The organism is Pseudarthrobacter humi, assembly GCF_024294965.1.
Lineage (GTDB): Bacteria > Actinomycetota > Actinomycetes > Actinomycetales > Micrococcaceae > Arthrobacter > Arthrobacter humi.
In genome coordinates this window covers 1-230686 of the sequence record NZ_JANCLV010000007.1, presented here as the reverse complement: position 1 = coordinate 230686, position 230686 = coordinate 1, and the positions used below count along the sequence as shown (strand labels likewise).

Below are 230686 nucleotides of genomic sequence, written 5' to 3'. Positions count from 1 at the left end.
GGCCCGGGGTTGAACTGGTTGGATCGGAACTGGTTGGAGTGAATGCGCTGGAGGACGGTGCCAGGGGCCAGGATTCCGAGGCGTGGCTCGAGGGGGTTGGGTGGCTCCGGGGTAGCCGGCCAGGCGACCGTCACCATATAGCCCCGAAGTGGGCCTCAGCTGCGGCGAGCAATTGCTCCCGGTCGTTGAGATGGTCCACCGGTCGGTGCTGGTCTGCGAATGCCGATGATGGAGCTGCCATCCACAGGACCAGGTCTTCGTCCGGGACGTCGAGATCGCGGGTGAGCGCCAGTAGTTCCGGAATGACCGGCAGGACGGTGCCGCGCTGCAAGTCGAATTGGAACTTCGGATAGCGGATCGCTTGGCGGCGAGCATAACCGAGCAGTCTGCCGGCGGCTCGCTGCGACGACGCGAAGTTCCGGTTGGTGACTTTGGCGCCGAGGAAAGCTGCCGTCTCAGTGCTGCTCATCGAAGGCAGTTCGTTCTCGATCCGCCGCCACCAGTTCTCCTCCGCCTGTAAACTGCGGACGAGTTCAGGAGACGGCGTTTCTGGGTTGGACGCAATCGCGGCCCCCAAGGCCGAGATGCTTTTGGCTTCGCTAAGGGCCCGTTTCAGGATCCACACATCAACACCGGCGAGACCGGGGGATTCTTTCAGCGTTGAGGACGGGGAGGCTTTGGCTGAGATAGAGCTGCCTGCAGCACTCCGGTAAGCCGCTTTCGCTTTCTTCTTCCGGATCACGTCCCGCCGCGAGGTGACCATTTCTTCTCCTGATTAATGACGGTTATTACAATCCACTCTAGCGCGTGCACTGTCATCCGTGAAGAATCAGGTAGTCGAAGAATCAGGTAGTCACTGACGCCGCTCACATCACAAGTCAGTCCGCGGGGGACTATTGCAGTCGGCATAACCATCGAGCGTCACAACCGGTAGCGGGACAATGTCCACTCATCTATGAATACTGCATACCGAACGCCGATAATAGACATTTTCGTCAGGTAGGAGCAGCCCCTGTTCGGGAGCACCGTGGCGAGCTGGGTCGGCTCCTGACTTCGAACGGGCCGCATGCCAAGGCGGCTGTCTGGTTCCTGAGAGAGTCTGCCGTCGGTCATGCCCTTGGCGCAAAGATCTGTCAATGAAGGACAAGGAGGGTTCACAATCTCTGATTGAGAGGAGGACTTTCACAACGGGCAGGGGACGCCGCTACAACCGCCAGCAATTTCAACCGACTCACCTTTTACTCACCCCAATCAACGACAAAGGACAAATATTCATCAGTCATCGTAACTCGCAGAAACCCCTAGAATCCGGGCGAAACAGCACCTTCCAGGCCTGCCAGTAGGCGTCCGGACCTAAAGCGGGGGTCGTCGGTTCGAATCCGACAGGAGGCTCCACTTTTTGGCACTGGTCGCAGGATCAGGCTTGAGGGCGCGTATCCAGGAGTCCGCTGTTGCCGACCTCCATCGCCTCATGGATCTGCAGGGCAAACCAGAGCTGGGCCATGGTTGCCGTTTCGGTCACGTCCAGCCCTATCAGCTCACTGATCTTTCGGATCCGGTAAATGATGGTCTGCCGGTGCGCGAACAGGGCGGTTGCCGTCTTCTGCCAGGACCGTTGCATATCCAAGAACGTTCTTAACGTGACGATAAGGTCCGGTTGGCGGCCGCGCTCATACTCGAAAACCGGACCAAGCAACCGTTGGACGAGTGCCTTGCCCTCTTCGTGGCTGGTCAATCCCAGCCACGAAGGGCCTTCGGCGTAGCGTACGAAGTGCTCAGTGCCTCCGCCCGCTGTTCCCAGCGCCCACAGTGACTCCTGAAGCGCGCGTTGAATGCCCGAAGGGGTGGTCAGGGTGCTGACGCCGATCCTGACGCCTTCCGGGAGAGCATGGAACAACAGCTCGTCGGAACATTCCTTGGACACGAGGATATGGAGCCTGTTGTGACTCTGCAGGCACACCGTGGGGAAGCCGTGGCGCCAAAGACCCGCGTGTACGTTGGCAAGATCCTGTCCCGCGTCACTGGACAGCGAGATCACCTGGAACTCCTGCGCCGGAATTTCGAATTCGGACAGGCGGCTTTCCAGATCCTTGATCCCGTAACGGCCGTCAAATGCCTGCAGAAGGAATTCGGCGCCGAGACGGAGCCGGTTCTCCAGGCCCAGCACCGTGCGGGACAGTTCCAGGCCCAAGACGGTCGCCGCATGGAGCAGGACGACGGCGTCGGGGTGCGGATATGTGGCGGGAAGTACCACTAGCAGCGCATTGGCGTGCGTGGGGATGTCCATCATGAGGATGTGTTGGTCGCCGAATCGATGCCACTGGAAGTTCTTGGTGGCCGCCGACGCCGGCCCCACGCGTTGCTTCAGCTCCGCCGCCAGCGCGGCCGGGAGCGCCTCACTGTCCGGGTGCCACGGGTGCAGGCATCGCCGATCCACCACGAACAGCTGTGAATCTATTTCAGCGGCTACTCCGTCGAGCAGCGTCTGCCACTGATTTCCCGCTCCGGCAAGTCGGAGAAGATCATAAATCCTGGCCGTCTGCCGCAGCCTGCGCGATTCCTCCAGGAGGGAAGACTCCGCGACAGACCGGGCGATGGCGATAAACGGCAGGGGATAGGGCACATTGACCACCGGCAGCGGGAGGGCATTGCAGGCATCGATGAATCCCGGCGTGAGCTGCGGGGCGTGCATTTTCTCCCCCACAGCCAATGCGCTGGCGCCGGCCCGGACCAGCGACTCAGCGAGTTCGACCTGACCGGCGGCATCCGGCGGAATCGATAACCCGTTGGTCATCATGATCTCGCCGCCGGTGACCCACTCCCACAACCGGGGAAGATCCGACGTGTGCGCCCACGTGATGCGGTTTCCAAGTCCTTCGGAACCCGCAAGCAGGCTCAGGCCCAGCTGCGGCTCGGCAATGAGCTCGGCAACAGTAATCACGACCGGGTGCTCCTTCTTTCGGTACAGGTGGCGGCCTTGTGATCTTATACAAATGTCTAGGCGCCTTCATCATTTGTGATCGATTGACGAATATCCGACGTGACGGCCGTCACCCATGATTAAGTCACTTACTTCCCGGCTCGACGAGAGCATTCACGAGAGAGGGTTTGCAATGAGCGCAACGAGCAATCTCATTGATGACGCCCCACTGACGAATTTTCACAAGAAGCTGACCTTCTTTGCCTCTGGGGGTCCCTTCATTGACGGCTATGCGCTGTCAATCATCGGAATCGCCCTGATCACCATGACCCCGGGACTCCGCCTGAGCACCGTGGAGGTCGGGCTGATCGGAGCTGCCAGCCTGGTCGGCATCTTCTTCGGCGGGGCCATCTTCGGGTGGCTGACGGATAAGATCGGCCGGCACAAGATGTACATCGCGGACCTGCTGGCACTGGCACTCTTCTCCGTTCTGAACGCCTTCGCCACCGAGGTCTGGCACGTTGTGCTCTGCAGGTTCCTCCTCGGCATGGCCATCGGCGCCGATTACCCGATTGCCACCTCACTGCTCGCCGAATTCCTTCCGAAGAAGCACCGGGGACGTCTCCTGGGTGCCACGTTCGTGGTCTGGGCGGTCGGCGCGGCAGCCGCCTACGCCGTCGGATTCCTGCTCCGCGACACCGGGCCGGACGTCTGGCGCGTTATGGTGGCCAGCCCGGCGATTTTCGCCATCGTCACTCTGCTCTGCCGGCTGGGCACGCCCGAGTCGCCGCGCTGGCTGCTGTCCCGTGGCCGCCGCAGTGAAGCGGAAGCCATCATCAAGAAGGTCTACGGCGAACAGTACACCCTCGCCGACATTGCCTCAGACAGCGAAGGTCTGGCCAAGCAGGGCAGGTTCCTGGACATCTTCAGGGGGCAGGCATGGAAGCGCACGCTCTTTGTCTCCATTTTCTGGACTGCCCAAGTGATCCCGCTCTTCGCGGTCTATACGTTCGCCCCGGACCTGCTGGCCGCCATGGGCATGACGGGTGACGCCAACCTGTACGGCGGGTCCTTCCTGATCTCCATGCTGTTCGTCGTGGGCGGCATCCCGGGTTTGTGGCTCGTAGAGAAGATCGGCCGCCGGAAGCTGCTCCTGTGGAGCTTTGGCATCATCGTGGTGGCACTGGCCATTCCCGCCTTCATCCCGAATGTCCAGGCCGCGCCGCTGTTCATCGCCCTGGCAATCTTTGCCCTCGCCTCCGGAGCATCGAGCTTCCTCGAGGTTGTCTACCCCAACGAACTCTTCCCCACGGAAGTCCGGGCCACAGCAGTCGGCTTCGGCACGGCCATCAGCCGCGTGGGCTCGGCAGCCAGCACCTACCTGATGCCGGTCGCAATCATCAGCTTCGGAGCTGCCGGCTCGCTGCTCATCGGCGCTGCCATCTCCCTGGTGGGCCTGGTGGCGACGTTCCTGCTCGCGCCGGAAACCGCCAACAAATCCCTCACCGAACTCACCACGGAAAAAAAGCCGGTAGCCACCGCAACCAACAAAGAAGGATCACTCGTATGACCACGCACAAGCCAATCGGTCCCGTCGATGCAACGAAGGTACCCCGGTATGCCGGGCTTGGCACGTTCGCCCGGCTCCCGCACATCGATCGCGTGCCGGACTACGATATTGCAATCGTCGGAGTGCCGTTCGACGGCGGCTCCTCCTTCCGCCCGGGCGCCCGTTTCGGTCCCGCAGCCGTCCGTGAAGCGTCCCGGCTGCTGCGCCCCGGCTACCATCCGGAACTTGACGTCGAGCCCGTGTATGAAGCCCAGGTGGTGGACGCCGGCGATATCGCCTGCACGCCCTACGACATCACCCGGGCTGTACGCGAAATCGAGGAGCAGGCGCGGCCCCTGATCAGCGAGGACAAGAGACTCATCGCCATTGGTGGGGACCACACCATCGCCCTGCCCATGCTGCGGGCGCTGAACCAAGTCCACGGGCCGGTTGCCCTTCTGCACTTCGATGCTCACCTGGACACCTGGGACACTTACTTCGACCAGCCGGTCACGCATGGAACCATTTTCCGCAGGGCCTTCGAAGAGGGGCTGCTCGTAGAGGACAAGTCCATGCACGTGGGTATCCGCGGGCCGGTCTACGACCGTGAGGATTTTCTGCGCGACCACGAGTTCGGGTTCCAGATCATCAGGTGTTCGGACTTGGACGTCATTGGTGTCCCCGCTGCCATCCGGAGGGTTAAGGAGCGTCTGGGCGATACGCCTGTCTACGTTTCCATCGACATTGATGTCCTGGACCCGTCCTACGCTCCGGGCACCGGGACACCGGAGATGGGCGGCCTGCACTCCCGTGAGCTGCTTACCCTCTTGAGGGGCCTCAACGGTATCAACATCGTAGGGGCCGATGTCGTCGAGGTAGCCCCCGCGTACGACCACGCAGACATCACTGCTCTTGCGGCCGCAACCCTGGTCTTTGATCTGCTGGGGCTGATGGTGAACCGCTCCAACGGAGCGACCATCAGAGGCGCCGACGCGCTGGAAGCCGCGGTCGTTTAGGCACCACGGCTTGCTGGCCCGCGGACTCCCGTGGGCCAGCAAGGGCGCTCGAACCCCTCGAACGCAAGCCCGCGAGCGGCCTGTTGTCACTGCCTTTTGTCGGCGGGAAGGCGGATACAAACAACCGTTGCCAGTTGCCGGGGGAGGGGCCTAGAATCGGCCCACAGCCCCAGCCGGGGAGAACTCCAGAACCCTTCACTCATCCCCTGTTCTGGGCGTGCGGATAGGTTCGTGTTCTGGGCACAGCAGAACAGGAGTGGGCCATGTCCAAGTATTTCTTCCAAGCAAACTATGTGGGCCAGGGCATCAAAGGCCTGATGCAGGAGGGTGGGTCCAAGCGTCGGGACGCGGTTGTCAAGGCCTTGGAGTCGGTTGGGGGATCACTGGAGTGCATCTACTACGCGTTCGGCGAGACGGATGTCCTGGGGGTCTTCGACGTTCCCGATCAGCCGAGTGCTGTTGCCCTTTCATTGATGATCAATTCCACCGGCGCCGTGGACCTTCATCTCACCCCGCTCATGACACCCGAGGATATTGACGCAGCTGTGGGCAAGACACCTGCCTACCGGGCCCCCGGTCAGTAACAGCTTCGACTGGGCTACCTCGTGTAGCGCCAGTCGAACCTTCGGTGACCAGAAGGGACGGCCGGCAGGACCCACCAGAGAGCCGCGAGTTCCTTTCAAAGGTATTCGAAAAAATCCAGTCTGGTTTCGGCGTCCAACCCTTAGGATCAGGAAAGTGCCGGTAGGCACCACCTGACTGGCGGATTCCCAACCGCCTTGCCGATTGCGGGGGACCGATCGCCATGCTCCGAATTTTGAAATCTATCGCGGCAGTGGTTGGCCTGGGTCTGGCTTTGGGGCTGATGCCGGCCCCGGCGGCGAACTCGATGAAGTGGCGCAGTTGGCCGGGGAAAGCCCGGCCACGGTTCTGTTCTACAAGGACTTTCTCCAGGCGCCGCCCATCGCCGAGATGGACTCCGTCCGGGCACGCGGCGCCGTCCCGCTCATAACCTGGGAGCCTTGGGCCTGGGGCGGCGGATTGGAGCAGCCCGCCCACTCCCTGGACCGAATTGCCGCCGGCGACTTTGACGCCCACATCACGCAGTGGGGCCAGGCGCTGGCGGCCTGGGTCCAGCCGGTCCAGCTAAGGTTCGCCCACGAGATGAACGGCAACTGGTACCCGTGGGCCGAAGGCGTCAACGGCAACCAGCCCGGCGACTATGTGGAAGCCTGGCGCCATGTTCACGACGTCGTTTCTGCCACCGGAGCCGGCAACGTGTCCTGGGTTTGGAGCCCGAATGTTCCCTACTACGGTTCCACCGATCTCGCCGGCCTCTTTCCCGGCGCCGGGTACGTGGATGTTGTAGCCCTCGACGGGTACAACTGGGGCACGTCCGCCTCCTGGAGCGGCTGGATATCGCCGCAGGATCTCTTCGCTCCGGGAATAGCCCAGTTGCGTACTTTGGCACCCGGAGTTCCCATCTTGATCAGCGAGACAGCTTCCAGCGAAGCAGGGGGCAGCAAGGCTGCCTGGAACAGTGAGCTCGTGTCGTATCTGGCGGCCCAGCCTGATGGTGTCGGCTTCGTCTGGTTCCACCTCCAGAAAGAAACCGACTGGCGCATCAACAGCAGTGCCGCCTCCGCCTCAGCGTTCAAGTCCGCATTGCAGGCGCGCCGGACCCCCTGACTCGGTAGTCAGGTACGTGCCTTGTTGTCCCGGCGGACCAGCCGCAGCAGGGCAACACCAACCAGCATCCCGCCAAGCGCGGTCAGCAGAGTAGAGGACGAAGCGGCGAAATCTGTCTGGTTGGCCACACTGTTGCCCAAGTAGCGGCATAATGACCTAAACTGCTTCACTGAGGTGCCTGAAATGGTGCCGTGCAGCGACGAAAGTGAACACGCCATGGCTACCGATTACGACGCTCCACGCAAGACTGACGACGAGGCTTCCGCCGAGTCGCTGGAGGCCCTGCAGGCATCCCGCAGCGGCAGTGCCCAGACGGCAGTCATCGACGTCGAGGAGACCGACACCGCCGAAGGCATCGACCTTCCCGGAGCCGATCTCTCCGGCGAAGAACTGACCGTCATTGTGGTTCCCGAACAGTCCGATGAGTTCACCTGCTCATCCTGCTTCCTGGTCCGGCACCGGTCCCAGATTGCACGCGAAAAGAACGGCCTGAAGTACTGCATCGAGTGCGAAGGCTGAACGGCCGACGGCGGCACTCCAGTGAGGTGCGCCGGCGTCGTTATTATGCATAACGGCAGGGTGCAGAAACGGTGTTAATAGCGTTTCGATGGCCCCGCAAAGTGCTTCAGAATTACGCCCGCGTGACCGGAACCAGGGCCGATTAACGGTTCCGTGCCGAAGCGGCAACAACCCTTTTGAGTGGCCTTGGAGACTCCTACGCTTGAGCTACCTAATCACTCGAAGGGTGGCCCGCAATGAAAAAGATTCATACGTGGCTGACAGTCATTTTGATGGCTGTCGGATTGGGTTTCCTGGCTCCGGGGCCCGCCTCGGCAACCACATCGTATTGCGGACTCGTATGGGGATCGCTGGCTGAATCAGACCCGGCCATGAGCACCGCATCCGTCACCAACGTCCGGACAGGGCAGCACTACTGCTTTGACCGGATGGTGGTTGATCTCAACGGCCCTGTTGCCGGCTACACGGTTCAGTACGTTCCGACCGTGGTCCAGGACGGTTCAGGTTTTGAAATCCCGCTGTTGGGCTCAGCATTCCTCCAGGTGACTGTGAACGCACCGTCCTATGACAGCAATTACAACGTCACCTACAGCCCGGCGGCAAAGGCCGAACTGTCGAACGTGTCGGGATACCAGACCTTCCGGCAGGTGGCCTACGCGGGCAGCTTCGAAGGCTACACCAGCATCGGACTGGGCGTCCGCGCCCGGCTCCCGTTCCGGGTCTTCACCCTGGACGGACCCGGATCCGGATCCCGCATGGTGGTGGATGTAGCGCACTTCTGGTGACCCGCGGTTCGCTGCTGAACCGCCGTTGAGGCAGCAAGATCAGGAAACCAAAACGGCGCCCTGCTCCGGAGACTTTCCGGGCAGGGCGCCGTGCTGTGTGCTGTGGGTAGGGCAACTACTCCGGGACCACCAGTGCTGGAGTGTCCCGGCGGATGGTTTCGCCGCGGAAGAACCCCGGGCGGAGGCGTGCCATGATCACCATCAGCACAGCCCCGAGCGCCAGGATCCCGATGCCCAGGACAAAGACCAGTCCAACCCCGAAGACCTCGGAGCCGCTGCCGAACTCCGGCGCCCAGCTGTCGATGGCTGTCTGCAGGAAAACCACAAACAGTCCGACACCGCCCGCTACCGGGCAGAGCAGCCGCAGCATGAAGTTGCGGACGTTGCTGAACACGCTGTTCCGGAAGTACCAGGCGCAGGCGATCGCGGTCAGGCCGTAGTAGAAGCAGATCATCAGGCCAAGGGCCAGGATGGTGTCGTTCAGGACGTTTTCGCTGATCACATGCATCACCGCGTAGAACCCGGCGGACAGGATGCCCGCCGCCACTGTGGCGAAGCCCGGCGTCGAGAAACGCTTGCTGATGTGGCTGAACGGCGCAGGCAGCGCGCCGTAGTGGGCCATGGCCAGCAGGCTGCGCGACGGCGACGTGAACGTCGACTGCAGGGACGCGGCCGAACTGGACAACACCGCGAGCGACATCAGGATGGCGAACGGCCCCATGATCGGCGAGGCCAGCGCCGTGAAGAGGTTCTCGTGGTTCTCGGCGTTGTTCAGGCCAATCCCGGTATCGCCGACGCCGGCGAACATCATGGTGGCGATGCTTACCAGCAGGTAGATCCCCAGGACAACGACGGCAGTGAGGGTGCCTGCCAGTCCAGCCGTCTTTTTGCCGTTGGCGGTTTCCTCATTCACGGTCAAGCACACGTCCCAGCCCCAGTAGACAAAGATCGACAGTGAGATGCCGGCAGCGATCTGCCCGAACGTCTCGATCCTGGTGACATCGAACCACTCCCAGCTGAACGGGATGGCCGTTTCCGACGTGGACCAGTTCGCGAACGCCATGCCCACGAAAAGCCCCAGGACCAGCAGCTGGAATCCGACGAGTCCGTACTGGACCAGCTTGGTGGTGTGCAGGCCGCGGTAACTGATCCACACCGCCAGGGCCACGAAGACGAAGCAGGTCAGCACGTTCAGCGGCTTGTTGGCCGCGAGGTCCGCGAGTTCAGGCGCACCCGTCAGCTGTGACAGGAAGAGATAGAAGAAGTCGACGGCCACGCCCGCCAGGTTGGACAGGACGATGATGTTGGCGGCCAGCAGTCCCCAGCCGCCCATCCAGCCCACCCAGGGGCCAAACGCCTTGGTGACCCAGGTGAACGTCGTGCCGCTGTCCGGGGAATCGGCGTTGAGTTCCCGGTAGGCGAGTGACACCAGGATCATGGGGATGAAGCCGATCAGGAAGATCACCGGCAGCTGGAGCCCGGCTTCATTGATGGTGGGCCCCAGGGCACTGGTCAGCGTGTAGGCCGGTGCGATGGTGGAAATGCCAAGAACGACGACGGCGAGGAGGCCCAGCTGCCCGCCCTTCAGTCCTTTTGCGGTGATGCCGTGCGCCGAGCCGGCCGGGTCGGTCCCGGAAGGCTGGCCTGCGGCGGTGCTCGTGCGGGTGGTTTGAGTCATTGTCCAGCGCTTTCTACGAGGCAGCAGGCTGCTGTTGGGTGATGCAGTGGATGCCGCCGCCGCGGGCGAAGAGCTCACGGGCGTCAATGCCGACCACACGCCGGCCGGGGTACGCCTCCGACAGGATCTGCAGCGACTTGTCATCGTTGGGGTCCCCGAAGGTACAGGCGATGACGCCGCCGTTGACCACGACGTGGTTGATGTAGCTGTAGTCGACAAAGCCTTCGTCATCCCAGAGCACTTCAGGGGCGGGGACTTCGATGATGTTCCACTCCCGTCCGGCCGCGTCCCTTGTGGTGCGCAGGTGCTCGATGATGTCCCGGCTGACCTGGAAGTCCGGGTGGCGGGGGTCCTGCTGGGAATGCACCAGCAGGGTGCCGGGGGAGGGGATGGCGGCCACGATGTCCACATGACCGCGCGTGCCGAAGCGTTCCGAGTCGCGGGCCAGCCCGCGCGGGAGCCAGACCACCTGGGTGGCGCCGATGGTCCGGGCGAGCTCGGCTTCGACGTCGGCGCGGCTGAGTCCCGGGTTGCGGCCCGGATCCAGCTGCACGGTTTCGGTCACCAGCACGGTTCCCTGGCCGTCCACCTGGATGCCGCCGCCCTCGTTGACCAGCGCGGACACGATGTGGGTGGCGCCGGATCGGCCCGAGACTTCACCGGCGATCAGCGAGTCCTTGTCCCAGCGTGCCCAGTCCTGGGCGCCCCAGCCGTTGAACACCCAGTCGACGGCGCCGAGGCGCCCGTCCTGGTCCAGGACGAACGTGGGGCCGATGTCCCGCATCCACGCATCGTTGAGCGGGGCGGCAAGTACCTCGACGTTCCGGTTCAGATAGCGGGCGGCGATGCCGACGTCGTCGGGGTCCACCACCACGGTGACCGGCTCAAATTCGACGGCGGCGTTGGCCACCGCTGCCCAGGTGGACCGGGCAGCGTGGGCATCTTCCTCCGTGTCGCCCAGCGTGTAGCCGCCGGTGGGAAAGGCCATCCACAGCCGCTCCTGCGGAGCGGTTTCGGCGGGCATGCGCCACGTGCTCATGCGGTTGCCCCGGTGTTTACTGCCGACGTCGGAATCCCTGAGTGTTCGCCGCCGAGCGGCTGGTCACGGCGTACGGGTTCCGTGAGCCGGCCGTAGGTATCGGGGCGGCGCGTGGACAGGAAGGGGAAGAGCGTCAGCCAGTCCCGCCGCTGGTCTAGGTCGAGGTCTGCCACCAGCACTGCGGAGGCGTCACTCGGGGCCTGCACGAGGACGCGGCCGTAGGGGTCGGAGATGAAGGAGGAGCCGTAGAAGTTCAGCGTTCCTTCACTGCCCCAGCGGTTGGGGGCAATCATAAACAGGCCGTTGGCGATGCCGTTGCCCACGATGACCTGCTGCCACAGCGGCTGGGTGTCGAAGTCCGGGTGGTCCGGCTCGGAACCGATGGCGGTGGGGTAGACCAGGATCTCTGCGCCACCGAGGGAGTAGAGCCGGGCCACCTCCGGGAACCATTCGTCCCAGCAGGTGGGCATGCCCAGCCGGGCGCCGCCCAGTTCTGCCGGCGCGTGGACCTCATAGGCATCCGCGGCCGCCGGCCCCGGGCGGAAGAACTTGTCTTCGGAGTAGCCGGCGGTGACAGGGATGTGGAGCTTGTGCGTGCGGGCGAGCAGTTCGCCCTCGGACGACACCAGGACGGCGGTGTTCAGCCCCAGGCCGTCGTCGCTGCCGTCCGGGTTCGGCGCCTGCTGGTACAGCGAGGCATGGACAGCCACGCCGTGGCGGCGGGCCGACTCGGCAGCAAACCGGAAGGTGGGTCCGGTGAGCAGGTCCTCAGCGATGTCCGACGGCCGGGGCCGCACCGCTCCAAGGCGCGTGGTGTCATTTTCCGGGCAGGTGTCCGCGGGGTACCGGGAAAGCGTGAGTTCGGGCAGGAACACCACCGTGGCACCGAGCCTGGCGGCGCGGCCGATTCCCTCGTCGAGTTCGGCCTGCAGGACGGCAGTGTCTGCATGCCAGCGGTGCTGCACAACACCCACACGAAGGGCAGGGCGGGCGGACGGCGTTGTCCGGGCCAGGGACGTGGGTGAGTCGAGGCAGGAAATTTCAATCATGTGCTTACTTCCAGTGAGACGACCGTCACTAAATGAATGACGTTCATTTAGTATGGAGGGTCGACGGCTTTCGCGCAATGGTTTAAATGAATTCCATTCTTTTATGACGCTCCGGCCAGATTAGTAAGCTCACTGAGAAATTTGCTACCGGCCTGCCGCGATCGATCCCGTGGCTGATAGCGTCGGGACTACTGGACCAATCGAGGAGGATTTATGAAAGCTTCACCGACCCTGACCAATAACCTGCAGGCCGTACTTGCGGACCTGATTGAGCTGCACCTCCAGGGCAAGCAGGCCCACTGGAACATTGTGGGGACCAACTTCCGGGACCTTCACCTGCAGCTGGACGAAATCGTGGATGCCGCCCGGCAGTTCGCGGACGACATGGCCGAGCGGATGCGCGCCCTGCATGCCCTGCCGGACGGCCGCAGTGCCACCGTGGCCAAGTCCACCAGCCTGGCGCAGTTCCCCGACGGCCTCATCAACACGAAGGACGCGATCGAGCGGATCGTTGCCGCGCTTGAGGCTGCAGTGGGCACCATGCGCAAGGTCCATGACGAAGTGGACGAAGAGGATCCCACCACTGCGGACCTGCTCCACGCATTCATCGCCAAGTTGGAGCAGTACGCGTGGATGGTGAATGCCGAGACCATGAAGGCCTCCGCCAGCGTCACTGCCCCTGACGCCAAGTAAGAGTCGGCCCTGACGAGGCCACAAGCGCCCGGCGCCGGAAGGACTTCCTGCGCCGGGCGTTTTTGTGCGCTCGCCGGCTTGCCGAAGACGAGCGCCTAGCGCGCCGTCGGAACTTTCCGGAGTACGACGGCGGCAAGGACTGCCGCGCCCGCCATCAGTACCAGCGCAATCGCCGCAGTGGTGTGGACGCCCGAATCAAACGCCAGGCGTGCTGCGCCGCGAAGGGCTTCGGCCAGCGGAGCAGGCAGGCCGGCGGCCAGCTCCACGGCGCCCGCCAGGGTTTCACCCGCCTGGTGTACTGCAGTCCCCGACGCCGTTTCCTCCACCCCGGCCGGAAGCCGGAGATTGTGCTGGTAGGAAGCGGTCAGGATGGAGCCCAGCACCGCCGTCCCCAGCAGTGACCCCACCTCATAGCCCGTTTCGGAGATGGCGGCCGCCGCTCCTGACTTCTCCGCTGGAACAGAGCCCAGGATGAGGTCATTGGAAATGGTTTCCGCTGTGCCCACGCCCAGGGCGAGGATCAGCAGCGCGGCCAGCAGGAGGGCCGGCCCGGAGCCGTGGTCACCGAAGACTACGATTCCGTAGCCCGCGGCGCTCAGGGCCAGGCCACCCGCCACCACAAAGCCCGGACGCACCTTCCGGACCAGCGGCACCACTGCCAGCCCAGCCAGCACTGTGGCCACCAGTGCCGGGATCATGGCAATTCCGGCGGCCGACGGCGTCATTCCGTCCAGGAGCTGCAGGTGCTGGGCGAGGAACAGGATGAAGCCGTTGAAGGAGAACAGGGCCAGCACGTTTGCCGTGATGGCAGTGCTGAAGACCCGGTTGCCGAACAGGGACATGTCCAGCAGGGGGCTGGCCAGCCTCTGCTGGCGGCGGACAAAGACGACGCCCATGGCCAGGCCAAAGGCAACAAGACCCACAGGAGTGGCCCCGAAACCATCGGTCGCCAGCTCCTTGATGCCATACACAATGGGCACCATTACCAGCAGGGACAGGGCGATGCTGGGCACGTCCACCCGGCCGGGGCGCGGATCTTTTGATTCCGGGATGAACGCAGGGCCGAATGCCAGCAGGGGCAGCATGATGGGCACGGCGACCAGCAGGATGGCGCCCCACCAGAACTGCTCCACCAGCCACCCGCCGAAGATGGGACCCAGGGCGGCGCCGCCGGAGAAGCCGGCAGCCCAGATTGCAACGGCCAGCCGACGCCGGTTTGGGTCCGGAAAAATGTTGCGGATCAGGGACAGGGTTGAGGGCATCAGCATGGCCCCGAAGAACCCCAGCATGGCCCGTCCCGCTATCAGCCACTCCGCGCTGGGGGCAAAGGCAGTTGCTGCTGATACCGCGGCGAAGCCAACACTGCCGGTCAGCAGCAGCCGGCGGCGCCCTATCCGGTCGCCCAGGCTGCCCATGGCGACCAGCAATCCGGCAAGCACCAGGGGATAGGCGTCCACAATCCACAGCAGCTGGACTCCGGTTGTCTCCAGGCTGCTCGCGATGGCCGGAAGCGCGAATGTCAACGCAGTGTTGTCCACCGCAACCAGGAGCACCGGAAACATCAGCAGGGCCAGCGCGAGCCAATCCCGCCAGGGCGCCTTGGCGGGCCCTGACGGCCAGAAATCGGCGGCCATAGTGGATGTGCTTCGGGTGTTCTGGTTGGACTGTGCGGACAACGTCATGCTGATAACTATACCGTCCAGACGGTACAGTTAAGAAACGGGACCCGGAGCGTGCATGATTGGAGCCATGGCCAGAAATCCCGTCGCACGCGACGCAGTCCTCGACGCTTTTGAAGAACTCCTGATCGACGTGGGGGAGCGGGCTGCCACTTTGGATGCAGTGGCAAAGCGGGCAGGCGTGTCCAAGGGCGGGTTGCTCTATCACTTCCCCAACAAGGAAGCGCTGATCGCCGCGGTGCTGGAGCGGCTGGACCGGCTGGCCGTCGAAGACCTCGCGCTGATGGCCGCAGCAGCTGAAGGTGCGGCGGCATACTTCATCCGTTCCTCGCTCTGGTCCGACTCGCCCATGGACCGATCCTTCGTGGCCGCCACGCGCCTGGCTGAAGTGGCCCATGAAGAGGCCCGGCGCCGCTTTGCCGCCATCCAGCAGCAATGGCTGGACCTGATCGCGGCCGACGTCGGCACGGCCATGGCGAAAGCCGTGCTCTACATGGGGGACGGGCTGTATTTCAACGCCATGTGGGAAAGCGGCACCACCGGGGACGGCATGGGCAGGCAGGGAGACATTGAGGAGCTCCTCGCTGCCGTGGAGCGGCTACGCGGCTGAACCCGCCGACCTCATTTGCCCGGCGGCCCGGGGCGTAGGAGAATTGGACCGCGTGGCGACCCTCTGCGGCCGCCACAAAATCTGAATATGCCTTTGATCTGCGGCGGGAGAGTTCTGTTAGTAGGTACAACAGGCGCCGTAGGAGCAAATCCTCCCCAGGAATCTCTCAGGCCCACGTACCGCCGCGGCCAGGCAACTCTGGAAAGTGGCAGGCCGTCCGCCTGAAGCGTCCCGGATCACTCCGGAATGTCAGGACCGCTGTGCCTACCGACGGTGCAAGCGCAGCCTTGCGGAAGCAGGCTGGGCGGAAACTCTCAGGTCCCAGACAGAGCGGGGAGGAACCCGAGTCGATGTGGCGTACCCAGCGCCCGCCTTAGTAATGGAGTTCCTTGTGAGTGTTAATTCGGCCTCGGCCACTTTCGTTGACCGGCATATTGGTGCCCGCCGCCAGGCCGATGTCGACTCCATGCTCAAGGCCGTCGGCTACGGCACTGTGGACGCGCTGGTGGACGTTGCCGTCCCCGACTCCATCCGCCAGGCCAAGCCGCTGGCCCTCAAGGACGCCCTCAGCGAGGTTGAGGTCCTTGCGGAGCTGCGGAAGCTGGCTTCGAAGAACAAGACTGCTGTGCAGATGATCGGCCAGGGCTACTACGATACGGTCACGCCTGCGGTGATCCGCCGGAACATCCTGGAGGCGCCGGCCTGGTACACCGCCTACACCCCGTACCAGCCCGAGATCTCCCAAGGCCGCCTCGAAGCGCTGCTGAACTTCCAGACCATGGTCCAGGACCTGGTGGGCCTGCCCATCGCGAACGCGTCGCTGCTGGATGAAGCCACCGCCGTGGCCGAGGCCGTGCTGATGATGCGCAGGGCCAACAAGAACAAGACGGCGCATGACGGCAAGACCGTCCTCGACGCCGACTGCCTGCCGCAGACCATCGCCATCGTGAAGGGCCGCGCCGAAGCCCTCGGCTTCGAGGTCGAGGTCGCCGACCTCTCCCGGGGCCTGCCCGACGGCGTTATCAACGGGATCGTCCTGCAGCAGCCGGGTGTCTCCGGCCGCGTGTTCAACCACGCCGACGTGATCGCGGCTGCGAAGGAGCGCGGCGCGCTCGTGACCGTCGCCGCCGACCTGCTGGCGCTGACCCTGATCACCCCGCCGGGGGAGCAGGGCGCGGACATCGCCGTCGGCTCCACCCAGCGTTTCGGGGTGCCGCTGTTCTTCGGCGGCCCGCACGCGGCCTACATGGCCGTAGCCAAGGGTCTCGAGCGGTCCATGCCGGGCCGCCTCGTCGGGGTGTCCAAGGACGACGCCGGCACCCCCGCCTACCGCCTGGCGCTGCAGACCCGTGAGCAGCACATCCGCCGGGAGAAGGCCACGTCCAACATCTGCACCGCGCAGGCACTGCTGGCCATCGTCTCCTCGTTCTACGCCGTTTACCACGGCCCCGACGGCCTCAAGGCAATCGCCGAGCAAGTCCACAGCCACGCTGCAACCATCGCCGCGTCCCTGAAGGCGGCCGGCCTGGACGTCCTGCACACAAGCTTCTTCGACACCGTCACGGTTTCCGTGCCCGGCAAGGCTGCGGCCATTGTTGCCGCAGCAGAGGCCAAGGGCATCAACCTGCGCCACATCGACGGCGACACCGTCGGCGTTTCCGCCGATGAAACCACCAGCCCGGCCATTGTTGCCGGTGTGCTGGAAGCCTTTGGTGCCGCGGCGGTGGACGCGGTCGCCGGGACTGACGCTGAGTTCGCGCTGGATGCCGCCGTCGAGCGTTCCTCCGGTTACCTGCAGCACCCCGTGTTCAACACGCACCGTTCCGAGACCCAGCTGCTGCGCTACATCCGCAGGCTCAGCGACCGGGACCTGGCGCTGGACCGGACCATGATCCCGCTGGGTTCCTGCACGATGAAACTGAACGCGACGGCGGAGATGGAGGCCATTTCCTGGCCGGAGTTCGCCTCGATCCACCCCTTCGCCCCGGATTCCCAGACCGTGGGCTGGCGCGAACTCATCGCCGATCTCGAAGACCAGCTCACCGAGATTACTGGCTACGACCAGGTCTCCCTGCAGCCGAACGCCGGGTCGCAGGGTGAGCTCGCGGGCCTGCTGGCGATCCGCGGCTACCACCACTCCCGCGGAGACCAGCAGCGCAATGTCTGCCTGATCCCGGCGTCGGCCCACGGCACCAACGCCGCCTCGGCTGTCCTGGCCGGCATGAAGGTGGTTGTTGTCGCGACGGCTCCTGATGGCAGCATCAATCACGTTGACCTTGACGCCAAGATCGAGGCGAACAAGGATGTCCTCTCGGCGATCATGATCACCTACCCTTCCACGCATGGTGTGTACGACGCCGATGTCCGTGAGGTGTGCGATTCAGTGCACGCCGCGGGCGGCCAGGTGTACGTGGACGGCGCCAACCTCAACGCGCTCGTTGGCCTCGCGCAGCCGGGCAAGTTCGGCGGCGACGTCTCGCACCTGAACCTGCACAAGACCTTCTGCATCCCGCACGGCGGCGGCGGCCCCGGCGTTGGCCCGGTCGCGGCGAAGGCGCACCTGGCACCGTTTATGCCGGGCAACGCGGCTACCTGGACCGAAGGTAATGACGTCCCGATCTCCGCATCACGGTTCGGTTCTGCCGGTGTCCTGCCGATCTCCTGGGCATACGTGAAGCTGATGGGTGCCGAGGGCCTGACCGACGCCACCAAGTCCGCGCTGCTCGCTGCGAACTACGTTGCGGCACGGCTGAACGAGTACTTCCCGGTCCTCTATACCGGTGAGGGTGGGCTGGTGGCACACGAGTGCATCTTGGATCTTCGCGGGCTGACGGCGAAGACCGGCGTCACCGCGGAGGATGTGGCCAAGCGCCTGATCGACTACGGCTTCCACGCCCCCACCCTGGCGTTCCCGGTGGCGGGCACGCTCATGGTGGAGCCCACCGAGTCGGAGGACCTGGGGGAGATCGACCGGTTCATCGATGCGATGATCACCATCCGGAAGGAAATCGACCAGGTGGCCAACGGCGACTTCGCCGTCGAGAACTCCCCGCTGCGCCACGCACCCCACACCGCGTCCGCCGTCGTATCTTCCGACTGGAACCGCGAGTACCCGCGTGAGCAGGCCGCGTTCCCGGTCCACCACCTCAAGCAGGACAAATACTTCCCGCCCGTCGGCCGCATCGACGGCGCAGCAGGGGACCGCAACCTGATCTGCTCCTGCCCGCCGCTGTCCGAGTTCGAAGACTAGGCCCGTCGGCTCCCCGCACCCCAGGGGCTAGTTATTAAGCGCGGCCCAGAGGTTGAGGGACGACGCGAACACAACCCAGGTGATGTAGGGCAGCAGAAGTATCCCGGCGGCCCGGCTGATCGGGCCGAAGCGGACCACCGTGACAGTGACCGCCCCGATCAGCCCAAGGATGACTGCAAAAGCCAGCCACAGGGCGGCCGTGCCGAGCAACGGATACAGGCTGAAAAAGGTGGGTGTCCACAGCAGGTTGAGGCACAACTGGATTCCGTAGCTGACCAGCGCGGGCCGCGACTCCGGGGTGTGGCGGCGCCAGACCAGCCAGGCGGCCACCGCCATGGCAGTGTAAAGAGCTGTCCACACTGGACCGAACAACCAATTCGGTGGTGACCAGGGGGCTTTGTCAGCGCCCACGTACCAGCCGTTCACGTTGTTGACAGTGGCAAAAGCACCCAGCCAGGCGACTACGGCGGAAGTTGCCAAGAAGAGCATGAGCGCAAGCATCTCCCCGCGGCGACGGTGCTTCCTGCCGGGACTTCCAGGCCCAGGGACGGACTTTTTAGGGACCAACTCCATAGGTCAACCCTTGCGGCGCGCCGCCCGCGAGTCAAGGCGCTCCGCGGTCCTGTCTGGACTGCCCCCACCCGATCAGGCTTTAGACTTGTGGCTACATGTCCGCACGTAACTACGAGTACAGAACCGCGCACAAACCCCTGAGATTGGACACGGCCCCCTTGCGAGAATTCACCGCCCGCTTTGCCACAGCGGAGGAAATTGAGAACTGGGACAAGCACGTCACGGCCAACCCGAACGGCGGCAACATGCTGCAGTCCGCTGCGTACGCGTCCGTGAAGAACGGCAGCGGCTGGACCGCCCGCTTCCTGGTCCTGGAGTCTGCAGGGACCGCCAGCTACAACCTGGTGCTGGAGAAGAAATTCCCGGTGCTGGGCCGCCTGTGGTACCTGATCAAAGGTCCAGACCTGGGTGCCGTCGAGGACCTGAAGCCGGCCCTGGACGCGTGCGCTGCATTCGCCCGGAGCCGGAAACTCAATGTCTTCACCATCAAGATTGAACCGGACATCGTGAGCACCCCGGAAGCCCGGGCACAGCTCGCCGCCGCCGGCCTGGTGAAGGCCCCGAACATCCAGTCCAACGACTCCACGGCGCTGCTGGACATTGCGGCTCCGGAGAACCAGGTGTTCCGGTCCATCTCCTCCCGCGCCCGCAACGCGATCCGCCGGGCAGAACGCGAAGGCTGCGCCGTGGTGCAGCAGGAGCCAGGCCCGGAAACGTACCGGGCGCTGTATGACCTGATGGCAGACACCGTGAACGCCAAGGGTTCCATGCCGTTGCGCAGCCTCGAGTACTACACCCAGTTCTGGGACGAATTCTGCACCCGCGGCCAGGGCAGCTTCTTTTTCGTTTACGAAGACGGCAAACCCAGCGTGGGCGCCTTTGTGATCAACTACGGATCCAAGGCAACCTACAAGGACGGCGGCTCCACCCAGAACAGGAAGCAGTACGGCGATTCGCACCTGGTCCAGTGGCAGGCCATCCGGAGAATGCAGGAACTCGGCTGCACCGAGTATGACTTCTGCGGCACGCCGCCTTCCGGCCTGATCAAGGACAAGTCCCACCACCTGTACGGCATGGGAATGTTCAAAACGAGCTTCACCAAGACGGTGACGGACTTCGTCGGCTGCTACGACTACGTGCTGTCGCCCGTCAGGCACACCTTGTGGGTCAAGGGCGCGGAACGGGTCTTCCGCCGGCTTGAAACCGCACGCACCGGCCAGCAGTTCTACTGACCGCCCACCAGCCACTCTCACCATCCACACCACGAAGGCCAGCGCCTGCCCCAGTCGGCAGCCCAGCCATAGATGAGGTTATTTCCGTGAATCCAACCAAGGCCGGAGCCGGACTCGAGTTCAGCGTCCTCAGCGATGCCGAGTTTGAGTCCTTCTCCCTCAAGCACCCGCAAAACAACTTCATCCAGTCCGCTGACTTCACCCGTTTCCAGCGTGCCCGCGGTCAGTCAGTGGAACTGTTCGGTGTCAGGCGCGACGGCGACCTGGTCGCCGCCGGGAAACTGAACTTCACCACCAACCGCTGGGGCTACAAGGTGTGCGAGTGCGCCAAGGGCCCCCTCCTGGACTACACGGACGCCGCACTGGTGCGTGACGTCGTCGGACTCCTCAAGGAACGCGCCGCGGAACGCAAGGCCGCCGAACTCCGGATTTCCCCGAACCTGACGTACATCGCCCGCGATGCCGACGGCGCCGAACACCCCGAGATCGTGGACAACAGGCCGCTCGTGGCGGAACTGGCGGGCCTTGGTTTTGAACACCAGGGCTCCGACATGAACTTCGCCAACGTCAACTGGATGTTCATCAAGCAGCTCGGCGGCATCACGGACGCCGAGGAGCTCATCATGGGCACCAGCTACCGGACACGGAAGGCCATCCGGAAGGCTGAAAAGAACGGTGTGTTCCTGGAGCAAGCCACCCTTGAAACCCTCGACGAGTTCTACGACGCGCTAAGCACAGCCGGGGACGAGAAGGGCTTCTTCTACCGCGAACGCGAATACTACGACCAGCTCCTGCGGACCACCTCTGCCGAGTTCACGAAACTCATGATGGCCAAGATCGACATCCCCGCGTACCGGAAGTCCATCACCGAACGCCTGGAAGCGGAAGCCGCGTCCGCAGCCGAACTCCGCCGTGACGTCGAAGAGACCGGCAGCAAAAAGAAAGCCAACCGGCTCAAAGTTGTCCAGGACCTCGTGGACAGCTACGAGCGCAGCCTCAAGGACATCGAGCGGTTCCCGGACTCGGTGGGTGTGGCTACAGTGGCCGCCATCCACTTCGTCTGCTTCGGCGACGAGGTGGTCTGCGTTATCGGCGGCACCAAGCAGGACTACATCTACTTCAACGGCGCCACGTCCCTGTACTGGGGAATGATGCTGCACGGGCTGGACAAGGGCTACTCGCGCTACAACTTCTACGGCACCTTCGGCATCCAGGGACAGGACGAAGAAGGCCACGGCGGCTACGAGTTCAAGAAGGGCTTCGGCGGCGACGTGGTCCAGCTGCTGGGTGACTTCGTGATGCCCGTGCGGCCGGTAGCCTTCCAGGCCAACCGCCTGGTCCGCGCGGGCATCGCGGCGGCCCGCACCCTGCTGGGCAAACTGCCACTGAAGCGCCAGGCCTAACACCAAACCACGAACTGCCAGAAAGGGAGGAGCACCAAGGTGAACGATCGACCTGGAAATCCAAGGCGCAGGCCTCCCACCGACGGTCTGCCCAAAACAGAGCCGCTCACCCCCTCCCAGCTCCGCCAGGATGCCGCGGCCAAGCGGATGCTGCGGCGCCTGGTGCGGGGGGAGAACCCGCCGACGGCGCCACTGAGTATTGTGGACAGGCTCGCCGGAAGCCCCTACGCCAACCCCATGATCCAGGTGGGAGGCGTGGACACCTCCGCACGCAAGACCCTGGACTTTTCCCTGCACCTGGCCGAGACCATGTTCCGGTACGGGGCAGGCGCCCTGGAAGTGGAGACGAGCATTATTGCCGTCACCGCGGCGCTGGGGCTGAAAAACATCGAAGTGGACATCACCAACCAGTCGGTGGCCATCAACTATGCGCCCAGGGACCAGACGCCGATCGCGCTGCTTCGGGTGGTGCGGTCCTGGACCAACAACTATGCCGGGCTGGCCAAAGTACACCGGCTGGTGACGGACATCGTGGCCGGGGGAGTGGGCCGCGATGAGGCGATCCGCCGGCTGGACGAGGCCATCACCAGCCCCAAACCGTTTCCACGCTGGATGGTCACTGTAGCCTTCGGCGTGTTCGCGGCAGTCTTTGTGGGCGTGCTCGGCGGAGGTCCGGTGTCCTCGGGCATCGCCTTCGTGGCCAACATCGGTGTCAGCCTGCTCGCCCGCCAGCTGGGCCGGTGGAGGGTTCCGGATTTCTTCACGACGGCGGCATGCTCCTTCGGCGTGACGCTCACCGCGTTGCTGCTGTGGCGGTTTGAGCTCACTAACGCACCGGCGATTGTGGTGGTGGGCGGCATCCTCCTGCTCCTGCCCACCGGACGCCTCGTCTCGTCGGTCCAGGACGCCATCAACGGGTTCCCGGTGACCGCCGCGGGCCGGTTCCTGTCCACCCTGCTGACGTTCGGCGCGATTGTGGCCGGGATCGCGGTGGCCTTTGTGATCGGTTCGATGACCGGGATGCAGCCGATTAGCGTCACGGAAACGTTTCCGCCTGCCTACGACCTCTGGGTCCTGGTCATCCTTATCGCCGTGGCAGTGATGGCCATCGGCGTGACGGAGCAGACCTCGTGGGAACTGCTGCTGCCCACCGCAGCCGTGGGCGTGGTGGGCTATTTTGTACTGCTTGGCGCTGCTTCCCTCGGCGTCGGTGACCGTTTCTCCCCGGCGGTCGCGGCCGTTGTGATTGGACTATTGGCTCGAGTGGTGGCTCTGAAAATGGGCGCTCCCCAGCTGGTGGTGGCCGTCCCGGCGGCCCTGATCCTGTTGCCTGGACTGACCATCTTCCGCTCGATGTATGTGCTGACCATCGAGGAATCCGAAGTCCTGCTGGGAGCTGGCGGCATGCTCAACGCCGGCGCGATAGTCCTGGGCACAGCCGCCGGCATTGTCCTCGGCGACACCCTGGCCCGGCCCTTGACACGCAGCCTGGCCAGCAACGAGCGGCGCCGCGCCCGCCGCCGTTAACCGCCCGCCGCCGTTAGGCAACGGTCAGATCTACCCTGCTTAGATCTTTCCTACGGGGAGTTTCTTCTCAGCCTGGAAATCGTCCTCCACCCGGCCCTGGGCCCAGTAGCCGGACAGCGAAACCTGGCTCCGTTCGAGGCCGCGCTGGACGAAAAAGACGTCTCGGAGGCCCTTCATGTAGCCGCGCTCGCCGTGCGCAAAAACGTCGACCCGTCCGGCGGGCCACTCGGCGCCGGCAACCGCGGAAACCAGGAGTTCCCCGGCGCCTGCAGGAACGCCGTTGCGGCGGAGCCAGGTCACCTGAACGCCCGCCGGGGACGCGAGGGGCTGGATGTCCGCGTCGCTGTCCACCTCGATGAACGCCAGGCCGACCGCTTCAACAGGCAGTGATTCGATGGCGGCGGCGATCGCAGGAAGTGCGGCTTCATCACCGGCAAAGAGGTACCAGTCAGCGTCGGGCGACGGGTTGTAGGCACCGCCCGGCCCGGTGAAGGTGAAGGTATCGCCGGGCTTGGCGGCAGCCGCCCAAGGGCCGGCCAGCCCTTCGTCGCCGTGGATTACAAAGTCGATGGCGAGTTCCTGCGCCTCGATGTCCACCCAGCGGACCGTGTAGGTGCGGGTGAAGGGCCACTGCTCGCGGGGCATGGTTTCGCGGATGGTCCACAGGTCCAGGGGCTGGGCATAGTCAACGCCGGGCTGCGGAAAAACGATCTTGATGTAGCGGTCCACGAAGCTGTTGTTCACGTAGGCGGCAAAACCCTTGCCGCCGGCCACGATCCTGACCATGTGGGGCGAGAGTTCTTCCCGTCGAATGACCGTGAGGTCGATCTGCGGACGTGTATTTTTTGTGGCGCTGGTGGCGGCCGGAACAGTGCTCATAAGGTAACCCTAAGCTAAGGGAGCGCGGGGAGGTCCCAGGTTACGCCAGGGCAGCCCTGGTCCTGCAGCAGCCGGTTGATGGTGCTGAAGGGCCGGGAGCCGAAGAATCCGCGCGACGCCGACAACGGGCTGGGGTGGGCGCTGGACACGACCGCCGCGCCCGGTAGGAGGGGCCGGACGCTCTCCGCGTCCTTTCCCCACAGCACCGCCACCAGCGGCGCCGGGCCGCCGTCGGACGTGCGCCGGCCGGCCACCGCGGTGACTGCCGCCGTCGTGATGGCCTCCCAGCCTTTGCCCCGGTGGGAGCCGGCTGCCCCGGCCCGGACGCTCATGACCCGGTTAAGCAGCAGGATCCCCTGGCTGGCCCAGGCGGACAGGTCGCCGTGGACGCGCGCCGGAAGGCCGAGGTCGGACTCAAGCTCACGGTAGATATTGGCCAGGCTCCGCGGGATGGGCCGGGTCCGTCCGTCAACGGCGAAGGACAGGCCGATCGCATGGCCCGGCGTCGGGTAGGGGTCCTGGCCCACTACCAGGACTTTCACGCCCGCCAGCGGCTGCCGGAAGGCGCGCAGAACGTTCGACGGCGCCGGCAGCACCTGGTGCCCCGCGGCAACTTCGGTGGCCAGGAAGCGCAGGACACTGCGCAGTTCACTCTCCACCGGGCCCAGCGCCTCCGCCCAGTCGGCCGCCATCAGCGCAGTGAGCGGCAAGGCGGCCATCTCGGCAAAGCCCAGGGCATCCGCCGGGTCCGCCGCCAGTTCGAAGAGCGCGTCAGAATCAAACACGCTCCCATTCTCGCAGGGTTGCCGGCCGCTGCATCCGGGGCGCAAATGACAACGGTGTTATTCACGCCGTAGCATGGGGAGGAGATTTTGAAACTTAACCGGTGATTCAGCGAGACCAGCGAAAGGGTGTGCCGTGGCGGAACCTGCTCGCGAACACATGCCGGAGCCGGAAGAGCGCGGCTCTTTGCTGGCGGATTTTACGCTTCGTGACTCCCCCCTGAGCGAGCGAGACCAACAGATGCTTGCGCTGGAGCGGCAGTGGTGGAAGTACGCCGGGGCCAAGGAACAGGCCATCAGGGAGCTGTTCGATCTGTCCGCAACGCACTACTACCAGCTGCTCAACGCCCTCATTGACACCGAAGCTGCACTGGCCCACGACCCCATGCTGGTCAAGAGATTGCGTAGACTACGTACGTCGCGTCACCGGGCACGCACTGCACGACGCCTGGGTTCCGACGCCTGACCACGCTCGTGCTGAGCCATCAGCAGCAATCAACAAGGACGTCTCCCCACCATGACCAAATACGCTCGGGATGAATTCGACAAGGTTCCGGAGTCCGCCTCGCGGCAGGGCGTCCACCGTGCGGCATCGGCGCCGGCCCGCCGCAAGCTGTGGCCCATCCTTGCTGTGGGGATTGTGGCATTGGCCATCGGAGTGGTGTCCTTCCTGATCCTTCCCAAGCTCGGGTTCACCCAGGCCGGCAGCGAAGCCTCCACCAGCCTGGAATCAACCGCGGCCTCCGAGGCAAGCACGGCACCGTCCGTCACCGCTCCATCTTCCGCAGACCCGGAGCCCTCGAAGAGCCCGGACGCCGGGCCCAGCGCTTCGCCCAGTAACGTCCCCTCCGCAGCTGTGCTGGACAAGACCCAGGGCATTGCCATCTACAACGCGGCAGGTACGGCCGGGCTCGCCGGACGCATCAGCTCGATGGTCCAGGCCGATGGCTGGACCCTGGGCCAGGTGGGAAACTGGGGCGGCGCTCCGCAAAAGACATCCGCAATCTTCTATGCAGGCCCGGCGCAGAAAGCCAACGCAGAAGCAGTCTCCAAACTCCTGAACATCCCCACGCTGGTGGAGACCCAGGAATTCCAGGTGCCGTTGGTTGTTGTCCTGGGGCCGGGCTACCAGTAACGCCGCGCGGTCACGCCTGAATAACTTTTGGGCACCGGAGCGGCCGTGTGGCTCGGCCCGCCGGATGGCTTGTCGCTAGAGTGATTTCAGGCTTCGGTCCGTAACAAGCGGCACACTTCCGACGGGGACCGACGGCACGACGGAAAAGAGCGGACATCATGGCATTGGGAACGGTTAAGTGGTTCAACGCCGAAAAGGGCTACGGCTTTATTACGGTGGACGGCTCCGGGGACGATGTCTTTGTGCACTGGTCGGCTATTGAGGGCGAAGGTTACCGGGCACTGGATGAGGGACAGCGCGTGGAGCTTGAAGTCGGTGAAGGCGAGAAGGGCCCGCAGGCAGAAAACGTCCGGCCCGCGCAGTGATCTCCCGCAGCTTGCGTTCAACAATCGTCCGCACGACCACAGGGGCGGCCCTCCTGCTGGCCCTGGCCGGCTGTGCCGGAGCCGGCGGCGGCGGCGCCCGCGTTGAATCCGCTGAAGCATCCGGTGACGGCACGCTGCGGATCGGGCTGATCCAGGACAGCACAGGGAAGCAGGCCTTCCTCAACGACTCGCAGCTCGCCGCGGCCCAACTGGCAATCAAGGAAATCAATGCGGCCGGCGGCCACAAGGGCAGGCCCGTAGATCTGGTGGTGGGCGCCGGTGATGGTGCCGACGCCCAGGCCAGGAGTCTGGCCTCAGCCAAGGTTGACGCGGTCATTGGACCCACGGATTCGAGTCACGCCGCCGCTGCCATCGACGTCCTCGCGGCGGCCCGCGTGCCGCTCGTCTCGCCTGCAAACTCCGCTGCCGGCCTGTCCCGCTACAAGAGCGGCGGCTATTACTTCAGGACGGCCGCGGCGGACGTAGCCCAGGCATCGGTGCTGGTGAAGCTGGCCAAGGACGGCGGCGCCAAGAGCCTGGCCGTGGTCCACCAGGACTCCAGCTACGGAAAGGACGTGGCTGCCGCGGTGGCCGGCGCCGCCAAAAACGCCGGCCTGGAAACTGTCTCCACCACCGCCTTCAAGCCCGGCGCCGCCGGGAACGCCGCAGCCGCTGCCAAGGCCGCCACTCCTGACGCTGTAGTGCTGATCGCCAGGGACGACGCCCAGGGCGCCATCGCAGAGCTCAATAACGCGGGACTTTCGGGCAAGAGCATCATCCTGAGCGACGGCGCCTTCGCCCAGTACGGTTCGGGACTTGGATCCAAGGCGCTCGAAGGTGCACGTGCAGTGGTGCCGGGCCTGTTGCCGTCTGCGGACTTCCAGGCCCGTCTTGTGTCGGTCAACCCTGCCCTGAAAGACCTTTCGTTCGCCGCGGAGACCTACGACGCCGTGAACCTGGCGGTCCTGGCGGCAGCCAAGGCTGACGACGACGCCGGCCGCTCCATCGCCGCCAACCTGATCGCCGTCTCCGGCGGGACAGGAGGCGGGCAGCCCGCCGCGCAGGCCCCGGGCCCGGCCACCAAGCCGTGCCTGTCCTACACCGACTGCCTCGCGGTCCTGAAGACCGGGGCAGGCATTAACTACGACGGCGAATCGGGGCCGGTTGCCTTCGACGCCAACGGTGACATCACGACGGCCAACTACATGGTGTTCACCTACGGCGCAGACAACAGGGCAGTTCTCAGCGGCCACGAGGCGGCAGGCCGGGCCACGGGCTGATCGCCGGTGGCGAACGGGCCGCCCTGACAGGGCGATTTACGGGACCTTTCGCTTGCACTCTCACCTAGGGAGTGCTAATTATTGAGTTAGCACTCATACGTACCGACTGCTAAAGCAACGTCCGGTTTGACCGGAATCGGGGCTTGGCGGCGGTCGTGGAGCGAGAGAAATACCTAGCTGGAGTGAGATCCCCAGCCGCGGCATACAGAGGCCGCCGGTGAAGGATCGTCCGTCGCGGGCACTGCAGTGAGGTTCATTCTTAACGACTGTCCCGAAAGGACTACTGCCGTTATGGCCAAGATCATTGCATTTGATGAAGAGGCACGCCGCGGTCTTGAGCGGGGCCTGAACATCCTCGCCGACGCCGTCAAGGTCACCCTCGGCCCGCGTGGACGCAACGTCGTCCTCGAAAAGAAGTGGGGCGCCCCCACGATCACCAACGATGGTGTTTCCATCGCCAAGGAGATCGAGCTGGACGACCCTTACGAAAAGATCGGCGCCGAGCTGGTCAAGGAAGTTGCCAAGAAGACGGACGACGTCGCTGGCGACGGCACCACCACGGCTACCGTGCTGGCGCAGGCCCTGGTCAAGGAAGGCCTGCGCAACGTCGCGGCCGGCGCTGACCCGCTGTCCCTCAAGCGCGGCATCGAGAAGGCCGTAGCGGCCGTCACGGTTGAGCTGCTGGCCTCCGCCAAGGAAATCGAAACCAAGGAAGAGATTGCGGCAACTGCCTCCATCTCCGCCGGTGACGACGAAATTGGCGCCCTGATCGCTGAAGCCCTGGACAAGGTGGGCAAAGAAGGCGTCATCACCGTCGAGGAATCCAACACCTTCGGCCTGGAGCTCGAGCTCACCGAAGGCATGCGCTTCGACAAGGGTTACATCTCCGCGTACTTCGTTACCGATACCGAGCGCCAGGAAACGGTCCTTGAGGACCCGTACATCCTGATCGTCAACTCCAAGATCTCCAACGTCAAGGAACTGGTTGCTGTCCTGGAAAAGGTCATGCAGTCCAACAAGCCGCTGCTGATCATTGCCGAGGACATCGAGGGCGAGGCCCTGGCCACCCTGATCGTCAACAAGATCCGTGGCACCTTCAAGTCCGTTGCCGTCAAGGCTCCGGGCTTCGGCGACCGCCGCAAGGCCCAGCTGGCCGACATCGCTGTACTCACCGGTGGCCAGGTCATCGCCGAGGAAGTCGGACTCAAGCTGGAGACCGCCGGACTGGAACTCCTGGGACGCGCCCGCAAGGTTGTTGTCACCAAGGACGAGACCACCATCGTTGAAGGTGCCGGCGACGCCGACCAGATCGCTGGCCGCGTTTCCCAGATCCGTGCCGAGATCGAAAACTCCGATTCGGACTACGACCGCGAGAAGCTGCAGGAACGCCTGGCCAAGCTGGCCGGCGGCGTTGCAGTCATCAAGGCCGGTGCCGCAACCGAGGTTGAGCTCAAGGAACGCAAGCACCGCATTGAGGACGCTGTCCGCAACGCGAAGGCTGCTGTTGAAGAAGGCATCGTCGCCGGTGGCGGCGTTGCGCTGATCCAGGCCGGCGCCAAGGCGTTCGCGAACCTGAACCTGACCGGTGACGAAGCAACGGGTGCGAACATCGTCCGCGTTGCCATCGACGCCCCGCTGAAGCAGATCGCCTTCAACGCCGGCCTCGAGCCTGGCGTTGTTGTCGACAAGGTCCGCGGCCTGCCTGCAGGCCACGGCCTGAACGCAGCAACCGGCGAATACGTCGACCTGCTGGCTGCCGGCATCAACGACCCCGTCAAGGTAACCCGCTCTGCCCTGCAGAACGCGGCTTCCATTGCCGGTCTGTTCCTCACCACCGAGGCCGTTGTGGCCGACAAGCCGGAGAAGAACGCTCCGGCCATGGGTGGCGGCGACGACATGGGCGGTATGGGCGGCTTCTAGTCCCCAGCGCCCGGACCACGTTCCGCGCAAACCATAATGCGGCCCCCTCCACTGGAGGGGGCCGCATTTGTTTGCGCTACTTGCGGGCCGTGGCCAGCATTCCTTCGACTTCCTTCTTGAACGCGTCGGCGGCCGCCTGCGGAGTCAGCCGGTCGTACAGGACTTCATCGGTGAACCGCTTGATGACGTTCTGGACGCTGCCGGCACCCACCGGCGGGACGGGAGGCGCGTCGGCGATGTCCGGCGCAATGTCCTTCAGGAAGGCCACCACGGTGGTGTCAGCCGGCTTGAGGGCCGGTGTGATGCCCTCGACGATCCCGGAGTTGCCGGGGACTCCGCGGTCTGTCATAAGGATGGCGCCTGCCGCGGGGCTGTTGGCCAGGTAATTGATAAAGGTTGCGGCGGCTTCCGGATGCTTGGACCGTGAGGACGCGGACCAGAACATGGTGGGCTTGTAGTACATGCCGTTGTCCGCAGACTGCCCGTCGGGGCTGGGGGCCCGGAGCATCTTGATGCTGCTGCCCGTGGTGGTTTCCAGCGATCCCAGCTGGTTAGTCCACCACCAGGCCATGCCTACACGGTTGGTGCCGAACAGGCTCTCCTCAAGGCCTGCGCCGGAGTCCTCAGTGGCCACCGTGGCCGGCGGGCTTGCCTGGGAATCGCGCTGTTCCTTCAGCCGTTCCCAGAACGAAGCGGCCGTAGCGGTGTCGAAGTCCAGTTTTCCGTCCTGGGAGTAGAGGTTCTCGCCGTGCTGCCGAAGCCAGATGATGAGGTCCGCCTCGTTGCTGCCATAGGCTGCGCCGTAGCTCTTCCCGTCACCGGCCGCGCTGAGTTTCGCGGCGGTGTCCATGAAGTCGTCCCAGGTCCAGGTGGTGTCGTCGGGGACAGGCACGTTTGCTGCCTCAAAGACCTTGGTGTTTGCCATGATGACGTAAGCGTTCTTCCCGGTGCTCAACCCGTACTGTGCGTTGTCGTATTGGCCGGACGCCAGTGATTCCTTGTCCAGCGTGGAGGTGTCGATCCCGCCCTGTTTGGCCAGGTCCAGCAGCGCCCCGCGGCCGCCGTACTCGGCGATGTATTTCTGGTCCATCTGGATGACATCCGGTGCGTCATTGGCAGCGGTCGTGGTGGCCAGTTTGTCCCAGTAGCTGGCCCATTCGCCCGGCTCGGATTCGATCTTGATGTTGGGATGTTCCGCCTCGAACGCGTCGATGACCCGCTCTGTTTGCGCGTTGAGGTACTCGTTGCCCCACCAGGCGAACCGCAGGGTGACTTCGCTGCTTTCGCTGGAGCCGGCGGGTGCACCGCAGCCTGTGGCGAGCAGTGAGACAGCGACGGCGACGGCGCCGAACTGGAATCTCCTGCGGCTAATGGTCCGAATCTTCATTGATGTGCCTTCCTCAAACGGGTGGAGGTCCACCCAGCGCGTGTCCCGTGACGGCGTCGGTGCCGGCGCGAAGCTTCAGCTGAGAAAGCGCTTTCCCGGCCAGGATTCCGATTCTGCCGCGCTTCGACTTCGGCGTCAAGGCTTTTCGGTAAGCGGTTTCCCGCATGCTGGCTGAACCGGTTGCCGGCGCTGTCTGGCAGGATGGTTAGGTGACAATTACTGCAGCGGCCGACGGTTCGGCTCTAGGAAATCCCGGCCCGGCCGGTTGGGCCTGGTATGTGAACGACGACTGCTGGCGCGCCGGGGGATGGCCGCACGGCACCAACAACCAGGGCGAGCTGATGGCCGTCCTGGATCTGTTCCGTGCCACCGCCCATGTCCCGGAGCAGGACCTGAGGGTCCTGTGCGACAGCCAGTACGTGATCAACTCCATCACAAAGTGGATGCCGGGCTGGAAACGCAAGGGCTGGCGGAAGGCCGACGGAAAACCCGTCCTGAACGTGGAGCTGCTCAAGGAACTTGACCGGGAAATCGCCGGCCGGAAATACACGTTTGAATGGGTCAAGGGCCACGCAGGCCACGACCTCAATGAGGCAGCCGATGTCCGCGCGCGTGCAGCCGCCACCGCGTACCAGCAGGGTGTGGCAGCGCGTTCAGGCCCGGGCTTCGCGGGAGCCCCGACAGCGGTTGGCCCAGCAACTGATAGCCGGGTTGCCGTCAGCCCTGGGGCCGGCGCCGCACTGGCCGGCCCCGATGCCGCCACTGCAGCCAGCCTTCAGTCCGCCACCACTGCCGGCGGTGCTGGCTTCGACGGTCAGGGCTCGTACGGCCAGGTCCTTATCAACCAAGGCCCCTACGAGGAGCCGGACCTCTTCAGCGAGCTGGAAAGCGACTCCTTCATCCCGTCGGAGTCCGCCGGGGCCGAGATGATCCCCGAAGCGATCGTCGAGGCCCTCGAACGCGAGTTGTCGGGCCCCGACATCCGTGGCGACATCGGCCGCACGGGCGTCCTGCTGCACCCTGATTTTATGGAGATCGGAGCCTCGGGCAGGGTATGGACCCGTGACGCCACGATGATGGCATTGGAAGAGGAACCGGTGCAGCACACTGAACTGGAGATCCTGGGTGCGGACCGCATCGGCACCAGCGCGATCCTGCTGACGTGCCGCAGCTATTCGCGCTCAGGCACGGCTCTCCATAGCTCACTGTGGGTCTTGGACGGCAACAGATGGCGGCTCCGGTTCCGCCAGGGGACGCCTGAGGCGTAAAGGCCATTTCGGCTGGGGACTCAGCTGAAGCGCTGGGTGTTGCCCTGCTCGGCCTGGGCGTAGGTGGATGCTGCTGATGCCAGGGCCATGTTGATGGATGCCAGTGATGCCTCCACCTTGCCCTGGGTGAGTGTCCACTCGGTCACCAGGGCCTGGAAGTTGTTGGCAGCCGAGCCCCGCCAGGTGGACTGCAGTTCGTCCAGGCCGCGCTTCATGGCCTGGACGTCCGAGCTGATCCGGTCCACGGTTGCCTTGACGTTGGCCGACTTCAGCTGGAGGAGTTCGGTGTCGACGGAAATGATGCTCATGGCGTGCTGCCTCTCGAAGTAGTGGGACAGCATCTGCTGCCCGCCCGGCTGCTCCGGGCCACTACTGCGAGCCTACGGACGGGCACTGCCCGCACGCCACGCTCGATGGCTATATGTGGATAACCTTGCCATCTCCGTGGCCTCCGTCCAGGGGATCGCCATCCTGCATGGCCGTCGCGCCCGCGTGGGCTTCCCCGAGGTGGTCATCCCCGGCGTGAGCCTCATCGGTGGCGTCGTCCCGGACCGGCAGGCTGACCACCAGCGTGGCGCCGCCGCCGTCGGTCTTTTCCACCCTGACGGACCCCCCGTGCGATCCCACGATGGCCGCGACAATCGCGAGCCCCAGGCCGCTGCCGCCGGTCTCACGCGTCCGGGACGTGTCCGCGCGGTAGAAACGCTCGAACACCTTGGATGCGTCCTCTTCGGAGATGCCGGGGCCGTGGTCACGGACCTCGATCACCGCGAGCGGCTGCCCGCCGTCGGAGGCACGGACCCCGACGGCTAGTTCGATCGGGCTGCCGTCCGGGGTGTAGCGCAGGGCGTTCCCCATGAGGTTACCCACCACCTGCCGCAGTTTTGCTTCGTCACCGAGCACCGGCGCGGGGGCGGCGGCCGGGCTGTCACCAAGGCCGGTCAGGGAGATGGGGCGCGAGCGGTCGCTTGCCTGCGTGTCCACCACCGCATCGTGGGCAATCAGCTGCAGGTCAACGGGCTTTTGCTGTAGCGGGCGCTGTTCGTCCAGGCGCGCCAGCAGGAGGAGGTCCTCCACCATGGAGCCCATCCGTTTGGCTTCGCTTTCGATCCGCCCCATGGCCGTGGCCACGTCCTCGTCGGTGGCCAGCGCGCCGTGGCGGTAGAGCTCGGAGAAACCCCTGATGGTCACGAGCGGGGTACGCAGCTCGTGGGAGGCGTCGGCCGCGAACCGGCGCATTCTGCCTTCGGAGGCTGTCCGGGCGGCAAAGGCCGTCTCGATGTGCGCCAGCATGGCGTTCAGCGAGCTGCCGAGCCGCCCCACTTCAGTGCCGGGATTCTCGACGTCCACACGCCTGGAAAGGTCGCCCGCGGCGATGGCGGCTGCGGTCTTTTCCACCTTGGCCAGCGGACGGAATGACCGGGACACGGTCCAGCTGGCGATCAGGGAGGCCAACAGCAGGGTGAGCAGGCCGACGCCGGTGACCACCAGGGTGGCGTGCTTGAGGACATCATCCACGCTTTGCAGCGGCAAGCCGATGACAACGACGGCGGGACGGCCGACATAGAGCACGGTCACCGCCACCACCCGCCAGTTCTGGCCGTCCGTGCCCCTGACCTGGTACGGGCGGGTTCCCCGGTTCTGGGCGTCCTCAACGGAGATGGTTGCGATGTCGGGGTGGTCATCCGGATCGCCGCCCAACAGCTGGGGGCTCTCACCAGGGGTGTAAAGGATCAGCGAGTAGTCAGAGGGGACCATCGGGTTGGTGGGTGCCTGCAGCTGGGTGAACGAGCGCTGCTTGCTGGCGAGGTCGACGGCAGCGTACAGCTTGTCATCCACCTGCGCCTGGAGGTAGCTGTGCAGCAGCGTGAGCGTGCCGGCGCCGGTTGAAGTCAGCGCAACAATCAGCAGTGCCATGATCATGGCCACCAGCTGGGACCTCAACGAGGCCGATTTCCACCGCTGCAGCAAGGTCAGCGCTTCTCTGCCGTCCGGAGCACGTAGCCCACTCCGCGTTTGGTCTGGATCAGTGCCGGTGCGTCCGGATCAAGGTCCACCTTGCGCCGGAGGTAGGAGATGTAGGACTCCACGATCGAGGCGTCGCCGTTGAAGTTGTACTCCCAGACGTGGTCCAGGATCTGGGATTTCGACAGCACGCGGTTGGGGTTCAGCATGAGATACCGGAGGAGCTTGAATTCCGTGGGGGACAGTTCGATCACGGTGCCGCCGCGGCGCACTTCGTGGGCGTCGTCGTCGAGCTCCAGGTCGTCCACCCGGATCACGGCGTCGTCGTCGTCGAGCAGGGGCTGCGTGCGGCGCAGGACGGCACGGATGCGGGCCACTACCTCGTCCAGGCTGAACGGCTTGGTGACGTAGTCATCCCCGCCTACTGTGAGGCCGGTGACCTTGTCCTCAGTGTCGTCCTTCGCCGTGAGGAACAGGACCGGAAAGTGTTTACCCGAAGCCCGCAGCTTGCGGGTGACGGTGAAGCCATCCATGTCCGGCAGCATCACGTCCAGCACAGCCAGATCCGGCGCGTGGAGCTCGGCGGCGGCCAGCGCGTCACGGCCGTTGGCGGCAGAGACCACCTCGAAGCCTGCGAAGCGGAGCGAGGTGGACAGCAGCTCGCGGATGTTGGGCTCGTCATCAACAACTAGCAGCTTGGCTTCTGGGCCGGTCTTCTTCATGCTCCCATCATGCTCCCAGAAACTGTGAGTTTTCTGGATGGATGGTGGGTGTTCCATGGGGAGCCCGCCGTGGCATGGCCATCCCAGCGCCGGACAGGAACACCGGGTGCCGTTAGACGGCGCCGACATCCTTGGCGTCCATGATCCGGTAGGCATAGCCCTGCTCTGCCAGGAAGCGCTGTCGCTTGGCCGCGAAATCCTGGTCCAGGGTGTCACGGGCCACGAGCGAGTAGAAGCGGGCCGCCCGGCCGTCCTTCTTGGGGCGGAGCAACCGGCCCAGCCGCTGGGCTTCCTCCTGCCGCGACCCAAAGGAACCGGAGACCTGGATGGCCACCGAGGCCTCGGGCAGGTCGATGGAGAAGTTGGCCACCTTGGAAACCACCAGCGTGTTCACGTCGCCGGCCCGGAATGCATCGAAGAGCTTCTGCCGTTCCTTGACGGACGTATCGCCCTTGATGACGGGAGCCTGCAGGCGCTCGCCGATCTCGTCCAGCTGGTCAATGTATTGCCCGATCACCAGCAGCTGCTCGCCCTGGTGCCGGGCCACCAACTGTTCCACGATCAGGGTCTTGGACTCGGACGTGGCGCACAGCCGGTATTTGTCCGCGTCCTCGGCCATGGCATAGGCCACGCGTTCGTCCCGGGGCAGGTCAATGCGGACCTCCACACAGTCCGCGGGGGCGATGTAGCCCTGGGCTTCGATGTCCTTCCAGGGCGCGTCGTACCGTTTGGGCCCGATGAGGCTGAAGACCTCGCCTTCGCGGCCGTCCTCGCGGACAAGGGTGGCGGTGAGGCCCAGCCGGCGCCGGGCCTGCAGGTCCGCGGTCATCCTGAAGATCGGCGCCGGCAGGAGGTGCACTTCGTCATAGATGATCAGGCCCCAGTCGTGGCCGTCCACCAGCTCCAGATGCGGGTACAGGCCGCCGCGTTTGGTGGTGAGGACCTGGTACGTGGCGATGGTGACCGGACGGACCTCCTTGACCGCGCCCGAGTACTCGCCGATTTCGTCCTCCGTCAGGGACGTCCTCTTGAGCAGCTCGTCCTTCCACTGCCGGGCTGCCACCGTGTTGGTGACCAGGATGAGGGTTGTGGTGGAGCTCGTGGCCATGGCCGCGGCACCCACCAGCGTCTTGCCGGCCCCGCAGGGCAGCACCACCACGCCGCTGCCGCCGGCCCAGAAATTCTCGGTGGCGAGCTGCTGGTACGGGCGGAGCTTCCAGCCGTTCTCGTTCAAGGCGATCAGGTGGGGGGTGCCGTCCACGTAGCCGGCCAGATCCTCCGCCGGCCACCCGATTTTCAGGAGCAGCTGCTTGAGCTGGCCGCGCTGCGAGGAGTGGACCACAATGGTTTCGCCGTCGATCCGCGGCCCCAGCAGGGGCTGGATTTTTTTGGCCCGGATGACCTCCTCCAACACCGGGTAGTCGTCCGTGCGCATCACCAGGCCGTGCTGGGGGTCCTTCTCCAGCCGCAGCCGCCCGTACCGGGACATGGTCTCTTCGACGTCGATCAGCAGCGAATGCGGCACGGGGAACCGCGAGTATTTGAGCAGCGTGTCCAGGACCTTCTCCGCGTCCAGGCCGGCGGCGCGTGCGTTCCACAGGCCAAGGGGCGTCAGGCGGTAGCTGTGCATATGCTCCGGGGCGCGTTCCAGCTCGGCGAACGGGGCGATGGCGTGGCGCGCCTCGGTGGCCAGTTCGTGGTCCACTTCGAGCAGGATGGTTTTGTCACTTTGGACGATCAGCGGGCCGTCGTTCACGCGGGGCAGTCCTTCACTGGCGCAGTTCTTCTGCGGCCTCAATGTCGATAATGCGGTGGATGGAGAGCACGCGCTCGGTTTCCTTGGCAGGATCAAAGACCCTGACGCGTCCGCCGTTTACGGAGAGGGGAACAACTGTCTCCAGGCAGGAATTCCCCTGGCTGTCCACCACGTTCATGCTCACGCGCTGCTTGAGCCGGATAGCCCGTTGCAGCGTTTCCAGCCCAAGCTGGGTCGCAGCTTCGCCGGAGCCAGCCACGGGGCCTGCGTGGTTTCCGGAGGCTTCGGCCCGCCTGTTCCGCAGGACGGCCAGCTGCGCGGCGACGTCGTCCTCCGCGGGTGCGGTCCGCGGCGCCGTATAGACGGGGCGGGCGCTGCCGGGAACATGGTTGGTGCGGCGGAGCCGGACAACTCCGGGCTCGGCCTGGTCCACCGACGGCGAGAGGCCCAGTCCGCGCAGGACCTGGGCTGTTTCCCGCGGCGGAGCGGTGGAAATCAGGACCGTGGGCGCAATGCGGGCCAGCCCCAGGCCGGCCGCTTTGGACTCCGCCGCCAGCTCCAGCACGGTTGCCTCGTCATCGCTTTGGATAAAGCTGGCGGCCATTCCCACCCGGAGCCGGCCGTGCCGGGATGCGGTGTCCTCCACCAGGTATTCCAAGGGCTGGGGCACGGCCGTGGCCGAATGCTCACGCAGGAACTCCAGCAGGCTCGACGCGTCATGCCCGGCGTCCAGCGCCCGCCGGACCGAGTTGGCGGAGAACCGGTAGATAGTGGCGGGCCCGTGCCCCTCGGCGTCGGCCATCACCAGTAGCTTTTCGGCCAGCTCCGGAGCCAGGTATCCCGGGGCAACTGCGGTCAGGTCCGCCTGAAGCAGGACGTGGTTCAGTGCCGCAGGCAGATGCTCGCCCAGGATGCCCAAGGCTTCGTCAGGGTTGTCTTCGGCAATGGCGCTGCCCAGCTGGCTCAACGCACCGGAGCCGATCAGTCCGAGCAGCTCCGCTTCCGCGAGCACACCCCTGATCAGGGAACTGAACCGGCGGGCCATCCGCGGCTGCGTCCATTCAGCCCGCTGGAGGACGGCCGCAGCATCCAGGACCGGTGCCGTGCCGTCCGCAGCGGCAGCCTCCTGGGTGAGTTCCTCCAGGATTTCCAGGATCCGCTTCCGGACCACCGGGGCGTCCGGCCGCTGCGCCTCTGCCGAAAGGGCATTTACGGTGTTCCCCGCCAGGGCGCGGTGCGCGGCGGGAACGCCGCCGGGGCCGTTAGCGGGCTGACCCACCAGTGAGGGCACACGCTCGCTCGCGAGCCAGGCGTTGACCAGCCACAGCCACTGCTCCTGGCGGGGGAGGGACAGCCACTCCAGCTGCGGGGGCTGCACCCACGAAGACGAGTCCACATCAAGGCGCAACAGACCGGCGAGGGCGCTGACCTCCAGCAGCAGGCCCGCCCGGTGCTGGTCGATGCGCAGGGTCTCGGCCAGCCGCTTCATTTCCCGGACACCGACGCCGCCGCTGCGCAGAGTGGCCAGCGGCTGTTCGCGGACGGCGTGGAGGAGGTCACCCACCAGCCGGAGGGTTTCAGCGATGGCGCCCAGCGCCGCGTTCCGGCGAAGCGCAGCGGTGGTGCTGCCCAGCTCCGGAACCGGCGGGGACAATGAGAAGTCATTGATGATAGCGCCGCCGCGCAGGGACAGCCCCACACTGTGCGGCAGTTCCACATGCGCAGCGTCCAGGGGGACCAGGAGGCCGCGGGCCAGGAGCCAGTCAACGGGCCCGACGTCGGCGCCCTGGTTCGAGACCGACGCTTTCCGTTGCGCCTGGGGGACGGCACCCATGGCCCAGTTGCGGAATTTGGCGAGCAGCGCCGTCGTGCGTTCCGGGGCTCCGGCCAAAGCGGCGCTGAGCGCCTCGGGTGAGGATGTCCAATGCTGCAGGGCGAGGGCTGCCTCCATAGGTGTGGTGGCGTTCTGGATGGAGACGCCGCTGCGGTGCAGCTCGGCGACCAGCTGGACTACACGCTGGGCGAACGCGGGCTGAAGCCTGACCAGTTCGGTGTAGCTGCGACCGAGGCCCGCAGGATAGATTCCTACCACGTCTTTGAGGCTTCCCACCGGCAGGTAGTAGCGCTGCCGGTGGCCCGAAACAGCCGTTCCATGCGGCGGCTCTGCCCGGTGCACCAAGGCCAGTTCCTGGAGCGAGGCCAGGATGCGTTCCAGCGCCGCCACCGTGGATCCTGCAATGAGTTTCCGGATGCCCGCCGCCGAGGCGCTGTGTTCGGTGTCCGTGTTGGTGCACAGATGCAGGGTTTCCAGCACCTGCATCTGTGGCCTGTTAAGCCGCTCGAGCGCGCGCTGGACGCTGACCCGCGCGCTTGCCCGGGCGGCCAGGGCGGAAAAGTCAGGAACTGCAGGGGACATAAGGTCCGGCCGCGCTGCGAAGAGCGCCCGCAACGAGTCATCGCTGCGTGCTTCCAGTTCTTTGCTGAGAGCGCGGATAAGGGACATCAGTCCAACGTTACCGCCCGCCGGACTTTCCTGCCCGGCGCCGGCCCGCCACGCTGTCCAGCACCAGGAAAAGCATCAGCAGGAAGGCAACAGGCAACCCGTACAGGGCAGTGGCGGTAACCCAGGCCGGAGCAGCGGTGCCTGCGAAGGCCAGCGCCATGACGGCTCCCACCGCCACGAGGGAAAGCATGGCAACAACCGCTGCGCAGATCATCAGTGGGCGCCGGTATCGCGAGGGTGTCATGCAGGCAACGCTAACAGCCGGGCGGCCGGTGGTGCCGCCACAGGCAGCCGTGAGCGGCGGGCACACAGCCGCAGGCAGGCGGCAGGACGAAGGGTGCGTGAAAGCAGGATTCCGGCCCCCGGCAGGATAACCTTGAAGAACAGACCAACACGGTCCGTCGCTGTCATACCCTGAACCCGCACATCAGTGCGGATGCGGTGACGGCCGGCCGTGTCAGAAGACGTCAGAACGAAGAAGGTTGATTACGTGCCTACCGGCAAGGTCAAGTGGTATGACAAGGAAAAAGGTTTCGGATTCCTCGCAGGCGAGGACGGCCAGGAAGTCTTCCTGCCCAAATCATCGCTGCCCGAAGGCATCACGGAACTGAAGGCCGGCACCCGGGTTGAGTTCGGCGTTGCCGACGGCCGCAAGGGTGCCCAGGCCCTGGGCCTGCGCGTCCTGGACAAGACCCCGTCCATCGCCAAGGCCAAGCGGCCCAGCGCCCGCGACCTCGCGCCGCTGGTCCAGGACCTGGTCAGCGTGCTGGACAACCTCTCCGGAACCCTGTCCGCGGGCAAGTACCCGGAAGGCAACAAGGGAAAAGCCATCGCGGCTGCCCTCCGTAAGGTTGCCGACGAGCTGGACGTTTAGGTCTTGGCCATGAACGCGGAAGCTGAACAGCCGGACACCAAGGCAACGGAGACGGCTGGCCCCAAGACCGAGGCCAAGCGCCGCGCCGGCGTGCCCGTGTGGCGTACCGGGAAGCCGGATGCCTTCCTCGCTGCCGCTGTTGGCGAGGCGCGGACCGCCATCGAAGGCATCGCGGCGGCGTCGGACATCGGTGCGCACCTGGCGGCCAAGAGCGAGGGCGACCGCCTGGTCACCCACCTCTTCGAATCGAAAATGGCCGGATACCACGGCTGGCAGTGGTATGCGGTCCTGACCAGGAACTCGCGCTCCAAGGTGGTCACGGTCAGCGAGCTTGGCCTCCTGCCGGGCGAGGAGTCCATCCTCTCCCCGGAGTGGGTGCCGTGGGCCGAGCGTGTCCGCCCCGAGGACGCGCAGTCGGCAGAGGAAGACGAGCCGCGCGCTGCCGAGGCTTCCGCTGCGGAGCCGGACACTTCGCACGCCGAAGCTGACACCCCCGGGTCCGAGGACCCGGACGAAGAATCCGAAGACTCCGAAGACGACGAGCCCGCCGGCGAGGCTGACTAAGCAGTTGCCAATGCGCAGGGTTAAGAACCAAGAAGGCCGGCACTGATGTCCACCTTCAAATCCCTGCACATCCTCAACTACCGGATCTGGTTCCTCGGCGCGCTGGTTTCCAACATCGGAACCTGGATGCAGCGGACGGCCCAGGACTGGCTGGTGTTTGACCACCTCACCGATCACGACGCCGGGGCCATGGGTATCACCATGGCGCTGCAGCTGGGGCCGCAGCTCTTCCTTGCCCCCGTGGCCGGCCTCGTGGCGGACCGGTACAGCCGCCGGCAGCTGCTCATCATCACCCAGTCAATGATGGCTCTCCTGAGCGCCGGCCTGGGCATCCTCGTGGTGCTCGGAGCCGGCCAGCTGTGGCACGTCTACGGCTTCGCCCTGCTGCTGGGCATGGTCTCAGCCCTCGATGCCCCGGTGCGGCAGACCTTTGTTTCTGAACTGGTGCGGGACGACTACCTGCCCAACGCCGTGGCCCTGAACAGCGCCTCCTTCAATGTCGCCCGGATGATCGGGCCCGCCGTGGCCGGTGTCCTCACCGTGGCGGTGGGTCCCGGCTGGGTGTTCCTGATCAACACCTTCACGTTCCTGGCCATGCTCCTGAGCCTGTGGAAGATCCCGACGGCGTCCTTGCGGCAGCTTCCCCGGGCGGCTCCGGGCAAGGGCCGGATCCGGGAAGGGCTGCGCTATGTGCGGTTCCGGCCGGACATTGGGGTGGTCCTGGTGGCCGTGTTCATCGTGGGAACACTCGGCCTTAACTTCGTGCTGTTCATCGCCGCGATGGTGGGCACGGAATTCGGGCTGGACGCCAGCGCGTTCGGGCTCATGAATTCCATCATGGCCATCGGTTCCGTGGCGGGCGCGCTGCTCTCCGCCGGCCGCGGCAAGCCCCGTTTGCGGATGATCTTCGGCGCGGCGGCCGCCTTTGGGGTGACCTCGGGACTGGCCGCGCTTGCCCCGGACTACTTCTGGTTCGGCGTGGCGCTGGTGCCGGTGGGCCTGTTCGCAATCACCATGATGACCAGTGCCAACGGCTATGTCCAGACCACCACCGATCCCGTGATGCGGGGCAGGGTCATGGCACTGTACATGGCCATCTTTATGGGCGGCACACCCATCGGTGCCCCACTGGTGGGATGGGTGGCCAACGTCGCCGGCCCCCGGTGGTCGCTTTCCGTTGCGGCCGCCTCCGGGATCATCGCCGCGGTGATCGGAATGATCTGGATCATCCGCGCCCAGCGGCTCCGACTCACTTTCAACCGGCGCGCCCGCGGCCTGCGCTACTTCGGCGTCGTCTCCCACCTGGGCGTCCAAAACCTGGGCGTCCAACAACCGGAGGACAACGCAAACGGCGCCGCCCGGGACGAAAACCCGGGCGACGCCGTCGGACGCTGACAGCCGGCGCCACCACAAGACAGCGCGAACGGACACTGGGCCCGGGCCCCAAGTGTCCATTCGCGAGGGTGGTCTACTTGCGCAGTTCGCCCACCACGTAGTCGATGCTTGCCAGCAGCGCGGTGACGTCAGCCGGCTCGATGGCAACAAACGTGGCGATCCGGAGCTGGTTGCGGCCCAGCTTGCGGTACGGCTCGGTGTCCACGATGCCGTTGGCGCGGAGCACCTTGGCGATCGCGGCGGCGTCGATGGAGTCGTCGAAGTCGATGGTGGCGATGACGTTGGAACGGTCCTCCGCCTTGGCCACGAACGGCGTGGCGTACTCGGAGGCCTCGGCCCAGGAGTAGATCCGGCCGGCGGAGTCAGCGGTGCGGGCGGACGCGAAGTCCAGGCCGCCGTTGGCGTTCAGCCACTGCACCTGCGCGTCGAGGGTCACCAGGGTGGAGAGCGACGGCGTGTTGTACGTCTGGTTCAGCTTGGAGTTGTCGATGGCGGTCTGGAGGTCCAGGAAATCCGGGATCCAGCGGCCGCTGGCCTTGACCCGGGCGGCGCGTTCCAGCGCGGCGGGGGAGAAGAGACCCAGCCACAGGCCACCATCGGAGGCGAAGTTCTTCTGCGGGGCGAAGTAGTAGACATCGGCCTCGGAGACGTCCACGTCCAGGCCGCCGGCTGCGGAGGTAGCGTCCACCAGGACCAGGGAACCGGCGTCGGCGCCCGCGACGCGCTTGACCGGAGCCGCGACACCCGTGGAGGTTTCGTTCTGCGGCCAGGCGTACACATCCACGCCAGCCTCGGCGGCCGATACCGGACGGGTGCCGGGCTCGGACTTGATGATGGAGGAGGCGTCCAGGAACGGTGCCTTGTTGGTGGCTGAGGCGAACTTCGAGCCGAACTCGCCGAAGGACAGGTGCTGGGCCTTCTTTTCCACCAGGCCGAAGCTGGCGACGTCCCAGAATGCGGTGGAGCCGCCGACGCCGAGGACCACTTCGTAGCCTTCGGGGGCGCGGAAGAACTGGCTGAGGCCTTCACGGACGGAGCCCACGAGGTTCTTGACCGGAGCCTGGCGGTGGGAGGTGCCCAGGATGGTCTTGGACGCCGCTGAGAGCGCTTCGAGCTGCTCCGGCCTGACCTTGGAGGGTCCTGCGCCGAACCGTCCATCCTTTGGCAGGAGGTCGGCGGGAATAGTGATGCTGGTTTCGCTCACGGGGGCTCCAATTTCGGCATGGACGTGGCTCACGTCCGGGCGGTGGGGTGGCCGGTAGTCGGCGGTGACTGCATAAGGACCTTCTTTATTCTGCCTGAACCCTCGATTGGGCGGGGAACCGGGGCCGTCATAGTCCGGCCAATGAGACCGTTTGCCCCCGCCCGAGCATTATCCAGACAAATTCAAAATAGGCTAAGCTTTTTAGCGGACCTCGCCGCTGAGCGGGACGCGATACGGTGGGACAACGCAAGGTACTGCGCTCGAGGAGCTGAGCTGGATGACGGATCTGATCGATACTACGGAGATGTATCTTCGGACCATTTTGGAGCTTGAAGAAGAGAACATCGTGGCTCTTCGCGCACGCATCGCCGAACGGCTGCGGCATTCCGGACCCACGGTGTCCCAAACCATCGGCCGGATGGAGCGCGACGGACTGGTTGTGGTCTCCGGAGACCGTCACCTGGAGTTGACCGAGGCCGGGCGGAAACGCGCTACGGAAGTGATGCGCAAGCACCGGCTGGCGGAACGGCTCCTGGCGGATGTGATTGGCCTGGACTGGGCCTATGTCCACGATGAAGCGTGCCGCTGGGAGCATGTGATGAGCGAACGCGTTGAGCAGCGCATCTACGAATTGCTCAACCACCCCACGGATTCTCCCTACGGCAACCCCATCCCCGGGCTGGCCGCCCTGGGCGGGCCGGCGCCCGCGCTGCCGGACGCCACTGTGATTAATCTCCTTGATGCGATGCAGGGCTACGGGCCGGCGTCGAACGTGACAGTCAGCCGGCTGGCTGAGCCCATCCAGGTGGAACCTGAGCTGCTGGTCCAGCTGGATGAAGGCGGGATCAGGCCCGGTGCCACGGTGTCCCTGGAGCGCGTAGGGGAGTACATCTCCGTGCGGGTTCCGGGAATCGAAGGGGCGCTCGAGTTGCCACCGGAAGTGGCATCCCACGTCTTCGTTTCCGTCAGTTGACGGGTAGGCGGTCCGCCGCGAGGAGCCGCGCCGTAGCCCAGCGACGCAAGGTTCCGCAAAGATAACGGAATTGTTACTGTCCAAGTTAATCACCTATAGTTGAACCTCAGCGTCGATACAAAAGCGTTACCTGATCTGGAGCCGAGCTCTGCCAGCGGATCAGGTGCATCAGTCACCAACTGGCAGAGGCGGGGGAACCACAACCGGTAGTCGTAAGACTGCCTTGGGGTTAAGTCCGTCAGCAGCAAGCCTCTTCCAGCGAAGGATCCTCACGGGATATCCCTGCGCCAAAGTGCTTGTCACGGCGGACCGGGTCTATGAACTCTCTGACCCGAATCCGACAGCTAACTTCGCAGGCTACCCAGAGAGGAACATTCTTGACCACGCAATACTCCAGGGGCCGCCGTCGCGCGGCGGGTCCCGTCTCGGCGCCCAGGGTGGCCGAGGATCTCACCGCGGAGAGGCCCCGCGACCCGCAGCGGGAAGCCCGCCGCCGCCGGGGGCCCTTCCGGCAGATGACGGATTTCGCCGCCGCCAGTGGCCTCGGCCAGAAGGCCGGCATCGCCTTGGCAGCAACAGGCCTGGCTCTCACCGTAACGGTTCCTGTGACGGGCCCCGTGATGGCCACTCCGGCACCCGGCCAGGCTGCATCAGCCGTTTCCGCTGCTCCGCAGCCCGAAGTGACCGCGGAAGCCGCCGCCCAAATTGATTTCAGCCGTTCGTCCGTGGTGACCCAGGGTGATCCCGACGGCAAGCTGAAGCAGCTGTTGAGCGCCCAGTCCGCGGGATCCATTACCCGCGCCGCCTCTGCCGGAAGCCTTGGCTCGCCGCTGGCCCAGCTGATTACGGCCTCACCCTTCGGGTTCCGGGTCAGCCCGATTACCGGCGGCTCCGGCGACTTCCACCGTGGCCAGGACTTCGTGGCACAGTGCGGAACCTCTGTCCTGGCCGCTGCCAGCGGTACCGTCACCTTCGTTGGCTGGCACCAGTACGGCGGCGGCAACCGCGTGGTGGTGGATCACGGCAATGGCCTTGAAACCACCTACAACCACCTCTCCTCAGCCAGCGTCAAGGTAGGCCAGACCGTCAGCCGCGGCGATGTTGTTGCCCTCAGCGGTACCACGGGCGCGTCCACGGGCTGCCACCTCCACTTCGAGGTCCAGGTCAATGGCGAAGTCGTTGACCCCACCGGCTGGCTCTGACCCAAATGATGGCCAACTCTCGAATCGCAGCGACGTGCCGTGACCTGAATGTGACATTGGCTCGGAACTCCTGTAACGTCTAAAGCGCGTCAACTTTTCCGAAGTTGACGTTCTTGAGTGGATTGCCTAGCTCTGCCACCGCTCAAGGTCCGTTCGCATGACATCGTCTGGCAGGGGCGGGGGAACCAATTTTGGTCTTCGATTCTGAGGGCCTTGGGGTTAAGTCGCAAAGCTTCCACTGTGAAGCAGCGCGGCCGGGTGACTCCCATCCGAATCCGACAGCTCACCTCGCAGGCATTGGGAGAGGCTACCTTCGTGTCTTCACGCCATACTTCTGCGCGTCACCGCGCACAACCGGTTCGCACTAACCCCTTGGGCTCCGTGTCCAAGGCCGTCAGTGCCAATGCCGGGACCGTAGGTCGCCAGGCTGCTGTTATTGCAGCTGCATCAGGTCTGATCCTGAGCATGGGGCTTCCGGCCAACGCCGCGGATTCCACCGCAGGCGTTTCCGCCTCTACCGAGTCCGGTTCCGCGCAGACGGCACTTGCCGTAACTGCCGCGCCCACGGCTACCGTTTCCTTCGAACGCCCCGTCATCAGGACGACGCCGGCGCCGAAGGTTGAGAGGGTCCGTGCGCAGTCCACGGCCTCCGAAACCGGGGCCCAGGGTGCAACCGAGGCTGCGGCCTCCAAGCTCGCCGACACTGTCTCCTCTGCTGCCGCTTCGGGTCTGGCAGCACTTGCCTACACCGGCATCGGTAACCCCTACCTCTGGGGCGGCACCACTCCCAATGGCTGGGACTGCTCCGGCTTCACGCAGTGGGTCTACGCCCAGGCCGGCATCAGCATTCCCCGCACCAATGCCTGGACGGCCATGCGGCCCACCGCCACACCGGCCCCCGGCGACCTGGTCATGCAGAATGGCGGCGCCCACGTTGGCATTTACGTCGGCAACGGCATGATGATCAGCGCACTGAACCCGTCACAGGGCACGCTGCTCCACTCGGTGGCTTCCACGGGCAGCGGATCCTTCTTCACGCTGGCCCCGTAGTTCCTGCAATCCAGCAGTTCCTGCAGCCCCGTGCTGCCGGAGCCGTTCTTCGCTGGAGCCTTTCGCTAAATCCCCGTTCGGGACGTGCCGGCGTACCCCCAAGATGCCGGCGCGTCCAAAGCCCTCAGGCTGCCCACGCGGTCCTGAGGAAAACGAAAGAGAGAAAATTAATGACTACACGTGCAACTGTTGCACGGCACCGCGCCGAGGTCACCAAGACCAACTCGCTGGCTGTCATTGCCAAGGCTGTCGGCGACAACGCCGGCGGCATGGGCCGCCAGGCTGCGGTTATCGCTGCTGCTTCCGGCCTCGTCCTGACCAGTGGTATCGCTGCGAACGCGGCCGACACCGGCGTCCAGCGTGAAGCTGCGTCCGCTTCGAACCTTGAGGCTGAGGTTTCCGCCCCGGCCATCATTTCGGCTGCTTCCACCATTGCCATCTCCTACGAGAAGCCTGCAGTGACCACCACGCCGGCTCCCGTTGAGGCTCCCGCGCCTGTTGTTGAAGCTCCGGCTCCGGCCAAGGCCGCGGCAACCATCAAGGTAGCGTCGGCAACTCCGGCTGCTCCCTCGGCTCCGGTCGCCGCCAGCGGCAAGGGTGCTGCCATCCTGTCCGCTGCTTACGCACAGCTCGGCGTCAACCAGGACTGCACCATGCTTGTGACCAACTCCCTGGCTGCCGTGGGCATCAACTACCACGGCTGGCCCGCCGGCTACCTGTCCCTGGGCAAGACCGTGAGCGCCGCCGAGGCCCAGCCCGGCGACCTGATCTACTACGCCGACGGCGGCGCGGGCGTGGCCCACATTGCCGTATACGCCGGCAACGGCCAGGCGGTCCACGGCGGTTACAACGGCAACCAGACCGTAGTATTCAGCGCCAACGTTGGCTCAGGACCGGTCTTCATCCGCGTGTCCTAGCAGCTGCTTGAGTGTTCAAAGGACCCCCGCCTCACGGCGGGGGTCCTTTGCTGTCTACGGACTGACGCCTTAACCGGACGGGCGCCTGGGCCCGACACGTGATCCCGGATACTTCTGCGATTAGCTGATCCCGGGATTCTTTGTTTACTCTTGTGGTGTCGATCCATAGCCCGGATATGCCGGGGGCAGCCGGCCCTCGTGCCCCTGACGGGTGCGGCCACAAAGAGGTACGTGCATGCGCACTCTCGTTCTGAATGCTGGATATGAACCGCTGGCGGTAGTCACCTTCCGCCGGGCGCTGGTGCTTGTGCTCACGGGCAAGGCCAGTGTCATTGCCGAGGGCGATGACCCCGTGGTGGGACCGCAGGAGATCCTGGGCCGACCGTCCGTGATTCTCCTGAACCGCTACATCCGCCCCAGATACAACCAGAGCACCGCAGTCAGCCGCCGCGGAGTCCTGCGGCGGGACGGCCACCGCTGTGCGTATTGCGGCAAAGGTGCCCACACCATCGACCATGTGCAGCCCAAATCACGCGGCGGCGCCGACTCCTGGGAGAACCTGGTGGCCGCGTGCCTCCGGTGCAACAACACCAAGGGCGACCACACGCCGGCGGAAATGGGCTGGAAGCTGAGGTTTGATCCGGAACCGCCGCATGGCACCATCTGGCAGATCAAGGAACTTGAGAAGCCCACTCCGGCCTGGGATCCGTTCCTGCTGCCTGAGCGGGCTGCCTGAGCCGGCCGCGTGAGCGGGCCACCGTGTCCCGGTCCGCACCCTCAGTTCCAGCCCCGCGCAGTATTCCAGCCCGCGCGGTTAAGCTGGGAGGGTGGACGCTGACCCCCTCGACTTCGATGCCGTCATCCTCGCCGGCGGCCGTTCGTCGCGGCTCGGTGGCGTACCCAAGCAGAGTCTGACGTACGACGGCGACTCCCTGTTGCGCCGCGCCGCCGCTGCTGCGAGCGGAGCCCGGGCCGGCGTCGTGGTTGGTCCGGACGCCGGGGAGGTGCCGGCCGGCGAGGTCCCTGCCGGATTTCTCCGCTGCCGCGAAGAACCCCCCTTTAGTGGACCGGCGGCCGCCATCGCGGCCGGGCTCGCGGCCCTGTCCGCCGCGGGTGGCAGCCGCCCCGGGCTGACGCTGGTGCTGGCCTGCGACATGCCCAACGTGGAGCAGGCGGTGGCGGCGCTGAAGGCTACTTTGCGTGCGCGAAAACCCACGGCCGGAGCGCCCGCGGGCTTGGGGCCGGACGGCGTGGTGGCCGTCTCGGACGATGGCCGCCGTCAGCCGCTGGTCGGTTTTTATAGCACGGCCGCGCTACAACGTTCGGTGGCGGAACTGGAAAGCACGGGACGCTTAATCAACGGTTCGGTGAGGGCACTCCTTGCTAGTCTGGACGTGCAGCTTGTCGCCGTTCCGGCCGGCTCCACGGCAGACGTGGACACCTGGGACGATGCCGCCGCACTTGGAGTGGCCGGTCCGGACCCCCTAGCCGGGTTCCGGGGCAACACTGCCGCAGACGATTTGGGAGGCAGAGCGTGAAAAGCCAGGAAGAGACACTGGAAGAATGGTGCAGGTCCTTGCTCCAGGCGTATGAACTGGAGGACGTCCAGATCGACGTCAACACCATCCTGTCGCTGGCCGGCGTGGCAGCGCACTCAGTGGTCCGCCCAGCCGCCCCGCTCACCACCTTTATTGCCGGTTTCGCCGCCGGCCTGGCTGCGGGAGCAGGGCAGGCCACCAACGCCGCCGCCATGGCCGCTGCCATGGACCGCGCCCGCACCCTGGCTGCTGACTATGACGCCGAATCCGCCGGGACCCCCGTCGAATGACTCCCGTTCAATGACCGCCGCCCCCGGCGACGTATCCGAAAATCCCGAGCAGCAGCCAGCCCCGGCGAAGCACCTGGCCCACACCTGGGAAGAGGCGCGCAGGGCTGCTTTTGATGTCGCCACGCCGATTCCGCCGGGCCGGGTTCCCCTGGGCCAAGCCCTGGGCAGGGTCCTGGCCGAAGACATCACCGCGTTGCATGACATGCCGCACTACGCGTCGTCTGCGATGGACGGATGGGCCGTCAACGGCAGCGGTCCGTGGATCGTGGCAGAGGCAGGCCAGCGGCTGGCACCCCACCAGGCCAGCCCCATCGTCACCGGCGGACTGATCCCGCCCGGTGCCAAAGCGGTCCTGCGCAGCGAAAGTGCCGTGCTTGGAACGGACGACGACGGCCTGCCGCTGCTGATGACCGGCGGCACCGCCCGCCCCGGCGAGCCCGGGAACGGCCAGCACATCAGGAAGGCCGGCGAGGAAGCCGCTGCGGGAGAGGTGCTGGTCAAGGCCGGCGTATCACTTAACCCGGCCCATCTGGCGGTCGCGGCCCTGGCCGGGCACGATGACCTGCTGGTCCAGGGCAAGCCGGTGGTTAAGCTCCTGCTGACCGGCTCCGAAGTTGTGGCCCACGGGCTGCCGGTCCCCGGACAGGTCCGGGACACCTTCGGTCCGCAGCTCGCGGCCGTTGTGGAAATGCTCGGCGGTATTAACGGCGGCCAGGAGCGGATCGGCGATTCCTACGCTGAGTGGCTGGACGGTCTGGCTGACCTCCCGCCCGAGGTGCCGGACCCCTCGGCGCTGCCTGCCGACGTCGTGATCACCACCGGCGGTACTGGCGTCTCGGACACCGACCACCTCCGCCGGGCTGTGGCGGAACTGGGCGGGCGGCTGGTTATCGACGGCATCGCCATGCGCCCCGGCCACCCGGCCGTCCTGGCCGAGCTCCCCGACGGTCGCTTTGTCCTTGGGCTCCCCGGAAACCCGCTGGCCGCCATGATGGCGCTGTCAACGGTGGGCGAACCGCTGCTGGCGGCGCTGGGCCACGGCACCCTGCCGCCGGTGCAGGAGGTCCCGTGCGGGACCACCATCGAGCCTGAGCCGGGCCGGACCAGGCTGATGCCCTTCCGGCTGCTGTACGGGATGGCTTCACCGGCCACGCACACGGGTCCCGGGATGATGCGCGGACTGGCATCGGCGCACGGTGTGATGGTTGTTCCGCCGCATGGCGTGCAGCTGGGCGAACCAGTCCCGGCGTTCGCTTTGCCGTGGGGGCCGCCGGTACCCGCGCCCGCGCAGCGGGGTACCAAGCCCAAGGGCCGGCCCGCCGCTAAGCCGGCCACCCGGGCAGCTGGCAAGGACGCTGCCAAGCCCGCCGGTCCGGTGGACTGGAGTGCCCTGCTGGGGTAGGCGCCGTGCTGCGGAACCACGTACGCCACAGCCCGGCCAGTGGTGCAATGATGGACCTATGAACAGTCCCAGCCGGCAGGTCCGGAACATCCATGGGGCCCTTCAAGACAGTCTGGCGGTTCGCCGATGGGGCGCGTGACGCAGCGCCGCAAGGTGCACAAATATGTTTTGGATGGCTCACCCAATGCCCTTGAGTTCCCGGTCCGCCACCGCGAGGACGTCCTCGCCGTCGAAGAGCCGCTGGAAATCCGGATCGGGGCGTTGTCGTTTTCGGTGACCATGCGGACGCCCGGGGACGACTTTGACCTGGTGGCCGGGTTCCTGGTGTCCGAGGGGATCATCTGGGCCCCGGAGCAGCTGGTGTCGTTGCGGTTCTGCGCCGGCGAGGATGAAGACGGCGTCCAGACGTTCAATGTGGTGGAAGCCCAGCTGCGGCCCGATGTCGAACTCCCGGCGAAGGGTCGGAACGTCTTCACGTCCAGCTCCTGCGGTATCTGCGGCACGGACTCGATCGAGGCAGTGCGCAAGTCTTCCCATTTCAGCCCGGCGGCGGATCCATTGACCGTGCCCGCCCATGTGCTGGCATCCCTGCCCGGGCGGCTCCGCGAAGCGCAGGACGTTTTTGACGTCACCGGCGGAGTGCATGCCGCGGGCCTCTTCCGCATAGCGGACGACGGCGGCGTGCAGCTTTTGTGCCTGCGTGAGGATGTGGGGCGCCACAACGCCGTGGACAAGGTAGTTGGCTGGGCCCTGCGGGAGCGGTTGCTTCCGCTGACCGGGCTGGTCCTGCAGGTCTCGGGCCGTGCATCGTTTGAACTCGTCCAGAAGGCAGCGTTGGCGGGCATTCCCGTGCTGGCGGCGGTGAGTGCGCCGTCGAGCCTTGCTGTGGAGCTGGCGGAGGCCAGCGGCATGACCCTGGCAGGATTCAGCCGGGGCACGAGCCTGAATGTCTACGCCGGGCAGGGCAGGATTACGCTGCCCGCCGCGCCGGTTCCGGGGGAGGACCCGGCGGAGGAAAGCGCGAAGATACCGGGATAAAAACGGCGCCAGCACAGTTCGGCGAAGATTTCCGGTGACGCTTGGCTATTGAGCTACCAGCCGGTAGATTTTATCCATCGATTGGACGCGTTTTGTCCGGATTCGAGCACTCCAGTTCAAGCACCTAAGAGGGTTTACATTGCATGACGACCGCCGGATCACCGAAGTCCGCCTGGACCGGTTCGTCCGCGAGCGGATCATTCCCGCCGTTTACGCCCGCACCGTTCCGCTGAACCTGAGCAGCTGGGATGCGCCCGGCGAACCGGTGTCTGTGATGGATGCACTGCGGAATCACTTCGAGCCGCAGGAACACGGTGCTGCCTGGGGCAGGCCCTGGGGGACCAAATGGCTGCGCCTGCAGGGCGACGTCCCGGAGGCCTGGGGCACCGGCCCGGACACCGCCGTCGAAATCGTGGTGGACCTTGGCTTCATCAACGAAGCCCCCGGATTCCAGTGCGAGGGAATCGCCTGGCGACCTGACGGCACCATCATTAAGGCTATTTCGCCCCGGAACCAGTACATTCCCCTGAAACTTCTGGGCAGCGGCATGTCCGTTGACTTCTACGTTGAAGCGGCCGCCAATCCGGATATGGCGCAGGGCTGGACCTTCGCCGCCACACCGTACGGGGACAAGGCAACAGCAGGCACGGCGCCGCAGTACCGGCTGGGCAGGATCGCCATCGCCGAACTCAACCAGACGGTCTGGGAACTCCAGCAGGACATCTGGACCCTCGCCGGGCTGATGCACGAACTCCCCCCGGAGCAGCCGCGACGCCATGAGATCCTCCGTGCGCTGGAGCGCATGATGGACCAGATGGATCCCGACGACGTCCCCGGCACCGCCGCAGCCGGGCGGGCAACCCTGGCCGAAGTTCTGTCCAGGCCCGCCTACGCTTCCGCCCATCAATTGGTGGCTACGGGCCATGCCCACATCGACTCCGCCTGGCTCTGGCCGGTGCGCGAAACCATCCGCAAGTGTGCCCGGACGTTCTCCAACGTGGTGGCGCTGATGGACGAGGATCCGGGCTTTGTGTTCTCTTGCTCTTCAGCCCAGCAGCTCGCCTGGATGAAGGAGTCCTACCCCGAGCTTTTCAGCCGGATCCGGGAGAAGGTCAAGGCCGGGCAGTTCGTTCCGGTGGGCGGCATGTGGGTCGAGTCGGACACCAACATGCCCGGGGGTGAGGCCATGGCCCGGCAGTTCATTGAGGGCAAGAACTTCTTCCTCGACGAGTTCGGCGTCGAATGCCGCGAAGCGTGGCTCCCGGATTCCTTCGGCTACTCCGCGGCCCTGCCGCAGATCGTCAAGGCGGCGGGCAGCCGCTGGTTCCTTACACAGAAGATCTCGTGGAACCAGGTCAACCGCATGCCGCACCACACCTTCAACTGGGAGGGCATCGACGGCACCCGGCTGTTCACGCACTTCCCGCCCGTTGACACCTACAACGCCGAGCTCAGCGGACGTGAACTGGCGCACGCCGAGCGGAACTTCCGCGACCACGGGCGCGGCAACACCTCGCTCGTCCCGTTCGGCTACGGCGACGGCGGAGGCGGGCCTACGCGGGAAATGCTGGCTGCTGCCAGCCGCACCGCCAACCTCGAAGGCTCGCCCAAGGTCCGCGTGGGTTCCGCCGAGAGTTTCTTTACCCAGGCGGAGGAAGAGTATTCCTCCCTGCCTGTCTGGGTGGGGGAGATGTACCTGGAACTCCACCGCGGCACGTACACCAGCCAGGCCCAGACCAAACGCGGCAACCGGCGCAGCGAACACCTGCTCCGCGAGGCCGAGCTCTGGTGCGCCACCGCTGCTGTCCGCGGCGCAGGCTCCTTCGAGTACCCGGCGGCGGAGCTGAAGCGGCTCTGGCGGCTGGTGCTCCTGCAGCAGTTCCACGACATCCTGCCCGGCAGCTCCATCGCCTGGGTCCACCAGGACGCGGAACGTAATTACGCCGCGATCAGTGCCAGCCTCGAAAACCTCATAGCGCAGGCAGCGGCCGCGCTCCTCGGGGAGGGGTCGCGGACCTTCCTGCTCAACGCCGCACCGCACGCGCGCAACGGTGTTCCTGCCTTGGCTGCCGCCGAGCTTTCGCGGACCGGCCAGCCGGTCCAGGCGACCGCTCTGGATGGCGGTTACGTGCTGGACAACGGCATCATCCGGGCCGTACTGGATGCCGATGGCCTGCTGGCCTCCCTCACCGACTACGCCACGGGACGCGAAGCCATCGCTCCCGGAGCGCGCGGCAACCTGCTGGAACTGCACCGGGACACGCCCAACGAGTGGGACGCCTGGGACATCGATGAGTTCTATCGCCGCAACGTCACCGCCCTCACGGCGGCCCGGGCCATTCGGGTGGAGCACGCCGGGACCAGTGCCGTTGTGGTGGTGGACCGGGTTGCCGGTTCGTCACCGCTCACCCAGCGGATCACGCTGGACGCCGGCAGCGGCTCCCTCACCATCACCACAGCCGTTGAGTGGCAGGAGAGCGAGAAGCTGCTCAAGCTGGGCTTCCCGCTGGACGTCAGGGCGGACCGCTCCGCCTCGGAGACCCAGTTCGGCCATGTCTTCCGCCCCACCCATGTCAACACCTCGTGGGAGGCCGCCAAGTTCGAGATCTGCGCGCACCGCTGGATCCACGTGGCCGAGCCCGGCTACGGCGTCGCGATTTCCAATGCGGCCACCTACGGGCACGATGTCACCCGGAGCGTACGGGATTCCGACGGCGGGACCACCACCTCGGTGCGCCTCTCCCTGTTGCGCGCACCGAAGTTCCCGGACCCGACCGCGGACCGCGGCCACCAGGAACTGACCGTGACCATCCGCCCCGGAGCCGGGATCGCCGACGCTGTGGAGGAGGGGTACCGCACCAACCTCGTACCCCGGCTGGTGAAGGGCGCCCGCGGTGTGGAGCCGCTGTTCGCCGTGGACAACCCGGCCCTGGTCATCGAGGCGGTCAAGCTTGCCGAAGACGGGTCCGGCGATGTTGTGGTCCGCCTTTATGAGTCCCTGGGGCAGCGGTCCGCCGGCGTGATCACGGCCAACTTCCCGGTCACGGCCGTCCGGGCCACGGACCTGCTGGAGCGTGCCACGGACGCGCCGGGCGTCAGCACTGCCGCAGCAGAGCAGTCGGTGGAGCTTTCGCTGCGCCCGTTCCAGCTGGTCACCCTGAGGTTCGCGCGGTAACACCCATCGGCTCTCCCCACCGGCCCCCTCGCCTCGCAAGCTCGGCCAGGGAACCTTGCCGGCGTGGGCCCACGGCCGTTTTGAGGGCTCAAAACGGCCGCCATGGAGCACTCGATGATGGTTGGCGGGACCCGGCCGTTAAATGGCTGAGTGGGGGCGGTCCCCAACGGCCCGCCACCACTCATCCCCCCAAAGAGTGCAAAGACTCAACAGGCCCGGCGTCCAGGAATCTATCCCCGTTCGTGAACACCGGCCCTAACTTCACACATTCATGATTGTGCCACGTCTAATGATTTTGTGAAAGTGTGAAGGCTACTTTGCAGTAGAAGTCCTTGGCCGGGGGCCGCCCCGCCCGTGCCGGAGCCTTGCCACCGCGATCAAAGCCAGGCCAACGACAAAGCAAAGAATTGCGGTGTAGTTGATCAGGAACGTCGCTGCTCCCCAGTCGGGCGGATAGAAGGGGAAGAGCAGCGATAGCGTGATGGCCACCGAGCCTGTGCCCAGCAGGAAGGCGGCGATGCGAACCAGGGTGGGCAGCGTGCTGCGGACCGCGCGCACCATGGCCGGCAGCAGGACCAGCGAAACGTAGGCCGGATAGGCGCGGCCGGCGGCCCCGTAGTACTGGACCAGGTCCCGGTCTTTGTCATCCTGGCCCGCCACGGCAACCAATCCCACGGATGAGCCGCCAGTGTCCATCATCAGGAACACAACCACCACCATGAGGGAGGTCAGGCCCAGCACAGCCATTCCGATCCGTCCGGTCAGCAGCCGGTAGGCGTCGTCGGCCCCAAAGCCCCGGGTGACGCGGATGCCCACGAAGAAAATAGCGGCGAAGATAACAAAGCGGAGCAGGAGGTTGGCCACATTAACACCGCCGAGCGCCTGGTCGATGGCAAGGTACGGTGCCTGGATGCTGAGCACGATGGCGAGCGTCATCAGCGCAAAGATGTAGAAGAGTGTCCGGTTCCTCCCCCTCACGGCACTGGGAACCCGGGCGACGGCCACCAGGCCGCAGACAGCCAGCGTGGACCACTGCAGGATTTCGATCATCCCAGGTTCTCCCAGATCTTTTCGGTTTTCTCGTGGTCATGTTCCTGCCGGCGGAGGGCCCTGCCGAGAGTCTGCAGCCGGTCACCGGCCAAAGTGGTCAGCTCGCCGTCGGACAGGCTGTCCAGGGCGGCCTGCCGGGCTCCGGGTGGCCAGCCGGCCTCCGCCTCCGTGACGAGCCCGGTGGCCACCAGGCCGCTGGCCGGGGCGACGCCGGCGGCAAGGGAAGTGGCAACCGCCAGCTCCGGAGCCAGCCGGTTTGCGGTCAGTTGTGCCGAATAGTTCTGCGGCGCGATTCCGGTGGCGGCGGAGACCCGGTGCCTCAGTTCGCCGTCGTCGATGGCCTCCACCCAGTTCTTTACCGAGGTGGCATGCGGGGCCTGCTCCAACGCCGGCGAACCGGCCGGCGCGGCAGCCGCCGGGACGCCGCCCGTGTCCGCGGCGGAACGGGCCAGAACTGCCCGCAGGAGGTCCGGGGTGGAGATCTGGCTGACCAGTTCGGACCTGCTGGGCGGGCGCGTGTCCATGAGCTGGCTGTAGGCGTCGAACGCCGCCAGCGCCGAAACGGGATTGACGTTGTACGCCCGGCTGATGCTCACCACCGTAGTCTCTGCCACCTTGCCCCGGACAAGCTGCTGGGCAAGGGTGGTCCGCTTGATGCCGGAGACGCGGCAGATGTCGGACGTGCTCGTGTTGGGGGCGATGCCGTGCAGCCAGCGCTGGAACGCTTTGGCAGGAATTGGCATATCGGCTCTCTGCTGAACGGATGATTGCCTTTTGATTTTAGCCTGACCTTTCGGAGGCAGTTTGGTGCGGCGTGCTGAGTCGACTATGCTTGATGGTCGAGCCCGTTGGTCCGTACACCCCCCAAGTCCGGACCAGCGGGCTCTTTAGTGCCCCGGCACTTTTCGGGGCGGCACATTGCGGATTCACCGCAGTTTCGGGCCGATTCAGGCGGGCTCCTCCGGCCGGGCGGCGGCGAGAGGATGGACCAACCTATGACTGCAACCCTTGTTGCCAAAGACCTTTCCGGCGGCCACGACCACCGGACGCTGTTCGCCAAACTCTCCCTCACGGTGGCCCCCGGCGACGTGGTGGGCGTGGTGGGAGCCAACGGCGCCGGCAAGTCCACCCTGCTGCGCCTGCTGGCCGGCGTGGACCAGCCCCAGGGCGGCAGCGTCAGCCTCGCCCCCGCCGACGCCTTTGTGGGCTGGCTGCCGCAGGAGCACGAGCGCGTCGCCGGCGAGACCGTGGCCGGCTACATCGCCCGCCGGACCGGCTGCGCCCAGGCGACCGTGGAGATGGAGTCCACCGCCGAGGCGTTGGGCTCCGGTGCTCCGGGAGCCGATGACGCCTACTCGCTGGCCTTTGACCGCTGGATGGCGTCAGGCGCGGCAGACCTCGACGAACGCATCCCGCCCGTCCTGGCGGACCTGGGCCTGGACACCGGCGCTGACGCCCCCATGACCGGTCTCTCCGGCGGCCAGGCCGCCCGCGTGGCCCTCGCGGCGCTCCTGCTCAGCCGGTTCGACGTTGTGCTGCTGGATGAGCCCACCAACGACCTTGACCTGGCCGGCCTGGCCAAACTGGAAGCTTTTGTCCAGGGCCTGCGCGGCGGCGTAGTGCTGGTGTCCCATGACCGCGAGTTCCTGGCCCGCTGCGTGACCACCATCGTGGAACTGGATCTGGCGCAGAATTCCGTGGCGGTCTACGACGGCGGCTACGAGGCCTTCCTGGAGGAGCGCGCCGTTGCGCGGCGCCACGCGAGGGAAAAGTTCGAGGAGTTCGCGTCCACCAAGGCAGACCTGGTCTCCCGTGCCCGGACCCAGCGCGAGTGGAGCTCCCAGGGCGTGCGGAACGCCATGAAGAAAAGCCCGGACAATGACAAGATCCGCCGGGCCGCCAGCACCGAGTCATCGGAAAAGCAGGCCCAGAAAGTCCGGCAGATGGAATCCCGGATCGCCCGGCTGGACGTGGTGGAGGAGCCGCGGAAGGAATGGCAGCTGCAGTTCACCATTGGCCAGGCGCCCCGCTCCAGTGCGGTGGTGGCCACCTTGCGTGACGCCGTCGTGACACAGGGAAGCTTCACGCTGGGCCCGGTGAACCTGCAGCTCAACGCGGGGGAGCGGATCGGCATCACCGGCCCCAACGGAGCCGGCAAGTCGACGCTGCTGCGCCTGCTCCTGGGCGTGCAGGCGCCCGACGCCGGCAACGCCGCCATGGGTGCCTCGGTGGCCGTCGGCGAAATTGACCAGGCCCGCGGACTGCTGGCCGGCCATCTCAACCTTGGCGACGCCGTCGAAGCCGTGCTCACGGACCTGAATCCGGCGGAGGTCCGCACCCTGCTGGCCAAGTTCGGGCTGAAGGCGGACCACACCACGCGCCCCGTGGATTCCCTGTCGCCGGGGGAACGCACCCGCGCCGCGCTGGCGCTGCTGCAGGCCCGCGGGGTGAACCTGCTGGTCCTGGACGAACCCACCAACCACCTGGACCTGCCCGCCATCGAGCAGCTGGAAGAGGCGCTGGGAAGTTATGAGGGCGCTTTGCTGTTAGTAACCCATGACCGGAGGCTGCTCGAGAACGTGCGGCTGGATGTCCGGTGGAATGTGGACAACGGAACGGTAACTGAACTGATGGCAGACGAATCCTCACAGGCGGGGCACCAGCGATGAGCATGGACGGCGTCGCCTGGCACTCCCTGTACAACATCTCCCGGGCCAAGAACGGCTCCCAGCCCTTCTCCAAGGCCACCCTGAAACGGGTCCTGGGCTTCGCCCGCCCGCACCGGACAAAGCTGATCGCGTTTGTTGCGCTGTCCATTGTGATGGCGTTCCTGGCAGTGGCCACGCCTGTGCTGGCTGGCCAGGTGGTTGATGCCATCGTGGCCAAGGCGGGTACCGACGAAGTGATCCGGCTGGCGCTGCTGATCGCCGTGGTGGCCGTTGCCGAAGCCGGCCTGGGGCTCGTGAGCCGCTGGCTGTCCTCCACCATCGGCGAAGGCGTGATCGTGGACCTGCGCACCAGGGTCTTTGACCATGTGCAGAAGATGCCCATCGCGTTTTTCACCCGCACCCGCACCGGCGCCCTGGTCAGCCGCCTGAACAACGACGTCATCGGCGCGCAGTCCGCCTTCGCCGGAACCCTTTCCGGTGTGGTCAGCAACGTGGTGGCACTGATCCTGACGCTGATCGTGATGCTCGGGACCTCCTGGCAGGTCACCGTGCTCGCCATGATCCTGCTGCCGATCTTCCTGATCCCGGCCCGCCGGATGGGCTCCAAGCTCGCGGACCTGCGGCGTGAGGCGGCAAACCACAACGCGGCCATGGGCACCCAGATGACCGAGCGGTTCTCCGCTCCGGGCGCCACGCTGGTGAAGCTCTTCGGCCGCCCGGACGAGGAATCCCGCGAGTTCGCTGTCCGCGCCGGCCGGGTCCGGGACATCGGCGTCCGCACGGCCATGCTGCAGTTCACCTTCGTCACCGCGCTGACGCTGGTATCCGCGCTCGCCCTGGCCCTGGTCTACGGCCTGGGCGGCTGGCTGGCCATCGGCGGTCAGCTCGCCGCGGGCGACGTTGTGGTGCTCGCCCTGCTGCTGACCCGCCTGTACGCCCCGCTCACCGCCCTGTCCAACGCCCGTGTGGAAATCATGAGCGCGCTGGTCAGCTTCGAGCGGGTTTTCGAGATCCTGGACCTCAAGCCCCTGATCCAGCAGAAGCCCGACGCCGTGTCCATCCCGCCGGGAAACGTTTCGGTGGAGTTTGACGACGTCCGCTTCGCCTACCCCTCGGCGGACAAGGTCTCGCTGGCCTCGCTCGAGGAAGTGTCCACGCTGGACACCCGCGGCGGCGAAGAGGTGCTGCATGGCATCAGTTTCCGGGTGGAACCCGGGCAGACCGTCGCCCTGGTGGGTTCCTCCGGTGCCGGAAAGTCCACCATCGCACAGCTGCTTTCCCGGCTGTACGACGTCGACTCCGGCGCCGTGCGTCTCGGCGGCACCCTGCCCGGCTCGGGGCTGGATGTCCGGGACGCCACCTTCGGTTCCCTGCGGGACACACTGGGCATGGTCACCCAGGACGGACACCTCTTCCACGAATCCATTGCCTCCAACCTCCGGCTCGCGCGGCCGGACGCCACCGAAGAGGACATGTGGGACGCCATCCGGCAGGCCCGCCTCGAGACCATGATCCGGTCCCTGCCCGACGGCCTGGACACTGTAGTGGGGGAGCGTGGTTACCGGCTCTCCGGCGGTGAACGCCAGCGCCTCACCATCGCCCGGCTGCTGATTTCCCAGCCCCGGGTGGTCATCCTCGACGAGGCCACCGCCGCACTCGACTCCACCAACGAAGCCGCCGTGCAGGCGGCCCTGGGCGCCGCGCTCGAGGGGCGCACCGCCGTCGTGATTGCCCACCGGCTGTCCACCATCCGTGCCGCCGACGTCATCCTGGTGGTCGAGGACGGGCGGATCGTGGAACGCGGGAACCACACCGACCTGCTCGCGGCCGATGGCCGGTACGCCGAGCTGTACCAGACGCAGTTCGCCGAAGCCACGGCCGTGGCAGCGGAAGCCGTTCCGGAATACTAGAGCTCAGCCTTCCCCAACTGAGTAGCAGCAGGTGTCGTTTTGAGCCGTCAAAACGACACCTGCTGCTACCTACTTGGGGCCGGGGCGCAGGGTGGCCAGTTCCGGCAGGATGTGGTCCGTCAGGAGCGGGGCGAGGTCCGCAGGCAGCGGCGCGCCCCGGTCCAGCGCGGCCAGGTCCAGCCAGCGGATCTCGGCGATCTCGGCCGAGGGGTGCGCCGTCCAGGTTCCGGGTGCGGTAAACACCGTGGCTTCGATGTCCGTGGCGGCCTCGTTGGCGGCGTCGGCGATCCAGACGCCCATCAGCTCCAGCTCGCGCGGATCCACCACGATCCCCACTTCCTCCTGAAGTTCCCGCGCAGCGGCGTGGACGGCGGTTTCGCCGGCTTCGGGCTTGCCTCCCGGGTGCATAAACATGCTGGTGCCGCGCTTACGGACGGTCAGGAGCCGGCCGGCGTCATCGAAGACACAGACGGCGGAGACAACAATGCGGGATTTCACGGTTCCGAGCCTAGCGTGTTCAGACCTGCCGCTTCAGGGCGGACGTCAGCAGCAGGTCCTTGCGCGGGCCGGTCACATCCCACGTGTAACTGAAAGTGTCCGGGCCTTCGTAGGTGTAGGCCACGCGGTACGTATCGGGATCGCACCAGTGCCGGTCCAGATTGGCCTCCGGGCTGAAGCTCATCCGGTGGAAGGGCCGCCCGTCGGCAAAAAACACGTCCAGGGCGTCGGGCCGGTCGGCGGGTTTCAGGAGGTATTCGCGGAAGGCGGGGCCCGTAAAGGTGGGCCAGCGCATGGTGCCTTCTTCACGGAAGGCCAGGCCGCCGTCGTCCGCGGGGGCAAAATGTACGACGCCGGAAAAGGTTCCGTGGGTGCCGGTGGACCGGTCCAGCAGCTGCCGTTCGACGGCCCAGTTTCCCTCAACGGGCAAGTTCCCGGCCTGCGAGGGGCCGAGCAGGTAGGCGCGGAGGTTCAACTCCGGGGAAGGAAGATTCAAGTGCCCTCGATTGGAATCGAACCAACGACACCGGCTTTAGGAGAGCCGTGCTCTATCCACTGAGCTACGAGGGCGCGTGTCCGCTGGTCCGGCAGGGCCGGTCCGTCCGGACACGGATACAAGCATACAAGGTGGGAGGCCGTACTACGCTCTTGGCATGAGATCAGCCCCGACGTCCACCCCCGCCGTGGCCTACCTCCCGGACACTACTTCCACCCGCCAGTACATCGGCGCCTGGGGCGGGCCGCAGCCCTACGACCGCCGGACCGGATACATCAGCGACCTCGGCGCGCTTCACTGCGGGATCTACGACGGACGGGATGTGTGTTCGCCGCTGCATTGGCTGATGAACGCCTCCTTTGTGGTCCAGGGGCTGGGCATGCTGCTCGGTGCGCTGCTGCTGGGTTCCGGGCTGCTCTGTGTGGCGGCAAGGGCAGGGGCGCGGGTCCAGCCGGGGCTCCGGAAGCCTTGGCTGGCCGCGGTCGCCGTGCGGGTCCTGACCGGCGCCGCCGGTGCGGGGACCATGATCGTGGGCCTGGTGCCGGAGGACGTCGGCTCCGGCTGGCACTTCGCCGGCGCGCTGATGTACTTCCTGGCCGGCGCGCTCGCGTTGCTGCTGCTGGGGGTGTTATGGCTGCGGCAGACTCCGCTGGGGTGGTTCGTGCTGGTGTGCGGGCTCGTGTCCCTCGCCGCGCTGGTCACAGGCGGACTGACCGGCCTGGATGTTCCGGAGCCCGGCACCCTGGAGCGGCTGATGGGTTATCTGGTCACCGTGGGCGTGGCAGCGGCGGGCCTGGTGGTCGCCCAACGTGTGCACCGGCACCGCAAGGAGGAGCGCGCTACTGCTGCAGCACGGGCCTAGCCGGCTTTCGCGGGCTTCTTGCGCAGGAAGACTGCCGCCGCCCCGGCCAGCAGGCTGACGACGAACAGCACCCACCCCGCAACGGTGAGCCCGGACGCCAAGGCGACCTGGCCGGCGTCGGCCGTTTCCGATCCCAGCGCGGCATCGATGGCGACATTGCCCCACAACCGGACCACCACAAACAGCAGAGGGAGGGCCCAGAGTGTCCAGCGGAGGGGCTTCTTGGCGACGTTCGTCCCGATCAGGAGCAGCCAGGTGAAGCCGAAAATCAACGGGAAGAGGGTGCCGGCTGTCTTGTGGACGTAGTTGAGCTGGCCGCGGGCGTCGTTGTCCATGGCGGCGTTCAGTTGGCCGACGTAGCCGGTGTCAAAACCTCCCACGAGCGAGTCGGGCATGGCCAGGCCGCCGGAGAGCTGCGTGAGCTGCTGGAGCGTGAGCAGGTGGACGTACCAGAACAGGAAAAGGCTCACTGTCACACTCGCGATGAGGATCAGGCTGGTGTTGTTCTGGGCCTTCTGCGGCGAACGGCTGGTGGTGGGGTTGATCACCGGCGGGAGGCTGTGCTGCGGAACAGCCGCCTTGGAGCCGTGCTTCTTGATCCGCTGCGCTGGGGTTTTGGCCATGGCACCATTATCCCGCCACCTAAACTGGAGCCATGACCACTGGCCGGCACAGCGCCCTTGAACTTGACCCTGCCCTGGACGACTATCAGTTGGCAGCCGCGCTGGTGCGCGAAGCCGGGCAGCTGGCGCTCCTGATGCGCATGGCCGGGCTGCAGTCCCAGCAGAAAACCTCCATCTCCGATGTGGTGACCGCCGCGGACCACGCTGCGGAAGCGTACGTGCTGGGGCAGTTGCGGCGCTGCCGGCCGGAGGACGGCATCCTGGGGGAAGAGGGCGCCTCTGTGGCCGGCACCAGCGGCCGTACCTGGGTGATCGACCCCGTGGACGGCACCTATAACTTCCTGCATGGATCCACATACTGGTGCTCGGCCCTCGCGTTGAAGGACTGGTCTGATGTGCTGCTCGGCGCGATTTTCCAGCCGGAGGAGGACAAGCTCTGGCTGGGTGGAACGGCCCGCGCGGCCACGCTGAACGGCGAGGTACTGACCGCTTACCGTGACTCGGGCGCTGTCCACGACGGCGGGGCGCGCAACGCAACTGCGCTCGCCGAACTCGGCGCAGCCACGTACATCCACCCCACGTGGCTGATGGATCCGCTCTGCGCCATGCCGTGGCATGCTGCGGCCACGTCCGCCGCGGCGCTGCGGATGTTCGGCTCCGGATCCTGCGACCTGGGCCGGGTGGCCGATGGCCAGCTGGGATGCTGGTTCCAGCACAGCTGCCCGGAATGGGACTGGCTGCCCGGCAAGGCGATCGTCCGGGCCGCCGGCGGCGCCACGGACACGGTCCGGATCAACGGCCTGGAGTGGTTTATGGCGGGAGGCACGACGGCGGTGCGGGAGTTGCGTGCCGCCCTCGAGTCGGGCTCCGTGGCCTGAGTCCGGAACGCCGGAGTTTTTGTCCAGATAATGCGACCTCGAGCCGCTCGAGGTCGCATTATCTGGACAAAAACTCATCGGGGCGGGGTGACCATCCCGCGGACGGCGGTGGCTTATCCACAGGGTTGGACCTGACTGTCAGCCCCACCGCCTAGACTTGTAGGCACCATGGATATGTTGTTTGACCCGTACTCTGACGGACCGTTCAAGGCCGCCGCGCCAGCCTCCGCCCGCACCAAGTCGCGCCCGGAAGGCCTTGCCGCGGCCGCCGAATTCGGCGGTGGCGGGCCGGGCGGCGGGTCCGAACACGCAGCAGAACAGGGCGCCCAGCGCACGGGCGGCTGGGCCAACCAGCAGCCCTCTCCTGACGGCAACGGCGAGCCGGCCCACCACCGGCCCAATGCCGAGGAACTCCTGGAGGGGCTTAATCCGCAGCAGGAGGAGGCCGTTAAGCATGCCGGCGGCGCCCTGCTGATTGTTGCCGGCGCCGGCTCGGGAAAGACCCGCGTCCTCAGTAACCGGATCGCCTACCTCATTGCCACGCACCGCGCGCACCACGGTGAAATCCTGGCCATCACGTTCACCAACAAGGCCGCCGCCGAGATGCGGGAGCGCATCGCGGCGCTGGTGGGTGGACGGGCCAAGATCATGTGGATCTCCACGTTCCACTCGTCCTGCGTGCGTATCCTGCGCCAGGAAGCCGCCAACGTCGGCCGGAAGTCGAACTTCTCCATCTACGACTCCGCGGACTCGCTGCGGCTGGTCATCCAGGTCTCCAAGAGCCTGGACCTGGACCCCAAGAAGTTCGCGCCCAAGGCCATCCAGCACAAGATCTCCGCGCTCAAGAACGAGCTCATCGACGCCGATGCCTACGCGTCCTCCGCGAACTACAACGATCCCTTCGAGTCCGCCGTGGCTGACGTCTTCAAGGGGTACACCCAGCGGCTGCGCCAGGCCAACGCCATGGACTTCGACGACCTCATCGCCGAGACCGTCTACATGTTCCGCGCCTTCCCGGCGCTAGCCGATTCCTACCGGCGGCGGTTCCGGCACGTCCTCGTGGACGAGTACCAGGACACCAACCACGCCCAGTACGCCCTGGTCCGCGAGATAGTGGGAGAGGGCCCCGGTGCGTCCGAGCTCACCGTCGTCGGCGACTCCGACCAGTCCATCTATGCCTTCCGCGGAGCCGACATCCGCAACATCGTGGAGTTCGAGAAGGACTACCCGGACGCCCGCACTATCAAACTGGAGCAGAACTACCGCTCCACGCAGAACATCCTCAGCGCGGCCAACTCCGTGATCTCACGCAACCCCAACCGCCCCGACAAGCGGTTGTGGACCGCCGAGGGCGAGGGCCACAAGATCATCGGCTATGTGGGCGAAAACGAGCACGCCGAGGCCCAGTTCATTGCCAAGGAGATCGACAGGCTCCAGGACGAGGACAACCTCCGCCCCGGTGATGTTGCCATTTTCTACCGCACCAACGCGCAGTCCCGTTCCATCGAGGACGTGCTGGTCCGGGTAGGCCTGCCGTACAAGGTGGTGGGCGGCACCCGCTTCTACGACCGCAAGGAAATCAAGGACGCCCTCGCGTACCTCCGCGTTCTGGTGAACCCGGACGACGACGTCAACCTCCGCCGGGTGCTCAACGAACCCAAGCGCGGGATTGGTGACCGCGCCGAAGGTGCCGTGGCCGCACTGGCCGAGCGCGAACGGATGTCGTTCATGGCCGCCGCCCGGCGGGCTGAAGAAGCTCCCGGCATGGCCACCCGTTCCGTCAACGCCGTCCTCGGGTTTGTGAAACTACTGGACGATCTGGCAGAGGTTGCCTCCGGTTCGGGTGCCGCCGCTGCGCTGGAGGCTGTCCTGGAACAGACCGGCTACCTTGCCGGGCTGCGTTCCAGCACTGATCCACAGGACGAGTCCCGCGTGGAGAACCTGGCGGAACTCGTCGCCGTCGTCCGTGAATACGAACAGGAGAACCCGGAAGGTTCCCTGGGTGCGTTCCTGGAACAGGTGTCCCTGGTGGCTGATGCCGACCAGATCCCGGACGCCCCGGGCGCGGACATCGACGCCGCCGTGGCCGAAGCCAAACGGCTGGGCGTGGTCACACTGATGACCCTGCACACCGCCAAGGGCCTCGAATTCCCCGTGGTGTTCCTGACCGGCATGGAACACGGGCTGTTCCCGCACCAGCGCTCCGCCACCGACCCCAAGGAGCTCGCTGAGGAACGCAGGCTGGCGTACGTGGGCCTGACCCGCGCGCGCAAGCGACTCTACGTCACCCGGTCCGAAGTCCGCAGCATGTGGGGCCAAAGCCAGTACAACCCGGCCAGCCAGTTCCTTGAGGAAATTCCCGCCGAGCTGCTGGACTGGAAACGCGAAGGCACCAGCCGGCAGTCCGGCGGGTGGGGGAGCAGCAGCGCGTCGATCGGTTCCAGCCGTTACGGCGGATCCTTCTGGGGCGCCGGCACGTCCCGCGGCGCGGCGGCCGATTCGTCGGCGGGCTTCAACGCGGACGTTCCCGCAGCCATCGCCAAAAACCGGGTCCAGCCGCAGAAGGAGATTGTGGCCGTCAGCGTGGGCGACAAGGTCAACCACACCAGCTTCGGCAACGGCACGGTGCTGGCGCTGGAAGGCGCGGGGGACAAGACGGTGGCCAAGGTGAAGTTCAGCGTCGGCGAGAAGCGACTGCTGCTCCGCTACGCGCCTCTGACGAAGCTCGACGCCTAGCCACGCTTGCCCTTGTCCGGGCATTCCGGCTGGCTTACAGTTCAGGAACGCGCGGTACCCGGGAACAGCCGGTAGCCGGGGAACCGGTGAAGCGCAGGCCACTTGAGCACAGCAGAACTTGTGCACAGCAGATTCGGGGGCACCACTGTGAAGATCCTGTTCGCCAGCCAGGCCATTGACGGCCATTTCAACCCCATGACGGGCGTGGCGATGCGGCTCAAGGACCGCGGCCACGACGTGGCCTGGTACACGGGTCCGGTCTATGCGGACCGGCTCGGCGGCATGGGAATCCAGCACTTCCCGTTCCGCAGGGCCATCGAGCACCGCGCGGACAACCTCAATGAGCTCTATCCGGAGCGGGCCAGGCTCAAGGGCCCACGGGCCATCGGCTTCGACGGCGAGAAGATTTTCGCCAGCAACGTCAGCCACTTCTTCGAGGATATCCGCGAGGTCGCGCTGCAGAATCCGTTCGACGTTCTTGTGGCGGACAGTTCCATGTTCATTCACCGGCTCGCCTCCCACTTGATGGGCAAGCCGGTGGTGAATTTTGTTGCGATCCCCAACATGGAAAGCGACCCGCAGGTGCCGCCGCTCTTCTTCGGGTTCCGGCCGCCCCGCAATCCCGCGGAGAAGGCGGTCCAGGGCCTGGCGGGCCTGCTGTCCGACAAGGTCATCCTGCGGCCGGCAAGCCAAAGCTACCGCCGGCAGCATGCCGCCTACGGCCAGGCTGTTCCGCGGGAAGGCCGGCTGACGGACGAACCCTACCGGTGCGCGGACGCCATTATCCAGACCGGCACCGAATCCCTCGATTTCCCACGGCGCCGGGTCAACGCCAAAGTGCACTACGTCGGGGCGCTCCTGCCGTACCGGGCGCCCGGCCAGGCCGGCGCCGGTTCCGGTGGGGCCGCATCCGTTTCCGGTGGGGACGCCGGCTTTCCCCGGTCCTATCCCGCAACACTCGTTGTCACCCAGGGAACAGTGGACAACCTTGACCAGGACAAACTCATCGTTCCGTCGCTTGAGGCCGTCAAGGACATGGATGCGTTGGTCATCGTGGCAACCGGCGGGCACGGCACCGAAGAGTTGAAAGCCCGGTACGCGCAGCGCAACGTGGTGGTCCGGGACTACGTGGACTTCGCGGAGGTCTTTGACTTCACGGATGTGTTCATCACCAACGGCGGATTTGGCGGTGTGCAGCTGAGCCTGTCCAAGGGGGTTCCCTTGGTGGTGTCGGGCATCAACGAGGGCAAAAGTGATGTTAACGCCCGGGTGGAACACGCCGGCGTCGGCATTAACCTCAGGACGGAGTCACCCAAGCCCGCCGACATAGCCGCTGCAGTTCGAAAAGTCCTGGCGGATCCCGGCTGGAAATCCCGCGCCCGGACGATGCAGGAGCAGTTCGACCGTGAGGATCCCGCCGAAGCTGCTGCCGCCGTCGTGGAGGCCGCCGGGAGGCGCCCGACGGCCTAAGACCGCTGCCGGGGCATAATGGGTGCCATGCGACGGACTGTAGTGGGGATCCTGGCCGCCTTCTTCCTGCTGGCAGGCACTGCCTGCAGCATCACCACCGAGGACCCGGGCTATGTGGCCCCGCCGCCGCTGCCGGCCATGGAACACCTGGAACAGGCAGCGCTGGCCGACCCCGCCGCGTTCAGGGTCAGCGGGGACGTCCTGTCCTTCATCACGGAGGACCGGAACATTGTGTGCTCCCTGACGTCGGCCCGTGGGGAACACCTCAACCTCCAGTATGAGTCGAACAGCTTCAGCGATGCGGCCAACAACAAGCTCGCCACCGTCCCGGTGGCGCATTGCGAGCTTGCCGGATACCCCAAGCCTGCCGCGGGCGACATCAAGGACGACTGCGCCGGCACCGGCCTGGGCTATCTGGGCGGAGCGGCGCTGCTCAGCCCGGACAAGGCAACGTATGGGGAGTGCCGTTCCGGCGTCACACAAATGGAGGCAGCCTACGGACCCAAGGGAAACAAGCGCGGCCCGCTGACGGAACTGCGGGTCCTCGCCGAGGGCCAGAACCTGGAACGGAACGGGCTGCGCTGTTCGGCCCATAACGGCGGCGTGGCGTGCGGAAACGTCTCGGCCGGCGTCGGATTCTATGTGGCCAAGGACCGCTACGAACTTATTTCCAAGGGCGCTGCAACAGCGTCCCCGGCACCCGCGGAGGCCCCAAAAACCCCGTAATCTAGGCGTTTTTCTACGCTCCATAGAATAGTGTCGTTACTCACATAAGCGGTAGTGTGGAACGGGCCGGTCCTCTGAGAGGGCTAGAGTTCCGAATGGAGCATTGCGCTGTGGGGCCCGTTTCCGGACTGGTCGCAGGTGCAGGCAATCCGCAGCCCGGTCATCGTCTTCGGCGGTGCCCGACTGTACAGAAACTACTTCGACGTAGAAGGACACTAAACCGTGGACCTGTTTGAATACCAGGCGCGCGATATGTTCGAGGCGCACGGTGTACCCGTGCTTGCCGGCATCGTGGCGTACACCCCAGAAGAAGCAAAGGCAGCTGCCGAGAAAATCGGCGGCGTAACTGTCGTTAAGGCCCAGGTTAAGGCCGGTGGCCGCGGTAAGGCTGGCGGCGTCAAGGTTGCCAAAACCGCCGATGAGGCGTTTGAGCACTCCACCAATATCCTGGGCATGGACATCAAGGGCCACACCGTTAACAAGGTGATGATTGCCCAGGGTGCCGACATTGCCGAGGAGTACTACTTCTCCGTGCTGCTGGACCGGGCCAACCGCAACTACCTGGCCATGTGCTCGGTAGAAGGCGGCATGGAAATCGAACAGCTCGCCGTCGAACGCCCTGAGGCGCTCGCCAAGATCGCGATCGACCCCGCTGTGGGCATCGACCAGGCTAAGGCCGACGAAATCGTCGCAGCTGCAGGCTTCGATGAGGAACTGCGCGGCAAGGTCGCCGCCGTGATCCTCAAGCTCTGGGACGTCTTCAAGAAGGAAGACGCCACCCTCGTGGAGGTCAACCCGCTGGTCAAGACCGGTGCCGGCGACATCGTGGCACTGGACGGCAAGGTCTCCCTCGACGAGAACGCCGGCTTCCGCCACGCCAAGCACGCCCTCCTCGAAGACAAGGACGCTGCAGATCCGCTCGAGGCCAAGGCCAAGGCGCAGGACCTGAACTACGTCAAGCTGGACGGCTCCGTGGGCATCATCGGCAACGGTGCTGGCCTGGTGATGTCCACCCTGGACGTGGTTGCCTACGCCGGTGAAAACCACGGCAACGTCAAGCCTGCCAACTTCCTGGACATCGGCGGTGGAGCTTCCGCCGAGGTCATGGCTGCAGGCCTCGACGTCATCCTGGGCGACCCGCAGGTCAAGTCCGTGTTCGTGAACGTCTTCGGCGGCATCACCGCGTGTGACGCCGTCGCCAAGGGCATCGTTGGCGCGCTGGCCGAGCTGGGCCACTCCGCGAACAAGCCGCTGGTAGTCCGCCTCGACGGCAACAACGTTGAAGAAGGCCGCCGCATCCTGGCCGAGGCCAACCACCCGCTGGTTACCCTGGCCGCCACCATGGACGAGGGCGCCGACAAGGCCGCCGAGCTCGCCAACGCAGCTAAGTAAAGGGACGCACCATGTCTATCTATCTGAACAAGGACTCCAAGGTCATCGTCCAGGGCATCACCGGCGGCGAAGGCACCAAGCACACCGCCCTGATGCTGAAGGCCGGCACCAACATTGTTGGCGGCGTCAACGCCCGCAAGGCCGGCACCACGGTCCTGCACGGCGAAACCGAAATCACCGTTTTCGGCACCGTCAAGGAAGCCATGGCTGAAACCGGCGCCGACGTCTCCATCGTCTTCGTCCCGCCGGCATTCACCAAGAACGCCGTCGTTGAAGCCATCGAGGCAGGCATCGGCCTGGTCGTTGTCATCACCGAAGGCGTGCCGGTCCAGGACTCCGCCGAGTTCTGGGCGCTGGCCCAGTCCACGGTCGACGCCGACGGCAACCAGGTCACCCGCATCATCGGCCCGAACTGCCCCGGCATCATCACCCCGGGTGAAGCGCTGGTTGGCATCACGCCGGCCAACATCACGGGCAAGGGCCCCATCGGCCTGGTTTCCAAGTCCGGAACCCTGACTTACCAGATGATGTACGAACTGCGCGACCTTGGCTTCTCCACCGCCATCGGCATCGGCGGTGACCCGGTCATCGGCACCACGCACATCGACGCCCTGGCTGCGTTCGAAGCCGACCCGGAGACCAAGGCGATCGTCATGATCGGCGAAATCGGTGGCGACGCCGAGGAGCGTGCGGCCGACTACATCAAGGCACACGTCACCAAGCCGGTTGTTGGCTACGTTGCCGGCTTCACCGCTCCCGAAGGCAAGACCATGGGCCACGCCGGCGCCATCGTCTCCGGTTCCGCCGGAACCGCCCAGGCCAAGAAGGAAGCCCTCGAGGCTGCAGGCGTGAAGGTCGGCAAGACGCCGTCCGAGACCGCCAAGCTGCTGCGCGAAGTCTACGCAGCGCTCTAGCACCAAATAAGTACAACGCGGGGTCACTCCCTGCCCGTTCCAGAGGTTGGATCGGGCACGGAGTGACCCCGCGTTTTTGATTAAGTACGACGTAGTTGAACTATGCGTTCGCGTGGAGACGGGGGAGTGCGTCCACCAGCGCGGCCAGCTCGGGGATCTCCTGGGCCTCGGCCAGGGCGCGCTCCAGCGTGGCGTCATGGACCGGGCGCGTTTCCTCCAGCAGGGCGATGCCGCTGGGTGTGAGCTCGGTGTATATGCCGCGGCGGTCGTCCGCGCAGAGGATCCGGGTCAGCAGGGCGCGGTCCTCAAGCCTGTTGACCAGCCGGGTGGTGGCGCTGGCGCTGAGCGCGGTGGCGCGGGCGAGCTGCTGCATACGCATGTGCCAGCCGTCCTGGCGGCTGAGCGCATCCAGCACGGTGTACTCCACCACTGAGAGCTTTGATTCGGCCTGCAGGGAGCGTTCCAGCTCCCCCTCGATCAGGCCATGCAGCGCCGCGAGCGTGCGCCAACCCTGTGCCCGGACCTCCACGGCGTCGTCCTTGATGCCCATCTGTCTTTCCTCTCGCGGGTGCTCCGGCCGCCTGGCGGCGTGAGGCGGAGCACAGTCGATAATAGTTGCTTGCGCGGTGTATCTGCTTGTGCAACAATAAATAACGCGTCTGCAACTAATAGCTTACGCCTGCTATCTCATTCCGTACAGTTTTCAAAGGAGCATCCACATGCCCATTGGCCTCATAGCCCTCGCCCTCGGCGGGTTCGGCATCGGACTCACCGAGTTCGTGATCATGGGCCTGCTGCCCGAGGTTGCCGCCGACTTCCAGGTCGGCGAGGCCACGGCAGGCTGGCTGATCTCCGGATACGCCCTCGCCGTGGTCGTCGGCGCCCTGGTGCTGACCGCGGCGGTGACCCGCTTCGAACGCAAGCCCGTCCTCGCCGTCCTGCTGGTGCTGTTCATCGCCGGCAACCTGGTCTCCGCCATCGCTCCCGACTACGGGATGATGATGGTCGGCCGGATCATCGCCGCCCTGGCGCACGGTGCGTTCTTCGGGATCGGTGCCGTGGTGGCCGCGGACATGGTGGCCCCCACCAAAAAGGCCGGCGCCATCGCCATCATGTTTACCGGGCTCACCGCCGCCAACGTCCTGGGCGTGCCGTTCGGCACCATGCTGGGACAGGCCGCGGGCTGGCGCTCGACGTTCTGGGCCATCACCGTTATCGGAGTCATCGCCCTGGCGGGAATCCTGGCGCTCGTTCCGAAGACCGGCCATGGCGACACCACGCCCGGAACCCTGCGCAGTGAACTGCGCGCCTTCCGCTCCGGCCAGGTGTGGCTCTCCATCCTGGTCACGATCCTCGGCTACGGCGGGATGTTCGGCGCCTTCACCTATATCGCCTTCACGCTCACCGAGGTCTCCGGCTTCGCCGCCTCCACCGTTCCGTGGCTGCTGATCGTCTTCGGCGTGGGCCTCTTTGTCGGCAACACCATCGGCGGCAAGGCAGCGGACCGCAACGTGGACCGCACGCTCGTTGTGTTGCTCTCCGTGCTGGTGGTTGTGCTCGTCGGCTTTGCCCTGACCGCCGGAAGCCAGGTGCTCACCGTTGCCTCCATCGTCCTGATGGGCGGCTTCGGATTCGCCACCGTGCCGGGACTGCAGATGCGTGTGATGAAGTACGCGTCCAGCGCCCCCACCCTCGCCTCCGGCGCCAATATCGGTGCCTTCAACGTGGGCAACGCCCTAGGCGCCTGGCTCGGGGGAGTGACCATCACCGCCGGATTCGGCTACACCTCGCCCATCTGGGCCGGCGCCGGCATCACCCTGCTGGGGCTCGTGGTGATGATCATCGCCGCCGCCGGAGCCAAGCGGGCCGTCCGGCAGGCACCCTGCGACGGCAACGCCGATGCCGACGGGCGTGTGGCCGTCGAACCCGTGGCCGTCCTGCACTGAGCCCCCAATACCCAATCCTCAACCCGCAACAGGAGAACCCATGGCTTCCACGCCCGTCACCACGTCCATCCCCGAGATCACCCTCAACAACGGCGTGCGGATGCCGCAGCTGGGGTTCGGCGTCTTCCAGGTGTCCGACGCCGACACCACCGCCGCGGTCAGCCACGCGCTTGCAGCGGGCTACCGGAGCATCGACACCGCCGCCATTTACGGCAACGAGGCGGGTACCGGACGTGCTATCGCCGAGTCCGGCATCGACCGCGAAGAGCTGTTCATAACGTCCAAACTGTGGGTGGCCGACCTCGGCTACGGCGCCACGCTGGCCGCGTTCGAGGCCAGCCTCGACAAGCTGGGACTCGACTACCTGGACCTCTACCTCATCCACTGGCCGGCGCCGGCAACCAACCTGTACCTCGAGTCCTGGCGGGCGCTGGCGCACCTGCTGGCCAGCGGCAAAGCCCGTGCCATCGGCGTCTCCAACTTCCTCCCCGAGCACCTGCAGAAGGTCATCGACCTGGGCGGCACGGTCCCGGCCGTGAATCAGATTGAGCTCCACCCGGCCTTGCAGCAGCGGGACATCGCGGACGCTAATGCCGGGCACAGGATCGCTACGGAGGCCTGGAGCCCGCTCGCGCAGGGTGCCGTGCTGGCGGATCCGGCCGTTGTGGACATCGCGGCACGGCATGGTGTGAGCCCGGCGCAGGCCATTCTGCGCTGGCACCTGCAGCAGGGCCGGATCATCATCCCCAAGTCCGTCACCCCGCAGCGGATCCGGGAGAACCTGGACGTCTTCAGCTTCGACCTGACGGCCGAGGAACTCTTGGTCATCGACGGCCTGGAGCGCGACGGCCGCACCGGTCCGCACCCGGCGGAGTTCAACGGCTAGGAAAAGGCCCACACTCGGGTCTCGACAGGCTCGACCACGAGCACGACGGCGGCCGGTTGCCTTCTCCAGGAAGGTGACCGGCCGCCGTCGTACTCGTCTAAGGGCTGTTCTAGACCTTGGCGCCGCTGAGCAGTTCGTCGAGCCGCTCGTAGCCTTCGGTCATGCCGCCTTCCATGCCGGACTGGGCCATGCCGTCGCGGGCCTCCTGGGTGGGGTAGACGGAGTGGCCCCGTAGGCGGGTGCGTCCGTTGCCGAGGTCCTCGAACGTCATGAATTCAAGGCTGACAACATCCGGGTAGCCGCCGAACTCGAAGGTCTGAATGGCGAATTCGTTTTCCCGGACGGTGTGGAAGACCCCGCTGAACTCATAGGCGATGCCATCCGGCCCCGTGTGCAGGTAGCTGTAGGTGCCGCCGGTGCGGAAATCGTAGTGGTCGATGTCCATCTTCATGCCTCGCGGGCCGAGCCACTGGACGATGAGGTCCGGGTCCTTGTGCGCGCGGAAGACGTCCGCCACCGGGAAGTCGAACTCCCGCTCGAAGTCGATGAAGGGGAGTCCTTCAGGAATGGTGAGGTTCAGCGGATTGCTCATGATGATTCCTTTAGGTGGTTGCCGCTGTTCGCGGCATTGGATCTGAGCACGGCATCCAGGCTGCGGAACTGCTCTTCGCGGACCAGCCGGTATTGGTCAATCCACGCTGTGAGTGCCTCCAGCCGTGCGGGATTCAGGTGGACGGGCCGGCGCTGGGCTTCCCTGCTGCGGGTGACGAGCCCTGCCTGCTCGAGGACCTGGATGTGCTTCGAGACCGCCTGTTTGGTGATCGCGAAGGGTTCCGCCAGTTCATTGACTGTTGCCTGCCCGCGGCTGAGCCGGGCGATGATCCGCCGCCGCACGGGATCGGCCAGGGCCATAAAGGCCGAGTCCAGGGTGCCGTCGTCGGGGTCCATCGTGCTGCAGGCCTTTCTCGATCCATTAATCAACTTGTTCATTGATCAACTATCTGGTTGTTTAACCATACGCCCGGCCCGGCCCGGGCGGAAGGGCATTTCGGAATTTTCATTGCAGGTCATCTCGAAAGTTTGTTAGTATGTCAGGACAAACTTCAGGAAGATGAAAAAATGCCGCTGGTACGAATCGATGTTAATCACGGGCGCACCGCTGAACAGTTGCAGCGCTTGAGCAGGGGCATCCACGATGCCATCCTGGCGGAGTATGCCATCCCGGAGCGCGATTACTTCCACATTCTGACCGAGCACCCGCAGGGCCAGATTGTCGCCCAGGATGCGGGACTCGGCTTCGAGCGCACCCCCGATGTGGTGATGATCCAGATCTTTACGCAGGGTGGTCGGAGCCAGGCGGCCAAGCAATCGCTGTTTGCGGCGATCGCCGACCGACTGGCGGAACTTGATGTTGCCGGTGAGGACGTGTTCATCGGATATGTGGAGAATGCCGCCGGCGACTGGTCGTTCGGCTTCGGGCGGGCGCAGTATGTCACGGGCGAGCTGGCGGTCCCCCGGAAGTAATCCGGAGGGCGTCAGCTTGGCGCCTTATGCAGGTTGTAAATATGTCAGTACAAACCTTTGACAGGACAATGATTCTAGGGCAAGGTAGTGGTTGTGGCCCCGCTCACGGGGGCCCGGCCAGGAACCGGAGTTCTAGCTCTTGCTGTACAGGGGTATGGAGCTCAAACCAGAAAGGTCCGCGATTACCGTGACCCACGAACTGCTCACGATCGGGCGCATCAGCGTTGATATCTACCCGAACGACATTGGGGTGGACCTGGAGGACGTGACGTCCTTCGGCAAGTACCTCGGAGGTTCCCCGTCCAATGTGGCCGTGGCCGCGGCGCGGCATGGCCGCACTGCAGGCGTGATCACGCGCACCGGCGACGACGCCTTCGGGAAATACCTCCACCGTGAACTGCGCAAGTTCAACGTGGACGATACGTTCGTGACGCCGGTGAAGGAATGGCCCACCGCGGTGACGTTCTGCGCCATCATGCCGCCGGATGATTTTCCGCTCTACTTCTACGGGCGTTTCCCCACGGCGCCTGACCTGCAGATCAAGGCCGCGGAGCTGGACCTGGATGCCATCCGTGAGGCCGGGATCTTCTGGTCGACAGTGACCGGTCTGTGCCAGGAACCCAGCCGCGAGGCCCACCTGGCCGCCCATGCTGCCCGTCCCCGGACCGGTCTCAAGGAAGGCCAGTACACCATCCTGGACCTGGACTACCGGCCCATGTTCTGGGCCTCCGAAGCGGACGCCCGGGCCGAGGTTGCCAAGATCCTGCCGCACGTCACGGTTGCCATCGGAAACGACAAGGAATGTGCCGTCGCCGTGGGTGAAGGAACCCCTGACGAGCAGGCCGACCGGCTGCTGGCCGCCGGCGTCGAGATCGCCGTCGTCAAGCTGGGGCCCGAAGGTGTGATGGCGAAAACCCGCACCGAACGCGTGGTCTCCGCGCCGGTCCCGGTGGAAACCCTCAACGGACTCGGTGCCGGCGACTCGTTCGGCGGGGCCTTCTGTCACGGACTGCTGTCCGGCTGGCCGCTGGCCCAGGTGCTCGATTACGCGAACGCCGCTGGCGCCATTGTGGCCTCCCGCCTTTCCTGCGCCGACGCCATGCCGACGCCGGAGGAAGTCACCTCGCTGCTGGCCGAACGCGGCCGCCTGGCACCCGCCCTGGCCGGTGCCGCCGCCTCACGCCCGTCCCACACCACAGTTTCCGAAGGAGCAGCGTCTTGAGCGCCAACGACGATCCCCGCCGCTACCAGCACCTGAGCGCCCTCCGGCTCGAAGACCCCGACGCCGTGGCCCGCGCGGCAGCCGCGCGTCGGCGCCATCCGGGGCTGAAGTACGGTGTGCAGAACTTCATTGTTGCCGCCGACCACCCGGCCCGCGGAGCCCTCTCCGTGGGGAATGATCCGGTGGCCATGGCGGACCGCCGCGATCTGCTGGACCGCCTGCAGATCGCCCTGGCCAATCCCGCCGTCGACGGTGTCCTGGCGTCCCCGGACATCATGGATGACCTCCTTCTCCTGGGGGCGCTCGAAGGCAAGCTCGTCTTCGGCTCCATGAACCGCGGTGGCCTCGCCGGGCTCGTCAACGAAATCGATGACCGCTTCACCGGCCATACGGCCGCGGCCCTGGAAGCCCTGGGCGCCGACGGCGGCAAGATGCTGACCCGCATCTGCCTCGGGGACCCGGACACCGCCTCGGCCCTGGAAGCCACGGCGCGGGCCGTCGACTCCCTCGCCGCGCGCAAGCTGATTGCCATGGTGGAACCGTTCCTTTCCGTCTGGCAGAACGGCAAGGTCCGCAACGACCTCAGCCCGGACGGGGTCATCAAGTCCATCGCGATCGCCCAGGGCCTGGGTTCAACGAGCGCCTACACCTGGATGAAGCTGCCCGTGGTGGCCGAGATGGAACGCGTTATGGCGGCCACCACGCTGCCCACTGTGCTCCTCGGCGGGGACCCGGACGGTACCCAGGATGAGGTCTTCGCCAGCTGGCAGGCCGCACTGGCCCTGCCCGGGGTCCAGGGCCTCACCGTGGGCCGGACGCTGCTGTACCCGGCCGACGGCGATGTGGCCGGGGCCGTAGCCACCGCCGCCTCGCTGCTCCAGACGCCCGTGCTGCAGTCATCAGCGAAAGTATCGGAGTAACTTCCCATGAGTTCAGCAACACGCAGAATGACGGTCGCCCAGGCCGTCGTCGAGTACCTTTCCAAGCAGTACACGGTGGATCGCATCGGCACTGAGGACTACCGGGAGCGGCTGATTCCGGGGACGTTCGGCATCTTCGGCCACGGCAATGTTGCCGGCGTCGGCCAGGCGTTGAAGCAGTACCAGCAGCTCGATCCGGCGATCATGCCGTATTACCAGGGCCGCAACGAGCAGGCCCAGGTGCACCAGGCTGTCGGCTACGCACGCCACACCCGGCGCCGCCAGACGTTTGCCATCAGCACCTCGATCGGGCCGGGTTCCTCGAACCTGCTCACGGGCGCCGCTTTGGCGACGACGAACCGTTTGCCGGTGCTGCTGCTGCCGTCCGACACGTTCGCTACCCGCGCCGCGGACCCGGTGCTGCAGCAGCTTGAGCAGCCCTACGCCTACGACATCACGGTCAACGACGCGTTCCGGCCGCTGTCCAAGTTCTTCGACCGGGTCAACCGCCCGGAGCAGCTGTTCTCGGCGTTCCACCACGGCCTGCGCGTCCTGACGGATCCGGCCGAGACCGGTGCCGTCACCATCTCGCTGCCGCAGGACGTCCAGGCCGAGGCTTTCGACGTCCCGGAGGAGTTCCTGGCCGAAAGGGAATGGCGCATTCGCCGTCCCGAGGCCGACGACGAGGACATCCGCCGCGCCGCCGAGGCCATCCGTGCCGCGAAGCGCCCGCTGATCATCGCCGGCGGCGGCGTCCTGTACGCCTTCGCTAACGAGGAACTGGCTGCATTTGCCGAGTTGACGGGCATCCCGGTGGGCAACACCCAGGCCGGCGTGGGCGTCCTGCCGTGGGACCACAAGTTCTCGCTCGGCGCGATCGGTTCCACCGGCACGACGGCGGCGAACGCCATCGCTGCCGAGGCGGACCTGATCATCGGTATCGGTACCCGGTACGAGGATTTCACCACCGCGTCCCGGACCGCGTTCCAGAACCCGGACGTAAAGTTCATCAACATCAACGTCGCCGCCATCGACGCGTATAAACACGGCACGTCGCTGCCGATCGTGGCGGACGCCCGCAAGGCGCTGGTCAAGCTGAACCAGGCCCTGGGCGGCTACCGCGTCGGTGCGGACCTCGAGCAGCAGATCGCGGCCGAGAAGAAGCGCTGGGACGCCACGGTGGACGAAGCCTTCGATACCCGCTTCACGCCGCTGCCGGCCCAGAACGAGATCATCGGCGCCACGTCGCGGGCCATGGACGCCCAGGATGTGGTGATCTGCGCCGCCGGTTCGCTGCCCGGTGACCTGCACAAGATGTGGCGCGTCCGGGACCCCTTCGGCTACCACGTGGAATATGCCTATTCGTGCATGGGTTACGAAATCCCCGGCGGACTGGGCGTCAAACGCGCGGCGCTGGCCGAAGCCGCCGCGGCCGGGGCGCCAGCCAAAACCAGGGACGTTGTGGTGATGGTGGGGGACGGCTCCTACCTGATGATGCACACCGAACTGGTCACCGCCGTCGCCGAACGCATCAAGCTGATCGTGGTCCTGATCCAGAACCACGGCTACGCCTCCATCGGCTCCTTGTCCGAGTCCCTCGGGTCGCAGCGGTTCGGCACCCAGTACCGGGCGCTGAACGAGGAGCAGCACAGCTTCGACGAAGGCGAAACCCTCCCCGTGGACCTGGCCCTGAACGCCGAGTCCCTCGGCGTGAAGGTGATCCGGATCGAACCGGGGGAGAAGGTCATTGCTGAACTCGAACAGGCCATCCGGGACGCCAAGGCCGCGCCTGAACGCGGCGGGCCCATCCTGATCCACGTTGAATCCGACCCCCTGCTGGACGCTCCGAGCTCCGAGTCATGGTGGGACGTTCCCGTCTCCCAGGTCTCGGACCTCGACTCCACGCAGCAGGCCTTCAAGACCTACACCGACCACAAGAACCGCCAGCGCAAACTGCTCGGCTGATTTCCCAGACACACAGCCCCCACAGACCAAGGAAGTCCAACACCATGTCAACGACGACCGTCACCACCATCAACCACTTCATCAACGGCGCGGAAACCGCCGGCGATGGTACCCGCACGCAGCCGGTCTACAACCCGGCCACCGGCGCCGTCTCTGCTGAGCTGCGGCTGGCTAACCGGGCGGACCTGGACGCCACCGTCGCCGCGGCCCGCAAGGCTGCTGACAGCTGGGGCGATATTTCCCTGGCCAAGCGCACCAATGTGCTGTTCAAGTTCCGCGAACTGGTTGCCGCCCACGTGGATGACCTCGCACAGCTGATCACCGCCGAGCACGGCAAGGTCCTCTCCGACGCCAAGGGCGAGATCGGCCGGGGCCTGGAGGTCATCGAGTTCGCCTGCGGCATCCCCACCCTGCTCAAGGGCGACTACTCGGATCAGGTCTCCACCGGCATCGACGTGTTCTCCTTCCGCGAACCCCTCGGCGTGGTCGCCGGGATCACCCCGTTCAACTTCCCGGTGATGGTGCCGCTGTGGATGGCCCCGATGGCCATCGCCACCGGCAACGCCTTCATCCTCAAGCCCTCCGAACGCGACCCTTCCGCCTCGATGCTGCTGGCCAAACTGTTCAAGCAGGCCGGCCTGCCCGACGGCGTGTTCCAGGTCCTGCACGGCGACAAGGAAACCGTCGAAGGGCTCCTGACCCACCCTGACGTGGACGGCATCTCCTTCGTCGGCTCCACCCCGATCGCCCAGTACGTCCACGAGACCGCCACCAAGCACGGCAAACGCGTCCAGGCCCTCGGCGGGGCGAAGAACCACGCGATCATCATGCCCGACGCCGACCTCGACAACGCGGCAGACCACCTGGCCGCCGCCGCCTTCGGCTCCGCCGGCGAACGCTGCATGGCCATCTCCGTGGCCGTCGCCGTCGGTGACGCCGCGGACCTCATCGTCAAGAAGGTCGAAGAGCGCGCCCTCGCCGTCAAGGTCAACAACGGCACAGCGCCCGACGCCGAAATGGGCCCCGTGATCACGCCCGCCTCCAAGGAACGCATCGTCAAGATCGTCACCGAGGCCGAAGCCGCAGGCGCCGCCATGGTGGTGGACGGCCGCGACCTGGTGGTCCCCGGCCACGAGGACGGCTTCTGGGTCGGCCCCACCGTCATCGACCATGTGAAGACCGAAATGACCGCCTACACGGAGGAAATCTTCGGACCGGTCCTCGTGGTGGTCCGCGTTGAGGACCTCGACGCCGGCATCAACCTGATCAATGCCAACCCCTACGGCAACGGCACCGCCATCTTCACCTCCTCCGGCGCGAACGCCCGCAAGTTCCAGCGCTCCGTGACCGTGGGCATGATCGGCATCAACGTGCCGCTGCCCGTGCCCGTGGCCTACCACTCCTTCGGCGGCTGGAAGGCATCGCTGTTCGGCGACAAGCACATCTACGGCCCTGAAGGCGTGTCCTTCTACACCCGCGGCAAAGTGGTCACGTCCCGCTGGCCCGAGCCCACCCACGCCTCGGGTGCCTCGTACAACTTCCCGTCCAACTAACGCCACTCCCAAGAAGAAGAAGGATAACGCTGCATGACTGAGAACAAGCTGATCATCGGAACCGCGCCGGACTCCTGGGGCGTGTGGTTCGCGGATGACCCCCAGCAGACTCCGTGGGAGCGCTTCCTCGACGAAGTGGCCGAATCCGGCTACAAATGGATCGAACTGGGTCCGTACGGGTACCTGCCGAACGACCCCACGCGGCTGGCCGAGGAGCTCAAGGCCCGCGATCTGAAGGTCACCGCAGGGACGGTCTTCACGGCATTCCACCGCGGCGCCAGGCAATACGTCGAAGCCTGGGAGCCGGCCCGCAAAGTGGCCGAACTGACGGCAGCCATGGGCGGCGAGCACATTGTGGTCATTCCGGCCATGTGGCGCGACGACGTCACCGGTGAGGCAGTGGAGAGCGGCGAGCTCTCACAGGAACAGTGGGCGGACCTCTTCGCCAGCCACAACCGCATGGGCAAAGTCCTGCTGGAGGACTTCGGGCTGAAGCAGCAGTTCCACTCGCACGCCGATTCGCACGTTGGCGCGCAGCAGGACATCGAGACCCTGCTGGCTTCAACGGACCCCGAATACCTGAATCTGTGCCTGGACACCGGCCATGCCGAGTACTGCGGAGCGTCCAGCCTGGAGCTGATCAAGAACTACCCGGACCGCATCGGCTACCTGCACCTGAAGCAGATCAACCCGGACATCCTGCAGAAGGTCAACGAGGAGAACATGACCTGGGCAGCCGCAAACCTGGCCGGCGTGATGACCGAGCCGCCGAACGGCCTCCCGGACCTGCGCGCCGTCATCGAGGCGGTGGAGGGGCTCAACCGGCCGATCTTCGGCATCGTCGAACAGGACATGTACCCGGTGTCCTTCGACGTGCCCATGCCGATCGCCAAGCGAACCCGCAACTACCTGCTCTCGTGCGGCTCACGCACCACTGTCAGCTGACCCCCGATACCTAGCACCCGATACTAAGGACAGAACAATGACTGACATTCTCCGCGTTGCCGTCATCGGCGCAGGCCGCATGGGTGCGGACCACATCAAGCGGCTCAGCACCCGCATCCACGGCGCCGAAGTGGCCGCCGTCGTCGACGTTGACCTCTCCCGTGCGCAGGCCGCCATCGAAGGCATCGACGGTGCCGTGGCGCTTGCCAGCGCCGACGAAGCCCTCAGCAACGGCGACGTCAACGCCGTGCTGATCGCCACGCCGGGCTTCCTCCACGAGGAAATCCTGTACAAGGCGCTCGAGAAGGGCTTCCCGATCCTCTGCGAAAAGCCGCTCACCCCGGACGCCGAAAGTGCGTGGAAGGTTGTCCAGGCCGAAACGGCGCGGGGACACAAGCGCATCCAGGTGGGCTTCATGCGCCGCTTTGACGCCGAATACGCCGCATTGGGCTCCCTTATCCGCGATGGCGAACTGGGTGAGCTGCTGATGCTCCATCACCAGCACCGCAACCCCACCACGCCCGCCGGCTTCACCAACGAGATGCTGATCAACGACTCCGTGGTCCACGAGTTCGACGCCATCCGCTTCTTCACCGGCGAGGAAATCACCTCCGTGCAGGTCCGCCTGGGCAAAGCCACCCGCAACGCCCCGAACGGCCAGCACGACCCGCAGCACGTCCTGCTGGAAACCGAATCCGGAGTCCTGGCCGACGTCGAGATCTACGTCAACGCCAAGTTCGGCTACGAAGTGGCCACCCAGGCCTCGTTCGAGGACGGCATCGTGAACATCGGCGGCGACAGCGGCCCGTACGTCCGCACATCCGGGCGCTGGGGCGGCGCAGTCACCCCCGGCTTCGAGGAGCGCTTCGGCGCAGCGTACGACGTCGAGGTCCAGGCCTGGGTGGACGCCGCCCGCCGCGGCGAAATCGGCGGCCCCACCGCCTGGGACGGCTACGCCACCGCAGCCTGCTGCGAGGCCGGCGTCGAAGCCCAGAGGTCGGGCGAAAAGGTCAAGGTCCAGCTGAACGCCAAGCCTGACCTCTACAACTAGCAGCCCATCCCGCTCCCGTAGTTTTTGTCCAGATAATGCGGCTTTGAGACCCTTCTCGGCGCGTTATCTGGACAAAACTTTAGATCAATGACTCATTCACAAAGGAGTGACCTTGAAAATCGCCCTGGACCCCACCCCGTTCCACCACAGCCACAGCCTGCTGGAATTTCCGCGCGTGGCCGCCGATCTCGGATTCAAATACCTGCAGCTGACCCCGCACGCGGACATGATCCCGTTCTACAACCACCCCAAAGCCGACGATGAGCTCGTTGCCCAGATGAACAAGGCCTGCAAGGATGCGGGCGTCGAAATCGCCTCGGTGCTTCCCGTGCTGCGCTGGTCCGGCCCGGACGAGGACGCCCGTGAAGCGGCGGTCCGCTACTGGAAGCGCGCCATCCAGATCACGGTGGACCTGGGCGTCAGCACCATGAACACCGAATTCAGCGGCCGCCCCGAGAAGGCCGAAGAATCCGAGCGCGCCTTCTACCGTTCCATGGAGGAGCTGCTGCCCATCATCGAGCGTGAAGGCCTGGATGTCCTGATCGACCCGCACCCGGACGACTTCGTCGAAGACGGCCTCGCCGCCATCCGCGTCATCCGCGGCATCAACTCGCCCAACATCGGCATGGTCTACGTGGCCTCGCACTCGTTCCACATGGGCAACAAGCCGCTGGAAATCATGCGTGCCGCCGGGGACAAGCTGCGCCTGGTCCACGTCTCGGACACCATGGACCACCACGCCTCCCACGGCCTGCGCTACATCACCAACCCGCCCGGAAACGCCGTGCGTGTGCACCAGCACCTGAAGATCGGCGACGGCGACGTGAACTGGGACGAGTTCTTCGGCGGACTCAAGGAGATCGGCTTCCTGGACAAGGACAACACCGTGATGGTGTCCAGTGTCTTCGCCGAAGACGAGAACGCCGAGGACGTGTCCCGCTACCAGTTGGCGACGATGCACAACTACATCGCCCAGGCCAAGTAGTGGTGGGGAAGACGGACCAAAGCAACGGAACCATGACGCGTCCCGGCGCAGTCCGGTCGGACGCCCCCGGCAGTACCAAGCCGGATTACCCCACCAAACCGGCCAATCCGAAGAAGTTCATGCGGAAGGTGGCGCTCTTCTCCACGTTCGGCGGACTCCTGTTCGGCTACGACACCGGTGTCATCAACGGCGCCCTGCCGTTTATGCAGCGGGACCTTGGACTGACGCCGCTCACCGAAGGGCTGGTCACTTCCACGCTCCTGTTCGGCGCGGCCTTCGGCGCCATCAGCGCAGGCCGGCTCTCGGACCGCTTCGGCCGGCGCAAGACCATCATGGGACTGGCCCTGATCTTCGTCGTGGCCACCATCGCCTGCACCCTCTCACCAAGCACGGAACTGCTCATCGCGGCCCGGACCCTGCTGGGCCTGGCCGTGGGCGGCGCCTCGGTGATTGTCCCCGTGTACCTCGCGGAAATGTCGCCAGCGGCCCAACGCGGCCGCATCGTCACCCAAAACGAGCTGATGATCGTCACCGGCCAGTTCCTGGCCTTCACGTTCAACGCAGTGCTCGGCAACGCCTTCCCCGAGGAAACGCACGTGTGGCGCTGGATGCTGGTCATCGCCACTCTCCCGGCCGTCATCCTGTGGTTCGGGATGCTGGTCCTGCCGGAGAGCCCCCGCTGGCTGGCGTCGGCCGGCCGCTTCGGGGCCGTCCTCGAGGTGCTGCGGTCCACCCGTGCCGCCGGCGACGTCTCAGCGGAGTTCGACGAGGTACGGCAGGCAGCCCGGGAGGATTACCAGGCCAGGATGGGCACGTTCAAGGACCTCTCCGTTCCGTGGATCCGCAGGATCTTCGTGGTGGGCCTGGGCATGGCCATCATCAACCAGATCAGCGGCGTCAACGCCATCATGTACTACGGGACGTCCATCCTGTCCTCGTCCGGATTCGGCGACCAGGGCGCCCTGATTGCCAACGTCCTTAACGGCGTCACGTCCGTCGCAGCCGTGATCGTCGGCATGTATCTGATGACGCGGGTGCCCCGCAAGCCCATGCTGATCGTGGGACTGTGCGGCACCGCCTCCTCCCTGACGGCCATCGCGCTCGTCTCTATGCTCCTGCCGGAGAGCACGTTGCGCGGCTACCTTGTGCTGCTGTTCATGGTGACGTTCCTGGCGTCCATGCAGGGCTGCATCGGCACCGTCACCTGGCTGACCATGTCCGAGATCTTCCCCATGCACGTCCGCGGCATCGCGATGGGCATCTGCGTCTTTGTGCTGTGGATGATCAACTTCCTGATCGGGTTCTTCTTCCCGCAGATGGTCTCCTGGATCGGCGTTTCAGCGACGTTCTTCATCTTCGTGGCACTGCAGCTGGGTGCCATTGTCTGGGTCAAGCGCGTCGTTCCGGAGACCAAGGATAAGTCCCTGGAGGAGCTCGAGCACCTGTTCAAGCAGCGCTCAGGCGTGTCCGTCTAAGGGAAGCAAGAACCAAGGCGACACAAAAACGCCCGACGCCGGCCGGCGTCGGGCGTTTTACGTCCAGCAGGTGCGGGGCCGCGGACGCTCTCTCACTTCCTGCAGGAAAATCCGGATCCCTCTCTCACCAGGTGAGAGAGGGATCCGGGAAAACGTGCAGGAAGCCAGTTCCCCTGGGCCGAGGCAATGGCCTCGCGGCGTCCTCCGTGGACCAGGTGCCCCAGTTTTCGGCCGCGTCGATGCCAGGCAGTCCCGGGAGTCCGCTTCCGCCTGCGCCCTCCTCGCCTCCTTCTGTCTTAAGGTCGGCCTCCGGGGACAAGCAAGGGGGCGACGCATATGCGTCGCCCCCTTGCTGTCTGCCAGGCCTGTTGCTGACCAGTTGCCAGGCCGTCAGGCCGTAACGTTCAGCGAAGACCTGAGCGCAGCGTCAGCATCCCGCAGCACCTTGGCCGCCACCTGGAGGCCCTCGATCCGGCCCAGGGAGGTGTCCTCGTGCTCGATGTTGACCAGCATCTCCGGGTCGACTTCGTGCAGGGCACGGAGGAACTCCGTCCAATAAGCGGTGTCATGCCCGCGGCCCAGGGCCACAAAGTCCCAGGCGGAGTTCTTGGGCCACTCGTTGGCCCATTCGTCGCCGCCGAGGTTGGTGCGGTTTTCCTCCGGCGCGAGCCGGCGGAAGCTGTTGTCCAGCACGCCGTAGAGCGCAGCGTTTTCGGTGTTGACGCGGACGTCTTTCGCCGCTGCCTGGAAGACGAGCGGTCCGAGTTCGCGTACCACGGCGACCGGATCCATCTGCTGCCAGAACAGGTGGGAGGCATCCAGTTCGACGCCGACATGCGTGGCGTTGGTCAGCTCGATCAGCTTGCGGACGTCGGCGGTGTTGAAAACGAGGTTCTGCGGGTGCAGTTCGAGAGCCACCTTGACGTCGTGGTCAGCCGCCATTCGGTCGGTTTCCTTCCAGAATTCCGCAGCCACGCCCCACTGGTAGTCCAGGACGTCCAGTGCTGCGGAGTTCCAGGCGTTGACCACCCAGTTGACGGTGGTGGCTCCGGGCTCTCCGCCCGGCAGGCCGGACATGGTGACCACCCGGTCCTGGCCGAGGCGGCTGGCCAGCCGGATGGAGCGGCGGATGTCCTCGGCGTGCTTCTCGCCGATCTCACGGTTGGGGTGCAGCGGGTTGCCGTTGCAGTTAAGGCCCGCGATGGAAACCCCGGTGCCCTCGAAGATCGCCAGGTAGTCATCGCGGGCGGCGTCGCTTTCCAGGATCTGGTCCATGGTGGGGACGTGCACTGCGGGGAGGAACCCGCCGGTGTTGATCTCGATGCCGGTGAGGCCGAGCTCGGCGATGACCTTCAGTGCTTCGGGAAGCGGCCGGTCGTGCAGGACCGCGTTGTAGACGCCGAGCCTCATAGCGTGATCTTCTTTCCGTTGTTCAGGGCGGACTCGGTGACTGCGCCGAGCAGTTCCATGTTGCGCACGCCTTCGTCGAAGGTGGCGCAGCGGGGGAGGGACTCTTCCTCGCTGAGGCCGGCGACCTCTTCGAGGAACGCGCGGGCCTGGTAGCCGAACGCGTCGTTCTGGCCGAAGCCGACTTCGGGGGCGTCCATGGCGAGGCCACCGGCGATGTAGGGGTGGCCCGGGCCTAGGATGACCTGGCGGTAGCCGCTTTCATTGCCGGAGCCGTCGTTGAGGAACAGCTGGATTTCGGCGGGGCGGCGCTGGTCAAACTTGGCGGCCCCGTTCTCGCAGAACACCTCGAACTGGAGGCTGTTGGCATGGCCGGCTGCAACCCGGGAGACTTCAAAGCTGCCGGCGCCCGTGCCGAACTCGGCATTGAATGCTGCATAGTCGTCGTTCTCGACGGCTTCGAAGGTGTCGCTGACGGCAACGTGGTCGTGGCCCATGACGGCCGCGAGCGGCAGGGGTCGCTTGTCGATTACGGTGCTGAGGCTGCCGCCGGTGACCGACTTGATGTCGCCGCAGAGGAACTCGGAGATGTACGTCAGGTGGCTTCCCACGTCGGCCAGCGCACCGGAGCCGGGGCCGCCCTTGTAGCGCCAGCTCATGGGAGCGGCGGGGCTGAAGCCGTAGTCGGTCCAGTAGCGGCCGCTGAAGTGCAGGACGTTGCCGAGCACGCCGTTGCGGATCAGGTCCCGGATGTAGGCGATGCCGGGGGTGCGGCGGAAGGTGAAGCCAATGCGTGCGATCGTGCCGCCGGCCTCGGCCGCGCGGGCTACCTCGGCCATGGCGCGGGCGTCTGCCAGGGAGTCGCTCAGCGGCTTCTCGCACAAAACGTGCTTGCCGGCAGCGAGCAGCCCCTCCACCACTTCGCGGTGGAGCGAGTTGGCGATGACCACGCTGACGACGTCGATGTCATCGGCTTCGGCGATTGCCTGCCATGATGTGTCGTTGCGCTCGTATCCGAAACGGCGGGCGGCCAGTGAGCCGAATTCGGCGTTGACGTCGCCGATCGAGACCAGGCGCACCGGGGGAAGTACCGGGCTGTAGAGGGCAGACGCGGTGCGGTATGCAGCAGCATGGGCCTTGCCGGCCATGCCTGCACCGATGACGGCGACGCCTAGGCTTTCAGCCATTGATTTCTCCTTTGAAATTCAGCCGCGGCGGGAAGCTCCAGCGGCATTTTGTAGCGCTACAATTTAGTGCGTTGGAACTGAGCGTATCCATGTATGTATGTCCTGTCAATCACCTGCGGATATCCTCAAGGGCAGACACGAAAGGCACCTCGAATGACGTTGCATAGCCCCAAGACCCGACGCCCGACGATCTATGACGTGGCGAAGCAGGCGGGCGTCTCGCCGTCGTTGGTTTCACTCGTACTGCAGAATCCGGCACGGGTGAGCGACAAGCGCCGGGAAGCTGTCCAGGCGGCAATTTTGGACCTCGGGTACCGCCCCAGCCGCGCCGCCACCACGCTCGCCAGCAGCCGGACCAAGAGCATCGGGCTGGTGATCGACGACTACCGGAACCTGTGGTTCGTCGATCTGCTGCGGGGGATGGAATCTGCGCTGACCGAACATGGCTACCAGGTGATGCTGGCTGATTCCCGCCCCGGGGAGAACCGCATCCAGGAAGCTGCCGACGGTTTGCTTGCCATGCACGTTGACGGACTGGTGATAGCGGCCGAGCCAAGCGCGTCAATGCTGGCCGGGGCGGGGGTTCCGACGGTAGTGGCGGGGTGGCGCGCTGGCGTGCCGGCCGGCGCGGACCTGATCACCAACGACGACGACGGCGGCGGCGGTATGGCGGCCAGCCACCTTCTGGGGCTCGGCCACACGCGGATAGGCCACCTTTCCGGCTCCGGCGGTGCCGCAGCACACCGGCGCGCCGGCTTCCAAGCCCGGCTCCAGGAGTCCGGCGTCGAACCCCGTATTGTGGGCGAGTCCGGTGGCACGTCCGAGGAGGACGGCTACACCTCGACGTGCTGGCTGCTGGACCACCATCCGGACACCACCGCGATCTTCGCCGCCAACGACACCATGGCTTTGGGTGCCCTGGGTGCCATTAGGGCGCGCGGGCTGACGGTCCCGGCGGACATCTCCGTGATCGGCTACGACAATTCAACCCTGGCAAAGTCGCGGTATCTGGAGCTGACTTCCGTGGACAACCGAAGCGACCTGGTGGGTGTGGATGTGGCAAAGGCGCTGCTCGCGCGCATTCACGACTCCACTGTTGGCCCGCAACGCAGGCTGATCGAGCCCGCCCTGGTTGTCCGCGGGACCACGGCGCGACCGGCACTTTAGTTGGCCACAGCAGGCTCCCCACGTCAAAACATCCTAATGTCAGGACAAACTATTGACATTCGTGAGCTGAATCACCATGATCGAGGTAGACAGTGCTCCGGCGGTTGCAGAGTGGCAGCCCGGAACCTGAGATCAAAGGAGATTAACGTGGCTAATTTTTCTTGGCGCAAGGCGGCTCTCGTTGCGGCAGTTGTGCCGATGTTGGCGCTGAGCGCCTGCTCAAGCACCGGCGGCAAGCCCGCCGATACCGGCAACGCCGGCGGCGGACAGGCCGCCACAACGGACCGGATCAAGATTGCCCTGATCGCCCATGCCCCCGCCGGTGATACATTCTGGGACACCGTCCGCAAGGGCGCCGAGGAGGCTGCGGCGAAGGACAACGTCGAGCTGCTGTACACCTCCGATCCCGAAGCCGGCAGGCAGGCCCAGCTGATCGAGCAGGCCGTGGACCAGAAGGTGGACGGCATCGCCGTGACCCTGGCCACGCCTGAGGCATTGAAGGGTGCGCTGAAGAAGGCCGCCGACGCGGGCATTCCGATTGTCAGCTTCAACGCCGGCGAATCGGCCTCCGCGCAGCTCGGAGCGTTCACCCACTTCGGTTCCAACGAGCAGCTCGCCGGCCAGGCCGTAGGCACAAGGCTCGCAGAGGGTGGATACAAGCACCCGGTCTGTGTGATCCAGGCGCAGGGGCACGTGGGCCTCGAAGCCCGCTGTGCCGGTGTGAAGGCCAAGGTGCCCGGGACGGAAATTTTGTACGTCAACGGCGCCGACATGACGTCCGTTGAATCAACGGCAACCGCCAAGCTGCAGGCCTCCAAAGACGCCGACGTGATCATCGGCCTCGGTGCCCCGATCACGCTGACCCTCCTGAAGTCCGTTTCCACCGCCGGAAGCGCCGCCAAGGTTGCCAGCTTCGACCTGAACAAGGAACTGGCCCAAAAAGTCTCCGACGGCAGCGTGCTGTTCACTGTTGACCAGCAGCCGTGGCTGCAGGGCTACAGCGCCGTGGATGCGCTGTGGCAGAACAAGCGCGGCGGATTCAAGATCGGCGGCGGCCAGTCGGTCCTGACCGGCCCGGCAATCATCGACAAGTCCAATGCGGCCGAAGTCCTGAAGTTCGCCGAACAGGGTATCCGCTAACAGCCCGCTGGCCGGGCCGGCCAACGCCGGCCCGGCAGCAAGGAGAATCATCATGACCATGACCCAGCCCAAGCTCAAATTACCGGCGATTGATGAACGCGTCGCTAAGCGCAGCCCGTTGCAGAAGCTCCTCAGCCGGCCCGAGGTCGGTGCCCTCGTGGGCGCAATCGTCCTTTTCGTCTTCTTCGCCTTGGTGTCCTCAACGTTTACCCAGCCCAACGCCTTGGCGACCATCCTGTACGGCAGCTCCACGATCGGGATCATGGCCGTGGGGGTGTCCCTGCTGATGATCGGCGGGGAATTCGATCTCTCCACCGGCGTCGCCGTGATCTCCTCGGCACTGACCGCTTCAATGTTCAGCTGGTACTTCAGCACAAATGTCTGGGTCGGGGTTGTCCTGGCGCTGCTGGTTTCTTTGGCCATCGGCTTCATCAACGGCTGGATCCTGATGAAGACCAAGCTGCCCAGCTTCATCGTCACCCTGGCCACCTTCCTGATGCTGACCGGCCTGAACCTTGGCCTGACCCGCTTGATCGGCGGCTCCGTGTCATCGCCGTCCATCTCTGTCATGGATGGCTTCGACTCCGCCCGCGCGGTGTTTGCCTCCTCCGTCACCATCGGGGGCATCGACGTCAAAATCACGGTGTTCATCTGGATCGCGCTCGTCGCCGTGGCCACTTGGGTGCTCATGCGGACCCGAGTGGGCAACTGGATCTTCGCCGTCGGCGGGGACGAGAACGCCGCGCGCGCCGTAGGTGTCCCGGTCAAGGCCACCAAGATCGGGCTCTTCATGGGCGTGGGTTTCTGCGGCTGGATCCTGGGCATGCACAACCTCTTCGCCTTCGACACCGTGCAGTCCGGTGAGGGTGTGGGCAACGAGTTCCTCTACATCATCGCCGCGGTTATCGGCGGTTGCCTCCTCACCGGCGGTTACGGCTCGGCCATCGGCGGCGCGATCGGTGCGTTTATCTTCGGCATGGCCAACAAGGGCATCGTCTACGCGCAGTGGAACCCGGACTGGTTCAAGTTCTTCCTGGGCCTGATGCTGCTGCTGGCCACCATCGTCAACCTCATCGTCAAACGCCGCGCGGAACTCAAGTAAGGGGCCGGAGAAATGAATGCCAAGGAAATCGACCAGCAAACGCTGCTCCAGAATGAAAAAGATCCCCTCACCCACACCCCCGTCCACCTGCTCTCCCTCGAGGGAGTAGGCAAGCATTACGGCAACATCATCGCTCTGTCCGATGTCACCATGGCCGTGGACAACGGCCGCGTCACCTGTGTACTGGGTGATAACGGTGCGGGTAAGTCCACGCTGATCAAGATCATCGCCGGCCTGCACCAGCACGACGCCGGCGTCCTGAACATCATGGGCGAGGAACGGAAGTTCACCTCGCCCCGTGACGCCCTCGACGTCGGAATCGCCACGGTCTACCAGGACCTCGCCGTGGTCCCGCTGATGCCGATCTGGCGGAACTTCTTCCTCGGCTCGGAGCTGACCAGCGGCTTTGGCCCGTTCAAGAGCCTGGACGTTGAGAAGATGAAGGCCATCACGCTCAAGGAACTCGCCGAGATGGGCATCGACCTGCGCGATGTGGAGCAGCCCATCGGCCAGCTCTCCGGCGGTGAACGCCAGTGTGTCGCGATCGCCCGCGCGGTGTACTTCGGTGCCAAGGTGCTGATCCTGGATGAGCCGACGGCGGCACTCGGCGTCAAGCAGTCCGGTGTGGTTTTGCGGTACATCCTGCAGGCCCGCGACCGCGGCCTCGGGGTCATCTTCATCACCCACAACCCGCACCACGCCTTCCCCGTCGGTGACCGGTTCCTGCTGCTCAAGCGCGGCAAGTCGATCGGCTACTACGACAAGAAGGACATCTCCCTCGACGAGCTCACCGCCCAGATGGCCGGCGGCGCCGAACTCGCCGAACTCGCCCACGAACTTGAACAGCTCGGCGGCCACAGCGAAGCCCTCAAGGAAGTCAAAGCCGAAGTGGCCGACGTCGCTGACGCCGTCCAGGCAGGCGCCCCAAGACACGCCTAGCTGCGCCGGCCGAAGGGGCCCTCCGGCGGACTGCCGGCGGGCCCCTCCCTTGCCATGGGGCAGCCATCAAACGACGTGCAGAATCACGGTGGACAGGACAGGACCAACATGCCGATCCGGGTAGGCGTCATCGGCGCCGGAATCATGGGCGCCGACCACATCAGGAACCTCTCCACCGCTATCGGCGGCGCCGAAGTCACCTTTGTGGCGGACCTCGACGCCGGCCGTGCCGCCGCCGCTGCACCTCCGGGCGCCCGCATCACCACCGATCCCTCCGAGCTGATCAACTCCAAGGAGGTGGACGCCGTCGTGGTTGCCTCCCACGACTCCACCCACGCCGGGCTGGTGCTGGAGTGCTTCGAGGCGATGACCCCGGTGCTGTGCGAAAAGCCGCTGGCACCCACACTCCTGGAAAGCCTCGAGGTGGTGGCGGCGGACGCTGATATCGTGGCCGCAACCGGCGCGTCCCTGCTCTCACTGGGCTTTATGCGTCGCTTCGACCCCGGCTATGTGGCCCTGCGCCAGTCCGTGCAGGACCGGGTCCAGGGTGAGCCCCTGATGGTCCACTGCACCAGCCGCAACGCCGCCGCGGGCCCCGGGACCACCTCGGAATCGGCCATCACGAATTCGGCCATCCATGAGCTGGACATCATCCCCTGGTTGCTGGACTCGCACATCATGGAGGTGTCGTGGCAGTCAGGGCGGAGCTCACGCCATGCCGAAGGCGGGCTGCAGGACCCCGCCTTTATGATGCTCCGCACCGCCGACGGGACCGTGACGACGCTGGAGCTGTTCCTTAATGCCCAGTACGGCTATACAACGCGCTGCGAGGTTGTCTCGGAACGTGGCACCACCGACCTCCAGGATTCCGCACTGCTGGCCGTCCAGCAGGCGGGTCGCAGCCAGACGGCGATACCCGCAGACTGGCGCCCGCGCTTTGCCGACGCGTACCGTCTCCAGCTGCAGGCCTGGATTTCGGCGCTGGCAGAGGGGGAACAGCCGCCCTTGGCCGGGGCGCAGGATGGCCTCAACGCCTCGCTCGTGGCCCAGGCCATGATCCAGTCCCTGCACAGCGATGGTGCCTACACGAAAGTGAGCTACTCGTGAGCTTTTCCGCCCTGCCGGTCTCCCGCGTGCCCGGTCCGCGGGATGCCCCGGTGCTGCGCTGGGGGATCATGGGACCGGGCTGGATCGCCGAACGCTTCACCGAATCCGTCCAGGCGCATACGGACCAGGTGATCGCTGCCGTCGGGTCCCGTTCGCCCAGCCGGTCCAAGGCATTCGCGGACGCTTTCGACGTGCCCGCGGCCTACGGCAGCTATGCGGAGCTGGCCGCCGACCCGGACATCGACATCGTCTACGTCTGCACGCCACACAACTTCCATCACGAGGCCGCTGTGCTCGCCCTGGACGCCGGCAAACACGTTCTGGTCGAGAAGCCGATCGGCCTCAACGCGGCGCAGGCCCGGGATATCGCCAAACGGGCCGAGGCCGCCGGGGTGTTCGCCGCCGAGGCCATGTGGAGTTTCTTCCTGCCCAAGTTCGACGTGATCCGGCAGATCCTCGAGGCCGGGACCCTGGGCACCGTCACCACGGTTTTTGCCGAATACGGCGAACACTTCGAACGCGGCCACCGGATCTTCGATCCCTGGCTGGCCGGCGGCCCGCTGCTGGACCTCGGCACGTACCCGCTGGCCCTGGTCACCGAGGTCCTGGGCCTGCCGGAAGAGCTGCACGCCATCGGCCAGCCCCACGAGTCCGGGGTCAACGCCCAGCTGTCCGCCATCATGCGGTTCGCCGGCGGCGCACAGGCCGTGGTGAACACCCACGTGCATAACTTCACACCCACTGCGGCCACGATCGTCGGTTCGAAGGCCACGCTGACCATCGACGGTCCCTTCAACATGCCCGGCGGCTTCGAGGTCCGCTTCCCGGACGGGGCCCGGGTGCGCCATGAGGAACCGCCCGGCGGCCACTTCGAGGGACTGCACTACGAAGCGGCGGCCGTGGCCCGTGCCGTGGCCGCCGGGCAGAAGCAGGCCAGCCAGCGGACGCTGGCAGCATCCATCCGCACTTTGGACGTGGCCGACGAGATCCGCCGCCAGCTGGGCGTGGTGTTCCCGGGCGAAGAAACGTTGGCGGACGAGGAAACCGCCCGACCCTGATTCATTATCTGTTCTGACCAACGAAAGGATGGGCCAATGGCCTACATCGAACAGCACTCCGCAGGACTCTCCGCACCCGTGAAGGTCGGGCTCATCGGCTCCGGCTGGATGGGGGCGTTCCATGCCGAAAGCATTGCCCGCCGCGTCCCCGGCGCTATCCTGGCGGCCATCGCCGACCCCAATGTGGAATCCGCGCAGGCCCTTGCCCAATCCCTTGGCACCGGAAAGGTCACGGCCGACGCCGCAGACATCCTGGCCGATCCGGAGATCGACGCCGTGGTGATCGCGAGCCCGGCCCGATTCCACTCCGCCCTGATAACCCAGGCTGCCGCCGCCGGCAAGCACGTCTTCTGCGAGAAGCCCGCGGGCCAAGGCCTGGACGAACTCGACGCCGCGCTGGCCGCCGTTGAAAAGGCGGGGGTGCATTTCCAGATCGGCTTCAACCGACGCTACGCGGATGACTTCCAGGCCGCCAAGAAGGATCTCGCCGCGGGCGTCGCCGGTCAGCCGCAGCTCCTGCGCTCGCTGACCCGCGACCCCGGGACCGGAAGCATCCCGAACGCGGCCAGGGTCCCCGCGTGGACGGTCTTCCTGGAAACCCTGATCCACGATTTCGACACCCTCAACTGGTTCAACGAAGGCGCCGAGCCGGTGGAGGTCTATGCCGTGGCCGACGCCCTCGTGGAACCGGAACTCCGCGATCAGGGCTTCCTGGACACCGCGGTGGTGACCATCCGCTACAGCAACGGCGCCATTGCCGTGGCGGAAGCAAATTTCAGCGCCCTCTATGGCTACGACATCCGCGGCGAGGTTTTCGGTTCCAAGGGCATGGTCCAGGCCGGCCGTGCCACCGAGACGGCGGCCCGGCGCTACACGGCGGAGGGACTGTCCGCGGACACCCCGCGCCTCAACGTGGAACTCTTCCGGCAGGCCTACACGGACGAACTCGCCGATTTCGCCGCCACGGTTCGCGCGCAGCGGGACGGCACCCCGCCGCCGTCGGGCGCCTTCAGCCTAACCCCCGGCGCCGCAGACGCCCGCCGCGCGCTGGCCATGGCGCTGGCGTGCATCGAATCGGTCAAGCAGGGTGGTCCGGTGGCTGTGGCCGCTGCCCCTGTGGCGCTCCGTGACGACGCCAGGGCCGGCGTCTGATGCGGCTGGCCGTCTGCGCGGAAATGGTCTTCACGGACCTGCCGTTTGTGGAACGGGTGCAGCGGATCCACGACGCCGGATTCGACGTCGAGATGTGGGACTCCAGGGGCAAGGACCTGGCCGCGCTCAAGGCCACCGGCGCGGTGTTCTCCTCCATGACCGGGTATACCTCCGGAAGCCTGGTGGACCCCGACACCGCCGACGACGTGGTGCGGACGGCCGAGTCGCTGATCCCGACCGCCCTTGAACTCGGCGTCAGCCGCATGGTGGTGCACTCCGCGGAGCTCATCGGCGGACAGGCGGCGCGCCCCCTCTACCGGTCCACCGGCCGCATGTGGAGCACCGGGGCGCGGACGCTGGAACGGCTCGGCAACTTGGGGGAGAAATATGGGGTGACGTTCTGCCTGGAGAACCTCAACACGATCCTGGACCACCCCGGCATCCCGCTCGCCCGCGCCAAGGACACCCTGGCGCTCGTGGAAGCAGCCGGGCACCCCAACGTGAAGCTCATGCTGGACCTGTACCACGCACAGTTGGGGGAGGGGAACCTCATTGAGCTTGTGCGGACCGCCCTGCCGCACATCGGCGAAGTCCAGGTGGCCGACGTCCCCGGGCGGTGCGAACCCGGGACCGGGGAGATCAACTACCGGGCCGTGGCCAGGGCGCTCGCGGACGCAGGCTACGAGGGGACGGTGGGCATGGAAGCCTGGGCCAGCGGTGACGACGAGGAAGCCCTGGCGGCCTTCCGGGCGGCGTTTACGGTGCAGGACGCCACGGTGCAGGACGCCAGCGTCCAGATCGCCTCGGCATAGTCGTGCCGTTCAGGGGTGGCGTGCCGTTCAGGCGTGAGGGGCGGCGGTGCTGCCCCGCACTTCCAGCGTCGGCACCAACAGTTCGTCCGGGGGCATGGTGCTGCCGGGCTCCAGCCGTGCGATCAGGAGTTCGGCCGCCCGCTGCCCTGCGGCAAAACTGGCCGTGTCCACGGACGTCAGGCTGATCCGGCGCAACCGCGCCAGGGGGGTGTTGTCGTAGCCGGCCACCGAAAGATCGGCAGGAACGGCGAGACCGCATTCCTCGGCAGCCGAGAGAACGCCCAGTGCCGCCATGTCGTTGACAGCGAACACCGCTGTGGGCCGGTCGCCACCTGACAACAGTTCGAGGGCGGCACGGTGGCCGCCCTCTTCGCTCAGGTCGCCCGGCACGGTCCGGATGAACTCCGCCAGGCCGGCGGCCCTCATCTCCGCCTCATACCCCCGACGCCGGGCAACCCCGACTGCGGTGGCCGGTGCCCCCACATGGGCGATGCGGCGGTGCCCCAGCGCAATCAGGTGAGCCACCGCGAGGCGCGCCCCGGCGTCGTCGTCGTTGGTCACGACGGTGACGTTGGCACCCGGGCCGGTGGGCGCTCCCAGCGCGATGGTTGGCACCTGCAAGGCTGCCGCCGTCAGGCCGGGGCTCTCCGGCATGGTCCCCACCAGCACCAGGGCCTCGATGTTCATCTCCAGAAGTTTCTTCAGCAGGGATTCGCCGCTGCGGCTGTCCAGGCGGAAGTCGCCCATCAGCATCTGCAGGCCGCGCTCGTTGAGGGTGCTGTTGAGCCCTTCGACCGCGCTGACGAACCAGGGGTTCCGCATGTCGTTGAGTACCACGCCCACGGTGCGGCTCCGCGATTCGCCGAGGGCCCGGGCAGCCGCGTTCGGCCGGTAGCCGAGTTCCAGGACGGCATGCTCGACGGCGGTGCGCTTCGCCGCGCTGACGTAGCCCGTACCACGCAGCACGAGGGACACCACAGACTTGGACACACCCGCGGCGGCGGCCACGTCCAGGATGGTGGCCGCGCGTTTGCGTTCAAGGGCAGTCACAGCGTCCTCCAGTTTGTTAATACAAAGTCTTGACTCCGATTGCGGATTCACCTATTCTAACAAGACAATGATGGAACGTTCCAACATTGTTTGTCTTCCCGGATTCCGGGGCCGCTACTGCATGCGAGGGAACTATGAAGGACGTCATTCTCGGTCTGGTCGGAGTGGGGCGCATCGGCGTGATGCACGCGAACAACATCGCCGCTCTCAACGGAGTCCTCAACCCGGAGGGCATCAACGTCAGGCTTTTGCTCACAGACGTCGCCGAGGACCACGCCAAGGGCGTTGCGGCCGGCCTCGGTGCCGGCTTCCTGCCCTCGGTGGCGGAACTTATCGCCGCCGGCGTGGACGGACTGGTTATCGCCACGGGAACCGGAACCCACCCCGAACTGATCAAGGCGGGCGTGGACGCCGGCATCCCGGTGTTCTGCGAAAAGCCCGTGGCCATGAACGTGGCGGACGCCCTGCCGGTGCTGGACTACATCCGCGACAACAACGGCGTGGTGCAGATCGGCCACCAGCGCCGCTTTGACCACGGCTACCTTGAGGCCAAGCGTGCCTACCAAGCGGGCGAGCTGGGCTGGATCCACTCTCTTCGCGCCGTCACCTGCGACATGGCGCCGCCCCCCGTGGAGTTCCTCGCCAGTTCCGGCGGCCTGTTCCGCGACTGTTCCGTCCATGACTTCGACATCCTGCGCTGGCTGACCGGCCGCGAGATCGTCGAGGTCTACGCGAAGGGCTCCAACAACGGCGACCCGGCCATCGGCGCCGTGGGAGACGTGGATACGGCGCTGGCACTGGTCACGTTCGACGACGGCACGGTCGGTACCGTCTCAGCCACCCGCTACAACGGGGCCGGCCACGACGTCCGCCTGGAAATCCAGGGCTCCAGCCGTTCGCTGATGGTTGGGCTCGATGAGCAAACGGCCATCGCGTCGGCCGAAGCAGGGATTGATTTCCCCGCCGGGGAACCCCACAGGACGTTCGCCGAGCGTTTCGACCAGGCCTACCGATCCGAGATGGCCGCGTTTGTGGAGCTGATCCTGGGCCGGCGGGAGAACCCCTGCACCCCGGAGGACGCCGTGGCGGCTTCCCGCGTGGCTGACGCCGCCCAGGAATCGCTGGCCACGGGCGTCCCGGTCAAGGTGGCCATCAGCGTAGCCAGGTGAGCGCACCGCCGCCACGAAAAATGCCCCTCCGGAATCCGTTCCCGGAGGGGCATTTCCGTGACCTCCAGCGCGTGATCTCTAAGCGCCGAACGGCAGCCGGGGGTCGATGTCCTGGCCGTCCCAGCTTTGGCGGACCCAGCCGTGGTGCGGGTCGTCGCTGATGAGCCATTCGCGGACCGGGCCGGGGCCGGCCATCACGTTCAGGTAGTACAGGTCGTAGCCCGGGGCTGCCATGGCGGGGCCGTGCCAACCGTAGGGGACCAGCACAACGTCGCCCGTGCGGACCTCGGCGGCAACGTCGATGGGACGCTCATCCGAGGCGTAGACGCGCTGGTAACCGATGGCGTCGGCGTCGGCGGGTGCGCCGGAGCCCGCAGCCACCTGCGTCTCGAAGTAATAGATCTCCTCAAGGTTCGTTTCGCCGTCCTTTTCCTCATCGTGCTTGTGCGGAGGGTAGGAGGACCAGTTCCCGGCGGGGGTGAGGACTTCACACACGATGAAACGGTCAGCCTCAAGGGCCGCAGGCGTGCCGAAGTTATGGACCTGGCGCGAGCAGTTGCCCGCCCCGCGCAGTTCCACGGGTGTCTCCGCCGCCGTGACCAGGCGCGTGGGATAGGAGGCCTTTGCCGGTGCGGTGGCGACCGCCACCCGTCCGCCGTCGGTCGAGCTGATGGTGACGGTCCGGCCCGTGCCCGAGTACAGCACGTCGCTGGGGCCGTGGAACACGGACGCCCGGCCCGCCAGGACATAGTCTTCACCGTCGACGGAGACGGTGAAGGAGCCGCTGAGGGGAACCACAATCCGCTCCTCGTCCGCTGCCGGGAGAACGACGTCGGCCCCGGCAGTCAAGGTGGCCACCTTCAGGCCCGTATGGGCCCAGCCATCCACGGCCAGGGTTGAATCGGAGGTTCCGAGCGAGACGTCCCAGCCGCCGTCGGCGGCGCTGCCCAGAGGGTAGACCCAGTTAGTCATTGATGTATTCCTTGCGCTATCGCTGTACGAGTGTCATGTCAAAGCTGTACGAATCCGCCCGGTACACGTGGTGTCCGGTTTCCACCCGGCGACCGGCGTCGTCCGTTGCGGTGCGCTCCATGGTGACCAGGGCGGAATTGACCTCCGCCTCCAGCAGGCGGGCCTGGTAGTCGTTGGCGATCATCGCGCCGATCCGTTGCGAGGCCAGGCGGAAGTTGACTCCGCCGCGGCGGAGAATGGCGTAGAGGCCCTCAGAGGCCAGCATGGCTTCGTCCATGGTGGCGATGTCGTCCCGGACCCAGTTCTCCATCAGGGCCAGCGGCTTGCCGCCCACTTTCCGCAGGCGGGTGAAGTGGTACACCTTGGAGCCGGCCGGCAGTTCGAGGGTGGCGAGAGTCGCAGCGTCGGCCTCCATGTGGGAGAAGGTCAGCACCTCGGTGGTGGGCTTCTTGCCGTTGTTGGAGAGGTCATCAAACAGGCTGGAGAGCTCCAGGGGGCGGCGGACCTGGCTGGAGACCACCTGGGTACCCACGCCGCGCTTGCGGACCAACAGCCCCGATCGGACCAGCTCGTCCATGGCTTTGCGCATAGTGGGCCGGGAGAGGTTCAGCTGGGCCGCGAGATCGATTTCGTTTTCCAGCCGGCTGCCGGGTTCCAGGATTCCGCTGTGGATGGCGGCCTCGATGCCCTGCACCACCTGGTGGTACAGGGGTACGGGCGAGGAGCGGTCGATGATGAGACCAAGTTGATTCGCCACTGGATATTCCTCGTTCCATGCCGGAAGCTGGTGCCCGCCCGAGGCCCGGGAGGGAATCCATGTCCTACTATGTTCGCTTGATAGGACATACTGCCTTTGTTGATAATATCAGCCGAACTTTGGCGGTCAAGGCTACGACTGGCGGGCGCACCGCCATGCGTGCATATGGTCCTAGGCTGGGGGGATGAACAACCGATACCTCGTGTCCCGCGAACGCTTCATCGCTGCCCCACCCGAAGTGATCTATGAAGTGCTGGCCACTCCGGCGCTGCACAGTGCGATCGACGGTTCCGGCACTGTGAAGGGCGCCCAGCCGCGCGGCCCGGAACGGCTGAGCCTCGGAGCCCGGTTCGGTATGGAAATGAACATGGCCGTGGACTACAAGATCCTGAACACGGTCTCCGAATTCGAGGAAAGCCGGCGCATTGCCTGGCGCCATTTCTATGGTCACGTCTGGCGGTACATCCTGGAACCGGCCGCCGGCGCCGACGGTACTGCCGGCACGCGCGTCACCGAACAATGGGACGCCAGGGCTGTCCGCGGCAAGATTTTCCTCCGGCTGGCAGGATACCTGCGCCGACACCCCGCCAGCATCGAAAAGACCCTGGCCAATCTTGAGGCGTACGTTGCGGCCTCCGGTCGGCGCGAGGCCGGCAGCACGGGGACTTCCTGAGACGCCGCTTCAACGGGCGGTGAAGCCGGCGGGGTCCCGGTCCGTGCGGCGGCTTCTGTAATGTGGGTGGCACCCGGAGTACGGGGCAAGACTGAAGGTGGGAAGCACGATGGGCCGCAGGACACTTGTTGACGACCTTGTCGACGGTCTGCTTGAGGACATCCTGGACGGCAAACTGCAGCCCCACGTCGCCTTACCGCCCGAAGCCGACATCGCCAAAGCCTACGACGTCAGCCGCCTCACGGTGCGCGAGGCGCTCAAGGCCCTGCGGGCACAGAACATCCTCTACGTTAAAGCCGGCCGTGGGACCTTCGTCAACCCGACCGACAACTGGACCGGTCTGGACGCGATCTTCAAGGCCGCTTCGCACGACAATGGGGCGGAGCAGGTGGCAGTGGGGTTGATCGAGATGCGGCGCATGGTTGAAACCGGGGCTGCTGCGCTCGCGGCCAAACGCCATACACCCGAGCATGCGCAGCAGATGCGCAAGTGCATTGCGGACATGAAGCGCTTCCACGATTCCGGTGACCTCGATGCCTTCGTGGCGGCAGACATCGCCTTCCACGACGCAGTGTTGAAGGCTTCCGGCAATCCGTTTGTCCGGGCGCTGTTCGCGCAGCTAGGTCAGCTCCTTTACGTAAAACGGCGTGAAACGTCCGCCGTCAAAGAGATCCAACTGCACGCCATCGAGTACCACCAAAAGGTCATGGAAAGCATCCTCAGCGGCGAGGCCGAACTGGCCCGCCGCGCGATGGACGAGCACATGGACCAGACATACCGGGACTACGAACGCTATGTGCACCACGCAGCATCCTGACGTTGCAGCCCGCACCAATCAGGTCTTGACGTAATCCGCATCACTAATCTATGCTTTTTCTCAGTTGTTCGATCAGATGTCTGACATCTGACTCAAATCGCATTGATCCCGTTCCCATGTGGACTGGGCCTCCCAAGATATCCGCACGGATCCGCGCCACCACTGCCGGTGCCGGACTCCGTTAGACAGAAGGTCGAAGATGACTTCACTCTCCTTAAAATCCGCAGGGCTCGGCGAGCTTGGTGAGCGTACGCTCCGCAAGGTCCGCCGCCGGGTTATGCCACTGATCGTCCTGCTCTATTTCGTTGCCTACCTTGACCGCAACAACGTGGGCTTCGCCAAGCTCACCATGAGCGAGGACATCGGCCTGAATGCCGCAGCTTACGGGCTCGGCGCCGGCATCTTCTTCCTCGGCTATGCACTCCTCGAGGTGCCAAGCAACGCTGGCATGTACCGGTTCGGCGCACGCAAGTGGCTGGCCCGGATCCTTATTACGTGGGGCATCTTCGCCACGGCCATGTGCCTGGTGAACGGTGAAACCACCTACTACATCATCCGTTTCCTGTTGGGGGCGGCAGAGGCTGGCTTCTTCCCGGCCATCCTCTTCTACCTGACGCTGTGGTTCCCTGCCGCTCAGCGCGTCACGGTACTGGGCATCTTCATCCTCGCCCAGCCCATCTCCAACGCCCTCGGCGCCCCGGTCTCCGGACTGCTGCTCCAGATGGACGGCATCATGGGCCTGCAGGGCTGGCAGTGGCTGTACATCATCGAAGGTATCCCGGCCATCATCCTGGGCCTGCTCACCCCCATCCTCATGACCGACCGCCCGCGGGATGCCAAGTGGCTCAACCCGGACGAGCGCGAATGGCTTGCCACCACCATGGACAAAGAGTTGGCCGTCAAGTCCGGTTCCGGCAGCCACAACTTCCTGTCCGGCCTCAAGGACAAGCGGACCCTGACCTACTCGGCCCTGTACTTCGGCCTGGTCTGCGGCATCTACGGACTGGGTCTCTGGATGCCCACCATCGTCGCCGCCTTGGGCAAGTTCTCCACCGCCCAGGTCGGGTTCATCGTCCTCATTCCCTACTCCGTGGCCGCAGTCTTTGTGTACTTCTGGAGCAAGCGTGCGGACAAGACCGGAAAGCGGGCCTGGCACAGTGCGGTCAGCATGGTCCTTGCCGGCATGGGCCTCCTTGCTGCAGGCTACATGCTCCCGGTCAACCCCATACTGGCCCTCATCGCCCTGACCGCCGCGGCCATGGGTATCTACGGCGCCATCGCTCCGTTCCTGTCCATGCCGTCCGCGGCGCTCACCGGGGCAGCTGCTGCTTCCGGCCTCGCCCTGATCAACTCACTGGGTAACCTCGGCGGTTTTGTGGCCCCCTACGCTGTCGGCCTGCTGAACGACGCCACGGGCAACAACCAGAGCGGCCTGCTGTTCCTGTCCTTCTGCCTCTGCGTCACGGCCGTTGCCACCTACCTTTACGCACGCAAGCGCCCCGAAGGCGATGCCGCGCTGGATCCCGCAGTTGCCGCGGCTGCCGCTGTGACCTCTGACTCCCAGGCTCCGGCAAAAATCTCCTGATCTCGAAATCCCTCATCTCGAAACCCCTGAAGGAAAGCCTCATGACTACCAGCAACTTCCCCTCCGAACGCACCGTTGTCCTGACCGGCGCCGCGTCGGCCCGCGGCATCGGCCGCGCCGCCGCTGACCGGATGGCCAGCGAGGGATGGTCAATCGCCATCCTCGACATCAATGCGGAGGACGCCAAGGCCGCCGCCGCGGAGATCGGCTCCAACCGTGCGGTCAAGGCCATTGGCGTTGGAGCCGACGTGTCCGACGAGGCGTCCGTTGACCGGGCCATCACCGAGATCGAAGACTCTCTTCCCCCGATTGTTGCGCTCGCCAACCTCGCCGGGATCAGCTCCCCGACGACGTTCATGGAAACCACCGTGGCGGAGTGGGACAACGTCTTCGCCATCAACATGCGCGGTACGTTCATCGTTTCCCAGCGGGTCCTCAAGGGCATGATCGAGCGCAGGCTCGGGCGGATCGTGAGCATCTCGTCCATTTCCGCCCAGCGCGGCGGCGGAACGTTCTCGAAGGTTGCCTACAGCGCTACCAAAGCCGGAATCCTCGGGTTTACCCGCGCCCTGGCCCGGGAAGTCGGCGAGTTCGGCATCACGGTCAACGCGATTGCCCCCGGCCCGATCGACACCGACATCATGGGTGGAACCCTCACCGATGAGCGCAAAGCGCAGCTGTCCGAGGGCATCATGATGGGCCGCGTGGGCACCCGCGAGGAAGTGGCAGCCTTGATCGCCTTCCTGTTGGGCCAGGACTCGGGCTACATCACCGCTGCCACGTACGACATCAACGGCGGCCTCCAGGTTTCCTGACCGGGAACCGGACCAGGCACGGGCACCCCCTCCGGTTTTCCGGCGTGGGTGCCCTCGTGCCGGAGCCAGTGCCAGCGCCAGTGCCGTGCCGGAGCCTGGCCGAAGTCTAGGCTGGCACTATGAATCCCTCCGGCGGCTTGGTCCCCAGCCCGCGGACCCTTGAGGTTGAGAGCCTGGACGCCTTCGACCGGCTCGTCGCAGCCGGTGCGGTAGCCATGCACGGCTGGCACGCCCAGTCCCTGGACCTGCGCGGCCGCAAGGCAGCGCTTGAGGCGCTGGAAGTGGAAGGCGCCATTTTCCTGGGGTGTACCTTCGACCAGGGCGTGGAGGATGGGCTTCGCCGCCGCGGCGCACTGATCTTCCCCAGGCTGCAGGGTGTGCCGTTCGATCCCTACCGTGCCCGGCTCTACACGCCGCAGGAACTGTATGCCGGCCTGGAAATTTCACCCTATGAGGAGCTGCCTGACGCCCTGGTGTACCAGTGGAGCATCCGCGCGGGGCAGCGCAACCGGCTGGATGCCACCCTGGCCTCGGCGCTGCATGACCACGCCATCGGCGATGCCCTGGACGAGTTCACACACTCGCACCTCCACGCCGGCCGCACCACTGTGGGCGTGATGGGCGGGCATGCCGCCCAGCGCGGCACTCCGGAGTTCGCCCAGGCAGCCGAGCTGGGCAGGCTCCTGGCGCAGACCGGGCGGATGGTGGCAACCGGCGGCGGCCCTGGCACCATGGAAGCGGCAAACCTCGGCGCGTATCTCAGCCGCGTTCCGCACCCGGAGTTCACGGCGGCCCTCGCCGGGCTTGGATCCGTCCCCGGCTTCCGACCCTCGGTGTCCGCGTGGGCGCGCGAGGCGGCCGCCGTCGTCGAACGTTATCCGGGCGGCACGCCGTCGCTGGGCATCCCCACCTGGTTTTATGGGCATGAGCCGCCGAACTACTTTGCCACCCACATCGCCAAATACTTTGCCAACGCCATCCGGGAGGCGATCCTGCTGGAACTGTGCGACGGCGGCATCATCTTCCTGCCGGGAGCGGCCGGTACCGTGCAGGAAATCTTCCAGGACGCCTGCGAGAACTACTACAGCGCGCGCGAAGCCGTGACGCCGATGGTGTTGGTGGGACGGCGCCACTGGGAGCACGAGTATCCCGCGTGGCCCGTGCTCCAGCGGCTGGCTGCCGGACGGGTCATGGAGGACCGGATCTTCCTGGTGGACAGTGTGGACGAGGCGCTCGCAGTGCTGGGCGGCTAGCACTTCCAAGCCAGAGGCCTGTCGCCCATGCTCGGCGGTTAACCCACCACGGTGCCGAAGGCCAGCCCCAGCACGTAGGTCACGGCGGCGGCGCCGAGGCCGATGCCCAGTTGGCGGAGCCCGCGCGTCAGCGGCGACGTTCCGGACAGCAGGCCCACGATTCCGCCGGTGGCCAGCAGCGCCAGCCCCACCAGCACCGCGGCCACCACCAGGGCGGCCACGCCGGTCAGGCCGAACAGGAACGGCAGGATGGGGACCACGGCGCCGGACGCGAAAAAGCAGAAGCTGGACAGCGCCGCCCCCCACGCGGTGCCCACGGCCTCGTGCTGGTCTTCAGCCTCCGGAACCTCGGGCTGGAGCGACAGGCTGGGATCGCAGTCGCAGCTCAGCAGCCCCATGCGTTCGGCCACGCGGTGTGCGGCCGCTTCGTGGGACATCCCGCGCGCCAGGTAGACGAGCATCAGTTCGTTGTGTTCGATGTCCAGTTTCGGGGCGGCCGCGAGGGTGATCTGGGTGGGACGCGTGGCGGCCAGGAGCTCGCGCTGGGACCGCACGGAGACAAACTCGCCCGCGGCCATGGACATGGCACCGGCGAGGAGCCCTGCCACACCGCTGAGCAGCACCACCCCGCTCGCCACGCCGGAAGCGGCCATGCCCACCACGAGTGAGAGGTTGCTGACCAGGCCATCGTTGGCGCCAAAAACGGCGGCACGGAATGTCCCGGCGAGCCGGTTGCGGCCACGGGTTGCCAGGCCGCGGACCACTTCCTCATGGATCTGTTCATCCGCTGCCATGGCATCCGTGGCGTTGGGATCCAAGGCGTAGGGGGAGCGGCCTTCAGCGCGCTGGGCGAGGGCCAGGACGAAAACGGAGCCGAAGTGGCGGGCCAGGAAGCCCAGGAACTGGCTGCGCAGTGACGCCGGCCGGGATTTTTGGGCGTGATCGCCGAGAAGCGTGAGCCAGTGGGCCTCGTGCCGCCCCTCGGCTTCGGCGAGGGCCAGCAGGATGGCACGCTCTTCGCCGTCGCGGTTCTGGGCGAGATCGCGGTAGACGGCGGCCTCTGCCCGTTCGTCCGCCAGGTACTGGCGCCACCGGCGGATGTCCGCCGGGGTGGGCTGCGGCGCGGATGGGGCGGAATCCGTCGGCCGGGCTTGGCTGGGATTGGGGTGCTGAGACACACAAGGCTCCTGTGCTGGATGGGCATGGTTCGGCCCCATTGCACCGCCCAGCTTACCGCGGAATTCCGCGGATTTTCGGCTGGCTGCCCTCACTGCGGAGTTTAGGTTTCCCTCAAAATTCGGCAGTCTGCCGGGTGTGACCGGACGGGTTGCGCCGGCTCTTGACCGGGCCCACCGGCGGTGCTGTGATGAAGGAGTGGCGTCCGCCCGCGCCCACGGGCGGCACCCATCAACAAAGCACGTCAGGCGAACAAACGGAGGTCGAATCATGAGCACCACCGGACAGCACCCGGACATGCCGCACCTGGAATCTGTTGAATCGGATCCCGCTTACGACTACGCCGAGGACGTCCCCGTCAGCGTGGACGACTGGGACGCCGAGGACGAATTCCTGGACGAGGAAAAGGTGGTGGTTCCCACGCCCCCGGTGGCAGTCGACGCCGAGGAGCGCGTGGTTCCACTCGATGAGGACGAATTCCGCGGAGCCGAATAGAACGAACGACGGCGGCACTCCGGTTCGCGGGGAAGCGAAGGGGAGTGCCGCCGTCGTGCTTAACTCAGTGAAGCTGCCGGGTCAGCGGCTCGCGTGGCTGGCGACCGGGTGGGCCTCCATGGGCAGCTCTTCGGTGACCGCTCCCGCGACCCGCTTCTCCCAGGCCTCGCGGACCTCGGGGTCCGTGGGAGGCGTGAGCAGCGAGATCACGATGTAGGAGACCAGCGAGGCGCCGAGGCCCCAGTAGATGGGTTCGTTGGCGTAGACGCCGTCAACGCTGGGGATGACTCCGAGGGCGTACATGATCAGCAGTGCCAGGGTCAGGACCGAGCCAACGGCCATGGACCAGGCGGCTGCGATGCCGGTGCCGCGCTTCCAGACCAGGCCGCCGAGGATGGCCACCAGCAGGCCGCCCACCAGGATGTCGTAGGCGATGGTCAGTGCCACCACGACGTCCTGTGCCGCCATGGAGATCAGCACGGCCACGATGCCCAGGCCCAGGACCCAGTAACGGTTGGCCTTGACGTCGTGCTCGGGGTTTTCGGTGTCGTCGGTGTTGATCGTCTTGCCAAACCAGCTGGCCACGAACGGCACCACGTCGGCGCGGGCCACCGTGGCGGCTGCGATGAGGGCGCCGGAGGCGGTGGACATCATGGCGGCGACCGCGGCGGCCATGACCAGGCCGCCGATGCCGATCGGCAGGATCTGGGTGGCGACTTCAGCGTAGACAACGTCCTTGCCGAGGTTGGCGACGTCGATGTCGGGCAGGGCCACGCGGGCGGCCAGGCCGATCAGGGCACCGGCCACGCCGTAGAGGATGCAGTAGACGCCGGCCGTTGCGCCGCCCCAGCGGGCCACGGTCGGGGTCTTGGCGGTGAAGACGCGCTGCCAGATGTCCTGGCCGATCAGGAGGCCCAGGGTGTAGACCACGAAGTACGTGATGATGGTCTGCATCCCGATGCCATCAAGCTGGAAGAAGCTGGCGTCAACGCGGCTGCGGATGCCATCGAGGCCGCCGGCGGCGTTGAGCGTGAACGGCAGCATCAGGGCGAAGATGCCTACGGTCTTGATGATGAACTGCACCTGGTCGGCCAGGGTGATGGACCACATGCCGCCGATGGTGGAGTACACCAGGACGATGGCGCCGCCGACGGCGATGGCGAGCCAGCGCTCCCAGTCGAACAGGACCACGAAGATGGTGGCGTAGGCGCCGGTGGAGGTGGCGCAGAGCATCAGGGTGTAGGCCAGCATGACGATGCCGGAGGTCTGGGTGGCGCGCTGGCCGTAGCGCAGGCTGAGCATCTGGGAGACCGTGTAAATCTTCAGGCGCTGGATGGTGCCGGCGAAGAGCAGGCTCAGGAGGAGCACACCGGCGCCGATGGCGACCACCAGCCACATGCCGGAGATGCCGAACTTGTAGCCGAGGCCAACGCCGCCCACGGTGGAGGCACCGCCCAGGACGACGGCGGCCATGGTGCCGGTGTAGAGCAGGGGACCGAGGCGGCGGCCGGCAACCAGGAAGTCGCTGTTGTTCTTGGTGCGGGACTTGCCCCACCAGCCGAAGGCCAGCATGGCGATGAGGTACACCACCACGATGGCGATGTTGACGAAGTTAGCGTCCATTTGGGGCTCCTTGGAGCTGATCTGCAGTGTGTCTGGAATCCCGGCGGCGCTGCTGGGGAGGCCGGTTTTCCGCTGCTCTTGTGGAATTGGGAGGAAGAGTTCCTCAAATATTGCCTCAGGGGCAACACTTGTTGCCCAAGAGCGTATGCTGTGACCGACGCAACAGTCAAGGTCGGCCGAAGTGTCTGCTGTTCGCCGCCTTCCACGCCACGCGGGCCGGCTGCCATTAGGATTGCTCCAGAGATGGGGCCGCACCGCCGGCCACGAAAGGTCCGAACATGAAGGCACTGCCAGTTGAGCCGAGCAACGTTCCCGTTGCCATCGGTTCCCGAATCCGTGCCGCACGGCAGTCGCAGCGGCTGACCATCGAACAGGTTGCCGACGCCACCGGCCTGACCAAGGGCTTCCTCAGCCGCGTGGAACGTGACCTTACGTCGCCGTCTGTCGCGTCGCTGGTGACCCTGTGCCAGGTCCTGTCCATCTCGATCGGCGAACTGTTTGTAGCCCCGGAAACCCACCTGACCAAGCGGGATGAAGGCCCACGGATCTCCCTGGGCGGCGAAGGCATCGTGGAGCGGCTGCTGACTGCGCGTTCCGAACGGCGCATCCAGATCATCCAGGCCGTCATCGAGCCGCATGGCCGCGGCGAGGCTGAGCTGTACGCCGTGGACTGCGACGTGGATGTGCTCCATGTGATCAAGGGACGCATCCGGCTGATCCTGACCAACGAGGAATACGAGCTCAGCACCGGCGACACCGTGACCTTCCCGGGCCGCGAACCGCACACGTGGGTCAATCCCACGGATGAGGCCGTCGAGGTTCTCTGGGTCCTTGTCCCTGCGGCCAGCCGGTAGGTTGCTGCTCCCCGCTCGCTAGCGTTGTGGTGTTACCGCCCTCTGCCGCGCCTTCCGTGCGTTCCGGCCCAGTTTGTGGCCCGTTTTGTTCCGGCTTCGCACCGGCAGCCCCGGGTGACGCTGGAAATCAGCAGTTCGTCTCAGGTGCTCGCCAAGGCAACTGGGCGGGAATGTCACGGCGCCGGTCTCTTCAGGGCGATGACGGCTTGGATCTCTGCCACAACGCGTTCGGGTTGATACCAAATGATCTCCGGCGGGTAGCGCAGCACAGCATAGCCATTCACTGTTGACGCGTTGTTGCGCGCCAGGTCTTGCCGCAGGGCTTTCCTGGTCGAGTGGAAGGCGAAGCCGTCTACTTCTACGATCAGAAAACCCTCGATGAGGAAATCGACGCGCCCGATTCCCGGAATTTGAACCTGTGCATCAAACGCGATGCCGTTGGCGCGGAAGAGGTATTGGGCGTCGACTTCCACGATGGATTCGGCGCGCAGGTCCAGCTCACGCAGCGCCGCCAGCACGGGACGGGATCGATCTCCTCCGAGCTGGTCCTTCAACAGCTCGAGCGGTACGCCGTGCAGTCGGACGGCCGAGGTGGCGATTGCCGTGGAGGCCGGGGCGGGCAGGCATCCGATGGCATGCAACACCACATCTTCAACTGCGGCCAGGGGCAGTGTGGGGTGCGGATTGAACCTGCTGGTCCGGTGCCGGATAAAGCCCCTGCTGTGGCCATGGTTGCAGGCCAAGTGGTGTTCGGCTGGCGGGTTCCGCAGCCACAGCCCGTAGTGTTCGGCTGCGCTGGCGCAGGTGAGCCACGCATTGTGCCTGATGGCCGCAACAAAATCGGCGTTGGCAGCTGGATGTACAAGGACGCCGCGGCGGGGCTGGGTGACGCCGCGCGCCGTCAAGTGTTCGATGTCCGTCCTGGAGTATCCGGCGCTAAGCAGCTGGGCGGTGCGGGCAACTCCGCCGGTCCGTTTGAGGAATTCGTAGATGTCCATGGGGTCATTCCAGCCGTCCCGAACTGGTTCCGGAAGGCGAGCCAATCCGCATGTGGGTAACCTGCCCAGCCTGCGCTCGACGCTCCTGCCCGGTTCCTCGGGCCGCGGGTAGGCTGCCTGCCACGGTGGGCCCCAGGATTCCGCGGCGCGGCGGGCCAGATGGCGGAGGCGCATGGACAGCCCTCGAGGCAACTGGGCGGGAGCGATAACCGAGACCTCAGCCAAGGGAGTTTTGTAAACAACTGATGCGCATAAGAAAACTTCGGGCTATGATGGCTATCACACCCGCCGATCAATCCTCGAAGGAGAGGCTCATCTTGAAAGAGCTGCGCATCGAAGCCAACGGCAACCTTGGCCCCATCGATTCATCCCGTATCCCGCGCTATGCCGGCGCTGCAACCTACGCCCGCCTGCCGCGCCTGGACCAGGTGGCCAAGGCGGACGTGACGGTGGTGGGAGTGCCCTTCGACTCGGGTGTTTCGTACCGCCCGGGTGCCCGTTTCGGCTCCAACCACATCCGCGAGGCCAGCCGCCTGCTCCGCCCTTACAACCCCGCCTGGGACGTCAGCCCGTTCGAAAACATCCAGGTGGCTGACGCCGGCGACATGGCGGTCAACCCGTTCAACATTAACGAAGCCATCGAAACCATCCAGCAGAACGCCTTGGACCTCACCTCGGCCGGCAGCAAACTGGTGACCCTCGGCGGGGACCACACCATCGCCCTGCCGTTGCTCCGCGCGGCTGCCGAGCGCGCCGGCGGACCCATTGCCATGCTGCACTTTGATGCCCATCTCGACACCTGGGACACCTACTTCGGCGCCGAATACACCCACGGCACCCCGTTCCGCCGGGCCGTTGAGGAAGGCATCCTGGACACCGAAGCCATCAGCCACATCGGCACCCGCGGCCCGCTCTACGGCAAAAAAGACCTCGACGACGACCACCGCTTCGGGTTCGGCATCGTCACCTCCGCCGACGTCTACTACCAGGGCGTCCTCGAAACCGTGGCCAAGGTCCGCGACCGGATCGGCAACCGTCCGCTCTACATCTCCGTAGACATCGATGTCCTGGACCCCGCGCACGCCCCGGGTACCGGAACCCCTGAAGCCGGCGGCATCACCAGCCGCGAACTCCTGGAGATCATCCGCGGCTTCCGCGGCATGAACCTGGTGGGTGCGGACATTGTTGAGGTGGCTCCGGCCTACGACCACGCTGAAATCACAGGCGTGGCTGCCAGCCACGTGGCCTATGAACTGGTCACCCTGATGGCGGACAATGCTGTTGAAGGTGACCGTTTCGGGACCGCCAACGGCTACGCCGCCCAGGCTCTCGGCCAAGAAGCCCGTCAACCTGCCGGTTTCGCCGCCGGAACCAAGGAGTAGCCGCCATGATTGATTTCGATCCGGGCACAGCAACTGCGCCCGCAGGGGACAGTAAGCGGACCAGCCAGCGCAACGGCGGGGACCTCGTCGTCGAAACCCTTGAAGCGCTCGGCGCCAAGACCGTCTTCGGCATCCCGGGCCAGCACGCGCTCGGCCTGTTTGACGCCATGGGCCGCGGCAACCTGCACTTTGTGTCCTCCCGCGTGGAGAACAACAGCGCCTTCGCCGCGGACGGGTACTCCCGCGCCACCGGCGAAGTCGGGGTGCTGTTCCTGTCCACCGGACCCGGCGCGCTGACCTCACTGGCCGGCCTGCAGGAGGCCTACGCCACGGGTGTGCCCATGGTGGTAGTGGCCAGCCAGATCCCGCTCGAAGGACTCGGCGCCCGCCGCAAGGGCATGCTGCACCAGCTCGATGACCAGAAGGCCTCGGCCGCGAACGTCACCAAGAGCCAGCGCCTGATCCAGCACGCGTCCGGGATCCCGTCGGCCATCCAGGATGCCTGGACTGAGGCCATTTCCTCGCCGCAGGGCCCGGTCTGGCTGGAAATCCCGCAGAACGTGCTGCTGGATCCCATCATGGTGCCCCCGGTGGAGGACGCGCTCGCCGAAGCAGCGGACAACCCGCCTCGCGTGGAACTGGTCCGGGAAGCGGTGAAATGGCTGTCGACAGCGGAACGTCCCGCCATCATCGCCGGCGGCGGTACTCGGCGGGGCAGGGCCGAAAAGTCATTGCTGTCCATTGCCGAGAAGCTGCGGGCACCGGTCATCTGCACGCCCGGCGGCAACGGCGCCTTCCCGTGGACCCATGAGCTCTCGCTGCAGTCCTGGATCGAGGACCGCCATATGACGGACCTCCTGGAAGATGCCGACGTCCTGATTGTCATCGGCTCGTCCCTCGGTGAAGTCACGTCCAACTACTTCACGTTCGCGCCACGCGGCCGCATTATCCAGATCGACGCCGAGCCGCGCGTCCTCGAATCGAACAGCCCCGGGCTGGGCATCCGCGCCGACGCCGGCCAGGCGCTCAGCGCACTCGACGACGCCCTGATTGCGCCCGTCGACGCCGCCCGCAGTTGGCACGGGAAATCCCCGGAGGACCTGGTGAAGGAATCCCTCGCCAAGGTCAAGGCGCGGCTGGAATCGCAGGACCTGGCCAAGGAACTGAAGTTCATGGCCGACATCCGCGAAGCCGTCCCCGACGACATGCAGACATTCTGGGACATGACCATCGCGGCATATTGGGGCTGGAGCTGCTGGGATGCCCGGCAGGGCCAGTTCCACTCCGCCCAGGGCGCCGGCGGCCTGGGCTACGGGTTCCCGGCAGCCATCGGCGGCGCCGTCGGGCTGGAAACAGTGGGCAAACCGGGCCGTGTGCTTGCCGTGTCCGGTGACGGTTCATCCATGTACTCCATCTCCGAACTCGCCACCGCCAAGCAGCACAACGTCCCGGTCACCTGGCTGATCGTGGACGACGGCGGCTACGGCATCCTGCGCGAATACATGGTGGGCGCATTCGGCAAGGCCACGGCCACCGAGCTCGCACGCCCCGACTTCGTCAAGCTCGCCGAAGCGTTCGGTGTGCCGGCCGCGCGAGTGGCCCCCGAGGATGTCGGGGACGCGCTCAAGGCGGGTTTCGCGGCCGACGGACCCAACGTCGTTGTCGTCGAAACGCTCCTGAAAATGTTCGGCCCCACCCACCTGGACGACTGAACAGCCGCTCCACACCAGCGCGAACTGGCAGCTAATACCCTCTCGAAGCGATTTTGAGGGCATGAACTGCCTGTTCGCGCTTGGCGTTTAAGGGCTCCTGAACCCGACCGTCCCTTCTTTAGTTTCCCAAAGCAACCATTTATGCATATAGTTGCCTAGGCAAACAAAAGAGGAGAGCTCAACTATGGCAGTAGCCCCGGACACCGCAGCGGACCTTGTCTACCGCATCTTCGATCTCCAAAGAGTGGTCCGATGTGTCGCTGCGGCGAGCTTCCGCGGACAGGACACCGGGGTTGCGTTGCAGGGCGTCCTCAGGTTTGTGGGGGAGGGGGAGTCCCGTGCCACCCAGCTTGCGGAACGGCTCGGTGTCAGTGCCCCTGTCCTCAGCCGCCACATCGCTGACCTTGAAGAGCAGGGTTACGTCATCCGGCGGCAGGATCCCGACGACGGCCGTGCCCAGTTGGTTGCCCTGTCGCCGGAGGGCGCGGACAAGCTCCGAAAGATCGAGGAGCACCGCACGGCCACGCTGCAGGACTACCTCAGCGATTGGAGCCAGGAGGATGCCGAAGACACGGCACGGATCCTGACGAAACTCTCGGAATCCCTGAAGCAATCAGCCCGGGCACATGCAGTCCCGGCACTTTCAACCGCGGCAACAGCTGCCGCAACCCAGACCCTCCAGGAGCGCTGATATGTCGAGCCAACCCGCCGCACCGCCCTTGGCGATGACGCACCGCCAGATCATGGAAGCCCTGACCGGACTCCTCGCGGCGTTCTTCACCGCCATCCTCAGCAGCACCATCGTGGCCAACGCGTTGCCCACCATCATGTCCGACCTCCACGGCACCCAGACCGACTTCGCCTGGGTCATTACGGCCGCGCTGCTGGCCAACGCCGTGACCACCCCCCTCTGGGGCAAGCTGTCCGACCTCTTCAACAAGAAGCTGCTGGTCCAGCTGAGCATTGTCATCTTCGTGGCCGGCTCCGTTATGGCCGGACTCTCCGAGACCATCCCGCTGCTGCTCACCGCCCGCGTTATCCAGGGCGTGGCCATGGGCGGGCTCACCGCGCTGGCGCAGGCCATCATCGGCACCATGATCCCGCCGCGGGACCGCGGCAAATACTCCGGCTACATGGGCGCCGTGATGGCGGTAGGCACTGCCGGCGGCCCGCTGCTCGGCGGATTCATCGTGGACAGCCCGCTGGGCTGGCGCTGGACCTTCTTCGTCTGCGTGCCGCTCGCCGTCGTCGCGCTTATCCTGCTCCAGATCACCCTGAAAATCGAGCACATCAAACGCCACGTCAAGATCGACTGGCTTGGCTCCATCCTGCTGACCTCCGGCGTCAGCCTGCTCCTGATCTGGGTTTCCTTCGCCGGCAACCCTGCCTACTACGACTGGGTTTCCTGGCAGTCGGCCGTCATGGTGGGCGGCGGTGTGGTGCTGCTAGCCCTGCTGGTGCTGGTGGAGTCCAAGGTGGAGCAGCCCATCATCCCGCTGAAGATCATCTCCGAACGCACTACCGCATTGGCCATCATCGCCTCAGTGGCCGTGGGCATCGCGATGTTCGGTTCAACCACCTTCCTGGGCCAGTACTTCCAGGTGGCCCGCGGCGCCACGCCCACCGAAGCCGGACTCCTGACGCTGCCGATGATCGCCGGCAACCTGACCGGCTCCGTTGTTGCCGGGCTGCTGATCAGCCGCACCGGGAAGTGGAAGGGGTACCTGGTCGGCGGGTCCATCCTGCTGATCGGCGGCCTCGGCCTCGCCGGCACCATGGACCACACCACCGAACTGTGGCAGGCCGGGATCTTCACGGCCATCCTCGGCGTGGGCCTCGGCATGCTGATGCAGAACCTGGTCCTCGCGGTGCAGAACACCGTCCGGGCATCCGACATCGGAACGGCCAGTTCGTCGGTGGCATTCTTCCGTTCGGTGGGCGGCGCGATCGGCGTGTCCGTGCTCGGCGCCGTCCTCAGCAGCCGGGTCAGCGAACTCGCCACGCAAGGCCTGACAGCGGCCGGCATCCCGGTCACGGGAGGGTCTGCGGGAGCCAGCATGGACCTTGTTGACATGCCGGAACAGGTCCGCGAAATTATGCGCGCCGCCTACGGCGATGCCACCGCCGAGATCTTCCTGATCTCCGCCGGCGTCGCGGTGATAGCCCTGATCTCGGTCCTGTTCATCAAGGAACGCCCGCTGCGGCGTACCGTGGACATCCAGCCGGAGGCTGCCAGCGGGGCAACCGCAGATGCCGAGGCAAACGCCAACGCTGAAAGCACGACGCCGGAGCTCGCCTCCGCGAACCGCTGACCTTCGCCAACCACTGACAGAAGCGCGAACGGACACGTGAGGCCCCGCAGATCCGGGCCTCACGTGTCCTTTCGCGTAGGCGTGTGGTGGGGAGCGTGCGGTCGGAGTACGCCGATCGGATGATCTTTGCCGCAGATGTTTCGCTCGGGCAACGGATTTCGTACAGTAGGTAGGCTGAGAAATGTCAGCCCCGCCTGTTACTACTTATCCTCATCATTTCGCGCTCTCTCCCTAAGGATTCACGGGCATGCTCCTCACCCTCATACGGCGCTACTCCAAACCGTATATGCCATACATCGTGGCCGTCGTTGCGTTCCAACTGGCGTCCACCATCGCGGCGCTCTACCTTCCCAGCCTCAATGCCCAGATCATCGATGAAGGCGTGTCCCGCGGGGATACGGACTTCATCTGGCGGACCGGATCCGTGATGCTTCTGGTGGCCATTGTCCAGGTGGGAACGGCCATCGCCGGCGTCTACTACGGCTCCAAAACGGCCATGGCCGTGGGCCGCGACCTGCGCCGAGGAGTGTTCCGCAAGGTCACCAGTTTCTCCGCCAAGGACGTGAACTCGTTCGGCGCCCCCACCCTGATCACACGCGGCACCAACGATGTCCAGCAGGTCCAGATGCTCGTGCTGATGGGCCTGAACTTCATGGTGGCTACCCCCATCATGTGCATCGGCGGCATCATCATGGCGCTGCGTGAGGACCTTAGCCTGTCCTGGCTGGTCTGGGTCTCCGTGCCCGTGCTGATCGTGGTGGTGGGCTACCTGGTGGTCCGGCTGATGCCCCTGTTCCGTTCAATGCAGAAGAAGATCGACCGCATCAACGCCGTCCTTCGCGAGCAGATCATCGGCATCCGCGTCGTCCGCGCCTTTGTCCGCGAACCCTATGAAACCGAGCGTTTCGGTGTTGCCAACAAGGACCTGACCGACGTCTCCCTGAAAATCGGGGCCCTGTTTGTCCTGATGTTCCCGGCCATCGGCATGATCCTGCACCTGTCCACGGCCGCGGTGCTGTGGTTCGGCGGCCAGCGCGTGGATTCGGGCGAAATGCAGGTGGGCGCCCTGACCGCGTTCCTGCAATACCTGCTCCAGATCCTGATCGCCGTCATGATGGGCACGTTTATGGCCATGATGATCCCGCGCGCCTCCGTCTGCGCGGACCGCATCGGTGAAGTGCTCGACGTCGAACCCTCCATCCACGATCCCGAACGTCCCGAGACTCCCGCCACGCTGGCCGGGGTAGTGGAGTACCGGAACGTCACCTTTGCCTACCCCGGTGCCGAGACGCCGGTGCTGAGCAACATCAGCTTCACCGCCAAGCCGGGTGAGACCGTTGCCATCATCGGTTCCACCGGTGCAGGCAAGACCTCGCTTCTGGCCCTGCTGCCGCGCCTGTACGACATCGCCGAGGGCGAAGTCCTCCTGGACGGCGTCTCCGTCAGCAACCTGGACCGTACCGAGATCACCAAGCGCGTGGCCCTGGTGCCGCAGCGGCCGTACCTCTTCTCGGGCACCATCGAGCACAACCTGCGCTTCGGCAAGACCGAGGCCACGGACCAGGAACTCTGGGACGCGCTGCAGATCGCCCAGGGCGAGGGCTTTGTCCGCGAGAAGAAGAACGGACTAAACGCCCGCATCGCCCAGGGCGGCACCAACGTCTCCGGCGGCCAGCGGCAGCGGCTCTGCATCGCCCGGGCGTTGATCACCAAACCCAAGGTCTACCTCTTTGACGATTCCTTCTCGGCGCTGGACGTCGCAACCGATGCCAGGCTCCGCGCCGCGCTGAAACAGTCCACCGCCGACGCCACCGTTATCATCGTGGCCCAACGGATCTCCACAATCACCGACGCAGACCAGATCCTGGTTCTGGACAATGGCCGGATCGTGGACCGCGGAACGCATGAGGAACTCCTGGAAACCTCGCCCACCTACCAGGAAATTGTTGAATCCCAGCTGAGCGTGGAGGAAATGGCATGAGCGCCGCCAAGAAGGTCTCGACAGGTTCGACCACCGAAACGACAGGCCCCACCACCGAAACGAAGCCGGATTCCGTAACCCCCGAAGACCTCCTGGAGGACGACGATTTCTTCGAGGAGGAATACAAGCCCTCCGAGGCCGACGGCGACATGTTCGGCGGCATGCCCGCCAAGAAGGCCGAGCACTTCTGGCCCTCTGCCAAAAGGTTGCTGGGGCTCCTGAAACCTGAAGCTGTGGGCATCTACGCCGTGGTGGCACTGGTGGTGGTCTCGGTGGTCCTGAACGTCATCGCCCCCAGGATCCTGGGCCAGGCCATGGACGTCATCTTCGGCGGCGTGGTTGGCAAGCAGCTGCCCGCGGGTGCCAGCAAGGACGAGTTCGTGGAAGGGCTGCGCCAGCAGGGGCAGGACAACTTCGCGGACATGGTGTCCCGGATGGAACTGGTTCCCGGCACCGGGATCAACTTCCAGAAACTCTCGGTCCTGATCGCCATCGTGCTGCTGATGTACTTTGTGGCCAACATCTTCCTCTGGCTGCAGGGCTACGTGCTGAACCGCATCGTCATGAAGGTCATCCGCCGGCTCCGGGACGACACCGAAAAGAAGCTGAACCGGCTCCCGCTGAACTACTTCGACACCCGCCAGCGCGGCGACGTCCTCTCCCGGGTGACGAACGACGTCGACAACGTCCAGCAGGCGCTGCAGCAGGCGTTCGCACAGCTGATCAGCTCGCTGCTGACAGTGATCGGCATCGTCATCATGATGTTCATCGTCTCCTGGCAGCTCGCTCTCATCGCCCTCGTTGCGCTGCCACTGTCCGGTGTGGCTGCCGGCCTGATCGGCTCGCGCAGCCAGAAGCTCTTCGCCGCCCAGTGGAAGAACACGGGCGAGCTGAACGGCCAGATCGAGGAATCCTTCTCCGGGCACGATCTTGTGCGGGTCTTCGGCCGTGACGCTGACATGCTGGAACGCTTCGAAGAGCGGAACGAGGCCCTCTATAAGGCCAGCTTCGGAGCCCAGTTCGTCTCCGGCATGATCTTCCCCGTCATGCAGTTCGTTTCCTACCTCAGCTATGTGGGCATCGCCGTCGTGGGCGGCCTCCGCGTGGCCTCCGGCTCGATGTCCCTGGGCGACGCCACAGCGTTCATCCAGTACTCGCGAGAGTTCACGCAGCCGCTGGGCCAGATGGCCGGCATGGCCAACATGCTGCAGTCCGGCGTCGCGTCCTCGGAGCGGGTCTTTGAATTCCTTGACGCCGATGAGCAGGACTCCGAGACCGCCACCGAGCACCTGCCGGCCAAGACGGACGGGCATGTGGAGTTCATGGACGTCACGTTCAGCTACACCGAGGACAAACCGCTGATTGAAGACCTGTCCTTCACGGCGGAACCGGGGCACACCGTGGCAATCGTCGGTCCCACGGGGGCCGGCAAAACCACCCTGGTGAACCTGGTGATGCGCTTCTACGAGCTCAACTCCGGGTCCATCACCCTGGACGGCGTGGATGTCACGCACCTGAGCAGGTCCGAGCTGCGGTCCAAGGTGGGCATGGTGCTCCAGGACGCCTGGCTGTTTGGCGGGTCCATTTACGACAACATCCGGTACGGCAACCTGAACGCCACCGAGGAGCAGGTCATGGCAGCCGCCAAGGCCACCTTCGTGGACCGTTTTGTGCGCGCCCTGCCGGAGGGCTACAACACCGTGATCGATGAGGAAGGCAACAACGTCAGCGCCGGTGAAAAGCAGCTGATCACCATCGCCCGCGCATTTGTGGCCAACCCGTCGCTGCTCATCCTGGACGAGGCAACCAGTTCCGTGGACACACGCACCGAGCTGCTGGTCCAAAAGGCCATGGCGGCGCTGCGCACGGACCGCACCAGCTTTGTGATCGCGCACCGGCTCTCCACCATCCGGGACGCCGACACCATCCTGGTGATGGAGAGCGGCAAGATCGTGGAGCAGGGCAACCACAAGGCGCTGCTGGCGGCTGAGGGTGCCTACTACCGGCTGTACATGTCCCAGTTCGCCGGTTCCGATGTTGAGGAAACCGTTGTGGACGATTCGACGGCGGTCCACAGCTGAGCGCGCTGGGAACCGACCACGAGTCTGAGAACACGTCCGGCCGCGGTCCAAGCACTCCGGAATCCCGGCGCATCGAGGTCCTGGTCCCGATGCGCTGGGGCGACATGGATGCCTATGGGCACATCAACAACGTCCAGATTGTCAGGATGCTCGAGGAGGCCCGTATCGCAGCGTTCGGGCCTCCCCGGGGTGCCGGCCTGCCTGGCATCGAACCGGAAGTGTCGCTCTTCAACGACGTTCCGGAGGGAACTCTGGCGCTGGTGGTGGACCACAGGATCCGCTACGTCAGGACGTTGGAATACCGCAATGTCCCGGCTGTGGTCCACGTGTGGATCGGCGCGGTGAAGGGCGCCAGTTTCGACATCCACTACGTGGTGCAGGATCCGGTCACCCGGGAGGAGTGCGTCCGGGCCAGCAGCCATCTGGCGTTTGTGGACGAAGCTTCCGGCCGCGTCCTTCGCCTGACGCCGGAGCAGAAGGAGCGGCTTGCGCCGTTCACGTTTTGAACCGTACGGCGCCGTGCCTGCACACCCGTTGCGCAGGCACGGCGCACACCGGAAACTGGAAATACCCACTAAGGAGCGTTAACCATGGCCAAGAAAAACAAAAAGACCTGGAAAGAGATGTCACCGGCGGCACGGGCGGGATTCGTGGTCATCGGGATAGGGCAGGTGGCGCTGATGCTGGCCGCCCAGCGTGACATCTCCAAGCGTCCGGCGGCGCAAATCAACGGGCCGAAGGCAGCCTGGCGGGTGGCCGCCCTGATCAATTTCATTGGGCCGATGGGCTACTTCATTCTGGGGCGCAAGCGGCCCGGAGCCGGACTCGGGGCAGTTAAGTAGCCGGCCTCGGATCTGCACACCGTCAGGGTCTTCGGAGCAGGCATCCAGTTTGAGCCTGTAAATTTGAACCCATGACCCCAAATCCTAAGACTGCCATGCACCGCGCCCTCGGTGTCTCAAAGGAGATCGAGGACGCGGCCTGGTTTGTGCTGGGACCGGGCCTGCAGGGCAAGCCGTCGGCCCTGGACGGGAAGACCCTGACCTGGACAGCGGAGGCTGCGGCGGAGCTGCTGGAGCGCCTGGACCGGGGAGCCGCGGACGCCAAGGCGCCCATGATGACCAACCTCCGGCAGAACCTCGAGGACGCATCCCGGGAGGCCAAGCAGCTGGCCGTGGAGCTGCTCTTCCTGCAGTCGCTGCCCCTGGCGCACGAGGTCAAGTCGCTGAAGGTCAAGCGCGCCCGGGTGGCGGAGGCCGCCTCCTGGCTGGAGACAGCGCTGGAGCTGCCTGAGGAACTCTACAAGGGCATGACGGACCACGGCGTGATCAGGGACCGCACCGCCGAATTCAACTGGACCATCTGGGACCACCTGAAATGGCTCTGCCGGTTTGTGCAGCATGTGGACCAGCAGGTTCCGACGGCCATCGCCAAGGCGCTGAAGGACCCGCTGAAGTTCCACGAGCTCGCCGCGGGCACCCCGGCGGACCAGCCCGCCATCCGCCGCAGCATCGAGTACCTGGCCTGGCCCAGCTACTTCGAGCCGGTAGTGGCGGACGTGGAGCGGCAGGAAATTCGCGACGCCTTCGCCTCGCTGGTGGGCGGGGCCAAGGGCGATTCCGACGAGGAAATCACCGCGGACATTAACCGCATCCGCCTGCACCTGGATGAACAGGCGGGCCAGCGCATCGACTGGTACGCCCGCCAGCTGGTCAGCCAGTGGCGCAAAGTGGGGGACCCCGGCCGACGCGCGTGGCTGCTACGTACCCACAGCGACAACGCTGACCTCCTCACAGCGTGGCAGGACGAGGAGAAGGTGACGCTCGACGTCGAACATCTCCGCCATTTGGACCCCGGCGTGACCGCGGGGCTGGTGCAGCACGCCGTGGACGAGGACTACAAGCATCTCGGCTACGTGGAGCGGGAGGACACCAAAACGGCGGTGTTTGCCTTCCTGACCGTCATGAAGCCGGGCGACCTGGTCCTTTACCAGCACGCCGGCACGGTTCGGCTGGGCGTGGTGCTGGGCGAGCCTGAGCACAACGACGACAACCGCCGGCTGCGGCGCAAGGTGCGCTGGCTGGACGACGACGGCCACGCCGCCGCGGACCTGCCCCGCCACGTCCAGCGCCAGCTGGCCACCTCGGGGATCGTTGTTGACGTGACCCGGGTGGTGCAGGCGCTGCAGGCGCTGGTGCCGGCGGAGGCGGAACCGGAGGACGACGACGCCGACGCGCCTGCCGCCGTCGTGCCCCCTGTGCAGGAGGGCTTCCGCCCGCTGAGCCGCGACTTCGCGGATTCGCTGCACATGGACCTGGAGCCGCTGCAGGAGATCGCGGAACTGCTGGAGGAGAACCGCCAGCTGGTCCTGTACGGGCCGCCCGGAACGGGCAAGACGTACCTGGCCAAGCATCTCGCGGCGGAGCTGGCCCAGGACAGCACGGACGAGCGGGTGAAGCTGGTGCAGTTCCACCCGTCGTACGCGTATGAGGACTTTTTCGAGGGCTACCGGCCGGACAAGACGGACGAGGGCCAGGTATCCTTCAAGCTCGTGGCCGGGCCGCTGCGCCGGCTGGCCGAGGAAGCGGCCAAGCCCGGGAACGAAAAGAAGCCGTATTTCCTGATCATTGACGAGATGAACCGCGCCAACCTGGCCAAGGTATTCGGCGAGCTGTACTTCCTGCTGGAGTACCGCGATGACCGGATCTACCTGCAGTACAGCCCCAACGAGCCGTTTACGCTGCCGGACAACCTGTACATCATCGGCACCATGAACACCGCGGACCGGTCCATCGCCATGATGGACGCAGCCATCCGGCGCCGGTTCGCGTTCATCGAGCTGCACCCGCAGACGGAGCCCGTGAAGGGGTCGCTGCTGCGGTTCCTGCAGGTGCGGGACCTGGACACCACACCGGCGCTGCTGCTCGATGCGCTGAACGCCGCCATCGACGAGTGGGACAGGGACCTGATGATCGGCCCGTCGTACTTCATGAAGACGGCCGCCCAGACGCCGGGCGGGCTGCGCCGGATCTGGAAGTACGAGCTGATGCCGCTGCTGGAGGAGCACTACCACGGCCAGCTGACCCGGGCGCAGCTGGAGGAGCGGTTCGGGCTGGAGCAGCTGCTGGGACGCCTTGTTACCAGCTAAGCCAACCCACACTCCCGCGCACAGCGGCCCGGTGCACGGTGGCGGCGCGTTGGGTGGCGCCGTGCACAGCGGTGCAGCCCAGCGCGGCCGTGCACCGGCAGCGCGCCATCTGGTCCTCGACGAGCTGTCCAAAGGCACCGTGGAACGCCTGGATGCCGCCAGCGCGGCCTTCGTGAACGCCAGCGGGCTGGCCAAGGCGTCCCCGATGGGCATGGGCTTGTACCGGATCGAGCCCGCGGGCAAGGTGGGGTCGGTCCGCACGGCCACGCTCCAGCTGGATGTTCGCCCCAAGGACAGGCTGGGGCTGAGCAGGCTGCTGTTCCTCCTCAGCTATGCCGGTAATCAGGGCTTCCGGGCCGATTCCGTGGCGGCTGCCGAGGACCGCGAACTCTGGAGCGCGCTGGCCGAATCCCTCGCCCAAATGGCTGAGCGTGCGCTTGGACGAGGAGTCCTGCAGGGCTACCTCACCGTTGACGAGTCCCTCCGCACGGTCAAGGGTCGCATCCGGATTTCCGACCAGATCTCGCGCCGCCCCGGCATGCTGGTGCCGCTGGAAGTGTCCTATGACGAATTCACTGAGGACATCGCCGAAAACCGGATCCTGCGGGCCGCGCTGGAGCGGATGGGACAGGTTCCACGCGTCCGGCCTGAGGTGCTGAGCCGCCTGCGGCAGCTGAAGGGAAAGCTCGACGCCGTCACCCGCCTTCCATCGGGCGCGCCCCTGCCGCCGTGGACCCCGAGCAGGATGAACGTCCGCTACCAGTCAGTGCTGCGCCTCGCTGAGCTGATCCTGCGGAATGCCTCCGCCGAGGCGGGGGAGGGGAAGCAGCAGACGGCGTCTTTTGTGGTGGACATGGCCCAGGTGTTCGAGGATTTTGTGGGCACAGCGCTCCGCGAAGCGATGGCTGCGTATCCGGGGGAAATGCGGCTGCAGTACAACGCTCTTCTCAGCGAGGCTGTCCATGATTCCGACAGGCTTTCCGTGCGCCCGGACGCGGTGCACCTTTTGGGTGGCCGGCCGGTAGTGGCCTACAACGCGAAGTACAAGGCCGCCGCTGACTTTGGCGCGTCCTTGACCGCCGACCACTACCAGATGCTCGCCCACTGCACCGCCCTGGGTGTGCCCACCGCCTGGCTGGTCTATGCGGGGGCGGGCGAGATGAAGCTGCGGCGGATCCTTAACACTGACATCGACATTGTTGAGTTTCCGCTGGATCTGTCCCTGCCGCCGTCGGACATCCTGGCAGCTGTGGCGGACCTGGCACGGCAGTCCTGGGGTGAAGTGGTCCCCACCCGCCCCCTGACCTCGCAAGCTCGGCAAGGGAACCCGGCGGGCGTGGGCCCAGCCTAGGCCGGGAGGCTAAACCGGCATCCGGAACGTGAACGTGGTGCCCTGGCCCAGTCTGCTTTCCACCTGGATGGTTCCGCCGTGAGCCTCCACGATGGCCTTGCTGATGGGCAGGCCCAGGCCAACGCCGGGAATGGCAGTGCGGCGGACGTTGCTGGTCCGGAAAAACTTGGCGAACACCTGGGCCTGGTCGTTGGGGCTCATGCCCATGCCGGTATCGCTGACGCGGCAGGCGAGGTCGCCGCCGTCGTGCTCCAACGACACCAGGACATTGCCGCCGTCGGGCGAGTATTTGATCGCGTTGGAAACCAGATTGTCCAGCACTTGGGAGATGCGGGGGCCGTCCACATGGGCCTCCAGCTTGGCTGGTGTTTCGGCTTTCAAGGCCACACGGGAGGCGTCAGCGCGGGGCATCGCGGCGGACACGCTGGCACGCACGAGTTCCGCGACGTCGACGGCGTGCGGGGTCACGATAAGTTGCCCGTTCCGGGTGGCGAGAAGATCGGATACCAGAGTCAGGAGCCGTTCTGAATTGCGGTTGATGATGTTCAGTGGCTCGAGTTGGTCGTTGGCGGGATCGTCCTCCAGGAGGAGTTCCACGTACCCCAAGATGGAGGTCAGGGGAGTCCTGAACTCGTGGGAGACGCTGGCGACGAAATCATCCTTGGCGGCCAGGGCGTCCACCAGGTCGGTCACGTCGCTGAACACGATCACCGAGCCGGCGAACGTCCCGTCGGGGTCCGTCATGGCCCGGGCACTGGTGGTGATGGCCCGCTGTTCCTTGCCTGCGCCCAGCCAGACCAGGTAGTCCGTGAACGTTTCGCCCAGGACGGCCCTGCGCACGGGTCGGTCCGCCACGGGGACGGGGGTGGTACGGTCTGCGGCGAAGACCAGCAGCTGGGACTCGTTCGGATCGTCGATGTCTTTTGGGCGGGCCAGTTGGTGGTTGGCGCGCTGTTTCCGGTTCATCAGGATGTCGTGACCGTCTGCGTCGACGGCGAGGACGCCCAGGTGCACGGTGTCAAGAACGGAGTTGAGTAAGGCCTCGTGCCGCCTTGTGCTGAGCAGGCTGGCTTGGAGCTGCTCGTCCTTCTGCTCCAGGCTCCGCTTCTGCCGGGTCGTGCTCAGGGTCAGCATGCTGACTGAGACACCGATTCCGAGCATCATGACGGGGAGGAGGAGGGACTTGGCCAAGCTGGGACCGGACACGTCGCCGTGGATTAGCAGCGGAACCCAGATGATGGCCAGGGGGCCGAAGAACGACAGCCACAGCGAGGCGCGCGGGTAGTAACCTGAGGCGCACAGCCAGATGACGGGGAAAACTGCCAAGAGGCTGATTCCGGTCAGGCTGTCCTGTCCGCCTTCCCTGCCAATGGCGATGGAGACGAAGTCCAGCAGCGGAATGAACAGAAAACTGGTGTAGGGCAGACGGTCCCACGGCACCAGGTAGCACAGGACCATGAGCGCCAGTTGGGAGGCGAGGAAGGCCTGGAAAAGGGGGTTGTTCATCGTCCCCGGAAAGAACGCGCCCGTGAGGAATGCCGCAAGGAGGGTGGTGACGAAGAGCGGCGTCTGGCTGAGGGCAACCCTCTCCGTCAGCCGGTACTCATGGAAGGGCAGCCGAAAAAACCTGAGGCGACCCGTGGCCCACGTTACGGGTTCACTCATGAAAGGCGGCCTGAAGTGGGAGTATAGGGGGATGCATACCAGCAGGATATCGGCAGCGGGCTATACTTCTCACGTTGTCAAGCTGGCGGAGGGGGCTGGTATGAGTGAAGCGCGAGTGGGTCTGGTCATCGAGGATGATCAGGATATCCGCGAGTTGGTACGAACGGTTCTGACTCAGGCAGGGTTTGATGTCACTGTCGCGGGCAGCGGATCCGAAGGGGTTAAGGCTGCGAGAATCTTGAATCCTGACGTCATAACGCTTGATCTGGGGCTGCCGGATATCGACGGGTTCGAGGTCTCCCGCCAGATCCGCGAGTTTTCAGATGCTTACATCGTGATGCTCACGGCACGGGCTGAAGAACTGGATACTTTGATTGGTCTCGAGTCCGGTGCAGACGACTACCTCACCAAGCCCTTCCGCCCCCGCGAACTCCGCGCGCGGATCGCGGCGATGATGCGCCGTCCCCGATCGGTTCCGGACGCGGGGGAGAGCGCTCCCGTTTCTGATCGCCCGGCGGACGCCGTTAGTGACAGCGGAAACGGTCATTACAGCCACAACGGACTGGAGCTGAGTTACGCCTCACGGTCGGTCAGCGTGGACGGCCAGGAGCTCAACCTGACCCGGACCGAGTTCGAACTCCTGTATGCCCTGCTCGAGGCGGGAAGGACTGTCCGGACCAAATCGGATTTGGTGCGTCGGCTCCGGGACGAGGATTACGACGTCGGAAGTTACATCAGCGAGGCGGACGAACGCTCCGTGGAGGTGCACATGGGCAACCTCCGGAAGAAACTCGGTGATTCACCGCAGCAGCCGCGCTGGCTGCAGACGGTCCGCGGCGTGGGCTACCGTTTGGCGCCTGGCGGGCGCTGAGCCTGGAGCCTGTGCAGGGTCTGGCGGCTGCACAGGTTGATCGGCCGTAGGTAGTTGACGGCAAGCTGCGGCAGTGCAACCGAAAGTTCCGCAGTCGGTGACTCGTCCCGGATTGAACGTTCAAGGTCCATGGCCAGGCCCGCCAGCCGGTCCGCGCCCACCATCTGGCTCGATGTCTTGAGGCTAAGGATCGCGTCCACGGCCCCGTCCAGGTCTCCGGTGGTCAAGGCCAGCCGCAGCTTGCCGATCCTGAGCGGCAAGCAGTCGATGAAGTTCCCTACGAACACGCTGCAGTAGCCCTCGTCCTCGTCGAGTTCGACCCTCAGCCGGTCCAGTACGGAGGGATCTACCAGGGGACGCCCTGCGTCATCGGATGGTGCCATTTCCGTCCCTTCCGCTCGTGCCTGCCGCCCCCATAGCGGGATATGCCTTGGTTTTGTGTCCACTTTCAGAGTAAATCTGTTACTTGGGGATGCAGCCGTTCAGGAAAAGGACTGCGGGATTCCTGAGGAGACTGCGGGTTTTTCATAGGACTTCATCTTTGCGGGCGCCGATCAATTCGGGAGGCGGCAAAGGATCAAGTTTGACTCAAGTTCCGGCTGGCCATTCGTGCCAACCGCCGGCTTGCCGGGCTATTTGCTGGCGCCGAGGAACTCCACCAGGTGGGCTTCGAGGGCGGAGCTGTCTCTTAACTCGCACTCCCATACGGTGAGCACTTCCCAGCCGGCGGCCGTTAACTGTTGGCGCTGGTCGGCGTCGCGGTTTTTGGTGCGCGTGCGCTTGGCCTCCCAAAAGGCGGCATTCGCCTTGGGCGCGTTCTGGCCTACGCGGCAGTCGTGGAAGTGCCAGAAGCAGCCGTTGATGAAGATGACCTTTCGCCTGCCGGCGAACACCAGGTCCGGGCGGCCGGGCAGGCGGCTTTTGCCGGCGGTGCCGTGCAAGCGGTAGCGGTAGCCTTTGGCATGGAGGAGGCGGCGCACCAGCAGTTCCGGCTTGGTGTTCTTGCCCCTGATGCGGGACATGTTCCAGCTGCGCTGCTCGGGGGTGAGCCTGTCCGCCATGGTTCCAGCCTACGGGCTCCTAGATTTCGTGCTCCGGCTGGTCGCCCAGCTCGAAATGGCGGCCGCTGACGGACGTGGGCACGATCTCCACATAGAAATCCTTCAGCGTCGGCACCCAAGTTTTCAGGCCGAGCTCTTCGACGACGGCGAGCTCGGCTGAGTTGGTCAGGACGCGCGCCGTTCCCCGCAGCACCACGGACCAGGCTTCGTCCGAGAGGATGCCGTCCGTTTCAAGCAGCACCCTGGAGTTGATGGTGAGCTGCGCCAGCTTGTTGCCCGGCGCGGTGCGGAGGTAGATTTTCCGGTCCGAGGTCAGGTAGTTGACGGGGAATATGTCCGGTTCGCCGGCAACGGACACCACCAGCCGGCCGTGGCGGGTAGCTTCCAGGAGTTTCCAGGACTGCTCGTCGTCGAGCTCCAGAACGGGTTTGCCATCTGCGTGCGTAAACATCATGCAGCCTATTCTTCTACGTTCGGTAGAAGAATTCTAGGGGTTGCGCGTGGGAATCCGTTTTGCAGGGGATTGGGAGGGCGATTGTCCGTGTGACTTTTTATTGGTCCTTCGCGGTGGTAGAACCGAGGGCGGGTGGCTGTGGATAACTTTCATCGCTCAAATGTGTCCTGGGCTACCCTTAAGGTCATTGTTCGGAGCGAAGCGTCTTGAAACTATCGGGGGATTAGCTGCCCATGACATCGCACATCACTTCCACTACTTCGCGGCGCTTGCGCTTGCGCTTGCACCTTGTTGCGTCTGCCGCTTCTGTTTTGCTGTTGACCGGTTGCAACGCGGGTGGTGTCCCCAACAGCGGCGGGACAACTTCCGCGTCTCCGACTCAGACTGTTAGTCCAAGCGCATCGCCGACTCCGACGGCCGCCTACGTGCCCGCCTCGGCTAGCGGCCGTGCTCAGAACGTGCCGGTGCCTGTGTTGCCGGAGGTTGCGAAGACGGAGACGAAGGAGGGGCTCGAGGCGTTCGCGGCGTACTGGTTTGAGCAGCTCAATTATGCCTATCAGACGGGCGATATCACAGGAACCCAAGCGGTAACATCACCAGCTTGTCAATTCTGTTCGAACATAACGGGCACGCTGACCACCAATTATCAAGGCGGGCGATGGCTCGCAGGTGGCAAGATCGTCATACCGTCGTCAGCGACTACATTTGAGCGCGGGTCTGATGGGATCTACCAGGTCATCGTCCAGGTCCAGCAGTCGACCATTAACTATTACGATCCCAGCGGGTCGGAATTTAGAGCCCCCACTGAGGCGTCTGATGGTGGAAACGTCATGCTGGTTGATTTCCAGGACGCCGCGTGGCGCGTTACCGGTCTTCATCCCCTCCGCTAATGAATATGGGCTGGGTCGTTCACCGACTGTCGACAGTATTCCTCGTTGTCGGTCTAGGTATCGCCATTCCGTCCCCCAATATGCCGCCAACGGGGACTGGCGCAGACTCTGGTTTTCACAATTCTGGTATCGGCGTGATTGTTTTTGTCGTCGATCCTTTGACCGGGAATATGAGGCCGGAAGCACCTGGGGACACCAAGAAGGATCCAAACGTCTACAAGTATGAGCTTCAGTGCCACCTCGGCGGAGGCGATTTTGACACGGTTTGCCTTGGATATCAGCTTGAGTGTGTCAACGGGCCCGAGGGAGTAGACGGAATTCCCGTAACTTGGCTCAAGGCGCCTGTCGGCGTTCCTAACCCGGCCTGGACTTACCATTCCGGACCCACCTGTCTCTACGATGCTCGGCCCGAGGACCTCCTGCCGCGCATAGCCGCCCAGATCCAGCGGCAGTTCGAGAGCCTGCCCATCAGCGCCGGAACGGTGGTCGCCCAGCCCAGCCCCAACACGCTCCGCGGGGCCGAAACCAATTTCTACGCGGACGCGTCCGAGCAACAGTTCGACGTAACGATGCTCGGGCAAAAAGTGCACGTGGTGGCCACGCCGGTTCAGTACACCTGGAATTACGGCGACGGAACCGTCTTCGGGCCGCAGCCTTCCATGGGTGGGCCGCTGCCACAGGACCGCTGGGGTGAAAAGACCCGAACAAGCCACGTCTACGCGGACACCGGCGACTTCCAGGTTGTCCTCACTACGTCCTTCCAAGGCACGTATTCCGTGAACAACGGACCGCCGCTCCCCATACCGGGCCAAGGACAGTTCAGCGCACCGCCGCAGACCATCAGCGTCTGGCGGTCCATCACACGGAACTACGCGGACGACTGCAACCAGAATCCGCAGGGGCAAGGTTGCCCCGGCATGGCATCGTCCCGGTAGGAAGCAATCCAGACAAGCTACGCGAGCAGAGAGTGATCCGCGCCTCCATCGGAATACTTGCACGCGCCGGGCAGTTGGGCACAGCAGTACCAATTCACCTCGAAAGGAACTGCGCATGCTGTTTTCCCCCTTGACTCTTGGCGAGCTTGAACTGCCCAACCGCCTGGTCATGGCACCCCTGACCCGTCTCCGCTCAGGCGAGGACGGTGTTCCGGGTCCCCTGGTTGTGGAGCACTACCGGCAGCGGGCATCCCTGGGACTCATCGTCAGCGAAGGCATCTACCCGAGCCCCGCCGGACGCTCCTACCCGGGACAGCCTGGTCTCTTCACCGCGGAGCAGATTGCCGCCTGGAAGAAGGTCACCGACGCGGTGCACGCTGAAGGCGGCCGGATCTTCGCCCAGATCATGCACGGCGGACGGGTCTCCCACGCGGACATCACCGGCGGCCATACCATCGTGGGTCCGAGCGCCGTTGCCATCGAGGGCGAGGTCCGCACCCCGTCCGGCAAGCAGCCGTATCCCGTCCCGCACGCGCTGACCATCGGCGAACTGCCCGTCGTGATGCAGGAAATCGTCACCGGCTCGATCAACGCCATTGAAGCGGGATTCGACGGCGTGGAGCTGCACTCGGCCAACGGCTACCTTCTCCACGAATTCCTGGCCCCGAACTCCAACGTCCGAGACGACAGCTACGGCGGCTCGCCGGAGAACCGGGCCCGCTTTGTGATCGAAACGGTCAACGCCGCGGTGGCCGCGGTGGGTTCGAGCCGAGTGGGCATCCGCATCTCGCCGGAGCACAGCGTCCAGGGCATCGCCGAAACGGATGCGGCCGATGTCCGCGCCACCTACGAGGTGCTGGTGGACAGCATTGCCCCGCTCAACCTCGCCTACGTCAGCATCCTGCACCACGAGCCCACGAGTGAGCTGGTCCAGGATCTCCGGGCACGCTTCAACGGCACGTTCCTGGTGAACTCCGGCTTCGGCACCATGACCACTCGGGAGGAAGCAACCGCCTTGGTGGCCGACGGCCATGCAGATGCTGTGGTGGTGGGGCGCCCCGCAATTGCCAACCCTGACCTTGCACGCCGCTGGAAGGAAAGCCTTCCGCTGAACGAACCGGACCCCTCCACGTTTTATGCAGACGGCTCCGTAGGCTACACGGACTACCCCGCGTATTCGGCTTAGCGGTCACTGCTGGCCTCGGCCAGAGATTAAACGACGACGGCGGCACCCGGCTTGGGTGCCGCCGTCGTTGGCTGCTCGGGGTGCTGTCCCGGCAGCGCGCGCCAAATAGCCATCCGACGGCTGTTTTGGCTCATCTTTCAACGTTGGCCCGCCCAGGTTCACAAGCGCTGAGCGGTAAACACCAGAATACTCCAGTGAATGGATTATCGCTAGGGAAATAGCTAAAGGTATGCTTCCCGGCCCGTTCCTTCGCGCATCACCAGCTTGTCGTCCTCAATGGAGACGAGCAGGCTTTTGGGCTTTCCGCTGACTTTGGTAATGGCTTTCAGGCCGCGGTTGGTGACTTCCACTCCCACCTGCGCCCCTTTCGCGGGCAGCTCCACGGACGTTTCGTAGGCTTCTCCCAGCAGTGGGTTGGTAGACACGCCCATGTCACGGCGGACCTCCTTGCCGTTGACCATGACGGTGATGTTGGCCTCGTTGAATCCTTCCTGAAAGACGATGAGCAGTTCACGCATGGTGGCCCTCTTCCTCGAAGTGATTGCCTGTGACGGCATATCAACTACAGCACTTCACGGGCCGGAGCGGAATACCCCGGCCGACTGCCCGGCCGGGCGCCGCTGGAGACCACCAGACACGTAGGGCAAAATGTTCAGGTGACCCAACTCCCGCACGTCCCGTCCGCCCCCACGTCTGCCCCAACTCCGGACAGCGCCATCCACGCCCAGATCGCCGCCGAGCTTGGCGTGAAGACCTGGCAGGTCAAGGCTGCAGTGGACCTCCTCGACGGCGGGTCCACCGTTCCGTTCATCGCCCGGTACCGCAAGGAAGCCACCGGGACGCTGGATGACACGCAGCTGCGCGAGCTCGACGAGCGCCTGCGCTACCTCCGCGAACTTGAGGACCGCCGTCGTACTATCCTCGAAGCGATTGCCGCGCAGGGGCAGCTGACCCCCGAGCTGCAGGCAGCGATCCTCGCCGCGGACACCAAATCCCGGCTGGAGGACATCTACCTTCCGTTCAAGTCCAAGCGCCGCACCAAGGCCCAGATCGCTCGTGAAGCCGGGTTGGAGCCGCTCGCCGATGCGCTGCTGAAGCGGCCCGACCTGGACCCGGAACGTGAGGCTGCCAGGTACCTGAACGCCGAACACTCCATTGATGACGCGGCTGCCGCGCTCGCCGGCGCCCGTTCCATCCTCGTCGAGAGGGTTGCGCAGGATCCGGACCTCGCCGCAACCCTGCGCGAGCGGCTGTGGACGCAGGGGCGGATGGTGTCGCGTGTGAAGAAGGGCAAGGAGTCCGACGGGCAGAAGTTCGCCGATTACTTTGAGTTCGCCCAGGTGCCCACCGGGATGCCCTCACACCGTGTGCTTGCGCTGCTGCGCGGAGAGAAGGACGGCGTCCTGGAGCTGGATCTCGCCGAGGGGGATCCGAACGACGACGACGCCCTGGCCGCCGCGCGTTCCCGTTACGAATCCGCTGTGGCCAGGTGCCTCGGGGTTGCCGACCGCGGCCGTCCCGCCGATTCGTGGCTGATCCAGACCGCGCAGATTGCCTGGCGCTCGCGCGTGCTGGCCCGGCTGACCGCCGACCTCCGCGGACGGCTGTTCACAGACGCAGAGGACGAGGCTGTCCGGGTGTTTGCCGCCAACCTTCGCGACGTCCTCCTGGCCGCACCCGCCGGAAACCGCGCCACTCTTGGGCTGGACCCGGGACTGCGGACGGGTGTGAAAGTGGCCGTTGTGGACGGGACGGGCAAGGTGGTTGCCACTGACACCGTGTACCCGCACGCGCCTGCCCGGAAGTGGGACGAGGCCCTCGCCACCTTGGTGCGGCTGGCCCGGAAGCACAATGTGGAGCTGGTGGCCATCGGCAACGGAACCGCGTCTCGTGAGACGGACAGGCTTGCCGCGGAACTGATCAAGCTGCTGCCGGCCGCGGAGACGAAACCGCAGAAACTGGTGGTTTCGGAGGCCGGGGCGTCGGTGTATTCCGCGTCGGCGCTGGCCTCGGCGGAGCTGCCGGGCATGGATGTGTCCCTGCGCGGAGCCGTTTCCATTGCGCGGCGGCTTCAGGATCCGCTGGCGGAACTCGTGAAGATCGATCCCAAGTCCATCGGCGTGGGTCAGTATCAGCATGACGTCACGGCGTCGAAGCTGGACCGCAGCCTGGATGCCGTGGTTGAGGACTGCGTGAACGCGGTTGGCGTTGACGTGAACACAGCGTCGCCCGCGCTGCTGAGCCGCGTGGCCGGCGTCGGACCTTTGCTGAGCGAAAACATTGTGGCCTACCGAAACGAACACGGGCCGTTTGCCAAGCGCAGCGAGCTCAAGAAGGTGCCCCGCCTGGGTGCGAAGGCGTTTGAGCAGTGCGCCGGCTTCCTGCGGATCACCGGCGGAGCAGAGCCGCTGGACGCGTCGAGCGTGCACCCCGAGGCGTATCCGATTGCCCGGAAAATCCTGGTGGCCGCGGGCTCGGCGCCGGCGTCCTCACTTGATCCGCGCGCTTTTGTTGACGGCACCTTTGGTTTGCCCACGGTCCAGGACATCCTGGCCGAGTTGGACAAACCAGGCCGCGATCCCCGACCCGCTTTTGCCGCGGCGACCTTCTCCGAAGGCATCGAGAAGATCTCCGACCTCAAGCCCGGCATGGTGCTTGAGGGGACCGTCACCAATGTGGCTGCGTTCGGCGCCTTTGTGGACGTTGGAGTGCACCAGGACGGCCTGGTTCACGTGTCGGCGCTGGCCAACCGCTTTGTCTCCGATCCCCGCGAGGTGGTGAAGTCGGGGCAGGTTGTCCGTGTGAAGGTTCTGGAAGCCGATCCGGAGCGTAAGCGGATCTCGCTCACGCTAAGGCTCGACGACGAACCGTCGCCTTCGGGTGGGCGGGCGCAGGGCGGGCGTTCGGAAGGGGGCCGGCCTGAAAGCGGTCGGCCAGCTGGGGGACGTCCTGCCGGGGGCCGTCCGGGAGATGCGCGCCGAGACTCCGGTGGGCGCGGCTCGGGTCGGCAGCCCGGACGCGGGGCCTCGAGCCCGGGCGACAACGCATCGACTTCGAAGCCCGATCCGAAGTCGTCCGGCGGCCGGCCGCAGGCACTGAATCCGGTGCCTGTAAACACCGCCATGGCAGAGGCCCTCCGCAAGGCTGGCCTCGGCAAATAGACAGGTGCTGATTGGCGCACCCTCGGAGTAACTGGCTCAGTCAGCGGCCATGGTGGCCTGTGGGAGGTCGTCGTCGGGCAACGGCTCGCGCAAGGCGAGGTCACCGGTCCAGCTCACAGCGTTCGGACAGGACTCGGTCCGGGGATCGCTGGCTCCGGATGTTCGGCCATATTGTTGGCCAAATGTTCGGCCATTGCCTGGAGGTGGTCTGGCCAGTGGGGTGGTTCCCAGTCGGGGTGTTCGCTTTGATAGTGGCGTCCGGTCGGTGAGGTCCAGCCGGGTGGTTCGTTCTTGGTGGCCGTGGTGGGTGTCCAGGCCGTGGTGTGGCGGAGTCTGTGGTGTTTGTGGCAGGGCTGGCCGAGATTGCTGATTCCGGTGGTGCCGCCGTGGGCCCAGGCGAGGATATGGTCTGCTTCGTTGTCGAGAGAGTGGTTGCTGCAGCCGGGGAAGGGGCATTTTCCGTCGCGTAGGCGGAGCCATTGGCGCTGGGCTTTGGTGAGCCGGTAGCTGGTCCGCCCGATCTCCAGCGGTGCGCCGTCGCGGGGGTCGATCAGGACGCGGTGGAAGGATTCGGCGCCGTCGGCGACGAGCCGGCGGGCCATGGACGGCGGGATCGGCCCGTACCCGTCGAGCATGGCCGGTTCCTCGGTGCGGCCCAGCAGCGAGAGGACCGGGACCGTGACAAGAACCTGCGCCCTCGGCGACGGAACAACAGCATCCACTCTGCCGCCGTCGATATCTGCCCCGTCACCGGTGCCGCCGAGGAGCCAGGTAGCGACGGTGTCGGCCCGGAGCTGGCTGAGATTCCGGTCCTCGGCCGGGCCTTGCAGCGCCCGGGCGGCGGTGGTGGTGCGGTTCCAGATCCCGGCCGCGGTATCGGCGGGAAGGTACGCGCTGAGCCAGGCCATGCCGTCGCGGTCCGGGGCGTACTCCACCCGCCGGTCGGCTGCGCTCCTGGCGTGGCGTTTTTCGATGCTGACCGGGTGATGGCGTTCCCGCCAGGTCCGGGCCTTGTGCCGGAACCTGCCGGGGATGAGCTCACCGGCGAAGCCACGTGCCGGATTCACTGCGTGGGGGTCCAGGAAATGTGCCTCCAACGCCGCCGCGGCCGGCCTGTCGAGGTTCAGGGTTTCGTCGACCATGATCCGGGTGTGCTGCCACGAGATCGTCCCGGCCTGCAGCGCGGAGAGGGTCAAGGGCAGGGCAGTGGTCAGGGCGTGCGCCTCGGCGAGGAGGGCACCGGCAGCCCGTTCGCTGACCGTCAGGGCACAGGCGACCTCGGCGATCAGGGCCATTTCCTGCCCGGTGTTGTCCTCGGGCGACGTTGCAGGGCCGGCCAGAGCCTCGGCAGCGGCGGAGTAACCGGCAGCCAGCCAGGCCTTCAGGGCGGCACTTTTAGCGTCCAGCCGTGAGATCTCGGCCAGCCCGTCCAGGAAACCATCCGCCACCCGACGCATCGGATCAGCCTCCCCGGGACAGCCGGAATCGGTCCCGTCCCGGAGCGCAGAAGCAAGCTCAGCGAAGGACACCGAAAGGGCCTCCGCCGTCGCCACCGCTGCTCTGCTATCCATACCCACATCATCCCCGGAGGGTCTGACAATGACCGCGAGGAAGAATGCCTATGTGCATAATTCCCCGAAGCAACTGTAAGTGCCTGCATCCGTGGGCGGTTTCGACTTGACGTCGTGTGGGCCCCAAGTGTCCGTTAGCGCCCGGAGGCTACGGGTGGCGGACTCCGGTGCGCGCCAGAACTGCCCGGTACCCTTCCCGGAACGTCGGGTAAGTGAACTCAAGCCCGGTCCCGCGGAGAAAAGCGTTGCTGCAGCGTTTATTGCCGCCGCGGGCCTCGCCTGCTGGTCCGATGGGCGGTTCCGGATAGCCCATTTCCAAGGCCAGGAAGCGCAGCACCTCCCCAAGTTCAGCGGGAGAGTTGTCCACACCGACATATACCGGCGCAGGCATAGCTTCCATGGTGGCCAACTGGACGATCGCCGCAGCGGCGTCGTCCCGGTGGATCCGATTGGTAAAGCGCGGCTCGTCGGGAACCACGGCTGTCCCGCTGCGGACCTGGTCAATCAAACGCGTCCGGCCCGGACCGTAGATCCCGCCCAGCCGCAGCACAACAGGCGAGGTACCTGTGCCGCGCAGCCGCGAAACCAGGAGTTCCTCCGCCTCGAGGAGGATTCGCCCCGAGAAACCGCCAGGAACCGCCGTCGTACTCTCATCAACCCAGCCACCGCCGGCGTCCCCATAGACAGCGGTGGAGGACACAAAAAGCACCCGCCGCGCCGTCACGCCGTCGCGCTCCAGGGCGTCCAGGACATGCGCCAGACCGTCCACGTACGCGGCACGGTAGGCCGCTTCCGTGGGTGAGTCGGCCGCAACGGCCACGACGACGGCGGTGGTGTCCGCCGGGACAGGCGGCAGATCCGGAGAGCCCAGGTCCGCCGCCACACCTTCGATCACAGAGGGCAGTTTTTCGGGCGAACGCCGCCAGCCCACCACCCGGTGTCCGGCCGCGGCGAAGCGCAGGCCTGCTTCAGTGCCCAGATCGCCGCAGCCGGCCAAGAGAATCGTCATGGTGAAAGTCTGCCACTCCCGCCGCCGTGACTCGCATTGCGGTCTGATCAGGGCGCTGGAAGGGTGGAAACTACCGCTGGCGTGGGAACCGGGACTCTTTGCGGGCCATCCAGCCCTGGGCCTCAAGCGTGTCCAATATTGAGGCAACCCGGGCTTCACCAGCGGCACCCGCGGCCCACGCCCGTTCAGCCCGTTCTGCGTAGTCGAGCTGGCGCCTTAGTTTGGCCGCTCGTTCCGCCGCAATCCGCGCCTGCTCAGCAGCGCCGTCGCCTGCCCCCATTTTCGCCCCCAAGCTGTTGGTGCTGGCTGCCAGCACTCAGGGATCACTGTAAGGGAAAAGTTGCGCGGGCGCGCAGGAGCTTAGGCGTCTTCAGTTACGCGAGACCCGGGCGTGGCCACTCAGGGAGCGGGAACCGGGAAGAACACCCGCGGGTCCTGCAGGAGCGCGGGGTAATCGAACGCGGACCGGTCGATCACCTCGGTGACGGTGAACGTGCGGCCGAACCGGCCGTCGGCGAGCGTGATGGGACGGCCCAGCACCTGTCCAACGGCGAACTTTTTGCCGTCCTCAAACGAAACCGCGACGGCGGTCTTGCCGGGCAGGGTGGCGAATGCTTCCTCCTGCGCCAGGCGCTTCCGGGTGGGCTTCTTCACGAGCTGCTTGGGCGGCAGCTTGCGCGGCTGCTTTGACGGGCGGCGGGAGCCGTCGTCGACGTACACGGGGGAGTAGCCATCCTCAGGTGCGGCGGGTGCAACAGCGCCGGCGCGGCGGATCGGAGGCAGTGCCACGGTATCCAGCGTCTGCGGATCGATTTCGGCGTGCGGGTCGCGGAGGATCCAGAGGACATCGCCCTCGGGTTCTGCCGGATAGAACTCGTGCTTGGGCTCAGGCCAAAGGAAGTCCAGGTCCAGGTCGGCGTCCGGGAACACCGTCTTGTAGAACTTCGGTTCCTTGCGGAGCAGCTTGGCACGGTGGCTCAGGTGGAAATCAGGGTTTCCGAGCCACTCCGGCAGCGGGATCTTGGCTGCGTAGTCCGGGTGTGCCGCCTGGGGCGCGAACTCGGTGATGTTGGCGCGCGTGTTGTCTTCATGGCCGCGGTTGGTCCATTCGTCCACCATCGCCAGACCGTACATGGTAAGCGCCGGAACGTGGCCCATCCACATGCGGACGGCGGGGTGGTCCAGCCAGCCGTACTCGGGAATCACCAGTGCCCGGAGGGTTTGCAGCGCCTCGACACGCTGTTTGCCAAGCCTGGCGGTGTCCAGTGCTGCGGCGCTCTGCCGGAAATCGGGATACGGAAGGAAGGTTTGCATCCCTTCAGTCTGACGGCATGCGGCGGATGTGCCAATTGCAGTGCCCGGCGCCACACGCGCGGGGTCCCTGGCAGTGCCCCTCAGGGCCAGAGGGGCACCAAAAATAGTTCACATAGTGGACCGATGCATACAGCGAGTGCCGCTACCCACTAAGATCACCGAAACGCCCCACCGTCCCGGAAGCCCCCTCATGACAATTTCACCTGAAGTGACCGCCGGTTCAACACAGCTGTTTGTGCCCAAGTTCGGGCAGATGCTTGATCCGGAGGCCAAGGGCATCCTGGTCCTTGATGAATTTACCCTTGACCCGGCCGCGGCACGCCACGAGCAGCACGGCTTTCGTGCGGCCATGGCCTCCGTAGCCCTGACTCTGCGCCGGATCGTTGCGCTGCGGATCGTGATTGCGCTCGTGGCGATCGGCAACCTGCCCCTGTTCCTGATGTCCAGCGGCGCGTGGATCTACGCTGTCTCCCTCGCGTTGGTGATCGGTGTGCACCTCGCCGTCTCCTGGCTCAACAAGCACGAGCCCAAAGTGCGCCAGCGCCAGATGCTCGAACTGCACATGCACCGCGAGCGCAGCGCCAACTACCGCAAGGTCCGCGACGCCGTGAAGTACATGATCGACACCCCCAGCCGCATGAACGAGCACCTCTACCTCGAACTGCTGGCAGCGAAGCGCGTGGCACTGAACCTCGCCCACGGCACGGTGGCCCTGCTGGACACCAGCGACGACGCCGCGTGGAAGGTCCGCATCATCCGCGAGATTCCGGCCGCGGGCAAGGCAGCAGCCTAAGTCAAGAGAACATTAACGGACGACGCCGGAGCTCCCCAGCGAGGGGATCTCCGGCGTCGTTGTTTCCCGGGGTTGTTGCTCCCGGGTTTTTGTTGTTTCCGCGGGCCGTCGTTTTGGGGAAAGGGGCGGCTCCCGCGGAAAGTGCTGAGGCTTAGGCGGGAAGCTGGAGGACCTGCCCGGAGAACACGAGATCCGGGTTGGCAATGGTGTCCAGGTTGGCGTCCGCCAGGCTCTCCCAACCGCCTTCAACGCCCAGCTTGTCGGCGACGGTGCTCAGGGTGTCGCCGGGCTCAAGCGTGTAGGTCTCGCCGCTCAGTTCCACGGGCGCGGCATGCTGCGGAGCCGGCGCCTGCACCACAGGTGCCTCGACCGGCACGCTCTCCACGGTGGCCTGAACCGGCGCACTCTGAACCGGTGCACTCTGGACCGGCGCGCTCTGGGGAGCCACCGCCGTCGTACCCCCTCCGCCGCTCAGGCCAAGCTCCGCGGCGCAGGACGGCCACGCTCCCCAGCCCTGCGACGCCTGGACCTGTTCGGCCACGGCGATCTGCTGCTCGCGGCTGGCGTCGGCCGCGGAACCGGTGCCGCCGTAGGCAGCCCAGGTGCTGGCGCTGAACTGCAGGCCGCCCGAGTAGCCGTTGCCGGTGTTCGTAGCCCAGTTCCCGCCGCTTTCGCACTGCGCCAGTGCGTCCCAGGTTGCGCCGTCGGTGGCAGCGTTGGCTGCGGTGACGGAGAGTGAGAGGCCGGCCGCGGAAATGGCGGCAACGGCTACTCCACGGCGTGCGGCAGTACGGATGGTTTTGTTGTTCATGGTGTGATGCTCCTGAAGGCCACCAGCGCTCGGTCCGTCCCCGGAGGTTATTGCGCCACTGCCCGCCCCTGACGATATAGAGGTCAATTTTCGGTGTCTGCCGGCCGGGCAGTTCTGGTGGAGGCAGCACCGGGCATTCATGTCGCCCGACGAACGGGCTTGCATTTCACGCTAGGACATCGCCGGCCCGTTATCAAACCGAGATGATTCCTGGTGGTCAGCTGGTGGCGAGCTGGGGTAGTGCGGCCGCCAGGTAGGGCGCGGTGCGGCTGTGCCGGGAACGGGCGACGCTGGCGGCGGTACCCGCAGCGACAATCCGGCCGCCGGCATCACCGCCGGAGGGGCCCAGGTCAATGACCCAGTCCGCCGCCGCCACAACGGCCATTTCGTGTTCCACCACCACCACGGTGTTGCCGCTGTCCACCAGGCCGTGGAGCTGGGCCATCAGGAGTTCGACGTCGGCAGGGTGGAGCCCGGTGGTTGGCTCGTCCAGGAGGTAGAGGGTATGCCCCCGCTGGGCGCGCTGCAGTTCGGTGGCCAGCTTGATGCGCTGAGCTTCGCCGCCGGAAAGCTCCGTGGCGGGCTGGCCCAGCCGGAGGTAGCCCAGGCCCACGTCCCCGAGGCTCTTCAGGCTGCGGGCCGCGGCCGGAATGTCGGCCAGGAACCCGGTGGCCGCATCCACCGTCAGGCGCAGCACCTCGGCCACATTCTTGCCCCGGTACGTCACCTCCAAGGTCTCGGGGTTGTAGCGGGAACCGTCGCACACAGGGCACGGCCCGTAGCTGCCCGGGAGGAAGAGCAGCTCAACCGCCACAAAGCCTTCACCCTGGCAGGTTTCGCAGCGGCCTCCGGCGACGTTGAAGGAGAACCGCCCGGCGCCGAACCCGCGTGCCCTGGCCTGCTCCGTGGCCGCGAATTCCTTGCGCACCGCGTCGAACAGGCCAGTGTAGGTGGCGAGGTTGGAACGGGGGGTTCGCCCGATGGGTTTCTGGTCCACCGTGACCAGCCTGTGGATCCGTTCCGCGCCGTTGACCGGTCCCACGGACAACGCTGTGGCCGGGCCCGCATCATCAGGTTCGGCTGGCTGCGGAGCCTGGTTCTTGAGCCCGGATCCCACAACTTCCCCGAGGACATGCGTCACCAGGGTGGACTTGCCGGAGCCGGACACCCCCGTGACTGCGGTGAGGACGCCCAATGGGAACCGCGCATCCAGGTCCTTGAGGTTGTGCCGGCTGATCCCCGCGAGCTCCAGCCAGCCGTCGGGCTCCCGGACCTGGGCGGCACGAGGTGCTGTGCCGCCGTCGGACGTGCCGCCGGAAGTACTCCCGCCGTCGTCGAACAGGAACGGGCGGGTCACCGACTCCTCGATGGCCGCGAGCCCGGCGACCGGGCCGCTGTAGAGCACCTCGCCGCCGCCCTCCCCGGCCCGCGGACCCACGTCCACCAGCCAGTCGGCCCGGCGGACCACGTCCATGTTGTGTTCCACCACAAACACCGAGTTGCCGGAGGCCTTGAGCTGGTCCAGTACCGCCAGGAGCGGCTCGGCGTCGGCCGGATGGAGGCCCGCGGACGGCTCGTCCAGCACATAGATCACGCCGAACAGCCCGGAGCGGAGCTGGGTGGCGATCCTCAGCCGCTGCATCTCGCCGGGGGAGAGTGTAGGCGTGGCGCGGCCCAGCGCCAGGTATCCCAGCCCCAGATCCAGCAGCACGGTGATGCGGTGCAGGAGGTCCGCGGTGATGGCCACAGCCACCTCGTTGTCCTCGCCGGAGGACTGCCGGCGGGACGCGGTGCCGGCTTCCTTCAGTCCCGCGGTGGGGCGGATGATTTCGGCCAGCTCCACCATCGGCGCGGCGTTGAGGTCGGCGATGGTCCGGCCGGCGAAGGTCACGGCGAGGGCTTCGGCCCGGAGCCCCGTGCCGCCGCAGCGCGGACACGGACCGGACTCCATAAACGCCAGGACGCGCTCGCGCATGGCCGCACTCTGCGAGTCGGCCAGCGTGTGCAGGACGTAGCTCTTGGCGCTCCAGAAGCGGCCCTTGTACGGCTTGGCCACGCGGTCCCGCTCGGGGGTGACCTCCACAACGGGCTGCTCGTCCGTGAACAGGATCCAGTCTCGCTGCTTCCTGGGCAGCTTCCGCCAGGGCACGTCCACGTCGTAGCCCAGGTGGCTGAGGATGTCGCGGAGGTTCTTGCCCTGCCAGGCGCCCGGCCACGCCGCGATGGCACCTTCCCGGATGGTGAGGTTGGCGTCCGGCACCAGGGACTCCTCGCTGACGGTGTGCGCGACCCCCAGCCCGTGGCATTCAGAGCAGGCGCCGGCCGCGGTATTCGGCGAAAACGCGTCGGAGTCCAATTGCTCGGCGCCGGCCGGATAGGTGCCCGCCCGCGAAAAGAGCATGCGGAGCGAATTGGAGAGCGTGGTCACCGTGCCCACGGTGGAGCGGCTGCTGGGTGCGCCGCGGCGCTGTTGAAGCGCGACGGCGGGTGGCAGCCCGGAGATCATCTCCACCTTGGGATTGTGGCCCTGCTGGATAAGGCGGCGCGCGTACGGGGCCACGGATTCGAAGTAGCGGCGCTGGGCTTCGGCGTAGATGGTGCCGAAAGCGAGGGAGGACTTTCCCGAGCCGGAGACGCCTGTAAAAGCCACAATGGAGTCGCGGGGCACATCCACGTCCACGTTCCGCAGGTTGTTCTCCCGCGCGCCCCGGACACGGACGAAGCCGTCCGCCAGATGGCCGGGATGGGAAAGGGAAAGATCGTCAGCTTGCTTAGGGTTCCGCATCGATCCGACTCTAGCCGCGAACCGCCCGGCGGGCGATATCCTGACCCGATGGACAACAACCGGGACACAACCGCCGAACCGCTGCCACAGACGGGACTACCAGCCACAGAAGTGCACGGGACGGAACTTCCCCAGACGGAACCTTCGGAGGCGGATCTGCCGGAGTCGGAACTGTCCGACGCCGAAGCGGCTGTCAGGATCGTCCCCGTCGCTGAGCTGCACCTGCACATTGAGGGCACACTGCAGCCGGAACTGATCCTCGAACTGGCCGCACGCAACGGCATCACCCTCCCATACTCAGGCCTGGAGGAGCTCCGGGGACTGTACGAATTCACGGACCTGCAGTCCTTCCTGGACCTGTACTACGCCAACATGGCGGTGCTGCAGACGGAGCGGGACTTCGCCGACATGACCCGCGCCTACCTCGCCCGCGCCGCCGCCGCAGGGGTCCGGCACGCGGAGATCATGATGGACCCGCAGGCCCACCTGACCCGCGGCGTCAGCCTGGAAACCTGCGTCAACGGGGTGGCATCGGCGCTGGCCACCTCCCAGGAGGACTTCGGCATGTCCACCCTGCTGATTGCCGCATTCCTGCGTGACCAGTCCGAGGAGTCGGCGCTGGAGGTCCTGGACGGCCTGCTGGCCATGAATGCCCCCATCGCGGCCATCGGCCTGGATTCGGCCGAGGTGGGCAACCCGCCGGCCAAGTTTGAGCGGCTGTTCGCCAAAGCCCGCGAAGCGGGCCTGCGGCTGACCGCGCACGCAGGCGAGGAGGGACCGCCGTCGTACATTATCGAAGCGCTGGACATCCTTGAAGTGGAACGGATTGACCACGGCATCCGCTGCATGGAGGACCCGGACCTGGTGGAGCGGCTGGTGGCGGACCGGATTCCGCTGACGGTCTGCCCGCTCTCGAACGTCCGGCTGCGTGCCGTGGACACCCTGGCGGACCATCCCTTGCCGGCCATGCTCGCCGCGGGGCTCAACGTCTCTGTGAATTCGGATGATCCGGCCTACTTCGGTGGGTACGTGGACGACAACTTTTCCCAGCTAAAGGCCGTTTTTGACCTTTCAGACTTCGACAGGTCACGGCTCGCGGCCAATTCCATCCATTCGTCGTTCGCCTCCGAGGAGCGAAAAGCAGAGCTTCTGGACGAACTGAACCGCGGGTAGCTCCGCTCGTTCCCACTCGCTACACTTATGCCCGAGCGCTTCGGGGAAGAGTCCGGCGATACCCGGAATTTGCGCTCCAGGGTTGAGTAAACAGCCCCCAAGCCGAGACTCCAGCCTCACTTGTGCTGTAATCCGCGTCATAGTCGGTCATGACACGAAGAGTTAACCTATTCAAGTCGCGCGATTTAACAGGATCTTGGCAGGATGCCTAGTGACAGATCGCATTACGCAAGGGGAATCATGGCCAAGTCCATCGCAGATAACACCGACCTCCGACTCAAGACCGTGCTGCACGTCCTGACGGAAGGCGTCTGGTCCGGCGGTTCACTCAATGCCGGCGAGGTTCTGGCGGAAGCCACCGCGCGCGTGCCGTTCAGTGATCACGAGGCCACGCTGCTCAGCGGCGGCATTCCGCGTGGACACAAGACGCTCACGTCCGCCACGGCCAAGCTGGTCAAGGCCGGCTGGCTGGTCAAGGGCCGTTCCGGCTGGACCATCACCGAGGACGGCATGCGCGCCACGGTCGCGTTCCCTGATGCGGATTCCTTCGCCACAGCGCTCGACGCCGGCACCCCGGTTCCTGCGGACGTCGCCATTCCGCCGGCACCCGTTGCGGCACCGGCACCGGCAGTCAAGGCGGCTCCCGCCAAGAAGGCCCCGGCAAAGCGGACTCCCGCGAAGAAGGCTGCCGACGCCGTCGGGAAGGCCGCGAAGGCAATCGAGGACGCCATCGAGGACGCCGTGGAGCCCGTGGTCAAGGCGGTCCGCTCGCGCAAGGCTGCGCCCAAGACTGCGGCTAAGGCTGCGCCCAAGACTGCGGCTAAGGCAGCGCCCAAGGCAACGGCAGAAACGCCCGCAGTGGAGACTTTCCCGCAGCCCGAGGCCGTTGCGGTTGCCGGCGACTTCAACACCATACTGGGCGCGCCGGAAAACTGGGCCCCGCAGTACGACGAGGCTCAGCTGACGCTCGATGCCCTGGACCAGCTCTGGAAGATCAGTGCAGACCTGCCCGCCGGCTCGTACGCCTTCAAGATCGCCCTGAACCGTTCGTGGGACGAGAACTACGGCGCGTTCGGCACGTTCGATGGCCCCAACCACGAACTGCACCACGACGGCGGCACGGTCACCATCCGCTACGACCACCGCACGCGGGACATCACCATCAACTGACCCTCGTGGGTGTCCTCCACGGAGTTCTAAAATGGGGCATGGATTCCGTGGAGGTTTCGGGGCTGCGCATTGCCTACCAACGGGCTGGCCGCGGTCCGTCGCTGGTTCTGCTCCATGGCGCCTATGACGACAGTCGAAGCTGGCGACGACAGATGGAAGGGCTGTGCAATGACTTCACCGTGTTCGCTTGGGACGCGCCCGGCTGCGGGCAATCGGATGATCCGCCCCCGGACCTGACCGACCGGGACCTGGGGGACATACTGGCAGCGTTCCTGCAAGCGGCAGTACAAGGGAAGCCCCACGTGCTGGGTTTGTCCTGGGGATCATGCATGGCCCTGGCCCTCTATGCGGGCCACCCTGAAGCGGCGGCCTCCTTGATCCTGGCATCGGCCTACGCGGGCTGGGCCGGGTCTCTCCCGGCTGAGGAGGTGGAGCGGCGCATCGCCCAGGTCACGTCGGAGCTGGACCATCCCGGCACCGTGGTCATCGAAGACTGGCTGCCCACGCTCTTCACCCAGCACGCGGATACCGCCCTGATCCAGGAAGCGATCGACATCTCCGCGGACTTCCACCCCGCCGGAATGCGTGCCATTCTCAACGCCTTGGGCCGCTCGGACTACCGCGACGTCCTGCCCGCCATAACTATCCCCACGCTCCTGCTGTACGGGGCCGAGGATGTCCGCTCACCTCTGGACGTGGCCCGCGACATGCACCGGCGGATCCCCGCGTCCGAGCTGGTTGTGATTCCCGGCGTCGGGCACATGGCAGCCAGCGAAGCGCCGGAGGCCTTCAACACCGCAGTCCGCCAGTTCCTGCGCCGTGTTGCGACCTGATTCCTGACGGGGATCACCCCGACCTGCTGAGTTTTCGGTCCAGATAACGGCATCTGGGGGCGGATTTAGGGTCAGTATCTGGACAAAAACTCCGGAGTGAAGCAGTGTGGAAACCGGCCGTCCTGGCCGGTTTCCACACCACTGTTTCCCACCAAGGAGATGCAAAAGTGACTCTACCTTCAGGCCTTACCCCGGGCGTCTGGACCCTGGACATGTCGCACAGCGAGATCGGCTTCACTGTCCGGCACGCGGGCATCAGCAAGGTCCGCGGACGTTTCACGGATGCCTCGGCCGAAGCCCGCGTCGGCGCGTCCCTTGCCGAAGCTTCGCTGCACGCCACGGTCAAAACGGCCAGCTTCGAGTCCGGCGACGCCAACCGCGACGGACACGTGAAGGGGCCGGACTTCTTCGATGTGGAGGAGTACCCCGAGATGACGTTCCGGGCCACCGCGGTGGAGGGCGACGGCGAGGATTACACGCTCACGGGCGATCTCACCATCCGCGGAATCACCAAGCCGGTGGAGCTGGAGGTCGAGTTCACCGGGGTAGCCGTGGACCCCTTTGGTGCCACCCGCGCAGGATTCTCCGCCGAGTGCGAGATCAGCCGCAAGGAGTTCGGCCTGACCTGGAATGCCGCCCTCGAAGCCGGCGGCCTGCTGGTCAGTGACAAGGTCAAGATCAACGTCGAAGCGGCGCTGGTTAAGCAGTCCTGACTGCCATGAGCTTTTCCTGGCGCCGGGATGACTCCGGCCGGGACAACCCTGGCCGGGATAATCTGCGCCGGGATAACGGCGATATCCGGCTCTCTGCCCGCATCTTTGGCGTGGTGCAGGGGGTCGGATTCCGTTTCTGGACGATGGGCAAGGCCGACGAACTCGGCCTCAAGGGCGTGGTGAGGAACGTCGACGACGGCTCTGTGTCCATCGTGGCCGAGGGGCCTGAGCAGCAGATCCAAAAGCTCCTGGACTGGCTGAGGTCGGAGAACGCGCCCGGTCGCGTGGAACGGGTGGAGGAGTCCATCTCCGCGGCCGACGGATCGTTCCAGGATTTCAGGGCCCGCTGAGAGGGCCCCGCTGACAGCTCCCCGTCGGCCCCCTGCCCAGGGGCTATGTGGAGGTTGGTGATGTTTGCTTCGGCGTCGCCCGGGGCGTTGCGCGGCTGTGAGTAAGCGCACTGTTGATACCCGCGCTGAGGCCGATGAAAGCCCCAAGTTCCTCAAGCACCGCCGGTTTGGTCGGCATGTAATTCGTAAGCTCGGGGGAACGGATGATCACGGCCCGCCACTGGCCACGCGACACAGCCACGTTGATCCGGTTCCGGTTCAGCAGGAATTCTGCCCCGCGGGGAGCCTCGGCAACTGCGGAGCAGGCCATGGACACCAGGACCACCGGCGCCTCCTGGCCCTGGAACTTGTCCACCGTGCCCACGCGGACACCCGGCAGCCCGGCGTTGTGCAGGGCCTGCCGGATCAGCTGGACCTGGGCGTTGTAGGCTGCCACCACCAGGATGTCTTCCGGGTTCAGCGGCCTGGCCGGCTTGTCGTCACCTGGAAGCCATTTCAGCCCGATGTGCCGCTGGGCCTGACGGACCACCTCGGCCGCTTCCTCGGCGGAGGACTTGGTGTTTCCGCTGTGGTCCACAAAGACTGTTTCCACTCCGGCCGGCAGTTCCGCGAGGCTGCGGAGGGATGCCGCAGGCGCAGCTTCGAGTTTTCCGTCGTAGCTGAGGACGGACACGGCCCGGCACAGGTCCGGGTGCATGCGCCAACTGTCCGCCAGGAAGTAGCCCAGTTCGCCGGGGAGGGTGGCGTGCCCGGCAGCGAGCCAGCCAAGGGCAGACTCGTCCACGGGCTCCGGGTGCGAGCCCTGCGTCACCTGCGGCAGCTGCTGCGGGTCCCCGAGGAGCAGGAGCCGCTTGGCCGCGCGGGCCACGGCCACGGTGTTTGCCAGCGAGAACTGGCCGGCCTCGTCAATGACCAACAGGTCCAAGGATCCGGCGGGGACGGACCTGCCCGTCATGGTCCAGGCGGTGCCGCCCACCAGGCAGCCGCCGGGGGAGTCGACCAGCGCGGCGACGTCGTCGTCGGACGTGCGGTGCCACAGCACAGCGTGCGGGGCGGCCAGCTTCTTCGCCACCCGCGCCGGATCCACACCGGCGGTTTCGATCACGGTGCACAGCATGTTCTCCACGACGGCGTGGGACTGCCCCACCACCCCGATCTTCCAGCCCTGCTTCACCAGCCGGGCAATGACGTGGGAGCCGACGTAGGTTTTGCCCGTCCCGGGAGGGCCCTGCACGGCAAGGTACGAATGATCGAGGTCCAGCAGCGAGGCCGTGATCGCCGTGACGTAGTCCGCTGCACCGGCGGCGTCCTTGCCGACGGCGGCGGGACCCGGCATCGACTGGAAGCGCGGCGGCACCTTGCGCAGGATGTCGACGCCGGGGTGTTCCGGAAGGACGGGGACCGAGGCGCCGACACTCTGGGCCAGCTCGGCCAGGGCGGCTTCGATGCTGGCGGTGCGGATGGGCTGGTCCTCGGTGAGCGCCACCGGAATATGCGGGTAGGCGGGGACTTTCCCGGTTTCCCGCTCTTCGATGGTGATCATGGTCTGGCCGGCAACACGGGGGTGGTCTTCCACTGCGGTCACCAGCGTGCCAAAGGTGAAGCCGCGGCCCGTGGTGGTTCCCAGCGGATCGTCCAGGCCGGCAGGGACCGGGGAATCATAGAGCCGGCACCACGTGCTCCCGGGTTTGAACTCCGACCCTTCGCTCATGACGCCGGACAGCCTCAGCGTGCGGGTGCGCATCCGGGCCGTGGGCTTTGCGAGCTCCCAGTCGGTCAGTATTTCCGCAGTATCCACCACAAATACGTTGCGGTGCTCGGACCAGTGGTCGATCTCGGACTCGGTGCGGTCGAAGTGTTCCCACCAGAATTGCTTGCGCTCGCGGCGGTGGTACCCGGTGGCGGCGGCCACCATGGCGATGGCCCGTTCGTCGTTGGTCCACGGCCGGTTGTCCGGGAGGCCGGCCAGGTAGGCCTGCAGGCGGCGCTCCTCCGGTGTTGGTTCGGGATCCGGAAGGGGTGGCGGAGCAGCAGCTGCGGACGACGACGGCGCCGGCCGCCCGCCGTCGTCTGCTGTTCCGGTTGACGCCGTGCGTGGGGCAGACGTCCCTCGCAGATCCAGCAGCCAGTCGCGGAGGCGGAGGGTGGAGAGGCAGTCGTACTCGTTGTAGTCGGAGATGGAGGCCAGGATGTGGGCGGCCGCGGCGGCGTCGCCGTCGTCCCGGGCGGCGCAGTACCCGGCATACGCCACCACGGAGGCTCCGGCGTCCTTGACGTCTCCGGAGCGGAGGTTGTCTCCCATGTAGAGGGGCTCAAGCTTCTTGATGGAGTAGGACGGCTCGGAGATCCGCAGCGAATGCCGGGCGGTGGCGTAGAGGTCCACCAGCAGGCCGTCGCGGAGCCAGTTGTCCACGATGTCCTCGCCGGCGAGGTGCGTGACGGACAGGTTCCGCAGCGCCGATTTCTCGTAGGCGGCGTAGTGGTAGACGTGCATGTCCGGGTTCATGGCGCGGCGCTCTTCCACGTAGGCGAGGAAGTCCAGGAAGGCCTGCCGCTCCTCGTTGCGCGAATGCGCCCAGAAGGGCCGGAACACGGGCTTGTCGGCGGCGTGGGCGTCGGCAGCATTACCGTCAACCACGGGCGCCTCGATGACGCCGAACAGGTACTCCAGCCCCCATTTTCCGGTGGCGGGGTCCTGCCAGAGGGGATCGCCCTCGAAGTCGAAGAAGATGTCGCCGGGACTTGGTTTCGGAATCTCTGCCAGGGCGTTCTCCGGGAGCACCTTGAACGTGACGGTGTGCTCCTCGCCGTCCTTGGCGAAGGTGCGGGAACCGTCCGGAACGTCCCGGCCCAGCTGCATCCTGGCCTGGTCGCGGAGCCGGGCCACCGAGCCGGTGGCCTTGCTGGGCGGGAGATCCGCCAGAGCGTCGATGGTGGTGACGTGATCGGCGATGAGTTTCTTCCGCCGGAGGGTGGTCATGCCACCCACCATCAGGAGATCCCGGTGGGACTGGACCTGCTCGGCGCAGTAGTTGCACCGCCCGCAGAACGCGACGCCGGGCTGCTGCCACTGCACCGCCGAACCGGCCTCGCGGTGGTCGGCGGTCAGGGCGCGGAAGCGGTCGCGGCGCTCGCGGTAGACCGGCAGCAGGTCCGGCAGGGAGTGGTGGCTGCGGACGTAATCGCCGTCCACCACGGCTCCCAGCACCAGCGTGACCCGGGGCGACGGGTCCAGGCCCATGCCGATGAGCTGGTCGCCGTAGGCGGCAAGTTGGAGGAGTGCGCCCACCTTGGCGTGCCGTGCCAGCTTGGTGTCCCACACCTCGTAGCGTCCGGGATTCCCGGTGCCGGCAGCCTCGTTGACGATGAAGTCGGCGTAGCCCAGGAACTCGCCGTCGAAGAACGTTGCCTGGAAAACGACGTCCGCCCCGGCAAGGAGCGCGAGTTCGGTTTCGGCCTGCTTGGCCAGCAGCTCGCCGCGCGTGTTTTCCCCGCGCTCGATCGAGTACACCCCGGCCCCGCGGCTGGCGTCCCAGGCGCCGTACTGCGCGACCAGGCCGGCCAGGACCTTGGCCTCGTGCTTGTCACCGAGGGCCCCGGCACGGCGCTGCATCTCGTCGTCGGGAAACTGCGCTTTGGGGGTCCGGCCCAGTTTCTCGTCGAGGATGCGGAGCGTGCGGTACTCACATTCGCTGGCGGCCACAAGATCGCTGGCCGAAAACACCAGGTCCTGCGGCGCGCCGGAACCGGAATCCGCGCGGCCGGGATCGGCGAGGCGCGGATCAACAGTACCGGGATCAGTGCTGGCTGGATCGAGCAGAAACACGGGGCCTCCCCATTGACGTGCCTGGCCGGAGGACAGTTCCCCTGACGCTGGTTTGAATCTAGCAACGGCCACTGACAACGCGGGGTCACTTAATGCCCGTCCGAGGCCGCCTCTCGATGGGCACTAAGTGACCCCGCGTTGCCCTAGCTCTCTGCTGCCCGCACTTGGGCTTTGTCGTGCTCGGCGTGGGCTTCGCGGAGGAGGTCCAGGAATTCGGTCTCGTTATGGATGAGCCGTTTGTACTTCTCCGGCAGGCTGCGGATCTGGTCTTCCTCCCGGACCATCTGCGTGAACAGCTTGTCCCGCTCCGCCATGTCCGTTTCGTAGTTGAGGTCCAGGTATTCGATGGCGTGCCGTTTGGCGCCGGACACCGCGTTCTTGGCCTTGCCTTTGGGGCTGAAGATCGAGGCCAGGACGGTGACCGCCAGGACGCCCAGGATCACGGTCAGGGACACGCCGGTGCTGACTTCGACGACGTTGACGTGCAAGCCGTCGTTGATAAACGGCAGGTTGTTCTCGTGCAGGGCATGCAGGATGAGTTTGACGCCGATGAAGCCGAGGATGGCGGCGAGACCATAGGCAAGGAAGATCAGCCGGTCCAGCAGTCCGTCGATCAGGAAGAAGAGTTGGCGCAGGCCCATGAGCGAGAACGCGGTGGCCGTGAAGACGATGAAGACGTTCTGCGTGAGGCCGAAGATGGCGGGGATGGAGTCCAGCGCAAACAGGATGTCGGTGCCGCCAATGGCCACCATCACCAGGAGCATCGGGGTGAGGACGCGTTTGCCGTTCTCCTGGGTGAAGAGCTTGTCGCCGTCGTAATGGGCCGACGCCGGGAGGTACTTTTTCGCGAGCCTGACCACCACGCCTTCGGCGTCTTCGTCGTGGCCGTCCGGCTTGAGCAGGTTCCCCGCGGTGATCAGCAGGATCAGGCCAAAAATGTAGAACACCCACGCGAAGCTGTTGATCAAAGCGGCGCCGAGGAAAATGAACGCCGTCCGGGCGATCAGCGAGAAGACGATGCCGAACAGCAGCACCTTCTGCTGGTCCGCGCGGGGGACCTTGAAGCTGGCCATGATGATCAGGAACACAAAGAGGTTGTCCACGGACAGGGCCTTCTCCGTGATGTACCCGGCGAAGTACTCGGTGCCCATGGTGGTGCCGCCGAACCACAGCACGCCCAGGCCAAAGAGGAGGGCGATCCCCACATAGATGGAGGACCAGATGGCCGATTCCTTGAGGGTGGGCGTGTGTGCCTTGCGGACATGGAAGAAGAAATCGAAAGCCAGCAGGCCCACGATTCCCGCGATGGTCAGGGTCCAGACAAAGGGAGGGACGTCCATCTGTCCACCCTACCTAGGCGTTTGCCGTTAGTCCTGCTTGACTTGGATAACCCCCTGAACAAGGGTGGAATGGGACCGTCACACCGAGCTGAAAACCGGTTGCGCTGCCGGTGAGGGCTTGAACCAAGGAGAGTGCAACGTGGCACGCAAGAACCCGCACGTGGAAGATGCCAACGAGGCTGACATCGAGGTCAGCGGCCACCCCAAGACGTGGGCCGCGGGCGTCCCGGGCGTCTACCACTCGTTGGAGCCGGCCGTGCAGCACATGGGCCTGGTCAGGACCGGGAAAACCCTGCTTGCCCTGAACCAGAAGGACGGTTTCGACTGCATGAGCTGCGCGTGGCCGGACCCGGGGCACCGCAAGACGTTCGAGTTCTGCGAAAACGGCGCCAAAGCTGTCACCTGGGAGGCCACTCCGGTGGTGATCGGCTCCGAATTCTGGGCCGAGAACCCGGTCAGTGACCTGCGGCAGCGGTCCGAGTACTGGCTGGGGATGCAGGGGCGCCTCACCGAGCCTGTCCACAAGCCGGCGGGGGAGGACCACTACCGGCCGGTCAGCTGGGAGCAGGCGTTCGCCATCGTCGCCGACAAGCTCAAGGGGCTGCCGAGCCCGGACCAGGCCGCTTTCTACACCAGCGGCCGGACCTCCAACGAGGCCGCGTTCCTCTACCAGCTGTTTGTCCGGGCCTACGGGACCAACAACCTGCCGGACTGCTCCAACATGTGCCACGAGTCCTCTGGCTGGGCCATGGGCCAGACCATCGGGATCGGCAAGGCCACCATCTCCTACGATGACTTCGCCAAGGCGGACCTGATCATCGTGATGGGCCAGAACCCGGGCACCAACCACCCGCGGATGCTGACCGCCCTGGAGGAAGCCAAGGAGGCGGGAGCCAGCATTGTGGCTGTGAATCCGCTGCCGGAAGCGGGCCTGATGCGCTACAAGAACCCGCAGAAGGTCAAGGGGATCATTGGCCGCGGCACGGAGATCGCCGACCAGTTCCTGCAGGTCCGTATCGGCGGCGACATGGCCCTGCTCCAGGCTGTCTCCAAGCGGGTCCTGGACGCCGAAGCTGCGCATCCGGGCACGGTGCTGGACCACGCGTTCCTTGCCGAACACTGCCAAGGTCTGGAGGAGCTTCGCGAGCACCTTTCCCGGCTGGACGAGGCTGCCGTGCTGGCGGGCACCGGCCTGCGGACCGAGGATATCGACGAGCTCGCGGACCGTTATCTCAGGGCGGAGAAGGTGATCATCACCTGGGCCATGGGCATCACCCAGCACAAGAAGGGCGTGGCCACCATCAAGGAGATCATCAACCTCCTGCTGCTCCGGGGCAACATCGGCAAGCCCGGCGCCGGAGCCTCTCCCATCCGCGGTCACAGCAACGTCCAGGGCGACCGCACCATGGGCATCTGGGAGCAGATGCCGCCGGCATTCCTGGACGCCCTCGGCAAGGAATTCAGCTTCGAACCGCCGCGCGAACACGGCGTCGATTCCGTCGAAACCATCAGGCAAATGCGCGACGGCGGCATCAAGGTTTTCGTGGCCATGGGCGGTAACTTCGTGGGAGCCATTTCGGACACCCACGCGGCGTTCGAGGCGATGGAGAACACCGAGCTCTCGGTCCAGATTTCCACCAAACTCAACCGCTCGCACACGGTCACCGGCGCCGAGGCGCTGATCCTGCCCACGATGGGCCGCACGGAGATCGACATGCAGGAATCGGGTCCGCAGTTTGTGTCCGTGGAGGACACGGTCTGCGCCGTGCATGCCTCACACGGGACGGTGGAGCCGGTGGCGCCGGGCCTGCTGTCCGAAGTGGCAATCGTCAGCAGGCTGGCCCAAAAAGTGGTGGGTGACTCCGTGCAGGCGGACTGGGCCGGGTTCGAGAAGGACTACGACCTCATCCGGGACCACATCTCGCACGTGGTCAGCGGCTGTGAGGACTACAACCGGAAGATCCGGCAGGACGGCGGTTTTGTGCTCCCGAACGGGCCACGGGATTCGCGGACGTTCACCACCCCGACGGGCAAGGCCATGCTCACCGTCAACGAACTCGAACATATGGAGCGGCCGGCCGGAACGCTGATCCTGCAGAGCATGCGCTCGCACGATCAGTTCAACACCACCATCTACGGCAACAACGACCGCTACCGGGGCATCAAGAAAGGCCGCGAAGTGGTGTTTGTCAGCCCCGGGGACCTCGCCGAACTGGGACTCAGCGACGGGCAGCACGTGGATATCCACGGCGTGTACCAGGACAACGTGGAGCGGGTGCTGCGGAACTTCCGGGTGGTCTCCTACCCCACGGCGGCCGGCTGCGCGGCAGCCTACTACCCTGAGGCCAACGTGCTGGTGCCGCTGGACAGTGTGGCCGAGGGCAGCCAGACGCCGGCGTCGAAGGAAGTGATCGTCCGGCTGGAGCCGGTGGCCGTGCTAGTTGGGGAACCGACCGCCGCGGGATAGGGGGCTGCGGGCCAGAACCGCTGATGGAGATCCTGGACCCGCTACTGACCGGTGTCCGCCCACCCCTCAGCCGCCGGGCCGCCGTCGTGCCCGTCCTCGCACAGCCGGAAGGCGACGTCCGCCGCCTGGGTGACTGCCGCCGTCGACTTTTCCTTGGATCCGGCGCTGCCGTTGCCGGCGGCGAGCCCTGCGGCGTAACCCACCAGGAACGTGGTGACCGGTGCGGCCGCATGGATCACCGAGCCGGCAGACTTCCTGGCCAGGTCAAGGAGGAGTTCCTGATCCACCTCCAGGTCCAGGATCTGCAGTGCCTGCGCCAGTCGCTGGGTCCACTGGTCCAGGACCTGGGCTTCGTTCTCGTCAACAGTCATGTTCGCTCCTAGGTTGGCGGTTCGCTGCTGGTGGGCGGCAGGGGGAGTCCTTGCCCATTGCCCACGACACTACAATGCTTGGGCGGCTGCGTCACCGGGCTGCGGCAGCGGCCTTGACACCCCGTTTTGCCCTGAGGAACATCGAAGGTGCCGGGGCAGCTGGCGGTCTCTTGGGAGTTCAGTTGCTGACCGGCCCCGTGAAGGGACGTGGGATGCGGGCAGCCGTTCATGGTTTCAGCTCCTCAGGCTTTGCGGTCGCTGTGGCAGCGGCCGCGCTGGTGGCCTCGCTCGCAGGCTGCACCAGCGCCCCGGATCCGCCGGATCAGCAGTCCCCGACTGTTCAATCCACGACGGCGGCGTCCGCCACTGCCCGGGCGCCGCGGGCTTTTGTGGGGGTGCTGGAAAAGTACAGCGCGGAAACGCGTGCACGGGGAGCGACGGCGGTCATCATCCAGCTGAAGTCACGGCTGGGCGAATGGTCCTCGGCCGAAGGCTTCCGCAGCCTTGAAACCCAGGAACCTGTGCAGTTGACGGACCAGACCCATATCGGCGACATCACTACCACCATGGTGGCGGTGTCCGTCATGAAGCTGGTGGAGGAGGGAAAAGTCCAGCTCGATGACCCAATCCAGCAGTACCTGCCGGACTTCGAGAACATCATTAAGCCGCCTGGACCCATCACCATACGCAGCCTGCTCAGCCACCGGTCCGGGATGCCCGATTATTGGGTATCGCCCATCCACATAGGTGACGGGCCCTTCACCCATGAGCAACGTGTGTCGTTCGTTGCGGGCATGCCCTGGACCGGCGGATCGGGCAGCCTGTATGGCTACTCCGCCACGAATTATTCGGCGTTGGCCCTCCTCGTCGAGAAGCTGCAGGGCAAGGACATCGGAGCGGTCATTCACGACGACAACGTGGTGCCCTTGGCGCTGCAGGACACCCTGATGACGGGGGATGAGCCGGGCCCGCAGCGGATGCTCCACGGCTACACCCGGACGGAAACCGGCGAGTTGGAGGACCAGGCTCTAGTTCCATTCCACAACGGTTCCCCCGACACCGGGATGATTTCCACCGTCCCGGAACTCAACACCTATTTCGCCGCACTGCAGAAAGGGACCCTGCTGACGCTCCAAAGCGTGCAGGAGATGCATCATCCAAAGTACGAAACGTTCGGCCTTGGCCTCGTCAGGCAGTACGACGAGTGCTCCAACAATGACTATTTCGGCCACATCGGCGTGGTGCGGGGATACGCGGCACTCGCGCTGATCAGCGCAGACGGGTCCCGGCAGGTGGCCATGGCGGTGGCCCGTGAACCCGCCCCGGACCCCGTTGGTTTCGAAGACTGGCGATCGCTCGAGATGGCCGAAGCAGCCGTGAACGCGCTCAACCTGGCCTGTTAGCGGGCCGACGAAATAAGGGCGGGGGTCCCGAGGTTAGGCTGTACGAGAAGCCGAACCGAGGAGATCCCGTGCACGATGTCACCATCCGCCACAATCCGGAGCGGCAGCGCTTCGAAGTGCTGACCGGCGGGAACGTCATTGGTAAAGCCGTGTACAAGGAGTACGACGGCGGCGGCCCGCCGCAGCGGATTTTCTACCACACGGTGATCAATGAGGAATACGGCGGGCAGGGGCTCGCGGGCAAGCTCGCCAAGGTGGCGCTCAATGAAACGGTGGAGGAGGGCCGCGCCATCGTCCCGGTCTGCCCCTTCATCAAGAAGTACGTCCGCAAGCACCCCGAATATGCGGCGGCGGCGGTGGCCGTCACGCCGGCGCACCTGGAGTTCCTGAACACCGCCTTGGCCCCGCGGGCCCGGGCGTAGCGGTCAGGTGCCTGCCGCGCTCGGCCGAGCCGGGCGTTGACCGCGGAACCCTGGGAATGGTGCACGGGGTGCGATGCCGCCGCCGGGCTTATCGTGGAGGTATGGACTCGCCAAAGGTGCAGCTGTACTTGGATATCACCGCTAAAGGCCTGTGCCTGCTGGGCGTCGCGCTGATGATCTTCGGCCAGGGTGGATGGTTCTACGTGGGTGTCGCCACCGTGGTCCTGGGCGTGCTGTTCATTGGCGCCTCGCTGATGGCCACCCGCAACCTGCGGCACAGGGGATGGGACGGCAGGAACCGGCCAACAGCCGGATAGCCCGTCCCACCCCCTCGCCCGTAGGAGCCCTAAGCCTGGGCCGCATCCAGTGGCTGGGGAACGATCGGCTGGTCGTTGGCCGTCAGGTCGATGCCCATGTCCTTGGCGAAGACCAGCCGGGTGTCCTTGTAGATTCCGGGGTGGTTCTCATCCAGCTCAAAGACCCGGGCGCCGCGCAGGCGGTTCCGTTCAGCGCCGGGGAGACCATAGGCGCCGAATCCGGTTCCGGGGGCGTAGCCGAGCTGCACCCCGTAGTAGTTGCCCACGTAGGTGTTGACGTGGTCGTGGCCCACAAAGTAGCCGAGCACATCCCCGCGTTCCAGGAAGGCGCTGAACAGGCCGGAGTTGATGGGGCCGGGGCACTCGTCCTCGTTCCGTTCACCGACGATGTTGTGCTTCGTGCGGGCCCGGGTGTGATCGGCGTCCGTCCGCGAGTCGAGGCTGGCGAACCACATGTTGCGGTGCTCGTGGAGCGCGATGTGGCCCCACATCAGGGAGGGGACCTTCTTGCCGTACTTCTGCTCGGTGGCGATGGACAGGTTGCGGTACCAGGTGACCTGGTCCATGCGTACCCAGTCCCAGTCGGGGTAGCCTTCGAAGTCCTGTCCATTGATGGCGTCCGGGGCGTACCGGCCTGTGTCGATGAGCCACAGGCCGAAGGCGGGCTCCTTGGACTTGGCCGACTGCACGAGCAGCAGCGAGTTCGACGTCCCGGTGAGCCCCGGCGTGGAGTCGCCGTTCACGTTGAATTCATAGGTCTGCAGGAACTGCAGCATTTTGGCCTCGGTCATGCCCGTCCGTGCCACGGAATCCTCGTCGTGGTTGCCGAACGTGACGGCCCACGGGATCTGCCGGCGCTCCATGGGCTGGACCACGTGGTTGAGTGCCTGCTTGACCTCCAGCTCGGAGTCGCAGCCGCCATTGATCACATCGCCGTTGATCACCACGAAGTCCGGCTTCTCCGCGTCCAGGGTCTTGTCCATGAGCTCGATGGTGCGGCGGTCCGTTTGCTCATCGTCCTGGGTGTCGTTGAACTGGACCACTTTGAAGCCGCCGTCAGGGCGGAAGGCGAGGGTGGGTTTGGGTGCCTTCGCCCCCGGCGCCGCGTAGCTGCCGGTTGCCGCCGCCACTGTCAGTCCCAGCGCGCCAAGCGTTCCGGCGGCAGCCAGCGCTGCTCGTCGACTGAGGGTGTGCTGGTGGATTCCGGTGGTCATCGTTGCCTCTTTCGCTGATGCGGCCGTACTTCCGGCCGTCGATCCTGCGACCGTACGCAAGACAGGTATCGGGTTCCGGAACACTTGGTGAACGCCACATGCGGGACCCGCTGAATAGCGGCTCCCTCCACCTATGATTGCGGCATGTCAACTTACGAAGTCACCCGCAGCGCCCTTATTCCCGCCCCCGCGGAAGACGTGTTTCCGCTGGTCAACAGCTTCCTGGAGTGGACCAAATGGTCGCCCTGGGAGAACGTGGACCCGGAACTTAACCGCTCGTATTCGGGCAGTGAGGCCGGTGTGGGGGCCACGTATGCCTGGAGCGGCAACCGCAAAGCAGGCAGCGGAAACATGGAGATCGTCGAGTCGGATGCTCCCCGGAGCATCAAGGTCCGCCTTGAGTTCACCAAGCCGTTCAAGGCCGTAAATCCCACCACGTTTACGTTCACACCGGCCGACGGCGGGACCCAGGTCACGTGGCGGATGACCGGCGAGAACAAGGGGCTCGCGAAGATTTTCGCCATGGTCGTGAACATGGACAAGATGGTCGGCGGCGACTTTGAGCGCGGGCTGGCCGCCCTCTCGGCCGCCGCGACGGCCAACAAGGCCTGACCCGGGGCGGCTGACGCCGGCGCTTGCCCGGTGTCAGCAGGTGATGGCCTCGTCGCGAACCAGACCTTCGCCACGGGGTGGGCGCGGGGCAATGCGCGGCTCACTGGAGGAAGGCCCGACGTCGGCCTCTCACCCATGGTGATCGCTGCGCCGCGCGCCTATGGTGAGGTCATGTCTGATTCCTTTTCGTCCCTCGTGGACACCTTCAAAAACATCGGTGTCACCAAGGCCTATGGCCCGGCCGTCCAGGTGGGCGGGGAAGAAATCATCCCGGTTGCCCTCGTGTCCTTCGGGTTCGGGGGAGGCGGCGAAGCCGGTGACGGTGCCTCCGGCGGCGGTGGCGGCGGGATGGTGCTGCCGCTGGGTGTGTACCGGACCGTCGGCGGCCGTGCGGTGTTCCGTCCCAACACCGTGGTCACCCTGATGTGCCTGGTCCCGGTGATCCTGGCTGTCGGCGCCGCTGGGGCCCGGGCTATCCGCGCCGCGCGGTCCTAGCCATACTGCCCGGCCAGAAGCCTGCCCCGCAGCCTGCCCAGAAGCCCGCCTGGCCGGAGGGCGGCTAGCCGGAGACTCGGCGGTCGCGCGCCTGGCGTGCCAGCCGGATGAATCCATAGACAAAGACGGCCTCGACCAGCAGCATCAGCCCGAGCAGCAGCCACTGCCCCTGCGCGATGAAGACCACCGCGCCGGTGAGGACCAGCATGGTTCCCAGCGCCAGCGCGTACACGGCGAAGCCGAGGGCCACTTTGGCGCTGCGCACACCCGTTCGGAAGCCGAAGCCCACCGGTTCGCCGCCGGGATAGCCGGCCACACGGTCCGGGACTGCGGGCTTGAGCCTGTCGAATTCCGCCCAGGGATCGGGGTCCTGATTGCTCATGCTTCCATTATCCCGCGGTTCCCGGCCCACTTGCGGCCGACGGATTCTGCTGATGATTGGGCAGAATCCGACGCGAGGCACAGAATGCGCGTCATTGCTCTTGCTTAATGCGTTAGCAGTCGCTAACGTAACTCCGGTGCCTGATCTTCTCGAAACTGCCGCGGAACCGAACAGGCGCCGCCTGCTTCAACTGCTGGCCCGGGGCGAGCAGTCCGTCACTGAACTGGCGGCCAACTTTGCCGTCAGCCGGTCCGCGATCTCCCAGCACCTGCTGGTGCTGGCCGACGTCGGACTGGTGCGTGCCAGGAAGGACGGACGCAACCGGTACTACAGTCTCGACTCCGGAGGAATGAGGAGTCTCAGGGAATCCCTGGACATTTTCTGGACCGACGAACTGGATTCACTGGTGGCCGAGGCCACCGCCCTGCAGCATCCACATCTCAAGGAGAACCCTGATGACCATTGACAAATCCGTCTTCATTCCGGTCGACCCGGACACTGCCTTCGCCCTGATCACCCGGCCCGAACGGCTGCGGCGCTGGCAGGCCGTCGCGGCGCGCGTGGACCTCCGGGTGGGTGGAGAATACCGCTGGACCATCACGCCGGGGCACTCCGCGGCGGGCACATTCACGGAAATCGAACCCGGCAAGCGCGTCGTCTTCACCTGGGACTGGGAAGGTTCCACGGCCCCAGCCGCCGATGCGTCCACGGTCACCATCACCCTGGACAGCGTCGACGGCGGGACCAACGTCCGCCTCGTCCACGAGGGCCTCAGCCCGGAAGCCGCGGCCGGCCACACCGAGGGGTGGAACCACTACTTCGAGCGCCTGGTCACGCTGGCCAGCACGGACGACGCCGGCGCTGACGATTGGGCGGCTGCTCCGGATCCGCTCACGGAGCTCGTCAGCGCCGAGGCCACTCTCGCGATCGTCCAGCGTGTCCTGCGGACGCTGACACATGGTGACGCGGACAAGCCGACGCCGTGCGAGGACTTCACCGTAGCGGAACTCGTGGAACACCTGGTGGGCTCCATCACGGGAATCGGCAAGGCCCTGGGTGTCGCCGTCGTCGATCAGCCGGATGCCGCACCGGAAGTCCGCGTCGCGGACGCCGCCCAGCCCACGCTGGAAGCGTTCCAGGCCCGCGGCCTGGAGGGGACCGTCGACATGGGCTTCGCGGAACTGCCGGCCTCCATGGTGGCCAACATCCTGAACCTGGAATTCCTGGTCCACGCCTGGGACTTCGCAACGGCCACCGGCCAGGACCTGGACGTTTCGCCGGTACTGTCCGACTACGTCCTGGGCCTGGCACACAACACCATCAGCCCGCAGATGCGCGGAAAGAGCTTCGCCGACGAAACCCTGGTGGAAGAATCCGCGGCAAGCATGGACCGGCTGGTGGCGTTCACCGGCCGCCGGGTCATGGCCAACTGATCGCCGAGGGGAATCAGGCCATCGCCCTGAAAACCGGGGCTGCCGGCCCACCGGGGAGTACCGCCTCAGCGAAGTTCCCGGCGGGACGAAGGTCAGGTTCGCCCTGGACCTGCAGCCCCAAGGCCTGATGAAGCTCGTGGGCCCGGGGAGCGCCATGCCGCGAAGCCCCCGGCGCGCGGGGTTGCTCGTTCAGGTTTGGTGGCTAAACCACCGGGTTGGGGACCAAGAGTGACAGGTCAGCCTGGGTGAGCGGCTCGTAGATGGCGGGTTCCTGGTGGGTAACCACGACGGCGTCGCTCACCACATCTGCCAGCCGGCCGTGGCGCGCGTAGGCCTGCCGCTGCAGCCTGGCGCCGGTTCCGTCGGCGAAGATCCGCTGCAGGGATTCCTCGACGTAGGCTGCATCGCCGGCCTCCACCAGGGCGTCGCGGACGTGGTTGTGGAGGGCGGCGATGACGTTGCGCGCGGACTCCGGTTTGTGGGTCAGCGGGTGGAGCAGCTCGCCCTGGATGCCCCACCGGCTGGCCAGCCAGGCTCCCTGGCGCAGGATGATGGCTGAGACCGTGTCCGCCGCCTGCCCGGATTTCCATTCCCGGGCAGCTGTCTCCACCAGGCCCCGCACCAGGGCGGCGATCAGGACGGTGTCGCGGGGATCGAGGCAAACATCGGATACCCGGATCTCCACGGTGGGGTGGCGGGCGGAGAGTCGGGCGTCAAAATCAGGGTTATTGACTACGCCCGTGGCAGCCAGGTCCGCCACGCGCTGGTGGTAGGCCTGCGCCGAGCCGAAGATTTCCGTCGGCCCGGCCGAGGACCAGCGATTCCAGGCCTGGGTGCGGAAGCTCGCGTAGCCACTGTCAGCGCCGTCCCAGAACGGGGAATTGGAGCTCAGCGCCATCAGCGGCGGCAGCCAGGACCTGATGCGGTCCAGGATTGCGACGCCTTCCTCATCGGAATCGACCGAGACATGGATGTGGCATCCGCAGGTCAGCTGCTCACGGGCCACCACGGCGAACTTTTCCAGCAGCGCGTCATAGCGGGGGTTGCTGGTGGAGTGGGGTGTCACTGCCAGCGGGGATGTGGCAAGCGCGGCGATCCTGGCGCCGACTTTTCGGGCGAGTGAGTCCGCGTAGGCGCGGCCTGACAGGATCTCGGCGGAGAGTCCGCTCAGGGTGCTGTGCGGGTGGGTGATCACTTCGAGCTGTTCCTGGTGAAGCTCGACGGCGAGCGCCGGGTGCGTGGAAAGGTCCGCCGGTTCGCCCGGGTCCTGGAGGCGCAGCAGGTCTGCTGCCAGGGGCAGGGGACTGCCGTTGGAGGGATCAACGATCAGGAATTCTTCTTCAACACCAAAAGTACGCACTGGTTAAGTGTGCGCCAACAAAAGCGGCTCCAAATGCCACACCTGTTCCCTGAAACCGTGGAGGCTTCCGGGAGGGCCGCCTGAAGCGGTTAAAACCCCCTATCCGCGGGTGCCCTTTCAGTTCCATAATGGCCACGTAGGCTTCGGGGACCCTCGCGCGGATGATGGCTACGGCGCACGAGAGTCCCAGGTGGCCGCTCCGGCACTTGGCGCAACGGGCGGCCACGCGGCACCGGACAACGGGGTTCCGGAACCGCCACCGGGGGAGAGCATCGCCACCAACGCGAAAGCAAGGCACAAAGGAAATCATCATGCTCAAGGATCGAACCATCATGGCTGTTCTCGCTGCGAAGGACATCAACAGGGCGAAGGATTTCTATCGGGACAAGCTGGGCCTGGAACCGTCCGAGTCCATGGAGGACGACAGCCTGTTTTACAGCGGCGGCAACGGAACGGGATTCCTGATTTACCAGACGGAGAATGCCGGGACGGCCAAGAACACCCAGATGGGTTGGGAAACGGACAACCTCGAAGCCGAGATGGAGGAATTGCGGGGCCGCGGGGTCGTCTTTGAAGACTACGATTTCCCCGGCCTGAAGACGGAGAACGGCGTTGCTGATAACGACTGGGGGAAGTCCGCCTGGTTCCTGGACAGCGAAGGGAACATTCTCAACATCTCCCAGCGCAAGTAGCCACCCGCAGGGCTGATTGGCGCACGAACGGGCCGCACTCGCCGCGAAGGCAGATGCGGCCCCTTCGGCGTAGCACCCCGCCAGGGTTTCCTTGTCCTTTGCTGCCATGGCCGTGGTTAAGCGGTCCATGACCTCGCGTGCCTGTCCCATTTCGACCTCCATGTGTTGAGGGCGGCCGCACGGAAGCGCGGGCCGCTTCGTGATTTGGCCCTGCAACCGCAGGCGCCAATCCCTCTGTGAATACCGCGGAGAAAGAGGAAATCCATGGGCACAAAAACAGACGCAGAAACAGTTGAGGCAGTTCTCCATGACGGCTCAACCATCCCCGTCACGGTCCAGGGAGACGGACCCGGCGTCCTCCTGCCGGTCAGCCTGGCCGTGCACACGACGGCCGAAGCGGCGACGCTGCGCCAGTGGGGCGGGGACCCGGACCTGGGACCAAACCTCATCAACGGACTGGCACCAACCAACCGGGTCCTGGCCGCGGACTACGAGGCGCACCGAATGGCCCACCCGGCGCCGCAGACGCTCACCCCGGGGAACATCGCGGAGGATCTTCTGGCACTGGCCGATGCCGCCGGCGTCGACCGTTTTGCCTACTACGGCTACTCCTGGCTGGCTCTGAGCGGCCTGCAACTGGCACTTCGCACCGACCGTCTGCGGGCGCTCGCCATGGGCGGGTTCCCGCCGCTCGAGGGTCCGTACCGAAGCATGCTGGCGGTCACCCGGGCAGCGCACGCCATGTCCGTACAGAAGGCCGGCCAATCGGCCGACGAACCGGCAGGCCCGGTCCCGGAACCTGAGCCGGGCGACTGGGATTCGGTGTCGGTCCAGAGCACCGAGGCGCAGACGCAGCAGTTTGTCACCCTGTACGAAGCGCTGCAGGGCTTTGACGATTCCGCCGCAGTGCTCCCGGCCGACCTGCCCAGACTCGCGTTCGCCGGCGCCGAGGACCAGATCGACTACAAACCGGTCTGGGGCGGAGTGCGGGTGTCCATCGGGGAGCCCCTGGCGAGGCATCAAGCGGCCCTGGCCAAGGCCGGGTGGGACGTCCGCGTCCTGCCGGGCCTGGATCACCTGGGCGCGATGCACAGCTCGGTGGCGCTGCCCATCCTGGCCGGCTGGCTGCAGAAGACGGGGTGGGTGAAGTAGCTAGGCTGGGGCCATGGATTTTCTCATCAGGCAGGCCACTCCCGAGGACGCTGAAGCCGTGGTGCAGATGCACACGCTGGCCCACGAGGAGACCTATGGCGACCGGCTGTCAGCGGAGTTCTTCCGCGCCCGGAGGGCCAGCCTTCCCGAACGGGTGGAACGCCGTCGGCCATTCCTGGCGGGCCGCGACCCGCGGATCATTGCCGTGGACGCCAACCATGAAGTGGTGGGGCTCGCCGACTCGGGTCCCGCACGGGATGAGGACGGCCCGGAGGTGTTGGAACTGTATTCGCTGTACACACTCCGGCGGACGCACGGCAGCGGGCTGGGGGCCGCGTTGCTGAGCGCGGCCATTGGTGAGAGCCCGGCATATCTCTGGGTGCTGGAGAACAATCCCCGGGCGCAGGCCTTCTACGTCAAACACGGCTTTCGGCCTGACGGCACGCGCGGCCAGCTGCCACCCGAGTGGGAAGAACTGCCCGAAATCCGCATGGTCCGTCAGGGGCGGGGCCGGTCATGACCATGCGGACGGGATCCTTGCCGGCCAAGGGGTCACTACCGCGCTGGGCCAGGATCGCCGTCGCCGTTTACCTGGCGGTGACGGTTGCCTCTGTCGGAGCTTCGCTCGTCACCGGTTCCTTCGAAACGGGTCTGGATGCCGTGTTCCGGGAGCGGCTGTGGCTGGCCGTGGTGGTTCTGACGCTGCCCGTTTCGGCGGCGTATTTCGCCGTGGTCTTCTTCCTTGATTCCTCGGGTCCGCCGCCGCAGGGCGGGTTGAGGCCGACGACGGTTATCTACTACCTGGGGTTCCTCGCCCTTGCGGTGGTCAACGCAGCGCTCTTCCGGTGGATGGTCCTGAGCATCCGGAAGCCGGTTTCGGCCGCCGCCACGCCTGTTGCTAGGCCTGTTGCTGCGCCCGAGGTTCCGGTGGTGTCATTTCACGGGGTCACCCGGAACGTCCGGAGCCTCTGGTGGACGGTGCCCCTGGCTGTCCTGCTGAGCTATCCGCAGTGGCTCGTGGCGGGTTTTGCCTGGTGCGGGATCAGCGGCTGCAGCGGCGGGGGTTTCGGGGTGTCCACAGGGACCGAATGGTTGGCGGTCACCATGAGCGTGGTGAACGGGTTGATTCTCGCGGTGGCTGTTTTTGCAGTGCGCTGGCTGTATCCCACGCGGAGGCGTGCCCTCATCGCCCTGGCGGCCGGAACGCTGTTCGCGCTCCTGGGTGCGGCAGTCACGCACGGCTGAGCACCGCAGGAAAATGCGTGAGCACCCCTCGGCAACGCGGCCAATCGTGGGTACGGTGGCGTCATGCAAAAGATATCGATTGAGGCTTTGGCCCGCCAGCAGATCACTGCCGCAGTTGCGGCGCCCAGCGGGCGGGCAGCCGACACGGCGTTCGGCGGGCATGAGAAGAAACTGCGGCAGACCGTCATGGCCTTCCGTGCCGGCACGCAGCTCAGCGAGCACCAGAACCCCGGCGAGGCAACGGTCTACGTGCTGAAGGGATCGGTCTTGCTGAGGGCTGGCGGGGAGTCTTGGCAGGGCAAGGCAGGGGATCTCCTGATCGTGCCGGACGGGCTGCACAGCCTGGAAGCGGAAGAGGACTCGGCGGTGCTGTTCACGGTGGTCAAGACCGACAGGTAGCGCGGGACTGGTTAACTGGCACGTGAGTCGAGAGAAGGAGCACCATGTCCGGTTTGCCCGCAGCACCGAAACTACGCGTGAGTCTGCCCAGCCAGAACCTGGTGGACGCACTCGAGCCGTCCGCCGGCGTCGAACTCTTCCTGTGGGACATGACCGGTCCCGCGCCGGCGGAGCGGTTCGACATTGTGGTGCCGCCCTACATGGGCGCGGCGGAGGCGCTGACGGCGCTGGACTCCGTGGATGTGGGGCTGGTGCAGAGCCAGTCGATCGGGTACGACGGCGTCGCGGCGGTTCTGCCCGCGGGGTGCCGTTTTGCGAATGCGGCCGGAGTGCATGAGACGTCGACGGCGGAACTTGCGTTGGGCATGATCATCGCCAGCCAGCGGGGAATCCCGGACTTTGTGCGCAATGCCGCGACGGGAACCTGGGACAACTCCCAGCGTCCCAGCCTGGCCGACAGGCGCGTTCTCCTGGTGGGTTACGGGGGAGTGGGGAAGGCGGTTGAGGCCAGGCTGTTGCCGTTCGAGACCGAGGTGACGCGGCTGGCCAGCCGCGGCCGCGACGACGAGCGCGGCAGGATCCACGGAATTGATTCGCTGTACGAACACCTGCCGCTGCACGACATTGTGGTGGTCAGCGTTCCGCTGAGCGAGCAGACCCGGCACCTGGTGGACACCCGCTTCCTGGCGGCGATGCCCGACGGCGCGCTCCTCGTGAACGTGGCCCGCGGGCCGGTGGCGGATACCGAGGCCCTGCTGCGCGAGACGTCGTCCGGCAGGCTCCGGGCCGCCCTGGACGTGACGGACCCCGAACCGCTGCCGGGCGATCATCCCCTGTGGACCGTGCCCGGAGTCCTTATCACCCCGCACGTGGGTGGGGCGAGCACCGCCATGCTGCCGCGGATGGCGCGGCTGATCCGGAAGCAGATCGGGCTGCTGCAGGCCGGGCAGGAACCGGTGAATGTGGTGCTGGGCGGGACCGCCGGGCGGTAGCGGCGCTGGGGCCTCAAGTGTCCGTTCGCGCGAGACGACATCGGGGGCGAGCCGTGTCTTTGGCCTTTTCTCCAACGAATTGCGCCTAGCATGACGCTGGTAGGCGCATCCACTATCTCCGAGTTGAAGGCCAGAGGCCCGGATATCCGTGACTTACGGAATGCGGTCCGATTGACGGGTGCCATGCCGCCCCACTGAATTCCTCACTGATTTCGCAATCCCGAGGAATCGCACAATTTTCGCGGTGCCGGACCTTCATCTTCAAAACACCTAAGGATCCAATGCGCAACCGCTATCTAATCCCTGCCCTGACCGCCGCAACAGCACTTATGCTGTCGGGTTGTGTGGACAACAGCGCCCCGGCGGCGGCGGATAAAGCGTCTTCTGCCGCGGACACCGCAGTCCAGAAGAATGAGGAACTTGCGGCTTTGCTGCCGGAGAAAATGAAATCCGCGGGCGTCCTGAATGTGGGCATGGCCAACAATTACCCGCCCAACGAATTCAAGGACGGCAACGGCGCCCCAGCAGGCTGGTCGGTGGACCTCACCAATGCGTTGGGTGCCTCGCTCGGGCTGAAGGTCAACTTTGACATCGGCACGTTCGACAACATCCTCCCGTCCGTCAAGGCGGGCAAGGACGACATGGGCATGTCGTCGTTCACCGACACGCTGGAACGCGAAAAGCAGGTGGATTTCGTGAACTATTACTCGGCGGGCATCCAGTGGGCGGCGCCAAAGGGCAAGACTGTGGACCCGGACAACGCCTGCGGACTCAAGGTTGCCGTCCAGGCCACCACGTATGAGGACACCCACGAGGTGCCGGCCAAGTCCAAGGCGTGCACGGATGCGGGCAAACCCGCCATTGAAATCTTCAAGTACGACGCCCAGGACCAGGCGACCAACGCGCTGGTGGTGGGCCAGGTGGACGCGATGAGTGCCGATTCGCCGGTGACCCTCTACGCGATCTCGCAGACGAAGGAGAAGCTGCAGACCGCCGGGGATGCCTTTGAAGTGGCGCCCTACGGGATTCCGGTGGACAAGGCGAGCGAGTTCACCCCGGTGCTGCAGAAGGCACTGCAGGCCCTGATCGACGACGGAACCTACAACAGGATCCTGTCCAAGTGGGGCGTGGAAAGCGGCGGCGTGAAGACGGCGGCGCTCAACGTGGCGTCGTCGGCCAAGTAGCCAGCGTGACGCTTCCCAAACATGCCGCCGTGGCGCGGTCCAACCCCGCAACCGGCGGAACGGAAGCGCAGGGGGACGCCATTGTGGCCGTTCCCCTGCGCCACCCCTGGCGGATCTCGACCGCCGTCGTCCTGGTGTTCCTGCTGGCGCTGTTCATCGTGGATGCGTCGCAGCGGCCCGACTACGGTTGGGCGGAGGTGGGCAAGTACCTCTTCGACCGCCGGATCAGCCAGGCCGCCTGGGTGACCCTGACGCTCACCGTCTACGCCATGGCCGGCGCCATCGTCCTGGGGCTGCTCCTGGCCATCATGCGGCTCTCGCCGAACCCCGTGGTCAAGAGCATCGCATGGCTGTACCTGTGGATCTTCCGCGGGACCCCGGTCTACGTCCAGCTGGTGTTCTGGGGCATCGTGGCGCTCATCTACCCCGTGTTCACCATCGGAATCCCGTTCATGACGCCGTGGATCACCATCCCCAACGATGTGTTTACCAACCTCTACATCACCGCGGTGATCGGACTGGCGCTGAATGAGGCCGCCTACATGTCCGAAATTGTCCGCGCGGGCCTGCTGTCCGTGGATGAGGGCCAGGAGGAGGCGTCGACGGCGCTCGCCATGTCGTGGGGCCAGACCATGCGTTACGTGGTGGTTCCGCAGGCCATGAAGATCATCATTCCGCCCACGGGCAATGAGGTGATCTCCATGCTCAAAACCACCTCACTCGTGGCGGCCATTCCGCTCAGCATCGACCTCTACGGGGTGTCCCGCGGCATCTCGGCGGTGACGTTCACACCGGTGCCGCTGCTCATCGTGGCATCGATCTGGTACCTCCTGTTCACGTCGGTCCTGATGGTGGGGCAGCACTTCATCGAGAAGCGCTTCTCCCGCGGAACGGGACGGCGGCAGGCGGGACCGGCGTCGGAAACTGATCCTGCGGCGGCGGCAGTGACTGCTGCGCCACTGGGCAATGATTTGGGAGGCAAGGGATGAACGCTACTCCGATGGTGACAGCGGACCGGATCTCCAAGAGCTTCGGTTCCAACAACGTGCTGCGCAGCATCAGCCTGGAAGTCCAGGCCGGTGAGGTGCTGTGCATCGTGGGGCCCAGCGGCTCCGGCAAGTCCACTTTCCTCCGCTGTATCAACCACCTTGAAAAGATCGACGCCGGCCGCCTCTTCGTGGAGGGGCAGCTGGTGGGTTACCGGCAAAAGGGCGACAAGCTTCATGAGCTCAAGCCCAAGGAAGCAGCGCTCCAGCGCCGCGACATCGGCATGGTGTTTCAGCGGTTTAATCTCTTTCCGCACATGACCGCGCTGGAAAACATCATCCAGGCGCCGATGCGGGTCAAGCGCATTCCGAAGGCCAAAGCCACCCTGCGCGCCAGGGAGCTGATGGAGCGCGTGGGATTGGGGGACAAGGCGGACCACTACCCGGCGCACCTGTCCGGCGGGCAGCAGCAGCGTGTGGCCATCGCCCGGGCGCTGGCCATGGATCCGAAGCTGATGCTCTTCGACGAACCGACCAGTGCCCTGGACCCGGAGCTCGTGGGTGAGGTGCTGGACGTGATGAAGGAGCTGGCCACGAGCGGCATGACCATGATCGTGGTGACCCACGAGATGGGCTTTGCCCGCGAGGTGGCGGACTCCATCGCCTTTATGGACGGCGGCGTGGTGGTTGAGTCGGGCCCGCCCCGCGAGCTGCTGGGCAATCCCCAGCAGGACCGGACCAAGGCGTTCCTCTCAAAGGTGTTGTGAAGGCTGGACCTCAGGGAAGGTAATCCGGAGCCGCTTCGAGCTCGAAGTATTGCTCCAGTGTGGCCATTTGCCTGGTTTGCATGTCCAGGGCGAGCGCCTTTCCCACATAGCGCAGGTGCCATGGCTCGTAGGTGTATCCGGTGATGTCCTCTGCCCCGGCCGGATAGCGGATGATGAATCCGTGCTCCGGGCCGTGCTCGGCCGCCCACTGGCCCGCCGGCGTACTTGCGAAGCAGTCTTGCAGGGCGCAGGTTCCGCTGGCGTTGCCGATGTCCATTGCCAGGCCGGTCTGGTGTTCGCTGTGTCCGGGCCTGGCGGCAAGAGTATCGGCCGTCGTCTGTCCGTACTGACGCACATAGCTGTCATAGAGGCTGGCCTGCTGGCTGAACGAACGGTAGCCGCTGATCGGCATGATATTCACTCCGTCCGCCTTGGCGGCTTTGGCGAGCTGCTTGTAGGCGTCCGCGGCCTCAGCCCGCAGCCGTTCGCCTTGGACCCTGACCAGTGTCGCCGGCACATATGAGGCCGGGTTCAGTGCCCGGTGCTTGTTGACCACTACCTGCAAGCTGGAGGCGGAATCGATGTCGTAGTTCGTCGCGGCGACTGCCGGCACCGACGGCGCGATCAGGCCGAGCGAGAGCACCAGCCCCGCCACGGCACCTGTCATCCTGCTGATTCTTCTAAACACTGTGGCCTCCAAGAAGTGTACGGGACAGATGCGGGAACTTTACCGGTCTGCGGGGGCTTAGTCGAGGTGGTCAATTCGGAACCACTGCATGCCCGCACAGGTCCGCCTGGCGGCCTGAACTCCGCCAGGCCAGACGGCCCCCGGCAGGGGAGCAAATAGGGGGTTCGCGCTATGGACCCTTCGGACCGGCATGCCTAGACTGGCCGGACCCCCAACGCCAGGAAAACATCCAACTGCTCAAGCCACGGGCAGGCCCTGCACCTGGGGTCCATCGCAACACTTCACAACTCACGGCTACCCCACGAAGGTGTGCCGTGCCGAGAGAGGAGAGCACTGATGACTGGAAACAAAGCCGTAGCTTACAAGGAACCGGGCAAGGTCGAACTGATCGACATCGACTATCCAAGCTTCGAACTCAAGGACGGACCGGGCGTCAACCCGGCGAACGTGGGGCGGACGGTACCCCACGGGGTCATCCTGAAAACCGTGGCCACCAACATCTGCGGTTCGGACCAGCACATGGTCCGCGGACGGACCACGGCACCGCCCAACCTGGTGCTGGGGCACGAGATTACCGGCGAAGTGGTGGAGGTAGGTCCCGGCGTCGAGTTCATCAAAGTGGGGGACATCTGTTCGGTGCCCTTCAACATCGCCTGCGGCCGCTGCCGGAACTGCAAGGAACGCAAGACCGGGATCTGCCTGAACGTCAATCCGGACCGCCCGGGGAGCGCCTACGGCTACGTGGACATGGGTGGCTGGGTGGGCGGCCAGGCCAACTACGTGCTGGTCCCGTACGCAGACTGGAACCTGCTCAAGTTCCCGGACAAGGATCAGGCCCTGGAAAAGATCATGGACCTGACCATGCTCTCTGACATATTCCCCACGGGCTTTCACGGCGCCGTGACGGCCGGGGTGGGCGTCGGCTCCACCGTGTATGTTGCCGGCGCCGGGCCTGTTGGCCTCGCAGCGGCCACCAGCGCGCACCTGCTGGGTGCCGCCGTCGTGATTGTGGGGGACTTGAACGAGGGCAGGCTGAAGCAGGCGCGCAGTTTCGGGTGCGAAACCATTGACCTGAGCAAGGGAGGCCCGGCGGAGCAGATCGAGCAGATCCTGGGCGTCCCGGAAGTGGACTGCGGCGTGGACGCGGTGGGCTTCGAAGCGCGCGGCCACGGCCACGACGCCAAGGAGGCGCCCGCCACGGTGCTGAACTCGCTGATGGAAATCACTGCGGCCGGCGGTGCGCTGGGCATTCCAGGACTGTACGTCACCGGCGATCCGGGCGGCGTGGACGAGGCCGCCAAGAAGGGTGCGCTGAGCCTGAGTCTCGGCACCGGCTGGGCCAAGTCGCTCAGCTTCACCACAGGGCAATGCCCGGTGATGAAGTACAACCGGCAACTGATGATGGCCATCCTGCATGACAAGGTGAGCATCGCCAAGAACGTCAACGCGAAGGCGATCAGCCTGGAGGATGCGCCCAAGGGCTACGCCGAGTTCGACGCCGGTGCAGCCACGAAATACGTCCTCAACCCGAACGGATACCTTAACTAGGACCCTCACCTGGCCAGCGGTCGCCGTCGGAATTTCGACGGCGGCCGCTGTGGTCGTTTCGGCGTCTTCATGATCGGGCGATGCTCCTGGCCGCCTACTATGTCTGGTTCCGCGAAAAGGTGCATGCCGGGCCACGTGCCGCCTGAGTACCGAACCCGCTGTGCCTCATTGTAAACGCGAGGTAGCGCGGAACCCTTTCCGCGTAATCAGCGTAGGACTGTTCGAAGAGTTCGGCCAGCATGGCCTCTTCACCGAGGACAAAGCGATGTTCCACAAGCAATTCGACCGGCAGTGTCGCGAGGCCCAGGATGAACCGGCCAAGGTTCCCGCGCCCAGTTGGATGAGCCACCAGCCGACATACATCGGATGGCGGGTGATTGCATACGGGCCGGTGCTGTTGCGGGTATCCTCGCAGACGCCGCCGTTCTTTTCGATGGTCGCCCGAGAGCCGGCATTGTCCTCATCGCACGTGAGAAGAACCCGGCGGATTCCCAATTCCTGGGCTATCGGCAGGGCGTCGGCCAAAGCGGCAGCGGCGTGGCCGCGACGCCTGGCAGAGGGCCTGACGCTGTAGCCGATGTGTCCGCCCTCGTTAAGGAGGTAATCGTTCAGCTCGTGCCTGATTGCCAGTGAGCCAAGGAACGTGTCACCCTCCACAATCCACAAGTACGTGCAGGGCACGTACTCCGGCTTGCGCGGGGTTTCCGGCAGGGCATCTTTGACGAGGGCATCGACAAAGCGGCGAAACGTCGGTGCATCGTTGAGTTCTGCCAAGGACCAGTCCAGCGGGCCCCCGCCGTCCCGGTTGGCGCCGTCAAATTCCGCGGATCCTTTTTCTTCCCCGGTCAGCCGTTCTTGTTCTTGCCTTTACCCTCGGCGCCTTTTCCCTCCTCCGGTGCCGGAGCTGGTGCCGGTACAGGTGCTGGCACCACGGGCGCGGTTTTTTCCTGCGTGGCCTGTGCGGCGGCTTCCGCGTCGGCCTTGGCCTTCTCCGCGGCAACCGCGGCTTCTTCGGCGGCTTTCGCCGCCCCGGCGGCTTCTGCGGCGGCGTTGAGGTCTGCCCGGACGGCGGTGATGCTGGTCATGATGCTCCGGCGCCGTTCCTCGGAAACCTGGCCACTGCCGGCTGCAGTCGCCACGTCCGCTTCCAGATTCTCCAGTGCCGTGAGCGCGGCCGAGTGATCGTTGGCCGCCGCAGCCTGGCTCACGCCGAGGACCAGTTCCCGGAAATGGGAGGCCGTGTCGCGCTGCAGGTCGGTAGCGGCCGGGCCGCAGCCGGCGAGGGAGGCCATCACCGCAATTGCGGCCGCAAGGCCAGCTCCCCATGATCGGGCGCTTTGGTTCTTGGACCGAAACGGGGTCATGGTTCCACACTCTTCTGAAGTTCCTGAAGGTGGTCACCCAGGGTGCCGCTCACCGCAGGGTAAGGCACGACGTCGGCGGTGGACTCTGGCGCCTGGCCCGCTGTCAGTGCCGCGGTCCCGGCCGCCAGTGCGAGAACGACCGGGACGGCCACTGCCCAGAGCCGCACTTTGCGCCTCGCACGGACTGGCCTCTGTCGGCGCGCGCCAGAAGGGCTGTTGGGCCGATCGGCACCAGGCGCCGGCCTTGACGGCAGATCAGGGGAGGGCGATTCTGCTGTGACGGCCGGTGCCCTGAACGGCATGGCCGGCAGCACACGCGTGGTTTCCGGGGCAAGTTCGCCCGGAGTGGATGTCGGCGAGACCAGTGCCTGCCGCAGCGCCGTCTCTATGTCCGCAGCTGTCGGTCGTTCCAGCGGCTCGATTGCCGTCATCGAGCGGATGAGGTCGGCCCACTCGGCAGGGAGATCCGCGGGAATTGTGGGTGCGCGGTGCAGCCTGGCCACGGCGGATTCCACAGCGCTGCCGGGGAACTCCATGGTCTGCTTGATGCATTCGAGCAGGACCAGCCCCAGCGAATAGATGTCGGTGGCCGGGCTGAGCGGGGAGCCCATGGCCTGTTCGGGGCTGAGGTACGCCGCGGTGCCCACCATCGCTCCGGTTGCGGTCAGCCGGGTGGCGTCGGCGATTCTCGCGATGCCGAAGTCTGCCACTTTGGCACGGAGGGGCTCCCCGGGCCGGGTCTGCACCAAGAGGATGTTGCCCGGCTTGATGTCGCGGTGGAGGATGCCGAGGCCGTGGACATAGGCCAGTGCGTCGGCGATGCCCGCTCCGATGACGGCGAGCTCGTCCAGGGGGACTTGGCTGTGCCTGATCCGGCTGCGCAGGTCCTGGCCCTCCACCAGCTCCATCGTCAGGAACGGCCGGGGCTCCGCCGGGACGCGTGTATCGACGCCGACATCGAACAGTGTCACGAGGCTGGGATGGTTCAGCGTCGCCAGCAGTGTGATTTCAGCTTCCTGTCGTTTCAACTCGTCGGCATCGGGGGCCTGGGGTGCGAAGAGCTTCAGCGCCACGTCCCGGCCCAGGTTCTCGTCCCGCGCGCAGTAGACCGACGACATGCCGCCGCGGCCGATCACCTCACCCAGCCGGTAACGTCCGCCGAGCACTTCAGTCCTGCTGTAGCTGGGCGGTTCCGCCACCATATCCGTTCCTTCCGGTGCGCTGCGGCACTATTACTAAATCATAAGGCCACTTACTATGTGCGAAACGCCTCGTCGAATCACGGCTGCGCGAATACGACCAATCCGCTTGCCTCGTGCTACGAATTGCGTCAGAAGCGAGGCTCTCTCACCCCGCGGGTGCGGTCGGAACCGGCGTGGCGGGGACCGGTGCTGCCTCGGTTGGCTCCGCGGTGGGAGTCACTTGCGCAGGGCTGCTTTCCGGTGCCGCTCCGCCGGTGACAGGCGCCGCGGGAGGGGGCGCCGCCGTCGTGGTTCCGGACGGCACGGATGCCGGGGCAGTGGCTTCCGGGGCCGGCGTTGCGCCGGATCCGGAGGTTGAGCCGGGTGAGGGGGCGGCTGTAGTGGTCGGCGGAGCGGTTGCTGCGCCCTTCGTGGCGCTGGGGTCGCTTTGGATGATCTCCTTGATCTGTTCCTTGAACGCGTTAAGGCGCCCCTGGATCTCGGACAGCGGGATGTTCTGGAGGTTCCGCCCAAACTCGGCAATTTCTGCCCACAGCGCGTTGAGCCTTGCCGTTCCGCCGTCGCTCAGCGGGCCGTCGAGGGTGAGAACGAGCTGACTGGCCAGTGCGTACGTCAGGCAGCGCAGGCAGTTGTAGTTGGCGGCGGCGGACAGATTCTCCGGCACGATCACATCCGCCTGACCCACGATGAGCACCACCTGGAAGCCCACGGCGACGGCGGCGCAGTCGGCGCAGCTGGCGAACGCGTAGGCCTCGTTGGTGGTATCCACGGGTCCGCCGTCTTCGGCCCACACCAGCGCGAAGGCGACGTCGTAGGCCACGGAACCGTCCGTTGTGTTCACCGCCAGGGCCTGGTTGCCGTCCTGCTCCGGGGCGGCGGGCTGGTTGAACGGGAAGACCCACGACGGCGCCGGGGCGGAAGCGGCCGTGGTGCCAGCCGCTGTGCCGGCCCCGGCAGGAGCGGCGCTGGGCACCAGGACCATGCTGAGCTGGGGGTTTTCCCGCGTCGGCTTCGCTGCTCCTGCGGGCCAGAGGGCCACCGTCTTCCCGGTCCCGCCTTCCCGCAGGGCCGAGTGTGCCGCCGTCGGAAAGACAGCTGTGGTGGCGTCGGCGAGAGTGCCGCGTTCGTACGGCTGCACGGGCCGGTAGGTGTCCGCTCCGGGCCACCAGGCCCAGGCCAGCCCGGCGGTCACGGCTGCGATGGCGGCCATCGCCGCGGCCCGCTGAAGGGCCTTGCCGCGGGTTTTCTGCCAGAGACCGGTGGTCAGCTGGCGGACCAGCCGGAGCAGGATATAGAAAATGCCCAGGATGGGGAGGCCGACGGCGGCGATCGCCAGGGCGCGCACCGCGGCTCCTGCGATGTCCCCGGCCGCCAGGCTCTCGGACCATTCCGACTGCTGCTTCAGGACGCTGGCCCACGCCGTGCCCAGGAGCCGCGGCAGCGAGAGCACCATCATGACCAGGCTGAGCACCAGCAGTGGCACGGTGACCAGCACCCAGGCCGTTACCACCGCCCGGGCCCAGGGTTTGAGCACCTGGGCCTCGGGGGCCGTCCGGCGCCAGGGCAGCAGCCCCAGCAGGGTCGGTTTGATGCGCTGGAAGAGGTCCGGGACGCCGGTGGCGTCGGCCAGGATGTGGTAGCCGTCGAACCGCACCAGCGGAAGCAGCTGCCGGACCATCTGGAGGATTTGGGTGACCACCACCAGCAGCAGGGCGTCAAAGCCGGTGGCCCACCAGACACCCATGATGGCCACGGCCACGATCGCGTTGAAGTACAGCCCGCCCAGGTCGGTGCGGAGCCGGCCGCCCCGGCCCAGCCGGTAGGAGTCGGTGACGTCGGTGAAGAAGGCAGGCCAGATGAGGTAGAGTCCGGCGCCCATGGCCCCCGGCGTTGCGCCGCCGCGGCGTGCGGCCGCGGCATGGCCGAACTCGTGGAAACCGGCGGACAGGACGGTCACCGCCAGGACCAGCAGGACGAGCGCCGGGTTGGCGAACGCATCGTGGGTGGCGGAGGCGAGGCCCTTGACCATAAGCACCCACCAGCAGGCAGCGATGAAGGCTGCGCACACGGCCGCCACGATGAGCGGGTTGAACAGCACCGCGAAAGGGGCCGTGATCTTGCGGGTACGCTCCGGATCCGTGACGGTATAGCGGAAGCGCATGCCCAGCAGCGGGTCGGCTTTCCTTACCTCAGGCTGTGAACCGTCGGCCAGCTGGAGCAGCCCCAGCGGCAGCAGCCGGGAGGTGACCAGTGTGCGGACGTTGTCCTCGCTGACCAGCCTTCCGAAGCGTGCGCTGGTGTGGGCCGCAACCTGCTCTGTGGTCCGCTGGCCGTCCGCTGCTTCCAGCACAAGGTACAGCAGGCGTGTCAGCGCGATGGCCTGGCCATCTGCCCGGCGGACCAGCGAAGGTGGCTCCCGATAGCCCGAACCCTTCGGTTCGCCGAGCAGTTCAACGCCATCGGCCCGAACGGGGACGTCGGGCAGTAAGGACCCGGGCGGACCTGCTGGACTCGTTGTAGCGGAAGCAGGAGAAGCCGGCGGGCCGTCCATCCTGGGCGGCCCGCCGTGCACTGTGCTCATTTAGGTGTGCTCACGTGGGAGGTGCTGTCCGGACTACTGCCGAAGATCGGACTGCTGATCGGCGGAAGCGGTGGCTTCGCCGTCGATGTGCTGGCTGATGATGGCGTCCTGCTGCGCCACAGCGAAAGCGTCGCTGTCGATGGAACCGATATTCGCTGCAACGGCCGCGTCGATCGGTGCGGCAACGTTGGCATTGGCAGCAACGGCACCGTTGATCGGGGCCGCGATGTCCGCCTGGGCGGCAAGGTCCACATTGACGTTCAGGAGGTCCCCGTCCAGGGCCGCGGAAGGATCCACCGGCAAAGCGCCGACATCCGAAGCGGGATCCTCGGGCAGGAGCCCGCCGTCGGTGGTTCCGTCCTGACTGGCAGCCGGATCGGTGCCTTGGTCAATGGTGCTGTCCTGCGTGGAGTCCGCTGTGGCATCCGCGGTGATGCCCTGGTCGATGATGACTCCCTGGTCGGCAAGGGCCTGGGCCTCGGATCCAAACGAGAGGATATTCGCGGAGGCAGCAGCGTCGATCGGGGCTGCGACGTTGGCGTTGGCCGCGACAGCCAGATCGATGGGCGCCGCGGCGTTGATGCCCAGGTCCAGATCGGCGTTCAGGTCCAGTACGGAGGCCACTTCCTTGTCGGGGAGCGCCGTACCGCCTTGGGCCATCAGTTCTTCGTCACTCAGCGGGTTCAGTCCATGGTCAGTGCTCACGCGAAACTCCAGATCCGGCACGGTCGCCACTGCCCCCAGTGAGCAGTTTCTACACCGATGTGCCTAACGCCAGTCAATAGTAAGCATGATGATCATTTTTTGGTATCCCGGGGCGACGCAAACTATTGAGTGTTTGTTGCAGGCGCATGGATGTTGTTCCGGATATTGGGATGTGCTCCACATCGTGGTCGAGGACAAAGCCCGGCTTCTCCGGGCGGAGTGCGGTTTGCGTACTTTGCGGACCCGGATGGCAACCGCTGGGTCATTCAGGGCGCAATACGGCCGGGTCCGGCGGGGGCGTAGGATGCCGCTATGGGACTAATAATTGCGCTTCTGGTCATCTGGCTTGTTCTTTCAATCGTTGGCTTTGCCGTGAAGGGCCTTATTTGGCTCGCAGTCATCGGCCTCGTCCTGTTTGTGGCTACGGGCGTGTGGGGCTGGGTGAAGCGGAAGGCCAACGCCTGACCGGGCCAACATCATCGACACTACTTCTCACGGTTTCAGTGATTGGGCCTTAGACGCGCTGGAGAAATGACTCCACTTTGGCGGGGTCACGCTCCACGACATCGCCCAGGGCCCCGTCGATCAGGTCGAGTGTTCCCTGGTCGAGGACCAGCTCCGTGGCTTTGACCGTATCGTCGAGTTGTTCGGGCCGGCTGGCGCCGACGATCGCCGCGGAGACGTTGGTGTTGGCAAGGACCCAGGCGACGGCAAGGGTTGCCAGCGGCACGCCGAGATCTGCGGCGATCGGTTTGAGTTTCTCCACCCGTTCGATGACCGCAGGCTGCATGAATTTGTGCTCGGTCTTGAGCCCGCCGTCGTCGGTGCTGAACCGGCTTCCCGCCGGAACCGCAGAGGCGCCGTACTTGCCGGTCAGGACGCCCTGTGCGAGCGGCGACCAGCACACCTGCGTGATCCCGAGCTCTTCGCAGGCCGGCACGACTTCGGGTTCGATGACACGCCAGAGCATGTTGTACTGCGGCTGGCTGGAGACGAACAAGATTCCAAGCTCGGCCGCCAAGGCGGCTCCGGCGCGAATTTCCGGCACGGTCCACTCCGAAACGCCGATGTAGTGGGCCTTGCCGGCGCGGACGATGTCCGCGAAGGCGCCCATGGTCTCCTCGAGCGGGGTCTCGTAGTCGTAGCGGTGCGCCTGATAGACGTCCACGTAGTCCGTCTGCAGGCGGCGCAACGATCCGTTGATCGACTCCATGACGTGTTTGCGGGACAAGCCTCGGTCGTTCCTGCCGGTGCCGGTGGGGAAATACGCCTTGGTCATGACTTCGATGCCCTCGCGGCGCACACCTTTAAGCGCTTCGCCGAGCATGGTTTCGGCCTTGGTGCCCGCGTAGGCGTCGGCGGTGTCGAACGTGGTGATGCCAAGGTCCAGGGCCTTGCGCACGCAGGCGGTGGCGAGATCCTGGTCCACGGTTTCGCCGTGCGTGGCCCAGTTGCCCAGCGCGATGGCGCTGACGTACATGCCGCTGTTGCCGAGTTTGCGGTATTGCATGGAAGGTCCTTTCAGGGGGTGCCGGGGTGTCCGGCGGAATGCGGAGAATCCGGGGCAGTGGGTGTTGTGCGCAGGACATGTGGAGGTGCCGTTGTTTCCCGGACCACCAGGCGTACCGCGCGGGAAAGGTTTGCAGGGGGCCCTCCCTGCAGGATGTCCAGCAGGATCCGGGCTACGTCCTGACCTTGTTCAGCCACCTCGTGGTCCATGGTGGTCAGGCCCACCACATCGCAGAGTTCGTGGTTGTCGAATCCCAGCACCGAGAAATCCCGGGGAACGTCCAGGCCTGCCTTGCGGAGGACCTTGAGGACACCGAAGGCCATTTCGTCGGAGGCGACAAAAACGGCGGTCGGGACCTGTTCCGTGACAAGCAGCCGGGACATGGCAGCGGCGCCCCCGTCGACGCTGTTCTCATCGAACTGTTCAAGCATGTCGTCCCCAGGCACTCCTGCTTCTGCTAGCGCCTCCCGGTACCCCATGAGGCGCTGCAAAGGAGGGACGCCGCCCAAGTTGCTGCTCTCCTCGTCACGAATGCCGATGAACGCGATCCGTTCGTGGCCGAGGTTCAGCAGGTGCCTTACCGCAGCCCGCCCTGCGCTGACGTTATCCACGGACACCGAGCCGAAGCCCTGCGCTTCGGCACCAAGCAAAGCCACCGCCTGTCCCTGGGCGGTGAGCGATTCCAGCTCCGCCTTACTGGGCTGCAGGGCCATGATGATGACCCCGTCTGTGCGGCCATGCAGATGTGCACTACTAAAAAACCGCTCCCGCTGCGCACGGGTGCCCAGTTCGAAAAGGAGCACATCGAATCCGGCTTGCCGGAGTGTATGTGTGGCTTCGCCGATGACCTTCCCGAAGAACCATTTAGCGAGGACCGGCACCACGATCCCCACGGTCATGGTCCGGCCCGTCGCAAGCCGCGACGCGGCCGGAGACGCCGAATAGCCAAGTTCGTCAGCAGCATCTTGCACGCGCTTGCGAGTGGCGGCCGAGACGCCGGGAACGGAGCGCAGAGCCCGCGAGACTGTAGATACAGAGACTCCGGCTCGTTCCGCCACGGATTCAACGCTGGTTGTCATGTGGTCCACGTTAGACAGTGTTCAACTTTAACGCAAGCGCTTGCAAGAGGTTGGCGTCCGGACCTCGGGGAAGCAGGGACGCCAAAGCCATCTGATCCGGTGTCATGGGAGAGATAGGACTACATTCCGGGAATCTGCTGGGCCTCGTGGACTCGATTTCACTGCCCGGCATGTTGCGAGTTTGTTACCGCTACCTGCGGCTGCGCCTGCAGCTCGAGCGGCCATTCAGTGGACCACCCGGTAGCGCACATGCGTCACGAGGCTCGTCCCGCTCACTTCCGTCGGCTCGAGCGTGAGGTTCGCGACGCCGTCGAGCAGCCGTTCGCCCGCCCCCAGGATCATCGGCGCGGTGTGGAGCCGCAGCTCGTCGATCAGCCCCGCCGAGAGGTATTGCCGGGCGGTCTGCGCTCCGCCGGCAATGGCCACGTCCTTGCTGCCGGCGGCCTCCCGCGCCTGGGCCAGTGCCGATTCGATGCCGTCGGTCACGAAGTTGAACGTGGTGCCGCCCTGCATCTCCAGGGGCTCACGTGCATGATGCGTGAGCACAAAAACCTGTGCGTGATAGGGCGGCTCCTCGCCCCACCAGCCCCGCCAGTCCGCATCCCACGCCCCGGGGCCCGGCCCCGCGAACATGTTCCGGCCCATGATGTAGGCGCCGGCTTCGAGGATGCCTTCGATCGCGGCCGCGTTCGCCTCGGGTTCCTCAAACATCCACCGGTGCAGGAGTTCGCCGTTCTCGCCCAGCGGCTCCGCAGGGCTTTGGTTCGGACCGGCGAGGAAGCCGTCGAGGGAGATGGTCAGATCGCACGTGACTCGGCTCATGCGCCCCATCATGCCCACCGGGTCATGGCCCCTGAGTAGGGCCCGGCTGCTCGATGGTGACGGTGCCGGCGTCGCCATCCACGCGGATCTGCTGGCCGCTGGTGAGCCGCCGGGTGGCAACGCCGGTGCCGAGCACGGCCGGGATGCCGTACTCCCGGGCCACGATGGAGCTGTGGCTCAACGGCCCGCCCACATCGGTCACGACGGCGGAGGCCATCGCGAACAGCGAGGTCCACGCCGGAGTGGTGATGCGGGCAACCAATACCTCTCCGGGCTCCATCAGGGCGAAATCCTGGGGCCCCCGCAGGACGCGGGCCGGGGCGGTGACCCGGCCCGAGCTCGCGCCCGTGCCCTTGATGATGTCGCCGGGTTGGTGCTGCGAGCCCGCTGGCATCATGGACCCGAAGGCCTTTTCCATCCAGCGGCTCTCCGGGAGCAGTTGCGGGGCGGCGGCCTTCATCTGGCCCCGCCACAGCATCTTGCGTTCCTCGACGGCGGCGGCGCGGACAGGCCGGTCGGCTCCTGTAATGGCCACCGCCCGTGCTCCCGGCGCGGCCAGGCCGAACTCGACGGCGCTGCGAAGCTCCTGGTGCCGCAGCCAGAACACGTCGGCGGGCTCGGCGATGACAGCGGAGTCCACCAGCCGCTGCCCGAGTTCGAGCAGCATCCGCCGGAGCAGCGGCCAGGCCAGGCCGACGTCGGCCAGGGCATCCTCGCGGATCGGCGCGGTGTTCTGTGCCCAGCGGAGCAGCCTGAGGAACGCGGCCCGGCGGCGCGGCCCGAGCCGGGTGAAGATCCGGCTGGTGGCGATCTCCCGGCGGTCGGCCGACAGCCGCTGCCGCTCATGGGGGTCAGTGCCCTGCCCCCGCAGGTAGAACTTCACCGTGTCCAGCAACGCTGATGGATCGTCGGCCGGCACCGGGCTGGCGAAGTCCAGGTTGTAGACCGCATGGCCGAACCGGCGGAGGTGGTCCTGGAAGCGAGGACGCCACAACTGCCACAACGGCTCACTGAACCCGGCCGGCGGGAATCCCGTGCGCTGGGACTCGGCCAACGCCGTCGTCGGTTCATGCAGGATCGCAGCAGCGAGCCCTGGGACGCCCCGGGCCCAGGCTGCGAGATCGTACAGGGACTTCTCCGCCCTGATGGGTTCGCTGTCGTAGCCGAGGATGAACGTCAGGGCGGGGGGATCCCCCTCGCGCCGGACGAACGTGTCGTAATACGCACCGAAGGAGATTTCGCTGGTTGCGGCGAGCGGAATGACTGACTGCACTGCTGTGTAGTACACGGTGCCGGCGTCCAGCAGCGTCTGCACACCCTCGAGCAGTTCCGCACCGGAGAGCTCCGCAACGGGCTTCGCGGACCAGTCTTTGATCACGCGTTCGTAGCGGGGATGCGAGAATTCGCGCCAGCCGGCCACGCCCATGTGTGCCTGGCCGCGGGCCAGCGCGCGTACCGCCTTCAGCGACTTGCCCATCACCCGCCACATCCCCGAGGTGCGGTAGTAGTAATAGGCGTAGCCGTTGATGGTGGGCAGTCCCACGTCGTCCTCGCGGATGACGTTCGTGCCCACGGCCTCGTTCATCAAGGCCCGCAGCGAGCGGGACACCGAGCCGTCGATGAGGTCGGCGAACAGCGGCGAGAGCGGGTCCGGCAGCTGTTCCACGATGCTCGCCCGGAAGTACATCCCCTTCGGGTACGGCACGGGCCAGGTGTCCGGGGTGTCGGCTGCCGGTTCGGGCAGCGCCGTGATGGGGCGGGACTGCAGGATGAAAAACCCGTCGCCGGCCCGCGCCCACTCGATGTCCTGCGGTGCCCCGAAATGATCCGCACTCCGCGTTCCGTAGGCCGCCAGTTCGGTGGCCGACGTATCGTCCAGTACGGGCGCACGACGGCGGGCTGCCGCCACCGGCTGCTCCCGGGTGCCGTGCTCGGCGTAGACAGTCATAACCGCCTTGTCGGCCGTGTGCCGCGACACGACGGCGCCAGTCCCGGCCTCGACCACGACGTCATCCGTGGTGACCGCTCCGCTGACCACGGACTCGCCCAGGCCCCACGCGGCACTGATGGCGATCTCGTCGCGGCGCCCGTTGGCCGGGTTGGCGGTAAACATCACCCCGGCGGCCTCGGCCTCCACCATCCGCTGAACCACGACGGCGAGCCGCACCGAATCCGGTCCGACGCCCGCGCGGGCCCGGTAGGCCATGGCGCGAGCCGTCCACAGGGACGCCCAACAATCGATCACGGCCGCGGACAGCGCCTCGGCTCCGCGCACGTTCAGGTAGGTTTCCTGTTGCCCGGCGAAGCTGGCTGCGGCCAGGTCCTCGGCCGTGGCGGAGGAACGCACCGCGACGGCTGTTTCCCCGCCGTCGTCCAGACGCGCGTCACTGAGACGCCCGTAGGCGGCGCCGAGTTCCGCTGCGATGGCGGCCGGAATGGTGCCGGCCGTGAACAGGGTTCTGATCCTCTCCGAGGCGTCCGCGTAGTCCTGGGGAGAGGCCTGCGGCGACAGGGTGGCCAGTTCCTGGATGCGTGCCTCGAGTTGGTTGGCCTCCACAAAGTGCGAATAGGCGGCAGTGTTCAGCACAAAGCCCGGGGGAACCGGGAGACCGGCCTGGATGAGGCCGCCCAGTCCCACGGCCTTGCCGCCGGCCATGGCGATGTCGGCTGCCCCCAGATCGCCCAAACTGTTGACGTAGGTCATGACCGCGCGTCCTTACTGCCCGGTTATGGGGCGCCTGCAGCGAACCTGATTCTCCACATACTGGCACTGCCGCAGACAAGAGGCCATAGCTCGCGCGTGTCTTAGGATTCACTCCCGCCGTGGCGCACCTAAGCTCGATGCATGGGCAAAAACCAGCACGGCGAGTTGGAAGGGCAGACCTCCATCAACGAGCTGCTCGACAAGCCCATCGGCGACACCCACATCCAGCTGGTGCTGCCCATCCACGTCCAGCTCCGGCCGGGGGAGTTCCGCCGGGTGTCCTGACGCGGTGGAACAGGACCGCAGAGCACGACGGCGGCACCCGGGTTGGGTGCCGATGGTCGCCTTGGCGCATGAGCCAGCACCGAAATCCGGACAATCCGACAGGGGACAACCATGAGCTATGTGCGAAAGCTGACCTTCAACCTCAGAGTGCGTGGATTGTCGGAACCGGAGATCGCCGACGTACTGGATGACGTGCGGGCGCATGGGGCCGCCACCGGGACTGCCGCGGAAGCCACCTTTGGCACAGCCGAGGAGTACGCGAAGCAGTTTGCCAAGAAGAAGAGGCGGACACGCGGGAGCATCATCACGATGGTGGGCTTAGGGATAGCGCTCGCCTACGTCCTCGTTGTGGTCCTCCTGATGCTGCTCTTCAGGAGCGACGTCCGCGATTTCGTCGGCCCGGTATCGCTCCTGCCAGCCACGGAGGTCATTCTGGCATGTGTCCTGGCTGGGTTCCTGACCGATTACTTTCAGCCTGCGCAGAGCTCCCGCGGCTGAGGTGAAGCTTTCAATGATGCATTCCGTTGAATTTGGATCCGGCACTCCGATCCTGATGATCCATGGCTTCTGCGTGGATCATCACCTGTTGCTGGGGCTCGATTCCGTTTTTGCCCTGCAAGGACGGTGGAGACGCGTTTATGTTGACCTTCCGGGCATGGGCCAGTCCCCAGCAGGGCCCGAGGTTGACAGCGCAGATGCCGTCGCGGAAGCCGTTGTCTCCTTCGCACGGACAACTTTCGGAGACGAAAAATTCGCGGTCCTGGGCAATTCATTTGGCGGGATGATCGCCCGGCAAGTTGTGGCTGAATTCGGCGACCAGGTCCTGGGCCTCGCACTCCTTTGCCCGGTGGCAGTGGCCGAGCACGGGGCACGAACTGTGCCGGCCCAAACTGTCCTGCAAAAGGACCAGGTCCTTGTGGCGTCCTTAGACCCCCGGGACGCGGCGGACTACGAGGAGATGGCAGTGGTCCAATCTATGGAGAACTGGCTCCGGTTCCGCGAATCCGTGCTCCCCGGCTTGCGGGCCTTTGACCAGGCGGCCGTCCAACGAATTTCGAGCAGTTATGCCCTGGGTCGAGAGCCAGAGCATCGATCCCCGAAGTTCCAACGCCCAACCGTGATTATTACGGGACGCCAAGACCACGTGGTGGGGTTCCAGGATCAGATCGCCCTTTCCGGCCACTACGTGCAATCCACGTTTGCGGTTCTCGACCGGGCCGGCCACAACGCACATCTTGACCAGCCGGCACTCACCGGTGCCCTCCTCGGCGAATGGCTTGTCCGTATGGAGGATGGGATGCGAGACGATCCGTCTGGCGCTATGGCTTCGTTGCCTTCCACCCGATTATCGCCAGGCATCAATGGCGGACCTTCCTGACTTTCAGGCCGCGTCGTCTCGACGGAGTTCCAGTGTTCTGGTCCGCGATCCGGCGGAGGCGGCGCCAGCGGATGCCGTTACGAAGGTGAGCCTGGTCAGTGGGATGTGCCGGATGCACCGGCCTCGATCCACTCCTACGGTGGCGAGTCCGGAGGATAACCACCAGCGTCACGCCCAGCCAGGCGAACGCTGCCCCGAAGACGAGGAAAACCGCCGGGATTGTGTCCATGATTAAGTTTAGATCCCAACCCGTAAGCGCACTTACTAGACCTTAGGCACCTGGCCAGCGGCCGCCGTCGGGAATTACGACGACGGCGCACGGCTTGGGAGCGCCGCTCGCGTTGGTACTTGGGCGCGCCGGTGGATGAAGTATTCGGCCACCGCCAGGCTGAGTACCCATGATGCGCCAATCAGAAGCGCCCGGGTCAGTTCGTCAACCGGCCCCACCAGGAGAATCCACGGAATGGTCACCACAACAATGGTTCCCTGGGCGATGCCGATGGCGTACGCCCGCGACATCCATTCGCTGTGCCGGACGTAGTTCCGGCGCCGCACGGCGATGAATCCCAGGACAATGAACGCCACCATGGCGGACCCGAAGGCCAGCCGAAGGGCAAGTAGAAGCGGCCCGTCCAGGGGCGGGAGATCGTAGAAAACTGCCATCCACAGACCCGACAGGGCGGCGAGCAGGCCGGTGGGGGCAAGAATGCGTCCCGCGATTTTGTGCCAGCTGGCCCTGCCGCGCGTGCCCCGTCGAAGCGAGGGAACGAACTGAAACGCCCCCAGCACCAGGTACACCGTGACCGTGGGGATATGGATCAGTACGGGGACTGGCGAATCGAAGAACCGCGCGTTATCCGGCGTGATCCGACCTCCCCAGAGCTCGGTCAGGCGCACGGTCCCGGCGATGACCGGGACGAGGCTGAGGAAGATCAGGGCGGCAGGTACGAGCCAGCGGGCCCGGGGGCTTTGACGGGAGCGGGGAACGGTTGCAGATTTCATGAGTTCGCTTCTCTGGATCGCAATTTGGAGAGTTGGCGGCCGGAATACGGTGCCCAGCACCACGCTGTTCGTACGGCCAACGTACTGCACCCGGTCCGGATAGACGATAGGCACGAGGCCTCTGCATAAATATGGGGAACAGCAAATTACGTCATCCCTTAGCACCTGTTTCCATTATTAAGCCTCGAATTCCCCGATCGACGAACCGCTCAAGATCAGCTCAAGACCGGATCAATGTTGTACCAAGATCCGCGAAGTATCGGCCGTTCGCAGCCGCCGCAGAAATAGGGTCTTCAGTGACGCAAGCGTCGACAGGGTAAAAGCCCGGCTAATTGTCGGGCTTTTATTATTTGGGGGAAATAATGTCGAACAATGAAGTGCTCCGGGCTCCAGCATCTGGTGGTTCCGGGTCAAGACCACCAGGCAGGCCACGTGCTTCCACGTTTATTGTCGGAGGCATTACTGCGCTCTTTGTGATCATAGGGGCGTTCAGCGGCGGGGCTGGCGGCGCGCTGGTGTTCCTGGCCATCTCCGGTGCACTTACCGGCCTCTACATTTTGGTGACCGGGCGGCGTTCCTGGGCGTGGCTCCCGGCGAAGCGGAAGTCAGGGGCCATAGCCCTTGCGGTCTCGTTCGCTCTCTTCATCGGCGGCGCCGTCGCGTTGCCGCGTACCAACGCGGAGGACTTTCAGGCAGCCTCCTCGGACTGGAATGCTTCGCCAGGAACCGCCACAGCGAGCGCATCTGCAACAGCCACGCCGACGCCGTCGTCCGCTCCAACTGCGCAGGCGACGGGCGCCCCGCTTGATCCTGAGACTCCAAGCCTCGTTGCAAACGACGTCACGGCTCCGAAGAGGCAGCCCGCCTTTGCCACCAAGGCGATCGACCTGCTGGCTACCCTTGCCATCAAGGGCCGGGCGCCGAAGACAGGCTATGAGCGTGCGCTCTTCGGTCAGGCCTGGGTGGACGTAGACCGTAACGGCTGCGACACGCGGAATGACACCCTCAAGCGCGACCTTACGGGGATCACCTACACCAACAGCGTCCCCTGCAAGGTGCAGTCCGGAACGCTGGCGGACCCCTACACCGGTACCACCATCAGCTTCCTGCGGGGGAGTGCCACCAGCAGCGCCGTCCAGATCGACCATGTTGTTGCCCTCAGCGACGCCTGGCAGAAGGGCGCGCAGCAGCTGACCACGGAGCAGCGGACAGCCTTCGCCAATGACCCCCTGAACCTCCAGTCCACGGACGGTCCCACCAACATGAAAAAGGGCGACGGCGACGCCGCCACCTGGTTGCCGCCGAACAAAGGCTTCCGTTGCGAATACGTGGCCCGGCAGATTTCAGTGAAGGCAACGTACAGCCTGTGGGTCACCCAGGCGGAGCACGACGCGATGGCCAGGATCCTTGCCGACTGCTCCGGCCAGCTCGCACCAACAAACGAGCAGGCACCAGTCGCCGCGGCCCCGGCCCCGGCCCCGGTGGTAGCCGCTGTCCCGGTGGCTCCCGCTCCCGCTCCGGCCCCGGTGGTTGTGGTGCCTGCTCCTGCCCCGGTTGCTCCCGCGCCCGTTGTTCCGGCACCTGTACCTGTTCCTGCAGCTCCGGCCGCTTACTATGCCAACTGCACAGCCGCCAAAGCAGCCGGCGCCGCTCCGATCTATGCCGGCCAGGCCGGCTACCGCGCAGGACTTGACCGCGATTCCGACGGCGTGGCCTGCGAGAGCTAGCCACGCCAGTCACTCCACCGTTCCAAAATTTTCCAAGGGGGAAAAATGAAGAAGACACTTACATTAATTGTGCTGACCGGCCTCATCCTGACGGGATGCAGTGGAAAGCAGGCTTCAGCAATTTCAAGCGCTGACGCAGTGGCTGTTGAGACTGTCGCTGTTCCAGATGTGCTGAGCCTGACCCTAGACAAGGCCACGGATCAACTGGAAGATCTCGGGTTCAAGGTCGAGGCTGTGGACACGGTCGACGGCAAGTCGATCATCATCGAGAAGAACTGGGAGGTGACGTCCCAAGACCCCTCGGAAGGCGCGCAGGCGGCAAAGGGCTCCACCGTTCACCTCGGCGTCAAGAACCTTGAGAAAGCTGCGGCGGAAAAGGCCGCTGCTGATAAGGCCGCCGCCGACAAGGTGGCAGCAGAGGCGGCTGCTGCAGCAAAGGTTGTGGCGGACAAGGCTGCGGCAGAGAAAGCCGCGGCAGATCTGGCAGCCGCGCAGGCCGTGAAGCCAGTTCCAGTAGTCCCCGCACCCGCCCCGGCCCCGGCACCGGCACCGGTGGTCCAGGCGCCAGCAGCCGTTTACTACGCAAACTGCACTGCGGCACGCGCTGCAGGTGCGGCGCCCATCTATGCCGGAACACCGGGATATGGGACGCACCTCGACAGAGACCGTGACGGAATCGGGTGCGATAAGTAAGCGAATCGGACGATTGATGCCGCGGATACCTTTCCTCTGGAAGGTGTCCGCGGCTGTCGGCTTTAGTGCTGATCCAGGCCAGGGAGTGCTGAGCATGTTCAGCCGCATCACCGCGCTGGACTTCCCTCTAATGGCACGAGTAGCCGAACTGGGGCACTTTGACATGGACACGCCGCGGTTTGAGCCGTTTCGGGGCCGGGTCACCGTCAATGTGGCCCACGACGGCGCCCCGCTGACGGCGAACGCTGCACTCTAGGCCAGGCCGCGCCAGCAGGAGCCTGAACGGGCAGATTGCTGACGCCTCCGCGCACCCTGGCGAGCAGCCACGCCGACCGCGGGATCGGCCAGAGGATGGCCAGCACGAGTACCGGCACCAGCGAGATGCCGACGTCGGGAAACTGGCGGATGATCACAAACAGGTGGGTGTCGAACCGGGCCGGGGCGTAGACGAGGCACAGCCACAGGGCGAACCCGTCCAAGGCGAGAGCCGCCACTCCCCACGCCAACGGAACCCAGCGTTTCCGGGACGGAGCGCGCCGCCGGAGCAGGAAACGCAGCGCCAGCCCCATGCTCACCAACTCCGCCAGCAGCAGCGCCAGCGAAACCGCCCAGCTGTAGCGCTGCAGCCAGTCCTCGAACACCACCGCCGGCACGGGGGAGTGCCCGTGGAGGATTCGCAGGACGTTGGTGTCGATGGCCTTCAGCCGCGATGGGGCGGCGGTGTCATTGCCGTTGATGACCAGCGCAACGCCGAGGCCGGACTCCGGAACCATGGCCAGATAGGTGTGGCTGTTGCCCCATTCGCCCTGATGCTCCAGGAGCCGCGGCAGGTCCGCCTCGGGGACGGGCGGTGCCGCGGGATCGGCGGACTCCGCGAGCGGACGGGTGAACCATCCCATCGCGTACCCCTTGGACCCGTCCACCTGCACGAGAGGCTCGAACATCGCCTCCAAGCTTTCGGGACGGAGGATTTGGGCATCGCGGTACCGTCCGCCGTCGAGCATTGCGATCAGCTGATGGCCCAGGTCCTCGGCGGACGAGTACAGGGTGGACGACGGCATCCCGGTGGTTGGCGCGGGCACGTCGGTCTGGCGCCAGAACGAGCCAAACCACAGCGAGTAGCCGGCGGCCGCATTGTCCGCGCGCGCGGCAGCCTGGGTGGGATGGCTGTGCGTCATCTCCAGCGGCCCGAAGACATGCTGCTCCAAGTACTCGCTGAACGGCTGGCCGGAGACTGTCTGCACCAGGAGGCCCAGGATGTTGAAGTTGGCGCTGGCGTAGTGGAAGGCCTGGCCGGGCTCGCCGGCCAGCGGGGCTCCTGAGAGGGCCCGGACCCCTTCTTCGAGAGCCTCCGGGCCCTGTGCGTCGGAGGCTTCGAATGCCGTGTCCTTGGATGACATGCCGCTGGCCTGGTGGAGCAGGTGGCGGACCGTGATGGCTTGCGAGCGACTGTCGTCCAGCGTGAACCAGGGCAGGTAGGTCTGCACCGGCTCATCCAGCCGCAGGCGGCCGGCCTCCACCTGCTGCATCACGGCGATGGCCGTGATGGACTTGCTGGTGGAGGCCAGCAGCACCGGCGTCTGGGCGGTCATCGGGCGCCCGGAGTCGTCGGCGCGTCCAAATGCTGCGGAGTGCACCTGGACGCCGTCCCGGACGACGGCGATGGCGGCGCCCGGAATCCCAAGGGTTTCCAGTTGCTCCCGGAGGAAGGTGTCCAGCACGTCGTAGGTCTGCTCGGGGCTCACGGGTCCTGTGGCCGGCGGGCCGGCAGGGGCCGGTGCCGGTGTGGTGGCGCCGCCGAGGATCCCCACGGTCAGCAAGCACAACAGGAGACAGCGCGCTGACCAGGAAATAGCTCGCATGCCCGCACCTGCACTTCGGCTGACCGTCCCTTCACGGTATGGCCTGGCCAGGTGGAAAACAATGCAACGCTCCCAAAGCAGGGTCGCCAATGCAGCCCCTGATCCAGAGCAGAACTCCTACCGACGGCCCCGGCAACCCCTCGGCTGCTGGACATCCTTGAGCTGGCCGGCGTCGTGGTTGTTCCCGTGGCGATTGACGCTGACGGACCCATCCCGGAGTCCCTCAAACAGGCCCTCACCAAGCAGCCCGTGGCGTTCATTTATGAACCGTGCGCTAACTCCCGGTCGGGCACAAACATGACGCCCGAGCGTCGGGACTTAATTGCTGACGTACTGCGGGATACGCGGGTGCTCATCATTGAGGATGACGGACTGGGGGACCTCGCCCTCAGACCGTATGCGGGCCTGGGGGCGCTTCTTCCGTCGCAGACCGTGCTGGTCCGCAGCTACTCCAAATCCCACGGTCCGGACCTCCGGCTGGCCGTCGTGGGCGGACCGGCCGAGCCGATGGAAAGGGCCAGGCTTTACAGGCAGTTCGGGGCGGGTTGGACCAGCCGCACGTTGCAGAATGCGCTGGCATGGATGCTGACAAGCGATGCAGTGAGGGCGCAGGTGCAGCGTGCGCGCACCGAATACGCTAAACGACGAACCCAGATGGCGGAACTTCTCGCCGACCGCGGTGTCGTGGTCGAAAGCCATGATGACGGGCTGGGTTTATGGGTGCCGGTGCTCAATGAGCAGCAGGCGCTGCTGGTGCTGGCATCGCACGGTGTCGCGGCGGGCGGCGCCTCGGGCGGAGCTATCCGCAGTGGCCATCGGCAGAGCATCCGTCTGGCGATTGGAAAGCAGCTGGAGCGGCCGGACGAGGTTGCCGACCTGTACGCCATGGCTTCCCGGGCCCTTTAGTGCCTGCCTGCACCGTCCGCCGCTGGCCGCTTCCACAACGCCACCGCGAGGACGGCCACCCAGAGCAGAAACGCCCCGATGCTGATCCGTTCGCCGATGCCCAGCACGAGGTTCGGTCCCGGGGCCGCCACAAACGCCACCACGCCCATGCCCGCGCAAACAGCAAGCGAAACGAACGAGTAGACACGCATCCTGCCGTGGAACCCCACTGCCACGAAGCACATTGCCGCGACCATGAGGGCAAGCTGCACGATGGTGGCCACGATATGCATGGGAATCGACGCTTCTTCACCGAGCGTCAGCGGATAGAAGCCGCCCACGATGTTCCACAACCCGTACCCGATGAGCAGGCCGCCGCCGATCCGCAGGGCGCGGTGGCCGCGCGCAGAAATCCAGACGCCGACGCCGAATGCCGTGAACAGCAGCGCGTAGAGCCACATGAAGGGGACCAGGACGTCCCGGCCGGGGGAGCCGACGGCGAACAGCTCGCTCACCATCTGTTCAGTGCGGCGGTAACCCTCCCACCGGGCCGCCGCCAAAACGTCGGTGGCAACTACGTATGACAGCGAGGACAGCGCCCCTGCCGCGAGCAGCCCCCGGCGGAGAGCCTCACCACGTTGGCTTCCGGGCTTTGCAGCCCGCCTGAGCTGCGGAAGCCGATGCTTATCGATTGACATTTCCGGATGTCCTCAGAGCCCGCGGCCTGGCCGGTCGTTGGCGTCGGGGCCCGCGGGCGTTTGCCCCCACGCGTCTTCGCCTACCGGTACAACCCTGCGCCGGGTTGGCGGAACGCCGCTAGGGGCGAACGTCCCTGGCCCTGCGGCCACCGATTCATATCCGGTCCCCCATCAGAAAACTTCCGTCACTCCAGCCTAGGACGGCCCCATTCCCCTCCGAGGTCTGACCAGGATCGGGCGGCGGGGGCCGCCACGGCACCCCTGTATCCTGACAAGGCAGGGTGGATGGCCATACTGGCCCGCCGCAATCGCCACTCGCCGCGGCCCCCGGACTCTTGGAATGGATCCAAATCACTACTGACACACCAGCTCCCGTGGGAATCCCGACGTCGGCTCCCAATCCCTCGCGCACAGCGGTGGATGATCCCGCCGTCGTGACCTGGGTCGAGGCTGGTGTCAGCAGGACCGCGCGCTGGCGTTCGGCGAACGGCAGACCGGCGCCGGCGCGCGTCGAAGTGGTTACTGACTCCCTCACGGCCGATGAGGCGAACCGGATGGCGTCACAGGGGATCGCGATGCTCTGGCACGGTGACTTCCACAACGCGCGGCAGATCCTCAACGCCCTCGACCGGCGGGTAGGCGCCGGAAAGAAGAAGACCGCTGCAACTCCGGCTGAAAAGTTTTATCGGCATCGCCAGTCCGCCTCGCACCGTGCGCGCATTCTCGGCCTGGTGCTGATTCCACTAGATCCGGGCCCGGTGGTGCCGCTCCGCCGTGCACCGGACATCCGGCAGGCCGCCGCTGAAGCGTACGGCGATATCGGCGAATCTTCGGTTGTGTCACTGCATGAGCTTGTCGGGGCAATTGGCGCCCACGAGTGGCGACGGAATGGCGTCTACGTCGATGCCCTGCAGGGCCGCATCCACCCGCACTATGGCACGTTCTTCCCCACCCGGAGTGAGTATGTGGATCTCGTGGCGGCCGCGCCGCTGCCCTCTGACACGCTGGCGTTCGACGTCGGAACCGGCACCGGGGTGCTCGCTGCCGTCCTCGCGCGCCGTGGCGTCCACCGCGTGATCGGGACGGACAATGAACCGCGTGCCATCGCCTGCGCGGGTGAGAATTTCCGGAACCTCGGTGTCCAGGACCGTGCCGAGGCCGTCCTGACCGACATGTTCCCGCCCGGACGGGCGCCGCTCGTTGTCTGCAACCCGCCCTGGATTCCGGCCACGCCGCATTCCACCCTGGACAGTGCCGTCTACGACCCCGGGAGCAGGATGCTGTTCCGCTTCCTGAACGAACTCTCCGACCATCTGGAGCCGGACGGTGAGGGCTGGCTTGTCCTGTCCGACCTGGCCGAGCACCTTGGCCTGCGGTCGCGTGACGATCTGCTGGCCGCCATCGAGGCGGCCGGGCTGACGGTGGTGGATCGGCTCGACACAAGGCCAACCCATCCGAAGGCATCGGACCGCGACGATCCTCTGTTCGAGGCGCGCACGGCCGAGGTCACCTCCCTGTGGCGGCTTGTTCCCCGGTAGCCACAAGCTTCGCCGCAACGCGTGCCAGCCACCGGACAGACGCAGGCTATGGATCTGCTCCTCCGGGGCCGGCGCAGCCGCCGTCGAGCAGTGCGTCACGGACGACGGCGACGACGGCGCCCGGGTTGGTGCCGCCAGTGCGTGACGGGTGAAGATCGTGAACATATCAGAAATAGCAACGAATGTTCACTATCTTCACCATTTGTTTCTCACGCCTGTTATGGTGAATATATGGAACATCCGGCTGAAACTCCGTTCTTCCGCGCCATGGATTCGAAATCCTTTGGCGCTTCGGTCCGTAGCGCCCGTCAGGAGCGGAAGCTGACGCAGAGCGGTTTGGCCGAGCTCATCAACGCGAGCCGTCACACCATCGTCCGCCTGGAACAGGGCGAGAATGTTTCTTTGGAGACGGCCATCGCGGCGGTGCGGGCCCTTGAGCGGGATATTGCCCTTATTCCGCGGTTTTCACGTTTGGACGTCAAGCAGTGAGGCTTAATGAGCGGCTGGCCGTCTGGCTGCATGGCCGGCGGATTGCCTGGCTCACGGGAACGTCGTTGCGTCCGCGGCTTGAATACCTCCCGGACCTTGTAGCTGAGTACGGTGCCGGCGCTGCCCTGCTCTCGTTGTCTTTGCCGTTGCAGTCCAAAGCCATCAACGGTCCGGCAGTGCTGAACTTCTTCGATGGGCTCCTCCCGGAAGGTCAGGTTCGTGCGCACTTGGCCGACCTGCACGGCGTTGCTTCCACGGACATCAAAGCGTTGCTCGCGGCGGTGGGCGCTGACTGTGCCGGCGCGGTGCAGGTCCTTCCCGACGGCGTGGATCCCGGGGAGGGGGGAGAGCTGCTGCCGATGACCGAGCAGGAAGCGTGGAGGCGGCGCCCCGGGCCGGCCAATACCAGCCGCTGTCGCCTGGCAACATTCGCCGATTCCGGACTTGCTGGCGGCCGAACATTGGGCGCTTGAGCTGGCCAGGGCGGCAGGCCTTCGTACGGCACGGACACGGTTGGAGACGTTCGGCACCCGGGATGCCCTGGTAGTGGAGCGCTATGACCGAACGGAGGACCACAGGCGGATTCATCAGGAAGACTTCACGCAGGTTCTGGGGATTGCGTCTGCGGCAAAGTATGATCAGTCGACCGCGGCACCGTCACGCCTCGCGCAAGTGGCTGCAACCGCGTCGCTGCACAGCCGAAATGCTGCGGCTTTCAAGAGTGAGTTGTTGAAGGCTGTGGCTTTCAATGTCCTTGTCGGCAACGGCGACGCCCATTCCAAGAACTACTCGGTGCTTATCCGGGAAACGGGCGAGGTGGAGTTAGCGCCCCTGTATGACGTCGCGCCAACGCTGCTGCTATATGCGCGCAGCTCCAATGCGGGGCATTCAGTGGCCGGGCAGGCCCGGCTGAACTACATCACCCTGGACCATCTTGTGAGGGAGGCTGGCAGTTGGGGGATGGACGTCGAGGAAGCCCGCGCCGGCGTGACGGGCATCCTCGTTGCGGCGGCGGAGGCTCATGCGTCCGTCCCCCAGCGCCTCGCGCACCTGCCCGCCCTCGTGGCTGCTCGTGCAGAAGATCTCATTGCCGGAAGCACGGCGCGCAGGCAGCTGTAACCGGACCAGGTGGCGCTGGCCGGAGCCGCCTCAGGTGTACATGAGTGAGCCCGGCGTGGTGAGCTTTTCGCCGGTTTCCAGCCAAGTCTTCAGGCCGGAGAGGATCATCGGCCAGCCGCCATAGAGCTGCTCGTTGGCGCCTTCGCGGAGTTGGTCGTGGGTGACGGTGAGGTGGCAGGAATCGCCCACGGGTTCGATCTCCCAGGTGATGCGTGAGGTGCCTTCGGCCTTCACGTCTTCGCCCCACAAGGCGGTCATTGTCTGGACCAGACGGCGCGGGGGATCGACTTCGATGTTTTCGCCTTCGCCGAGGAGCGCGCCGTCGGCCTTCGGATTGCCCATCTCGAAGCGGCTGCCCGTGGTCCAGTCGGATTTGATGCTGTTGCCGAACTGGTACTTGCTGCGGATTTCGCTGGTGGTGATGGCTTTCCAGAGCAGCTCCGGAGTGGTCTTGATGTAGATTTCGAAGATCTTTTCCATGGGACTTTCCAATCTGGTTTTGAGGTCGCTGAGGGCAGCGGCCCATGGTTCTGCATACTTGCTGACCCAGCGGTCGTGGACCAGGCGGATGGGCACCGGATTGAGGAAATGGAGTTTCTCCCGGCCCCGACGGCGGGTGACCACCAGGCCGGCTTCCTCCAGCAGCTTGAGGTGCTTCATGACCCCGTAGCGGGTCATCTCGAAACGGGCTTCAAGCGCGTGCAGGGTCTGCCCGTCCTCCCGGAAGAGCTCATCGAGCAGGTCCCGGCGGGTGGGGTCGGCGAGGGCCTTGAATACGGCGTCCATAGATCCAGAATAGGTGACTGATTAGTCACATGTCCAGCGTGGATGTGCGCATGAAGCCGCTCATGCCGCCCTCCACCTTGGCGACATCACAGCTCCTGATGCTCTTTGGGACTAGGGGTCGGTCCATCGTTGTGTGGCTAAACGGCACCCACGGGGCGGGACTTCCTGCAACGGACAACTTCCAGCACTGGGAGCTACTGGCGGAGATCAGCGACGGTCTCGCCGGGCTCGGCATACCCAGGCCACGCTCCGCGATCGTATACAACGACAAAGTCCTCGGCACTTCACAGCGGACCAAGCCGCGCAGCAGATCGCGGATTCGGTGCTAGGTCGCTAAGAGCGCGGTCCGCGGCCGACATGCCATTATGACGCACGCGCGCTTCCGAGAAAGGAAACTACGCCTCGACCAGAATCACCAAGGTTTCGGGCAGCACGCCGTCATACGCCATCGCCTCGGCCCCGGCCTCGGATTGCATGAGGGCCATGACGGCTTCCATGTCGGGAACGTCCATCAGCACCGCCACTTGCGTCGGGTTCTGTGACGTTTCGCGCCCACCCGGATGTTGCCGCACTGATGGGGCAGCTTGGGCTGATGCCCGGGATGCGACGCGGGCACAAGGTTCGTGACCCAAAGCAACCATGCACCAGACTTAGGGGCGTGACGAACAAACCCCGTCCCGGCCTCGCGATAGCTGCGCTCAGCCTCGGCACCTCCCTGAACCCGCTGAACTCGTCCATGATCGCCGTCGCGCTGGTGGTCCTGCGGGAGGATTTCGCGCTCGACGTCGCCACCGTCACCTGGGTGATCACGTCGTTCTACCTCGCGTCCGCGGCCGGGCAGCCGCTGATGGGCAGGCTCGCGGACCGCTTCGGGCCGCGCCGCCTGTTCACGGTCGGGATGGCACTGGTGGCGGTGACCTGCGCGCTGGCGCCGTTCGCGCCCAACTTTGCGCTGGTCTGCGTGGCCCGCGCGCTCATGGCCGTGGGGACCGCGACGGCGTACCCGTCCGCCGTCGTGATGGTCACCGAACTGAGCCGGCTGGCGAAGCTGCCGGCCACCCGCCCGCTGGGCCGGATCCAGATGGCGAACACGTCGGCGGCCGCGGTGGGACCCGTCGTCGGCGGTCTGCTGGTGAGCCTGCTGGGCTGGCAGGCGCTGTTCGCCGTGAACGTGCCGCTCGCGCTTCTGGCGCTGATTGTGGTGCACCGGGCGGCGCCGGCCGATGCCGGACGTGAAACCGGGAAGCTCTCAGCCCTGATCCGTGACTCGGACATCCCCGGCATCCTGGCCTTCGTCGGCTCGCTGATGCTGGCGATGATGGCGCTGCTGAACGTGATGCCGGGATACCGTTGGTGGCTCCTGGGCGCGGCGACCGTCATTGCCGCGCTGTTCGCGTGGCGGGAGCTGCGCTTCCGCCCGCCGTTCCTGGACCTGCGGCTGCTGGGCCGGAACCGGCCGCTGCTGCTGGTGTATCTGGTGTTCGTCGTCTTCAGCGGCGTGTACTACTTTGCGTTCTTCGGCCTGCCGCAGCTGCTGCAGGAGGCGGGGGATTACGACGCCGGGCTGGTGGGCCTGCTGATGTTTCCCCTGGCGGCGATGTCCGTGCTGGTCACCCCGGTGACGGTACGGCTGATTGAGCGGTTCGGCGTGCGTTCGGTGTTGATCGCCGGTGCCCTGATCCTGCTGCTTTCCTCAGGTGGGCTGGGGGCGTTGACGTTGTCCCTGTGGCCGCCCTTGGTGTTTGTGCTGACCGCGTTGATGGGTGTGCCGTACGGCGTGGTGAGCACGGCGTCGAACCAGGGCCTGTACGTGTCCGCCCGGCCGGAGGAGAGGGGAGTGGCGGCCGGCATTTTCCAGACGTGCCGCTACCTTGGGGCCATCACGGCGACCGTGCTGATCGGTGTGCTGTACGGGCCCGGCGTGAACCAGTCGAACTGGGGCCTGATGGTCCTGGTGATGCTGGGGCTGGGGACGGTGGTGCTGGGGTTGGCGGTGGCGTGGAAGCGGAAGGGCGTTTAGCTGTAGCTTCGGAAAGCTGCCGCCCGGCGCGCACCCACGCCAGGGAGCCTAGCCCTTCGCCGCGTACGACTTGGGCAGTTTCAGGCCGCGCTCCTCCATGAGGGTGCGCAGGCGGGTGGGGTAGTCGGTGATGATGCCGTCCACGCCCAGATCCATCAGGCGCTCCATGTCCGCGGTGGTGTTCACGGTCCACGGGATGACCGGCAGGCCCAGGTCGTGGGCTTCGGTGATCATCGCAGGGGTGACGGAGCGGAACGTGGGGGAGACGACGTCGTACCCCTGCGCGGCTGCCGCCCGGGGAAGGGAACCGTTGTAATCGTCGATGTCGATGCCGCCCAGGTTGGGGCTGGCGCCGGGCTGGCCCACGCCCATCCACGCGTCGCCGCTGGAGAGCGCCACCAGCGGGAGTTCCGGCGCGATCTCCTGGGTGAGGTTCAGCGAGGACCAGTCGAAGGACTGCAGGGTGGTCCGGTCCGCCATGCCGGAAGCCTGGATCCCGGCCACCACGGCCCGGGTGAGCGACTCCATGCCCGCACCGCCGATCTGGCTGCTCTCCACTTTGGTTTCCACGTTGAGGCGGACCTTGGCGGCGTTGGTGTCGCGGACCAGCTGGTAGACGTCCTTGAGCTCGGCGATCCGGTTGCCCTCGATGACGTCCTGCTCCGGGTAGCCGGGCAGCTGCACGAAGCCGCAGTTGAGCGTCTTGACCTGAGCGAGTGACAGCTCGGCCACCCGGTCGCCGACGTACGGGAACTTGGGGTCGCCGGCGGTGGCCGGTGCGGTGTCCGCGCACTTGTTGGCCTGGATGGTGTCGTCGTGCCACACGATGACCATGCCGTCCTCGGTCAGGTGGGTGTCCAGCTCCAGGGTGGTCACGCCCAGCGCCAGGGAGTTCGCGAACGCGGCCAGGGACTCCTCGGCCCACTCGCCGCGGCCGCCGCGGTGGCTCTGCAGGTCGAGGGAGCCGTTGCGCTCGTTCACCTTGATCGCGGACGTTGCGGTTCCGGCAGCGTTCGACGGCGGCGTGCCGGCTTCGTTCTCCGGGGCGGCGACGGCGGGGCTCGCCAGGGCGGCGATCAGGGCGGCGGCTGCCGCTGCGGTCAGGACTGGGCGCATGGGTGGTTTCCTCCTGGGGTGACGGGGACCGGCTGATGGCCGGTGACCATCCACGCTAGGGAGGGCAGGTGGCGCGTTTGGTGCTCTTAGTTGGAGCGGAGGTTAACGCGGGGTGGTCATCGCCCCCGCTGTCACCGTGGTTCCGGACGCCGCCGGTGCTTGTGGTGCAGTTCGTAGCTGTCGAACACGGCGGACGACGTGGTTCCCGAGTGGCCGAATTTGCCGCGCAGGACGTCGGCCAGGTCATTCAGCGCCGCGTGCAGCATGCGTCCCGCAAAACGGAGTTCGGCGTTCCGGCTGCCCTCGGCGTCGGACGCCAGCCGGTGGGCATAGGCGATGGTGGCGGGAAGCGAACCCCGCTGCTCCACTTCGTGGAAGTAGTAGGTTTCGTGGAAGGACAGCAGATCGATGCTCACGGACGCTACGTTTCGGGCCATTGCTTCGAGCAGCCCGGCAGCATGCCGGGGCTCCAGCGAGGCTATGCCGGAAGGCCCTGCCGCTTCCCGGAACAGGTTCAGTTGGTGCGCAAGGGCCCGGCGGCGGCTCAGGGCAGGGTAGGTCTGCAGGATCCATGAGACCGTTGCGGTCAGCAACCCGAAACCGGTGACAGCCTGGAGTGCCGTCACCAGCCTGAGCAGCGGATGCGATGCCACGATCTCGCCAAAGCCCACGGTTGAGAGAGTGACCAGGGAGAGGTAGAGCGCTTCGGCAAAGTCACCCCGCCTGGGCACTCCCTCGCCGTAGATGAAACCGCCCGGCAGGTGGGGCAGATACAGCAGGGCCCAACCGATGGCTGCCAGGCCGGCCCACGCGCCGATGACAGCCGCCATGGCCAGGGGAGCTGCGATGGGGGACGCCCCGCCCCGGAGTTTCTTAGACAGCAGCCAGAATCCGCGCATGATGGTCCTGCCCACCGGTCCTGAACCGTGGGGATACAGCAGCGTGTGGAAGACGTCGGCGAGCATCAGCAGAATCAGCCCTGCGCCCACAACCGTCCAGAGCGTGTCCTCTAAGTCCATGCCTCATCCTATGGGCGGCCGGGACCGGGCCCGCCAGGCCTGGACGTGCCCGCCCGTCCCTCGATGGGCCGCGGGCTCTTCCACACCGACTCGCGCGGGCCGGGCGGGTACGCCGCCGTCTTTCCGGCCCAGGCGATCACCAGTGCGGCGATGACAGGGAGTGCAGCGGCTGCCGGGACCAGCAGTGGTCCGGCCACCACCAGTGCGGCGGAGCCGTAGAGGGCGCCGACGGTGATGCCCAGCTGGATGGTCAGGACCGTGAGGCCGTTGGCGGCGTCCTTGTTCTCGCGGCCGGCGCGGAGGATCGCGGACTGGTTGTAGATGCCGATGGCACCCAGGCCGGCGCCCCACACGGACATCAGCACCAGGGCGAAGGCGAGGCTGCCGCCCACAAACGGCAGGAGCAGCATCGAGAGGGCGATTGCCGCCGTCGTCATCAGGAGCGAACGGCGCGGGTGCGAGTCGACGGTGAGCCCGGCGATCCAGATGCCCAGCAGGCCGGAGACGCCCAGGACGGTGAGGGAGAGGGTGATGGCGTAGTCGGGCAGGCCGGCGTCGCGGATGTACGGGGCGATGTAGGTGAACAGCGCGAAGTGGGCCAGGACCAGCAGCGGCCAGGCGATGGCCACGGGCTTCACGCCGGGCTGGGCGATGGCAGCGCGCAGGGAGGGGCGGGCCTCGCCGGCGACCTGCCGGACGGACGGCAGCAGGAAGCATCCGACGACGGCGAGGAGCAGGCTGAAGCCGGCGAGGGCCAGAAACGACGCGCGCCAGCCGAGGAAGCCGCCAAGCGCGGTGCCGATCGGGGCGCCGATGGCCAGGCCCAGGCTGTTGCCGCTGAAGACGATGGCCAGGGCCTTGCCCACCTTGGCAGCCGGGACCACACGCGCGACGTAGGGGGCCATGGTGGTCCAGAGCAGTCCGTGGGCCAGGCCGCCCACCAGCCGAGCGATCATGGCGGAGGTGAAATCGGGTGCGAGGCCAACCATGGCATTGCTGAGCGCGAACGTCAGCACGAGCGCCACGAGCAGGGGGCGCTTCGGGACCGTGCCGAGCAGCCGTGCGGCGGGCACCACGGTGACCACGATGACGGCGGCGTAGGCGGCGGCGAGGTAGCCGGCCACCGGTTCGGAGACGGTCAGGCCGGTGCTGATCTGGGGGAGCAGGCCGGAGGGGAGCAGTTCGGTGGTGATGGCGGTGAAGGCGATGGTGGCCAGGACCATCATGGCGGCCAGCGGGAAGCGCTGGGCCGCCGGCGCGGAAGTCGCGGAGGACATGGGGGAGTTGTTCCATTCAAGGAGGAGGGGGTTGGAACCGAGGCCGATCGCCCGTCAATTCCTCCCCTAAATTTACCCGACAAACGGATTGTTTACGTGCGGGGCGTGCTTTTGCGACGCCGGGCCGCGGCTCTCCGCCACCACAGTCCGCCGTGAATCCCGCCGCGTGAACCACAAGTCCAGCCCTCGTGTTGCTGTTGACTCAGTCCCAGGAAGGCAGCGGCAGCCGTTCCGCCGGGGCAAGGCGTCCTGGAGGGGCGGGAAGGCTGCGGAAATAAGAGCCTACAACGACTTTAGTAATTAACTCAGAAAGTATTGACGGGCTGCTCTGCGGCGAGGATGATATTGAAGCGTAGGCAGTGGCGGCCGGAAAGTCAAAAGGCCCTGCCGGTGACATCCAAAAGGGACTTGTTATGACCCATAGTCAATTTCAGGAATGGCCGGCGCGGTCACGCCACTGGCAAGATCGCCGGATAATTTCTTTTTGGATAAGTAATGGGGAAAGTATCGGACTGGGCGACGCGGTTAAAGACCTGACAACCTTGGCCGGAATCCCGCCGTGCAGCAGCTGTGAACAGCGCGCAGCTTTCCTTAACAGGCTTTTTCGCCTGCCGCGGTTCCGCAAGCGGAACCGGTCCTAATGATCGTGTAGACCCGGCACCATGCCGGGGTGCCGGCCTGCCCACAATACGGCCGGCGGAGTGTCAGGAGGCGGCCATGCCGCAGCAAGTGGTGGTAACGGAAACCTATTGGTGTCCCGGGGCATGGCCTTGGGAGTGGTTCGATACATGCACCCGCAGGGTGACCAAGTGGTGTTATGACTTCAGTTGGGTTGAGGAAACTGGCTATGGGTTGGCCAGCCATCTGAAAGGGTGCGAAAACGGAATTCTTTACAGTTGGTGGGCCTTTTCCTTCAATATCTGGGGCAGTACCCAGTACGGTCCGGGAAGAATGTGTTTTACCAGCCAATTGAGTTCATCGGGACGGTGCGCCGCTTCGGCCGTTTCCGGGCTGACCGTGACGGCCGAAGCGCCGCGGATTCAATCCATGGCCCGCCGTCAAATCCGCGGGCCGGTACACCGGCCGTTAGTGGATGAAAAAGAGCAATCCGCGTTTGACGATGAGAGTTCGGAGTAATTCCGTGCGTGCCACATTAAACCTGGAAACGTTGATTCAGAATGTCCATTGCCATGACGAGGGCGATGGGTGGGGAAATGCCGAGCCGTATATCTGGACCGTGTTCTTCAAGGTGGACGGGGATAACTTCGCCGTCGAGGCCGGGTCCGGGCTGATCGGCTCGCCCACCATCGTTTCGAGCAACGGAAGCCACGGGAACCTGGGCAACACGGACGTGGATGCCGGGGACGATGTGGCGGTGCCGGACGCCGTCGGCCTCTGGTCCACCAAGCTGAAACCCATCCCCGTCAACGATGCGGGGCTGCGTGCCCTGCTCGGCGCGGACGATATCCCCGCGATCGCCGGGGTGGTGGTGTCCCTGATGGAGGAGGACGGCTGGCCGGACTCCCTGGCTAACACGGGGTATTCGGCGTTTGTGGATGCGGTCCAGTTGGCTGTGGTCAAGGTGGCCGCAAGTTTCCAGCACGCACTGGCGGCGCCTACACCGCAGGAGATCAAGGACCAGATCGACGTAGTGAAGGCCTCGGCCGCCACGTCGGTCAAGGCGGCGGTCAAGAACGCCATGTCCGGGTGGGAGCTGATCTGGTACGGGACGTTCGGGAACAACGATGACGGAATCGGTACGGAAGCGTTCACCACCACTACCGACGAGCTCGTGACCACGCCGGTGATCACGATCAACCGGCGGTGGTCCGGGGATGAGTCCGGGGACGGGGACTGGGAAATCGGCGGGGTGTTCCGCGGCTTCCCGCAGCTGGACTGCGACCTTGAGCGGCTGTTCTCGTTCAGCGCCGGCAGCGGGGCCCGGCAGGAGGAATCGCGGGCCGAGAGCTTCGACGCGATGCGGGCCTTCCGGGGAGGAGCGTTCCGTGAGTCTCCGGGTTTGGGGGCGTGGTGGGCGGAATTCGCCGCGGCGAGCCCGGCGCTTGCCATGCTCGCGGAGCAGCGCCCGGACGTTCAGGAGGCGCTGAACGGGTTGGTGCACGACGCCGGCACCTGGCTGTCGGACGGAACGGAACGTATTGGCGGGCAGTCTCTGGAACGCCTGAACACTGTCCTGGATGCACTGGCCGCGGACGCACCCGGCCACAGGGCGCGTGTGCTCCGGCAGGCCAAGCGCCTTGTGAAGCGGCTGGACGGGGCCAGCTTTGAGGATGGCCTGCGGTTCGCCGATGAGATGAAACCGGTGGGCAGGACGCCGCGGAGGGACCCTGTCCAGCCGGCGCCGGACTCCAGCCGGGCGGCAGGCTACTGACCGGGAGCGGGCCAAGCGGCCGGCACAGACTCGGCTCACCGCCAGTGTGTGCCGGCCTCACCATGTAACGGTTCCCGCGGCCCCGTCCACGGTGATGCTCTGGCCGTTACGCAACACGGTGGTGGCGTCCGCGACACCCACTACCGCGGGGATGCCGTATTCGCGGGCCACCACGGCTCCGTGCGATATGACCCCGCCCATCTCCATCACCAAAGCGCCAGCTGTCATGAAAAGCGGCGTCCAGCCGGGATCGGTGGAGGGGGCCACCAGGATTTCCCCCGGTTCCAGGTGGGCGCCCACCGGATCCATGATCACCCTGGCCTTCCCGGTGGCGGTGCCCGCAGAAGCCGGCGTACCCGTGAGGCTGTCCGCGGCAGCAGGTGGGGGCACAGCGGCGGCCTCCACGTCTGTGCCGTCCGAGAGCAGGAGGCGCGGTATGCGCCGCCGCCGGAGTTCGACGTCGTACAGCCTGCGGCGGCGGGTGACGATCCCTTTCAGGTCCGCACCGCGGAGGCCCACGCGCAGTTCGTCGAAGTCCAGGAAGAACACGTCGCCGGCGGCGTCGATGGTTCCGTTCCTGACCAGCTCGGCACCCACCTCCTCGAGCTGCCGGTGCATCTGGGCGAGCACCATCACAATGCAGAACTTGGGCAATTCCCGGAGGCCGGCGAGCTGCCGTGTCCGGCGCAGGCACAATCCCACCAGGCGTCCGCGTAACCGGCCCACTGTCCCGGCACGCTCCACCAACTCGCTGATGCGGGCCTCGGCGTGGGCTGCGGCGGTGGCGAACTGGCGGTCCGGGGTTTCTTCGGGATCGTCCACCCGGAGATAGTTGGAGATCATGCCGAGGATATGGTCCGGCTCCTCGGACCACCGAGGCATCCCCAGGTCGATCTCCGCCACGGCCCGGTGGCCGTACTTTGCCAGGAATTCCCGCAGCCCGGACTGGGCGGCGCCTGGCAGCGTCCCCGCCCTGTAGCGGGCAGCCAGTCCAGCGGGCTTCAGCTCCGTGAACGCCCGGCTCGCTTCCGGATCCCTGCGCAGGGACACGGCCAGCTGCCACAGCTCCAGGTCCATGATGGTGGTCACGTTGTGGGGGAGCCCGCGCAGGACTGCCTCAAGTTCGCGCGGCTTCGCGATTCCGCGGAGCAGCGTGCGGGCGGCGGCCAGCATCAGGTATCCCAAGGCGGGAGCCGGCAGGGTGGCCTGGATCAGCCCGTTGATGGTGGTGGTCAGGATCTCCTCGGCGTGCTGGAGGCGTCTGGACGCCGACGCGGGTGAGGGGAGGACCAGCCGGGCTGCAAGGTTGTCCTGGTAGCGTCGCGCCCTCCGCAGTTCCCGGTCCGGCCACAACAGAGCCCGGACCATGCCGGGAATAAGCCCTGCGAACTGGCCGAGGCTTTGGGTGCCTCCAGCACCTTTGGAGCGCGTCCGGGCAGGGGCAGCGTCGCCGTTGCGGCCGGATCTTTTACGAGGAGGCTGGACAACGCTGAACCGCGCGTCATCCAGGAGGGCAGGCAAGAGGGCAGCTGACCGTCCGTCCGCGAGCGGCAGCATCTTCTCCAGTAACTGGCGTCCGGACTTGTTGCGGAGAATCGGTGTCAGATCCACATACATCCGCAAACCCGGGTTCGCGTACCTCCACGGCCCCTTGTTGTTGCCCCTCATGCGGCCCAGGACGGAAAGCCCCATCGGCGTGATGGGGCGGGTGAGGCCCTGGAGCAGGGTGCCGCAGAGGTAGATCCGTGGATCCGGACCTGAACCTGCGCCCGCGGCGTCCGGGCCGGCCTGCCCGTCGAGCGGGTCGTCATCCGGCAACGGGTACAGCGTGGTGATGGGCCGCGACTGGGTCAGCCAGGCCTTGCCGCCGCCGTCGATTACCCATTCCACGTCCTGGGGCGAGCCGAAAAGGCGTTGGGCGGCATCACCCAGGGATGCCAGCTCGTGGAGCTGCGGTCCGGTCAGGCTGGGCCGGCGGCCCTGCGGCTGCTGCAGGATCCGGCCCGACGACGTCTCCACCACGAATTGGTCCGGGTTCACGGCGCCGGACACCACGGCCTGGCCCGGCCCGGGGCTGGCATCGATGACTGTCTGGGTACGGGTGCCGGTCACGGGGTTGGCGGTGAACAGCACGCCGGCCGTGCCGGTGTGGACCATGTTTTGAACAACGACGGCGAGGCCCACCTCGCGGTGGCTGATCCCGTTTGTGGTGCGGTAGGCCACGGCCCGGTCCGTCCAGAGCGAGGCCCAGCAGCGACGGACGGCCTCGACCACGGCGCCGGCTCCCATCACGTCCATGAAGGAGTCCTGCTGCCCGGCGAAGCTGGCAAAGGGCAGGTCTTCGGCGGTGGCGGACGAACGCACCGCCACCGGCCCGCTCCCCAGTTTGGCGTAGGCCTCGCGGACGGCGGCGTCGACGTCGGGCGGTACCGGCGCGGCCATCATCGCCTCGCGGGCGCGCCGGGCGAGGCTGTTCCGTTCTTCGTCCGGAAGCGCGGCACCGTCAAGGCGGGCGCCGTCCGGTCCGACGCCGTCAAGGCGGGCGGCGACGGCATCCAGTTCCGCGGGAGCGGCTTTCCGGTAGCCGGCTGTGGTCAGGCAGAATCCCGGCGGAACCGGAAAATCCGCAGCGGCAAGCCTGCCGAGGTTCAGGGCCTTGCCGCCTACTGCTGCCAGCGTCGCTGACGCCGGCTGGCGGAGGTCAACGAGCAGGCCTGTTCGGGTGCCCTCCTGCTCCGGCCCTAGAGAAGCCACGTCCCGCTCCTAGCCGTTGTCAACACCGTTTCCGGTCTCCTCCCACATGACATCCAGGTTGTGGAAGATCACGGGTCCGTCGCACAGCCTGGCCATCTTGGCAGCGAACTCCGAGGTTTCGGGGCGGCCGGAATTCTCCATGGCAGAGTCGAAGGAATCGAAGTCCACGATGGTGAAATACTTCCCCGGGTGGTCCCTGTCCGCGGTGGCAACAATGCGGCGGAACGTCGGCGGCGTGCTGCCCTCGGTCGTTGAGGGGCGGCCCAGCTCTTCGATCTCCTTGATGCGGGAGGTCCTGAATTCGATGATCTGCACAAACCCGGCCATGACGGCTCCTCGACGGCGGGGACACTGATGCGGATCAGGCTAGTCCCGGAGCCCGGCGCCGCACAGGGGAGAAATGCCCTACTTTGACGGCAGCGATGTTGGCGCGCAACACCCCAGGCCAGCCACTGCGGCCTTCGCGGGGCTGAGTGCCGGATTCCGTCAGGCAGTCAGCTCCGCGGCGGCAAACGATACTGCGAAGCGCGCGCACCAGATACTGACCGAAGTGTAGTCAGCCAGTTTCGTCCCGGCAGGGATCACGTAGTTCTGGTCGCCCTTGTTGGCTTTGAGCGCTCCCAGATCCAGGTATCCGCCGTCGTCGAAGACGTACCAGCCTGCTGTTCCCTCGATCACCGGGGCATCCGTGAGCCATACCCGCAGGTCCGGGCCATCGGAGGTATCAAGGCCTTCGAACCGGAGGATGTGGGTCCCGTCGGGGAGTTCGATGATCTTGACGCTTCCCTTGCTGGCATGTTCATGGCTGATGAGTTGGCCCGTTGCCACCTCGCGGGGTACGGCAACAGGGGAAGGCTCAGCCGATGATCCCGGCGGCGGGGTGATGGTCTGCGCAACGGCTGGGACGTCCTCGGTCACAGTGGAACTCGTGAAGATCCGCCACGGCTGGAACAGGTAGAGCCCCACGGCCACCACCATGACGGCCACGAGCACAACAGCCGGGATGAGGACGCGTCTGTTCATACCACCTCAACGCCAGGACCGGCTCTGATGTTCCGCGGCAGCGCTCGGTCCAGGTCCCGGGGAGGTCCACGTTCGACGGCGGCGCTAAGCTACCCCGCAATCACCGCCGCCTTCGCGGCCTGCGAGGCCTCCATCCATTCGCTCAGCCACGGAGCCCGCACGCTCGACGTGATGCGGCAGTCGGCCACAAAGGTTCCCTTCGCGCCGGCGGCAATCCAGTCCGTGAGCGGGGCAAGGTCCGCCAGTGAGCGGATGATCGCCGACTCGGCGCCGAGCGCGCGGGCGATGCCGCTGAAGTCCACCTCGGGGATCAGCATGGGCTTTTGGGTCAGGCCCTGGGAGCCGTACTGGTGGATTTCGGCTCCGTAGGCGGCGTCGTTGTAGATCACGACGACGGCGCTGCTGGCCGCACCGATGAGCGATTCGAGGTCGGACAGGCCCATCAGGAAGCCGCCGTCGCCGGAGGCCAGCACCAGGGTGCGGCCGTCCTCCACGGCGCGGGCCGCCCCGACGGCGCTGGCAAGGCCCAGGCCGATGGCCTGGTAGGCGGTCCCCACCATGACCAGGTCCTGGGGCCTGGGGATGTTCCAGTACATGGGTGCCCAGCCGACGAAGTGCCCGCCGTCCTGGACCACCGTGCGGCGCTCCGGCAGCACCGCATCCAGTGCCGAGGCCAGGGAGCGCGGGTCCAGCCGGCCGTCCGGGGTCTCGTCGGAGCCCGGGTGGTGGGCCGGTCCTTCGGCCAGGCGCCTGCGGGCTTCCGCGCGCCAGGCTTCTGCGCGGCCGGCGGCCGGCGAGGCCAGGCCATCCAGCATCCCCAGGATGCGTCCCGCGGCGGACTTCACGTCCGCGCTGACGAACGTATCCACCCGGGGGTGCGTCGGCTGCAGGGCGGCGTCGATCTGGATGACGGTGCTGTCCGGGCCGAGCAGGTGCCCGAACCGCATGGTGAAGGGGCTCAGGCTCGCCCCGGCCACGAGGACCACATCGGCCTCGCCCATGAGCCCGGCCGCGGTGTCGGTGCCGAAACCGCCCGCGACGCCCAAGTACCCCTCGCCGTTGAGGAGGTTGAGCGCCAGGGCGGTTCCGGCCGTCAGTGCGCCGAGGCGGTCGGCGAGCTCCCGGAGCTCCGGGCCGGCTCCGGCGAGATGCGCACCGCGGCCGGCGAGGATCAGCGGCCGCTTCGCCCCTGCGAGAAGGCGGGCTACTTGCCCAAGGCCGCCGTCGATGTCGTCCATCACCTGAGGTGCCAACGGCGCCGGAAGTTCCTCGTCCGAAGCCTCGAGTGCCGCGAGGTCGTAGGGAATGGCAATAACGACGGCGGTGCGCTTGGTGAGTGCGTACTCCACCGCCTGCTGCGTGATGGTGCCCGCGGCGTCGCGCGTGACGGTGAAGGTCGCCGCGCCGAGGGCGGCAGCTATTGCCGTCTGGTCCACGTCCTGGGGCCGGGCACCGCTGCTGGGCGCGTCCCCGGTGACCAGCACCACGGGGATCTGCGCCTGAACCGCCTCGGCGAGGGCGGTGAGTGCGTTGGTGTAGCCGGGGCCGTAGGTGGTGGTGCCCGCTGCGAGACGTCCCGACGTCCGGTAGTAGGCGTCGGCCGCGGCGATGGCGGCGCCTTCATGGCGGACGGGGGAGAAGCGGAGGCCCAGCTTTTCCGCGGCGGCCAGGAAGTAGACGTTGCCGTTGCCCATCACGCCGAAGACATCGCTGAGGTAGCTGCTGAGAACCTGCGCCACGCGGCCGGAAACGGTGAGAGTAGTCATGCAGGAAGCTTGTGGGCTGGGTCACGGATAGGCAAGAGAGTCGAGTTTGATTGGGATATTTGGCAGGAGAAGGCAGCCGGAAGTGAAAATATGCGCACTTGTGGCGTGTATCACTCTGCACTTAGTTGGAAGGGCGGGATTCCTGCTCCGACAGCCGGCTCAGGAGGCCGTCGTAGCGGGGCGGCATGAGTTCCAGCACGGAAATGGCGGTGCTGGTCCGTTGGATCCCCTCGATTTCCAGGATCCGGTTGGTGATGCGGTAGAGATCGGCCGTACTGCGTGCCACTACCTTGGCCATGAGGTCCGCGTCCCCGGTGGTGGCGTGCACCTCGATGACCTCCGGGATCGCAGCGAGCCCGTCTTCCACCGCACCTGTCCGGGTCTGGCTGATGGACAGTGAGAGGAAGGCCATCAGGTCATAGCCAAGCGCGGCGGGATCCAGTCTCCGGCTGAAGGAGCGGAGGGCGCCGCTGCGCTCGAGCCGTGCCAGCCGGGCATGGACCGTGTTCCGTGCGACGCCGAGTGTCCGGGAGAGTGCCAGGGCGCTGGCTTCCGGATCCTTGTCCAGGGCCAGGATGATCCGGCCGTCGAGCGAATCCACGGTACGGGGGTTCGGGATGGTCATATTTTCACCGCAGACAGTAGAAGTTGAGCAGAAGTCCCAATGGGTTGAGCGTATCTTGCATTGTGGGCCGGATCACAACATGATCGTTCCTCATGACCCGTGATCAGCTCCTGACCGCACCGGACACCGCGCTTCCCAGCCTTCGTGGCGCGGTGGCCGGCCTCCCGCCCTACGTCCCGGGCCGGCGCAGCGCCGGCCTGGACATTGCGGCTCTGGCCAGCAACGAAAGCCACTACGAGCCCCTGCCCGCTGCCGCCGCCGCGGTGGCCGCAGCGGCCGGTACCATGAACCGCTACCCTGACAGTGCCGCCGTCGAACTCCGTGAACGGCTTGCCACCCACCTCGGCGTCACGGCCGCTGAGATCGCCGTGGGACCGGGAAGCGTGGGCGTCCTCCAGCAGATCATCACCGGACTGTGCGACGCCGGGGATGACGTGATCTTCGCGTGGCGCTCGTTCGAGGCCTACCCCATCCTGGTTGAACTCGCAGGCGCCCGGCCGGTCCGCATCCCGCTGGACGACGCTGAGGGCCATGACCTCGATGCCATGGCCGCGGCCGTTACCGCCCGCACCAAGGTCATCCTGCTGTGCACCCCCAACAACCCGACCGGCGTGCCGATCAGCCACGAATGTATCGAGGCCTTCCTGCGCGCCGTCCGTTCCGACATCCTCGTGGTGATCGACGAGGCCTATGTGGAATACGCGGAAGCGGGCAGCGGCCCCGATTCCCTGGCGCTCTACCGCCAGCACCCGAACGTCTGCATCCTGCGCACCTTCTCGAAGGCCTACGGGCTCGCCGGGCTGCGCGTGGGATACGCCGTGGCGGCGCCGGCCATCGCCGAGGGACTGCGCCGGACCGCCCTTCCCTTTGCAGTGAGCGCACTGGCGCAGAAGGCGGCCGTCGCGTCGCTGGACGCCGGCGGGGAGATGGAAGCGCGGGTTGCCGCTGTCAGGCAGGAGCGCGCACGGATGGCCGCGGAGCTGGAAGTCCAGGGCTGGAGGCTGCAGCCGAGCCAGGGCAACTTCCTGTGGATCCGTGCGGATGACCACCTCTTGGCGACGCTGGTGGACGCGTTTGACCGCGCGGGCATCATGGTCCGGGCGTACCAGGGGGACGGCGTGCGGATCACCGTTGCCGCCCCCGCCTCCAACGACCGCGTGCTCCGGCTCCTGGAAGCCCACACGGCCTCGACAATCGACTGACCTGAAACCCCAACCCGTTCCACCTACAACCAGAGGACTCCCCATGGAACAACAGACAAAGACGTCTGGGCGCGCACTCGGCGCCGCACTCAAACCCCGCCAGCTCACCATGATGGGGCTCGGAAGCGCCATCGGCGCGGGCCTCTTCATCGGCTCCGGCGCCGGCATCCAGGCCGCCGGCCCGGCCGTGCTGATCTCCTACCTCGTGGCCGGCACCCTCATCATTTTGGTGATGTGGGCACTCGGCGAGATGGCCGCGGCCAATCCGGACAGCGGCGCCTTTTCCGTCTATACCGCCAAGGCCTACGGGCCCGTGGCCGGTGCCACGGTGGGCTGGCTGTGGTGGCTGCAGCTCGTGGTGGTTATCGCTGCTGAAGCGCTGGGTGCGGCAGGGCTGCTTGCCATGATTTTCCCGGCCCTGCCGGTGTGGCTGATGGCCTTCGTGTTCATCGTGGTGCTCACCGCCGTGAACCTCACCAGCGTGAAGAATTTCGGCGAGTTCGAGTTCTGGTTTGCCCTGCTCAAGGTGGCGGCGATCGTCGGGTTCCTCGTGGTGGGCGCTGCCCTGCTCTTCGGCTGGCTGCCGGGAGTGCAGTCGCCGGGCCTGGCCAACTTCACCGGGGGCGGATTCGCGCCCGATGGCTTCGCCGGGATCGCCACGGCACTCTTCGTGGTGGCCTTTGCCTTCGGCGGCACCGAGATTGTGTCCGTGGCGGCAGCCGAGACGGCGGAGCCTGCGCGCAGCGTGAAGAAGGCAGTCCGGACCGTGCTGTGGCGCATCCTGGTCTTCTACATCGGCGCGATCTTCATCATCGCGGCGGTTGTTCCCGTGGGTTCGGCGGGGCTGAAGAGCCCGTTCGCCGCCGTGCTGGAGGCCGCCGGCATGCCCGGCGCGGCCACCGCCATCACCCTGGTAGCCGTTGCAGCACTGCTCTCCGCCCTTAATGCCAACCTCTATGGTGCGTCACGGATGGCGTACTCCCTTGCGGAGCGCGGCGAAGCACCACGCCTGCTCGCTTCCGTGTCCAAGGCGCGGGTCCCGGTGGTCGCAGTCCTCGCCAGCGTCGCCTTCGGCGTTGTCACGGTTGTGCTGGAGTTGGTTTTCCCTGAGATGGTGCTTCCCGTGCTGCTCAATATTGTGGGTTCGACGTGCCTTTTGGTGTGGACGTCCGCGCTCCTCGCCCAGCTTGCGCTGCGCCTCCGCGCCGACCGCGACGGGACGGAGCTTCCCCTTCGGATGCCCGGCTTCCCGTGGCTCACGTGCTTTGGTCTGGTCATCCTCGCGGCAATCTTCACGGTGGGCTTCATCGGCGAGGATTCCCGCCCCCAGCTCCTGAGCACTTTCGCACTCGTGGCGCTCCTGGCGGTGGCGAACTGGCTTCACCACCGGTCGGGTAAAGTCTCGTCCTTTGTCGAGTCTTCGGACGGTGCTAAACAGTCGGTGCTCATCGACTGAATTAGGCGCTTTGAACCACTTCGTTGGTTCTGTGCACACGAAGGGCGCGTCCGGTACTCCCGGCCGCGCCCTTCGAAAACACGCGGCCCACTGGTCACTCGTCTCGGAAGTAGTGCGTTTCGGCGCCCTAAATGGCTTTGCCCTGAACTACTGCTAGTCCTGGACGATAGAGGAACGGAACCCAATATCTCGGCGCCTTCTTGTCACCTCGGAGTTCAAAGACGCCCACCTCCACCAACCGCCTTGCACGTTGGGTTGCTTCGTCTTCATTTACGCCCCAGATTTGGGCGAGTGAACTCGGGAACTGATCAGACTTCTCGGAGTCCAACGCTTCCAGCCAGGCCTTGACTTCGGGGTATTCCGCATAAATCGTCTGTTCCAGACGAACTCGGGATACGGTGGGTAGCGCATCCCTGACAGCCTGGCGAGTAAACAGTTCAGAGCCTTGCGGTTCGTCTTCTCCACGCTCCAACATAGCCAGCTGGTTCGACTTCGCCTCCGTCAAAATGTGGATTACTTCGCGAGGCGCAACCGTCTTGGTTCCATCCTGAACGCGACCGAGTATCCATTCGAACGTGGCCGGGTTGTTTCTCCCCACGTCGATTTTTTCGGGGTAGAAGGAATCAAAGAGCTTCCGCTGGAGTGACGCACTCAAAAGCACAGCACTGGCATCTACAGCGGCATAGGCTACTACGGCCTGCCGGTTCAGAATGCGCTTTACGACAAGGTTGAGCAGCGATGCCTGCGACCAATTGATCGTAAGGTGGCGGGTGATATGGCTAGCCTCGCGAAAACCACCATCGACAATTTTGGTCCATATGTCATTCCGAAGAAAAATCTTCAAGGATATGTTCGAGTACGAAAGTAGATCGAGGTAGCACTTGAACAACGCCCGAAGTGCGTTGGCTTCCAGGTCATGCGAGTCCGAGAAGGCCACGTCCAAACGGTCAAAGACGACCCATGCAGACAGGTTATTCAGCACCATGACCTCATTGGCGTCCGCTAACAGGGAATCGACGGACACCGCGCCCCCTGCGTCCTCTGCAACCGAAGGCTCGCGAAGGGTGATTTTGCCGTTAAGGCCAGAGGGCATTCCGGTGAACGGGTCCAATTCGACACCGCCCTCAACCGATTCTGGCGCCAAACGACGCCGGACCCAGGCAAGTACCATCTTCAGACGGGCCCCGAGGGATGCTTTGGATGTGGGGAGCAGTCCTTCCCCCACGAGGGCGGCTTTCACTTCTTCCGCCCTTTGACCGGCGATGTTCATATCATCGAACATCGATCCGATCAGTGACAGGATGTACATCTTCCAAAGGCTTACGAACTCTATTTCAGACGCCGGGGCATCCTCACTCAGCGTTCTGAAGGCTGGGGTTCCTCGTGGCTTTTCTGCCGAGATCAGGACGATTCCATCCTCATACATTGCGTCAGACAATTGCAGGAGTGTGGAATACATGGCGCTCTTACCAGCGCCTTTTGGCCCAAACACAACGTCAACTTGGCCACGGACGAGCTGTCGCCACTGCTCAGTCTGAACGAAGTAGTCAGCTAGTTGATCGACCTCGTCTTCAGCAACGCGCTGGCCGAATGAGAGTTCGCGTAGAACGTCCTGTTTTGCACCGGTCATGCTACAACCCTACAGTCCGGCGACGAGGCAGAATTCACACTTGGTGCCGTTAGGCAGACAGGGCTGGCGCTTAAGCCCGGCCCTGCGCCGACTCCATAAACATGGTCCGGTTCAGGATGTCCACGTGCTTCCGGGATATCTCCACGTCGTCGTAAACATTGCCGGCACGGAGGGCTGGCACCAAAGCGATGTGGTCGTGGTTGGACTTGTGCAGCTTCTCGATGAAGTAGGGGATGAAGTAGTCGTAGAGCTCGGCGAGCGTCTCGTGGTAGACCTCGACGGCGGTGCCCATCCCTGACGCCGTTCCCACGAGCTGATAGAACCGCTCGATGGCCTGGTGGGACACGGAGCAGTCCGTGGCCTCAGCCATGTCGCGTGTCAGCCGGTCTAGCTCATCAGCTGCTCAGCCGTGGCGTTGACGGCGGCGTAGTGCGTTACTGCGCATTCGAAAAGCAGCCGCCGGTCCACCAACCTATTCACCCCCTGGGACTCGGCAGGGGAGGCCGAGAGCTGCGCCAAAATACCCATAGGCGGCGAATCCGCCACAAACGTTCGGCCGGCCCGGCCGCGCCGGCGCACCACCACTCCCTGCTCTGCAAGGCTCGCCAAAGCGCGCCGCGCCGTAATCGGGCTGACCGAAACCCCAGCGCCACGTCCTCCTGGTCCGGCAGCCGTTCACCCGGTTTCAAGAGCCCCAGGAAATTGCCATCCCGATCCGAATTCGCACGGCGTCCACGGCACTGCGGCGCTCCATGCCGGGCATCCCGCCGGAACCAAAGGCGCGAGGGCTCGGCGGTGTCCTCCAACTGACGGGTCATATCCGTTACTAGGGGGCGGTTAGGGAGCCACTGCTTCAGCCGGCACTTGCTCTTCCAGCCGATCATCGAAGTAGAGCTTCCACGAAAGCCCCTCAGTATCCCTGAAACTGACGTATGAAGTCGAGGGGACTGCGTGGTCAGGGACCATCGCCCGTCTTGGAACGTTTCGGATCAGGAGTCCGACATCGCGGCGTGCCGTTTCCTCGCCCGCAGCGTTGACAGACACTACATTGACGACGGAAACGGGGAGGTCGCCGTAATTATTCAAATCGCAGTCAAATCTATCCCCATCGCGGGGGCTCACGGCTAGCCTCACTGCTCGTGCTTGCGCCCGTCGTTTTTCTTTATCTTGCTGCCGCCTATCTTCTGCCTCACGGTTCTTCTCATCCACCTGGTGCTTGTAGGTGAGCGCTGCGATCAAAACTGCCCCAGCCGTGACTATCGCGCCAACTGCGGTAGCTATTGCTCCCCAGAACGTTGAAATAGCGCTTAGCCATTCGGCGGCATTCGGTGGCTGCACCGCCGTTGGGCCTTGCATGAAACTGGACGTCGAGGCGACGACTACGACGATGCCCAACAGGATCGCAGCGCTACCCAGGATTACCGGCCAGTGCTTCCAATGCCAGAACTTGACCAAGGCTTTCTTCACTCGTTCCATTTTGGCTAACGCTCTTCCAAATCGCCATTGAACCAGCGACGCCATTTCGTTCCAGAGCTGTCTTTAAAGTCGGCGTAAGCACTCATATTGTTCATCATCAGAGTCTTCATCGGGAAGTTGTCTCGGGGTGGAATTGCAGCCTGCATCTCCTGCCTCAGAACTGTCTTGTCTGGCTTCGAGGCCACAAGGATAACTGTGTAAATCGGAAACGGACTGTCGTTTCTGACCTCAACGATTGCACCCTTGCCCTGGTCCGGGTCCTGCGATATCGACACGGTAATGGCCGCTGCCTGTACGCGATGCTGGTCTCTCACCTGCCGGCGAAAAGTAACCGCTCCTAACCAAAGAGCGCCAGCCGTGCCTATGGCTCCAATAGCCGAACCAGTTGCACTTACCCAGTCACTGGCCTTGTTGTCGGCCTCATTAGGATTCTCAGTTGCTCCCGGTAGCCCGTTGACTGACATGGCTACAGCGACTGCTAGTGCGATACCGAGCAAAGCCGCAGCAATCATGATGTTCTGGATCTTGCGTCGACGGTCCAAGTCTTTTACTTCTCCGGCTTACGGAACCATTGAGCCGCGGCCCACAGAACTCAAAAAGACTGTCCAGCTAGTACCAGTGCCCTTGATGGATGAGCAGACGAACTGCATCGGGATGGGATTGCCGGCAGGAGCGTCGGTGTACGCGCCCTTGGTGTCGTAGCTGCCGTCAGAAGCCCTGAACGTGGAGACGGTTTTGCCTGCCTGGACAGTGGCAGTTGGAAGCTTTTCCTTGAGCCGCGTTTCGCAGACGTAGTTGGCATCCTTGGCCATCTTGGCTTTTTCCGCATCCACAAGCTTCTGGGCCTCTAGTACAGCCTTTAGCATGGCGGCCTCACTGGCTTCGGCACTCGCTTTGGCGTCCGCTTCCTGGCCCGCCCGGATGGCCTGGGAGGACACGGAGATGGCGATGACGGCCAACAGTACGACGACCAAGGCTCCGACAACGATCAGAATCAGCTTGGTGCGGTTTGCTGGTGGCCTTACTTCAGTAGTGGTCTCAGACATGGTGAGCTTCTTTCGGGCGCGGGTCGAGCTTAGAACGGAGCCCAGCCAGCTTCCCCCAGCAGCGCACCTTGCTTGAAGGTTATACGACCGGCATCAGAAGTCGAAGTAAGACATGACAAACCCCGGCGGAGTAAGGCGTCTAAACCAACTTTGCCGGGGTTATGTATTCACATAAGCACTTCCGATATTCCTTTGCTATATGACTGAGCATAAGTGGCGTGCCTGGCGTTCTGCCCGGAATGGGCCCGTAAAAGAGGGCAAATGCTCCATCACAACCGCTGCGACTTGGATTGGCGCAAAGTACAAGCACGACCTAGCCCAACGAGAAGCGGCAGCTAGGCGGGAAGCATTTTTGAATTGCGGGGACTACTTGCTCAAGCGGTGATAGACGGCCGGGATATAGATACCGTAATCGTTCAGTATGCCGCCGACCCAACTAACAATGAGGGAGATGCAGCTGACGTTTATGGAGAGGGAAGTTACTCTGCGTAAATCGGAAAATCCTGTTCAAGCGGCCGCCCACGGTACGGGTGCACCTTGCCCTTAATATTGCGAATCCAGCCCACGTCTGAGTTGTCGCGGAAGCAGGCTAGGGGAGGTTCATCGATTTCAAGCTCGTATGCGTACGCCTCACCAGGCAGGATCACCGGCGTCGAGTCCAATGGCTCAGCGGCCATCGCCCCAGTGTGTGCATAGAAGAAGACCCGGTAAATCGGTTCATCGCTTAGATTCTTCAGGACGTAATGCGTTATTTCTTCTGGACGGGTAACGCCATATGCATCGGTGGTTCTGTAGACCGTCTTTATTTCGGCGACGTAGACAACCTTGCGGGCTTGGGCAATCTTCCGCACCATGGCATCCTTGGCAATTACCACGACGGCGGCGACAAAGGCTGCAGTTGTTCCCGTGCCGCCGACCCAGTCAGCGACGGTTCCCCAAGTATCCGGGTTGAAGTCCATCAGGATTCCTTACCAGGCACGCCGAGGTCTTCGCTGATTAGGCGTTCAAGTCTGTCCATCTTCTGCACCAATTTCTCGGTGGCAGTATCAAAGGCGGATGAGTCCGGTGCTTCCTTTTGGGCATCCTCAATAAAGATGTCGAACCGTTCCTGCATGGCGAGTATTACATCAGCAACCGCTGCGGAAACGTTGACGGGTGCCAGTAGTCGCACTTCAAGGGTATTTATGTTCCGGCTGGCTTGAACGATGTCAAAGGTTCCCTTGAGGTATATGCCAGAGTGATGCTCACGAACCATCTGGTCTAGTTCCCGAAATTGATTGATGAGCGCTGTGTAGGCATCGATCTTTCGGTCCCGCAGCCAGCGGTCATGCTCCATCTCCCGGCCAGCTTCAAGCTCGGTCTCCGCTGCCAAGCGTGCGGCTTCAATGGTCGCGAGTGTGTTCTGGCTGTTGTACGCGCCGGCAATCAAAGAACCCGACAGGCCAGCGATGATAGCTCCTAAGGCTACGACTATCAGCCGTATCGTCTCCCCATCCATCAGGACAGTTTGCCAGACCAAGCACCGCTCTTATTACTCCTATAGATGGCATTCCCGGTCAGATAGCATCCTAGGCCGAAGATAGCCCATCCCCACACTCCCCAGTGAGACAGTTCCTCGGGAACGCCGGTCAAAATAATGCCCGACAAGATCGGCAGTAGGCCGATGGAGTCAATTTTTATCGCAGCGGTCTCTTTCTCATCTAACTGCCCCTGAAGCCCGGCAATGGTCTGAAACACCCGCTCTTCCAAGCTCTTGAGGTCTAACTTCACTATGCGCATGACCTTTTCATTGTTTTTGACGTGGTCCTCGAAGCGTTCCTCGACACGGCGCATCTCGCCGCGAATCCAGGCCTGTTGCTCGTCGTTGGTACCTTCCGCCGGCCAAGATGGGTGGACAATGACGCTAGGGGTTCCTACGCCACCAAAGTTGGATTCAATGCTCTTCGGCGAAACGGTAACGGGCTTTGTAAGGCCCAGTGCCTGCTGCATCACCTGCCAGGCCCGCTGACCGGCGGTCTTGATGGGCTGGAGATGCAGGCGAACGGCATTGGGAACGGTTAGGGCTGCACCGATGATGGCCATGAAAACGCCGCCCCACTTGTTGAGGCCCTCCAACAGTTCCGAGTTGTTCCAGAAGAACGCCAGCAACCACTGTCCTACAGTCATGCATCCATGCTCTCTCCGGCCCCTCGGATACCGGTAATCCGACACGGCCCCCGCGTATTTCGTGATAGATGCGGCGACGTATCAAACAGGAGCAGAAACCGAACACTGGACTGAGCGTGACGGAGCCGCACAAAAAACCCTGTTAGAACATGAATTTCTGACAATTGTTGATTTTGAGCGTGGCGTCGCACAATAGCTAGGGGGCGACACATTCTATGTATAACTTAACCCTTGCCATTTCAAATCGCTTGGCGCATGATTCAGGGCACATAAACAAGGCGTCTACTATTGCAACAAATAAAATTAGCTCTGCTCGCGATTGAACACCACATCCTGGTTCTGCTCATCGGAGCAGCCATCGGTTCGTACTTCACCTCGATGGTGGCGAACCAGACAACAGCTAAGACTCAGGCAACCGGGACGCGCTCAATGCCGTCCCGGTTGCCCAGGCGAGCCAACGTCAAAATAAGGGCTCTGGGCACTGAACCGCCTGCGTCTGAGCAGCCGGAGCCAACTCCAAGTCCTGTCCCCGTCCCGGGCCCCGCACCAACACAAGCCCCAGTACCCGCCGGCTCTCATACCGATTGGATGACCGCCGCTGGCATCGCCCCAGCCGACTTCACCATGTGGACTTCATCGTCAGCAAGGGCGACCCAGGCAGTGGCAGGACACGAGCTGGTCATGTGGTGGTGTGCTGCATGCCGGGTCCATGGCGCGTTAGATCTCAGGATGCCACTGGGGCGAGAAATACCTGGTAATTTGGTCAGACTATGAAAGACGCAGAACCCTCGCGGTCCAACCTTCCGATCCCCGTCATTGACCTCTTTGCGGGACCGGGCGGCCTTAACGAGGGTTTTTCGAGCATAGGTGAGGACGAAGACAAGCCGATCTTTCGAACGGTAGGTTCCTTCGAGATGGAAAGCAACGCCGTTTCGACCTTGACGCTCCGATCGGCGTACCGCTCACTAAAGCGTTCAGGGCGCGTGCCTCAGGCTTACTATGACTACATCTCGGGCAAGACGTCCCGTCAGACCTTTGAAGAGCACGAGGAAGTGGCCGTGGCGTTGGCCGAGGCCCGCCAACATGTGCATCGTGTAGAGCTAGGGAAAAAGACTCGCGACGAAGTGGACGCCAAGATAGCGTCAGCACTTGAGGCAGTTCGAGCGGACGAACAGGGCGACTGGATCCTAATTGGCGGCCCGCCGTGTCAGGCATACTCTTTGGCAGGCCGCTCCCGCAGGACGAATGACGTCCAATTCGCTTTCGATCACAAGCACTTTCTTTATGAGGAGTACCTCCACATAATCGAGCGGTTCAGGCCAGCCGTCTTCGTGATGGAGAACGTAAAGGGACTGTTGTCGTCAACGAACAATGGCGTGGGCATGTTCAGCCAGATTCTCCATGATCTGCGCCACCCAAATCCTGATCTGAGGTATGAAATTCGATCGCTTGTTGTCGATGAAGAACCGCACAAGCTCCGGCCTCGAGACTTTGTCATCCCAGCCGAGAAGTATGGCATACCTCAGAAGCGCCATCGAATCATCCTGCTGGGCATTCGTTCGGACGTTGTTGAACGAACAGACCGGACAGTCCTTGAGGAGGCTTCGCCAGTGACGGTTAGGGACGCGGTGGGTGATCTCCCCCGCTGCAGATCTCGCATATCTCCAGCCAAACTCGATAGCGACGAAGCATGGGTAGCCCTACGAAATGAAGCCGTCGCCATGCGATATGAATCGGTGGAAGACACAAAATCTGAGGACTTCACGGTCATTAAGGATGCCCATGAAGTAAACACGGCAGTGAAGACGTACAGAGAGTGGGTGGAGGACTCCCGCGTCACGTCACCTCTCCAGCACAAGTCGCGTAGCCATATGGGGACTGATATTCAACGATATGCGCACCTAGCTTGGAAGGCCGAGACATTGGGTAAGAGTCCCAAATTTACTGACCTTCCCGAGGACCTCTTGCCGAACCATAAAAACATCGGTAAGGACAACACACCGTTTATGGATCGGTTCCGTGTGCAGGTGTGGGACTCGCCTTCCACAACGATCGTGTCTCACATCTCCAAAGACGGTCACTACTACATCCACCCGGATGAAACGCAAATGAGAAGCTTGACAGTGCGGGAAGCGGCGCGGCTGCAAACATTCCCTGACAACTACTTTTTCGAGGGGAGCCGAACCATGCAATTCCACCAAGTGGGAAACGCCGTCCCGCCCTTGCTGGCCCGGTTTATTGCGGAAAAGGTAGTCGAGACCTTGCGCCTTAACATCGACAAGGACGTTAGCGGAAGCTAAAAATCAGCGAAGCCCTTCGCCCGCGCCTTCTCCAAGGTTGCGATCAATCGGGCGCTCTGCCGCTCGGATGGGAATCCGCTCTTGCGCCCGGTGACAATGTCAAGGATCCCGATGTCAGTGGGGCCAGCGACGCGGTTTGCTACAGCAAACGCGCGAAGACTCTCCCATTCCTCCTTCGTTGTCGAGAAGACCTGCTTTTGAATATCGATGCCATTGTCAATTTTCTGTGTGGCTTTCGAATTATTCTGAGCCTCGAGTCGAATGGACGAATCTACTAGCTCAGAGAGAAAATCTGCCGGCAACGGGGAGGGCCTTGAGCGTACTGCTTCCCAGCATGCTTGGGATTTGGCCCATTCGGTTACGTTCGCGACCCTGCGTGTAGGCGAAGTTAGTGATTCGGACACAAGCTTTGCGACCTCAAGGGCAGTCGTTAGCATCACATCGCTTAGGGATTGCTTGTGCCAAATTGCCGCGAAATTGAAGTGTTTCCCTGGCGCCTGTCGGCCGATTTCGTGTGCCAGCTTGGCCATAGTGTGAGTATTTGAGGCTTTGAGCACCACCCAATCGTGCGGTTCAGCACCACCGATCGTGCGGGAGAGCGCCAGTGATGGTGTGGCTGGGAGCCACTGACGCTCTCCGTCATCGATTACGCGCTGGCCAGCGCGGTGTGCTCCCTCATGTTGTAGGTGCCCGTCTCAACCCAGATCGTGTTGTGGATGATCCGGTCCATGATCGCGTCCGCATGAACACCGGAGCCGAGGCGCTGGTGCCAGTCCTTCTGCGAGTACTGGGTGCAGAACACCGTCGACGTTTCGCCGTAACGGCGCTCCATCAGCTCCAGCAGCATGCCGCGCATCGACTCTGTCGGCCGGTCCAGTAACCACTCGTCAATGACGAGCAACGTGAATGCGGCGTATTTGCGAAGGAACTTCCCGGCCCCGCCAGGGGTGTCTTGAGCGGCGACCCAGGCTTCTTCGAGGTCGGGCATGCGGACGTAGTGGGCGCGGATGCGGTGCTCGCAGGCGCGTTTAGCGATCGCGCATCCCAGATACGATTTCCCTGACCCGGTGAACCCCTGGAAGACGACGTTCTGCTGCCGGGTCACGAATGAGCAGGTGCCGAGCTGGGTCAGCAACGGCCGGTTCAGGCCGCGCTCGTCGAGCAGGTCGATGCGGCGCAAATCCGCGTTCGGATAACGCAGCCCCGCCCGTCGGATCAGACCGGCGACCTTGGAGTGCATGAAGGTGGAGTAAGCGTCATCGACGACCAACCTCACCCGCTCTTCGAACGACAGACTGATCGACAGCGTCTCGTCCTGGGTGTCGATCGCCTCGAGCAGCTCGCTCGCGTTCATCTCCCGGAGCTTGCGTTTGGTCTCACCGTCCAGGCGGCTCAACGGGTCCCTCTGGCGTAGTAGGCGCTGCCGCGGACGTATCCGCCATCATCGCCCTCAGGCTCCTCAGGGGCGTGACCCGTCTTGTCCTGCCCGGTATCGAGGATCGGTCTGAGGTGGGCGTAACGGGGCGATCGTATCGGCCCGCGCAGCGCGAGTTGGCATGCGGCTTCGACCCGGGCTGGTGAGAACTTACGAGACAGACGCAGGACCGCCAACGCCGGGTCGTAGCCGGCCTCCTCGATGGAGGCTGCTTCGAAGATTTTGCCGATCACCGTCACCGTAGCCGGGCCCATCCGGGCTGCCCAGTCGTCAATCCGGGCCCGGTCCCAGGCCTGCCAACTGCGTCCCTCGGGCAGGTCCGCGTCGTTCGTCTGATACTGATTCACCGTGCTTGCCGGCAACAGCAGGTGGCTGGTCAGGCGCTCATCAGCCCGATAGACCTCCAGCATGGTGTCCGTGACGCGAAGGTCAACGAGAGAGCCGATGTGGCTGAAGGGGACGGAGTAGAAGTTCTTCGCCCAGACCACATGGGCGTTCTTGTTCACCTTGCGCCGGTAGGACCACGTGCTGATCTCGAACGGGGCTGCCGGCAGCGGCTGCATCAGCGGCAGCTCCTCGGTGGTGAAGACGCTCAGCCGGGACCCGGCGCGTTTCTGGAACGGTTCCCGGTTATAGGCATCGATCTGCTCATAGACCCGGGTGCGCAACTGCGCCAGGGACGTGAACTGCTCGTGCCTGAGCCCTGCGATGACCCAGGTCGCGACGTGGGAGACCGTGTTCTCGACGCTCGCCTTGTCTTTTGGAGCCCGAACTCTGCCCGGCAGCACGGCGGCCGAGTAGTGCGCCGCCATCTCGCGGTAGGCGTCATTGAGAACGACCTCTCCCTCGCGGGGGTGGGAGATCACCCCGGTCTTCAGGTTGTCGGGTACCAGGCGCGGGACGCTGCCGCCGAAGAAGGCGAACATGGCCGCATGGGCGCGCAGCCACGACTCCTGCCGCATATCCAGGCTCGCTTCAACGAACGCATACCGGCTGAAAGGCAGGCAGGCGACGAACAAATACACCTTCGAGATCTCACCCGTGGTCGGATCCAGCAACTGCATCGTGGGACCGGACCAGTCGACCTCGATGCTGCGGCCGGCCTTGTGACCAACCCGGGACGACGCCCCAGTCACGGCGGCATGCTCGCCATAGAGCCGGCAGAACCGGTCATAACTCATCACCGCCTGCCCTGCGCGAGAAGACGCGTCGAGATACTCCTGGTGCAGCAGCTTCAACGTCACCCCCACCCGGGCCAGCTCGGTGTGCACCCGAGGCCAGTCCGGCTGCGCAAAGACACTCTCGCGGACCCCGCGGCCGGGAAACAACACCGAATACACCTCGGCCTCCGACAGCTCGGCAACATCATCCCAACCGAGACCTGCCAGCTCCGCCGCGTCGAGGACCGCCTGAATGCTGTGCCGGGATATCCCATGAGCGGACTCAATTGCTCTTCGCGACAGGCTTTGATTACGCAGCTGCAACACCAGCTTCGCCTTGATCTTCCGTACCATTACCGGTACTCCTTCCACCATGTGTCCGTCACGTGGTGGAAGGAGCTTTTCAGGTGGTGCTCAACCACACCAACAGTGGTGCCCAACCACACCAGTCGCGCTACCGGACGATGGCGCTCACCCGCACCACAAGTGGAGACCACAGAAGCCAATATTCACATAGTGTAAGTGACGATGTTCGCGAGGTAACCCTTGTCGTACCAGTCTGCCTTTGCAACCGAACTTCGAATCTCCTCGTACATGATCGCTTTCGCGACGAGGTCGCGGAAATACTGTCCGTTAATTTCGTCATTGGACGTTTCCCAGATTTTGGCAACGCTCTCCGCAAAGGCGACAAAGTTCTTTTGGGCGCCGGCGCTGACGACGTGCGGTCTTTGATCCCAAGAGACCACATATCTTGCTGCGTCAGTTTTCGTGAAGACTTGGCTTCGTGGATGTGTGGCCACAAACTTGTTGGCGTCGATTGTGGCGAGCTTGTTTCGCTCGTTGAGATACTGTCCGCGAGTTCGCTCGTAATACCATTTGGTTTGATAGCTGACGCCTGGACGGGCAGGGACGAGCTGTCTGCGCGAGAGCTCCTCTATCCGTATGTGGAAGGGGCTGTTGGAGAAGAAGTCCGCCTCACTTACTCTGTTCTGGCTGTTGGCAAAGCGTGAGATTTTAGGCACGAGTTCGACTGCCTTTTCGGGGTCCACGACGACCAGTTTCATGGGCACGAAGACATCACTGAGTACCGAAGAATTGCCGTTTTCCCTAGCCACGTAGAAAAGAGATGCTGTCGTCTGGCCGCCGTTGACGATTTGAAGGTCGGTGAGTGACGTAGCTCTCAGGCCGTCAGAGCTTCGCACTAGGCCAGTGGCCGTGGCTGTGATGCCGTTGTTGTAGGCCATGAACATCTCAGGTTCAGAGAGAATGGTGGTCTTGATGCCCTTATTGACCTTTCCGCGTCCGCTCAGAAACGAGCGGACATTTCCTTCGAGTAACCGACTTCCGAATTGTGCATACAAATCTGCGACTAGGGCCCCAGGGACTGCGGCCATATAAGTGGCGAAATCGGAAGAATCGCCGCATATTTCAAGAATAGCCAGACCCTCGGGAACCCACTTCGTCAGGTTGATTTCAAGAGCTTCGCGGCCCTGCTGAGATTCCTGAACTTGATGCAGTCTTTGCAGGTCCCACAGGTGGAAATCGATGGGCACGCCGTTGAGTTCTGAGGACGGGACCCCTTTCATCCGGTCGCTGAGGCGCCCGTTGGTAATTAGATAGAGTCGGTATCGTGCGACAGCTCTGCCCCTGCGGTGGAGGTCCTCGGCTAGTTGATAGGCGGCCGAACTTTCTTCACGGCCGATAGTAAATTGTCCAGAAACGGCTTCAGTTAAGAAGTTCTCGAGGGCCGTGAGGCGCTTCTTTGCCTCTGTGGCAGAAACTACATCGATGGAATCAGAGCTAGAGTGCAGGAGCACTGCTAATGACACCGATTCATCTGCATCATCTAGGTCATATGCGTTGACGGAGAGTTTCCTGTTGCGCTGACCCGAACCCTCAAACTGGAGAACAGTGAAGTTTTCGACTTCGCCGGCTTCAGCAAAGCGCTCAGAGACCTCTGCCATGAACGCCATGGAGGTATAGTCGTTATCGACTGCTGCTCTCGCATTGACGGTGTTTTGCAATTCTGCGTGGAAGTCTTCAAGATTCATTGAAAGATGCCTTTCCCGGGATCTCTATTAACTCCAGCTGTGGAAACTCGCATTCATATGAGGCCAAGTCTGCCAAGTCCAGAGCGTACGAGACCCGGCTTACGCCGTCGGGTAGCATGCTGGGCTCAATGCGGGGGAATGAATCACGCACCTCAAGGTATCGAACACCTGTGGCGAGGAAGTGCATGTCGGCGTAGATGTCATCAGATCGATCGAAGCGGAGCTCGGCGAGCCGGCTCGTAAGTTCAAATCGAGGCACGCCAGCGCCTTCGAGGAGTCTTTCTGTCTCGTCTAGGAGCTCGGGAACTGTCATGGCTCCAGGAGTCTCCGCCAAGGCGTCATCAGCAGATACGACGCAAAGGTACAAGTGCTCCGTTGCTAGTCGATGGAGTTGGTTTTCTGACGAAATCTGTATGCGTCGCGCCCGGCTGTGAACAGTCTTTACCTCGATGAGAGGCCCGCCTGGGAATTGAAAGTCTTGATCACTTTTAAACGGCCCGCGCCAAGCCTCCATCACGTGAGGAATAGAGTAGGTCGGGACCAGCTTCCAGAAACCCACCCACAACTCGCCGAAAAGACCGCGCGTGGCTTCCAACGAAAGGCGCTGGCTCGGGCCGGCCTGGAGGAGGGTGCGCCAGTCCTCGACACTCGCGATGAACGCAGAAAGTCCTTGAGATTCAGAACTGGTCTCGGAAACGCAGTCCACGATGTGCGCACAGAGCTGAACGAACACGTCAGTGAATTTGGGCGTCCTGAGCGTCAGCAGAAGTACCCAGTTGCCGTCGATAGTTCTCTGTGTCCGAGTGACGTCGACGGCATCGGACAGCTCCGGAATTCCGGGTTTAAGGCTACTGATGGAACAGAACATCGGCTGCCCCGCTTGGTCAGTGCCGCATACGAGGCGAAGCTCGAGATTTGGATCGATCTCAAACGTTCTGGGCAGTTTCGTTTCGATAGCGCTTAGCCAAGCCGCTTCAACGGGGTTAGACATCGTCATCCTCGTCAGTCCCCGCGTACTCGACGAACCACTGTTGCTGGGCAACTGTATTGATGAGGTAGCGAACGTCGCCATCGCGGTTGTTTATGTCGAGACGGTCGCCAGGGAATGCGAGCTTGATCCCTACGATCCGCTCATGTTCAAGGCTCGCAACTTTTTTGCGGTCCTTGTCTGGTAAGTCCTTGAAGTTCGGCACCAGAACATAGACGAGCAACGTAGGTTTTGAAAGGTGCTGATAGATGGCTGATTCGGGGATTTGCTTGCCCTCGTACTCGAGCTTGAAACCCTCGTTGAGTGATTCGTCCAGAGAGGCATCCAGTATTTTTCTCAGGTCGTCGCTACCCGCTAGCCTGCTGCTCTTTCCAGACACTAGCAATTCCTCAGTGGCTCCAATGGTCATAGTTCGCCTAGGAGGATGGATTTTCACACCGCCAAACGACTCTTCGGAGTCGACAGTCTTCGTGCCGTTGACGAAAACGACGTCCCACGAAGAGAACTTGGCCGACTTGTTGTTCTTCACGAACTTGCTAATGGAGTTCCCGTAAAAAAGCTCATCCATTTTGTGAGCCGTGTATTCGTCCAAGAATGTGGCGACCGTGCCTTGCGGAACGTCTGCGAAGCGTGGGTAGCCGCGCTGGGTTTCCTCGGATTGGCCGAAGGTTCGGGTAAGCGTCTCGGCAAGGGAGATGGCAGCATCCCTATTGTCCCTTATGGTCGTTTTTCTCGAGTCAAGTCTCGACGTCTCGATGCGTCGTCCTATGAGGCTAATCACTTTAGGTTCCACTGCAGCTGATTTGGACTTGTTTTTTGCTGTAATCAAAAGGGCCCCGGGATGCATGCGAATGGACAGGCCGAAGTCCAAGGGAGTCAGAGACTGGCGTCGCATGAGTTTAAGGTCGGAACGCAGCTCGGCTACAGCGTCAGCAATGAACCGGTAATCGGCGGCAACTCCTGGATCAATCCAGATCCGGCAGAGATCTTCGTACTCGTCCCTGTAGCCAAACCAACGAGCCATCTGCATCATGGTGTCAGCTGCTCGGACGTTTCGATAGTAATAACTGACCATGAGACCTTCAAGTGTGAGACCCCGGCTAAGGACGTCGCCTCCTATGGCAATCACACGCTTCGGCATCTCAGCACTTTGTTGCTGTTCCTTGAGCAACTTTTCGGTATCCGAATTGAAAGTCCTGACCGTAATTTCAGTGACAGAGCTCGGTAGCGACGCCAAGACTTCCGCCCAATTAAACTCCGCCGTTGCGTAGAAAGCCTCAAAGGTGGACTTCAGATCATCAATAATGTGGTTTTGGACGCCCTCGTTGTAGAGGATGGCATGCGCTTCGAGTGCATTCTTTATGACATCAAGTTCATGTTTCACCAACTCATGCAAATGCATCTGGACCTTTTTGAATCGGGAAATGTTGATGAGCATCGCGCGGCGTTTGTCTTCGTGTCCTCGAAGATCACGAACCGCATTCGCCACAACATAGACGCGAATCGCGGTCCTCAGGCTGTCAGGTATGGAATGGATCGCGTGGTGCTGCCTGTGCTTAAGCGGGAGCAACGGCTCAACATCATGGAGGTCTATGACGTTCTCGTTGTTCACGTCGTCCTCCGTGCCAAAAGTTTTCATGGCACCCACATAGTTTGTGGGAGCCTCCAAACCGTATACAAAGTCCTTCGGAAACAGGTCAGGGTGTACTTCGCCGTCATTGACGGTCTCTGCGTTGTGGTCAATGAGGATGTTGGCAAATGGGGTAGCTGTAATGGCAACGTATGAATTACGGGAAAACTTGCCTAGAAGCTTTCGGATGAGGAAGTTCGTTTTCGTTGGATCGTCTTCCTTGCCAGTGTTGACAGAGCCATAGTCAGATTCGTCGTCAACTAACAAGAGCGGGAGATCGATCCGTCCATGCGACTTTGGCTGGTCGTTCGTCCAGTCGATGAGTGCCGCAAGCACATGGACGTTCTTTTTTACGACGAATATGAAGGGGTTGGGCGACTCCTCTGAGACACTGATGCTGGTCGCATCCTTGCTGGCCTGTAAGAAATCCTGAACCACGGTTGTCATACCAGTGGCATACGTCAGCTGCTTGTTAAGCCGTCCGACACCAACAAACCTGTCTGCAGCCGCCCCGGTTCCGGATCTCAAAACATTGCGACTCGAATCCTTCCCCAGAAACCCCTCGTCGACACGAATCTGCGTCTGTTGCCTCAGCGATTCTGTGTTGCCGGCCAACAATACGATTAGACGATAACCGGCGTCAGCTGCCTTGTTGAGAAGCCCCAAGTAGGTTTGCGTCTTGCCAGACTGCACATCGCCGATGATTAGGCCTTTTCGGGCCCATGGCCCAAGCGCCGTGGGATCTCCAACGTAGTCCAGGATTTCGTCAGTAAACTCCTCCATTTTTTCTAGGACCCTAGTAGTACTTTGTTAGGTTTTCGGCGAGGGGCTTTTAATCGCGGGCCTGACCTGTTAATTTCGTTGCGTGGGAATGGAAGAGACTGGGCTGCGGGTCGAGCTGGAGAATTACGTCGGGGAG

General features: G+C 65.1%; 209 protein-coding genes, 1 tRNA gene, 1 pseudogene and 3 riboswitches (1 of these 214 cut by a window edge). Of the genes and pseudogenes, 123 read left to right on the top strand and 88 right to left on the bottom strand.

Translation table 11 applies throughout. The features are described 5' to 3' along the window. From NFC73_RS12545 to NFC73_RS12535, 3 genes are all read right to left on the bottom strand, one after another. On the bottom strand, positions 1 to 134 hold the beginning of the coding sequence (locus tag NFC73_RS12545) for an RES family NAD+ phosphorylase (protein WP_254750654.1). 502 nt of this gene lie to the left of the window's left edge; only the first 134 of its 636 coding nucleotides appear in the window; its start codon is at positions 132 to 134; its stop codon lies off the left edge, out of view. Then, a complete protein-coding gene (locus NFC73_RS12540; protein WP_254750652.1) occupies positions 131 to 763 on the bottom strand; it encodes a hypothetical protein in 633 nt (210 codons plus the stop codon). Before NFC73_RS12540 ends, NFC73_RS12545 begins: the two co-directional genes overlap by 4 nt. A gap of 654 nt (positions 764 to 1417) precedes the next feature. After that, positions 1418 to 2941, bottom strand: coding sequence for a PucR family transcriptional regulator (locus NFC73_RS12535; protein WP_254750650.1), 1524 nt, complete (start codon positions 2939 to 2941; stop codon positions 1418 to 1420). A gap of 172 nt (positions 2942 to 3113) precedes the next feature. Between NFC73_RS12535 and NFC73_RS12530 the strand changes: the two genes are divergently transcribed. The 6 genes and pseudogenes from NFC73_RS12530 to NFC73_RS12505 all read left to right on the top strand — a co-directional run bounded on the left by NFC73_RS12530 (position 3114) and on the right by NFC73_RS12505 (position 8478). Next, on the top strand, positions 3114 to 4490 hold the full coding sequence (locus NFC73_RS12530; RefSeq protein ID WP_254750648.1) for an MFS transporter: 1377 nt from the start codon (positions 3114 to 3116) through the stop codon (positions 4488 to 4490). After that, on the top strand, positions 4487 to 5485 hold the full coding sequence (gene speB, locus NFC73_RS12525; RefSeq protein ID WP_254750646.1) for an agmatinase: 999 nt from the start codon (positions 4487 to 4489) through the stop codon (positions 5483 to 5485). The genes NFC73_RS12530 and speB (NFC73_RS12525) overlap by 4 nt, the downstream gene beginning before the upstream one ends. Before the next feature lie 263 nt (positions 5486 to 5748). Then, positions 5749 to 6069, top strand: a complete 321-nt coding sequence (locus tag NFC73_RS12520; protein ID WP_254750643.1) for a GYD domain-containing protein — start codon at positions 5749 to 5751, stop codon at positions 6067 to 6069. Between the two features lie 292 nt (positions 6070 to 6361). Beyond that, a pseudogene (locus tag NFC73_RS12515) lies at positions 6362 to 7174 on the top strand (glycoside hydrolase family 26 protein); the annotation flags it as partial. A gap of 216 nt (positions 7175 to 7390) precedes the next feature. Further along, the gene (locus tag NFC73_RS12510) at positions 7391 to 7693 is read left to right on the top strand and encodes a DUF4193 domain-containing protein (protein WP_252611423.1); all 303 of its coding nucleotides are present in this window, start codon (positions 7391 to 7393) and stop codon (positions 7691 to 7693) included. A gap of 236 nt (positions 7694 to 7929) precedes the next feature. Next, positions 7930 to 8478: an AMIN-like domain-containing (lipo)protein gene (locus tag NFC73_RS12505; RefSeq protein ID WP_254750641.1), complete on the top strand. Its 549-nt coding sequence runs from the start codon at positions 7930 to 7932 to the stop codon at positions 8476 to 8478. A 115-nt stretch (positions 8479 to 8593) separates the two neighbouring features. Here the strand turns inward: NFC73_RS12505 and NFC73_RS12500 are convergent, their stop codons facing one another. From NFC73_RS12500 to NFC73_RS12490, 3 genes are read right to left on the bottom strand one after another with little or no spacing between them, the layout of a single operon-like run. Continuing rightward, entirely contained in the window at positions 8594 to 10156 is a 1563-nt protein-coding gene (locus NFC73_RS12500) for an APC family permease (protein ID WP_254750639.1), read from the bottom strand. 13 nt (positions 10157 to 10169) lie between these two features. Beyond that, positions 10170 to 11195 (bottom strand): agmatine deiminase family protein, encoded by a 1026-nt coding sequence (locus NFC73_RS12495; protein WP_254750637.1) that lies wholly within the window; start codon positions 11193 to 11195, stop codon positions 10170 to 10172. Next, the gene (locus NFC73_RS12490) at positions 11192 to 12244 is read right to left on the bottom strand and encodes a nitrilase-related carbon-nitrogen hydrolase (RefSeq protein WP_254750635.1); all 1053 of its coding nucleotides are present in this window, start codon (positions 12242 to 12244) and stop codon (positions 11192 to 11194) included. Before NFC73_RS12490 ends, NFC73_RS12495 begins: the two co-directional genes overlap by 4 nt. Before the next feature lie 213 nt (positions 12245 to 12457). On the opposite strand from NFC73_RS12490, the gene NFC73_RS12485 reads away from it, so the two are divergent. Continuing rightward, entirely contained in the window at positions 12458 to 12937 is a 480-nt protein-coding gene (locus NFC73_RS12485) for a Dps family protein (RefSeq protein WP_254750633.1), read from the top strand. A gap of 95 nt (positions 12938 to 13032) precedes the next feature. Here the strand turns inward: NFC73_RS12485 and NFC73_RS12480 are convergent, their stop codons facing one another. Next, positions 13033 to 14571, bottom strand: coding sequence for an MFS transporter (locus NFC73_RS12480; RefSeq protein ID WP_254750712.1), 1539 nt, complete (start codon positions 14569 to 14571; stop codon positions 13033 to 13035). Positions 14572 to 14686: 115 nt separating this feature from the next. Between NFC73_RS12480 and NFC73_RS12475 the strand changes: the two genes are divergently transcribed. Together NFC73_RS12475 and gcvP are read left to right on the top strand one after the other, a co-directional pair. Further along, positions 14687 to 15226, top strand: a complete 540-nt coding sequence (locus NFC73_RS12475; RefSeq protein ID WP_254750631.1) for a TetR/AcrR family transcriptional regulator — start codon at positions 14687 to 14689, stop codon at positions 15224 to 15226. 94 nt (positions 15227 to 15320) lie between these two features. Next, positions 15321 to 15418: riboswitch (glycine riboswitch) on the top strand. 187 nt (positions 15419 to 15605) lie between these two features. Then, a complete protein-coding gene (gcvP, locus tag NFC73_RS12470) occupies positions 15606 to 18476 on the top strand; it encodes an aminomethyl-transferring glycine dehydrogenase (RefSeq protein ID WP_256548897.1) in 2871 nt (956 codons plus the stop codon). A 27-nt stretch (positions 18477 to 18503) separates the two neighbouring features. Here the strand turns inward: gcvP and NFC73_RS12465 are convergent, their stop codons facing one another. Then, positions 18504 to 18965, bottom strand: coding sequence for a TspO/MBR family protein (locus tag NFC73_RS12465; RefSeq protein WP_308292679.1), 462 nt, complete (start codon positions 18963 to 18965; stop codon positions 18504 to 18506). Between the two features lie 242 nt (positions 18966 to 19207). On the opposite strand from NFC73_RS12465, the gene NFC73_RS12460 reads away from it, so the two are divergent. The 3 genes from NFC73_RS12460 (at position 19208) to NFC73_RS12450 (ending at position 23211) form a co-directional block, all read left to right on the top strand. Then, positions 19208 to 20281, top strand: a complete 1074-nt coding sequence (locus NFC73_RS12460) for a lipid II:glycine glycyltransferase FemX (RefSeq protein ID WP_254750625.1) — start codon at positions 19208 to 19210, stop codon at positions 20279 to 20281. Between the two features lie 86 nt (positions 20282 to 20367). Further along, on the top strand, positions 20368 to 21684 hold the full coding sequence (locus NFC73_RS12455) for a peptidoglycan bridge formation glycyltransferase FemA/FemB family protein (RefSeq protein ID WP_254750623.1): 1317 nt from the start codon (positions 20368 to 20370) through the stop codon (positions 21682 to 21684). 39 nt (positions 21685 to 21723) lie between these two features. Beyond that, entirely contained in the window at positions 21724 to 23211 is a 1488-nt protein-coding gene (locus NFC73_RS12450; protein WP_254750621.1) for a threonine/serine exporter family protein, read from the top strand. Positions 23212 to 23250: 39 nt separating this feature from the next. Here the strand turns inward: NFC73_RS12450 and NFC73_RS12445 are convergent, their stop codons facing one another. Beyond that, positions 23251 to 24090 (bottom strand): siderophore-interacting protein, encoded by an 840-nt coding sequence (locus NFC73_RS12445; protein ID WP_254750619.1) that lies wholly within the window; start codon positions 24088 to 24090, stop codon positions 23251 to 23253. 14 nt (positions 24091 to 24104) lie between these two features. Beyond that, positions 24105 to 24875, bottom strand: coding sequence for a uracil-DNA glycosylase (locus NFC73_RS12440; protein WP_254750617.1), 771 nt, complete (start codon positions 24873 to 24875; stop codon positions 24105 to 24107). Between the two features lie 133 nt (positions 24876 to 25008). Here NFC73_RS12440 and NFC73_RS12435 point away from each other — a divergent pair, with 133 nt between their 5' ends. From NFC73_RS12435 to groL, 5 genes are all read left to right on the top strand, one after another. Next, positions 25009 to 25338 (top strand): DUF3263 domain-containing protein, encoded by a 330-nt coding sequence (locus NFC73_RS12435; protein ID WP_058929987.1) that lies wholly within the window; start codon positions 25009 to 25011, stop codon positions 25336 to 25338. A 51-nt stretch (positions 25339 to 25389) separates the two neighbouring features. Then, positions 25390 to 26007, top strand: coding sequence for a LytR C-terminal domain-containing protein (locus NFC73_RS12430; protein ID WP_254750615.1), 618 nt, complete (start codon positions 25390 to 25392; stop codon positions 26005 to 26007). Positions 26008 to 26165: 158 nt separating this feature from the next. Further along, positions 26166 to 26372 carry a cold-shock protein gene (locus NFC73_RS12425; protein ID WP_141139551.1) on the top strand — a complete coding sequence of 69 codons (207 nt, stop codon included), beginning with the start codon at positions 26166 to 26168 and terminating at the stop codon, positions 26370 to 26372. A gap of 11 nt (positions 26373 to 26383) precedes the next feature. Then, positions 26384 to 27652, top strand: a complete 1269-nt coding sequence (locus NFC73_RS12420) for an ABC transporter substrate-binding protein (RefSeq protein ID WP_254750613.1) — start codon at positions 26384 to 26386, stop codon at positions 27650 to 27652. 291 nt (positions 27653 to 27943) lie between these two features. After that, on the top strand, positions 27944 to 29572 hold the full coding sequence (groL, locus tag NFC73_RS12415) for a chaperonin GroEL (RefSeq protein ID WP_058929984.1): 1629 nt from the start codon (positions 27944 to 27946) through the stop codon (positions 29570 to 29572). Positions 29573 to 29648: 76 nt separating this feature from the next. Here groL and NFC73_RS12410 read toward each other — a convergent pair whose 3' ends face one another. Then, positions 29649 to 30959: an ABC transporter substrate-binding protein gene (locus NFC73_RS12410; protein WP_254750611.1), complete on the bottom strand. Its 1311-nt coding sequence runs from the start codon at positions 30957 to 30959 to the stop codon at positions 29649 to 29651. A gap of 209 nt (positions 30960 to 31168) precedes the next feature. Here NFC73_RS12410 and NFC73_RS12405 point away from each other — a divergent pair, with 209 nt between their 5' ends. After that, positions 31169 to 32227, top strand: coding sequence for an RNase H family protein (locus NFC73_RS12405; RefSeq protein WP_254750609.1), 1059 nt, complete (start codon positions 31169 to 31171; stop codon positions 32225 to 32227). A 20-nt stretch (positions 32228 to 32247) separates the two neighbouring features. Here the strand turns inward: NFC73_RS12405 and NFC73_RS12400 are convergent, their stop codons facing one another. From NFC73_RS12400 to NFC73_RS12375, 6 genes are all read right to left on the bottom strand, one after another. Continuing rightward, positions 32248 to 32535, bottom strand: a complete 288-nt coding sequence (locus NFC73_RS12400) for a WXG100 family type VII secretion target (protein ID WP_056347304.1) — start codon at positions 32533 to 32535, stop codon at positions 32248 to 32250. Between the two features lie 109 nt (positions 32536 to 32644). Then, the gene (locus tag NFC73_RS12395) at positions 32645 to 34198 is read right to left on the bottom strand and encodes a sensor histidine kinase (RefSeq protein ID WP_254750607.1); all 1554 of its coding nucleotides are present in this window, start codon (positions 34196 to 34198) and stop codon (positions 32645 to 32647) included. 2 nt (positions 34199 to 34200) lie between these two features. Then, positions 34201 to 34914, bottom strand: coding sequence for a response regulator transcription factor (locus NFC73_RS12390; RefSeq protein ID WP_254750604.1), 714 nt, complete (start codon positions 34912 to 34914; stop codon positions 34201 to 34203). A gap of 112 nt (positions 34915 to 35026) precedes the next feature. Next, positions 35027 to 36670 carry a DNA repair helicase XPB gene (locus tag NFC73_RS12385; RefSeq protein WP_141139555.1) on the bottom strand — a complete coding sequence of 548 codons (1644 nt, stop codon included), beginning with the start codon at positions 36668 to 36670 and terminating at the stop codon, positions 35027 to 35029. 13 nt (positions 36671 to 36683) lie between these two features. Then, positions 36684 to 39173, bottom strand: a complete 2490-nt coding sequence (locus tag NFC73_RS12380) for a helicase-associated domain-containing protein (protein WP_254750602.1) — start codon at positions 39171 to 39173, stop codon at positions 36684 to 36686. Positions 39174 to 39183: 10 nt separating this feature from the next. After that, on the bottom strand, positions 39184 to 39417 hold the full coding sequence (locus NFC73_RS12375; protein ID WP_254750600.1) for a hypothetical protein: 234 nt from the start codon (positions 39415 to 39417) through the stop codon (positions 39184 to 39186). A gap of 246 nt (positions 39418 to 39663) precedes the next feature. Between NFC73_RS12375 and NFC73_RS12370 the strand changes: the two genes are divergently transcribed. Genes NFC73_RS12370 through NFC73_RS12360 form a run of 3 tightly spaced genes read left to right on the top strand, consistent with a single transcriptional unit; the run spans position 39664 to position 42006 of the window. Then, a complete protein-coding gene (locus NFC73_RS12370; RefSeq protein WP_056347308.1) occupies positions 39664 to 40047 on the top strand; it encodes a cold-shock protein in 384 nt (127 codons plus the stop codon). A 9-nt stretch (positions 40048 to 40056) separates the two neighbouring features. Next, positions 40057 to 40611 carry a DUF3027 domain-containing protein gene (locus NFC73_RS12365; RefSeq protein ID WP_254750598.1) on the top strand — a complete coding sequence of 185 codons (555 nt, stop codon included), beginning with the start codon at positions 40057 to 40059 and terminating at the stop codon, positions 40609 to 40611. 45 nt (positions 40612 to 40656) lie between these two features. Continuing rightward, the gene (locus tag NFC73_RS12360; RefSeq protein WP_254750596.1) at positions 40657 to 42006 is read left to right on the top strand and encodes an MFS transporter; all 1350 of its coding nucleotides are present in this window, start codon (positions 40657 to 40659) and stop codon (positions 42004 to 42006) included. Between the two features lie 73 nt (positions 42007 to 42079). Here the strand turns inward: NFC73_RS12360 and serC are convergent, their stop codons facing one another. Beyond that, positions 42080 to 43210 carry a phosphoserine transaminase gene (serC, locus tag NFC73_RS12355; protein ID WP_254750594.1) on the bottom strand — a complete coding sequence of 377 codons (1131 nt, stop codon included), beginning with the start codon at positions 43208 to 43210 and terminating at the stop codon, positions 42080 to 42082. A 277-nt stretch (positions 43211 to 43487) separates the two neighbouring features. Between serC and NFC73_RS12350 the strand changes: the two genes are divergently transcribed. From NFC73_RS12350 to NFC73_RS12305, 10 genes are all read left to right on the top strand, one after another. Then, positions 43488 to 44183, top strand: coding sequence for an iron-dependent transcriptional repressor DtxR (locus NFC73_RS12350; protein WP_254750592.1), 696 nt, complete (start codon positions 43488 to 43490; stop codon positions 44181 to 44183). A 154-nt stretch (positions 44184 to 44337) separates the two neighbouring features. Next, positions 44338 to 44557, top strand: a riboswitch (cyclic di-AMP (ydaO/yuaA leader). Between the two features lie 3 nt (positions 44558 to 44560). After that, positions 44561 to 45385 carry a M23 family metallopeptidase gene (locus NFC73_RS12345; protein WP_254750590.1) on the top strand — a complete coding sequence of 275 codons (825 nt, stop codon included), beginning with the start codon at positions 44561 to 44563 and terminating at the stop codon, positions 45383 to 45385. 148 nt (positions 45386 to 45533) lie between these two features. Further along, a riboswitch (cyclic di-AMP (ydaO/yuaA leader) is annotated at positions 45534 to 45696 on the top strand. Between the two features lie 70 nt (positions 45697 to 45766). Continuing rightward, positions 45767 to 46435, top strand: a complete 669-nt coding sequence (locus tag NFC73_RS12340; RefSeq protein ID WP_254750710.1) for a C40 family peptidase — start codon at positions 45767 to 45769, stop codon at positions 46433 to 46435. 170 nt (positions 46436 to 46605) lie between these two features. Beyond that, on the top strand, positions 46606 to 47352 hold the full coding sequence (locus NFC73_RS12335) for an NlpC/P60 family protein (RefSeq protein WP_254750589.1): 747 nt from the start codon (positions 46606 to 46608) through the stop codon (positions 47350 to 47352). Between the two features lie 235 nt (positions 47353 to 47587). Further along, a complete protein-coding gene (locus tag NFC73_RS12330) occupies positions 47588 to 48088 on the top strand; it encodes an HNH endonuclease (protein WP_056346655.1) in 501 nt (166 codons plus the stop codon). A gap of 91 nt (positions 48089 to 48179) precedes the next feature. After that, entirely contained in the window at positions 48180 to 48890 is a 711-nt protein-coding gene (gene mobA, locus NFC73_RS12325) for a molybdenum cofactor guanylyltransferase (RefSeq protein WP_254750588.1), read from the top strand. Continuing rightward, positions 48887 to 49180 (top strand): DUF6457 domain-containing protein, encoded by a 294-nt coding sequence (locus NFC73_RS12320; RefSeq protein ID WP_254750587.1) that lies wholly within the window; start codon positions 48887 to 48889, stop codon positions 49178 to 49180. Before mobA ends, NFC73_RS12320 begins: the two co-directional genes overlap by 4 nt. A 10-nt stretch (positions 49181 to 49190) precedes the next feature. Then, positions 49191 to 50582, top strand: coding sequence for a molybdopterin molybdotransferase MoeA (locus tag NFC73_RS12315; protein ID WP_254750586.1), 1392 nt, complete (start codon positions 49191 to 49193; stop codon positions 50580 to 50582). Between the two features lie 126 nt (positions 50583 to 50708). Continuing rightward, positions 50709 to 51620 (top strand): formate dehydrogenase accessory sulfurtransferase FdhD, encoded by a 912-nt coding sequence (fdhD, locus tag NFC73_RS12310; RefSeq protein WP_254750584.1) that lies wholly within the window; start codon positions 50709 to 50711, stop codon positions 51618 to 51620. A 139-nt stretch (positions 51621 to 51759) separates the two neighbouring features. Beyond that, the gene (locus tag NFC73_RS12305) at positions 51760 to 54795 is read left to right on the top strand and encodes an alpha-mannosidase (protein ID WP_254750582.1); all 3036 of its coding nucleotides are present in this window, start codon (positions 51760 to 51762) and stop codon (positions 54793 to 54795) included. Between the two features lie 312 nt (positions 54796 to 55107). On the opposite strand, the gene NFC73_RS12300 is transcribed toward NFC73_RS12305, so the two are convergent. Together NFC73_RS12300 and NFC73_RS12295 are read right to left on the bottom strand one after the other, a co-directional pair. Further along, positions 55108 to 55845 (bottom strand): hypothetical protein, encoded by a 738-nt coding sequence (locus NFC73_RS12300; protein WP_254750580.1) that lies wholly within the window; start codon positions 55843 to 55845, stop codon positions 55108 to 55110. Further along, positions 55842 to 56588, bottom strand: a complete 747-nt coding sequence (locus NFC73_RS12295; RefSeq protein ID WP_254750578.1) for a hypothetical protein — start codon at positions 56586 to 56588, stop codon at positions 55842 to 55844. The genes NFC73_RS12300 and NFC73_RS12295 overlap by 4 nt, the downstream gene beginning before the upstream one ends. 252 nt (positions 56589 to 56840) lie before the next feature. Here NFC73_RS12295 and NFC73_RS12290 point away from each other — a divergent pair, with 252 nt between their 5' ends. Continuing rightward, a complete protein-coding gene (locus NFC73_RS12290; RefSeq protein WP_254750576.1) occupies positions 56841 to 58514 on the top strand; it encodes an ABC-F family ATP-binding cassette domain-containing protein in 1674 nt (557 codons plus the stop codon). Beyond that, positions 58511 to 60424 (top strand): ABC transporter ATP-binding protein, encoded by a 1914-nt coding sequence (locus tag NFC73_RS12285; protein WP_254750574.1) that lies wholly within the window; start codon positions 58511 to 58513, stop codon positions 60422 to 60424. Before NFC73_RS12290 ends, NFC73_RS12285 begins: the two co-directional genes overlap by 4 nt. 69 nt (positions 60425 to 60493) lie before the next feature. Here NFC73_RS12285 and NFC73_RS12280 read toward each other — a convergent pair whose 3' ends face one another. From NFC73_RS12280 to NFC73_RS12270, 3 genes are all read right to left on the bottom strand, one after another. Next, positions 60494 to 60922 (bottom strand): NUDIX hydrolase, encoded by a 429-nt coding sequence (locus NFC73_RS12280; protein WP_252564007.1) that lies wholly within the window; start codon positions 60920 to 60922, stop codon positions 60494 to 60496. Between the two features lie 19 nt (positions 60923 to 60941). Beyond that, positions 60942 to 61418: a DUF6314 family protein gene (locus tag NFC73_RS12275; protein WP_254750572.1), complete on the bottom strand. Its 477-nt coding sequence runs from the start codon at positions 61416 to 61418 to the stop codon at positions 60942 to 60944. Position 61419: 1 nt separating this feature from the next. Next, positions 61420 to 61492 (bottom strand) — tRNA-Arg (locus tag NFC73_RS12270). Between the two features lie 83 nt (positions 61493 to 61575). On the opposite strand from NFC73_RS12270, the gene NFC73_RS12265 reads away from it, so the two are divergent. Further along, complete coding sequence (locus tag NFC73_RS12265; RefSeq protein ID WP_254750570.1) at positions 61576 to 62280, top strand: DUF998 domain-containing protein; 705 nt, start codon at positions 61576 to 61578, stop codon at positions 62278 to 62280. On the opposite strand, the gene NFC73_RS12260 is transcribed toward NFC73_RS12265, so the two are convergent. After that, positions 62277 to 62903, bottom strand: a complete 627-nt coding sequence (locus NFC73_RS12260; protein ID WP_254750568.1) for a hypothetical protein — start codon at positions 62901 to 62903, stop codon at positions 62277 to 62279. The two genes, NFC73_RS12265 and NFC73_RS12260, sit on opposite strands and share 4 nt — an antisense overlap. Positions 62904 to 62935: 32 nt before the next feature. On the opposite strand from NFC73_RS12260, the gene NFC73_RS12255 reads away from it, so the two are divergent. From NFC73_RS12255 to sucD, 6 genes are all read left to right on the top strand, one after another. After that, positions 62936 to 63781 carry an inositol monophosphatase family protein gene (locus NFC73_RS12255; protein ID WP_254750566.1) on the top strand — a complete coding sequence of 282 codons (846 nt, stop codon included), beginning with the start codon at positions 62936 to 62938 and terminating at the stop codon, positions 63779 to 63781. Positions 63782 to 63949: 168 nt separating this feature from the next. After that, positions 63950 to 66517: a DNA helicase PcrA gene (pcrA, locus tag NFC73_RS12250; protein WP_254750564.1), complete on the top strand. Its 2568-nt coding sequence runs from the start codon at positions 63950 to 63952 to the stop codon at positions 66515 to 66517. A 102-nt stretch (positions 66518 to 66619) separates the two neighbouring features. Then, the gene (locus NFC73_RS12245; protein WP_254750562.1) at positions 66620 to 67987 is read left to right on the top strand and encodes a glycosyltransferase; all 1368 of its coding nucleotides are present in this window, start codon (positions 66620 to 66622) and stop codon (positions 67985 to 67987) included. A gap of 18 nt (positions 67988 to 68005) precedes the next feature. Then, a complete protein-coding gene (locus tag NFC73_RS12240) occupies positions 68006 to 68713 on the top strand; it encodes a hypothetical protein (RefSeq protein WP_254750560.1) in 708 nt (235 codons plus the stop codon). Positions 68714 to 68935: 222 nt separating this feature from the next. Continuing rightward, complete coding sequence (gene sucC, locus NFC73_RS12235) at positions 68936 to 70105, top strand: ADP-forming succinate--CoA ligase subunit beta (protein WP_141139579.1); 1170 nt, start codon at positions 68936 to 68938, stop codon at positions 70103 to 70105. A gap of 11 nt (positions 70106 to 70116) precedes the next feature. After that, a complete protein-coding gene (gene sucD, locus NFC73_RS12230) occupies positions 70117 to 71019 on the top strand; it encodes a succinate--CoA ligase subunit alpha (protein WP_254750558.1) in 903 nt (300 codons plus the stop codon). A 100-nt stretch (positions 71020 to 71119) separates the two neighbouring features. On the opposite strand, the gene NFC73_RS12225 is transcribed toward sucD, so the two are convergent. Continuing rightward, positions 71120 to 71569, bottom strand: a complete 450-nt coding sequence (locus NFC73_RS12225; protein ID WP_056346690.1) for a MarR family winged helix-turn-helix transcriptional regulator — start codon at positions 71567 to 71569, stop codon at positions 71120 to 71122. Positions 71570 to 71738: 169 nt separating this feature from the next. Between NFC73_RS12225 and NFC73_RS12220 the strand changes: the two genes are divergently transcribed. Beyond that, positions 71739 to 72965, top strand: coding sequence for an MFS transporter (locus NFC73_RS12220; RefSeq protein WP_254750556.1), 1227 nt, complete (start codon positions 71739 to 71741; stop codon positions 72963 to 72965). A 40-nt stretch (positions 72966 to 73005) separates the two neighbouring features. After that, positions 73006 to 73851: an aldo/keto reductase gene (locus NFC73_RS12215; protein WP_254750554.1), complete on the top strand. Its 846-nt coding sequence runs from the start codon at positions 73006 to 73008 to the stop codon at positions 73849 to 73851. A gap of 109 nt (positions 73852 to 73960) precedes the next feature. On the opposite strand, the gene NFC73_RS12210 is transcribed toward NFC73_RS12215, so the two are convergent. Further along, positions 73961 to 74443, bottom strand: a complete 483-nt coding sequence (locus NFC73_RS12210; protein WP_254750552.1) for an SRPBCC family protein — start codon at positions 74441 to 74443, stop codon at positions 73961 to 73963. After that, a complete protein-coding gene (locus tag NFC73_RS12205; RefSeq protein ID WP_254750708.1) occupies positions 74440 to 74799 on the bottom strand; it encodes an ArsR/SmtB family transcription factor in 360 nt (119 codons plus the stop codon). The genes NFC73_RS12210 and NFC73_RS12205 overlap by 4 nt, the downstream gene beginning before the upstream one ends. 171 nt (positions 74800 to 74970) lie before the next feature. On the opposite strand from NFC73_RS12205, the gene NFC73_RS12200 reads away from it, so the two are divergent. The 9 genes from NFC73_RS12200 (at position 74971) to NFC73_RS12160 (ending at position 85491) form a co-directional block, all read left to right on the top strand. Further along, positions 74971 to 75375 carry a tautomerase family protein gene (locus tag NFC73_RS12200; protein WP_254750706.1) on the top strand — a complete coding sequence of 135 codons (405 nt, stop codon included), beginning with the start codon at positions 74971 to 74973 and terminating at the stop codon, positions 75373 to 75375. Between the two features lie 187 nt (positions 75376 to 75562). After that, positions 75563 to 76597, top strand: a complete 1035-nt coding sequence (gene iolC / locus NFC73_RS12195; protein ID WP_254750550.1) for a 5-dehydro-2-deoxygluconokinase — start codon at positions 75563 to 75565, stop codon at positions 76595 to 76597. After that, the gene (locus NFC73_RS12190; RefSeq protein WP_254750548.1) at positions 76594 to 77517 is read left to right on the top strand and encodes a Cgl0159 family (beta/alpha)8-fold protein; all 924 of its coding nucleotides are present in this window, start codon (positions 76594 to 76596) and stop codon (positions 77515 to 77517) included. The genes iolC and NFC73_RS12190 overlap by 4 nt, the downstream gene beginning before the upstream one ends. A gap of 6 nt (positions 77518 to 77523) precedes the next feature. Beyond that, positions 77524 to 79482: a 3D-(3,5/4)-trihydroxycyclohexane-1,2-dione acylhydrolase (decyclizing) gene (gene iolD / locus NFC73_RS12185; protein ID WP_254750546.1), complete on the top strand. Its 1959-nt coding sequence runs from the start codon at positions 77524 to 77526 to the stop codon at positions 79480 to 79482. A 44-nt stretch (positions 79483 to 79526) separates the two neighbouring features. Beyond that, complete coding sequence (locus NFC73_RS12180; RefSeq protein WP_254750544.1) at positions 79527 to 81035, top strand: CoA-acylating methylmalonate-semialdehyde dehydrogenase; 1509 nt, start codon at positions 79527 to 79529, stop codon at positions 81033 to 81035. Positions 81036 to 81068: 33 nt separating this feature from the next. Then, a complete protein-coding gene (locus NFC73_RS12175) occupies positions 81069 to 81980 on the top strand; it encodes a sugar phosphate isomerase/epimerase family protein (RefSeq protein ID WP_254750542.1) in 912 nt (303 codons plus the stop codon). A 37-nt stretch (positions 81981 to 82017) separates the two neighbouring features. Beyond that, the gene (locus tag NFC73_RS12170) at positions 82018 to 83031 is read left to right on the top strand and encodes a Gfo/Idh/MocA family protein (protein ID WP_254750540.1); all 1014 of its coding nucleotides are present in this window, start codon (positions 82018 to 82020) and stop codon (positions 83029 to 83031) included. Between the two features lie 112 nt (positions 83032 to 83143). Then, complete coding sequence (locus NFC73_RS12165) at positions 83144 to 84016, top strand: sugar phosphate isomerase/epimerase family protein (protein WP_254750538.1); 873 nt, start codon at positions 83144 to 83146, stop codon at positions 84014 to 84016. Positions 84017 to 84048: 32 nt separating this feature from the next. Beyond that, positions 84049 to 85491 carry a sugar porter family MFS transporter gene (locus NFC73_RS12160; RefSeq protein ID WP_256548874.1) on the top strand — a complete coding sequence of 481 codons (1443 nt, stop codon included), beginning with the start codon at positions 84049 to 84051 and terminating at the stop codon, positions 85489 to 85491. Between the two features lie 390 nt (positions 85492 to 85881). On the opposite strand, the gene NFC73_RS12155 is transcribed toward NFC73_RS12160, so the two are convergent. Next, a complete protein-coding gene (locus NFC73_RS12155; protein ID WP_254750536.1) occupies positions 85882 to 86901 on the bottom strand; it encodes a sugar phosphate isomerase/epimerase family protein in 1020 nt (339 codons plus the stop codon). Beyond that, complete coding sequence (locus tag NFC73_RS12150; protein ID WP_254750534.1) at positions 86898 to 88085, bottom strand: Gfo/Idh/MocA family protein; 1188 nt, start codon at positions 88083 to 88085, stop codon at positions 86898 to 86900. The genes NFC73_RS12155 and NFC73_RS12150 overlap by 4 nt, the downstream gene beginning before the upstream one ends. Positions 88086 to 88238: 153 nt before the next feature. Between NFC73_RS12150 and NFC73_RS12145 the strand changes: the two genes are divergently transcribed. From NFC73_RS12145 to NFC73_RS12110, 8 genes are all read left to right on the top strand, one after another. Beyond that, entirely contained in the window at positions 88239 to 89252 is a 1014-nt protein-coding gene (locus NFC73_RS12145) for a LacI family DNA-binding transcriptional regulator (protein WP_254750532.1), read from the top strand. 147 nt (positions 89253 to 89399) lie between these two features. After that, the gene (locus tag NFC73_RS12140) at positions 89400 to 90392 is read left to right on the top strand and encodes a substrate-binding domain-containing protein (protein ID WP_254750530.1); all 993 of its coding nucleotides are present in this window, start codon (positions 89400 to 89402) and stop codon (positions 90390 to 90392) included. Positions 90393 to 90444: 52 nt separating this feature from the next. Then, positions 90445 to 91494 (top strand): ABC transporter permease, encoded by a 1050-nt coding sequence (locus tag NFC73_RS12135; RefSeq protein ID WP_254750528.1) that lies wholly within the window; start codon positions 90445 to 90447, stop codon positions 91492 to 91494. A 12-nt stretch (positions 91495 to 91506) separates the two neighbouring features. Then, the gene (locus tag NFC73_RS12130) at positions 91507 to 92433 is read left to right on the top strand and encodes an ATP-binding cassette domain-containing protein (protein WP_254750526.1); all 927 of its coding nucleotides are present in this window, start codon (positions 91507 to 91509) and stop codon (positions 92431 to 92433) included. A gap of 108 nt (positions 92434 to 92541) precedes the next feature. Next, entirely contained in the window at positions 92542 to 93540 is a 999-nt protein-coding gene (locus tag NFC73_RS12125; RefSeq protein WP_254750525.1) for a Gfo/Idh/MocA family oxidoreductase, read from the top strand. Beyond that, positions 93537 to 94598 carry a Gfo/Idh/MocA family protein gene (locus NFC73_RS12120; RefSeq protein WP_254750523.1) on the top strand — a complete coding sequence of 354 codons (1062 nt, stop codon included), beginning with the start codon at positions 93537 to 93539 and terminating at the stop codon, positions 94596 to 94598. Before NFC73_RS12125 ends, NFC73_RS12120 begins: the two co-directional genes overlap by 4 nt. Before the next feature lie 36 nt (positions 94599 to 94634). Further along, on the top strand, positions 94635 to 95750 hold the full coding sequence (locus tag NFC73_RS12115; protein WP_254750521.1) for a Gfo/Idh/MocA family oxidoreductase: 1116 nt from the start codon (positions 94635 to 94637) through the stop codon (positions 95748 to 95750). After that, a complete protein-coding gene (locus NFC73_RS12110) occupies positions 95750 to 96562 on the top strand; it encodes a TIM barrel protein (RefSeq protein WP_254750519.1) in 813 nt (270 codons plus the stop codon). The genes NFC73_RS12115 and NFC73_RS12110 overlap by 1 nt, the downstream gene beginning before the upstream one ends. A gap of 27 nt (positions 96563 to 96589) precedes the next feature. Here NFC73_RS12110 and NFC73_RS12105 read toward each other — a convergent pair whose 3' ends face one another. Further along, positions 96590 to 97612: a LacI family DNA-binding transcriptional regulator gene (locus NFC73_RS12105; RefSeq protein WP_254750517.1), complete on the bottom strand. Its 1023-nt coding sequence runs from the start codon at positions 97610 to 97612 to the stop codon at positions 96590 to 96592. Between the two features lie 134 nt (positions 97613 to 97746). Here NFC73_RS12105 and NFC73_RS12100 point away from each other — a divergent pair, with 134 nt between their 5' ends. Then, positions 97747 to 98781 carry a Gfo/Idh/MocA family oxidoreductase gene (locus tag NFC73_RS12100; protein ID WP_254750515.1) on the top strand — a complete coding sequence of 345 codons (1035 nt, stop codon included), beginning with the start codon at positions 97747 to 97749 and terminating at the stop codon, positions 98779 to 98781. A 78-nt stretch (positions 98782 to 98859) separates the two neighbouring features. Here the strand turns inward: NFC73_RS12100 and iolB are convergent, their stop codons facing one another. Both iolB and NFC73_RS12090 read right to left on the bottom strand, forming a co-directional pair. Continuing rightward, positions 98860 to 99753, bottom strand: coding sequence for a 5-deoxy-glucuronate isomerase (iolB, locus tag NFC73_RS12095; RefSeq protein ID WP_254750513.1), 894 nt, complete (start codon positions 99751 to 99753; stop codon positions 98860 to 98862). A 16-nt stretch (positions 99754 to 99769) separates the two neighbouring features. After that, positions 99770 to 100510 carry a GntR family transcriptional regulator gene (locus NFC73_RS12090; RefSeq protein WP_254750511.1) on the bottom strand — a complete coding sequence of 247 codons (741 nt, stop codon included), beginning with the start codon at positions 100508 to 100510 and terminating at the stop codon, positions 99770 to 99772. 184 nt (positions 100511 to 100694) lie between these two features. Here NFC73_RS12090 and NFC73_RS12085 point away from each other — a divergent pair, with 184 nt between their 5' ends. The 5 genes from NFC73_RS12085 to NFC73_RS12065 all read left to right on the top strand — a co-directional run bounded on the left by NFC73_RS12085 (position 100695) and on the right by NFC73_RS12065 (position 105653). After that, positions 100695 to 101183, top strand: coding sequence for an SRPBCC family protein (locus tag NFC73_RS12085; protein ID WP_254750509.1), 489 nt, complete (start codon positions 100695 to 100697; stop codon positions 101181 to 101183). 109 nt (positions 101184 to 101292) lie between these two features. Beyond that, positions 101293 to 102000, top strand: coding sequence for a FadR/GntR family transcriptional regulator (locus tag NFC73_RS12080; protein ID WP_254750507.1), 708 nt, complete (start codon positions 101293 to 101295; stop codon positions 101998 to 102000). A gap of 199 nt (positions 102001 to 102199) precedes the next feature. After that, entirely contained in the window at positions 102200 to 103585 is a 1386-nt protein-coding gene (locus NFC73_RS12075; RefSeq protein WP_254750505.1) for an MFS transporter, read from the top strand. Positions 103586 to 103626: 41 nt separating this feature from the next. Then, a complete protein-coding gene (locus tag NFC73_RS12070; RefSeq protein WP_254750503.1) occupies positions 103627 to 104400 on the top strand; it encodes an SDR family NAD(P)-dependent oxidoreductase in 774 nt (257 codons plus the stop codon). 119 nt (positions 104401 to 104519) lie between these two features. After that, a complete protein-coding gene (locus NFC73_RS12065) occupies positions 104520 to 105653 on the top strand; it encodes an LOG family protein (RefSeq protein ID WP_254750500.1) in 1134 nt (377 codons plus the stop codon). Between the two features lie 38 nt (positions 105654 to 105691). Here NFC73_RS12065 and NFC73_RS12060 read toward each other — a convergent pair whose 3' ends face one another. Beyond that, positions 105692 to 106831, bottom strand: coding sequence for a VIT1/CCC1 transporter family protein (locus NFC73_RS12060; RefSeq protein ID WP_254750498.1), 1140 nt, complete (start codon positions 106829 to 106831; stop codon positions 105692 to 105694). 268 nt (positions 106832 to 107099) lie between these two features. Here NFC73_RS12060 and NFC73_RS12055 point away from each other — a divergent pair, with 268 nt between their 5' ends. Then, on the top strand, positions 107100 to 107324 hold the full coding sequence (locus NFC73_RS12055; protein WP_254750496.1) for a hypothetical protein: 225 nt from the start codon (positions 107100 to 107102) through the stop codon (positions 107322 to 107324). 81 nt (positions 107325 to 107405) lie between these two features. Here the strand turns inward: NFC73_RS12055 and NFC73_RS12050 are convergent, their stop codons facing one another. Then, positions 107406 to 108947, bottom strand: a complete 1542-nt coding sequence (locus NFC73_RS12050; RefSeq protein WP_254750494.1) for a sodium:solute symporter family protein — start codon at positions 108945 to 108947, stop codon at positions 107406 to 107408. 278 nt (positions 108948 to 109225) lie between these two features. Between NFC73_RS12050 and NFC73_RS12045 the strand changes: the two genes are divergently transcribed. Beyond that, on the top strand, positions 109226 to 109801 hold the full coding sequence (locus tag NFC73_RS12045) for a helix-turn-helix domain-containing protein (protein ID WP_254750492.1): 576 nt from the start codon (positions 109226 to 109228) through the stop codon (positions 109799 to 109801). Positions 109802 to 109974: 173 nt separating this feature from the next. Here the strand turns inward: NFC73_RS12045 and NFC73_RS12040 are convergent, their stop codons facing one another. Then, positions 109975 to 110799, bottom strand: coding sequence for a DUF559 domain-containing protein (locus NFC73_RS12040; RefSeq protein ID WP_254750490.1), 825 nt, complete (start codon positions 110797 to 110799; stop codon positions 109975 to 109977). A 317-nt stretch (positions 110800 to 111116) separates the two neighbouring features. Here NFC73_RS12040 and speB (NFC73_RS12035) point away from each other — a divergent pair, with 317 nt between their 5' ends. The 10 genes from speB (NFC73_RS12035) (at position 111117) to NFC73_RS11990 (ending at position 124766) form a co-directional block, all read left to right on the top strand. Further along, positions 111117 to 112181: an agmatinase gene (speB, locus tag NFC73_RS12035; RefSeq protein ID WP_254750703.1), complete on the top strand. Its 1065-nt coding sequence runs from the start codon at positions 111117 to 111119 to the stop codon at positions 112179 to 112181. Positions 112182 to 112186: 5 nt separating this feature from the next. Further along, positions 112187 to 113893: a thiamine pyrophosphate-binding protein gene (locus NFC73_RS12030; protein WP_254750488.1), complete on the top strand. Its 1707-nt coding sequence runs from the start codon at positions 112187 to 112189 to the stop codon at positions 113891 to 113893. Between the two features lie 184 nt (positions 113894 to 114077). Then, complete coding sequence (locus NFC73_RS12025) at positions 114078 to 114584, top strand: MarR family winged helix-turn-helix transcriptional regulator (protein ID WP_254750486.1); 507 nt, start codon at positions 114078 to 114080, stop codon at positions 114582 to 114584. A gap of 1 nt (position 114585) precedes the next feature. After that, on the top strand, positions 114586 to 116205 hold the full coding sequence (locus NFC73_RS12020) for an MFS transporter (RefSeq protein ID WP_308292676.1): 1620 nt from the start codon (positions 114586 to 114588) through the stop codon (positions 116203 to 116205). Positions 116206 to 116452: 247 nt separating this feature from the next. Next, positions 116453 to 118186 (top strand): ABC transporter ATP-binding protein, encoded by a 1734-nt coding sequence (locus tag NFC73_RS12015; protein WP_254750484.1) that lies wholly within the window; start codon positions 116453 to 116455, stop codon positions 118184 to 118186. 149 nt (positions 118187 to 118335) lie between these two features. Continuing rightward, positions 118336 to 120267 (top strand): ABC transporter ATP-binding protein, encoded by a 1932-nt coding sequence (locus tag NFC73_RS12010; RefSeq protein WP_254750702.1) that lies wholly within the window; start codon positions 118336 to 118338, stop codon positions 120265 to 120267. An 89-nt stretch (positions 120268 to 120356) separates the two neighbouring features. Beyond that, entirely contained in the window at positions 120357 to 120773 is a 417-nt protein-coding gene (locus NFC73_RS12005; protein ID WP_254750482.1) for an acyl-CoA thioesterase, read from the top strand. Positions 120774 to 120857: 84 nt separating this feature from the next. Next, on the top strand, positions 120858 to 121109 hold the full coding sequence (locus NFC73_RS12000) for a PLDc N-terminal domain-containing protein (RefSeq protein ID WP_141139620.1): 252 nt from the start codon (positions 120858 to 120860) through the stop codon (positions 121107 to 121109). A gap of 71 nt (positions 121110 to 121180) precedes the next feature. Beyond that, positions 121181 to 123415 (top strand): McrB family protein, encoded by a 2235-nt coding sequence (locus tag NFC73_RS11995; protein WP_254750480.1) that lies wholly within the window; start codon positions 121181 to 121183, stop codon positions 123413 to 123415. Positions 123416 to 123476: 61 nt separating this feature from the next. After that, positions 123477 to 124766 (top strand): 5-methylcytosine restriction system specificity protein McrC, encoded by a 1290-nt coding sequence (locus tag NFC73_RS11990; protein WP_254750478.1) that lies wholly within the window; start codon positions 123477 to 123479, stop codon positions 124764 to 124766. 9 nt (positions 124767 to 124775) lie between these two features. On the opposite strand, the gene NFC73_RS11985 is transcribed toward NFC73_RS11990, so the two are convergent. Beyond that, the gene (locus NFC73_RS11985) at positions 124776 to 126431 is read right to left on the bottom strand and encodes a sensor histidine kinase (RefSeq protein WP_254750476.1); all 1656 of its coding nucleotides are present in this window, start codon (positions 126429 to 126431) and stop codon (positions 124776 to 124778) included. Between the two features lie 100 nt (positions 126432 to 126531). Here NFC73_RS11985 and NFC73_RS11980 point away from each other — a divergent pair, with 100 nt between their 5' ends. Continuing rightward, positions 126532 to 127302, top strand: coding sequence for a response regulator transcription factor (locus NFC73_RS11980; protein ID WP_248762222.1), 771 nt, complete (start codon positions 126532 to 126534; stop codon positions 127300 to 127302). On the opposite strand, the gene NFC73_RS11975 is transcribed toward NFC73_RS11980, so the two are convergent. From NFC73_RS11975 to NFC73_RS11965, 3 genes are all read right to left on the bottom strand, one after another. After that, on the bottom strand, positions 127275 to 127685 hold the full coding sequence (locus NFC73_RS11975; RefSeq protein ID WP_254750474.1) for an Hpt domain-containing protein: 411 nt from the start codon (positions 127683 to 127685) through the stop codon (positions 127275 to 127277). The genes NFC73_RS11980 and NFC73_RS11975 overlap by 28 nt on opposite strands. Positions 127686 to 127934: 249 nt before the next feature. Beyond that, the gene (locus NFC73_RS11970; RefSeq protein WP_254750472.1) at positions 127935 to 128363 is read right to left on the bottom strand and encodes a very short patch repair endonuclease; all 429 of its coding nucleotides are present in this window, start codon (positions 128361 to 128363) and stop codon (positions 127935 to 127937) included. 19 nt (positions 128364 to 128382) lie between these two features. Further along, positions 128383 to 128817 (bottom strand): pyridoxamine 5'-phosphate oxidase family protein, encoded by a 435-nt coding sequence (locus tag NFC73_RS11965; RefSeq protein WP_254750470.1) that lies wholly within the window; start codon positions 128815 to 128817, stop codon positions 128383 to 128385. Between the two features lie 425 nt (positions 128818 to 129242). Between NFC73_RS11965 and NFC73_RS11960 the strand changes: the two genes are divergently transcribed. The 3 genes from NFC73_RS11960 to NFC73_RS11950 all read left to right on the top strand — a co-directional run bounded on the left by NFC73_RS11960 (position 129243) and on the right by NFC73_RS11950 (position 131828). Next, a complete protein-coding gene (locus NFC73_RS11960) occupies positions 129243 to 129707 on the top strand; it encodes a DUF6318 family protein (protein ID WP_254750468.1) in 465 nt (154 codons plus the stop codon). A 170-nt stretch (positions 129708 to 129877) separates the two neighbouring features. Beyond that, positions 129878 to 130642, top strand: a complete 765-nt coding sequence (locus NFC73_RS11955) for a PKD domain-containing protein (protein ID WP_254750466.1) — start codon at positions 129878 to 129880, stop codon at positions 130640 to 130642. Between the two features lie 115 nt (positions 130643 to 130757). Beyond that, complete coding sequence (locus NFC73_RS11950) at positions 130758 to 131828, top strand: alkene reductase (protein ID WP_254750464.1); 1071 nt, start codon at positions 130758 to 130760, stop codon at positions 131826 to 131828. Positions 131829 to 132049: 221 nt separating this feature from the next. On the opposite strand, the gene NFC73_RS11945 is transcribed toward NFC73_RS11950, so the two are convergent. Next, entirely contained in the window at positions 132050 to 132346 is a 297-nt protein-coding gene (locus NFC73_RS11945; RefSeq protein WP_254750462.1) for a hypothetical protein, read from the bottom strand. 138 nt (positions 132347 to 132484) lie between these two features. On the opposite strand from NFC73_RS11945, the gene NFC73_RS11940 reads away from it, so the two are divergent. Beyond that, the gene (locus tag NFC73_RS11940; RefSeq protein ID WP_254750460.1) at positions 132485 to 134989 is read left to right on the top strand and encodes a Tex family protein; all 2505 of its coding nucleotides are present in this window, start codon (positions 132485 to 132487) and stop codon (positions 134987 to 134989) included. Between the two features lie 113 nt (positions 134990 to 135102). On the opposite strand, the gene NFC73_RS11935 is transcribed toward NFC73_RS11940, so the two are convergent. The 3 genes from NFC73_RS11935 to NFC73_RS11925 all read right to left on the bottom strand — a co-directional run bounded on the left by NFC73_RS11935 (position 135103) and on the right by NFC73_RS11925 (position 138883). Continuing rightward, positions 135103 to 136560: an HNH endonuclease signature motif containing protein gene (locus NFC73_RS11935; protein WP_254750457.1), complete on the bottom strand. Its 1458-nt coding sequence runs from the start codon at positions 136558 to 136560 to the stop codon at positions 135103 to 135105. Positions 136561 to 136708: 148 nt separating this feature from the next. Further along, complete coding sequence (locus NFC73_RS11930; RefSeq protein WP_254750455.1) at positions 136709 to 137569, bottom strand: NAD-dependent epimerase/dehydratase family protein; 861 nt, start codon at positions 137567 to 137569, stop codon at positions 136709 to 136711. Positions 137570 to 137968: 399 nt separating this feature from the next. Further along, positions 137969 to 138883 (bottom strand): MSMEG_6728 family protein, encoded by a 915-nt coding sequence (locus tag NFC73_RS11925; protein WP_254750453.1) that lies wholly within the window; start codon positions 138881 to 138883, stop codon positions 137969 to 137971. A 190-nt stretch (positions 138884 to 139073) separates the two neighbouring features. Between NFC73_RS11925 and NFC73_RS11920 the strand changes: the two genes are divergently transcribed. Next, positions 139074 to 139676, top strand: coding sequence for a hypothetical protein (locus tag NFC73_RS11920; RefSeq protein WP_254750451.1), 603 nt, complete (start codon positions 139074 to 139076; stop codon positions 139674 to 139676). Positions 139677 to 139827: 151 nt separating this feature from the next. On the opposite strand, the gene NFC73_RS11915 is transcribed toward NFC73_RS11920, so the two are convergent. Beyond that, positions 139828 to 140487, bottom strand: coding sequence for a LysM peptidoglycan-binding domain-containing protein (locus NFC73_RS11915; RefSeq protein WP_254750449.1), 660 nt, complete (start codon positions 140485 to 140487; stop codon positions 139828 to 139830). Between the two features lie 217 nt (positions 140488 to 140704). Continuing rightward, a complete protein-coding gene (locus NFC73_RS11910) occupies positions 140705 to 143272 on the bottom strand; it encodes an excinuclease ABC subunit UvrA (protein ID WP_254750447.1) in 2568 nt (855 codons plus the stop codon). A 48-nt stretch (positions 143273 to 143320) separates the two neighbouring features. On the opposite strand from NFC73_RS11910, the gene NFC73_RS11905 reads away from it, so the two are divergent. The 5 genes from NFC73_RS11905 (at position 143321) to NFC73_RS11885 (ending at position 147511) form a co-directional block, all read left to right on the top strand. Beyond that, positions 143321 to 144445 carry an adenosine deaminase gene (locus NFC73_RS11905; RefSeq protein ID WP_254750445.1) on the top strand — a complete coding sequence of 375 codons (1125 nt, stop codon included), beginning with the start codon at positions 143321 to 143323 and terminating at the stop codon, positions 144443 to 144445. A gap of 240 nt (positions 144446 to 144685) precedes the next feature. Then, positions 144686 to 145615 (top strand): pullulanase X25 domain-containing protein, encoded by a 930-nt coding sequence (locus tag NFC73_RS11900; protein WP_254750443.1) that lies wholly within the window; start codon positions 144686 to 144688, stop codon positions 145613 to 145615. A gap of 38 nt (positions 145616 to 145653) precedes the next feature. Further along, positions 145654 to 146448, top strand: a complete 795-nt coding sequence (locus NFC73_RS11895) for an alpha/beta fold hydrolase (RefSeq protein WP_254750441.1) — start codon at positions 145654 to 145656, stop codon at positions 146446 to 146448. 167 nt (positions 146449 to 146615) lie between these two features. Beyond that, on the top strand, positions 146616 to 147161 hold the full coding sequence (locus tag NFC73_RS11890) for a YceI family protein (protein ID WP_254750439.1): 546 nt from the start codon (positions 146616 to 146618) through the stop codon (positions 147159 to 147161). Positions 147162 to 147166: 5 nt separating this feature from the next. Further along, positions 147167 to 147511 carry an acylphosphatase gene (locus tag NFC73_RS11885; protein ID WP_254750437.1) on the top strand — a complete coding sequence of 115 codons (345 nt, stop codon included), beginning with the start codon at positions 147167 to 147169 and terminating at the stop codon, positions 147509 to 147511. Positions 147512 to 147554: 43 nt separating this feature from the next. Here the strand turns inward: NFC73_RS11885 and NFC73_RS11880 are convergent, their stop codons facing one another. Together NFC73_RS11880 and NFC73_RS11875 are read right to left on the bottom strand one after the other, a co-directional pair. Then, positions 147555 to 151235, bottom strand: coding sequence for a TM0106 family RecB-like putative nuclease (locus NFC73_RS11880; RefSeq protein WP_254750700.1), 3681 nt, complete (start codon positions 151233 to 151235; stop codon positions 147555 to 147557). Positions 151236 to 151480: 245 nt separating this feature from the next. Then, on the bottom strand, positions 151481 to 152677 hold the full coding sequence (locus NFC73_RS11875; protein ID WP_254750435.1) for a TerC family protein: 1197 nt from the start codon (positions 152675 to 152677) through the stop codon (positions 151481 to 151483). 139 nt (positions 152678 to 152816) lie between these two features. Between NFC73_RS11875 and NFC73_RS11870 the strand changes: the two genes are divergently transcribed. Then, entirely contained in the window at positions 152817 to 155144 is a 2328-nt protein-coding gene (locus tag NFC73_RS11870) for an FdhF/YdeP family oxidoreductase (protein ID WP_254750433.1), read from the top strand. A 41-nt stretch (positions 155145 to 155185) separates the two neighbouring features. Here the strand turns inward: NFC73_RS11870 and NFC73_RS11865 are convergent, their stop codons facing one another. Continuing rightward, positions 155186 to 155515: a DUF6457 domain-containing protein gene (locus tag NFC73_RS11865; protein WP_058929892.1), complete on the bottom strand. Its 330-nt coding sequence runs from the start codon at positions 155513 to 155515 to the stop codon at positions 155186 to 155188. Positions 155516 to 155727: 212 nt separating this feature from the next. On the opposite strand from NFC73_RS11865, the gene NFC73_RS11860 reads away from it, so the two are divergent. From NFC73_RS11860 to NFC73_RS11850, 3 genes are all read left to right on the top strand, one after another. Beyond that, a complete protein-coding gene (locus NFC73_RS11860) occupies positions 155728 to 156918 on the top strand; it encodes a serine hydrolase domain-containing protein (protein ID WP_254750431.1) in 1191 nt (396 codons plus the stop codon). A 68-nt stretch (positions 156919 to 156986) separates the two neighbouring features. Further along, on the top strand, positions 156987 to 157340 hold the full coding sequence (locus NFC73_RS11855; protein WP_254750429.1) for a GNAT family N-acetyltransferase: 354 nt from the start codon (positions 156987 to 156989) through the stop codon (positions 157338 to 157340). 101 nt (positions 157341 to 157441) lie between these two features. Next, positions 157442 to 157657 carry a hypothetical protein gene (locus NFC73_RS11850; protein ID WP_104062412.1) on the top strand — a complete coding sequence of 72 codons (216 nt, stop codon included), beginning with the start codon at positions 157442 to 157444 and terminating at the stop codon, positions 157655 to 157657. Positions 157658 to 157686: 29 nt separating this feature from the next. Here the strand turns inward: NFC73_RS11850 and NFC73_RS11845 are convergent, their stop codons facing one another. Further along, positions 157687 to 158871, bottom strand: coding sequence for a metallophosphoesterase family protein (locus NFC73_RS11845; RefSeq protein WP_254750427.1), 1185 nt, complete (start codon positions 158869 to 158871; stop codon positions 157687 to 157689). 144 nt (positions 158872 to 159015) lie between these two features. Here NFC73_RS11845 and NFC73_RS11840 point away from each other — a divergent pair, with 144 nt between their 5' ends. Both NFC73_RS11840 and NFC73_RS11835 read left to right on the top strand, forming a co-directional pair. After that, entirely contained in the window at positions 159016 to 159483 is a 468-nt protein-coding gene (locus tag NFC73_RS11840) for an SRPBCC family protein (RefSeq protein ID WP_254750425.1), read from the top strand. Between the two features lie 171 nt (positions 159484 to 159654). After that, the gene (locus NFC73_RS11835) at positions 159655 to 159978 is read left to right on the top strand and encodes a hypothetical protein (RefSeq protein WP_254750423.1); all 324 of its coding nucleotides are present in this window, start codon (positions 159655 to 159657) and stop codon (positions 159976 to 159978) included. A 64-nt stretch (positions 159979 to 160042) separates the two neighbouring features. Here the strand turns inward: NFC73_RS11835 and NFC73_RS11830 are convergent, their stop codons facing one another. Next, a complete protein-coding gene (locus NFC73_RS11830) occupies positions 160043 to 160360 on the bottom strand; it encodes a hypothetical protein (RefSeq protein ID WP_254750421.1) in 318 nt (105 codons plus the stop codon). Positions 160361 to 160496: 136 nt separating this feature from the next. Here NFC73_RS11830 and NFC73_RS11825 point away from each other — a divergent pair, with 136 nt between their 5' ends. Both NFC73_RS11825 and NFC73_RS11820 read left to right on the top strand, forming a co-directional pair. Continuing rightward, positions 160497 to 160826 carry an ArsR/SmtB family transcription factor gene (locus NFC73_RS11825; protein WP_254750419.1) on the top strand — a complete coding sequence of 110 codons (330 nt, stop codon included), beginning with the start codon at positions 160497 to 160499 and terminating at the stop codon, positions 160824 to 160826. After that, positions 160816 to 161793: a TIGR03086 family metal-binding protein gene (locus NFC73_RS11820; protein ID WP_254750417.1), complete on the top strand. Its 978-nt coding sequence runs from the start codon at positions 160816 to 160818 to the stop codon at positions 161791 to 161793. Before NFC73_RS11825 ends, NFC73_RS11820 begins: the two co-directional genes overlap by 11 nt. 202 nt (positions 161794 to 161995) lie before the next feature. On the opposite strand, the gene NFC73_RS11815 is transcribed toward NFC73_RS11820, so the two are convergent. After that, positions 161996 to 163153, bottom strand: coding sequence for a glutamate--cysteine ligase (locus NFC73_RS11815; RefSeq protein WP_254750415.1), 1158 nt, complete (start codon positions 163151 to 163153; stop codon positions 161996 to 161998). 311 nt (positions 163154 to 163464) lie between these two features. Here NFC73_RS11815 and NFC73_RS11810 point away from each other — a divergent pair, with 311 nt between their 5' ends. From NFC73_RS11810 to NFC73_RS11770, 9 genes are all read left to right on the top strand, one after another. Next, positions 163465 to 163845: a VOC family protein gene (locus tag NFC73_RS11810; RefSeq protein WP_254750414.1), complete on the top strand. Its 381-nt coding sequence runs from the start codon at positions 163465 to 163467 to the stop codon at positions 163843 to 163845. 264 nt (positions 163846 to 164109) lie between these two features. Further along, the gene (locus NFC73_RS11805) at positions 164110 to 164997 is read left to right on the top strand and encodes an alpha/beta fold hydrolase (protein ID WP_254750412.1); all 888 of its coding nucleotides are present in this window, start codon (positions 164110 to 164112) and stop codon (positions 164995 to 164997) included. Positions 164998 to 165010: 13 nt separating this feature from the next. After that, on the top strand, positions 165011 to 165517 hold the full coding sequence (locus NFC73_RS11800; RefSeq protein ID WP_254750410.1) for a GNAT family N-acetyltransferase: 507 nt from the start codon (positions 165011 to 165013) through the stop codon (positions 165515 to 165517). Beyond that, positions 165514 to 166242 (top strand): hypothetical protein, encoded by a 729-nt coding sequence (locus NFC73_RS11795; protein WP_254750408.1) that lies wholly within the window; start codon positions 165514 to 165516, stop codon positions 166240 to 166242. The genes NFC73_RS11800 and NFC73_RS11795 overlap by 4 nt, the downstream gene beginning before the upstream one ends. A 63-nt stretch (positions 166243 to 166305) precedes the next feature. Beyond that, the gene (locus NFC73_RS11790; RefSeq protein ID WP_254750406.1) at positions 166306 to 166641 is read left to right on the top strand and encodes a cupin domain-containing protein; all 336 of its coding nucleotides are present in this window, start codon (positions 166306 to 166308) and stop codon (positions 166639 to 166641) included. A gap of 44 nt (positions 166642 to 166685) precedes the next feature. Then, positions 166686 to 167633, top strand: coding sequence for a 2-hydroxyacid dehydrogenase (locus NFC73_RS11785; protein WP_254750404.1), 948 nt, complete (start codon positions 166686 to 166688; stop codon positions 167631 to 167633). 281 nt (positions 167634 to 167914) lie between these two features. After that, positions 167915 to 168817 carry an ABC transporter substrate-binding protein gene (locus NFC73_RS11780; RefSeq protein WP_254750402.1) on the top strand — a complete coding sequence of 301 codons (903 nt, stop codon included), beginning with the start codon at positions 167915 to 167917 and terminating at the stop codon, positions 168815 to 168817. A 5-nt stretch (positions 168818 to 168822) separates the two neighbouring features. Beyond that, positions 168823 to 169806 carry an amino acid ABC transporter permease gene (locus tag NFC73_RS11775; RefSeq protein ID WP_372494645.1) on the top strand — a complete coding sequence of 328 codons (984 nt, stop codon included), beginning with the start codon at positions 168823 to 168825 and terminating at the stop codon, positions 169804 to 169806. Next, positions 169803 to 170570, top strand: coding sequence for an amino acid ABC transporter ATP-binding protein (locus tag NFC73_RS11770; RefSeq protein WP_305884511.1), 768 nt, complete (start codon positions 169803 to 169805; stop codon positions 170568 to 170570). Before NFC73_RS11775 ends, NFC73_RS11770 begins: the two co-directional genes overlap by 4 nt. Before the next feature lie 10 nt (positions 170571 to 170580). Here NFC73_RS11770 and NFC73_RS11765 read toward each other — a convergent pair whose 3' ends face one another. Then, a complete protein-coding gene (locus tag NFC73_RS11765) occupies positions 170581 to 171237 on the bottom strand; it encodes a M15 family metallopeptidase (protein WP_254750400.1) in 657 nt (218 codons plus the stop codon). Between the two features lie 357 nt (positions 171238 to 171594). On the opposite strand from NFC73_RS11765, the gene fdhA reads away from it, so the two are divergent. Next, the gene (gene fdhA, locus NFC73_RS11760) at positions 171595 to 172806 is read left to right on the top strand and encodes a formaldehyde dehydrogenase, glutathione-independent (RefSeq protein WP_254750398.1); all 1212 of its coding nucleotides are present in this window, start codon (positions 171595 to 171597) and stop codon (positions 172804 to 172806) included. 165 nt (positions 172807 to 172971) lie between these two features. Here fdhA and NFC73_RS11755 read toward each other — a convergent pair whose 3' ends face one another. The 5 genes from NFC73_RS11755 to NFC73_RS11735 form a co-directional block, all read right to left on the bottom strand. Further along, complete coding sequence (locus tag NFC73_RS11755; RefSeq protein ID WP_254750396.1) at positions 172972 to 173580, bottom strand: GNAT family N-acetyltransferase; 609 nt, start codon at positions 173578 to 173580, stop codon at positions 172972 to 172974. A gap of 71 nt (positions 173581 to 173651) precedes the next feature. Further along, entirely contained in the window at positions 173652 to 174170 is a 519-nt protein-coding gene (locus NFC73_RS11750; RefSeq protein ID WP_254750394.1) for a hypothetical protein, read from the bottom strand. Further along, positions 174167 to 175372, bottom strand: a complete 1206-nt coding sequence (locus NFC73_RS11745; protein ID WP_254750392.1) for a serine/threonine-protein kinase — start codon at positions 175370 to 175372, stop codon at positions 174167 to 174169. The genes NFC73_RS11750 and NFC73_RS11745 overlap by 4 nt, the downstream gene beginning before the upstream one ends. A 145-nt stretch (positions 175373 to 175517) precedes the next feature. Continuing rightward, positions 175518 to 177953 carry a hypothetical protein gene (locus NFC73_RS11740; RefSeq protein ID WP_254750390.1) on the bottom strand — a complete coding sequence of 812 codons (2436 nt, stop codon included), beginning with the start codon at positions 177951 to 177953 and terminating at the stop codon, positions 175518 to 175520. A 33-nt stretch (positions 177954 to 177986) separates the two neighbouring features. After that, positions 177987 to 178658, bottom strand: coding sequence for a peptidoglycan-binding protein (locus NFC73_RS11735; protein ID WP_254750388.1), 672 nt, complete (start codon positions 178656 to 178658; stop codon positions 177987 to 177989). Between the two features lie 312 nt (positions 178659 to 178970). Between NFC73_RS11735 and NFC73_RS11730 the strand changes: the two genes are divergently transcribed. Next, positions 178971 to 179123 carry an LPXTG cell wall anchor domain-containing protein gene (locus NFC73_RS11730; protein ID WP_254750386.1) on the top strand — a complete coding sequence of 51 codons (153 nt, stop codon included), beginning with the start codon at positions 178971 to 178973 and terminating at the stop codon, positions 179121 to 179123. 49 nt (positions 179124 to 179172) lie between these two features. Here the strand turns inward: NFC73_RS11730 and NFC73_RS11725 are convergent, their stop codons facing one another. The 4 genes from NFC73_RS11725 to NFC73_RS11710 all read right to left on the bottom strand — a co-directional run bounded on the left by NFC73_RS11725 (position 179173) and on the right by NFC73_RS11710 (position 184773). Then, entirely contained in the window at positions 179173 to 180168 is a 996-nt protein-coding gene (locus NFC73_RS11725) for an aldo/keto reductase family protein (protein WP_254750384.1), read from the bottom strand. 11 nt (positions 180169 to 180179) lie between these two features. Next, positions 180180 to 181247 (bottom strand): LacI family DNA-binding transcriptional regulator, encoded by a 1068-nt coding sequence (locus NFC73_RS11720; protein ID WP_254750382.1) that lies wholly within the window; start codon positions 181245 to 181247, stop codon positions 180180 to 180182. A gap of 225 nt (positions 181248 to 181472) precedes the next feature. Next, on the bottom strand, positions 181473 to 182069 hold the full coding sequence (locus tag NFC73_RS11715) for a dihydrofolate reductase family protein (protein ID WP_254750380.1): 597 nt from the start codon (positions 182067 to 182069) through the stop codon (positions 181473 to 181475). 22 nt (positions 182070 to 182091) lie between these two features. Next, complete coding sequence (locus tag NFC73_RS11710) at positions 182092 to 184773, bottom strand: PEP/pyruvate-binding domain-containing protein (protein WP_254750378.1); 2682 nt, start codon at positions 184771 to 184773, stop codon at positions 182092 to 182094. 141 nt (positions 184774 to 184914) lie between these two features. Here NFC73_RS11710 and NFC73_RS11705 point away from each other — a divergent pair, with 141 nt between their 5' ends. The 3 genes from NFC73_RS11705 to NFC73_RS11695 all read left to right on the top strand — a co-directional run bounded on the left by NFC73_RS11705 (position 184915) and on the right by NFC73_RS11695 (position 186436). Beyond that, positions 184915 to 185058 carry a hypothetical protein gene (locus NFC73_RS11705; protein WP_254750376.1) on the top strand — a complete coding sequence of 48 codons (144 nt, stop codon included), beginning with the start codon at positions 184915 to 184917 and terminating at the stop codon, positions 185056 to 185058. 111 nt (positions 185059 to 185169) lie between these two features. Beyond that, positions 185170 to 185556, top strand: coding sequence for a hypothetical protein (locus NFC73_RS11700; RefSeq protein ID WP_254750374.1), 387 nt, complete (start codon positions 185170 to 185172; stop codon positions 185554 to 185556). Between the two features lie 13 nt (positions 185557 to 185569). Then, on the top strand, positions 185570 to 186436 hold the full coding sequence (locus tag NFC73_RS11695) for an alpha/beta fold hydrolase (protein WP_254750372.1): 867 nt from the start codon (positions 185570 to 185572) through the stop codon (positions 186434 to 186436). Positions 186437 to 186739: 303 nt separating this feature from the next. On the opposite strand, the gene NFC73_RS11690 is transcribed toward NFC73_RS11695, so the two are convergent. Further along, entirely contained in the window at positions 186740 to 187438 is a 699-nt protein-coding gene (locus tag NFC73_RS11690) for a DUF2306 domain-containing protein (RefSeq protein WP_254750370.1), read from the bottom strand. A 473-nt stretch (positions 187439 to 187911) separates the two neighbouring features. On the opposite strand from NFC73_RS11690, the gene NFC73_RS11685 reads away from it, so the two are divergent. Further along, positions 187912 to 189165: a GmrSD restriction endonuclease domain-containing protein gene (locus NFC73_RS11685; RefSeq protein WP_254750368.1), complete on the top strand. Its 1254-nt coding sequence runs from the start codon at positions 187912 to 187914 to the stop codon at positions 189163 to 189165. 45 nt (positions 189166 to 189210) lie between these two features. Continuing rightward, positions 189211 to 189858, top strand: coding sequence for an excalibur calcium-binding domain-containing protein (locus NFC73_RS11680; protein WP_254750366.1), 648 nt, complete (start codon positions 189211 to 189213; stop codon positions 189856 to 189858). Between the two features lie 206 nt (positions 189859 to 190064). On the opposite strand, the gene NFC73_RS11675 is transcribed toward NFC73_RS11680, so the two are convergent. Continuing rightward, entirely contained in the window at positions 190065 to 191720 is a 1656-nt protein-coding gene (locus tag NFC73_RS11675; protein WP_254750364.1) for a serine hydrolase domain-containing protein, read from the bottom strand. Positions 191721 to 191864: 144 nt separating this feature from the next. Between NFC73_RS11675 and NFC73_RS11670 the strand changes: the two genes are divergently transcribed. Then, complete coding sequence (locus NFC73_RS11670) at positions 191865 to 192626, top strand: aminotransferase class I/II-fold pyridoxal phosphate-dependent enzyme (RefSeq protein ID WP_308292680.1); 762 nt, start codon at positions 191865 to 191867, stop codon at positions 192624 to 192626. Here the strand turns inward: NFC73_RS11670 and NFC73_RS11665 are convergent. After that, entirely contained in the window at positions 192623 to 193303 is a 681-nt protein-coding gene (locus tag NFC73_RS11665) for a DUF998 domain-containing protein (RefSeq protein WP_254750360.1), read from the bottom strand. The genes NFC73_RS11670 and NFC73_RS11665 overlap by 4 nt on opposite strands. 434 nt (positions 193304 to 193737) lie before the next feature. Between NFC73_RS11665 and NFC73_RS11660 the strand changes: the two genes are divergently transcribed. The 4 genes from NFC73_RS11660 (at position 193738) to NFC73_RS11645 (ending at position 196449) form a co-directional block, all read left to right on the top strand. After that, a complete protein-coding gene (locus tag NFC73_RS11660; protein ID WP_254750696.1) occupies positions 193738 to 194841 on the top strand; it encodes a methyltransferase in 1104 nt (367 codons plus the stop codon). Positions 194842 to 195072: 231 nt separating this feature from the next. After that, entirely contained in the window at positions 195073 to 195330 is a 258-nt protein-coding gene (locus tag NFC73_RS11655; RefSeq protein ID WP_252573733.1) for a helix-turn-helix transcriptional regulator, read from the top strand. Next, complete coding sequence (locus NFC73_RS11650; RefSeq protein ID WP_254750358.1) at positions 195327 to 195803, top strand: HipA N-terminal domain-containing protein; 477 nt, start codon at positions 195327 to 195329, stop codon at positions 195801 to 195803. The genes NFC73_RS11655 and NFC73_RS11650 overlap by 4 nt, the downstream gene beginning before the upstream one ends. Then, complete coding sequence (locus NFC73_RS11645; protein ID WP_254750356.1) at positions 195775 to 196449, top strand: HipA domain-containing protein; 675 nt, start codon at positions 195775 to 195777, stop codon at positions 196447 to 196449. The genes NFC73_RS11650 and NFC73_RS11645 overlap by 29 nt, the downstream gene beginning before the upstream one ends. Before the next feature lie 30 nt (positions 196450 to 196479). Here NFC73_RS11645 and NFC73_RS11640 read toward each other — a convergent pair whose 3' ends face one another. Further along, complete coding sequence (locus NFC73_RS11640) at positions 196480 to 197235, bottom strand: ArsR/SmtB family transcription factor (RefSeq protein ID WP_254750354.1); 756 nt, start codon at positions 197233 to 197235, stop codon at positions 196480 to 196482. A 658-nt stretch (positions 197236 to 197893) separates the two neighbouring features. On the opposite strand from NFC73_RS11640, the gene NFC73_RS11635 reads away from it, so the two are divergent. Beyond that, positions 197894 to 199255, top strand: coding sequence for an MFS transporter (locus NFC73_RS11635; RefSeq protein WP_254750352.1), 1362 nt, complete (start codon positions 197894 to 197896; stop codon positions 199253 to 199255). Positions 199256 to 199303: 48 nt separating this feature from the next. Here NFC73_RS11635 and NFC73_RS11630 read toward each other — a convergent pair whose 3' ends face one another. The 3 genes from NFC73_RS11630 to NFC73_RS11620 all read right to left on the bottom strand — a co-directional run bounded on the left by NFC73_RS11630 (position 199304) and on the right by NFC73_RS11620 (position 202667). After that, entirely contained in the window at positions 199304 to 200371 is a 1068-nt protein-coding gene (locus NFC73_RS11630; protein ID WP_254750350.1) for a glycerophosphodiester phosphodiesterase family protein, read from the bottom strand. 131 nt (positions 200372 to 200502) lie between these two features. Next, a complete protein-coding gene (locus tag NFC73_RS11625; protein ID WP_254750348.1) occupies positions 200503 to 201390 on the bottom strand; it encodes a potassium channel family protein in 888 nt (295 codons plus the stop codon). Between the two features lie 8 nt (positions 201391 to 201398). Beyond that, positions 201399 to 202667, bottom strand: a complete 1269-nt coding sequence (locus NFC73_RS11620) for an MFS transporter (protein WP_254750346.1) — start codon at positions 202665 to 202667, stop codon at positions 201399 to 201401. 717 nt (positions 202668 to 203384) lie between these two features. On the opposite strand from NFC73_RS11620, the gene NFC73_RS11615 reads away from it, so the two are divergent. Both NFC73_RS11615 and NFC73_RS11610 read left to right on the top strand, forming a co-directional pair. Continuing rightward, positions 203385 to 203804: a hypothetical protein gene (locus tag NFC73_RS11615; protein ID WP_254750344.1), complete on the top strand. Its 420-nt coding sequence runs from the start codon at positions 203385 to 203387 to the stop codon at positions 203802 to 203804. 31 nt (positions 203805 to 203835) lie between these two features. Further along, positions 203836 to 205059, top strand: coding sequence for a hypothetical protein (locus NFC73_RS11610; protein ID WP_254750342.1), 1224 nt, complete (start codon positions 203836 to 203838; stop codon positions 205057 to 205059). A gap of 57 nt (positions 205060 to 205116) precedes the next feature. On the opposite strand, the gene NFC73_RS11605 is transcribed toward NFC73_RS11610, so the two are convergent. The 5 genes from NFC73_RS11605 to NFC73_RS11585 form a co-directional block, all read right to left on the bottom strand. After that, entirely contained in the window at positions 205117 to 207813 is a 2697-nt protein-coding gene (locus tag NFC73_RS11605) for a PEP/pyruvate-binding domain-containing protein (protein WP_254750340.1), read from the bottom strand. A gap of 9 nt (positions 207814 to 207822) precedes the next feature. Next, positions 207823 to 208140, bottom strand: coding sequence for a hypothetical protein (locus tag NFC73_RS11600; RefSeq protein ID WP_254750338.1), 318 nt, complete (start codon positions 208138 to 208140; stop codon positions 207823 to 207825). Between the two features lie 159 nt (positions 208141 to 208299). Then, positions 208300 to 208836, bottom strand: a complete 537-nt coding sequence (locus NFC73_RS11595) for a DM13 domain-containing protein (protein WP_254750337.1) — start codon at positions 208834 to 208836, stop codon at positions 208300 to 208302. 89 nt (positions 208837 to 208925) lie between these two features. Continuing rightward, a complete protein-coding gene (locus tag NFC73_RS11590) occupies positions 208926 to 210602 on the bottom strand; it encodes a thiamine pyrophosphate-binding protein (protein ID WP_254750336.1) in 1677 nt (558 codons plus the stop codon). 121 nt (positions 210603 to 210723) lie between these two features. After that, complete coding sequence (locus NFC73_RS11585) at positions 210724 to 211227, bottom strand: Lrp/AsnC family transcriptional regulator (protein ID WP_254750334.1); 504 nt, start codon at positions 211225 to 211227, stop codon at positions 210724 to 210726. A 92-nt stretch (positions 211228 to 211319) separates the two neighbouring features. On the opposite strand from NFC73_RS11585, the gene hisC reads away from it, so the two are divergent. Further along, positions 211320 to 212429 (top strand): histidinol-phosphate transaminase, encoded by a 1110-nt coding sequence (gene hisC / locus NFC73_RS11580; protein ID WP_254750332.1) that lies wholly within the window; start codon positions 211320 to 211322, stop codon positions 212427 to 212429. Between the two features lie 43 nt (positions 212430 to 212472). After that, complete coding sequence (locus NFC73_RS11575; RefSeq protein WP_254750330.1) at positions 212473 to 213885, top strand: amino acid permease; 1413 nt, start codon at positions 212473 to 212475, stop codon at positions 213883 to 213885. Between the two features lie 127 nt (positions 213886 to 214012). On the opposite strand, the gene NFC73_RS11570 is transcribed toward NFC73_RS11575, so the two are convergent. From NFC73_RS11570 to NFC73_RS11530, 9 genes are all read right to left on the bottom strand, one after another. After that, positions 214013 to 215515, bottom strand: a complete 1503-nt coding sequence (locus tag NFC73_RS11570; RefSeq protein WP_254750328.1) for a P-loop ATPase, Sll1717 family — start codon at positions 215513 to 215515, stop codon at positions 214013 to 214015. Between the two features lie 70 nt (positions 215516 to 215585). After that, complete coding sequence (locus NFC73_RS11565) at positions 215586 to 215885, bottom strand: hypothetical protein (RefSeq protein WP_254750326.1); 300 nt, start codon at positions 215883 to 215885, stop codon at positions 215586 to 215588. Positions 215886 to 215902: 17 nt separating this feature from the next. Next, on the bottom strand, positions 215903 to 216124 hold the full coding sequence (locus tag NFC73_RS11560) for a hypothetical protein (RefSeq protein WP_254750324.1): 222 nt from the start codon (positions 216122 to 216124) through the stop codon (positions 215903 to 215905). Positions 216125 to 216352: 228 nt separating this feature from the next. Continuing rightward, the gene (locus NFC73_RS11555) at positions 216353 to 216982 is read right to left on the bottom strand and encodes a hypothetical protein (RefSeq protein WP_254750322.1); all 630 of its coding nucleotides are present in this window, start codon (positions 216980 to 216982) and stop codon (positions 216353 to 216355) included. 14 nt (positions 216983 to 216996) lie between these two features. Continuing rightward, positions 216997 to 217533, bottom strand: coding sequence for a hypothetical protein (locus NFC73_RS11550; protein ID WP_254750320.1), 537 nt, complete (start codon positions 217531 to 217533; stop codon positions 216997 to 216999). A gap of 18 nt (positions 217534 to 217551) precedes the next feature. Next, on the bottom strand, positions 217552 to 218037 hold the full coding sequence (locus NFC73_RS11545) for a hypothetical protein (RefSeq protein ID WP_254750318.1): 486 nt from the start codon (positions 218035 to 218037) through the stop codon (positions 217552 to 217554). 479 nt (positions 218038 to 218516) lie between these two features. Then, a complete protein-coding gene (locus NFC73_RS11540; protein WP_254750316.1) occupies positions 218517 to 218996 on the bottom strand; it encodes a hypothetical protein in 480 nt (159 codons plus the stop codon). Next, complete coding sequence (locus NFC73_RS11535) at positions 218996 to 219535, bottom strand: hypothetical protein (protein WP_254750314.1); 540 nt, start codon at positions 219533 to 219535, stop codon at positions 218996 to 218998. Before NFC73_RS11535 ends, NFC73_RS11540 begins: the two co-directional genes overlap by 1 nt. Further along, positions 219535 to 220203 (bottom strand): hypothetical protein, encoded by a 669-nt coding sequence (locus NFC73_RS11530; RefSeq protein ID WP_254750312.1) that lies wholly within the window; start codon positions 220201 to 220203, stop codon positions 219535 to 219537. Before NFC73_RS11530 ends, NFC73_RS11535 begins: the two co-directional genes overlap by 1 nt. 770 nt (positions 220204 to 220973) lie before the next feature. Here NFC73_RS11530 and NFC73_RS11525 point away from each other — a divergent pair. After that, on the top strand, positions 220974 to 222503 hold the full coding sequence (locus NFC73_RS11525; protein WP_254750310.1) for a DNA cytosine methyltransferase: 1530 nt from the start codon (positions 220974 to 220976) through the stop codon (positions 222501 to 222503). Here NFC73_RS11525 and NFC73_RS11520 read toward each other — a convergent pair. The 6 genes from NFC73_RS11520 to NFC73_RS11495 form a co-directional block, all read right to left on the bottom strand. Continuing rightward, positions 222500 to 223033 (bottom strand): hypothetical protein, encoded by a 534-nt coding sequence (locus NFC73_RS11520; protein WP_254750308.1) that lies wholly within the window; start codon positions 223031 to 223033, stop codon positions 222500 to 222502. The genes NFC73_RS11525 and NFC73_RS11520 overlap by 4 nt on opposite strands. A gap of 116 nt (positions 223034 to 223149) precedes the next feature. Then, positions 223150 to 223899 carry an ATP-binding protein gene (locus tag NFC73_RS11515; RefSeq protein WP_305884510.1) on the bottom strand — a complete coding sequence of 250 codons (750 nt, stop codon included), beginning with the start codon at positions 223897 to 223899 and terminating at the stop codon, positions 223150 to 223152. Further along, the gene (istA, locus tag NFC73_RS11510) at positions 223896 to 225452 is read right to left on the bottom strand and encodes an IS21 family transposase (RefSeq protein ID WP_254750306.1); all 1557 of its coding nucleotides are present in this window, start codon (positions 225450 to 225452) and stop codon (positions 223896 to 223898) included. The genes NFC73_RS11515 and istA overlap by 4 nt, the downstream gene beginning before the upstream one ends. A gap of 155 nt (positions 225453 to 225607) precedes the next feature. Continuing rightward, positions 225608 to 227149 (bottom strand): AIPR family protein, encoded by a 1542-nt coding sequence (locus tag NFC73_RS11505; protein ID WP_254750304.1) that lies wholly within the window; start codon positions 227147 to 227149, stop codon positions 225608 to 225610. Then, complete coding sequence (locus NFC73_RS11500; RefSeq protein ID WP_254750302.1) at positions 227139 to 228140, bottom strand: PD-(D/E)XK motif protein; 1002 nt, start codon at positions 228138 to 228140, stop codon at positions 227139 to 227141. Before NFC73_RS11500 ends, NFC73_RS11505 begins: the two co-directional genes overlap by 11 nt. Then, positions 228133 to 230550: a Z1 domain-containing protein gene (locus tag NFC73_RS11495; protein WP_254750300.1), complete on the bottom strand. Its 2418-nt coding sequence runs from the start codon at positions 230548 to 230550 to the stop codon at positions 228133 to 228135. The genes NFC73_RS11500 and NFC73_RS11495 overlap by 8 nt, the downstream gene beginning before the upstream one ends. Positions 230551 to 230686: the final 136 nt, after the last annotated feature.

Bases quoted from the DNA above. Each gene is read 5' to 3' on its own strand.
- NFC73_RS12065 (WP_254750500.1), top strand. From the start codon at position 104,520: ATGAATCCCTCCGGCGGCTTGGTCCCCAGCCCGCGGACCCTTGAGGTT.
- NFC73_RS11565 (WP_254750326.1), bottom strand. From the start codon at position 215,885: ATGGCTGAGGCCACGGACTGCTCCGTGTCCCACCAGGCCATCGAGCGG.
- NFC73_RS11740 (WP_254750390.1), bottom strand. From the start codon at position 177,953: ATGAGCACAGTGCACGGCGGGCCGCCCAGGATGGACGGCCCGCCGGCT.
- NFC73_RS11585 (WP_254750334.1), bottom strand. From the start codon at position 211,227: ATGACCATCCCGAACCCCCGTACCGTGGATTCGCTCGACGGCCGGATC.
- NFC73_RS11770 (WP_305884511.1), top strand. From the start codon at position 169,803: ATGAACGCTACTCCGATGGTGACAGCGGACCGGATCTCCAAGAGCTTC.
- NFC73_RS12020 (WP_308292676.1), top strand. From the start codon at position 114,586: ATGTCGAGCCAACCCGCCGCACCGCCCTTGGCGATGACGCACCGCCAG.
- NFC73_RS12260 (WP_254750568.1), bottom strand. From the start codon at position 62,903: ATGGCCAAAACCCCAGCGCAGCGGATCAAGAAGCACGGCTCCAAGGCG.
- NFC73_RS11795 (WP_254750408.1), top strand. From the start codon at position 165,514: ATGACCATGCGGACGGGATCCTTGCCGGCCAAGGGGTCACTACCGCGC.
- NFC73_RS12380 (WP_254750602.1), bottom strand. From the start codon at position 39,173: ATGTCCCTTATCCGCGCTCTCAGCAAAGAACTGGAAGCACGCAGCGAT.
- NFC73_RS11995 (WP_254750480.1), top strand. From the start codon at position 121,181: ATGACCCCAAATCCTAAGACTGCCATGCACCGCGCCCTCGGTGTCTCA.
- NFC73_RS11665 (WP_254750360.1), bottom strand. From the start codon at position 193,303: ATGTCAATCGATAAGCATCGGCTTCCGCAGCTCAGGCGGGCTGCAAAG.
- NFC73_RS12390 (WP_254750604.1), bottom strand. From the start codon at position 34,914: ATGAAGAAGACCGGCCCAGAAGCCAAGCTGCTAGTTGTTGATGACGAG.
- NFC73_RS11730 (WP_254750386.1), top strand. From the start codon at position 178,971: ATGGGACTAATAATTGCGCTTCTGGTCATCTGGCTTGTTCTTTCAATC.
- NFC73_RS11930 (WP_254750455.1), bottom strand. From the start codon at position 137,569: ATGACGATTCTCTTGGCCGGCTGCGGCGATCTGGGCACTGAAGCAGGC.
- NFC73_RS12075 (WP_254750505.1), top strand. From the start codon at position 102,200: ATGACTTCACTCTCCTTAAAATCCGCAGGGCTCGGCGAGCTTGGTGAG.
- NFC73_RS12135 (WP_254750528.1), top strand. From the start codon at position 90,445: ATGACCATGACCCAGCCCAAGCTCAAATTACCGGCGATTGATGAACGC.
- NFC73_RS12265 (WP_254750570.1), top strand. From the start codon at position 61,576: ATGAGATCAGCCCCGACGTCCACCCCCGCCGTGGCCTACCTCCCGGAC.
- NFC73_RS11865 (WP_058929892.1), bottom strand. From the start codon at position 155,515: ATGACTGTTGACGAGAACGAAGCCCAGGTCCTGGACCAGTGGACCCAG.
- NFC73_RS12175 (WP_254750542.1), top strand. From the start codon at position 81,069: ATGACTGAGAACAAGCTGATCATCGGAACCGCGCCGGACTCCTGGGGC.
- NFC73_RS11845 (WP_254750427.1), bottom strand. From the start codon at position 158,871: ATGACCACCGGAATCCACCAGCACACCCTCAGTCGACGAGCAGCGCTG.
- sucD (WP_254750558.1), top strand. From the start codon at position 70,117: ATGTCTATCTATCTGAACAAGGACTCCAAGGTCATCGTCCAGGGCATC.
- NFC73_RS12155 (WP_254750536.1), bottom strand. From the start codon at position 86,901: ATGAGGCTCGGCGTCTACAACGCGGTCCTGCACGACCGGCCGCTTCCC.
- NFC73_RS11540 (WP_254750316.1), bottom strand. From the start codon at position 218,996: ATGGACTTCAACCCGGATACTTGGGGAACCGTCGCTGACTGGGTCGGC.
- NFC73_RS12240 (WP_254750560.1), top strand. From the start codon at position 68,006: ATGGGTGCCATGCGACGGACTGTAGTGGGGATCCTGGCCGCCTTCTTC.
- NFC73_RS11680 (WP_254750366.1), top strand. From the start codon at position 189,211: ATGAAGAAGACACTTACATTAATTGTGCTGACCGGCCTCATCCTGACG.
- NFC73_RS12335 (WP_254750589.1), top strand. From the start codon at position 46,606: ATGACTACACGTGCAACTGTTGCACGGCACCGCGCCGAGGTCACCAAG.
- NFC73_RS12205 (WP_254750708.1), bottom strand. From the start codon at position 74,799: ATGGACCCCGACGACGGCACCCTGGACTCGGCCTTTATGGCCCTGGCC.
- NFC73_RS12485 (WP_254750633.1), top strand. From the start codon at position 12,458: ATGAAAGCTTCACCGACCCTGACCAATAACCTGCAGGCCGTACTTGCG.
- NFC73_RS12160 (WP_256548874.1), top strand. From the start codon at position 84,049: ATGACGCGTCCCGGCGCAGTCCGGTCGGACGCCCCCGGCAGTACCAAG.
- NFC73_RS12050 (WP_254750494.1), bottom strand. From the start codon at position 108,947: ATGGACGCTAACTTCGTCAACATCGCCATCGTGGTGGTGTACCTCATC.
- NFC73_RS11720 (WP_254750382.1), bottom strand. From the start codon at position 181,247: ATGACAACCAGCGTTGAATCCGTGGCGGAACGAGCCGGAGTCTCTGTA.
- NFC73_RS12475 (WP_254750631.1), top strand. From the start codon at position 14,687: ATGGCCAGAAATCCCGTCGCACGCGACGCAGTCCTCGACGCTTTTGAA.
- NFC73_RS11745 (WP_254750392.1), bottom strand. From the start codon at position 175,372: ATGGTGGCGGAACCGCCCAGCTACAGCAGGACTGAAGTGCTCGGCGGA.
- NFC73_RS12130 (WP_254750526.1), top strand. From the start codon at position 91,507: ATGAATGCCAAGGAAATCGACCAGCAAACGCTGCTCCAGAATGAAAAA.
- NFC73_RS11750 (WP_254750394.1), bottom strand. From the start codon at position 174,170: ATGACCCCGTTTCGGTCCAAGAACCAAAGCGCCCGATCATGGGGAGCT.
- NFC73_RS11805 (WP_254750412.1), top strand. From the start codon at position 164,110: ATGGGCACAAAAACAGACGCAGAAACAGTTGAGGCAGTTCTCCATGAC.
- iolD (WP_254750546.1), top strand. From the start codon at position 77,524: ATGAGTTCAGCAACACGCAGAATGACGGTCGCCCAGGCCGTCGTCGAG.
- NFC73_RS12145 (WP_254750532.1), top strand. From the start codon at position 88,239: ATGACGTTGCATAGCCCCAAGACCCGACGCCCGACGATCTATGACGTG.
- NFC73_RS12045 (WP_254750492.1), top strand. From the start codon at position 109,226: ATGAAGGCACTGCCAGTTGAGCCGAGCAACGTTCCCGTTGCCATCGGT.
- NFC73_RS11575 (WP_254750330.1), top strand. From the start codon at position 212,473: ATGGAACAACAGACAAAGACGTCTGGGCGCGCACTCGGCGCCGCACTC.
- NFC73_RS11700 (WP_254750374.1), top strand. From the start codon at position 185,170: ATGAGCTATGTGCGAAAGCTGACCTTCAACCTCAGAGTGCGTGGATTG.
- NFC73_RS12220 (WP_254750556.1), top strand. From the start codon at position 71,739: ATGCCCATTGGCCTCATAGCCCTCGCCCTCGGCGGGTTCGGCATCGGA.
- NFC73_RS11945 (WP_254750462.1), bottom strand. From the start codon at position 132,346: ATGCGTGAACTGCTCATCGTCTTTCAGGAAGGATTCAACGAGGCCAAC.
- NFC73_RS11785 (WP_254750404.1), top strand. From the start codon at position 166,686: ATGTCCGGTTTGCCCGCAGCACCGAAACTACGCGTGAGTCTGCCCAGC.
- NFC73_RS11715 (WP_254750380.1), bottom strand. From the start codon at position 182,069: ATGAGCCGAGTCACGTGCGATCTGACCATCTCCCTCGACGGCTTCCTC.
- NFC73_RS11615 (WP_254750344.1), top strand. From the start codon at position 203,385: ATGCCGCAGCAAGTGGTGGTAACGGAAACCTATTGGTGTCCCGGGGCA.
- NFC73_RS11830 (WP_254750421.1), bottom strand. From the start codon at position 160,360: ATGAGCAATCAGGACCCCGATCCCTGGGCGGAATTCGACAGGCTCAAG.
- NFC73_RS12040 (WP_254750490.1), bottom strand. From the start codon at position 110,799: ATGGACATCTACGAATTCCTCAAACGGACCGGCGGAGTTGCCCGCACC.
- NFC73_RS12125 (WP_254750525.1), top strand. From the start codon at position 92,542: ATGCCGATCCGGGTAGGCGTCATCGGCGCCGGAATCATGGGCGCCGAC.
- NFC73_RS12520 (WP_254750643.1), top strand. From the start codon at position 5,749: ATGTCCAAGTATTTCTTCCAAGCAAACTATGTGGGCCAGGGCATCAAA.
- NFC73_RS11985 (WP_254750476.1), bottom strand. From the start codon at position 126,431: ATGAGTGAACCCGTAACGTGGGCCACGGGTCGCCTCAGGTTTTTTCGG.
- NFC73_RS11725 (WP_254750384.1), bottom strand. From the start codon at position 180,168: ATGCAATACCGCAAACTCGGCAACAGCGGCATGTACGTCAGCGCCATC.
- NFC73_RS11895 (WP_254750441.1), top strand. From the start codon at position 145,654: ATGGATTCCGTGGAGGTTTCGGGGCTGCGCATTGCCTACCAACGGGCT.
- NFC73_RS11545 (WP_254750318.1), bottom strand. From the start codon at position 218,037: ATGTCTGAGACCACTACTGAAGTAAGGCCACCAGCAAACCGCACCAAG.
- NFC73_RS12360 (WP_254750596.1), top strand. From the start codon at position 40,657: ATGTCCACCTTCAAATCCCTGCACATCCTCAACTACCGGATCTGGTTC.
- fdhA (WP_254750398.1), top strand. From the start codon at position 171,595: ATGACTGGAAACAAAGCCGTAGCTTACAAGGAACCGGGCAAGGTCGAA.
- NFC73_RS12110 (WP_254750519.1), top strand. From the start codon at position 95,750: ATGCGGCTGGCCGTCTGCGCGGAAATGGTCTTCACGGACCTGCCGTTT.
- NFC73_RS12410 (WP_254750611.1), bottom strand. From the start codon at position 30,959: ATGAAGATTCGGACCATTAGCCGCAGGAGATTCCAGTTCGGCGCCGTC.
- NFC73_RS11790 (WP_254750406.1), top strand. From the start codon at position 166,306: ATGCAAAAGATATCGATTGAGGCTTTGGCCCGCCAGCAGATCACTGCC.
- NFC73_RS11655 (WP_252573733.1), top strand. From the start codon at position 195,073: ATGGAACATCCGGCTGAAACTCCGTTCTTCCGCGCCATGGATTCGAAA.
- NFC73_RS12315 (WP_254750586.1), top strand. From the start codon at position 49,191: ATGACCGCCGCCCCCGGCGACGTATCCGAAAATCCCGAGCAGCAGCCA.
- NFC73_RS12150 (WP_254750534.1), bottom strand. From the start codon at position 88,085: ATGGCTGAAAGCCTAGGCGTCGCCGTCATCGGTGCAGGCATGGCCGGC.
- NFC73_RS12425 (WP_141139551.1), top strand. From the start codon at position 26,166: ATGGCATTGGGAACGGTTAAGTGGTTCAACGCCGAAAAGGGCTACGGC.
- NFC73_RS12285 (WP_254750574.1), top strand. From the start codon at position 58,511: ATGAGCATGGACGGCGTCGCCTGGCACTCCCTGTACAACATCTCCCGG.
- NFC73_RS12100 (WP_254750515.1), top strand. From the start codon at position 97,747: ATGAAGGACGTCATTCTCGGTCTGGTCGGAGTGGGGCGCATCGGCGTG.
- NFC73_RS12080 (WP_254750507.1), top strand. From the start codon at position 101,293: ATGGGCCGCAGGACACTTGTTGACGACCTTGTCGACGGTCTGCTTGAG.
- NFC73_RS12465 (WP_308292679.1), bottom strand. From the start codon at position 18,965: ATGCTCTTCTTGGCAACTTCCGCCGTAGTCGCCTGGCTGGGTGCTTTT.
- NFC73_RS11595 (WP_254750337.1), bottom strand. From the start codon at position 208,836: ATGAACAGACGCGTCCTCATCCCGGCTGTTGTGCTCGTGGCCGTCATG.
- NFC73_RS11860 (WP_254750431.1), top strand. From the start codon at position 155,728: ATGCGGGCAGCCGTTCATGGTTTCAGCTCCTCAGGCTTTGCGGTCGCT.
- NFC73_RS12030 (WP_254750488.1), top strand. From the start codon at position 112,187: ATGATTGATTTCGATCCGGGCACAGCAACTGCGCCCGCAGGGGACAGT.
- NFC73_RS11630 (WP_254750350.1), bottom strand. From the start codon at position 200,371: ATGCGCCCAGTCCTGACCGCAGCGGCAGCCGCCGCCCTGATCGCCGCC.
- NFC73_RS12500 (WP_254750639.1), bottom strand. From the start codon at position 10,156: ATGACTCAAACCACCCGCACGAGCACCGCCGCAGGCCAGCCTTCCGGG.
- NFC73_RS11800 (WP_254750410.1), top strand. From the start codon at position 165,011: ATGGATTTTCTCATCAGGCAGGCCACTCCCGAGGACGCTGAAGCCGTG.
- NFC73_RS12115 (WP_254750521.1), top strand. From the start codon at position 94,635: ATGGCCTACATCGAACAGCACTCCGCAGGACTCTCCGCACCCGTGAAG.
- NFC73_RS12300 (WP_254750580.1), bottom strand. From the start codon at position 55,845: ATGATCGAAATCCTGCAGTGGTCCACGCTGGCTGTCTGCGGCCTGGTG.
- NFC73_RS12365 (WP_254750598.1), top strand. From the start codon at position 40,057: ATGAACGCGGAAGCTGAACAGCCGGACACCAAGGCAACGGAGACGGCT.
- NFC73_RS11625 (WP_254750348.1), bottom strand. From the start codon at position 201,390: ATGGACTTAGAGGACACGCTCTGGACGGTTGTGGGCGCAGGGCTGATT.
- NFC73_RS11525 (WP_254750310.1), top strand. From the start codon at position 220,974: ATGAAAGACGCAGAACCCTCGCGGTCCAACCTTCCGATCCCCGTCATT.
- NFC73_RS11710 (WP_254750378.1), bottom strand. From the start codon at position 184,773: ATGACCTACGTCAACAGTTTGGGCGATCTGGGGGCAGCCGACATCGCC.
- NFC73_RS11640 (WP_254750354.1), bottom strand. From the start codon at position 197,235: ATGGACGCCGTATTCAAGGCCCTCGCCGACCCCACCCGCCGGGACCTG.
- NFC73_RS12290 (WP_254750576.1), top strand. From the start codon at position 56,841: ATGACTGCAACCCTTGTTGCCAAAGACCTTTCCGGCGGCCACGACCAC.
- NFC73_RS11765 (WP_254750400.1), bottom strand. From the start codon at position 171,237: ATGACAGGTGCCGTGGCGGGGCTGGTGCTCTCGCTCGGCCTGATCGCG.
- speB (WP_254750646.1), top strand. From the start codon at position 4,487: ATGACCACGCACAAGCCAATCGGTCCCGTCGATGCAACGAAGGTACCC.
- NFC73_RS11885 (WP_254750437.1), top strand. From the start codon at position 147,167: ATGAGCTTTTCCTGGCGCCGGGATGACTCCGGCCGGGACAACCCTGGC.
- NFC73_RS11920 (WP_254750451.1), top strand. From the start codon at position 139,074: ATGACAATTTCACCTGAAGTGACCGCCGGTTCAACACAGCTGTTTGTG.
- NFC73_RS11505 (WP_254750304.1), bottom strand. From the start codon at position 227,149: ATGAATCTTGAAGACTTCCACGCAGAATTGCAAAACACCGTCAATGCG.
- NFC73_RS11980 (WP_248762222.1), top strand. From the start codon at position 126,532: ATGAGTGAAGCGCGAGTGGGTCTGGTCATCGAGGATGATCAGGATATC.
- NFC73_RS11535 (WP_254750314.1), bottom strand. From the start codon at position 219,535: ATGGATGGGGAGACGATACGGCTGATAGTCGTAGCCTTAGGAGCTATC.
- gcvP (WP_256548897.1), top strand. From the start codon at position 15,606: ATGGAGTTCCTTGTGAGTGTTAATTCGGCCTCGGCCACTTTCGTTGAC.
- NFC73_RS11590 (WP_254750336.1), bottom strand. From the start codon at position 210,602: ATGACTACTCTCACCGTTTCCGGCCGCGTGGCGCAGGTTCTCAGCAGC.
- NFC73_RS12055 (WP_254750496.1), top strand. From the start codon at position 107,100: ATGAGCACCACCGGACAGCACCCGGACATGCCGCACCTGGAATCTGTT.
- hisC (WP_254750332.1), top strand. From the start codon at position 211,320: ATGACCCGTGATCAGCTCCTGACCGCACCGGACACCGCGCTTCCCAGC.
- NFC73_RS12210 (WP_254750552.1), bottom strand. From the start codon at position 74,443: ATGAGCAATCCGCTGAACCTCACCATTCCTGAAGGACTCCCCTTCATC.
- NFC73_RS11910 (WP_254750447.1), bottom strand. From the start codon at position 143,272: ATGCGGAACCCTAAGCAAGCTGACGATCTTTCCCTTTCCCATCCCGGC.
- NFC73_RS12170 (WP_254750540.1), top strand. From the start codon at position 82,018: ATGACTGACATTCTCCGCGTTGCCGTCATCGGCGCAGGCCGCATGGGT.
- NFC73_RS11705 (WP_254750376.1), top strand. From the start codon at position 184,915: ATGGGCAAAAACCAGCACGGCGAGTTGGAAGGGCAGACCTCCATCAAC.
- NFC73_RS11915 (WP_254750449.1), bottom strand. From the start codon at position 140,487: ATGAACAACAAAACCATCCGTACTGCCGCACGCCGTGGAGTAGCCGTT.
- NFC73_RS12225 (WP_056346690.1), bottom strand. From the start codon at position 71,569: ATGGGCATCAAGGACGACGCCGTGGAGGTCCGGGCACAGGGTTGGCGC.
- NFC73_RS11690 (WP_254750370.1), bottom strand. From the start codon at position 187,438: ATGAAATCTGCAACCGTTCCCCGCTCCCGTCAAAGCCCCCGGGCCCGC.
- NFC73_RS12215 (WP_254750554.1), top strand. From the start codon at position 73,006: ATGGCTTCCACGCCCGTCACCACGTCCATCCCCGAGATCACCCTCAAC.
- NFC73_RS12375 (WP_254750600.1), bottom strand. From the start codon at position 39,417: ATGACACCCTCGCGATACCGGCGCCCACTGATGATCTGCGCAGCGGTT.
- NFC73_RS11570 (WP_254750328.1), bottom strand. From the start codon at position 215,515: ATGACCGGTGCAAAACAGGACGTTCTACGCGAACTCTCATTCGGCCAG.
- NFC73_RS12540 (WP_254750652.1), bottom strand. From the start codon at position 763: ATGGTCACCTCGCGGCGGGACGTGATCCGGAAGAAGAAAGCGAAAGCG.
- NFC73_RS11530 (WP_254750312.1), bottom strand. From the start codon at position 220,203: ATGACTGTAGGACAGTGGTTGCTGGCGTTCTTCTGGAACAACTCGGAA.
- NFC73_RS11835 (WP_254750423.1), top strand. From the start codon at position 159,655: ATGTCTGATTCCTTTTCGTCCCTCGTGGACACCTTCAAAAACATCGGT.
- NFC73_RS12005 (WP_254750482.1), top strand. From the start codon at position 120,357: ATGCGCTGGGGCGACATGGATGCCTATGGGCACATCAACAACGTCCAG.
- NFC73_RS11955 (WP_254750466.1), top strand. From the start codon at position 129,878: ATGAGGCCGGAAGCACCTGGGGACACCAAGAAGGATCCAAACGTCTAC.
- NFC73_RS12025 (WP_254750486.1), top strand. From the start codon at position 114,078: ATGGCAGTAGCCCCGGACACCGCAGCGGACCTTGTCTACCGCATCTTC.
- NFC73_RS11925 (WP_254750453.1), bottom strand. From the start codon at position 138,883: ATGCAAACCTTCCTTCCGTATCCCGATTTCCGGCAGAGCGCCGCAGCA.
- istA (WP_254750306.1), bottom strand. From the start codon at position 225,452: ATGGTACGGAAGATCAAGGCGAAGCTGGTGTTGCAGCTGCGTAATCAA.
- NFC73_RS12400 (WP_056347304.1), bottom strand. From the start codon at position 32,535: ATGAGCATCATTTCCGTCGACACCGAACTCCTCCAGCTGAAGTCGGCC.
- NFC73_RS11875 (WP_254750435.1), bottom strand. From the start codon at position 152,677: ATGGACGTCCCTCCCTTTGTCTGGACCCTGACCATCGCGGGAATCGTG.
- NFC73_RS11840 (WP_254750425.1), top strand. From the start codon at position 159,016: ATGTCAACTTACGAAGTCACCCGCAGCGCCCTTATTCCCGCCCCCGCG.
- NFC73_RS12445 (WP_254750619.1), bottom strand. From the start codon at position 24,090: ATGAGCACTGTTCCGGCCGCCACCAGCGCCACAAAAAATACACGTCCG.
- NFC73_RS12180 (WP_254750544.1), top strand. From the start codon at position 79,527: ATGTCAACGACGACCGTCACCACCATCAACCACTTCATCAACGGCGCG.
- NFC73_RS11950 (WP_254750464.1), top strand. From the start codon at position 130,758: ATGCTGTTTTCCCCCTTGACTCTTGGCGAGCTTGAACTGCCCAACCGC.
- NFC73_RS12070 (WP_254750503.1), top strand. From the start codon at position 103,627: ATGACTACCAGCAACTTCCCCTCCGAACGCACCGTTGTCCTGACCGGC.
- NFC73_RS12255 (WP_254750566.1), top strand. From the start codon at position 62,936: ATGACCACTGGCCGGCACAGCGCCCTTGAACTTGACCCTGCCCTGGAC.
- NFC73_RS11600 (WP_254750338.1), bottom strand. From the start codon at position 208,140: ATGGCCGGGTTTGTGCAGATCATCGAATTCAGGACCTCCCGCATCAAG.
- NFC73_RS11820 (WP_254750417.1), top strand. From the start codon at position 160,816: ATGACCATTGACAAATCCGTCTTCATTCCGGTCGACCCGGACACTGCC.
- NFC73_RS12295 (WP_254750578.1), bottom strand. From the start codon at position 56,588: ATGCCAATTCCTGCCAAAGCGTTCCAGCGCTGGCTGCACGGCATCGCC.
- fdhD (WP_254750584.1), top strand. From the start codon at position 50,709: ATGGGGCGCGTGACGCAGCGCCGCAAGGTGCACAAATATGTTTTGGAT.
- NFC73_RS12480 (WP_254750712.1), bottom strand. From the start codon at position 14,571: ATGGCCGCCGATTTCTGGCCGTCAGGGCCCGCCAAGGCGCCCTGGCGG.
- NFC73_RS11900 (WP_254750443.1), top strand. From the start codon at position 144,686: ATGGCCAAGTCCATCGCAGATAACACCGACCTCCGACTCAAGACCGTG.
- NFC73_RS12330 (WP_056346655.1), top strand. From the start codon at position 47,588: ATGCGCACTCTCGTTCTGAATGCTGGATATGAACCGCTGGCGGTAGTC.
- groL (WP_058929984.1), top strand. From the start codon at position 27,944: ATGGCCAAGATCATTGCATTTGATGAAGAGGCACGCCGCGGTCTTGAG.
- NFC73_RS12495 (WP_254750637.1), bottom strand. From the start codon at position 11,195: ATGAGCACGTGGCGCATGCCCGCCGAAACCGCTCCGCAGGAGCGGCTG.
- NFC73_RS12430 (WP_254750615.1), top strand. From the start codon at position 25,390: ATGACCAAATACGCTCGGGATGAATTCGACAAGGTTCCGGAGTCCGCC.
- NFC73_RS11500 (WP_254750302.1), bottom strand. From the start codon at position 228,140: ATGTCTAACCCCGTTGAAGCGGCTTGGCTAAGCGCTATCGAAACGAAA.
- NFC73_RS11520 (WP_254750308.1), bottom strand. From the start codon at position 223,033: ATGGCCAAGCTGGCACACGAAATCGGCCGACAGGCGCCAGGGAAACAC.
- NFC73_RS12200 (WP_254750706.1), top strand. From the start codon at position 74,971: ATGCCGCTGGTACGAATCGATGTTAATCACGGGCGCACCGCTGAACAG.
- iolB (WP_254750513.1), bottom strand. From the start codon at position 99,753: ATGACTAACTGGGTCTACCCTCTGGGCAGCGCCGCCGACGGCGGCTGG.
- NFC73_RS11780 (WP_254750402.1), top strand. From the start codon at position 167,915: ATGCGCAACCGCTATCTAATCCCTGCCCTGACCGCCGCAACAGCACTT.
- NFC73_RS11965 (WP_254750470.1), bottom strand. From the start codon at position 128,817: ATGATGTTTACGCACGCAGATGGCAAACCCGTTCTGGAGCTCGACGAC.
- NFC73_RS12510 (WP_252611423.1), top strand. From the start codon at position 7,391: ATGGCTACCGATTACGACGCTCCACGCAAGACTGACGACGAGGCTTCC.
- NFC73_RS12000 (WP_141139620.1), top strand. From the start codon at position 120,858: ATGGCCAAGAAAAACAAAAAGACCTGGAAAGAGATGTCACCGGCGGCA.
- NFC73_RS11905 (WP_254750445.1), top strand. From the start codon at position 143,321: ATGGACAACAACCGGGACACAACCGCCGAACCGCTGCCACAGACGGGA.
- NFC73_RS12015 (WP_254750484.1), top strand. From the start codon at position 116,453: ATGCTCCTCACCCTCATACGGCGCTACTCCAAACCGTATATGCCATAC.
- NFC73_RS12350 (WP_254750592.1), top strand. From the start codon at position 43,488: ATGACGGATCTGATCGATACTACGGAGATGTATCTTCGGACCATTTTG.
- NFC73_RS12490 (WP_254750635.1), bottom strand. From the start codon at position 12,244: ATGATTGAAATTTCCTGCCTCGACTCACCCACGTCCCTGGCCCGGACA.
- NFC73_RS12085 (WP_254750509.1), top strand. From the start codon at position 100,695: ATGAACAACCGATACCTCGTGTCCCGCGAACGCTTCATCGCTGCCCCA.
- NFC73_RS11935 (WP_254750457.1), bottom strand. From the start codon at position 136,560: ATGGATAGCAGAGCAGCGGTGGCGACGGCGGAGGCCCTTTCGGTGTCC.
- NFC73_RS11495 (WP_254750300.1), bottom strand. From the start codon at position 230,550: ATGGAGGAGTTTACTGACGAAATCCTGGACTACGTTGGAGATCCCACG.
- pcrA (WP_254750564.1), top strand. From the start codon at position 63,950: ATGGATATGTTGTTTGACCCGTACTCTGACGGACCGTTCAAGGCCGCC.
- NFC73_RS12530 (WP_254750648.1), top strand. From the start codon at position 3,114: ATGAGCGCAACGAGCAATCTCATTGATGACGCCCCACTGACGAATTTT.
- NFC73_RS11675 (WP_254750364.1), bottom strand. From the start codon at position 191,720: ATGCGAGCTATTTCCTGGTCAGCGCGCTGTCTCCTGTTGTGCTTGCTG.
- NFC73_RS11810 (WP_254750414.1), top strand. From the start codon at position 163,465: ATGCTCAAGGATCGAACCATCATGGCTGTTCTCGCTGCGAAGGACATC.
- NFC73_RS11695 (WP_254750372.1), top strand. From the start codon at position 185,570: ATGATGCATTCCGTTGAATTTGGATCCGGCACTCCGATCCTGATGATC.
- NFC73_RS11620 (WP_254750346.1), bottom strand. From the start codon at position 202,667: ATGTCCTCCGCGACTTCCGCGCCGGCGGCCCAGCGCTTCCCGCTGGCC.
- NFC73_RS12505 (WP_254750641.1), top strand. From the start codon at position 7,930: ATGAAAAAGATTCATACGTGGCTGACAGTCATTTTGATGGCTGTCGGA.
- NFC73_RS12010 (WP_254750702.1), top strand. From the start codon at position 118,336: ATGTTCGGCGGCATGCCCGCCAAGAAGGCCGAGCACTTCTGGCCCTCT.
- NFC73_RS11850 (WP_104062412.1), top strand. From the start codon at position 157,442: ATGGACTCGCCAAAGGTGCAGCTGTACTTGGATATCACCGCTAAAGGC.
- NFC73_RS11970 (WP_254750472.1), bottom strand. From the start codon at position 128,363: ATGGCGGACAGGCTCACCCCCGAGCAGCGCAGCTGGAACATGTCCCGC.
- NFC73_RS11975 (WP_254750474.1), bottom strand. From the start codon at position 127,685: ATGGCACCATCCGATGACGCAGGGCGTCCCCTGGTAGATCCCTCCGTA.